The following is a 230,686-nucleotide window of genomic DNA, read 5'->3' on the forward strand; positions in this document are numbered from 1 at the left end:
ATCTTGAATCGGCTGACCAGCTTCTGCAGGTCGGCGATCTGATCGCCCAGCTGAACGGCCGCTTCGCGGACGTGCGCGGCCTCTTCGGTGTTGTCCCTGCCGGCTGCGTTGACCTGGTGGACCGCGGAGTGAATGTTTTCCGCCACCGCGCGCTGCTGCTCGACCGCGGTGGCGATCTGCTCGTTGAGCTCGCTGATCGTCCTCACGGCATCTTCGATCCCGCTGAGCGCCCCGATCGCTTCGCGCGCCTGGTTGGTGTTCGACTCCGCCATATCGCGGCCTTCGGTCATCAGATGAACGGCCTCGGTGGCGCTGCTGCCGAGCCGGGCGATCATGTCGCTGATCTCTTCGGTCGACTGATGGGTGCGGTTGGCGAGTGTCCGAACCTCGTCGGCCACCACCGCGAAACCGCGGCCGCTCTCACCCGCGCGTGCCGCTTCGATCGCCGCGTTGAGCGCCAACAGGTTGGTCTGCTCGGCGATGCTGCGAATCACGTCGATCACGCCGCGAATGGATTGCGCGTCCGTGTCCAGGCGTTGCATGAGTTCGGAGGCGCCTGTCAGGCGGCCGGCAAGGTTCTCGATCCCGTCGGCCGCCTGATTGACGATTCTCTTCCCGTTGCTGGCCCGCTCGAAAGCCGTCTTTGCGGCCTCGTCGGCATGCGTGGCGCTCTGCGCGACCTCGGCGACCGATGCCGACATCTCGGTGATCGCCGTGGCAACCTGGTCGGTTTCCTTCTGCTGCCGGCCTATACGTTCTGCGATACGGCTGATTGCGTCGTTGGTGGAAGCGACACTGCCGATCACCCCACTGGTCGTGCGGGCGGTCTGGCTGATCACCTCTTGTATGTAGGCGACGAATTTGTTGAAGCCGCCGGCCAGCGTGCTGAGTTCGTCGCGGCCGGTCTCTGCCAGGCGTCGCGTCAGGTCGCCTTCACCGTCTGCGACCTTGGCCATGGCGTTGCTCGCCGCGCATATCGGCATCGCAATCGAGCGCGTGATCAATACCGCGATGACGATGCCGGCGAGCAGGCCGATCGCGGCCACCAGGGTCGACAGGTGTGTCGCATCTTCCGCGTCTTCGAGCATCGCCTGGCTGGCGCCCGCCGTCTGACGTTCCTCCGCGTCGACCAGTTCATCGAGACGTGCCTCTATCCCGTTCAGCAGCGGCAGCACATCGTGCCGCAGCAACCAGGCATCGGTGCGCCAGCGCTCCGAGCCGTGAATCTCGAGTAGCTTCGAGACGTCGCGATCCAGCCCTTCGGCATCCTTGAGCAGGCTCGACAGGTATTCCTCTTGCTCGAACGTCAGCTTGCTGGGCCAGCCACCGATCTGTTCGAGCAGCTCGTGCGTACGCGTCATGTACAGCAAGGTGTTCTGTTTCTGCCCCTCGGCGCGAAACGCCAGGTACCCGCGCAGGCCGCGCATCAGGTTGCTCAGCGCGTCGCGCAGGTCCGAATAGACGCCCAGGCGTTCGGCCTGTGTGTCATCGGCTTCCCCGTCGGCAATCTCGGAACGCAACATCTCGGCGGCTTGTTGCGTCATGCGCAACGTCACCGGGTTGATGTGGGCATTCGCGTAGGCCACACCCGGATAGTTGGCCTCCTGGTCTGATCCGAGCTTGATGATCTGATCGCCCAACGTCTGAAACCTGGAGATGTCCGCAGACAGTCCGCGCAGTACAGACAGGGTTTCCGGATTGCCTGTCGAGAGCGTTTCGTCCGACTCGATACTGTGCACCGCGGAAACCGTAAGTTTGGAGAATGCCTGCGCAAGCTCGAGTTCGCCGGTCGACGCAAAGAACCCCAGCTGGCTCGCCGCGGCACGCAGCTTGGTATTGATGTCCTTCATCGCCAGCGCACGCGGCTGCCGGACTTCAACGACGTCCTGAATCGTCTCGTTGACGCCGTGAAAGCTCAGGTACTGCATCCCCGCGACCGTCGCGAGCAGCACGAAAGACACCAGGAAGCCGACTATCACACGAAAGCGGATCGTGACATTTCTCATCAGGTCCATAACATGCTCTTCGCAGGTGTGTGGCTTCCAAGCGGCTCTGGAAAGGTGCCGCAGGGTCCATCTGTGCGGCAACGACAGCGTGATCGCCAGATCGTCGGGTCAGCGCTGTTTCAGGTGTGTCTTTGTCCGGGGCGGCTTCAATTTCCCGAAGGCCGTTCGTCTTCCCAATCCCAGCGCTCGCTGTCGTCGCGGATCTGGTCGAGATGACGGAACACATCGACGCTGGCGGTCTCCATCGCCTGGATGGCTTTCATCAATGCCGCGTAGTCGAGCTCCGCGTTGTCGATCAGCGCAAACACGTCCTTGGTGCTGGCATGTACCTTCTCGTGCGGCGTCTCCAGCCCGGCGTAGTGGCGCGACGACGAGAAGAACTCCTTGCCTTCGCCCTCGTAATACCATTTGCCGAGACGGCAGTTATGGTGGTTGACGAACTGAAAGACCGGTTCGCGCTGGTTCACCGAAAGGTAGGTATTGACCTTCCATACGACGTGATCGAGCTTTGCCAGGCTGACGAACACGCTGTCCGCCATCTTGCCGATGTTGGAAAAAGACCCCGTCACGTAGCGATACATGCCGTCCAGGCGGCCCTTGAATTCAGTGGCCTCGGCGTCGAGCGATTCGGCGCGCTGCACCAGGTTGTCGAATGCTTTGCCGACTCGGCCCACGTTATGTTGCAGCTCCTGTATCACGCCGTCCGTCTCGACGATCGCCTTCTGCGTGCGGTCGGCGAGGCTGCGGACCTCGTCGGCAACCACCGCGAACCCACGCCCGTGCTCGCCGGCGCGCGCCGCTTCGATGGCCGCGTTCAGCGCCAGAAGATTGGTCTGCTCGGCGATCCCGCGAATCAGGGACAGCACGCTGCTGATCTGGCCGGCCCTTGTGGTCATCTCCTGCACCGAAGTGCCGGATTCGACCGACAGGCTCGCCAAACCGGTCAACTCTTGGGATATCTGATCGCTGTTTCCTGCCAACAGCGCGAAGTCCTTGCGGATGGTGTCGGCGCATTCGAGGGTCGATTTGACCGATTCGACGGACCCCGCCAACGCGCCCTGGATATCGGAAAGTGCGCTCTTCAGTGAACCGTTCTGCAGCGTCATCAGCTCATTGAGCTGGCCCTCTCGTCGGCCTTCGAGTGCCGCGTGCGCCGCGTTTTGCTGCTCGGCCGCGACCAGGTCCGCGCGTGCCGCTGCCAGTTCCGCCTCCAGCGTCGTCACCCTCTCGCGCAGTTGGTCCATTTCCCGCGCGCCGCCACGTTTGCCGAACAGTTGCATGATCTTTGGCCTTTGAAGTCGGAATGACCCGGGTCCCGGCTGAAACCGGTGTTCACCGCCCCTGACGTGCATTAACGGCGTGCCTTGGGACGACTTTAATCCACGTTATGATCAGGGGCATGCGGGTGGCGGCCCCCGACTTGGGAGACGCGGAGCCTGCTGTCAGGAAGGGGGGCGGTCGGCGCGGGGCATTGAGGCCATGTTCCCGGCGCCGCAGATGGCGAGGATGCCAGGGCGCCGCTGATCATGCGTCCGATGAGCGAAGGCCGGGTGCTACGGCAAGCAACCACACCGGGAACCACCGGGTGCCCTTCGCCGCTGTCGACCGGGTGCTACGTGAAAATCTAATCGTCGAAGGGGCGAATAGCGGATGCCGTCATCCCTGCGGCACCGCCATCGCGTCTGCCGGGGCTGCGAGATCCCGGGCGCCGCCAAGCCGTTGCGACGCGTATCGCCCGACGCGCAATGGCGCCTTCGGACCTCAGCCCCGATCTGGTTGGTCGAGTTATTCCTTGACCTTTTCGCCGGCTTCCTCGACGGCTTTGCCCGCGGCTTCCATGTTGTCTCCGGTGTCCTTCTTCAGCCCCGACCAGGTGTCGCCACAACCGGCCAGTACCAGCGTGAACAGCGCGACGGTCGCGCCAACGATCAGTTTTTTCATCGTCCTTACCTTATTTGAATCCAATGTTTCGGTAGTACGCCCCGCAGGGTGGGACGGGCCGCCCAAGGCGTGCGGCCCGCGACGACGATCATAGCTGGAGAGCCGGAGAAAACAACACAATCGGCGCCGTGGCGGACGCACGCGCGCCGGGCGTCCGGCTTGGCGGGACGGCGTTCTGCGAGCTCAGTCGCCGTACCCGAAATGCTCGGCCACATAGTCGATGTCCTTGTCGCCACGACCCGAGAGGTTCACCAGGATGGTCTGCCCCGGGAGTTCCGGCGCGACCTGCATCGCATAGGCGACGGCGTGGGCGCTCTCCAATGCGGGGATGATGCCTTCCAGGCGTGACAGCCGATAGAAGGCGTCCAGCGCCTGGCGGTCGTCGACCGCGGCGTAGTGCACGCGCCCCGTCTTGTACAGGAAGGCATGCTCCGGGCCGACCCCCGGATAGTCGAGACCCGAGGCGATCGAGTGAACCGGTGCCGGCTGCCCGGCGTCGTCGGTCAGCACCAGGGTGCGGAATCCGTGAATCTCGCCGTCGTGACCGTAGGTGATGGTCGCCGAGTGTTCGCCCAGCTTGGTGCCGCGGCCGAGTGGCTCGACACCGTGCAGGGCGACATCGTCGTCGTCGATGAAGCCCTGGAAGATACCCATCGCGTTCGAGCCGCCACCGACACAGGCCATCACGTGGTCGGGCAGTTCCCCCCCGGTCATCTCGGCGAACTGTCCGCGCGCCTCCTGGCCGACGATGCGCTGGAAGTCACGCACCATCATCGGAAAAGGATGCGGTCCGACCACCGAGCCGATCGCGTAGATGCTGTTCGCAGGATCCTTCAGGTACGACTGGAATGCCGAATCCACGGCCTCTTTCAGGGTTCGCGCACCGAACCCGACCGGCACGACCGTGGCACCGAGCAGCTTCATGCGTACGACGTTCGGGTGCTCCTTTTCGATATCCACCTCGCCCATGTGGATCTCGCACTCGAGACCGAAGTAGGCCGCCGCGGTGGCCAGCGCCACGCCATGCTGACCGGCACCGGTCTCGGCGATCAGACGTTTCTTGCCCATGTGCTTGGCCAACAGCGCCTCGGCCATGCAGTGATTGAGCTTGTGTGCACCGGTGTGATTGAGGTCTTCGCGTTTCAGGTAGATACGCGCGCCGCCAAGCCCGTCGGACAGGTTGCGCGCGTAGTGCACCGGGGTCGGGCGGCCCTGGAAATGCTTGCGTATATAGGCCAGTTCATTCTGAAAATCGGCCGAGCGCGCGACGCGCGCGTAGGCCTCGGCGATCTCGGCGAACGGCTGTTCCAGTTGCGGCGGCAGGAAGGCGCCGCCGTAGTCACCGAACCAGCCCGCCTTGTCCGGATGTTGTTTCAGATAGCGCATGTTGTTGCCGGGTCTCCGTCGAATGGGATCCGTGAGCGGCGTACGCTCACCATGGGGTCGACGCGCATCATAGGTCTGCGGGCCCGTGGAATACAGGGCGCGCCCCCGCGATGTTGCCCCTCGGAGGCCCGATTAGCCAGTGAGCCCAAGCGGCCGCGTGCTGTTTCGTCTCCGCAAACGCGCGACCGCGGATGCGACGCCCGGTCAACCTCGGGTACTCTCTGAGGCAGGCAGACTGCGGGAGTGTGGACATGGTGGCGGTGAAGCGATTGGTGTTGGACGTGCTCAAACCGCACCGGCCGAACGGGCTGGAGTTCGCACAGACACTGGCCGCGGTCGGCCCCGACTACCGGGTGCACCTGACGGTGCTGGAGGTCGATGAAAGCACCGAGACCCTGCGGGTCGTCGTGCAGAGCGACGCGCTGGACTTCGATGCCATCCTGCTTGCGATCGAACAGATGGGCGGGTCGCTGCACAGCATCGACGAGGTGGAGGTGCAGAGCGAGGGTAGGGCGGCCGCCGACCGGTGAATCCCCTGGAACAGCTCACACTGCTGCTGCGCATCACCCGGACGCACGGCATTCTCCGGCGCTATTTCGTGGTCAATGGATTTGATGGCGCGCTGACGATGCTTGGCCTGATCACCGGTTTTCTGGTCAGCACACCGCCCGAGTTGTCGATCGTGATCGGCGCCTGTGTGGGTGCAGCGGTTGCGCTCGGCGTCAGCGGCGTGAGCAGCGCCTACGTCAGTGAGTCGGCCGAGCGACGCCGGGCATTGCAGGATCTTCAGGACGCGATGGTCGCTGACCTTGGCAACAGTCTGCACGCGGACGCGGTGCGCTGGGTGCCATGGCTGATCGCACTCGCCAACGGCGCGTCGCCACTGCTGTTCTCGCTGTTGATCATGATTCCGTTGTGGTTGGCGCAGGGCGGCCTCCAGTTGCCGCTGCCGCCGCTGTATGCGGCAGCGGCAGTGGCGCTGCTGCTTATCTTCTTGCTTGGCATGTTTCTCGGTCGCATCGCCCGTATCAACTGGTGGTGGAGTGGCCTCAAGACTTTGCTGCTCGGGTTGGCGACGGCCGGTCTGATCGTATTGGTCGCCGGGATTTGAGATGGCTCGACAGGACTGGTCGATACTCGACGTCGAAGCGGTATTGACATCGCTCGGTAGCGGCCGGCGCGGGCTGACCGCGGCCGAGGCGCAGCGGCGCCTGCTGGAGCAGGGTCCGAACCGTCTGCCCGAGGCACGCCCACGTACGCCGCTGCGGATGCTCGTGGCGCAGTTCACCGATTTCATGATCCTGGTGCTGTTGGCGGCCGCGGTGATATCCGGCCTGGTCGGTGAGCCCCAGGACACCGTCGTGATCCTGGTCATCGTGCTACTCAACGCGGGGATCGGTGCGCTACAGGAGTACCGCGCCGAACGCGCCGTTGCGGCGTTGCGCGCCCTGGCTGCACCGATGGCGCGGGTCCGGCGTGATGACCGGCCGATCACGGTCGAGTCCGCCCAGCTGGTGGCCGGCGACCTGGTGCTGCTGGAGGCCGGCGATGCGGTGCCGGCGGACCTGAGGTTGGTCGAGACCGAGGGCCTGCAGGTTAACGAGGCGGCGTTGACCGGCGAATCACAGCCGGTCGACAAGCAGGCCGAGGCGCTGGGCGCACCCGATGTCGCGCTGGCGCAGCGCAGCAACATGGCGTTCAAGGGCAGTCTGGCCACACGCGGACGCGGTTGCGGGGTCGTGGTGGCTACCGGTGAGGCCACCGAGCTCGGTGCCATCGCGGCGTTGCTGCGCAGCGAGGTCAAGGTCAGGACGCCGTTACAGGTCCGCCTGGCGCGCTTCGGACGCTACCTGGCCCTGGCGGTGCTTGGGTGCATGGTGGTGTTCGTCGCCGGCCTGCTGCAGGGCCAGCCGGTACTGCTGATGTTCCTGACCGCGGTGAGCCTTGCGGTGGCCGCGATCCCCGAGGCGCTGCCCGCGGTGGTCACGATCTCGCTGGCGTTCGGCGCGCGCAAGCTGATCCGGCAGAACGCGCTGGTACGCAACCTGCCGGCGGTCGAGACCCTCGGTTCGGTCACCTACATCTGTGCGGACAAGACCGGCACATTGACCCTCAACCGGATGACGGTGGAGGCCTATTTCGCCGACGGTCAGCAGCATGTGCAGCTGCCGCAGGACGCAGATGGCGGATGGGCCGAGGCCGGCCGGGTGATGGCGTTGAACAACGACATTGCCGAACGCGACGGACGACCGACCGGAGAGCCGACCGAGCTCGCGCTGTACGAGGCGGCCCGGGCCGCGGGTTACGACAAGGCGGCGCTGGAACGTCGGCTGCCGCGGATCGCAGTGCTTGCGTTCGACAGCGAGCGCCAGCAGATGACGACGCTGCATCGCTCGGGGTCGGGTGTGCTGGCGTACGTCAAAGGCGCGCCGGAACGCATCATCCCGCAATGCCGCGAGATCGCCCAGAGCGGCGGCAGTGCGCCCTTGCAACCGGAATCGCTGCTGGCCGCCGCCGAGCAGCTGACCGCACAGGGCTACCGCGTGTTGGCATTGGCCAGGCGTACGCTCGCCGACCTGCCGCAACCGTTGTCCGCCGCCGCTGTGGAGCGCGACCTGAGCTTTCTCGCGCTGGTCGCGCTGATCGACCCGCCACGCGCCGAGGTGCCGCAGGCGGTGGCCGATTGCCGCTCGGCCGGGATCACCCCTGTGATGATCACCGGCGATCATCCGGGCACTGCGCGCGCGATCGCCCACCGCCTCGGCATCATCGACGGCGCGCAGACGGTGCTGACCGGCAGTGAGCTCGCGGCGATGTCCGACGAGGAATTCGCGCAGCGGGTCGAGTCTATCCGCGTCTACGCGCGGGTCAGTCCGCAGCAGAAGCTGCGCATCATCAAGGCGCTGCAGCAACACGGCGAATATGTAGCGATGACCGGCGACGGGGTCAACGATGCGCCGGCGTTGAAGCGTGCCGGGATCGGTGTCGCGATGGGCGACAAGGGCACCGATGTCGCGCGCGAAGCGGCCGACATGGTGTTGCTGGACGACAATTTCGCCACCATCGTCAGCGCCGTGCGCAGCGGCCGGCACATCTTCGACAACATCCGCAAGTTCATCAAATACACGATGAGTTCGAATGCGGGCGAGATCTGGACGCTGTTCCTGGCGCCTTTTCTCGGACTGCCGGTGCCGTTGCTGCCGATCCATATCCTCTGGATCAACCTCGTGACCGACGGGCTGCCCGGACTGGCGTTCACTGCCGAGCCCGCAGAGCCCGGCATCATGCGCCGCCGGCCGCGTCCGCCGGACGAGAGCATCGTCGCGCACGGCATGTGGCAGCACATCGTCTGGGTCGGCCTGTTCATCGGCGGCCTGTCGATCGCCGCTCAGGCCTGGGCGATCGCGCACGAGCTGGCGCATTGGCAGACCATGGTGTTCGCGGTGTTGACGTTCTCGCAGTTGTTTCACGCGCTGGCGGTGCGTGGTGAACGCACCTCGCTGCTGGTGCTCGGGCTATTCAGCAACAAACCGATGCTGGGGGCCATCGGTGCCACCGTGGCGCTGCAGTTGGCGGTGATCTATCTGCCGGTGTTGAACGCGGTGTTTCATACCCGGCCGTTGCCGCCTGCCGACCTGGCGTTTTGCCTGGCATTGGCATCGCTGGTACTGGTCGCCGTCGAGATCGAGAAGCTGCTGGTACGGCGCGGAAGGCTGTACGCCGAGGCCGTTTAGCGTTCGATCATGACGCGTGGCAAGACCGTCCTGCTGATGGCCCTGGTGCTGGCGGCGTTTGCCGGCAACCCGCTGTTGTGCCGCATGGCGCTGAAGGAGACCGCGATCGATCCGGCGACCTTCACGAGCATCCGGTTGCTGTCGGGTGCAGTGACGCTTTGGATGGTCGTGCGCTGGCGGCACGCTGCGGGTTGCAGCACTGGCCGCTGGTGGTCCGCGCTCGCCCTGTTCGCGTATGCCGCGCTGTTCTCCTTTGCCTACGTCGGCCTGAGTGCGGCGACCGGGACCCTGCTGCTGTTCGGCGCCGTGCAGGTCACGATGATCGGCCACGGCCTACGGCGCGGTGAGCGTCTGGATGCCTGGCAGATCCTGGGTATGGTGACTGCGTTGGCAGGCCTGTTGGGCCTGTTGTTGCCCGGGTTGACCGCACCACCGCTGTTCGAAGCGTGCCTCATGCTCGCCGCGGGATTCGCCTGGGGTGTGTATTCGCTGCACGGCCGCGGGACCGGTGATCCGCTCTGCGTTACCGCCGGGAACTTCGCGCGTGCCGTGCCGCTGTCGTTGTTGCTGAGTGCACTGGCGTTGAGCTGGCAGCATTGGGATGCACCGGGCATCTGGTTGGCGCTGGCCTCCGGCACGCTCACGTCCGGCATCGGCTATGCGGTCTGGTATGCGGTGCTGCCGCAACTCACCGCGATCTCCGCGGCCACGGCACAGCTCAGCGTCCCGGTGATCACCGCGCTCGCCGGGGTCGCGTTGCTCGGCGAGGCCCTTTCGTCGCGGCTGGTGGTCGCCTCGGTGGCTATCCTCGGTGGTATCGCACTGGTGATCAGGCGGGTACCGCCGGTGCGCTGATGCAGGCCGGGCGCCATGGAACGGGAGGGCGGGCGATTGGACACCATATCGGCTGGCATGCGCGGGCGCGCCGCGATTGCGATGCTGGCGACGACCCTCGTGGTCTGGGCCTACGGCATGCTGACACACACCTTCGTGCGGGGTGCCTGGTGGTTCTATCTGCCATGGTTCGTGTTGCCGCCGGCGCTGGTCTGGGGCGTCCTGCAGATGTTGCGGCGACCGTCGCGCAGGTGGCGGCTACTCGGTGCATTGCTGTCGCTGCCGGCGATCGCGCTGTGGCTGTTGTCGCTGCTGCTGGCCGCCACTGGATTCGACATGCACTGAATCACACCGGCGGGCGAGACGCCCGCCAAGCGCCGGTCAGTCGACCAGGTAATACTCGACGGTCGAGACAACCCGCACCTTTTTGATGTAAGGGGTGTTGCTGTCGCGGTCCTGGATTGTGAACAGGCCCTGGCTTGCGGCGCGGATCTTCCCGAGTCGACTCGACGAGTCCTGCGCGAACTTGGTGGCGACCTCGCGCGCGTTGCGCGTCGCTTCCTCGATCATCGCCGGTTTGATGTCGTTCAGGCCGGTATAGAGAAACTCGGTGCGCACGCCATAGTCCTGACCGGCGATCGCGATGCCCTGCTTGCCGAGGTCGGTAAGGCCGCGCATCGCCTGCCGCGCGCGTTCGACCTCCTTCGTGTATACCGTGACGCTGACGCTCCCGGCATAGCGCAGGTCTTGCGGCCCCGGGTTGCCGTAGGCCTGTGCCCGGCGATCGACGATCGCCGGGGGCGACAGGGTGATCTCATCGGCGGCGAATCCCGCATTGCGCAGAAACCCGATGACCAGGTCACCCTGGCGTTCGAGGGATGCGTACAGGGGTTCCAGGTCGTCGCCGGCGACGCTGAACCGGATCGGCCAGATGGCAATGTCGGCGGCCACCTCGCGTTCCGCCAGTCCCTTGACCGTCACGGTACGCTCGGTGGCCCTGAAACGCATCAGGCCGTCGGCGAGTTGATACCCAAGCAACGCCAGGCCGACCGCGAGCAATACGCCGAGCACCATGGCGGCGGCGGGTCCCTGGCTGGACTGTTCACGCATGGTCACCTTTCCTGTCCCCGGCCGCCTGTCATTACGAGTGCCCATAGTACAGCTTGGCCGGGTCGCGCAGAGACGTTGCCGCCACAGGCGTGGCCACGCCTGATCTGCGGGATCCCGCGGTGTGTCCGGGCATCAGCCTGTCGTCCCGATGCGACGGTCCCATTCCGGCAGGTCACCGAGCCGGGCGGCGAGGAAGTCCACAAAGGCATGTACCCGGCGGGCGATCAGCCGACCGGGCGGAAACACCGCATGGATGCCCAGCGGAGGTCGCTGGTAGTCGCGCAGTATGGGTATCAGCGCGCCGCTTTCGATCAGGTTGCTGACGATGAAGGTCGGCGAGTTCACGATGCCGAGTCCGGCGGCCGCCGCGCCCGCCAGGGCGTCGCCGTTGTTGACGCGTAGCCGGATGCCCGGGATCGCCACGGTGAGGTCGCGACCGCCGCAGTCGAACTGCCAGGCCTGCGCCGGCGTGACGTTCGCGTAGTGCAGACCGGTATGGGCGGCGAGGTCCGCCGGCTCGCGCGGGGTGCCGTGGCGTGCGAGGTAATCCGGACTTGCACAGGTCGCGAACCTCACGGTACCGAGGCGGCGCGCGAGCAACGTCGAGTCGCGCAGCGTGCCGATCCGGACCGCGAGGTCGAAGCCTTCCTCGACCAGGTTGACCTCGCGGTCGTTGAGGTCCATGTCGAGTTCGATCCCCGGGTGTTCGTTCAGGAACTCGTTCAGCGTACCGGTCAGGTGATGCAGGCCGAACGACAGCGGCGCCGCGATGCGCAGGCGCCCGCGCAGCGCCGCCGAAGCGTCGATCAGCGACTGTTCGGCCTCGTTGAGTTCGGCCAGGATGCGCAGCGCGCGCTCATGGAACTGCTGTCCGGGGCCGGTCAGTGAAAGCGTGCGCGTCGTGCGCTGCAGCAGCTGCACGCCCAGGTGGCGTTCGAGGGCGCTGACGCGGCGACTGATCATCGACTTGGCGGTCGCCAGTCGTTCGGCCGCGGCACTGAAGCTTCCGGCCTCCACGACGGTCACGAAGGCCTCGAGTTGGGCGAATCGGTCCATATTGTTGTCGATATAGCAACTAAGAAATCGAATTAAGCATATTTATCTACCTTGGCGCAACGTTCAGGCTGTCTGCATCCGGCGGCCATCCCGGCCGCCGCGTTATCGGAGGCGGAAGACATGCAACTTGGCAATACACAGGCGGGACTGTTCCTCGCCGGACGGACGCTGATGTCGGCGATTTTCATCGTCGCGGGGATCGGCAAGCTCACCGGCTATGCAGCGACCCAGGGGTACATGGAATCGATGGGCGTACCGGGGGCGCTGCTCCCGCTGGTGATCCTGTTGGAACTGGGTGCCGGTCTGGCGCTGCTGCTCGGCTGGCGGGTACGCGCTGCCGCCCTGGGGCTGGCGGTCTTCAGCGTCGTGAGCGCGCTGATCTTTCACTTCAACCTGGCCGATCAGATGCAGTCGATCCTGTTTCTGAAGAACCTGGCGATCGCCGGCGGCCTGTTGTTCGTCGCGGGGGCGGGTGCAGGCGCACTTGCGGTCGGTCGTGATGTCTAATCGCAACGGGGAGAGGGCCGTGCCACGTCAGGCAGACTACCGGGTGTTGAGGATCGACAGCAGCGCGAACCCCGGCGAATCCGTGTCGCGACAGCTGGGCGATGAAGTGATTCGACGGATCACTGGGCAAGGTGGCCGTGTCAAGGTCCACACAATCGATCTCGCGCGGGGTATGCCGCATATCGACGCCGACTGGGTGGAGGCGAACTTCACCCCCGCCGATCGGCGGTCCGCGGTACAGCAGGCACGCCTCGCCGCTTCGGACGCCGCCGTTGCGGCGTTGCGGGCGGCCGACGTCCTGGTGATGACCGTGCCGGTCTACAATTTTTCGGTGCCATCGGCGCTGAAGGCGTGGATCGACCACGTGTGCCGTGCCGGCGTGACCTTCCGCTACACCGCGGACGGCCCGAAGGGTCTGCTCGATGATCGTCCTGTGTACCTGGCGATGGCTTCGGGCGGGGTACCGTTCGGCAGCGCTGTCGATTTCGCCAGCGGCTACCTGCGCCAGGTACTGGCTTTCATCGGGTTGAACGACGTACGCCTGATCGGGGCCGCCGGTGTCGCCGCGGATGCGCAGGCAGCGCGCAGCGCAGCGCTCGAACAACTCGACCATTGGTTGCCCGATGTCGGTGGCCAGGTCGCCAGAGGAGGTGGGTATGCAGGACCTGAAATCCATCAACGGTAGGCGTCAGGTATCACGCCTGGTACGCGGTATGCCGGCCACCGACGGGGCCGGGGTCGAGCTCACCCGGGTGATCGGTCAGCCGGCATTGCCGATGCTCGATCCTTTCCTGCTGCTCGACGCGTTCCGTTCGGATCGGCCCGGTGACTATATCGCAGGCTTCCCGGCGCATCCGCACCGCGGTTTCGAGACCGTCACCTACCTGCTCGCCGGGCGCATGCGTCACCGCGACAATGCCGGCCACGAGGGTGTGATCGAACCGGGTGGCATCCAGTGGATGACCGCCGGCCGCGGGATCGTGCATTCGGAGATGCCGGAACAGGAGCACGGGTTGTTGGAGGGGTTCCAACTCTGGATCAACCTTCCGGCGGCGCACAAGATGGATCCGCCCGCGTATCAGGAGCACGCGGCGCGGGGCATCCCCGAGGAACGGCGTGGTGATGTGACGGTGCGGGTTATCGCCGGCGAGACTGCGCAGGGAACGCGTGGACCGGTCGTGCAGCCGTTGACCGAACCGCTGTACCTGGACGTGGCCTTGCCGGGTGGTGCGACCTTCGAGGAAAGCCTGCCGGCCGGGCACAATGCCTTCGTCTACGTGATCGATGGCGGCCTCGTGCTCGAAGACGCCGACCAGCGGTCGGTGCAACTCGGTCGCGACGACCTTGGTGTGCTGTCGCGGGGTGAGCGGTTTGACGCGACGGCCACGCCACAGGGCGGACGTTTTCTGCTGGTCGCGGGGCGGCCCTTGCATGAACCCGTCGCGCGGGGTGGGCCCTTCGTGATGAACACCAAGGCGGAGATCCGCCAGGCCTACGAAGACTTTTCATCAGGCCGGTTCTGATCGCTGCGGAACGTGCGCCTCGTTGGTCCGACCGGAGGACCACGAAGATCAAACACAGCCTGGCCGCCCCGACGGGGCGGCCTTTTTGCCGCCGGGCCGATTCGCGCGACGTGCAGACCGGGTAAGAAAACCGTTTCCAGCGGTCCCTTGGCGGCAACCCCGAACGGCGTCAGACGCTGGCCGGAGGTGAGACGGACAGGATCTCGACGCGCAGCGTGATCTCGTGTCCGGCCAGCGGATGGTTGAAGTCGATCTCGATGCGTCCGTCGTCGAGGCCGATCACCGAACCGGGTGCCTCGTCGCCGTCGGGCAAGGTGAACGCGATGATCTGGCCGATCTCGGGTGTGAACGCGCCGTCGAAATCGGTCATCGGCATGTACTGGATCAATGCCGGATCGCGCAGCCCGTAGGCCTGTTCCGGCAGCAGGCTGATCGTCTGGGTGTCGCCGGCCCTCAGGCCGTACAACGCGAGTTCGAGCCCCGGCTGCAAAGTGCCGTCGCCGAGCGTGCAGCTCAGTGGTTCCTCGCCGAATGTCGAAATCGCCTCGGTACCGTCTTCCAGCGCGATCGCCAGGTGCAGTGTCACGTCGCAACCGGGGAATATCTCCTGCATGCCGTTCACCCTGCGTCGGTCGCCTGCCGTTCTGCCGCGATCGCCTGCAGTGTCGGCAGTTCCAGCCCGAGGCGCTCGGCATGCGCCAATGCGCGTTGTAGTCGTTGCGGTGCGCTTCGTCCCATGCACCCATGGTCGGGGTCGCCCTCGAATGCCTGCACCATCCCCGCGATCAACTCGTCGTTGTTGAACCGCGAACCCGTCAGTCCTTCCTGCAGCGTGATCACGTCGTTGGCCACCGCGCGTGCCAGATCGCGTTGCTCCGCCCACAGCTGGCTGACCGTGCCGCCGGTGCGCAGGCCGGCGATATTGCTGGTCAGGATGTACAGATTCTTCAGCACCAGCTCCACCAACATGGCGCGTGCGTTATCGACCAGCTTGACCGGAATACCCAGTGTGCCGAGCGCCCGTGCGAGCAGCTTGGCACGCGGCCCGTAGGCGGGCGAGGGGATGATCACCTTGCTGTCCTGGCCCTTCTTCTTTTCGAACCACACCGAGATCACGGTGACCTTGCGCAATCGTTCGTAGTCCTGAGGCAACAGTTCGTTCTGCAACAGCACCAGGCGCTTGCGCCATTCCCTGGGCAGGGCGTCGAGGGTCGCTGCGAGGTCGCCTTCGGCGACCGCGACGATCACCGCCTTGGGGTCCCGCAACTGTCTCGCGAGCTGGCGCATGTCGGTGCCGCGGGTGATGGGGTAGACCGGGTGACCGAGGCGCAACATGGCGCGTGCAAACACGCTGCCCATCTCGCCGATGCCGATGACGACGACCGGACGTTTTGCCATCTCAGGTATCTCTCTTCCAGGTGATCTCGGCCCCGCCGTCGCGTCGCGCGAGTACACGCGCCATCACGAACAACAGGTCGGACAGACGGTTCAGGTAACGGATGCCGGACAAGTTTACCGGTTCCACACGGGACAGGCGCAACAAGTCGCGCTCGGCGCGTCGGCACACGGTGCGCGCCAAGTGGCTGCGTGCGGCACCTTCGTTGCCGCCCGGCAGCACGAACTCCTCGAGTGGCGGCAGGCCGGCGTTGAAAGCCTCGAGGTCGCGATCGAGTTCACCGACCCTGGGATCGTCGAGTGCCTGGCTGCCCGGCAGTGCCAGTTCGCCGCCGAGATCGAACAGGCGGTGCTGTACCCCCTCGAGCGAACGGTCGATCGCCGCGGGAAGCGACAGCGCACGCAGCATGCCGAGCATCGAATTGAGTTCATCGATGCTGCCGATCGCATCGATGCGCGGATGGTCCTTGGCCAGGCGCCGGCCGTCGGCCAGTCCGGTGGTACCGTCGTCGCCGGTGCGTGTCGCAATACGGGTCAGGCGTTTGGGCACACTCACTCCTCGAAACGGTAACTGGCCCCGATCCAGAAGTTGCGCTCCGGGGCCGGAATGAAGCCATCGCCGGCGAACGCGCTGGCGCCGGTCTCACTGTAGCGTTCGTCGAACAGGTTATTGACCTTTGCGGTCAGGCGCCAGTCGCCTCGATCATAATGCGCTGCCAGATTCGCGACGGTGTAGTCGTCCAACCTGGGCGCGCTGTTGCTGAAGTCGGAACCGAGGTACTGCGCACCGACATGCTCGACGTCCAGGCGCACCAGCCAGGCGTCCCACGGTCGGTAGTCGGCATACAGGTTCGCGCGTTGCATCGGTACCAGCGGTACGCGACTGCCCTCGTGGACGCCACTGGTGATCTCGCTGTCGATGTACTCCACTGCTGCGCCGACACCCAGGGTCGGCGACAGGTCGGCGGCGAACGACAGTGTGCCGCCGATGCGCCGACTGCGTGGCAGGTTCACGTTGGTGAAGCTCACCGCTTCGAAACTGATCTCGTCGCGCAGTTTCAGCAGGTAGGCACTCGCTGATAGCGTCAGGCCGCCATGCCGGTATTCGGCGCCGGTTTCGTACGAGACGCCGGTCTGTGTGTCGAGCCCGATCGGTTGGCCGAACGGGACATTGGTGTGCTCGTCGACCTTGGCGAACCGGTAGTTCTGGTCGGCGCGCAGGAACAGGCGCCACGCGGTATCCGGTCGATAGACGAGGCCGAACGATGCGACCGTCACCGCGTCGTCTATCGATACGGGTTGTGCGCCGATATCGATCTCGTTGTCGACCAGGGCATGGCGGATGCCCCCCGTCACCGAGAGCCGGTCCGTCACGGCATGCGTCAGCTGCGCGTAGTAGGCGGTGATCGCCTGTTCGTCGCCCTGCGGTCCGAATGCCGTCACCAGGCGATAGTCGGTCGTCAGGTAGTCGATGCCGAGCGTCGCCGTGGTGTCACCCAAAACCCCGATCAGCCGTGGCGAGACTTCGGTCGATTCGCGGTCCTGGGTCGACGGGCTGCCCGGAAAGCCGCGGAAGCTCTGTTCGAAGTCCCGATGGTCGTCGCGCCATGCGATCTCGCCCTCGAATCGCCACTGCGTGTTCAGTCTGCGACGGGTACCGAGGCGCAAAACGGTGCTCGTGGTGTCCAGATAGTCGTCCGGGAACACCGCCTGGCGGCGGTCGTCCTTCAGTTCGTCGGAGAACAGCGCGCCGGGCGTCTGCACATAGTCGTTCAGCCGTTCCAGGTCCAAATAGCTGAAGCCGCCGGTATGCGTGACCTCCAGCCGGCCGCTATAGCGCTCCAGGCGGCTGGCGTTGTGCTCGCGGTAGTTGTCGCTGTCGCGTCGTTCGGCGTGCAGGCTCAACACCGCCAGTTCGCCAAGTGGCTCGCTCAGGCGCGCACCGATCTCCCAGGCGTCGTAGCTGCCGGCGCCAACGACGAGTTGGCGACTGCGGCCAGTGGCGCGGCTGGTGACGATATTGATCAGGCCGCCGACGGCCTGGTTGCCGTACAGCACACCGGCGCTGCCGTGGATGATCTCGATCTGCTCGACCTCGTCGAGGTCGACGCTGTTCAGATACAGGGTGCCGGTGTCGGTCGCCGGATTTATCTTGCGACCATCGATCAGCACCGCGACATTGGATGACGCCGCACCGCCGAATCCGCGCATGTCGATACTGGCACTGCCGCCGTCGCCCACACTGTCAGAGACATGCACGCCGGCGATGCGGTGCAGCAGATCCGTGATGTTGCGCGCGCCGGTACCGTCGATGGTGCGTCGATCGATGATCGTCGTCGCCGTCGGGATGTCGAGCCCCGGTTGTTCGCTGCGTGTCGCGCTGACCAGGATCGGCGGCAGATCGGTCGCCGCGATCGCGCAGCTGGACAGGGCGCACAGCCCGACAAAGGTGAAGCGAGATTTCATGCCTGTCTCCCCGCCGGCGCCCACCGCGCCGTGCTTGCTGGGTCGGGCAGGGGGACCGTGGGGAGGGCGACACGCACAGCGAAGCCTTCTGCCACGCGCCGCCCGCCGCGACGTGATCGATGATTCGCATGGGGCCGGTATCCGGACTGACGGGCGGGCGGATGTCGTGAGAGACAGTCCGCGCCAAGGCGCTGCGCCTTCCCGCGTCGTCGACGCAGTGGCATGGAAGCAGGCGGTTGACCCGATCACCGTTGCGGGGGCAGTGTCGGATTTGTCTCAGTGAGACGCACCGACTTCCCGTTCAACCTCGGGCTTGGAAAGCGGGAGGCACCTCAGGCGAGGGGCCGGAATTTAGAGACTTGCGCGTGGCGGGTCAAGCCGCTGCGGCGTCGGCCGCAGCGGTTCGCCGGGGATTACTTCATGAGTTCCTGGGTAACGAATACATAGCCGAGCACACCCGAGAGTGCGACGACCAGGATCATCTGCAGGACGATGCAGACGCCGGGGATATCACTGCACACCTTACCGAAAGTACAACTCATAAAAGACTTCACTAACCAAACCTCCAGGTCGAGCTTTATGTCTGCAACTCTCGGTTTTTAAATTAGAAAATGCTAATTTGGTTTCCCTCGAGTTAACCGATACTGGCACGCCGTCCGGTGTATGACAAGGCTGTCACACGGGGAAATACGGACTATTTGATTGATCGAGATTAAGCGCCGTTTCGGAAGCCCGGACCGCGCTGCCAAGGTGCCGCCGAGCGGGCCCGCGCAGGGTCCGCGGGCGGTCCTATATCCGGTTGATCGACGGGTTGTTTTGCGGGGCACATACCGTATCCTTGCGTCCCACCTGCGTCCCAGGCGCCGTCATCCTGTCAGCTGGAGCGAACTATGGATATCACGGGTCCGATCAAGGTCGGCGTGGTCGAACCCTCGCCGCAGGGCAACTACGAACTGCACATCAGTTTTACCGACGCCTTCCGCACTGCCGACCTGTCCGCGCAGGGCGAGCAGTTCCGTGCCTATCTTGCCGAACTCGGCGATGCGCTCAACGGCGAACTCGATGAGCGCAATGCCCAGGGGGTGCTGCTGATCCAGCAGATCTGCGAGGAACTGCGGCCGCACATCGAGGCCGGCGACATCGCGCTCGGCGAGACCCTGGTCGTCGAGGTGCAGCGAACCCCGGGTGTCAACCTGATGGATCTGCTGAACTGATGCCTGAAGCCGCCTTCATTCTCGAGGGCACCGAGCTCAATTTCGACAAATTGGTGCTCGAGAACTCGCGCAAAGGGCTCGTGCTGGTCGATTTCTGGGCGCCGTGGGCCGGCCCCTCGCTGCGTCAGCAAAAGGTGCTGAAACGCCTTGCCTCGGAGTACGCCGGTCGCTTCCTGCTGGTGACGGTGAATACCGACGAACAGAAGGCCATCGCCAGCCGTTACGCGGTGAAGAGCCTGCCGTCGTTCAAGCTGTTTCGTAACGGACGGGTCGTCGAGGACGTACACGGCATGCAACCCGAGGCCGAATACCGCACGATCGTCGAGCGCTACCTGGTCCCGTTGGGCGACAAGGTGCGCCTGGCCGCCGCCAAGGCATGGAACGCCGGTGAGCACGACCGGGCGATCCAGGTGCTTGCCGAAGGCGCGATGGCCGAACCGGACAACCTCGACCTGCCGGCGATGCTGGCCAAGCTGTTGATGCGCCTGAACCGCTTCGACGAGGCGCGCGAGGTGTTGCAGTCGATGCCGGCCGAAGCGCGCGACACCACCGAGTTGGCGACCTTGCGTGCACACCTGGATTTCATCACCACGGCGCGTGCGGTGGCCGACGAACAGGCCGTGTTTGCACGACTGCAACAGAGCCCGGCCGACCTGCAGGCGCATTTCGAGGCCGCGGCCCTGCACCTGGTGAACGACGACTACGAGGCGGCGTTGCGGGCACTGATCGTGATCCTGCGTCACCAGCGCGATTTCGGTGGTGGTGCGGCACGCCGCGGACTGCTGGCGATCTTCGACACGCTGGGTGCGGATCACGCGCTGGTCAAACAGTATCGCGGCGAACTGGCGCGGTTGATCCACTGATCCATGGCCGCCGGTGACCCCACGATCGGTTTCGTCAGTCTCGGCTGTCCGAAGAACCTGGTGGATTCCGAGCGCATCCTGACCCAGCTGCGCGCCGAGGGCTATGCGTTGTCGCCGACCTACGCCGGTGCCGATCTCGTGGTCGTGAACACCTGCGGCTTCATCGATGCCGCGGTCGAAGAATCGCTGGATGCGATCGGCGAGGCGCTGGCCGGCAACGGTCGGGTGATCGTCACCGGTTGCCTGGGCGTACGCGCGGAACAGATCCGCGAGGCCCACCCCGATGTACTCGCGATCACCGGCCCGCATGACTACGAGGCGGTGATGCAGGCGGTGCATGCCCAGCTGCCGGCACCGCATGACCCGTTCAGCAGCCTGATCCCGCCGCAGGGTATAAAGCTGACGCCGCGCCACTATGCCTATCTCAAGATCGCCGAGGGCTGCAATCATCGCTGCACCTTCTGCATCATCCCGAGCCTGCGCGGCGACCTGGTCAGTCGGCCGGTCGGCGAGGTCCTGGCCGAGGCCGAGCGGCTGGTCGAATCGGGCGTGCGCGAATTGCTGGTGGTCTCGCAGGACACCAGCGCCTACGGTGTCGATCTCAAGTACCGCACCGACTTCTGGCACGGTCGTCCGCTCGCGACCCGGCTCACGACCCTGGCACGTGAGCTCGGCAAGCTGCCGGCCTGGACGCGTTTGCACTATGTCTATCCCTATCCACACGTCGACGACCTGCTGCCGTTGATGGCCGAAGGCCTGGTCCTGCCGTACCTCGACATGCCGCTGCAGCACGGCAGCGAACGCGTGCTGCGCGCGATGAAGCGCCCCGCGGCGACGGAAAAGGTGCTGTCGCGCATCGCGCGCTGGCGGGAGATCTGCCCCGAGCTGGTGCTGCGCTCGACGTTCATCGTCGGTTTTCCGGGGGAGACCGAGCAGGACTTCGACGAGTTGCTCGGCTTCGTTCAAGAGGCGCAACTCGACCGTGTCGGGTGTTTCGCGTATTCGCCGGTCGCCGGTGCCGCTGCCAATGCCCTGCCGGACCCGGTGCCCGAGGCGCTCAAGCAGGACCGCCTGCAGCGCTTCATGGAGATTCAGGCCGAGATCAGCCGCGACAAGCTGGCACTGCAGGTCGGACGCGAGATGACGGTATTGATCGACGCCGTGGAAGAGGGGCGGATTGTCGCCCGCGGCCCGGGTGATGCCCCCGAGGTGGACGGGCTGGTGATCGTCGACGGCGACTGGGAAGACGTCGGGCCGGGGGATTTCATCCAGGTGCAGGTCACCGGCTATGACGATCATGACCTGTTTGCCGAACCGCTCTAGCTGTACCGCGCCGCACGCCTTCGCTTCGTACTAAGATTGCCGGCGCCACAACACCAACCCGTCGAACAACGCACATGGCGTTCACATCATCGATCGGCCTGCTGGCCGCAGTGCTCACCACCGTATCCTTCGTACCGCAGGTGGTGCGCGTGATGCGCACGCGCGATACACGCGCGATCTCGCTGCTGATGTACCTGCTGTTCGCGACCGGCGTCGCGCTGTGGTGCCTGTATGGTCTGCTGCTCGGCCTCTGGCCCGTCGTGTTCGCGAATGCAATCACGCTCGCGCTGGCCCTGGTCGTGATCGCGTTCAAGCTGCGTCACGACTGATCCGCCGGGCCCCCGCTGGATTATCGGCGCCCGACGGCGTCGACCCGGCCACCGCAAGGCACACCGCTCGGCGTCACACCGACGTCCGCAAATCGCAACAAACCGGTCACCAAGTGTTCATGCACGGCCCGCAGACTGCGCGCCGTTGATGCATGGCGTCCGCTGCCGCGTCTGCATCGCGGCGACGCGATGCGACGAAGACCCGCGGCGCGCGATCCGTTGCGGAAACGGTTGTTTCGTCGAATTACGGAGATTGTCAATGAGCAAAAGGCCCGAACGAGACCCGGTGAATGGTGAGCAGTGGCAGGACGACGGCAGTGCCGACGTAATGCCGGGTGAGGCGGCCCGACCGAATGCCGGGGAGCCGATTCAGAGCGTGATCAGACGTGCGATTTCACGCCGCGCGCTGCTGCGGGGCGGTGTCGCCGCCGGCGCGACCCTGGTGATCGCACCCGCTGCCCTGTTGAACGGCAGGTCGGCAATGGCCGCGACCGCAGAGAATCCGCATACCCGCCTGACGTTCCAGACGGTGCCGCCCGGCAACGAGCCGGACGTCGTCGTACCGCCGAACTATGTCGTCGATGTCGTATTGCGCTGGGGCGACCCGTTGACCCCGTCGGCACCGGCGTTCGATGTCGACAACCAGAGTGCCGCCGCGCAGGCGCAGCAGTTCGGGTTCAATGCCGATCTGGTACTGTTCTACCCCCTGCCGCAGTACGTCAAGAACGCCGTGCAACAGTTCGGCTCGCCGATGCCCGCGACCCACACGCTGCTGGGTGCGCAGTATCCGATCCTGAAGAACCGCCCGACGCGTCGCGCACTGGTCGTCGTCAATCATGAGTACACCAGCGGGGCCGACATGTTCCCGTTGTACGAGGAGGGCAATCCCACGCAGGACCAGGTCGAGGTCGAGATCGAGGCGCATGGCTTCTCGGTCGTCGAGTTGGTGAAGGGTGCGGACAAGGCCTGGTCGTTCGACATCGATTCGCCGTTCAACCGGCGCGTGACGGGGTCGACGCCGATCGAGATCAGCGGTCCCTTGCGCGGCCATCCGATGCTGCAGACCAGTGCCGACCCGGCCGGTACCACGGTGCTCGGTTGCCTGAACAACTGTGCGGGCGGCAAGACCCCCTGGGGCACCATCCTGACCTGCGAGGAGAACTTCGACCAGTACTTCGCCAATTTCGACGACCCGACAGTCCCGGCCGAGGTGCGTGCGGTCAGCGAACGCATTCCGGCGCCGGGCGGAGCCTCGGAACGCCTTTGGGAGGCCTTCGATCCACGCTTCGACCTGGCGCAGGAACCCCAGGAATACAACCGTTTCGGTTACATCGTCGAGATCGATCCCTACGATCCCACCGCCGTGCCGAAGAAACGCACCGCGCTCGGGCGCTTCAAGCACGAGGGCGCGGCCGCGCGCATCGCCGGTGACGGCCGGGTCGTGGTCTATTCGGGCGACGACGCGCGTTTCGAGTACGTCTACAAGTTCGTCTCCGCCGGCCGGTACCGGCGTTTCGGTCGGGCCGCCAACATGGATCTGCTGGACGACGGCACGCTGTTCGTGGCCCGCTTCGATGCCGGCGATGTCGAGGGTGACGAGATGGGCAGCGGCGTCTGGCTGCCGCTGGTCTGGGAACCGGGCAATGCGCTGGACCAGGCCGGTTTCACGAGCCAGGCGCATGTGCTGCTCGACACGCGACGTGCCGCCGATGTGCTCGGTGCAACCCCGATGGACCGCCCCGAGGACATCGAGATCAGCCCGCAGACCAGCAAGGTCTATATCGCGCTGACCAACAATTCGCGGCGCACCGAACCCAACGAGGCCAACCCGCGCATCGACAACGAGCACGGCCACATCATCGAGCTGATCGAGGACGATGACGATGCGACGGCGGCGACCTTTACCTGGAACATCCTGGTCAAGTGCGGTGATCCCGCGGTGCCCGGGCACGACACACGGTTCGCCGACATCGCCGATCCGGTCGGCGTCGGGGTCAGCCCGATCTCCGACCCGGACAACCTGGTGCACGACGACGACGGCAACCTGTGGATCGCGACCGACGGGCAGTATTTCAGCGGCAGCGACGGTTTCGGTCAGAACGACGGCATCTTCGCGGTGCCGGTCGAAGGACCGGCGCGCGGCTGGCTGCGCCAGTTTCTGTCCGGGGTGCCGGGCGGCGAGGTCTGCGGTCCCGAGTTCTCCGGCGACAACCGCACCTTCTTCTGCGCCATCCAGCATCCGAACGATGGCGAGGCATTCGAAAAGATCTGGCCGATCGGTGACGCTGACGTGTCGAAGCCGAGCCTGATCGCGGTACGCGAGGTGAACGGACGCAAGATCGGCCGTTGACCGATGGCCCCGGAAGGGGTGCGCGCGGTCGTTGACAGTGCCGGATCGTCGCCCGGACAACCGGTGCGATACCGTTTTCTTGGTGGGTTACAAAAGGGACAGGCCGGTCCGCGCTTGCGCTCAGCGGCGAACGCGGACGGGTCCGCCGGCACGGACGCCGACTTTTTCGGGGCCTGCTCAGAGCACCGCCAGGTGATTGTCCCAGTGGCTGTCGTCGAACGACTGCGCACGGCGCGAATCGCCGATCCTGCCCACGCTAAGGCGGCCGCGCCCGTCACTGCACCAGAGTTCGTCACCGCTGACGGCGAGACCGCAGACGTCGTCCTGATCGAACGCGTCGACGAAGCGTCCGTCCGCCGACCAGCAGGTCACCAGGCCGCCGCGCGGTGAAGAGACCGCGAAACCGCTGCCGTCGGCATAGAACGCCACGCTTCCGCAATAGTTGCGCATGCGTCGCTGTACCTCCGGGGGTGCTTCAAGCCACTGCACCGCCGCGTCGCGGCGTGCCAGCGCGACCAGGGGTGGCCGGTCGCTGCGCGGTCCCTCGTACTGCATCACCAGCGCCACGCGGTCGTCGGCGGCGATGTCGATGTGGCGGATGCTCAGGCGCTGCCACTGCAGCGGCGTCGGGTACTGCGCGCGCAGCCGGCCGTCGGCCGCGTCGAGGAAGGTCAGCGAGGCACGCATCGTGTCGAGATTGAGCTTGGCGCGCGGCGTGTCGGGGTGGGTGCGGATACCACCGTTCGCGACCACCAGGGTGCGGCCGTCGCTGAGCAGGCGCAGTTCATGTGGGCCGATACCGAGGCTGTCGAGTTCACCGATGCGGCGGTAGCCGTCGGTCGTGTCGTATACACCGATCCGGCCGTTGCCGGTCGCATAGTCGTTCTCCGTCGCATACAACAACCGGTCGTCCACGGAGAACACGCCGTGGCCGTAGAAATGCCGGCCCCGCGCGGCGTGCAGGGTCGCCGCCGGACGGCCTTCGGGCAGCGAGAGCAGCTGCATGAATTCGCCCGGTCGGCGTGCGAACACCACGGCGCTGCGCCGGTCGTGACTGACCGCGAACCCGTGTCCACGTGCCGGCAGACGCGGGTTGCTGATCACCCGGCCAGTGCTGTCGAACAACGTCGCGAAGTGTTCGCCCGCGGTGTTGCTGCGGCAGCTGAGCAGCCGTTGTGTGCCGTGGCCGGCAAATACCCGCAGCGGGATACCGATCGCCAGGGCCGCGGCGGCCTTGAGCAGCAGGCGCCGGTCAGTCGCCATCGAGGCTGTTGAAACCGAGCGGCAGGCCGAGCGCCGTGGACAGGTCGCGGCCGATCCGCAGCTTGAGCTCGGCCAGCGTCTCCCGGACCGCCTCGATGCGGTGCCAGCCGCCGGGGTCCGCCAGCAGTGCATCGAGCGGTCCGTCCAGCGCGTCCAGCCGTTGTCGCGCATCGCCGAAACCCGCGACGATCTGTGCGTCGAGAGCGGCCTCGACCCGCGGCTGAAAGCCGATCCGGTACAGCGCCTCGGTGGCGGCGAGGTTTTCACGGATCGCGTCGAGCGACAGACCGCTGCGCCAGCCCTCGGCGCGGCGCGGTGCTGCATGCTGCGGATCGGTACCGAGCGGTCGACCGAGTTTCTGATCCGCCACGCGCTCCAGCTGGGTATGCAGATTGTTCAACAGGCGCGCGCTGAGTTCGTCCGCACTGTCGTAATAGTCGTTGCCTTCGCTGGCATCGGCGAACAGCAGGCGGTGCGCGTCGTCGCCGTCCTGCCATTCATGCAGCGTGTCGCGCGCCATGCGCGCCAGGTTGGCCGTCATCGCGCCGATCACCCGGCATTCCCAGTCCGGGTCGATGTCGGGCGGCGGCGTGTACAGCAGCCGTTCGAGGGCGCCGAAACCCTGCACCGCGGCACTCCCGGCGGCGAAGGTATCGGGTTCCAGCGTCGCGGGATCAGGCGTGCTCATCAATGCGTTCAGATGCCGGTTGATGGCGCCGCGCTTGTCCGGCCACAACTGGAATCGGAAATCGCGCGAGAGTACCTGGATCGGGCCGAACCGCATGTGCTGGATGCCCTGCCAGGCGAGGAAGGCCTCGCGATAGCGGTCGCGCAGCGCCTGCCTATCGCAGCCTGCCTCGGCGGTGGCCTGCAACTGTGCGGTCGTGGTGGCGAGGCGCGCATAGGCCGGCACCAGGTGCCGTTCGGCGACCGCGCTGTTGAGCGCATTGGCAGGCATCGGGCCGGCGAGTGCCGGCAACGCGGCGAACAGACCGAGCAATGCGCCGGCAAACCACGGGCGTATCGACGAAGCGATCATTCAGAGGCTCTCCACGAACTTGATGAGTTGGTTGCGTTGCTCGGTCGAGAGCGCGACCACGGCGTCGCGCTGCCGCTGTGCCTCGCCGCCGTGCCACAACACCGCCTCCAGGGGACTGCGTGCGCGACCGTCGTGGAGGTAACCGCGCTGCCTCCCGTCCGCTATGCTCAGGCCGATGCCCCAGAGCGGCGCGGTGCGCCATTCGCGGCCGCCGGCGCCGCCTTCGACGAGGCCGTCGGCCAGGTCCTCTCCGAGATCGTGCAGCAACAGGTCCGAATAGGCGGGCGATGTCGGGCCCCCGTGCTGCGCGGGGGCATGCAGGTGGGGCGTATGGCACGCGTCGCAACCGATCTGCCCGAACAGCCGCCGGCCGGCGTCTACCACGGGATCCTCGGTGATGGGGCGCGCCGGGACTGCGAGTCGACGGGCGTAGAGACTGACCAGATCGACGACCTGATCATCCGCCTCGAGTTCTCCGTGCTGCGGGCTCTTGCCGTGCGGCGCGCGGCGACACGCAAGCTGGTATGCGGTGCAGTCGCCGGCACCGTCCGGGTACAGGGGCACCGCGATCCCGAGGTCGCGGGCGAATGCCTGCTGCACCTGTTGGTTGACGCTCGGGCTGCCGGCCTTGTGTCCGAAACGCCCCAGCACGGTCTTTCCGGTGCGATCGTCCACGACCCGATTCGGCCGCCCCGAGATACCGTCGCCATCGCGGTCATCCGGGTCGGCGCGTGCCAGTATGTCGCGTTCATCGACCGCCTCGAGCAGGCCCAGACCGATCAGCGGGGGTGCGATCCGCGGCGACAGACGCGTGTCCGGGTGCAGCGGTCCATACCCCAGGTCTTCGACGGTATAGCGCGGTCTGCGCAGCTCCGCCGATGTGCCATCGGCGAACTGGACGACCTCGCTGGTGTAGTGCACCGCAAGGCGGAACTCGGCATCGTGGCCACCAATCGCCAGCGGTTGCATCTGGGCGCCGTAGACCGGGTCTGGGCGGGGCGCGCCACGCGTGCTTTCTTTGGGGTCGTCGAGTGATGCAACCCGGCCGGCACGCATCACCAGGGCCGGTGTCCCCCGGTGCGAGGGGACGGGTGGACGAAGCCGGGCGTCTCCTGTGTGGCACTGGCTGCAGGCGCGCGCGTTGTACAGCGGCCCGAGGCCGTCGGCGGCTTGGGTCGAGGCCGGGGCGCTGACCCAGATCCGCTCGAACAGGCTGCGGCCCAGAACGAGGTCGAGGCCGGATGCGGGATTCGTGAAGCGACGCTCGCCGGGCTGACCGGATGCGGTCGCATCGGTCGCCGGTTGCGGCGACGCGCAGGCGACACAGCAGGTCAAACCGAATAGGCACAGCAGTGGGCGAAGAGGGTACGGCATGGTGTGCGGGTGCTTGGTCGGATCCGGGCGAAGGAGGCTGTGTGCAGGACTGGCAGGACGCCGATTCAGCGGTCCGGGCGCCCGTCCAATGCGGCTGCGCGCAACATCGCATTGCGTCGACCGCGCCGACTCGCCAATGCCGCTCGCACGAGGGCACGGCACAGGGCGAACAGACGGCGGCGCAATGGCCGATGGTGGGGATTCTCTGGCGCCGGCATCACGCGCAGGCGCAGGCGAGGCCGTCGGACGCCGCCCACTGCGCGGCGAGCGCCTCGTCGAGTATCCGGTTGGCGCAGTCTCGGCATCGCCCGCAACAGGTCGCGACCTTCAGTTCGTTACCGAGTTGTTCCATCGATGCGACGCCCCGGTCGACCGCCGCGCGGATCTGGTGGTCGGTGACCCCGTTACAGATGCAGACGTACATGCCTGGTGTCCCCTCGATTGCCTGTCTGAACAGAGTAGTAGAAATGAGAATGATTAGCAACTCTTTTACCAATACTGGCCAGGTTTTCGAAACGGTACTGCAAACAATCGCTTAGCTTGATGGTACCCGGGTCGGCGACTACACTCAGGTGCCTTGGCGAGCCACTCCGTCGCGGACCAGCCAGCCGTTGTTTCATCCGTTTTTCTCTGGAGGTACCGGATGCAAGGTGATCCGCAGGTCGTGCAGGGTCTCAACCTCTGTCTCAAAGACCAACTCACGGCGATCAATCAGTTGTTTCTGCACGCGCGAATGGCGCGCGACTGGGGACTGCGCGAGTTCGACGCCTACGAATACAAGCGCTCGATCAAGGCGATGAAGATGGCCGACGTGCTGATCGAGCGCGTGCTGTTCCTCGAAGGGCTGCCGAACATGCAGGATTCCGGCAAGCTGCTGATCGGTGAAAACATACCCGAGATGCTGCACGGCGACCTGCAATTGCTGAACGCGATCCGCTGCAACCAGCAGGAGACCATTCAGCTATGCGAGCAGGCGCGCGATTTCGTCAGCCGTGATCAGCTGCAGGAGATGCTCGAGGAGACCGAGGAGCATATCGATTGGGTCGAGACACAGCAGTACCTGATCGCCAATGTCGGCCTGGAAAACTACCTGCAGTCGCAGATGGGGGATTGAGCATGAAAGGCAAGAAGAAGGTCCTCGAACATCTGCAGAAACTACTCAACGGCGAGCTTGCTGCGCGTGACCAGTACTTCATCCATTCGCGGATGTACAAGGACTGGGGTCTGCACGCGCTGTACGAACGCATCGATCATGAAATGCAGGAAGAGACCGAGCATGCGGACGCCCTGATCGAACGCATGCTGTTTCTCGAAGCGCAGCCGGATCTCGGCAGCCCCGACAAGCTGCGGGTGGGAACGACCGTGCCCGAGATGTTGAAGAACGACCTGGCCGTCGAGTACGAGGTGACCGACGCGCTCAAGGACGCGATCAAGACGTGCGAAAAGGAACAGGATTACGACACCCGCATGATCCTGACCAAGCTGCTCGACGACACCGAGATGGATCATGCCTACTGGCTGGAGAAGCAGCTCAATCTGATCGAGATGCTGGGGCTCAAGAACTACCTGCAGTCGCAGATGGGTGGCAATTCCACCGCCTGATCCTCTGCGGCATCCCCGAAACCAAAAAGGCCGCCCTCGGGGCGGCCAAAGCGACAGTAGCGCTGGAGGTTACTGGATCACTTTGTCGGGGGCATCGATGCTGTCCGAGCCCTCGAACGCGATCGCATCGAGGCCGAGCACACCGACCGCCTGTTCGATCGCCTTGGTCTGCTCGATCAGGGCGTCGATCGCCGCCTTGACCTTGGCGTTGCCGGTGCTGTTGCCTGCGCCGATCATCTGGTCATAGGCCTCGCCGGCTTGCGCCGTGTCGACCAGCACCTGCATCTTTGCGAGCGTCGCGTCCAGCCGTTCGCGAAGTCGTGCATCGGCGGCCGGGTCGCGCGCGGCGACCAGGTCGGCCAGGCTGGGACCGCTCAGCTCGGTGCCATCGGCGCGTCTGTAGGTACCGGTGTACACGTTTTGGATGCCGCGTGCGTCGTCATAGTGCGACCAGTGGGTGTTGTCGCTGAAGCAGTCATGCTCCTCTTCGGGGTCATGCAGCATCAGTCCGAGTTTCATCCGCTCGCCGGCGAGTTCGCCGTAAGACAGGCTCCCCATGCCAGTGAAGATCGCCGCGAGCCCGGCCTGGGCGCCTTGCTGGCGCAACGCTTCACGGGCTGCCCCGTCGACCGCCCACTGGTCGGTCATCCACTGCAGATCCTCGACCAGCAGATCGGTCACGGCCCTGAGGTAGGCCGCACGGCGCCCACAGTTGCCCCACGAGCAGTTGCGGACATCGTAGTCGCTCGCCGGTCGCGCACCCGCACCCGGTCGCGTCCCGTTGAGATCCTGGCCCCAGAGCAGAAACTCGATCGCGTGGTAACCGGTCGCCACATTGGTCTCGACGCCGTCGATTTCGTGCAGTGTCTCGGCAAGCAATGCCGGTGTGATTGCACGCGCGTCGATCTCGCGTCCAAACACCTTGAGCGTCGGATTGGCGACCACATTGGCCGTGTAGTAGGGGTTCTCGTCAGACTCGCCGCCATAGCTGGCGGCGACGTAGTCGATCAGGCCCTCGTCGAGCGGCCAGGCATTCACCTTGCCTTCCCATTCATCGACGATCGGATTGCCGAACCGGAAGGCCTCTGACTGCTGATACGGATGGCGGGCGGCGACCCAGGCGCCACGTGCGGCCGCCAGGTTCGTCTCTGTCGGCGCACTGATCAACGCATCGACGGCCTGTTGCAGGGTGGTGGCGGTCTGCAGCGCGTCGCCGTAGGTCGCGTGCGCGACGTCGGCGTAGTGCTCCAGAACCGCCTCGGGTGTCGCGGCCTGTGCCGCCACACCACACAGCAGACTGGCCCAGAGGGTCAGTGGTTTCATCATTGGCTCGGCTCCTTGTCGTTAGAATTCGACGGCGACCTTCGCGGTGACGGTGTCGGCGTCGTCACCGTTGTAGTCTTCGTCGTTGCGGTATTCGAGTGCCACGCTGGTGCCCTCGAAGATTTCGACCGTCAGCGCGCCACCGACGCGTTTCTCGCTGACCGTCGGGTCGATGTTTTCGTAACCGTCTGTGCCCTGATAGGCGAGTGCAAACACGGCCGGCTTGCCGACCAGATCGAATGAGAAGCCCGCTTCCAGGTTGAATGCCTCGGGCTGGTCGTCGGTACCGGGAACGTCGTCGACGGCGGCTACGTATTCGGCGATGAATGCGAACGGACCGGCGTCGAGGCGCGCGCTTGCGGCCCAACCCGCGGTATCGTCGTCGTTGGCGAATTCGATGCCGTCATCGATCGTCTCGAACAGTCCGTCCGTCTCGCCGATGTCGTTGATGTAGCCGATGTGGCCGGCGAACTGCATGTCCTCGCCACCCATTTCCGCATTCAGCGCCGCACCGAAGTTTTCGATCTGATCGTCGCGATCGCCCTGGAAGGTGTAGACCGTGCCGGTCACCGCGCCGAATTTCATTCCGGCGAGGATCGCGGTGTCGCTGGTCTCGCCGAGGTCGAGGGTCAGCGGGTCGCTGATCATATTGGTGTCGAAGGTGCCGAACGGCACGTACATGATTCCGCCGGCGACGAACCAGTTGCTGTCCGGATCGGCGATGGTCACGATCGCGACGTCGACGTTCAGGTCGCCGTTGTTGTCGGTCTCTTCCTCGTACAGCAGGGTCGTCTCGGCCGCGACCCAGTCGTTGATCTGCGCAGCGATGCCGACCTCGACGGTCGCCGCGACGATGTCGCTCTCGTCGTCGCCATCCGAGGACACGTGCCCGGCCTCGAGTTCGATCACGCCGCCGACCTCGATGCTGTCGGTCCAGCGGTGGCCTTCCGGCGACTCGCGGATCGACGGGTTCGAGACCAGTTCCTGGATCTGGCGGTCTTTCTCGCGGATCACATCGTTCTGCGCCTGTACCTGTTCTTCCAGTGCCTTGAGGCGTGCCTTGATCGCCGCCAGTTCGTCGTCGATCGGCGACCCGAGCGCGATCCCTGAGGCGGCCAGTGCGCTGATAACGGAAACGGCCAGTGCGGTTTTTTTCATGTATGACTCCCGGTTTTTTTTCGGATCTGCGCAGCGGGGCGGCCGCTGCTCGTATGCCTATTTGTAGATGAACTCGTGGCGATTGCTTCGAGCCCCGCCTCTGAAGGCACCGGCGGCGTGACCGGTGGCTGTTGCGATGATGGCGGCGCTTTCCGGCGTCGATCGGGGACTGCGCAGCACCGAGCTAGATCGCGGCATCAGCCTGTTTTTCTTGAGTTCTTCACCCTTGGTGGCCGCGCTGTTGCACTGTGATATGCGGATCGTAATACGAACGATTCGCAAACGCAATACATTTTCCGGGTAGGTGTGTGCCTTCGGGTCGGCTCCGAGGGGAGGGCAGGTTGACTTGCGGACATGAAAAAGCCGGCACGAGGCCGGCTTCCGGGAGCGATATCGGGTTGGGCGCCGTTCAGAAGGCCACGCCGGGTTTCTTGCCGAGCTTCTTGAGGATCGTCGCCAGCGGACAGAAGCCGGTGAATGCAGACTGAAACAGGTTGAGGCCGATGAAGCCGGTGAACCACAGCCAGTACTCGTGATGGAACAGCGGACTGGCCGGTACGCCGAGCGCGAGGGTGAGCATGATCATGATCCCGGCGAATGCCAGGACGATGCGTTCAATCGACATAGGGTCTCTCCAAAATGGGTCCGGGAAACCGCTGATACGGCTCGCGGTGTAAAACGCCAAAGATATTAGCATCATCTAATATATAAAGTCAAGTGGAGACAATCGTTTAGCCCTTCAAACGCCCAAAATTACCGACCGGCCGCCGCAACCGATTCACGCAAATGCGTATGATTCGTGATTGCATTATAGCGCCGCCCTTGGTCTACTGAGGCGGCGGCGCAAACGCGTCGGGACACCCGGCCGGGTTTCCGGTCGGCGAGCCTCTATCGGATCGGAACAGCGTATGAAGACATCGGCCAAGCTGCTGGCTTTGCTCACCCTGGTAGTGCCAACCGCGGCGTCGGCGTCTGATGACCTTGCCGCGCTCGGGCGTGCGCTGTACTTCGACGGCAATCTTTCATACAACCGTACCCAATCGTGTGCCTCCTGCCATGCGCCGGATCGCGCCTTTGTCGATCCGCGCGGCGCCGGCGAGCTGGCTGCGGCCTCGCTCGGCGACGACGGCCGTTCGATCGGCGATCGCAATGCACCGAGTGCGGCCTACGCCCGTTTCAGCCCGCCCTTTCATCGGCGCGATGACGGTCGCTATGTCGGTGGCCAGTTCCTGGATGGGCGTGCACGCGACCTCGCGGAGCAGGCTGGCGGTCCGCCACTCAATCCGATCGAGATGGGTATGCCGGACAAGGCGGCGGTGGTCGCACGGCTGCGAGCGAACCCCACCTACGTCGACGGTTTCCGCCGGCTGTTCGGAGAAGACGTCTGGGACCAGGTGGATACCGGTTATGCCGCGATGACGGAATGCATCGCGGCCTTTGAACAGACGCCCGAGTTTGCGCCGTTCGACTCGAAGTACGACCGCTACCTGCGCGGCGAGTACCGTCTGACCGAACAGGAAGACCTCGGTATGACGCTGTTCTTCTCACAGCAGTTCACCAACTGCAATCTCTGCCACCAGCTCAAGCCACGCGCGGCGATGGCCGGTGAGACCTTCAGCAACTACGAGTTCCACAACATCGGCACGCCGCCGAACCGGGCGCTGCGGGCATTGAATGGCAAGGGGGAGGCGTTCGTCGACCGCGGTCTGCTCGACCACCCCGCGGTAGACGACTCCGCTCAGGCCGGCCGGTTCAAGGTACCGAGTCTGCGCAATGTCGCCGTGACCGGGCCCTACATGCACAACGGTGTGTTCAAGGACCTGCGTACCGTGGTCCTGTTCTACAACAAGTACAACAGCCGCAGCGCGCGCCGCCAGATCAACCCGGAGACCGGCGAACGCTGGGCCGGGCCCGAGGTCGGCGAGAATCTGTCGTTGAAGGAACTCGAGACGGGTCCGGCGCTCGACGACCGGCGAGTGGATGCACTGGTCGCGTTCATGAAGACGCTGACCGACCAGCGTTACGAACCGCTGCTGGACGTCCAATGAACTGTCGGCCCGGTGACGGCCGCCTGGGGGCCGGGCCGCCGTCGCGCGCAGCACTCGAGGCACAGGCGCTGCAGCCAACGTTTGGACTCAAGGTCCAGACACCGCAGATCTGCGACACACAACGACGGATGTGACAACAGCTCGCGCAGCAGCGTGACCGGAACAGCCACGCGCACCATCGGCTGCGCATCGAACCCACATTCGCACATCGTGTCGGCGCCCGGGCGGTCCGATCGACGGGGCTCACGAGGGCACTGCGGTCGTCCCTGCGGCACCGTCAAGGCGTCTCTGCGGTCGTGACGCTGTCGAGCGCCCGGGCGAAGGTCGCAATGCCGGACGAACGCAGAAACACATGCGGTTTCGCGTGTCGCTTGCAGAAACGTTTCAACCGGTAATAGGCATCGTGACTGACGCTGTCGGTGGCGCAGACCACGGCGTCTGCCGACGACAACATTGCGTCGAGGCGCTGCCTGTTGTCCTCGAGGCCGCCGTCGTGATGTTCGAACAGACCATTGCAGCGCGCGACCAGGTCGCGGTATTGCTCGATCAGCCGACTGCGCCCACCGACGCACAGGATGCGCCTGCCGTGCAGGTTGGGGCACTCGCCGCATGGCGTGTTGCGGCAGCCGTCGCATGCCGTGGTCGCCTGGGTGATCAGGTGCTCGAGTCCAGCGGTCTCGGCACCTCGCTCACCGCATTCACGCTCGATCGATACGCGCGACCTTTCCGCAGCGGTGACCGCGGCCTGCAGCTCGTCGCAGCGCCGACGCAGTCGATCGTTGCAGCGGTGTGCCGCGGCCAGCTGGCGCTCCAGATTCGCAGCCCGTTCGAAACCGCAGGCGGCGCGCAGCCTGGCCAGCTCGCGGTCTTGCTCCTCGCGTTGGGAAAGCAGTCGGCGGCGCTCTGCGTCGAGCGTTGTCAGGCGATGCTGCAGGTCGCGCGTTTCCGCCTCGCGTGCTCCGAGCCGGACGCGCGTGCGTCGCTGCAGGTCGTCGAATGCGTGCCGTATCGAACCCAGCTCGGCCTCCACGGTTCGCAGCTTCTGCAGATCGGCACGCTGCCCGGCGCCGACCTGGTGAGACAGCATGTGCACCTGCTCGAATGCCTGCGTTGTCAGTGCGTCGTCGCAGCGCGGATGGGTCAATGTCGCCCACAGGGCGCCCGCAACCTCACCGGACGACAGCGCGCCCTGCCACAGTGCTTCGAGTGCGTCGCGGCTACGTGCCTTGGCAAAACGTTTCACGTCGCCGGCGAACTTTTTCTCCAACGCCTTGTGGGTCGCGAGCGACAGGCTGTTGCGCGCGTCGGCCGCTGAGACGAAGCTGACGTGCAGTGCATAATCGTCGAGCGTTCCGGCAGATGCGTTGCCGTGATTTCGCGCGATGCGCCTCAGTTCGGCGGCGTCCAGACAGGTGCCGATGATCGGACAATGCAGTTTGTGTGCGAGTGTCCAGAGCTTGCGTCGCGTTCGCTGTTGCGCGGCGCGGTGCGCCCGATCGTCGGGTGGCAGCGCCAGTCCCGCGGGCTTTGGGTGCGACGGCGGCCAGGCGGCCTTCCCGGGGGAAGGCTGCAGATCCTCGTCGGTGGCGGCATGCGACGACGGTACGTTCAACAGATCACACATCCGCGCCTCCCGCGGTGCCTGTTGGCCCGGCCAACCAGCGCCAGTGCGCCTTCAGGCGCAGGTAGCTGCACAGCACTCCGGAACCGCCCTCGAAGCCGGGATGGCTGCACAACAGCTCGATGTGCCGCACGACCGAGTTGGCGATCGCCGGTGAACGCGTTTCCAGGTAATGTCGGATCAACTGACCGAGCCGCTGTTCGAGCGCCTCGGTGGTGTATCTCGTCTCGGATGGAGCGGGACGTGACGGGATGTCAATGGACGACATGGCATGGGCCTCCAGTTGGCGGAATGTTGAACATTCGCGGCTGGCTGGCGGCCGCAGGCGGTGCGGCCCCTGGCTGGCATGCGCGTTGTGTTGGCCCGCTGCCGGGCCTACTTGGTCAGGATGAGTTTTCCCTGGCGCGTCAGTCGCAAGGTATAGGTTTCACCGTGGTGATCGATCAACACGAGCTTGCGATCGCCAAACAGCGACCGGCTGTCGATGCGTGCCTGTTTCGGTGACGACAGCGCACTGGGTGCAGCATCATCGACGGCGTGTGGGTTCGGTTTCTCGACGTTCATCACTGCGGCGGCGGGGGACCATGGTTTGCAGTCTAGCGCCGCAGGAAATAATGTCAATAAGAATCATTCGCAATAAAATCAGTGCAGTGGATGGGTGGATGTCAATCCCGGGGGATGTTGAGATGTGTATCGTGGGCAGCAGTCAATCGCCGGGTCGGTGCGGCGTCACGCGCGCGGCGGGGTACGGGGCACGCATCGCAGCGCTTTGCGCCATCGTGCTGGTGCCGATGGCGAGTCCGGCCGACGAGGCCAACGACGAGGCACGCTGGTTGTCCAATACCCGGCAGCTTACGTTCGAGGGACGGCGGGCCGGCGAGGGCTATTTCAGTCGCGACGGCCAGCGCCTGATCTTCCAGTCGGAACGCGACCCCGCGAATCCTTTCTACCAGATCCACCTGCTCGATCTGGCCACCGGCGACGTGCAGCGAATCTCGCCCGGAACGGGCAAGGCGACCTGCTCGTGGATCCATCCGCGCGGCGATCGGGTGTTGTATGCGTCCACCGATGCCGATCCGCAGACCGCCGGGAAGATGCAGGCGGAACTGGATTTCCGTGCCTCCGGGCAGCAGCGTCGCTACAGCTGGGACTTCGATCCGCAATACGAGATCTATGCGCAGGACCTGACAGACGGCAGCCGCATCAATCTGACCCGGAGCGAGGGCTACGACGCCGAGGGTGCCTACTCGCCCGACGGCAGACTGATCGTATTCGCGTCCAATCGTGCGGCCTACGACGGCAGCATGACCGACGCGCAGGGTGCCGTGTTCGAGCACGACAAGTCGTACATGATGGACATCTACCTGATGAACGCGGACGGCACCCAGGTCCGCCGCCTGACCGACACTCCCGGCTACGACGGTGGGCCCTTCTTCAGCCCCGACGGTGGGCAGATCACCTGGCGGCGCTTCTCGACCGACGGCAGTCGCGCCGAGATCCACACCATGGACCTCGCGACCGGCGTGCAACGCCAGGTCACCCGCATGGGGGTCATGTCCTGGGCGCCGTTTTTTCATCCGAGCGGTGATTACCTGATCTTCGCGTCGAACCGCGAGGGCTTCGCCAATTTCGAGCTGTTTATCGTCGATGCGGCCGGGCGGCGCGAACCGGTGCGGGTGACATTCACCGGGGGGTTCGACGGCCTGCCGGTGTTCTCGCCGGACGGCGCCCGGCTGGCCTGGACCTCGAACCGCACCTCGAATCAGCAGAGCCAGTTGTTCATCGCCGACTGGAACGATGCGGAGGCGCGTCGGCAGCTGCAGCTGCCAGACAGTCGGGCAACCGCAGCCGCGGCTGTCGTGGCCGCGTCGGATACGACCCTGAGTGAGATCCGCGCCGAAGACGCACGCCTGCACGTCGTGCGGCTGGCCGGCGACGCGATGCAGGGTCGGTTGACCGGCACGGCCGGCGAACGCCTCGCAACCGACTATGTCGCCGGTGTTTTCGAGCGCATCGGACTCGAACCGGCCGGCGACGAAGGTTACTTTCAGGCCTTCCCGTTCACCGCTGCGGCCACCCTGGGTGAGGGCAACCACCTGCGGATCGCGGGTGTCGACGGGACGGACGATCTGCAGGTCGACCGCGACTGGCGTCCGCTGGCGTTGTCGCGCAGCGGCGAGGTCCCGGCGACCGGTGTCGTGTTCGCAGGCTATGGGATCGTCGCGCCCGGCACGGACAAGGTGCCGGACTATGATGCCTATGGCGGGCTCGATGTGGCCGGCAAGTGGGTCATGGTGCTGCGCTTCCAGCCCGAGTCCGTGCCGCCGGAATGGCGCCGACACCTGCTGCACTACTCCGATCTCGCGTACAAGGCGGCCGTCGCGAAGCGGCACGGCGCGGTCGGACTGATCGTGGTCACAGGCCCGAACGCCGCAGCCCGCGACCGGCTGGTCGAGTTGCGTCTCGACACCGCCGGCGCCACGACGACGCTCGGTGGTATCTCGGTCAGCGATGCGCTCGCGGAACGCATGCTGCAAACGGTGGGCAGGGACCTGACGACGCTGCAGACAGCGCTCGACAAGGGTGAGTCGGCAGAGGGTTTCGATCTGGGCGGCGTGCAGCTCGCGGCGGTGTTGGATATCCAGCGCGAGAAGGGTCAGGGACGCAACGTGCTGGCGCGTCTGCCGGCGACCAGCGCCAGCGGGCTACCACCGCTGGCGATCGGCGCGCACGTCGATCACCTCGGCCATGGACAGGTGTCCGGGTCGCTGGCGCACGACGACGAACGCGGTGCTATCCATCACGGTGCCGACGACAACGCCTCCGGGGTCGCCGCGATGCTGGAGATCGCACAGCATCTCGCCGGTCTGCGACGGGAAGGCCGGCTGCAATCCCGGCGCGACATCCTGTTCGCCGCATGGTCGGGCGAAGAACTCGGCACCCTGGGGTCACAGCATTTCGTCGACCGGCTGGCCGGCACCGGCGATCTGCGTGGCAAGGTGGCCGCCTATCTCAATATGGACATGGTCGGCCACCTGAAGGACAGGCTTTACCTGCAGGCGACCGGCTCAAGTCCGATCTGGACGCGCGAAATCGAACGTCGCAACGTTCCGTTGGGTCTGCCGATCGCGACCAAGGCCGATCCCTATCTCCCGACCGACTCGACACCCTTCTACATGCAGGGGGTGCCGGTGCTGAATGCGTTCACCGGGGCGCACGAGGATTACTCATCGCCGCGCGATACCGCGGACACGCTGAACTATGCCGGGATACGCGACGTTGCACGGTTGTTCGATGGCATCGCCGCATCGTTGGCGCGGGCCGAGGACACACCCGAGTATGTCGCCGTGACGCGCCAGTCGAGTGGACTTTCACGCAGCCATCTGCGTGCCTATCTCGGGACCATCCCGGCATACGGGCAGGACGAGGCGGTCAAGGGCGTACGGTTGCAGGGTGCCGTCAAGGGCGCACCGGCAGAACGGGCCGGCGTGCGCAACGGTGACCTGCTCGTTGGGCTGGCGGGCGTCGAGATCGCCAGTATCCACGACTTCATGAACGCACTCGCCGGCCTGAAGGCCGGCGAGCCGACCGGGATGACCGTGCTGCGCAACGGCGAAACCCTGGTCCTCGAGGTCGTTCCGACGGCGCGCGAGTGATGTCCGGGCGGGGTCGGGGAATGCCCGGGACAGGGCGTGGTTGACGGCGTGGCGCTGCCGTCATTGGATGGGCGGCAAGGTCCGCGGGCAAGGTATTGAACGTGCTTTTCGGCTATCTCGACGCATTGTGGAACATCCTGCTCGACCTTTCGCCGGCCCTGTTGCTGGGTCTGCTGCTGGCCGGGGTCTTGCGGGTGTTTTTTCCCGAAGGGATGGTCCGGGCGCACCTCAGCCAGTCCAGCCTCGGCAGCGTCGTGCGCGCCGCGCTGATCGGTGTGCCGATGCCGCTGTGTTCCTGCGGGGTCGTGCCGACAGCGATAGGCCTGCGCAACCAGGGTGCCTCGCCCGGTGCGACGACCTCGTTCCTGATCAGTACGCCGCAGACCGGGGTCGATTCGATCCTGGTCAGCGCGGCGTTCCTCGGTTGGCCGTTTGCATTGTTCAAGGTGGTGGCGGCATTCTTCAGCGGAGTCGCCGGCGGATGGCTGGTCAACCGTTTCACGGCCCCCGATGCGGCCGCGGCGGAACTCGAGCAAGGCGAACATTGGCGGGATGTCGACAACCGGCTGCTCGCGGTGCTGCGTTACGCGCTGTTCGATATCCTCGCGGCGATCGACCTGTGGCTGATCGGCGGTGTGCTGCTCGCCGCATTGATCACCTTCGCGGTACCGGCTGACTACTTCGCCTCGGTGGGCTGGGCACAGGGCGTAGGCGGCATGCTGCTGGTCCTTGCGGTATCGCTGCCATTGTACGTGTGCACCACCAGCTCGGTGCCGATCGCCGCTTCGTTGATCGCCGCCGGCATGCCGGCGGGCTCGGCGCTGGTGTTTCTGATGGCCGGCCCGGCGACCAATGTGGCGACCATGGGGGCCGTCTACCGGGCGCTCGGCGCACGCGTCCTCGCGCTCTATCTCGGAACAGTGATCGTCGCCAGCGTGGGGCTGGGGATGACGTTCGATTTCATCATCGGCGGGACCACGGTGGTGACCGGTGCGCACGCACACGCGACGCGGGCCTGGTGGGAGATCGCCTCGGCGGTATTGCTGCTAGCGCTGATGACCTACCTGCTGGCCCGTCGTCTGCGTCGACGCTGGCTGCCGGACCGCGATCGCGTGTCGGACCAGCCGCAACTGACGCTGCAGGTCGAAGGCATGTCGTGCCAGCATTGCGCCGCCAGCGTGTCACAGGCGTTGCAGGCGGCGGACGCGGTCGAGCGGGTCGACGTCGAATTGTCCTCGGGACGCGTACAGGTCTGGGGCGGCGATCTGCGGCGTGACCGCCTGGCCGCGGTGGTCACGCGTGCCGGGTACAAGGTCGTCGACGCGGAGTGACTGCTCTATACTGGAAAAGACTATGAAGACCCCGTCCAAGACCGTCTTTCCGCAGCGCCTCGAGGTTCCCTCCTGGTTGCGTGCGCATGGCATCTTCCCGACCCGGCAGCGTGTCCAGGTGGCCGAGGCGCTGCTATGCAGACCGCAGCACCTCACTGCCGACCAGCTGTTGCAGCGGGTCAATGCGGAGCACCCATCGGTGTCGCGGGCGACGATCTACAACACCCTCGGTGCATTCGTGCGTGCCGGCCTGGTGCGGGTCGTCAGCATTGACGGCGGCACCGTCTGCTATGACTCCTCGGTCCACCACCACGCACATGTCTACCACGAGGATACCGGCGAGGTGGTGGATGCCGATATCGATCTGCTCAAGCTGGCCCATGGCATCCCGCTACCCGAGTCGGTCGAGATTGTCGACGCCGATTTTGTCGTACGGGTACGCAGCAAGACGCCCGATTGAAGTCGTAGGGGTTTCAGGTCGGCGGGAGCGGAGCTGCTGCGGCATCCGTCCGCCGTCACACCCGGCGACTTCGAATTCACTTTGACGACGCCTGCCTTTCCGAAATCAGAACAATTCTCCGAAAATCAACAAGCTGAATCCTGGTTGAGCGTATCGAACGAGAGCGTCCGTTCAACCTGCAGACGTCGCGATGGCGAGAAGCGTGATTGCGGTGCCCGTCGCCGAGGCGTGTTGCTGGCGGCGCCGGCGCTGCCGAGAGCCTGTACACCCGCATGGACCGAATGTTCGATCCGGTCCCGTACCAAGTACCCACGGTCGGGGCGAATGCGGTGACCGGCGAGAAGATCCAGCCAGGCAGGATGCCGTTCTTCGGTCCGCGACTTCGGGCACGTGGTGTGATCAGCCGCAATGCCTGTCACAAGCCGGGTACCGGGGAAGACGACGACCGCGGGAGCGCGGATACGCCGAAGCCACCGCTCCAGGGTCCGGGCGGCGCCAGTCCGTAACGCCCCCTGCTGCACCAACCCTGGCGCAACCGCGCGGTTGGGCCTGGGTTAATTCCTTATTTTTGCATGTAAATCGGCGGAATCACGGTTGACAAAGAGCAGTTGGGCGTAGAATCTGGTCGGCATTTATTATTCGAGGACGACATTGATGTCGCGAGTGCTGATAGTCGATGACCAGCTGATCAGCCGCATGATTCTCGAACAACTGATCCGGTCGATCGGTGACGAAACGGAGGCAGTATCGTTCGCCGATCCGGTGAAGGCACTCGAATGGGCCAAGGAAAACCGCCACGACCTCGTCCTCACCGATCTTAAGATGCCCAACATGAGCGGCGTCGAGTTCACCCAGTGGCTGCGCAAGACGCCCACCTGCGTCGACGTACCGGTGATCGTGATCACCTGTATGGACGACCAGACGACAAAATATCGCGCGCTTGAGGCCGGTGCGACCGATTTTCTCACCAAACCTATCGACCATCACGAATGCCGTGCCCGTTGTCGCAATCTGCTCAAGCTGCGGCAGCAGCAGTCGATAATCCGGGATAGGGCACGTTGGCTCGAGAAGGAAATCACAGAAAAGACGCGCGAGTTGCAGTTGCGCGAGCGGGAGACCCTGTTGCGCCTCGCAAAGGCGGGGGAGTACCGCGACAGTGATACCAACGGACACGTGCTACGCATGGCGTATACGGCACGCCTGATCGCCGAGACGCTGGGTAAAGACGCCGAGTACTGCGACATCATCGAACAGGCCGCTCCCATGCATGACATTGGCAAGATCGGTGTGCCCGACCGGATTCTGCTCAAGCCGGGAAGGCTCGATGCGCACGAACGGTCGGTGATGATGCAGCACACCCGTATCGGATACGAGATCCTGCGTGACAGCCCGTCGATGTATCTGCAGTTCGGTGCGACGATCGCGTGGTGTCATCACGAAAAGTACGCCGGCGACGGTTATCCGCGCGGGCTCAAGGGTGACGAGATCCCGATCGAAGCGCGGATCGTCGCGATCGCCGATGTGTTTGATGCGCTGCTATCCGAGCGACCGTACAAACAACCATGGCCGGTGGAGCAGGCGCTGGACCTGATCCGCAAGGAATCGGGACGACATTTCGATCCGGAGTGCGTAGAGGCCATGTTGCTGAATCTGGATCGCATCGTGGCTTCACGTTCGCTGTTGGAGTTCGACACTGAGCCGAAGGCCGGATGAGCCTCGCATGCCATGTCCCAGTTCCGATCGATCATTAGCTTCATCACGCGACGTCGCACCGTCATAGAACCCGAACTGGAGCAGGGCCTGCTTCGGATCGGGATCATCTCCGCCATGGTGATCTACCTGGCGGTCACACACTTCCTCGAACCCACGCGCATGCATGCGCTGGCGCTGTATTCAGCGGTCGGATTCCTGTTGTTCAGTTTCGGACTGTTCAGCTGGATAGCGATCAAGCCCACCGCGTCGACACCACGCCGGGTGATCGGCGTACTGCACGACGTGATCGGTCCGACCTACGGAATGTACTTCTTCGGCGAGACGACCGTCCCCTTCTACATCGTTTACCTGTGGGTCATCTTCGGCAACGGCTTCCGGTTCGGGACGCCGTACCTGGTGCTGGCCGCCACCGGGAGTACCCTCGGCTTCGGCCTGGTGATCTCGTTCAACCCGTATTGGCAGGCACATCTGCAACTGGGTGTCGGACTGCTGGTCGGTCTGGTGGTGCTGCCCGCGTATGTCGCGATGCTGCTTGCACGCCTCAACCTGGCCAAGCAGCAGGCAATCGAGGCGAATCAGGCGAAATCACGCTTCCTCGCCACGATGAGTCATGAGTTGCGCACGCCGCTCAACGGCGTAATCGGGATCGCGGATCTGCTGCGAACCACGCCGTTGAATCGTGAGCAGGAGGACCACGTGCGGACGATCAGTGTATCCGCAGCCAGCCTGCTGTCGCTGATCGACGACGTGCTCGACATCTCGAAGATCGAGGCCGGCAAGATGACCCTCGAGCTGGTCGATTTCGACCTGCATCGGCTGGTCAGCAATACCGCGAAGATGATGGCCGCGCCGGCGGGCAAGAAGAATCTGCGCCTCAACTACCGTGTCTCTCCGGAACTGCCGTATTCCTTGCGTGGCAGCGAGCACCATCTGCAACAGATCCTGGTGAACCTGATCGGCAACGCGATCAAGTTCACCGAAACCGGGCAGATAGACATCAACGTGGCGCGTGCCGAGCCGCGTCCTGACGACGCTGCGGTCTGGGTGCGATTCGACGTGATCGACACCGGCATCGGTATCCCCCCCGAGGCTCAGCAGCGGATCTTCGAGCGGTTCGCCCAGGCCGATGACTCGACCACCCGGCGGTATGGTGGCACCGGTCTGGGGATCACCATCAGCAAGCAACTCGCCGAGTTGATGGGTGGCGAGATCGGGGTCGCCAGCGAGGTTGGCCGGGGCAGCACCTTCTGGATAGAACTGCCGTTCACCGAACTTCCGGTGGCGGTGGACAAACAGGCCGACACCCAGACACTCGCCAGGAGCCGGGTGCTCGTGGTCGGCGCCGACTACGCTGAGAATCGTCGGCTGATGAAGGTGCTATCCGGTTGGGGCGTGACCGCCGAGCAACGCGACGGGTCGGCACAGGCCATCGCGGAACTGGTCAATGCGACCAATATCGGCGATCCCTACAATACGGTGATCGTCGATGCCCGTGGCATGCACAGCGATCCGGCGCAACTGTTGCAGACGGCGAAACAGGACCGCTCGCTCCAGTCGCTGGCGTTCGTGTTGATCTCGCCCCCGCTGCCCGGTGACGACTGGAAGCGAAAGCTGCTCGACACCGGCTTTGCGGCCGTCCTCGCGACGCCGTTCGACAAGACACTGTTGTTCAATGCGCTGCACTCTGCCTACGTCAGTGCGGTCGACGACCCGCACGTGGCGAATTTCATCGACCACTACGCGCGCGAACGTAAGGTCCTGTCACCCCTTGAGATCCTGGTTGCCGAAGACAATGAGACCAACCGCAAGGTGGTGCGAGGCATCCTCGAAAAGGCGGGTCACCGGGTGTATGTGGTCGAAAATGGCGAGCAGGCGCTGGATGCGTTGGAGGCGCACCGTTTCGATATCGCGTTGTTCGACATCCAGATGCCGGTCATGGACGGTCTCGAAGCGCTGAAGGTGTATCGATTCACGCACGCCGATGACAAGACGATTCCGGTGATCATGCTGTCCGCTGACGTGACGCCGGAGGCACGCGCGGAATGCAGGGACGCCGGCGCGGCGGAGTTCATCGCCAAGCCCATCCTGGCGAGGAATCTGCTGGAGTCGTTGACCAAGGTGCTGCACGAGCAACGTCCACCGGGCACGCCGAGCCCGAGCCAGGGCGTGGACGCGAACCGCCAGGGACCCGGCAGGTCACAGCCTTCGCGCCCGGTCGGCGAGGTGATCGACCGTCAGGCGCTGCGTGACCTCGAAGACCTCGGCGGCGGGCTGGGTTTTCTGATCAATCTGGTTGACGGTTTCGTCAAGGACGCCGACAACCTGTTCGACCAGCTCGACAAATCGGTCGCGGTGCGCTCCGCCACGCAGTTCCGCGACCTGTCCCACGCGCTCAAAGGCAGCGCCGGCAGCGTCGGTGCACGCCGGCTGCACGAACTCGCCGGTCACGCTTGCCGGATCGGCGACCAGGATTTCGCGCGCATGGCCCCGGTCGCGGTTTCCGAGATGCGCTCGGCACTCGACGAGGCCCGCTCCGCCCTGCACGTCTACATCAACGAACGCGAGAGCCAGGTCTCGCGCAGTTGATGCGGCTCAGCCGACGTCGGCCAGCGGCTGCTGGGCGACGGCCTTGTTCTGCGAGCGGATCAGCCGATCCATGATCTTCAGATCACGGTCCCTGAGGCGCAACGCGGCGTCCACCCAGATCAGCGCAATCTCCTCGAGCTCCCGATGCGTGACCGGATTGACTGCCTTGCGCACCCGTTCGAGGGCCATCATCGTGTTCGGCGAGCGACGTTGCCGCTCGGAGATGTAGTCGCGTACCGTCGCTTCACCCTGGCCGGGTTCGGCGAGGATGTCGATCACGCCCATTTCGTGCAGTTCCTCGGCCTGCCAGGTCTTGCCGCTCAGGATCACGCGCTCGGTTTCGGTGGCACCGAGCCGGCGTGACAGGAAGCTGTAGGCACCCATCCCCGGGAACAGGTTGAACAGCACCTCCGGGAGGCCCATCTGGACGCCGCGCTCCGCGACGATCAGATTGGCGGCCAGCGCACCTTCCATGCCGCCACCGAGGGCCGCACCCTGGATCAGGCTGATCGTGGTGAGCGGCAACCCGAAGCCCGTCGATACCTGGTGCGAGACGTCGATGCAGGCGCGCGCATAGTCTTCGAGGCCCTGCCGGTCGCGCCGGTCGATCAGCGAGCGGAACAGGTTCAGATCCCCGCCGAGGTTGAAGGTCCCTTTGACCCGCGATCCGTAGACCAGAAAACACGGTTTTTCGGCGGCCACCGAGCGGTCGATACCCAGGCGCTGCAGGTGCTTTGGCAGGCGCAGGATCTCGCCGAGCAACTCGGGCGTGAAACACGGCCTCGGTCGTGGGTTCATGTAGCACCAGACGGTTCCCTCGCCGTAGTTCCATTCGACATCCAGTTGGTCAAATGTTTTTGCTTTGACTGCCGCGGGCATATCAACAGACATGGTGGTTCTCCTCCGAGGGTTCGGTCTTTTTCAGTGGTCGGATCAGCGTGACAGCTCGCTTTTTCCAGATTACGTCCATATGATTTCCATTCTCAATAGATTTCTTCTTTTTTCTTGACATGCGCCAGAAAGAATGCTGTGACTAATGGCTTCCCTTAGGGCCCGGCGGGCCGCGCAGCGCGGGCCGGAGCTTACAGGAGCTCGGTGTCGTCGTGTGCATAAGGGGGGCTGCAACAACACAGGATCACCAGCTCATCCGGGCCGGTGTTCTTGACGCAATGCGGCGTGTTCGGGGCGATCGCGATCGTATCGCCGGGACGGATCGCGAACCGCTCCTCTCCCAGCGTCATGAGCCCCTCTCCGGCGCTGACGTGGTACAGCTCTTCGCTGGCGATATGGCGATGCAGCGCGGTCTGCTGGCCGGGCGCGACGCGTGCCTCGGCCAGGCTCTGGTTGCGGTTGCCATGAACGCCGGGATGCATGAGTTCGCGGATCACCGACCCGTCCTTGGTCTGGTACGCCGGTTGGCGGTCGTAGCGGGTCAACATACCGACCTCCGTGTCCGGGTGGTCACAGCGCGATTGCGGCGACCCCCGAGACCATCAATGCCCCGGCCAGCAGATGCCGGCCCAGATGCCGTTCTCCAAACAGCATAGCCCCGTAGAGCACCCCGAAAAGCAGACTGGTGCGTTTTGTCGCAATCATGTAGGCGGCCTCGATCATCCCCAGGGCCATGAAGTGCGTGACCACCATCACCGCCATGCAACCGGAGACCAGGAGCAGCGGCAACACGCCAAAGCGTGCCACGCGCAGCGCCCGCGGCCGGAAGAGGGTGACCAGGAACAGCGTGACGCCGCCGAGCAAGGAAAAGTACAAGGCGCCGAACTGCTGTGGTGGCACCCACTGCATGGCCGCCTTACCGCCGACCGAAGTAAACGCATAGATGATCGCGCTGCCCAGCATCAGGCGGGAGCCAGGGTTGCGCACGATCGCCCGCAGCGGAGCGATCAGTGCCGCGACGCTCAGGCGGCCGGGCTGTTCGAAATTCAGTACCCAGGACCCGGCGACCACCAAAACGATGCCGACCAGCCCCGGTCCGCTGACCGATTCACCGAGCACCACCCACCCGGTGACGACGACGAGCACCGGGGTGAACGCGAGGTAGGGGACCGTCAAGGCAAGCGGGTAGTCCCGAATTGCGACCAGGTACATCGTCATCGCCAGCAGTTCGAGCGGCAGCAGGAAGGTGATCCATCCCCAGAAAGGCGCCGGCAGCGCAGGCAGCTCGAAGGTCATGACCCACGGCGAGAGCAGCAGACCGCTCAGTCCGAGACGCACTACCAGCATCTCGAGCGCGTCCGCTGAACGCAGCCAGTGCTTGGCCGCCGCGTCCGAAGAGGCCAGTGCAAATGCGCAGATCAGGCTGAGCGAGAACCAGTCCAAACTCAGGGGGCTCGTCGGGTGACGTCCGCAACGTCCGTGGCACTGATCGGCAGGCCGGTCACCCGCTCGGCGCGAACGCCAACCGGCCGGTTTCCAAGGGGGTACGCGGTCTTGGCCGAATCATCGGGTCTTTGGCCCCAGGCCGGTCGCCTGTTACGATCCGGGATGGCTACAGTCAGGCCTTCGCAAAGTAACAATCTGGCTGCTCCAGTGGTTGGCAATTCGACCGGCAAGGCATGCCGCATGTCGCCCGCCCTGATTCCTGATCCGAACTATTTCGACAAGGAGAAAGACCCATGCAAAAGCATCTCATCGGTATTGCCGTATCGTCGATCCTGGCGTTCGCCGCCGCACCGGCTTTCGCCAACTGCGACCCGGGCGAAACGATCATAAAATTCAGTCACGTCACCAACGCAGACAAACATCCCAAAGGTATCGCCGCCAACCTGCTCGCGGAACGCGTCAACGAGCAGATGAACGGCAAGGCCTGCATGCAGGTGTTCCCCAACTCGACACTGTACGACGACGACAAGGTGCTCGAGGCGATGCTCAACGGGGATGTCCAGCTCGCGGCGCCGTCGCTGTCGAAGTTTGAGACCTTTACCAAGAAGTTCCGCATCTTCGATCTACCTTTCGTGTTCAAGGATGTTGCCGCAGTCGACCGGTTCCAGAATTCGGCAGACGGCGAGAAGCTGAAGAACTCGATGAACCGGCGCGGGCTCAAGGGCCTCGCATTCTGGCACAACGGTATGAAGCAGATCTCCGCCAACAAACCCTTGATCACGCCCGAAGACGCCAAGGGACTGAAGTTCCGCGTGCAGGCCTCCGATGTCCTGGTCGCGCAGTTCAACCAGCTCGGCGCCTCACCGCAGAAGATGTCGTTCAAAGAGGTATACGGTGGTCTTCAGACGAAGGTCATCGATGGACAGGAAAACACCTGGTCGAACATCTACGGACAGAAATTCTTCGAGGTCCAGGACGGCATCACCGAAAGCAATCACGGGATCCTCGATTACCTGGTCGTGACCTCCACCAAGTGGTGGGATTCGTTGCCCAACGACTTCCGTGATGAGTTCATGGGCATCCTCAAGGGTGTCACCGAGGAACGCAATGCCGAGTCTTCGCGTGTCAACGAGGAAAACAAGCAGTCGATCATCGCCGCCGGTGGCGTCGTCAGGACGTTGACCCCGGAGCAACGCCAGGCCTGGGTGGACGCGATGAAGCCGGTGTGGAAGAAGTTCGAGAAGGACATCGGCGCGGACCTGATGGACGCCGCGCTGAAATCCAACGAGGGCTGACCCAAGCGCACCACAGTGCTGCGAGGCCGCCAACCCGCAGGGGTCGGCGGCCTTTTTTGCGCACCTGCACGATGCCGCAATGGACGGTCGATATTTCTCCTAAACTCTCGTAAAGCGCCAACACCCGGCAAGCGGGGGAATCCATGCAAAAACAAGAAGCAACCACGAAGCTCGGCCGGATTGTCGACAATATCGAAGAAACCAGTATCGCCATCTGTCTCGGACTCATGACCGTGATCACGTTCGTCAACGTGGTCGCGCGCTATGTGTTTTCCGACAACATCCTGTGGGCGAAGGAGGCGACCGAGTACCTGTTCGCCTGGCTGGTGCTTATGGGCATGTCATATGGCGTCAAGAAACATGTCCATATCGGCGTGGACGTGGTGATCAGCCATCTCTCACCCGGCATGAAACGGTTCTTCGCCCTGTTCTCGGTGACCGCCTGCCTGGCGTTCGCGATCCTGCTGATGATCGGATCGTGGAAATATTGGTATCCGTTCGCCACCGAGCGCGCCTGGATGGAGACCGAAGATCTGCCGATGCCGGATATGTTGCAGTTTCTCGCCGACTGGATGAACGAGGGCGAACGCTACGAAAAGATTCCACGCTGGATTCCTTACCTTGCCCTGCCGATCGGGGTCGCGCTGTTGATCCTGCGCCTGCTGCAACAGGCCCGCAACATCCTGACCGGCAAGATCGACATGATCATCGCGAGTCACGAGGCGGAGGAGTTGTTGGAGGAGCTCGAGATGGTGTCTCCGCATGCCGGCGACGCGCCGGCGCGGAAGGGCGGGGAGGGCTGAGCCATGTCGATTGCGATCCTGTTCGCGATGGTGGTCTTCTTCATGCTGGTCGGCGTGCCGATCGCGATGTCGCTCGGACTGTCGTCGATCCTTTTCCTGCTGATCTTCTCGCACGATGCGTCGCTGACCGCGGTGGCCCAGACCCTGTTCGACGCGTTCGAGGGACATTACACGCTACTCGCGATCCCGTTCTTCATCCTCGCCTCGGTGTTCATGTCGACCGGCGGCGTGGCCCACCGCATCATCCGTTTCGCCGTGGCCCTGGTGGGTTCGTTCAAGGGCGGTTTGGCGATCGCCTCGGTGTTTGCCTGCATGCTGTTCGCGGCGTTGTCCGGTTCCTCACCGGCCACCGTGGTCGCGATCGGCAGTATCGTGATCGCCGGCATGGTGCAGCAGGGATACAGCAAGGCCTTCGCCGCCGGCATCATCTGCAATGCCGGTACGCTGGGCATCCTGATCCCGCCTTCGATCGTGATGGTGGTCTACGCCGCGGCCACCGATGTCTCGGTGGGCCGCCTGTTTCTCGCCGGCGTGTTTCCCGGGCTGCTGGCCGGCGGCATGTTGATGCTCGCCGTGTACTTCTGGGCGCGCTTCAAAGGCCTGCCGTCCAATCCCTGGCTGGGTTGGGGCGAAGTGTTCGCGTCGGCGCGCGACGCGTCCTGGGGTCTGTTGCTTGTGCTGATTATCCTGGGCGGCATATACGGTGGCGTGTTCACGCCGACCGAGGCTGCTGCGGTCGCCGCGGTCTATGCCTTTCTCATCGCAAACTTCGTTTACCGCGATATGGGGCCGTTCCGCGACGGTTGGGGACCGATCGCAACAATGCCGCTGCGCGCACTCTCCGTGCTGTGGCATGAGGACACCAAGCACGCGCTGTTCGAGGCCGGCCGGCTGACCATCATGCTGATGTTCATCATCGCCAACGCGCTGCTGCTCAAGCATGTGCTGACCGAGGAGCGCATCCCGCAGATGATCACCGAGGCCATGCTGTCGGCCGGGTTCGGACCTGTGATGTTCCTGGTGATGGTCAACGTCCTGTTGTTGATCGGCGGTCAGTTCATGGAACCGTCCGGCCTGCTGATCATCGTTGCACCGCTGGTGTTTCCGATAGCGATCGCGCTCGGTATCGACCCGATCCATCTTGGCGTTATCATGGTCGTCAACATGGAGATCGGCATGATCACGCCGCCGGTGGGGCTCAACCTGTTCGTCACTGCCGGGGTGGCTCAGATGTCGATAGGAAAGGTGATCAGGGCCGCGATGCCATGGGTCGCGATCATGTTCCTGTTCCTGATCATCGTCACCTATGTGCCGATCGTCTCGACCTGGCTCCCGACGCTGTTGATGGGGCCCGAGATCATCATCAAGTAGCAGCGTTGCCGTTGGGCGCGCCGGTCATTGACCGGGCGCGCCGCGTGCATCCTCGAAGCGGGTACCATTGAGGACTGCGTCGGCGAACACCGCGTTATTCAGGTTGGCCGAACGGAGATTGGCGCCGGTCAGGTCGGCACCCGTGAAGTCGGCTGCATACAGGTTGCACGAACTCAGATTCGCCTGACGCAGGTCGGCCCGGCGGAACAGCGCATCCTTGAGGTTCGCGCCGGAGAGGTCCGCGCGGGTGAGCAGGGCGTTGGAGAAATCGATCCCGATCAGATTCCCGCCCATGGAGATCTGTTCCATGTTGGCATTGGTAAGCCGCGCCCGGGAAATGCGCGCCCCTTTGAGATTCGCCCCCATGAGATCCGCACCGTCCAGCCTCGCGTCTGTCAGATCGGCTTTACGCAGGATGGTGCCGACGAACGTGGCATTGCGCAGATCGGCCTTGGTCAGGTTGCAGCCGGTCATCTCTGCACGGTCGAAACGGTTGCCCGATAGGTCGAGTTGATCGAGTTGCGCCCCGTCCAGCCTGGCCTGGGTGAAGTTGGCGCCGCGCGCCCCGGCGATCTGGCGTAGATCGACGCCGCGCAGGTCCGTCTCACGCATATCGGCACCGTCGAACTGCGCCGCGTCGAACTTGGCGCTGCGCAGCGTCGACCGGACCAGCTTGGCGCCGCGCAGGTCGGCACTGCGCAGATCGGTGTGTTCCAGCATGCTGTCGCTCAGGTCGGCGCCGGCAAGCAGGGCACCGCGCAGTTCGGCGTGTGCCAGGCGTGCGCCGTGCAGGTCAAGGCCGTTGAGATTGGCCCCTGACAGATTGATGCGCCCGAGGCTGGCCTTTTCCAGATCTGCCTGGCGCAGATCGGCGCCGGACAGGTTGGCGCGGAACAGAATCGTCTTGCGGAGCTTGGCGCCGCGTAGGTCGGCGCCCGAAAGGTCGGCACTCATCAGCCGCATGCCGGACAGATCGGCGCCGGCCAGGTTGCATTTCGGGCAGCGTCCCTCGGCGGTCAACCGTTGCAGGTCGGGCGGACCCTCGGCGGCCCCGACGATAGAGGAGGACATGCCGCACAACAATGTCACCGCTGCCCCCAAATTCGCGCGCTTTCGTTGCATTCGTCGGGCCCTTTGGCAGCTTAAGTGACTGAGATTAAAACATATCTGGGGCCTTTTGGGGCCTCCCGGCGGTCAGGTCACCGCGCCCAGTGCGTCGACCACCAGCTGAGCCGCAGCCTCGCTTTGATGTATCTCGGTCGACAGGCGTCGCCGCCAGGCGCGCGCGCCGGGCTGTCCCTGAAACAGGCCGAGCATGTGACGCGTGATGCGATGCGGTGGCGTCCCCCGCGACTGCTCGCGCTCGATGAACGGCAGCATTCTGTCGACCACCACGCTCCGGCTGTCGGCCGGGTTTGCCTCGCCGAAGATCAGCCGGTCCGCGTCGGCGAGCATCCAGGGATTGTGGTAGGCCTCGCGCCCGATCATCACACCGTCCACGAACTGCAGTTGGGTCGTCACCTCGTTCAGCGCGCGAAAGCCGCCGTTGATGACGATCTCGAGGTCCGGAAAATCCTGTTTCAGGGTGTGCACCACGGCGTACTGCAGGGGCGGTATTTCGCGATTCTGTTTCGGGCTGAGACCCTGCAGCCATGCCTTGCGGGCATGCACGATGAAGGTCCGGCAACCGCTCTCCGCGACCGTCGCAACGAACTGCACGAGCGCATCGTAGCTGTCCATGTCGTCGATCCCGATACGGTGTTTGACAGTCACGGGCCGCTCGGTCACCGCGCACATCGCTGCAACGCACTCTGCCACCAGGTTTGGCTCGGCCATCAGGCAGGCCCCGAACCGGCCGGACTGCACGCGGTCGGATGGGCAACCCACGTTCAGGTTGATCTCGTCGTAACCCCATTGTTCGGCGAGCCGCGTACAGGCGGCCAGTTCGTCCGGGTCGCTGCCGCCCAACTGAAGCGCGAGCGGATGTTCCGCCGCGTCGCAGTCCAGAAACTGCGCAGGATCGCGATGCAGCAGCGCGCCGGTCGTGATCATCTCGGTGTAGAGCAGGGTTTGGCGCGTGATCTGGCGCAGGAAGTAGCGGCAATAGCGGTCGGTCCAATCGAGCATGGGCGCGACGGACAGGCGTCGATCAGGTTTTGGTGAGGTCGCTGCGAGCATGTCGCGATGTTATCTGGCGGTATTTCAAGCGCAAGTCGCCAACCGGACCCCGGTGCCTGACACCACGATCAATCAACGGTGCGGCCGGTTTGTCAGGCACGGGTCGTACAGACGTGGCGGGGGGGAGCGGGCTGCTCATGGGTGCGGCGGTCCGCGTCGGGAGCACGTCGCGCCAGGACAGGTTGCGGTACAGGCGACGCGACCTTTCGCGGTGGCCCGCCGTTGCCGGGCCGGGCGAACGGCGTCTGCGCGATCAGCGTCGACCGGAGCGTCGACCGCCCCTCGGTTGGTTCGGTCCTACCCGCAGCACACTGCCGCCTTGTTCGCTGCCGTCGAGAGCGGACATCGCGGCACGCGCCTCATGACCTTCCATGTCGATGGTCGCGAAGCCCTTGCATTCACCCGAGAAGATATCTCTGGCGATCACGACGCCGCGCACGGTGCCATATTGCGAAAACAACTTCGAGACACTTTCCTCGGTGGCCGATCTGGGTAGTCCACGGATGAAAAGGGTAAGCAAGATCAGGGGTATCCTTCGATTCGACTGCAACGAGGCCGCCGCAGGGGGAGGGCTCCTTGGGAACGAGACTGCCGCCGCGGCGTTCGGCCGCGGCAGCAGCCTGGAAATCGCTTAGAGCGGGATTACCTGGTCCGCCTGCGGGCCCTTGGCACCTTGCGTCTCGGTGAACTCGACGCGCTGACCATCGGTCAGGGAGCGGTGACCTTCACCGACGATGGAGCGGAAGTGCACGAACAGGTCTTTGCCGCCTTCGCGCTCGATAAAGCCGAAGCCTTTGCCGTCGTCGAACCACTTCACGGTGCCGGTTTGTCTCTGAGACATTGTTTCATTCCTCGATGGATGTACTGGTGTGCCCGTTTCGCCGGGCGGTCGATTGCCACGAATCTTGGCCGACGTTGCGGAGCTTGATTCGGGTGCATCTTTGGAGGAAACAGCGAACGAAACTTTCAGCAGGCGGGACAAAAATCATGCAGTCCGCGCACGGTACGCCGTTCGACCAGCAATGGCAAGCGCCGCTTGTGCGGGGTTCGGCGTCCGGCACGTGGGACTCGATTCCGCCGCGTCGGCCGCCGCGCTCGCGGCGTGTCGACATCCAGCGCCGATGGGCTCGCGCCATCGCACGGCAGGCCGATTACTTTTTCTGACGTGAAGACCAGATGGGCGGTCTGCCGGCGCCCAGCATATTGCGCTGATTGAACGCCTCGGCCGCCTCTTCCGCATAGCGGGTCACGTCGGCCACGCTCCCCTGTCGCAGGCCGGTGATGGATGCGGCGCGGCTGGTGATCGTGTAGCGGCACCAGTTGTCCGCCTGTCCGCCGCCCGCGGCGTCGATCTCCTCGACCGAGATGACGTGCAGGGTGTTCTGGTTACGATTGTTCGGCCCGGCGGGGTTCGGTGCAGTGGATCGCTGGCGCGGTTTCACCTGCGTTGATTGTGCCGGAGTTTCGACGGGCACCTCCTGCACGCGCAGAATCGCATCCTTGAACAGGCGACGGTCGAGTGCCGCCACAACGCCTTTGGCCTGGACGCCGTCCATCTCGACCACACCCGAAGCAGCCTGTTTGCTTTCCGACGACGATGGCTGCAGTCTTACCGATCGCACGTTGCCATAGGAGGAGAACAACTGCTGTATCTCCTGTTCGGTCGCATCCTGCGGAACGTTCTCAATGCACAGCAGCATGCTGGGTTTCCTCGATTTTACAGCTGTCGACCGCTCCCGCCGCGAGACCGGCACGGACGGGCATTTGGGTGTAGCGGCGAAAGGCCGGCCTGGTCATCAGGCAGTTGGGAGATACGGAATCCGGGCGCTGCTTCGCGGTCAGCGTCGGCGTACCGGCGGAACAGTTGTCACGATGAGGAAACTCCGACGGGCTGATCGCTGCAGGCAACCGGTGCATCCCTGGTCGATGGTCTTGTTCCAATTCGAGTCACTATAACAGACTGGCCCGGTCCTGCGTTGCGGCCGAGTGTTTCATTTGTCATCGAAACCCTATTCGCGGTGTCCTTCGTGGAACTGCAGTTGCCGTTTCGGTCCGGCGGCTGCGTCAGGTATGCCCCGTCGCCGCGGTTCTCGCATGTCGATCGATGCGACCGCGGTATTGAGGGTTGCCCCCAGCATGAGGCACAGTGCATGCGTGGCTCCGGGCTGTCGCCCGCTGAAGCACTGCTACGCCAGCCCGGCGCGGCGATCGCGGGTGTTGAAGATCCGGGGTATTGAATCCACTGTCGGATCTGGTCGGGAGAACGGTGAGGTCGATGCGCGATCTGTCGGTAGATGAGAGACGGACCGAGGCGGCGTCCGATCGGCGTCTGGCGGCGCGGATCGTTGCGCAGTCGGCGCTTTCAGACCGCACACGTGCGGCAATGTGCCGCCTGTATCTGAGTTACTACGAAGCGACCTCGCCAGTGCGCTTCGAACAGGATCTCGCAATCAAGGACGAGGTCCTGCTGCTGCACGACGCTCGCCACGTGCTGCGTGGCTTTTCCACGCTGAAACGCTATGTGTGCGACGGCGAAGCAGGCGCGTGCCGCGTGCTGTTTTCCGGCGACACCGTCGTTCAACACGATTTCTGGGGTGATCAGACGCTGGCGTTCAATTGGATTCGCCGCGCCGGAGCGATCAAGGCGGAATACCCGCACGAGCCGTTGTTCTGGCTGCTGATCGTAAAAGGGCATCGAACGTTCCGCTACCTTCAGGCGTTCTCTCGCGAGTACTTCCCACATTGGCAGCGTTCGACACCGCCGGCGGCGCAGGCGGTGATGGATCGGTTCGGCCAGCGCCTGTTCGGCGAGGCCTACGATCCGGCGAACGGCATCATAAGGTTCGCCGAGTCGCATGGACAGCTGCGGCCGGAATGGGCCGAACCGACGCCCGAGGCAGCCGGGCGGCCCGAAGTCCGCTTCTTTCTCGAACGCAATCCGGGTTACCGTCGCGGCGACGAACTGCTGTGCCTGACCGAACTCTCGCCCGAAAATCTTCGTCCGCTGGCACGGCGCCTGTTCCTGGCGGGGATGCGCGAATGACAGCGTGGTCGGCGATCGCGTCGGCGACTGCCGTCGAACACCGGCTGCTGCTGCAATCCCTCGACGACTGCGGCGACGCGCAGGTGCGCCAGCTCGACCGGCTGCTGGCAGCGAACGCCGGCAGTCACTTCGGCCGGCAGCATGGATTTCATGACATCGGTGACCCCGATGCGTACCGCAGCCGGGTCCCGTTGAGAGACTATGCCGAGCTGACCGACGTTGTGGGTCCGTCGATGGCAGATGGCCTGGTGGGTGAACCGGTGGTGCTGTACGAGGAGACCAGCGGCAGTACCGGTGGGGCGAAGCTGATCCCGTATACCGCGCGTTCGCTGGCCGGTTTTCGCGCTGCCTTGCATCCCTGGTTGCACGACCTCGCGCACGCCTACCCCTCGCTGGGGACCGGATACTTCGCAATCAGTCCGGTCGCACGGCCACCCCGTTCGACGGCGTCCGGCGTTCCGATCGGTGCGGACAACGATAGGGTCTATTTCGGTGAGGCGTTGGCCGAGCCGCTCGCGGCGATCACCGCAGTACCTCCGCAGGTCGCACGGCTGACCGACGTCGATGCCTGGCAATACGCCACGCTGCTACACTTGTTGCGCACGGACGATCTGACCTTTGCGTCGGTATGGAGTCCCACCTTTCTCACCGGCCTGCTGGCAGCGCTGCCGCGGCACGCCGAGAGGCTGCTGCGCCACCTGCATGACGGCGTGCCGGCAGAACCGGGTGGCGAGCCGCCAATCGCCGCGGACCCGGCGCGCGCCAGGACCCTTGCCGACGCACTCGCCGGCGGATCGCCATTCACCCCGCGCTTGTGGCCGGGTCTGAGGCTGATCAGCAGTTGGGCCGATGCCGGTGCGGCACGTTTCCTCGGCGAGCTACAGCATCTGTTTCCGCATGCCGACATCCAGGGCAAGGGGCTGTTGTCGACCGAGGCCGCGGTCTCGCTGCCGCTGACCGGCCACCCCTATCCGGTACTCGCGGTGAACAGCGGTTTCTTCGAGTTCCTCGACAGGCGCGGCGATGCCTATCTGGCGCACGAGACGACGGTCGGCGAAGTCTACGAACTGGTGATCAGCGTGCCGGGCCTGTACCGCTACCGAAATGGCGACCAGGTGCGGGTGCAGGGTCGGGCAGGCAGTACGCCACTGCTCGAATTCGTCGGGCGCGCCGGTCTGGTCTCGGACCTGGTCGGTGAAAAACTCACCGACACCTTCGTCTGCGATTGCCTGGACGACCTGCAAGGGTTCGCGATGCTGGCACCCCGTCTCGATCCCCGCCCGCACTACCAGCTGTTTGTCGAACACGGCGCGAAGGTGTCACTCGCCGCGATAGAAAATCGGTTGCGACGCAATCCGCACTATGCCTACGCACGCGCAATCGGACAGCTCGACCGACTGCGCCTGGTGCCGGTGGACGGACCGTTGCGACGCTACCAGGCTGCGGCACTGAACCGCGGACAGCGCCTCGGAGACATCAAGCCGCCGTCGTTGCGTCCGGAACCTGATTGGGAGACGTGGATGTGCAGCTGATAGACTCGACTCCGGTCATCGCAAGGTGCAGTTCGGCATGAAGATCGCGCTCATTTCGGCAAAGGGCCCGCTGTACCGTCATCGTGGCGGCATTTTCAAAAAGTCGCTGCGCTATCAACCGCTGACCCTGACGACACTGGCCGCATTGGTCCCACCCGAATTGCACGCCGAAGTGGTGCTCTATGACGAAGGCATCGAGGATGTGCCGTCGCGTCTCGATGTCGACCTGGTCGGCCTGACCGTGATCACCGGTACCGCACCGCGCAGTTATGCGCTGGCGGACCACTACCGGCGCAGCGGGATCACCGTGGTACTCGGTGGACCGCATGTCACGCTGCTCCCCGACGAGGCGGCGCGGCATGCGGACAGTATCGTGACCGGCTATGCGGAACAGACCTGGCCGCAGTTGTTGCGTGACCACGCCGCTGGCAGGCTGCAGCCGCGCTACCGGCAGGCGGCCGATTTCACGCTCGATCAACCGGTGTTCCCCGCCCGTCATCTTTTCGATGCGCGTCGCTTCCTGACGCAGGACGTGTTCGAGGCAACGCGCTCCTGCAACCATGACTGCGATTTCTGTGTCGCACCGTCCGCGTGGGGACGGCGGCCCTACCAGAAACCGGTCGAACACGTCATCGAGGACATTCGCCGACAGGGCGCACGCAAGCTGATCTTCATCGACCTGAACCTGATTGCCGACCGCCGCTATGCCGCGCAGTTGTTCGAAGCGCTGATTCCGCTGAAGGTGCGTTGGTTTGGGCTGTCGACGATGCTGATTGCCCATGACCGTGCGCTGCTGAAACTGATGGCACGCAGCGGCTGCAGCGGCCTTCTGATCGGCTTCGAGAGCATCTCACCGAACAACCTCGACAGTGCACACAAACGCTTCAATGATCCAGGAAAGTACAAGGACGTCGTGGCCCTGCTGCACCGGCATGGCATCAGTGTCATGGGGTGTTTCGTGTTCGGCCTGGACGACGACACCGAGGACGTGTTTGAACGTACCGCCGAGTTTGTCGTGGAGGCCTGCATCGACCTGCCGCGTTTCGCGATCGCCACGCCCTTTCCCGGGACACCGTTCTTCGACCGGCTGCACGGCGAGGGCAGGATACTGACCCGTGACTGGGAGTTGTACGACGGCCAGCATGTGGTGTTCCAACCGAAACAGATGAGTGTCGATGCGCTACGTCGCGGCCATGAGGCCGCTTGGCGCCATGCGTATCGTTATCGATCGATTGCGCGCAGGCTGTTCGGTGCACGCATACAGCTGCCGATTGCGATCGCATCGAATCTCGGTTACCGCTTCTATGCCCATCACCTGCATGACTTCTACAACTGTGACTGGGTGATCGGGCAGCGCAGCGCGGCGGCATGATGCGCCTGACCCTGATCCATCCCGCGATCGGTCGGCGGATCGGTCAGCGTTACATCCGCTCGTGGCAGATGGAGCCTTTGCCGGCGGCGCTGATCGCGGGGCTGACACCAGCGGACGTCGAGATCCGTTTCTACGATGACCGCATGGAACAGCTGCCATACGATGAGCCCACCGACCTGGTCGCGCTGAGCGTCGAGACCTACACCGCGCGTCGTGCCTATCAGATCGCCAGCGAATACCGGCGCCGTGGTATCCCGGTGGTCATGGGCGGTTTTCACGCGACCCTGTGCAGCGACGAGGTCGCCCGCTATGCCGAGTCCGTGGTGGTCGGCGAGGCCGAGGAGGTCTGGCCGCTGCTGATCGACGACTTTCGACATGGCCGGCTGCAGGCGCGTTATCAGGGTGCGCCGCGCGCCGGTCTTTCCGGACTGCGGTACGATCGATCGATCTTCGGTGGCAAGCGCTACCTACCGCTGGGACTGATCGAAGCGGGGCGGGGATGCCGCTTCCGTTGTGAGTTCTGCGCGATCCAGAGTTTTTTCAACGCGGGGCATCAGCTGCGGCCGGCTGAAGAGGTCGTGGCCGAGATCGCGCAGTTGCGCGGTACCCGACGCCTGTTTTTCTTCGTCGACGACAATTTTGCCAGCGACCGACAGGCGGCGCGCCAACTGCTCGAGGCACTGATACCGCTGCGCATCCGCTGGGTCACACAGCTTTCGATCGACGCGGCGCACGACACCGAGTTTCTCGATCTGCTCGCGCGCGCCGGATGCAAGGGCGTATTGATCGGTTTCGAGAGTCTCGATCGTGCGACGCTGAAACAGATGGGCAAGGGTTTCAACCTGATGCGCGGTGGCTATGCCGCCGCACTCGACAACCTGCGGCGTGCGCGGATCAGCGTCTATGCGACCTTCGTGTTCGGCTACGACCGCGACACGCCGGAGACCTTCGGGCAGGCGCTGGATTTCGCACTCGCACAGCGTTTCTACATCGCGGCCTTCAACCATCTCACGCCGTTTCCGGGCACGCCGCTGTACGAGCGGTTGCAGCGGGACGGACGCCTGCTGTACGAGCCCTGGTGGCTGGATGAACGGTACAGTTACAATGGTCTGCCGTTCGAGCCGCTGCAGATGGATGCGTCCCAGGTGCAACGCCTGTGCGTCGAGACGCGGCGACGGTTCTATTCACTGCGCAGCATCACGCGCCGCGGTCTGGCCCGGGCCAATCGCGGTGACGCCTTCATGTGGCGCAATTTTCTGCCGATCAATCTGATGCACCGTGGCGAGGTCGGCCAGCGCAATCACTACCCCTTGGGCGATGCCGCCTGGCGGGGCCAGCTGATCGAGGTATGACCAAGCGCGGGCTGGCGATCAGCCAGGCGGGTCCAGCCGACGATCCCGAGCTGCGCGCCTTGTTGCGCGACCAGCCGCTGCCCGGATGGGTGAGCCTGAGCTTCGAACGCGAGCCGGATTTCTTCGCCGCCAAGGACGAAGAGCAAACCGTGCTGCTGGCGCGCGAACGCGGACCTGGGGGCGTCGGGCCGCTGGTCGGGCTCTGCGCGCGTACCCTGCGCCGGGTGTTCGTCGACGGTGAGCCGCGTCGGCTCGGCTACCTCGGGCAGTTTCGTGCGGCCCCGGGCTGGCAACGTGGTTTCCGTGCCTACCGCCTGCTCAAGGCCGGGTTCGAAGTGCTGCAGGGCGATCTGCCGCGAACCGACGAGCTGCCGTATGACCTCACCAGTATCCTGAGCGACAACCGTGCGGCACGGCGCATCCTGACTGCGGGGCTCAAGGGCCTGCCGCGTTACGAGCCGCTCGTCGGGCTGCATACCCTGGTCTACCGTTGTTCCGCGCGGGGCCGGCGAGAGCGGGTCGGGGTCGAGTCGGGCACGGTGGTCGGTCTGGCGGCGATCGCGCGGCATCTGCAATGCCACTACCGCGAATTCCAGCTTGCGCCGGTCTGGGACCTGGCCGCGCTGCGCACTGTGGGTCTGCAGGCCGATGACTTCCTGGTCGTGCGCGAGGAGGGGCATCTGATCGCCTGTGCGGCGCTCTGGGACCAGCGGGCGAGTCGACAGGTCGTGGTCCGCGACTACCGGCGCGCGGTCGCGATGCTCAGGCCCATGCTCAACGTCGCTGCCGCCCTGCTCGGCCTGCCGCGCCTGCCGCGTCGCGGGGCGGCCCTGCAGCAGGCCTGGCTCTCGCACATCGCCTGCGACGCACGGCGGCCGGATGCGTTCCGGGCGCTGCTGGGCGCAGCGTTGGCACGTGGCCGGCGGGCCGGTATCGAGCAGCTGCTGCTCGGATTGGTCGAAGGTCACCCGTTGTTGCCGGTCGCGCGCGCGGCGCGGCGTCATCTCGTGTATCGCAGCGACCTCTTCGTGGTCCGGTTGCGTGATCCTGCAACGCGACACTGCGCCGCCGAGCCGGACGGGAGGCCGTTGTTCATCGAGGCGGCGATCCTCTAGCGTATTGCCGCGCCGATACGAATGGGGTTCGTTTAAAGAATTTCATTATCCCTGCCGCCAGTACCACCGTGTCTCGGCATTGCCGATGTCTGTGTATGCCGTTGCGGGCGCCGAGCGCGCCTGTGCTGCGGGAAGGTCCGGTTGGCGGTATTCCGCCGGGGAAAATCGATGAAAATCAGAACCAAGTTGTTTGGCACCGTAGGGATCGTGAGTGCCTTTCTCGTCGCGCTCGGAGGCACATTTATCTATGAGTTGAACAGCTATCAGGGCCTGCGCGACGTCGAGGGCCTGTTGGCAAGGACCCACGTCGGCGTACTCGAACTGCGCCGTGCGGAGAAGGACTTCCTGGCACGCGGTGAGGGGAAATACCTCGAACGGTTCAACGCGCAGCGGGTGGAGGTGGACTCGCAGTTCGGTCAGCTGTACGACGAGGCCGGCCGCTACGCACTGAACGCCGATTCGGTCGCTGAGGCGCGCACCCATGTGCAGGAGTATGCACAGACGTTCAATACCCTGGCCGAGCGCCAGGCAGTGGTCGGGCTGGACGAGAAGAGCGGCCTCTACGGCGCGCTGCGCAACGCGGTCCACGCCGTCGAAGAGGTGTTCGCGCAACATCATGACCATGAACAGCAGGCCGGGCTGCTGATGCTGCGCCGGGCCGAGAAGGATTTCATGCTGCGCCGCGATCTCAAATACGTCGACACGTTCGACGAGAGTTTCACAGCGTTGCAGGACACGGTCGTGCGCGCGGGACTGTCGAGCGGCGACCGTGAACAGGTGACACAGGGGCTGCAGCGCTATCGCTCGGATTTCCGCGCGCTGGTCGATGCCGAGAGGGCCATCGGGCTTACCCCGCAGGATGGCCTGCGCGGCGAGATGCGGAGCGCGGCACACGAAGTCGACGAACACCTGGAGGAGCTGGCGGATACGCTGGGTGGAGAGATCGCGGTAGCCGGGGTGGCGATCCAGCGCATGGTGGTGCTGGCGGTCGTCGCCGGCAGCGTGTTGATCGCCGTCCTGCTGATATCCCTGGGTGTATCGATCACCCGGCGCCTGCGCGCGGCGATCGCGAACATGCGCCAGGTGGCATCCGGTGACGGCGACCTCAGTCGGCGACTGGATGCCGACGGTGACGACGAACTCGCCGAACTGGCAGCCGGGTTCAATCTCTTCGTGAAAAAAGTGCACGATACTCTGAAGCAGGTCGCCGAACTCACGGCCGAGCTGAGCACGGTCGGGGACGATGTCACCACTGCCGCCTCTTCGACCGAAGACAGCATGCAGTCGCTGCGCAGCAACACGCACACGGTCGTCGTGGCCGCAGAGGAGATGTCGGCGACGGCGCAAGAGGTCGCAGGCAGTGCCAACAAGGTTTCGGTTTCCACCCGTCAGGCAAACGAGATCGCGAAACAGGGCCGTGGGGTGGTCGAACAGAGCATCAACACGATCCAGTCGTTCGCCGAGGAGTTCAACGAGGCGGCCAACTCGATCGCTGCACTACAGACGGAGACTGAAAACATCGGCAGTATCCTCGACGTCATTCGCAGTATCGCCGAGCAGACCAACCTGCTGGCGCTGAATGCCGCGATCGAGGCGGCAAGGGCCGGTGAGCAGGGCCGTGGTTTTGCAGTAGTGGCCGACGAGGTGCGCACACTGGCGCATCGATCGCAGTTGTCGACCAATGAGATCCGGGAACTCATCGAGCGGCTGCAGCAGCGCGCCGGTACCGCGGTCACCCAGATCCAGAATGGGCATGGTCGCGTTGCGGCGACTGTCGAACAGGCGGGCAAGGCCGGCACGGCACTGCGCGAGATCACCGAATCGGTGAGTTCGATCGACGACATGATCACCCAGATCGCGACTGCAGCCGAGGAACAGTCCGCCGTCGTGCACGACATCACCAAGAGTGTCGTGTCGATCGACGGGCTTGCACAGGATGCGTCGGTCAACGCGAACGGTACCCGGGAACTCACCGGGCGGCTGGCGCAGTCGATGGCCCAGGTGACGCGCGAGCTGCGGCATTTCCATTTCGAACACGATGAGCAGCTGGTGCTCGAGCAGGCCAAGGCCGCGCACCTTGCGTGGAAGGCGAGGCTGCGTGACTTCCTGGACGGCAAGTCCCTGCTTACCGCGGACCAGGTGACATCGCATACCCATTGTGATCTCGGTCGCTGGTATTACGGCGAGGGTACGAAGCAGTTTGGCGGGCGCGCCGAGTTTGCGGCGATCGAAGCGCCGCACCAGCAGATCCACGAGGCGATCCGCCGGGTCGTGCAGCTGCGCGAGAAGGGGGATACCGCCGGCGCGGAGTCGGCGTTCAAGCAGGTCTCGACATTGTCGGATCAGGTGGTCGGTCGGATAACGGCACTCGAGCGGGCACTCGCCAACTAGGCTGCGACGGCTAGACCGATTACTGCCCAGGGCGCTTCGGGAATCCAGGTGCCCGGGCGGCGCAGGGATGCGCCGTTGTTCTCGATCGCGGCGCGATCGAGAACAACGCATGGCGACAAGCGCGTTTTCAGATACGCGTGCAGAAAGATGCGTCGGATGGCATCCCGCAGATTCCCCTTCAGCGTCCGCGGTCCAATGCGAACGCCGGAAACCGCGCCTGCAGGCGATGGGTGAACGGTAGCGCAACCGGATCTGTGATGATCCCATACAGGCCCGGGTCGTGCGGCAGGGCCCGCACCGCATCGATCAGGTGTGGCAGCAGTGGTCGCAGCGACGGCTGTTCCCCGCCCAGGGTCTGCAGCACGCGGATACCTGAGCGGCGTGGCGCCAGGAGGGCATGCAACAGACGTTTGAACGCGGCCGCGTTGCGCGCCAGGCGGGTCGCTGGAAGTGCAGCGAAGTACTGTTCGACGAGCGTTTCGTCGAGGTGCACGTGACGTTCCTCGTCGAGCAGATGCAGGCGATGTAGCCTGACGTAGGCCGGGGCCAGCGCATCGATCGGCTGTTGTGCGATCAGCAGCCGGGAGAATGCGGTCGAGAATTCTTCGAGCATCAGGATCAGCCACAACAGGAACGGCCAGCGGTCCGGACGCACGGTCAGCAACCACAGCAGGCCGCGTTCGAGCAGACGGGCACGTGCGAAATGACCATGTCTGTCGGCATAGGCGGCCGGCAGCACGCGCCGGTTGAAATCCAGAAACATGCGGTGATGCCGCGACTCCTCTTCGAGCATCAGCCACAGGCACTCGCTGAGCATCGGATCCGTCGACCGGCAGGCGCCTGCGATGCGTTGTATCACGCGCCGCGTGAAGCCCTGCTCGAACAACATGAACAACTCGTTGGTGCGCAGGCCGTAAAGTTGGTTGTAGCGCAGGCGTTGCCTGTCGTCGAGCCGCTGGTAGAGGGGCGTGTGATACAACTGCGTGAAGGACTCGGGCACGAAGGGCTGGTCCAGCTCGATGGTCGTGAATCGCGGCGGCCGGAAACGTTCGCCGACCGCCCGGCTGCGGGCCGCTATGTCCGATAGCGTGCGCGTGTGCCTGTCCGTCACGCGAGCCCTTGATAGACGGTGCGCGGCAATACCGCCGGCGCGGGTTCGCTGCACGGGCGTGGACCGGACCACAAGGAAAGGTATTGGTTCAGATAATCGCGGTCATAGCCCTCGGCTTGGCCGATCTCGGGCAGGTAGCGCCAGGGCAGGTGAGGATGCTGGTGGTGCACGCGGTCCCAGTGACCGTTGAGCAGCAACCAGCCGATCGGGCGGCTGACCCGCAGGTTGAGCGCACCGTCGCGTACGTCGCGGGGCGTGAAGGCATGTGTCACGTACTGACGGGTCGACCAATTGAACGCAAACGCCGCGTACGCGATCAACACGGCATCCCAGCGCAGTTCAAAGGCGTGAAACAGCAGCACCCAGAACCCGATACCGAACAGCGTCTCGTAGCGTACCCGCCGCATCTCTGCGGCGCCGAAATCGTCGAACAGGACCGCGGTACTGCGCGCACGGCGGAAGGGGCGGCTGCGCAGCCAGCCCGGCACCGCCGCAAGCAGCAGCGAGCCGATCGGGATCAGGTACCACCACAGACCGAGCAACAACCCATACCACTGTCCCCACTTCAGCACACGACTGTCGCCCGGGTAGTAGCAATCGAACATCTCGTGGTCGGTCCGGTTGCAGCAGTGGTGCACGATGTGGGTCACTTTCATCAGCGTGAAGGAAACCGGGAACAACCAGCCGAGCAGCGCGCCGACGCTGTCGTTGATCGGCGGGTGCGGATGCAGTACGTCATGGCTTGCCTCGTGCATCAAGGCATAGTTGCTCAGCAGTACGAACGAAAACGCGATGCCGATCGGCAGCGCCCAGAGGGTCGGCAGGTGCGACGCCAGCCACAGCAGGCCGATGGCGGCAGCGTAGATACAGACTGCGAGCGTCAGATTGAGGCGACCCGGTATCGGGTACTCCCGCGGCATCGCACTCACCGGTGGTACCCCGCTGAGCCCGAACCCTCCGGGCGGCAACGGCGGATGACCTCAAAACGAGGTGGCCGGCCCGGGCGATGCCTTCGCGCACGCGCACTGCGGATTGCGTGCCGCACCATGTAGATCGCCTCGCACCGGGTTTGATTCGCCATTCGGCCTTTATACTCAATCGACCTTTTCAAGACCAGGCCGTGCGGATCGATGCGATGACGCTCAAGACCAAGAGGGTGCCCATTTACATGGCGGTGTTGACCTATCTGCCGCTGCTGTTGATCGGCGGCGGCTTGCTGCTGGCGATGCATGCGCCGACGCCGCTCGGTGCCACAGGGCTGTTCGCCGCCTGGCTCTATCTGTTGCCACCGCTGTTGGGGAGGCTGGTGCTGTTGCGCGGCGTACCGGTGTGCGCTGCTGCCGCGCCGACCGATGCGGCGTTCCGGCGCTGGTGGCTGCTGACCCAGCTGCAGATGCCATTCAACCGCGTCGCTGTGCTCGAAGAGCTGTTGCGACTGGTGCCGGGGCTGTACAGCCTCTGGCTGAACCTGTGGGGCGCGCGGGTCAGCCTGATGACATTCTGGTCGCGCGACGTGCTCATCAGCGAGCGCTATCTGCTGACGATCGAACCAGGGGTTACGGTCGCCGGACAGGTGGGGCTGATCGCGCACCTTGTAGCACCCGATGAAAGTGGCGAGTTGCGCCTGCAGCTGGCGCCGGTTGTCATCGAGGCGGGAGCGATGCTTGGAATCCGCTCGGGTCTGGGACCCGGCTGCCGGGTGTTCGCCGGCGAGTTGCTGCCGGCCGGACGGCTGCTGCCGCCGCATACCGGATGGCGGGACGGGCGTAAGGTCAGGCTGCCGTCCGTGGAGCCCGAATGAGCGGCATCGATCGCGGACGTTGAGCGGTCAATGACGCCGCAACAGCGGCGCTATGACGGTCCCCATCACCAGGCCCACCGCCAGGGCAACAGCTGCCCACACCAGGATGCGCCGCTGTACGGCATTGATGATCGCGTTATCGAGCATGTTCACGCCCGCGTGGAATCCCTGTAACCGCCAGCCACCATCCTGCCTGACCACCGTGGCGGTCCAGTGGGTGTCGAGCGACAGCGATGTGCCGTCGGCCAGGGTGTAGGTGTCGGTGGATGTGCCGTACACGAGACCGGTCTGTCCGTCGATGGCGCGTGTCAGCTCCGTAGCCTGCGGTGCGAAATGCACCGCCTTGAGGGGCGCATCACTGCCCTCGAAATAGTTGCGGACATAGCTGTCGAGCTGGCCGAGGTCGGTCACCACGTGCTGATCGGCGAAGGTCAGCACGAATCCGTCGGCGAGGTACTGCGCCAGCGTTGCGGTATCCAGCCGGTTCAATGCCGCTGTCGCATCGACCAGTAAGCCACGCAGCGCATCGTGATCCGCTTCGCTCAAGGTGCCGCTGACACCCGACTGCGGGGCCTTTGGCACAGGATCGGCGGCAAGCACCGGCATCATCGGCAACAGCAACATCAACAGACAGGCCAAACGCAGCATGGTGCATCTCCTTGTTGATCGATCTTGTTGGTCCCTGTGGTCCGGTCATCGCGACCGAGTTTCGCCGAAGCGCCGTACCAGCAATGCCAGCAGCAATCCACCGGCCACGTCGAGCAGGTGGTGCTGTTGAACGAGCACAACACTACCACACATCACACACAGCCAGACCGATAGCAGGACGCGCGCCCAGCCGGGCGATGGCCGCAGCAGGGCCAGCGACGTCAAGGTGCCGTAGACCACATGCAGTGACGGCACCAGGTTGTACGGCAGGTCGAATCTTGTGATCAACAGGAACGGCATCGGCAGTTCCAGATCATGCGCCGGCGACACGAATCCGATGGTGGTCGGTACCGCGACAAAGACCGCCCCGGCGATCAGCGTCGCCAAACCGAGCTGGCCAGCGAGCCGGCGCAGTGAGGGCACACCGAGTGCAAACGGCGGCAGCACGAACAGCAGAAAGATCGAGAAATAGACGTAGATGAACGCTGGCACCAGCGGCAGACCGGCTTCCCATGGCAGGTACAGCTGGAGGTGATCGCTACGTCCCTGGTTGATCAGATTGGCGCCGCCATAGACGACCAGGAACAACAGATCGAGCGAAAGGCCCAGGACCAGGTAACTGCGCCAGCGCACGCGCGAAGGCCACCAGGTCCAGCCATCGCGGGTTGGCTGCGTCCCCAGGGGCGCACCAAGCCGTTCGTCGGGCCAGGCCGGAGCTTGTTGGGCATCGCTTTCGGACGGCATGGCGGATTTCCTGATCGACGATAAGCGGAGGATCTCAGACCACGCCCCGCATCGAACCCTGAATGGCGCCGTCTGCCGGTCCGGCAGACCGGTCCGGGCAAGGTCCGCCCAATGATCGTTTAAGCGCTGGTTAAGCACCACCCCACAGAATGCGCCCGACAATGTCACTGCTGGAGGTGGGTGGTGGGCAGACTCAAGACGCAAGCGGAGACCCTGGTTCCGACATCCGTGCAAATCGCCGGACCTTCGGGCATCGACCGCCAACTGGCGGAAGCATTCATAAGGCGCGCATTCGACAGGGCCTACGCGGCGCAGGTAACGGCCTTCATGCCGCTGTTGATGACCTTGCGCAACGATGCGGGCAGCCTGCTGGCGGTGCTGGGCGTGAGGCCCGACACGGATCAGCCATTGTACCTTGAGCACTACCTGAGTGAGCCGGTGGAACAACGGCTGGCCGATGCCGCCGGGTCCCCGGTCGACCGGGCGTCGATCGTCGAGGTCGGCAATTTCGCGGTCGGGGCGGCGGGTGGCGGACGTTGGTTGATCACTGCGCTCACCGCCTACCTGTATGCGACGGGGCAGGGCTGGGCGGTGTTCACCTGCGGTCCGACACTGCAGAACGCATTCCGCAGGCTTGGTATCCAGCTGGTCGACCTCGCTGTCGCCGACCCGCTGCGTCTGCCGGAACCGGAGCGCGAACGCTGGGGCACCTACTATGCACAGCGGCCACGGGTGATGGCCGCAAACGTCCAACAGAGCCATGCGGTGCTGTCGACCCTGTTCGAGACCGAATGCGTGTTGCACACCCTGTGGTCGTGCGCCTTGCGTACCGGTGGATTGGCAGCATGAAAATGCTCGAGCGACTGCGGGAACATGCCGCTGCGCATCCACTGCGCACCGCACTTTCCGGTCCGGACTGGCAATTCAGCTATGGCCAGCTTGTCAGCGAGGTGGAGCAGGCGATTCGCCAGTTGTGCGAAGTCGGTACCCAGGTGCTGGCCATCTCGATGGACAACGGACCGGCATGGGTGATCCTCGACATCGCCGCGCTACAGTTGGATATCTGTGTGGTCCCCTTGCCCGGCTTTTTTTCGTCGGCGCAGACGCAGCACACGATCCGTCGAGCTGGCGTGCAGGGGGTCGCGACGGATGACCCGGACGGCCTGCGCGAACGCTGCGGTGGGATGCTGCAGACCGGTGAGCGGACACTCGAAATCGGTGGACAGAGGGTGTCCTGGTTGAAGGTGCAGCAAGACAGTTGCGCCCCGACAGCGCCGCTCGCCCGTGTCGTGCACAAGGTCACCTTCACCTCCGGTACCACGGCCGATCCGAAGGGTGTGATGCTCGACTGGCAGCAGATGCGCGCGGTCGTCGAGTCGCTGGTCGGTGCGGTTGGCATGGCACCGGATGACCGGCACCTGGTGCTGATGCCGTTGGCTGTACTGCTCGACAACATCGCCGGCGTGTATGTCGCATTGTGGGCGGGCGCGGTGGTCGAGCTGTGGCCCCTGGCCCGTATCGGGCTGACCGGCGCGGCAGCTTTGAATGCGCGGCTGATGGTCGATGCGCTCGGCCGATCGCGCGCGACCACGGCGATCTTCAGTCCACAGACGCTACAGGGTGTGGTCGAGCAACTCGAGATGCACGAGTCGTCCGGTCTCACGTTGCGCTTTGCCGCCATCGGCGGGGCACCGGTGTCGCCGCAGCTGCTCGAGCGTGCGGCGCGTGTCGGCGTTCCGGCATACGAGGGCTACGGGCTGTCGGAGTGCGGTTCCGTGGTATGTCTCAACACACCGGCACAACAACGCCCGGGTTCCGTCGGGCGGCCTCTGCCGCACTTGCAGCTTTCGATCGCCGACGACGGCGAGGTGTGGGTGAGCGGTCGCGGATTCCTGGGTTACCTCGGTGACGCCGACCCGCACCGGGCGGTTTGGCCGACCGGTGATCTGGGCGAGCTGGACGTCGACGGCTACCTGTTCCTGCGCGGTCGCAAGCGCAACGTGTTCATCACCTCGTCGGGGCGAAACGTCGCGCCGGAATGGGTGGAACGGGAACTGGTACTGGAAGGCGCGATCCGTCAGGCGGCCCTGTTCGGCGAGGCGCGCCCGTTCAACGTCGCAATCCTGGTGGCCGCCCCCGACGCCAACGTCGCGCAGATCGACGCCGCCGTAGAACGCGTCAACCGCACTTTGCCCGACTACGCTCGGGTTGCGCGATGGGTCAGGGCGCGCAGTCCGTTTTCGGTCGCCAATGGTCTGCTGACCGGAACCGGTCGGATCAGGCGCGATGCGCTGGCGCAGCGCTACGACCGGGTCATCGAGTCGCTTTACAGTGAGGCACTTTCGTCATGAGTGATTTTTTCGAAGAACTGCTCGGGGCCACAGAGCAGGAGCGTGATGCGCTGCTGTCGATCCCCTTCATCCAGCACGGCTGGCGTGGTGAGCTGTCATTGGAAAGCTATACGGCGTTCCTCGGACAGGCCTATCACCATGTAAAGCACACCACGCCGCTCCTGATGGCCTGCGGTTCGCGCATCACACATGACAAGGAGTGGCTGCGCAACGCGATGGCCGAGTACATCGAGGAGGAGGTTGGTCACCAGGAATGGATACTGAACGACATCCGACACTGTGGTGCGGATGCCGAGGCGGTTCGCACGGCGACGCCGTCGGCAGCGACTGAACTGATGGTCGCCTACGCCTACCACGTGGTCGATCGTGGAAACCCCGTCGGCTTCCTCGGCATGGTACTGGTGCTCGAGGGGACCAGTGTGCGGGTGGCCTCCGACGCCGCCGAGCATCTGCGGTCCAATCTCGGGTTGCCGGCGAAGGCATTCTCCTATCTCACCAGCCATGGATCGCTGGATGTGTCGCACATGGATTTCTATCGCAACCTGGTCAACCGCCTGCAGGACGCCAAAGACCGTGATGCGGTCGTGCACTGCGCACGCCGTTTCTTCCGCCTGTACGGCGACATCTTCCGCAGCCTGCCGCTGACACTGAACGAGGCAGCGGCGGCCTAGGTCGGATCCCATTCCGAACAATGACCAACGACGAGGACTGAGAGCATGCAACTTCATGGCGTACGGGCCTTGCTGACGGGTGCAGCGGGCGGAATAGGCAGCGCGGTGGCCGAACGCATGGCGCGAAAAGGCGCCATTCTCGCGCTGGTGGGCCGCCAGGATACGACGCTGGACCCGGTAGTCGAGCGGATACGCGCGGCCGGCGGTGTCGCACACGGCTTTGCCGCAGACCTGAGCGACCGGAGCGCGCGCGAGCAGCTCATCGACACCGCCCGGGCACGCATCGGTGGCATCGACATGCTGGTGAACTGTGCGGGTGCGATGAGCTTTGGCCCGCTCGAGGACGAAGACCCGGTCTTGATCGACCGCGTCGTGCACATGAACCTGGTCGTGCCGATGTTGCTCGCACGCCAGGTGTTACCCGAGATGCTCGAGCGCGGTGATGGTCGGATCGTCAACATCGGCTCGACGTTCGGCAGCATCGGGTTTGCCTGGTTCGCGGCATACTCGGCGAGCAAGTTCGGGCTGCGCGGTTTCTCCGAGGCGTTGCGTCGTGAACTCGATGGCAGCGGTGTCGGCGTGACCTACGTCGCGCCGCGAGCGGTAAGAACCAAGTTCAACAGTGAGGCAGTCTACCGAATGGCGCAGGCGACGCAGATGCAGATGGACGAACCGGAATGGGTCGCACAACACATCATTGCCGCCATCGAGCAGGATGCCAAGGACGTCTATCTCGGGTTCCCGGAGAAGCTGTTCGCTCGCCTCAACGGATTGTTGCCGCGCTTGATCGATGGTGGTCTGCGTCGTCAGACCCGCGTGATGGCACCGTTCGCCCGCGGGTGATGGGTGCATTCCGGGTGCGGCGCTGGTGAATGGGGTCTGCGCCGGCGAACCGGTCGGCTGGTATGCTCGTGCCCAAGGCTGTACTCAACCACGGATTCGGCGGAGGGGGCCGACGGGGAACAATGCATGAGAATATTGCTGGTCGAAGATGATGCCTTGCTCGGTTCGGCGGTGCGTGCCGGGCTCGAACAGTCCGGTTACACCGTCGACTGGCTTCGCGACGGCCGACATGCGGCCACAGCGTTGCAGGATGGTGAGCCGGATCTGCTGGTACTGGATATCAGCCTGCCGGGCAAATCCGGGCTGCAGATACTCGCCGAGCTGCGCGGCCGGGATTCGACGCTACCGGTGTTGATACTGACCGCTCGCGACACGGTCGATGATCGCATCGCCGGTCTGGATGCGGGCGCCGACGACTATCTGGTGAAGCCCTTCGATCTTGGCGAACTGACCGCCCGCTTGCGGGCGATCGCGCGCCGACGGGGTGGACGCGCTACACCGGTGATCCGACACGGTGATCTCACGTTCGACCCGGCGGCGCGTACCGTCGAGATCGATGGCAAAAGCGTGAGCCTGTCCGGCAAAGCGATAGCGATCCTCGAGACGCTGCTCGAGCGACCCGGTGTGCCGATGTCGCGCGACCGGCTGGAGCAGATCCTCTATGGGTGGGGTGAGGGCGTCGAGAGCAATGCGGTCGAGGTGCATATCCATCACCTGCGCAAGAAGCTCGGCAAGGACCGTATTCGCACGATTCGTGGACTGGGCTACATGATCCCGCGGGAATGAAAGCGCACCCCTCGATCCGCCGCCGTCTGCTGGCGATGTTGATCTTTGCGATCCTCGCGGTGTGGGTCGTCGTCCTGCTGCTGGTCTATCGCTCCGCCCATCACGAGGTCGAAGAGGTGTTCGATGCCGGCCTGGCACGCAGTGCGCGGATCCTGACGGCACTGCTGCTGCACGAGTTCGAAGAGGAGCAGGACGTAGCGGACGAGGTGCGTGCGGTGCAGCGCGAGGTCGGCAGTGAGGACTTGAAGTCTCTGCCGCACCTGATCGACGTGCTGCGGCGCTATGCGGCCGGACATGCCAAAGAGCAGCTGAAGCTTTCGATCGCGACCATGGACGTGGAGCACCGGTACGGTTCGGGTCTGGCGTTTGTTGCACGGTTTCCCGATGGCTCCGTGATGATGCGTGACCGGAGTGCACCGGATATCCCGCCGCACGACGATGGTTTTGCCGACGTTCTTGTCGGCAACGCACGCTGGCGCATCTATACCCTGACCGACAAGGAAACCAGTTATGTCGTACAGGTCGGCGAGCGGCATGCGTTTCGTTCCGAGCTGGTGAACTACATCACGCGCAACAGCCTGATGCCTTCGCTGGTGGCGGTGCCGCTGCTCGCAGTGCTCATCTGGGCCGTCGTCGGTCGTGCGTTGAGACCGTTGCAGCGGGTCGCCGAACAGGTCGCGAGCCGCGCCCCGCAGGCGCTGGGGCCGATCGATGACTCCGATGCTCCGCACGAGATTCACAGCATGGTGTGCGCACTGAACAACCTGTTTGCCCGGGTCGATGCGGCCATGGTGCGTGAGCGTCAGTTCACCGCCGATGCGGCGCACGAGTTGCGGACGCCGCTGGCGGCGCTGAAGACCCACCTGCAGGTTGCACGCGCCCGCACCGCGGAAGGCGAGGCGCGCCGATCACTGGATCAGGCGCTGGATGGCGTTGACCGCGCCACGCATTCGGTCGAGCAGCTGCTCTACCTGGCGCGTGCCGATGCCGAAGAGGCCAAGGCCATCGTCAAGCCGGTCGTGAACCTGCGTGACCTCGTGTTCGACGTGGTGGCGGCGTTCAGCCAGCAGGCATTTCAACGCGACATCGACCTGGGTGTCGATGCCGATCAAAGGATCGAAGTGCACGGTGACGCGACCGCGCTGCACGTGATGTTGCGCAACCTGGTCGACAACGCCGTACGCTATACACCGGTCGGCGGCACCGTGACCGTCGCCACGGGCAGCGCCGCCGGTCGTCCGTGGCTCGAGGTGGTCGACAATGGCGCCGGGGTGTCGCCCGAAGACCGCGAGAAAATATTTGATCGCTTTCATCGTGGCTCGGATGAACGCGCCGCGGCTGCAACCGGCAGCGGCCTGGGCCTGTCGATCGTGCAGCGAATCGCCGACCTGCACGGTGCCGAGATCCGGCTCGACGATGGCCCTGAGGGCCGCGGCCTGGCGATACGGGTCTTGTTTCCCGCTGCTTGACCGGACGCTAGCGGACCTCTCGCGTGGCACCCCATCCCCGGGTGCCGCGCCGAACGATTGCCGGCGACCACCGACCGGCACCGGTGGTCGCCGGGGCCCGGCCTTTAGCCGGCGGAGCGCGGTCCACTGGCGGTTGCCAGCGGCAGGCGGCGTCGCGCGGCGATGCCCAGACCGCCGGCCGCAAACAGCCAGAGCATCCCGGGAAGAGCGACGGCTGCCGGGTCAGCACCGTAACCGAGGAATACCCCGGAATCCGAATACACCGTCACCCCGGGCGCTACCGCGACACCGGCGCTCGCGGTGTGCTCACCGTCGAGCAGATAGGACCCGAGGTCGACGTTGGCGGCACCGAACAAGGCGCTCGTGTAGAACACATCGAAGCGCTCGCGGTCCGAGTCGAGCTTGATGGTCGCATCGATCATCAGGTCGATGATGGCGCCGCTCAGATCTGCGACGGGATTGCTGTAGTCGACGCGCATCGTATCGAAGAAAAGCGGCGCGATATCGTCCGGATCGTCCTGCTGGGCATTGCCGAACCAATTGGTATGGTCGACCAGTCCGGCCTCGAAGATGCCGAAAAATACGCTACCGACGAGCAGGTTGCCATTCGGCGTGTCGGCGATGACGGTGGCATCGACGGTCGCCTCGAGCCCCCAGCTGAAATGCACGTCGGTGCCAGCGCCACCGACGAAGGTCAGGGTGTCCCCCATGATGCCCTGTCCGGAGGACGACGCCGTATTGACGTTGCCTTCGGCGTAAAGGCGCATCTCGCCGGTGGCCAGATCCACCGAGGCACGACCGGTACGTGCCGCATCGTTGAATTCGACGGCGTTGTGGGTAGCGCCGTCCACGATCAGTCCGTCGATCAGTTCGCCGGGTCCGAAGGTCACCGCGGGCCGGACGAAGTAGGCGTGGGCGTTGCCAGCCGCGAGCAGGCTCAGGCAGCCGATGAGCGCGGTAGCATTGGCAAATGGGATTGACTTGGTGTTCATTGGGCACTCCGTTGTTGTTCTTGGGGTACGTCCGTGCGGGGCGAATGCCGTAGCACGCGAACGTCTCAGCAAACGCTACCGGGCAGCGGCTGGTCGCTCTACGCCCTTTTTGGGCCAATTGCGGGACCGGCGGGCGTCAGGCGTAGGGGCGGAGTTCATGGAGGTTCTGGCGCAGGTACTCGAGCACGACGTGGCGCTTGGAGGCGCCGCGTTGGTTCTCGTCACCCGATCGCAGCGCCGGCAGCAGTGCCGGTAGCTGGTCTTCGAAGCGCGCGAAGACCGCCCGCCAGGTGTGCTTGATAGTCGAAGGGCTCAGTGCCAGGCGCAGTGCAAGTTCCTGGTCGGTATTGCCATCCAGTGCATATCGCAGCAGGCGCTGCTGCGAGGCGGTCAGTTTCAGCAGTGGCCAATGACGGTGGAACATCCACAGGTCGTCGGCGGCATAAACGCCGTCCAGCCCGGTCGGCCGCTGCATGATCTGCAGGATTGGGCGCGCTGGTTCCGGCATCGAGGCGAACCGGGGGTCGGCCGAGAAGTCCGCGATATCCCGGAAGCTGCCCTTGCGATTGATATCCGCCAGCGCATTGCCGTAGTTTTCCCAGAAGATGCGCTTGAAATAGTGGCCGGCGTGGGTTGCGTACCAGGCATTCATGCCATGCGGCATCAAAGCGCGGAATACCGGGTGTTCGACGTCGGTATAGCGTAGCGGATTGTGCAACATCACGACGTTCAGGCCGTCGCCCGCATTCGCCTCGGCGATACCGCGGCGCTCGAGAACCGGCGAATGCGGCCCGAAGGGCGCAGCATAGAGGGCGTTACCCACATAGGGGATGGGCTGCCGCTGCAACTGTGCAGCGAACACCTCTGAGACCGCCACGCTCAGGCCGTAGCCCAGACGGCGTCGGTGCTCGTCCGGTTCCGCGAGATCCTCCCAGAAGACAGCGTTCAAAGCGTCCTGCTTCAGCCAGCGCGACCAGACCTCGGGCATCCGCTGCCACGTCTCCGATGGGCATGCGAAGTGGCCGTGGTCGCGCAGGAACGCCGCACAGTGTGCAAAGTCGGATTCGGTGCAGAGACGGTAGCGATACATGGCATTCGGGATGCTGGTTCGTTTCTCGTCGACGCCGGCGGAAGTCGGCGTTACCGGTTTTTTAGCACGAATGGGCGGACGCCACAGGCGCGCGGGTTCTTGTAGACCAGCCATGCGGGCGCCCGGCAGGACGAGGGGTATTTTAGTGAATTCTGATATTTAAGAATCGTTACTACCGGGCGATACATATCAGGTGTGGCGTGGCGACCGGGTGCGATCGACAGTGTTCTCCAGTAAGTCCAGTAAAAACAGAGAGATAGTGGAAAAACAAGCGCTCGATCGCCACCGGGATTCGGTGTTGCGCGAGCGGGTGCGCATGCTTTATTCCGCCATTCCGCTGTCGCAGGGAATCGCATTCGCGGTCGCCGTCATCTTGTTTGCATTCCAGGAGAGCCAGGGCCAGCACAACGCTCACGGGTGGTTCGCGTTGATCAGCGGCGTGCTCGCGCTACGCGGTTTCAGCGCTGTGCATTACTTCGGGAAAGGCTCGGTGGTTTTGAGTGACCGTGCATGGCTGACAGCGTTTCGCCTCGGCGCTATAGCCGCGGGTGTTTGCTGGGGAGGCGCGGCCCTGTTGTTCATACCCGACCACGACGTCACCCTGCAGGTGTTCACGATCCTGACACTTGCGGGTGTAGCCGCGGGAGCGATCAGCTCGATGGCGGCCGATCACGGGGCCTATCGTTTTTTCGTGCTGCTGATCATGGGCCCGGTGAGCGCCGTGGCCTTGATGCAAGGCCAGCAACCTCAGATCACCTTTGGGTTGCTGAGTCTGCTTTTGCTGATTTTCCTCGATCGATCGAGTCACAGCTATGCCAAGTCGCTGACGCACCTGCTCACGTTACGGTTCGAGAACGCAACACTGATCACGGATCTTGAGCGCGAGAAGAAACGCGTCATCGATGAGGCCGAGACGATGATGGGCCGCATACTGGGCAGCGCGCCGATCGCAATCTGGGCGGTCGATGCCGAGGGCGTGGTGTCGTTCGTCGAAGGTGGCCAGGGCAGCAACCTCGAAGACCTCAGGCTGCCCCCGATCGGCGAGAGCGTACTGGCCGACACCGAAGACCGGGCGCAGATCGCGTACCAGACCCGGCGCGCGCTGAACGGCGAGTCCTTTGTCGCCGAGCTCGACGCGGAGCGTCATTGCTACGAGGTCAACTACGGTCCCTTGTTCGATGAGGACGGCAATCGCCAGGGGGCCATCGGCGTGGCCGTCGACATCTCCGAGCGCAAGCGCCACGAGAAGGAACTCGCACGCCTTGCGCACTACGATCAGCTGACCGGCCTGCCCAACCGGGTCACGATCATGAACCAGCTCGAGCACGCGTTCGAGCACGCCCGACGCAACGACCGCCTGGTGGCCGTCTACTTTATCGATCTGGACAACTTCAAGGCGGTCAACGACACGATGGGGCACAAGGCCGGAGACACGCTGTTGCACCAGGCGGCCGACAGGTTGCGCGCCAGCCTGCGCGAGAGCGACATGCCGGCGCGACTCGGTGGGGACGAGTTCCTGGCCGTTAGCGAAGGCCTGCAACGTCCCTCCGACGCAGAGGTGATTGCGCACAAGATCGTCGGCGTGTTTCAACAGCCCTTCACGATCGACAGCCGCGAGTTCTACGCGACCGCCAGCATCGGGATAGCGGTCTTTCCGCAGGACGGTGCGACTGCCGAGCAGTTGTTGCAGAGTGCAGACACGGCGATGTACCACGCGAAGTTCGCCGGCAAGAACAAGTATCGGTTCTTCACCAGTGCGATGCAGGCGACCGCGGAGCGGCACCTCGAGATGGAAACCGAACTGCGGCGCGCATTGGATCGCGGAGAGCTGTTCCTCGAGTACCAGCCCAAGATCGACGTGATGACGCGGACGATCAGTGGTGCCGAGGCCCTGTTGCGCTGGAACTCACCGTCTCTCGGCAGAATCGGGCCCGACGAGTTCATTCCTGTGGCCGAACTGGCCGGTGTGATGCCACACATCGGTGACTGGGTGTTGCGCACGGCCTGTCGTGAGGCCGTGGCGTGGCAGCGTCTGGTGCGCAGGCCGCTGCACGTGGCGATCAATGTCTCACCGCAGCAGTTTCGCAATACCGATCTGCTGGCCAATGTGACCCAGGCTCTGGTCGAGTCGGGCCTGCCGGCGGCGCAGCTAGAACTGGAGATCACCGAAAGCGTTCTTGTGCAGGACACGCCGGAGGCGATGCGTGTGTTCAACGCGCTGGTCGACCTCGGCGTGACGCTGTCGCTCGATGATTTCGGTACCGGGTACTCTTCGCTGAGCTATCTGAAGAAGTTTCCGATGCGGGTGCTGAAGATCGACAAGGCGTTCGTGCGGGACCTGGGTAAGCGCGGCAACGACGAGTCCCTGGTCGACGCCATCATCGCGATGGCGCACAGCCTGCGGATGCAGGTAGTCGCGGAAGGCGTTGAGACGGAGGCGCAGTTCGCGTACCTGCAGCAGCGCGGCGTCGAAATGGTCCAGGGATACTATTTCAGCCGGCCGGTGTCGGCGGGCGCGTTCCAAGAGATGATTGGCATACAGGAAGGCGATGCGCCGGTCACCGCCCGGATCACAAAAGACCGACGGTCCGCCGGTCTGGTGGGTGCCGCGGAATCGGTCGATTGAGTTGTCTGGCCGGCTAGGGTTGTCCCCGCCAGACCGGCGCTTTATGCAGTGCGCTGCTGACCCGCTCTGAGAACCCGTCGTCCTTGCGCGCGATGAACAGCGCCTGTATGCCCAGGCGTTCGGCTGTCGCCGGCCCCTGTTCATCACCGAGGGCCATCAGTGCCGTGGCCCAGCCGTCTGCCTCGGCGCAGTTGCGCGCGAATACCGTGACGGATGCCAACCCATGTGCGATCGCCATGCCCGAGCGCGGATCGATCGTATGTGAATAGCGTTTTCCCCCGGCCGGGAAGAAATTGCGATAGTCACCGGAGGTGGCCATCGCCAGGTCGTGCAGCGCGACGACACGCTGTATCGAGCGCTCGGTGAAGCTGGGTCGTTCGATGGCTATCCGCCAGGGGTCGCCGTTGCGCTTGCCGCCCCGTGCGAACACCTCGCCACCGATCTCGACCAGATAGCCGGTGAAGCCCTCTGCGTCCAGGAGCGCCGCGATCTCGTCCACCGCCCATCCTTTTGCTATCGACGAAAGATCGGCCTGCAGACCCGCCACGGTCTTGCGTAGCGCGGGCGGTGCGCGCCGCGTCTGCAGGTATTGATAGCCGACGGTCGGCAACAATTCGGCGATCTGTCCGGCCGAGGGTGGTGTGTTGCGATCGCCGGCGTTGCCGAATCCCCACAGGTTCACCAGAGGCCCGACCGTGATGTCGTACATGCCATCGCTCGATTCGCTGATTCGAAGAGCGCGCTCGACCAGATCGACGAGCGCTGCCGGCGCATCCTGCCAGGTGGTCGAAGACGTCCGGTTGAAGCGCATCAGGTCGGAGTCTTCGCGGTAGGTCGACATCATCCGGTTGATGGCATCGAGACGATCGTCTATCCGCTGCTGCAGTGGCGCCAACTGTCCCGGTCCCGGTGAATGGGCCAGCTTGATGCTGTAACGGGTACCCATGGTGCGGCCGCTCAGTTCCACCACCTGTGACGGCGGATCCGTGCAGGCGGTGCCAATCAACAACAACCCGACGAATCCTGCCCGCGCGAGCCATCGACGGGCGGCGACCGGGCGACGACCGCCGGCATCTCGCACCGATTTCGGGACCCTTTTCAAGACGCGGACATGTATCGAACCGGGGAGCGGTGTCGACCGCAGTCATTCGATTTTGATGTAGGCGAAGCCCTCGCTTTGCAGTTTGGCAACCTGCACGACACCCGACGGCACGAGTTCGACGCCGTCGTAGAGTTTTGCACCGTCGAGGCCGATCTGTGACCGCGTGATGTCGCATAGCTCGAGCTTCACACCCTGAACGCTGTGCAACGCCTGCAAGCGGCCGGCATTGTTGGCGCGCCGTTCGGCCATCTCGGCATCTTCCTGAAACGGGGTGCCGGTCAAGGGATCGTCGGTGACGAAGCGCACGCCGTGGGCAACGAACACGATGCGCACGTCGTAGTCGATGAGTTCGTTTTGGTAATACGTGACCATGTTGTTGATGCTGGTCAGCATGGCGCTGAACCGCCTTGGGTCGGCGAAATCGGCGTGATAGACGACCTTGGCCACGCCGTCGGCGCGTACCGCGGTGGAGACGGTACTGGTCGCGAGCATGATGAAAGTGGCTGCGACAGCCAGCAGCACGCGGGTGTCGAACCGTGTGGAAAGTGTTCTACGCATCGAGACTTCCTCCGTAGGAAAAGACCAACCACTGGTGATGGTGGAGAGGCGGATGGTACAGTCTCGCCGGTCCGCCGCCAGTGGTCCGGTGTTTAGAGACCGGATTGGGAATAAAAAGCACTAAAATGATGGCCGGCACGAGGTAGAATTGACGCTTTATGCCTTAAGTGCCTATGCAGGCGCCTTTAATGGCATATTTTACGAAAGGTTTTCTGGCCGGAATCGCAGGTGCGTCAACAAACTGCGGACGGCGAAATTCCGCCATTTACGGCTCGTCGAATTTTGCGAGAATGGAGCTAACCCAAAAGACAAGCAGTTCGTCTAAGGGTGTGGTTTGGAAAGAAAAAACAGAGCGGCGAGCCGCCATCCAATCGGGGTGTCGAAGTCGCGTCGTACGGTGGAACCATTGGCAGGTCCCATCACCCTCGGCGGGTACCGGTGAGAGTCCGGCCGGCCGGCACGACGCGACACAATCCCCGGCGGTCCCGCCTGAAGAGGGTGCGGCCGTTGACTGTCCAGGAGCGGGCGGTTGCGGTTGCCGATAATAAAAGTGCCGAAAAGAATAACTCGTGAATACCGACATCCAGGTTCTGTTCGTCAGCGACAATGGCGCTGACGAACTCGTGCTGAGCACGCTGCTTGCGCGCGAATCGGAAGGCGCGGGGATTCGTCTGTCGTCGGTGAGCGACGCCCAGGCGTTCTATCAAGCGATCTATTCGGAGCAGCGTTACCAGGTTGTCGTGGTCGATGACCGGCAGCCATGGTCGGAGTGGCGCTTGGTCGTGGCCGCATGCGCGCAACACCGTCCGAATGCCCTGCTGGTCTTGCTGACCGACGAGGCGGCAACCGGCCCCAAGGCGCCGGTGTTCGATTCCGCGGTCACGGTCGCTTACCCGCACAGCAGTTCCGGCCTGGTGGCGCTGGCGCGGCTCATTGGCAACATGGCAGTCCAGGAGCGCGGTTTCAGCCTGCGGCACGACCGGGCCGAATCGGTGGGCACGGCCGAATCAGCCGTGGAGATGGATCAGGAGAAACTCGTCTACGCGGTGTCGCACGACCTGCAGGACCCGCTGCAGCTCGCGCGCCGTTATGCCGACGTGTTGAACGAGGACTACGCCAACGAACTCGGTGAACCTGGTTCCAAGGTGCTCGGACATCTGCAGTTCAATCTGAACCGCACGCAGGAGATGCTGGACGAGTTATTGGACTATTCTCGTCTGCAGAATTCAAAACCCGAGCGTGAGCCGGTCGATTTCAATGAGCTGCTGGACGAAGTGAGCAGTCTGTACAAACTGACGTTGCAGGAGATTGGGGGCTCGATCAGTCGGCACCACTCGCTGCCGACGCTGTCGGTCGACCGACGTCAGTTCCAGCGTGTGCTCCAGAACCTGGTTGGCAATGCGATCAAGTTTCGCAGCGAACGCCCTTTGAATATCACGGTACGCGCCCAGCGTGTGCGCAACGAGTGGCGTATCGGGGTCAAGGACAACGGCATCGGCATCGCCGAAGACGACACCCGTCGGATATTCGGGATGTTCGAGCGGGCGTCCGGTGCCGAACAGTATCCCGGTACCGGGATGGGGTTGGCGATCTGCAAGCGGATCGTGCAGAACCACGGTGGCAAGATCTGGGTGCGTTCGTCGCCGGGTAGCGGGAGCGTATTCATCTTCTCGGTACCGCAGGCCGAAGGATCGGCGGAGGTGGTGACATCATAGTGTGCACGGGTGTGTTGAAAGCTCCATGAATAGCGAAGGCATTGATGTCCTGCTGGTCGAGGACAACCCGCAAGAAGCGGAGATCGTCCGTCTGTATCTCGCGAAGCGGTACACGCACAATTACACAATCCGTCACGCGCGCAGCATCAGCAGCGCATTGAGCGATCTTGCCGCCGGCAATCGCCCGAGCGTCGTACTGCTCGACCTGCACCTTCCTGACACGCGTGGACTCGATGGCTATCGACATATCGCCGCGGCGGCCCCCGGGGTCCCGGTCATCATTCTCACCAATTGCGACGAGGAGCGGGTCGCCGCCAGCGCGGTCCGCAGCGGTGCCCAGGACTACCTGATAAAGCGCGAGGTGAATGCGGCCCTGCTGCACCGCGCGATCCTGTATGCCATCGAGCGTCAGCGCGCGGAATCTGCACTGGTCAAGGTCAAAGAGCGTTATGCGCTGGCAGTCGCCGGTGCGAACGACTGCATCTGGGATTGGGATGCGGCGACCGACGAGGCCTACTTCTCACCGAGGTGGGGCGAACTGCTGGGATTGCCGGAAGACGCGCAGGTCAAGCGCCTGCAGGATTGGCTGGAACGTATCCATCCGGACGATGTTGCCGAGTTCCGTCGTATTCTGCATGCCAAGCCGGCCGGTGAACGGACACATTTCGAACATGAACATCGGCTGCGGCATGAATCCGGGGAATTCATCTGGGTGTATGCGCGTGGCGTCATCCTCGCCGATGCCGACGGCAGACCGACGCGTATGGCGGGTTCGATCAGCAGTATTGCGAAACGCAAGGCGACCGAGCACCAGCTGGTCCATCGCGCGCTGCACGACCCGCTGACCGGACTGCCAAACCGGGTACTGTTCGTTGACCGCCTGCAGCAGGCGCTGCGCCGCTACAAGCGCAACAACGAACTGCGTTTCGCGGTGCTGTACTTCGATCTAGACCGTTTCAAATTCGTCAACGACAGCCTCGGGCATTCCGCTGGCGACAGTCTGCTGGTGTCGATAGCGCGACGCCTGATGAGTGTCATCCGCCCGGGCGATACGGTCGCCCGCATGGGGGGCGACGAGTTCGCCGTGCTGGTCAGCGACATCGTCGACGAGTCGGATACCACGCAGGTGGCCGAGCGTATCCACCACCTCTTCCAGCAGGAGTTTTCGATCGCCGGACGGGGGATGTACTCCAGCGCCAGCATCGGCGTCGCCGTGGCGACGCAGCAGTACGAATCACCGGAAGAGCTGTTGCGCGATGCAGACCTCGCGATGTACCGGGCCAAGCGGTCGGCCAACGAGAACACGGTCATTTTCGATACCACCATGCACCAGGCGGCCATTTCGCGCCTGAACATGGAGACCGATCTGCGACGCGCGCTGGCGCGCGGCGAATTCGTCGTCTATTACCAGCCGATTGTCACGCTCGCCGAGCGGCGGATCGTCGCATTCGAGGCCCTGCTGCGCTGGCTGCATCCGGAAAAGGGGTTGCTCGCACCGGACAGTTTCCTGTCGGTGGTGGAGGATTCCGGGATGCTGGCGAACCTGACCTGGTGGGTGCTCGAGCAGGCCTGCAAACAGGCCCGCGAGTGGCGCCGACTGTTCGCCAATGGCTCGCCACTGCGCGTCAGCGTGAACGTGTCGGCGAGCATGTTCCGCGGCGAACACGCCGCCCAGCGTCTCAAGGACATGGTACTCGACAGCGGGCTGGCGCCGGCCGATCTCTCGCTCGAGTTCACCGAGCGCGATTGCATGGACCAGGAAAAGGCCACCCAGGCGGTCCTCGCGGAGTTGCGTGAGTTCGGGATCAAGATCCACATGGACGATTTCGGTACCGGTTACTCGTCCCTGTCTTACCTGCAACGCTGCGCATACGACACGTTGAAGATCGACCGCTCGTTCGTACAGAGTCTCGGCAGCGAAGACCAGAGCCTGGCGATCATCAAGACGATCGTCGGGCTCGGACGCATGCTGAACATGAACGTGGTCGCCGAAGGCGTCGAATCGCGCGGACAGCTGGATGCACTGTTGTCGATGGAGTGTCCAGAGGCACAGGGGTTCTGGTTCTCCGAACCCGTGCCGCCAGCCGAGGCCGGCGAGCTGCTGAAGCATCCACAGCCCCTGAAACATTGACGTTGATCAATACCGAACGCGCCCGGTCTACACGTCCGGGCAACGTGTGCCAGAATTCTGCAAATTACCTGCAGCTACCGGGCGTACCCGCCGGAACGCGTCGTGGCTGCCTGCAGAAGGTGTCGAAGGAACTATGGCTGGTGAAGAAGCGGGGGGCAGAAACGGCGCCGACGATACAGTCCTGCAGCAGCAGTATCTGCGCGCACTGAGTTCGTTCGAGGGCATCGTCCTCAGCCAGATCGACGTCAAGAACAAGCTGGGTGACCGGCTCAACTACAGTATCCGTGCCGGGCTGATAATCCTGTTCGTGATCGCATTCTCGATCCTGGTCCTGCTTTTGACGCTGAGTTCGCAGATCAACCGGATCTCGGGCGTGGTGGCGGCAATGAACCAACACTTCGCCGCCGTGTCGCAGCGCATGGATGCGATCGCGGCCAATATGGCCTCGATGGAGGTGCAGGTGGCGCAGCTCGAGTCGATCGGTGGCAACACCACGGTGATGCAGGACGAGATCGCCGGGATCGCCGAGAGCGCGGAGCGCATCGAGGAGAGTGTCGCGGACATTGGCGTGCAGATGACCGGCTCGCGCCTGAACGTCGAGGGGATCGCGGTCACCATGGGTGCGATGAATATCGAGGTGCAGGCGATGAATGCCGACATGCATCGCATGGCCAAGCCGGCGCGCACGCTCAACGGAATGATCCCGTTCCCATGACACGGACAGACACGACCAACGGGCAGCCTGCAACCGCATGGCTCGCGCAGCGGGGCTGGCAGCGATGAGCGTCGATCCACGCAGTCCGATCATCCAGGTGATGGCGCGGCTGGGTCGCGAGACGCAGCTGCACCTGGACGAACGCCATCGGCACTTCAAGATCACCGACAAGGTGATCCTGGTCGTGTCCCTTCTGCTGGTGCTCCTGGCCAGCGTGAACGTCTACTATGTGCGCGTCCTGTACCGCGACCTCGACGGCATCGTCAACAACATGGACTCGATGTATCGGAACCTGGAACGGGTCGATTTCGACATGGCCCTGATCGCCCAGCGGGTAGAGCGTTTCGACGGACACATCGCGCATATGCAGCCAATCACCCACAGTATGCACGCGATCACACAGACGATGCCGCGACTGCGGGAGAATATGCAGAATATCGAGACCGAGATGCTCGGTATCGACGAGAGCATGCAGCACATGACCGGTGCGATGGGCGGTATCGCCGAGCAGATGCACTTCATCACCGGCGGTATGCGCGGCATGCGTCACAACGTGCGCCAGATCGCCGGGCCGATGGGTGCGATGAACCCGATAATGCCCAACTGATCGGCCGGCCGGCGCCGGCCGGCGCGGCGCGGCGTGTCCCACGGATTGCGCTGAATTCGGATAGACTCATGGGCCTGACAACGCAACCACCTGCCGGAGCAGTACGAGGCATGTCCGAGGCCCCCGCGCGCACCACCAGTTCACCTGCGCCGTTCGATATGAAGGCCGGGCAGTTCACGATCCCGACCCTGGTCCTGCGGGACCTCGACACCGCCGGCCTCGACGCTTTTCTGGCTCAGCAGGTGGCCAGGCTGCCGTCGTTTTTCGATCAGGCGCCGGTTGCGATCGACCTCTCGGGGCTGAACCAGCGCGACCAATTGGAAGAGTTTCCGATGATCGTCGGTATGCTGCGCGGCCATGGCATGATTCCGGTCGGCGTGCGCGGCGGATCCGAAGAACAGAAGGCGCAGGCGTTGGCGCTCGAACTCGCGGTCATGCCGGCCGGACGCAAGGTGTCGACGCCACAGGCCCCGGCCGCTCCGCGCGAGGCGGCGCAGCCGACCAGCCGCACCCTGATCGTCGACAAACCAGTGCGTTCGGGGCAGCGCATCTACGCGGATGCCGGCGACTTGGTGCTACTGGCCGGGGTGAGCTCGGGTGCCGAGATCATGGCCGACGGACACATCCACGCCTATGGGCCGCTGCGCGGTCGCGCGATGGCGGGGGTCTCCGGTGACGCCGGTGCCCGGATTTTCTGCCGCGAGCTGGGCGCCGAACTGGTCTCGATCGCCGGCCGCTATCGGGTGAGCGAAAACCTGGAAAGTCGTTTTCTGGGGCGATCGGTGCAGATCTCCCTGTCCGGTGACGCGCTGAGATTCGAGCTGCTCTGACGCGTCCCTACCGTCTCAATCTGACCAACGCGGACTTGGTGTCCCGAGGAGTACTCAGTTGGCGAGAATCATCGTTGTAACCTCCGGCAAGGGCGGGGTGGGTAAGACCACGACCAGCGCGGCCTTTGCCATGGGGCTGGCCGAGCGCGGCTTCAAGACGGTCGTCATCGACTTCGACGTCGGCTTGCGCAATCTCGACCTGATCATGGGGTGCGAACGGCGCGTGGTGTTCGATTTCGTCAACGTGATCAACGGTGAGGCGAACGTCGGACAGGCGCTGATCAAGGACAAGCGCAATCCCAATCTGTTCGTCCTCCCGGCATCGCAGACGCGTGACAAGGAGGCGCTGACCGTCGAAGGCGTCGGCAAGGTGCTCGAGGAGCTCGGCCGGGAGTTCGAGTTCATCGTCTGCGATTCGCCGGCCGGGATCGAGAAGGGCGCCACCTTGGCGATGTACTTCGCCGACGACGCGATCGTCGTGACCAATCCCGAGGTCTCCTCGGTGCGTGATTCCGATCGCATGATCGGCATCCTGGCGAGCAAGTCGCGGCGGGCGGAACAGGGACTCGACGGCATCCGCGAGTTTCTGCTGGTGACCCGTTATTCGCCCGAGCGGGTGAAACGCGGTGAGATGCTGGCGCTCGAGGATGTCCAGGAGATCCTGTCGCTGGACCTGATCGGGGTGATCCCGGAGTCCGCGTCGGTGCTGAATGCGTCGAATGCGGGCGTACCGGTGATTCTCGACCGCGAGAGCAGTGCCGGTCAGGCGTATGGCGACATGGTTTCGCGCTACCTCGGCGAAGACTTGCCGCATCGCTTCCTCACGATCGAGAAAAAGGGCCTGTTCGGCCGCTTGTTCCGGGGGTGAACATGGCACTGCTCGACTATTTCAGACAACGCAAATCCAGCGGTTCGGCGGCCATCGCCAAGGAGCGCCTGCAGATCCTGGTCGCCCACGACCGGCGCGGCGGGGGCCCTTCGTACCTGCCGCAACTCAAGCACGACCTGCTCAAGGTGATCCGCAAATACGTCGCTATAGATAATGATGCGGTCTCGGTGAACGTCGAGCGCGACGGCGCCCAGGAGATCCTCGAACTGAACATCGTCCTGCCGGATTGAGGCGGCGGATGACCCAATGCAGCCGAACGCGGCGCCGGCGCGAACCGGGTCGCCGCGCTGTCGATCCCGGTATCCTTCGATCCGGGCGCGCCGGTTCGGGAACAGCGATCAGGGTCGGTGTCGGCATTCTTTACACATCGCGCCGACCAGCCCGGGAATTTTTCGACTCACCCGCGTAAGCTGCTGAAAATGCTACACCAGACGCAAGAAGGCACGCTAATTGCTTTGTCAGAAGCAAAGAAGCCTGACCGCCGTCGCGACGGCCCAAACGGAAAATCTGGAGTCCCGGCAATGCCGACCAAAAAAATAAATGTACTGCCCTCCCTCATCGGTCTGACTGCGCTTGTCCTCTCTGCATCCGCGGCAGCCGACACGGCATACACCTGGAACCTGACCGGCGGCGATACCACCGTCTCGCACACCAAGACCTTCAGTTCCAGCCCTGGCGGCGGACCCAGCGTGACGGCCGCGGGCTGGGCGGCAACCGAACCTGGCAGCATCAATAACCGCCTGGCCGAGGCCGGTCTTCGCATCTGGGGTTCGTCAGGCATCGGTGAATACAATGCCGACCAGTCGGAATCGAGTCCCCAGCATGGCGTCGACAACAACGGCCGCCTGGAACTGGTGGTGTTCGATTTCGGCGCCGGCAACTCGGTCTCGCTGACCGACATCACGATGGGTTGGGTCAGCGGCGATGCCGACATCAACCTGCTGGCGTTCGAGGGTGGCGGTGTCGGTGACACGCCGAACGTCGACAACGTGCTGTTCAGCACCGCCGGCGAAGACCTGACCGACAACGGCTGGACCCTGGTCGGCAACTACGATGTCGACTTTGGCGGCGCGCCAGGCACCTCAACGATCAGTACGGCCATCGAGTCGCGCTACTGGATCGTCGCCGCGTACAACTCGGTGTACGGTTCGACCTGTCTGTCCGGTGGCAGCTGCGACACGGGCAACGACTACTTTAAGATCGCCTCGATTGGCGGCAAGCTGGTCGATCCGCGCGAACCCCCCAACGAAGTGCCGGCACCGGCTCCCCTGCTGCTCACCGCGCTCGGGATGCTGTGGTTCAGTCGCCGGCAGAAGCGCATCGCGGCCTGAAGCGACGCGGTTCACGCACACTGACAATCCCCCTGGTACCGCGGTGCCAGGGGGATTTTCGTTTGAGAACGTTCGAATTCCGCCGCGCGGCGGGGTAACGCAGGGGTGGCGGTGCTACTGGAGCCGCGACAGGCGCTGCCGGGCATCGCCGGTCCAGGTCGCCGCGTCGTTGGCAATCTGCAGCGCCTGCTGCAGCTGGCGTCTCGCCTCGCCGCGGTTGCCATATTCCTCGAGTGCCACGCCCAGATGGTAACGGGTGACCGCCGAGCGGCCATTACGTACAACCGCGTCCCGCAGATGCGACAGGCCGGTCTCTAGATCGCCGATCTGCACCAGCGCCCAGCCGTAGGTATCCAGAATCGCCGGGTCCGTCGGGTCCAGTTCGAACGCGCGTTGCGCGGCCTTGAGGGCACGCTCGCTGTCGATCTCGGTCAGCAGGTTGGCGAAGTTGTTGTGCGCGACGGCGTCCTTGGGCAGCAGCCCGACCAGGCGCTCGTAGTAGGGCAGGGCAGCGTTGATCCTGCCCAGCTGGTGCAGGTACTCGGCCAGCGCGCGGGTGACGATCGGACTGTCCGGATGCGCCTTGTCCCAGGCCTGCAGATCGGAAAGCGCCGCGGGACCCTCCCCGGCAAGTACCCTTGCACGAAACCGGCTGACTGCGAGCTCCGGGAGGTCCCTGACTTCGCTGGCGCGCGCGAACACCTGCACGGCGTCTGCGGCGCGGTTCTTTGCCAGCAGTACATCGCCAAGCAGCGCGAGGGCAAAGACGTCATCCGGCGCTTCCTTCAGCACCGACTCCAGTTCTTGCTGCGCGGCGTCAAGATCGCCCAACAGGTAACGGGTGTCTGCGAGTTCCTTGCGCGCCGCGAGCGACGCCGGTTCGTCGGCCAGCAGCTTGGACAAGGTCACCACGGCGTCCTCGAGACCACCGGCCGCTTTTTGCAGCTGCGCGGTACTCAACAGCAGGCGAGGATCGTAGCCCGATTCCGTCGCCGCCTTGCTGAGCACGATGCGCGCATCGGCGAGTTCATTGCGTGCGATCAGCACGCGCGCGAGTGTCTGTTGTACATAGGGGTTGTTCGGCAGCGCGCTATTGAGTGCCGAGGCCACCCCCATCGCATCTCCGGGACGCGATTCGTGCATGTAGAGGTTCACCAGTTCGACCGCGGGTATAAGTGCCTGCGGATCGATCTGGCGGATCTTCTCGTAGTGTTGAATCGCGGTCCTGTAGTCGTTCAGCTTCACCGCCAGGCGTGCCGATTCCAAAAGCGCCCGGGTATCGTTGGCATTTTCTGAAAGCAGCCTCGCCAGTTCCGCATTGGCCTCGCGGTATTGTCCCTGGAGGACCAGCAGTTTCGCCAGGTTGTAGCGGGCCGGCATGAAGGTGGGATTGTCGCGCACCAGGGCTGTCAACTGATCGTTGGCACCTGCGTAGTCGCTGCGCGCGATCGCCAGCGCCGCACGTAGATTGAGTGCAGTGAGATTTTCGGGGTCTTTTCCCAGTACGCCGTTCGTGATCTTTTCGGCCTCATCCAGTTTGCCCTCGGCGAAGTACAGCATGGCGCCGTACAACGCGACCCGGGCCGGGGTATTGGATTGAGCGTCGTCGAGCAGAAACTGCAGGGTCTGCAACGCATCCTGCCGCTGTCCCTGCTGGTACTGCGCTGCGCCTAGACGACCGAGCAGTGCCGGTCCTCCTTTGAAGTTGGCGATGGCTTCGCGGTAATAGGTCTCCGCGACCATGTAGTCGTTGAGCTGTCGATTGGCATCGCCCAGCAGCGCAAGGATCTCGGCGTCGGCACGGCCGGCGTTCACGATCGGTGTCAATGCCCGTCTCGCCTCGCCCGGCTTGCCCAGACGCATCGCGATGCGTGCCAGATTCTTGCTGGCGGCGACATCGTCCGGGCGTTGTTCCAGGTAAAGCGCGAACGAGCGGTAGGCCCGTTCCAATTGATCGTTGTCGAATGCGATGGTGCCGACGAGGCGCAACAGTGCCGGGTTGTCCGAGAGATCGGCCGGGTCGAGCGAGTCCAGCATCTCGGTGGCTGCGGCGAGTTCTTGCCTGGCCTCCTCGATGTTGCCGAGGCTGGCGAGTGTCCTGGCATGCAGATAGGCCGCCTCAGGCATCCACGGGAAAGACTTGCGGAGATCCGCGAGCAGGGCACTCGCCTTGCGGACCTGGTCGGCATCGAGTAGCGCCGTCGCCTCGCCGAGGCCTGCGGCGCTGTTGCCGGGATCGAGATCGCGCGCCTGTGCGTAGGCCCGCGCCGCGTCCTCGTACTTTCCCAGGGCGTGCAACGTGGAGGCCTTGATCAACCACGCCTCGGCGTTGGAAGGATCCGCGGTGACCGCGTTGTCCGCGAGCCGCGCAGCCTCGGTGAAATCGCCTTTGCGCAACGGTATCCGCGCCAGCCCGATCATGCCGCCGGCGTGATTCGGTACAACCTGCAGCGCGCGCTGGAACGCGACCCGTGCGCCTTCGACGTCCTGCGTGTACAACCGCGCGAGACCGAGTTCGACCCAGAGGTCGGCCTGGATATCCAGTGGGTAGGCGGTGGGAACGAGTTTTTCGACCAGTTCCTTGTGTTTGCCCAGGCGATTGCGCGCCTTTGCCAGGGGTACCGCGGTGACCGAGGGGTCGGCGCCCAGCGAGTCCGCCATCAGCAGGTCTTCCTCGGCCTGCTGGGCGTTGCCCAGCCCGAGTTGCACCCGTCCCATCAGCAGGCGTGCCGCCAGCTGGCTCGGGTCGCGCGACAAGGCATTGCGCAACTGGATCTCGGCGCCTTTCAGGTCGCGGTTGTTGAATCGCGAGACGGCATCCTCGTAATAGCGCACGGCTGTGATGTCCGCGGCACCGGCACCGACGCACAGCAGACTGGCGCCAACCAGGAGTGCCAGGCGGGATTTCTTGATTCTTGGTTTCGACATCGTGACGGATTGATGACCTATTTCGATTGACTGATCGGGCGTCGAACACGGTGATTGGTCAGACAGGCCCAGACCACAGGCGTTCCACTATACCCGCTTGGCCATGGACGTTGCGTTCAGCTGAAGGCGCATCCCATGTTAACGGCGCATTCCGGTGACGCTTGATCCATGGCCTGACCGGTGCGGCGCGGATACCAGAGCGGGTGTGTGTCGGTAGGGCCGCCCTGCAGCCAGAGGATCCGGTGCCGATACGCAGTCCTGGGAGACTGTAGCGGGGTTATCGGGTAATGGTGAGCGCCGGTCGCGTGGGAATCGAAGGCAGCACCTGTTCGCAGGGTATCGTGGCGCTATGCGGAGGCGCACCGTGACGCTGGCCCGCCTGTCGCTCCTGCTCGCTGCCGGTGGGGCCTTGTCGTGGTGGCTCGGCGACAGCGGTGCAGTCCGTCATGGACCCGGCGTCGTCGCCCCCACGACACCGACGCAGACCCCGGTGAAGGGTGTCGCGCCCTTTCGGTACGGCGACTATGCAATCCAGCCGCTGGCGCGATTCGCGCTGCAGGCGCGGGTGCTCGGGCGCGAGGACTACCGATTCGACCGGGAGGCCGGGCTGGCGCCGGTCGATCTTGCGCTCGGTTGGGGACCCATGTCGGACGAACGCGTCCTGGATCAACTGTCGATCACCCAGGGTGGGCGCTGGTACCGATGGAGCGCGCAGCAGTTGCCTGTGTCGCGCAGCGAGATACAGCACAACAGCGCCAATATGCACATGATCCCTGCCGACGAGACGGTGGCCGAAGCGTTGGATGCGGTGCGCGACGGGCAGGTGGTCGAACTGCGCGGCTACCTGATCGAGGCGCACGCGGCTGACGGTTGGCGTTGGCGCAGTTCGCTCAGCCGCACCGACAGCGGCGCGCATTCCTGCGAGGTGGTCTACGTCGAAGACCTGGTGATCGTCGGACCGGGATGAGGGGGCACCGCGGCCGCGATCAGGGGCTCGCCGACAGGCCCGCGGGTGCTTCGGTCTCCGGTGCATCGATCTCCCCGAGCAGACCGAAATCGTCCAGGATGCAGTAGATCGCCGGGACCAGAAACAGCGCGATCACGGTCGCGGCCATCAGGCCGAATGCCAGGCTGGTCGCCAAAGGTATCAGGATCTGTGCCTGGAGGCTGCGTTCCAGCAACAGTGGCGTGAGACCGGCGATGGTCGTGATCGAGGTCAACAGGATCGGACGGAAGCGCGCTATGGCGGCGTGCCGTGCAGCCTGTCCGACCGGCACACCGGCCGCCCGCTCTTCGCGCATGAAGACCACGAGCAGGATCGAGTCGTTGACCACCACGCCGAACAGCGAGGCCATGCCGACCATGCTCGGCAGGGTCAGGTCGAGACCCAGTGCCATGTGTCCGAACACCACACCGATCAACGCGGTCGGGATCACGGACATCACGGTGATCGGCGCGAGGTAGCCGCGGAACTGCAGCGCCAGCAGCATGTAGACACCTATCATGCCGAGCAGCACGTTGCGCGCGATCGAGCCGCCGGTCTTGGCCGATTCGTTGCTCTCGCCCTGGACGTCGATCCGCACCGAGGGGTAGCGTTCCCTGAGCAACGGAAACAGCTCGCTTTTCGCCAGGTTGAGGACCTCCTGAGCATTGGCGCGTGCGCGGTCGACGTCACCCTGCACGGTCACGGTACGCCGACCGTCGATACGGTTGATGCGCGCCCAGCCGCGCGCCTCCTCGATATTCGCCACGACCGGCAACGGAATCAGGCTGCCGCCTGGGCCGACGATACTGATCCGTTCCAGATCATCGACGCGGCTGCGGTCGGCGTGAGTGAGCCGCAGGTCGACCTCGATCGTTTCCGCGCCGCGTGGGAACTCGTCGATCTTGTAGCCCTGAAAAGCGGCACGCACCTGGTTGTTGATGCTGTTCGCATCGACCCCCAGGACGCCGGCACTGCCCTTGAGATGCAGGCGGTATTCGCGCTTGCCCGGGCGCAGGTCGTCACTCAGATCGATTACACCGTCGAATCGCCCTAGCCAGTCACGCATGTCATGCGCCGCCTGCTTGATCTGCGTGAGGTCGCTACCGATCAGGCGCAGGTCGATCGCCCGCCCGCCAGGACCGATCACTGGCTCGGCAAACTTCAACGCGATCACATCGGTGAGCCGGCCGGCACGCTCACGCCAAAGGTTGCGGAATTCGTCCAGCGAGGTGCCGCGGACCTCGGCACTCAGCAGGTCCACGATGATGCGTGCGACATGTGCCCCGCTTTCGTAGGCATCCGGGTTTTCGCCGAACAGCACGGTGACGTTGCGCACCAGGTCGGCCCCGTCAGGCTGGTCGGCCCTGAGCTCCGCATTGATCGACCAGGCAATCGCCTGCAGGTGGTCGACGATCGCCTCGGTGCGCGCCAGCGGCGTTCCCTGCGGCAACAGCAACCGGGCCTCGACCACGTCGCCCTCGATATCCGGAAATCCGGTGAATTTCAGCTTGCCGCCGATCGGCATCGAGATGGCGAACAGAAACAGCATGCAGACGATGCCGACGGTCAGGTAGCGCCATCGGATCGCGCGCTCCAGCAAGGCTGCGAAGCGCCGGTCGCGAAACGCGGCGAAGTGCCGTTCGAAGGCCATGCGCATGCGACCCGGGCTGCGCGCCGCGGCGTGCTGCAACGAATGCCCGAGATGACTCGGCAGGATCAGGAAGGCCTCGACCAGGCTGACGACGATGACCAGGATGAGCACCATCGGGACGACGCGCAGGACCTGACCGATATCGCCGCCGATGAACGCCAGCGAGCCGAACACCAGCAAGGTGGTCGCGAACGACGACAGGACACCTTGCCGCACCTGCGTCGCGCCGGTCACGGCCGCCTGCAGCGGTCGATCGCCCTTTTCCAGGCGCGCGGCGATGTTCTCGGCAATGACGATCGCGTCATCCATCAAAAGGCCGATGCCGATCAGCAGCCCGACCATCGAGATCATGTTGATGCTGATACCGAGCAACGGCAATACGAACAAGGCACCGAGGAACGACACCGGCAGACCCATCGTGACCCAGAAGCTGTAGCGGAAGCTGAAGAACAGCCACAGCACCAGGAAGACCAGGATCAACCCTTGAACGCCGTTTTGCACCAGCATGTCGAGGCGGTCGCGGACTACCGAGGAGCGGTCCTGGGTGAGTGTCAGCGTGATGCCGGTCGGAGCCAGTGCCTGTGCATCGGCGACAAAGGCCTCGACAGCGGCGAAGGTGTCGAGGATGTCCTGCGCGCGCGTCTTGGCGACGTCGAGCACCGCCGCCCGTCGACCGTTGAACAGCACCTTGTCCTCGGCGCGCTCGAACTGGTCGCTGATCGTGGCGATCTCGCCGAGGCGAATCGTCGCGCCGCTGCTACTCGAAATCACGACCAGGTCGCGCAACGTGGACGCGGTCTTACGCTGGTCGTCGAAGCGCAGCAGTATGTCTTCGTCGCCGCCGAGCAGTTCGCCGGCCGGGCTGGTGACGCTCTGACGTTGCACCGCCGCGGCGATATCGGCAGCGGAGAGGCCGAAACGGCGCATCGTCGCGGCGTCTATCTCGATGCGTATCTGGTGCGTCGAAAAACCCTTGACGGTCACGGTCGCGACCTGCGGCAGCGTCTGCAGGCGTGACTTGATGTCCTCGGCATAGGCCTTCAACACCACCGGGTCTTCCGGGCCGGTGATCGCGATCGATACGACCGCCTCTGTGCGTGCCAGTTCCTGTACCACCGGAGGCTCGGCCTGATCCGGAAAATCGACGATCGCATCGACCTCGGATTTGACGTCGTCGAGGAAACGCGCCATATCGGCGCCCTCGCGCATCACCGCGACCGCGATGCCTATCCCCTCGCGCGCCTCGCAGCGGGTCTCGTCGATGTCGGAGATCCCGTCGATCGCATCCTCGAGGCGCCGGCAGATCGCGTCCTCGACCTCGTCCGTGGTGGCGCCCTTGTACACCACGCGGACCTCGACCTTGTCGTTGGTGATCTCGGGAAAGGTCTCGCGCTTGAGGCCGGGCAACGCCACCAGGCCGAGGATCATGATCGCGGCCATGAACAGGTTGGCCGCGGTCGGGTGGCGGGCGAACCAGGCGATCATGGTTTCCCCGGTGCGGTATTGGCGCCGGCCAACTGGGCCTGGATCTCGGCGTCCGGAACGGGATCGAGCAGCATCCCTTTTACCGCCGGTATCGGATCACTGACGACCACGCGATCGCCGTCGTGAATACCGTCGTCGATCACGCTCAGGCCGTTCTGGCTGAACAGGATCTCGACCGGCTCAATGCGCAGGCGTTGCTGATCATCGACCAGGTACACCTTACCGCCGCGTATCGCGCTGCGGGGTATGACGATGCGTTCGACCTGGGTCCGCCCACGGATCTCGACCTGCACGAACATCCCTTTGGACAAGGGTGGCCGGCGGCCCGGGATTGCCTGACCGAGCGGGTCGTCGACGGCGATGACGACACCGATCGTACGTGTCTGCGGGTCGACCAGGTCGCTGAAACGCACGAACTGCGCCTGCCATTCCGCAGTGAGGCCACCGAGGTCCATGCGAACCAGGGGGGCGAAGCCGGTGAAATCTGCGAGCCGCGTCTGCATCTCCCCAACGGTGGGCACTGCGTCCTCGCGGCCGGCAAACAGGTTGCGCAGTGACGACATCGCGACCTGTGCCACGATCTCCACACGATCGACGCCGTCGCCACGAAACAGCGTCTGGCCAATGGTGACGTACTGATGTTTTTCCACTGCGAGCTCGGTGATCCGCAGATTGAACGGCGCCTCGACCCGGGTGTTCGCGAGATCGCGTTCGGCCTGCGCCAGCTTGGCCTCGAGCAACCGACGTTGCGCGGGGATCAGCGCCAGGGTGTTCTCCGTGTTCTGCACGGCGGTCTGCGCGCTGAGCACGCTGCGTTCGGCGCTGTCGACGTCGCTGCGCGATGCCGTGCCCTTGGCGGACAGGTTGGAGATGCGTTCGCGCTCACGTCGCGCCAGGTTCAGATTGCGCCGGTCGATCTCCAAAGAGGCGTGCGTGGCTTCCTCGCGCGCAGCGAGTTCGGCAAGTTCGGCGTTCGCCTGTGCGAGCTTGAGTTCGTAGTCGACGGGATCGATCGCGAACAGCAGAGTCCCGGCCGGAAGAATCTCACCGTCGCGCAGCCGCGGATGGGTCTCGACGATGCGTCCGGCGACCTGCGCAACCGCGGCCCAGACCTTTGCCGGCTGGACCTCGCCGTAGCCGTCGGCGACGGGTACCAGGTCGATCGCGCGGGCTGATACCACGCGCACCGGGTGGCTGATCTCAACGGGATCGGTGCGCGTCGGCGGTTGCCGCCCGCCCGCCATCACTACGACCGCCAGGATCCCAACCGCCAGCGGCGGCAGCAACCACAGGACACGCCAACGGGACTCGGATGGATCGGCCATGGGTTATTCGCTTCTCATCGTGGATTGGAACGGGTCAGGCATTGAGGTCGATCAGCACGCGCCCGCGGATCGCGCCTTCGGTGATCTGTTCCGCAAGCCCCGGCAATGCATCGAGACCCGCGACCCGGGTCATCGCATCCAGGGCCCCATGCGGGAGGTCTCGCGCCAGGCGCTCCCAGGCTGTGCGCCGACGCGGGCCCGGACATTGCACTGAATCGACACCCCGCAAGGTCACGTTGCGCAGTATGAACGGCATCACCGTGGTCGGCAGGTCGGCGCCCCCGGCCAGGCCGCAGGCCGCCACGCAGCCGTTGTAACGCGTCTCCGCCAGTACCCGCGCCAGCATGACGCCGCCCACGGTATCGATGGCGCCGTCCCATCTTTGGCCTTCCAGCGGTCGTGGCGGGACACTCATCTCTTCGCGCGACAGGATCTCCTGTGCGCCGAGGTTGCGCAGATAGTCGGCCGCCTCCGGTTTGCCGCTGACCGCGGCGACGCGATAACCGAGCTTTGACAGCAGCGCGACCGCGACGCTGCCCACGCCGCCCGATGCCCCGGTTACCAGCACGCTGCCATCGCCGGGCGCGACCCCGGACTCCTCCAGCGCCATCACACACAGCATCGCGGTGAAGCCGGCCGTGCCGATGACCATCGCAGACCGCGTATCGAGTCCTTGCGGCAACGGTACCAGCCATTGCGACTGGACGCGCTGACGCTGGCTGTAGCCGCCCCAGTATTTTTCGCCGACACCCCAGCCGGTCAGCACCACCGGATCGCCGGGCGCGTAGTCGGCGCTGGCGGATTCCAGGACGCGTCCGGCCAGGTCGATGCCGGGGACCATCGGCCATGCGCGGACGATCTTGCCTTTGCCGGTGATCGCCAACCCGTCCTTGTAGTTCAGGCTGGAATATTCGACCGCCAGCAACACATCGCCTTGCGGCAGGTCGTCGGTCGAGAGCCGTCGGATCTGGCTGATCGTCTTGCCGTCTTCCTCGTTCAAAACAAGGGCCTTGAATTGTTCTGACATGGTGACTCCCGACCGGTCGTTGGCGACAGGGTGATGGCATCGACCGCAGCACGGCTATCGATTGCGACTGCCCGGACACTGGATATCAGGTTTTATGGACTATGGGAACCGCGCATACCGGGAATCTTTCGGATGCTGCGCGGCCGGTGGCCTTGTCCGGAGGCCGGTTCCGGGCGATCCCGCGTCCCGGGTTTTCGCGACCCGGTGCGCAGATTCGCTGTGTCGGCGATGCCGATCGGTAGCCGGCGTGAATAACCGGGCGTTGGGTGCGTCTTTATCGGCAGACCCCGTTGCCGCGTCGTCGGTCGCCGCCATCAGGAGGACAAGTGCATGGCCAGTACAATCGGGATCAGACCGGCCGACCCGTTGCCGAGTTTCCCGTTCGCGCCCGAAGGCTGGCAGCCCAGCGACGTGGCGAGGCTGGCCGCGCAGCAGGGCCTGGTGTTGCGCGAAGAGCATTTCGAAGTCGTGCGTGCCCTGCAGGCGTACGTTTCGACGCACGATCAGCCCCGTTTCAGTGCCCGCGAACTGCGGGATGCGCTCGACCTGCGGTTTCACTCGCGCGGTGGCATCGGGTTTCTTTATCGACTGTTCCCGGGTGGGCCGGTGGCACAGGGCTGCCAGTTTGCCGGCCTGCCGGTACCGACCGGGGCGATCGATCGTTCGTTTGGCTCCGTCCAGTGAGCCCGGACGCCACAACCGCGCCGGCGCGGTAGCGGTGCTCAGAACAAGGTGACGTCGGCGTTCTGTGCGGTAGCCGGCGGCGTTCCGGGTGCGGAGGGCACCTCGCGCGTCTCCCGCTGGCGGCCGTCGCGCATGCTTTCGTCCCAACCGTTCTCCGAGACCTGGAAGCGCTCGATCTTGACCCGCAGGAACTGGCCAAGCTTCGCCAGATCGTTCGAGCTCACGGTCGTCTTCTCGCCCGCGTCGGGTGCGATCGCCTCGAGGTCGATCAGTGCCTCGACCGCGGATTGTGACTCCTGCGCGGTGGATTTCTGCTGTTCCATCGCCTGTTGGATCGATGCGGCGATCGCCGAGATCTCGCCCACCTTCGCCTCGATGTCGGTCAGGTGCTGCTCGGATGCCGTCGCCAGCTGCTGGGTGCGATCGGCAAACTCCCGCCCGCTGGACATGGTGTGCACCACCGCGTCGGTATCGGTCTGGATGGTCTTGATGACCTCCTGTACCTCGAGGGTGGAACGCCGGGTACGCTCGGCAAGGCTGCGCACCTCGTCGGCGACCACCGCGAAGCCGCGGCCCTGTTCGCCGGCACGCGCGGCCTCGATCGCCGCATTCAGGGCGAGCAGGTTGGTCTGATTGGCGATCTCGTTGATCACGTCGATGATCTTTCCGATGTCGCCGCTGTTTGCCGCCAGCCGCTCGACGCTGGTCTCGGCCTCGCTCATCTGGCTGTTCAGGTGCTGCATGCTGGTCGCCGTTTCGCGGAATGCCTGTTGGCAGGCAACGACCCGCGACTGCGTCTGGGCGACGGCCTGATTGGTGGTGTCGATCTGGTGGTACACCGACTCCGAGGCGTCGCGCATCTTTCCGACGGCACTGGCCACGGTCTGGCTGTACAGTTTCTGCATACCGGCGCGTTGCGCCTGGAACCCGTAGCTGTCGGCGAGCTCACTCGATATGGGGACCAAACGGCTGGCCGACGCGGCGATCGCCGTCACTGCCGCATCACTGGCCGCTCTGAACTGGTTGATCGCCATGCAGAGGTCGCGCACCGGGCCGACACCTTCGGCCGCGAGTCGTGTGCGGAGATCGATGGTGTCGTTGTTCGGTATTGCGCCGAGGGTACGGACCGCATCGCGCGCGGGTTTCACGATCTGGGCGCGATATGCCCACCAGATGCCGCCAGTGAGCAATGCATTGCTCGTCAGAATCGCCGCAAACGGGTACCAGCCGAGCGCCAGCAGGGCGACCGCGAGCAGAGCGGTGCCTGAAATCACAAGGACGAACACGAGCGGCCGCCAGAATCGGTTCACCTCGGCAGCGCTCCAAGGGTGGTGATTCGGGCGTTCGCTACGGCATGCATCACGGTTCTCGCAGGTTGGGTGGATCTCGGCCTGACCGCCGGACTATAAGGGCATAGCGTGCGGTGACGGCCGTACTTTAGTTCGCCGTCGGTCGGGCATCCGCCGGCTCCTCGGTCTCGATCAGTCCCTGGAACGTCTCGGCGACGTGTTCCGCGAAGCTTTCTCCGGCGCTGGCGTAGAAATTGAACACGGCGTGCACGCCGGCCTTGCGCAGCGCCTCCTCGTGATCCGGGTAGTGCGCGACCGAGGCCAGCTGAAGTTCGAAACGCTGTTCCTGCAGCAGTTTCACGACCGCCATGTTCGAGCGGTGGTCGGAAAACGCCAGCAGTGCCAGCTTCACATGCCCGGTGCGCTCGGCGCGCGCCCAGAAATCCGCGTCGGTCGCATCACCGTGGGTGACGTTGCGGCCGGCACTTCGGTGGCGATGCACATAGTCCTCGTTGATATCGATGCCGAGCACCACATCGCCCCAGCGTGCACGCAGGTAGTCGTACGCTCCGGTGCCGACCCGGCCCATGCCGAACACCACGACCTGTGCCTTGCCGGCACGGATCATTTCGTCGCCGGGAAGCCGTGCGCGGGTCTGAAACCGGTGCAGCGGGTGTCGCCAGCGCGCGTACAGCTGGCGCGAAACCGCGTTGAGCGGCGAGGCGATCAGGAAGCTGATTGCCAGCGCCAGGGCGATCACCGAAAGCCATGCCTGATCGATCCACGCATGACTCACGCCCACTGCACCGACGATCAATCCGAACTCGCTGAAGTTCGTCAGGCCAAGTCCCGCCAGCGTTGCGCTGCGCGCCCGCATGCGTTGGCGCGTCATCAACAGGAAATACAGCACTGTCTTGGCCGGAACGATCAGTATCACCAGCAGCGATGCGGCCGCCAGGGTGCCCCAGCTGATCTCGCCGGAAAGCCCGATCGAGAGGAAAAAGCCGATCAGGAACAGATCCTTGAAGCTCAACAGGGATTTGGCCAGCTCGTTGGTCTTCGGGTGACCGGACAGCAACACGCCGAGGGCCAGCGCGCCGAGGTCCGCCTTGACGCCGACCAGTTCGAACAGGCCGGCCCCTGCGAGCGGGGTCAGCCAGCCGAGCAGGATGAGCAGCTCGCCGTGGCCGACGCGCTCCAGGATACCGAGCAGTACGGGGCGCAGCGGGATCAGCCCGAACAGCAGCAGCGCCCAGATACTCGGAAGCTTGCCCGCCGAAGCCGCAATGAAAACCACGGCGAAGATGTCCTGCACGATCAGCAACCCGATCGCGATGCGCGCGTGGATCGAGCCCATCTCGCCGCGCGCCTCGAACACCTTTACCGCGAACACGGTACTGGAAAAGCTCAGCGCAAACCCGATCAGCAGCGCCGCGGAGAAGGACATCCCGGTAAACAGTGGCACACCGGCAAATGCCAACACGCTGACCAGCACCGTGACGATGGTGATCGTCGCCAGCATATGTATGCTCGCTGTCGCCCATACGACAGGGGCGATCAGGTCTTTGATATGCAGTTTCAGGCCGATCGTGAACAACAGCAGCGTAACGCCGAGGTCGGCTATCTCCTGCAACATCGGTGTGTTGCGCATGCCGAGTGCCCCAAGCGCGAAGCCGGCGGCGAGAAAACCCATCAGTGGCGGCAGGTTGCTCAGTCGCGCCGCGAGTCCGAACAGGAATGCCACAGCCAGCGGCAGGACATTCATCACGTCGAATGCGGCAAGGTTTATCGGTGCGAGGGATTGCATGGCGCTGTCGACCCGGGGTTCGTTGTGCGAGATGTTCGCACGAACGCCCCGCGTTTTGTTCTCGGCCTCCGCGCTGTGATCGGTTCAGCTGGTGAGCGAGCTGCGCGTCTCTTGTTGCCAGATTCCCTCGATCTCTGCGGCCGGCAAGGGTTCCGAAAACAGGTATCCCTGGAATATGTCGCATCCGGCAGCCTTCAGGAAGGCCTCCTGGGCAGTCGTTTCGACACCCTCCGCGACGGTGTCCAGTTGCAGATGCTTGGCCATCGCCAGGATCGCCCGGGCGATCGCCACGTCGTGCATGTCGTTGGGTATGTCGCGCACGAATGCGCGATCGATCTTCAGCGTGTCGGCCGGCATGCGTTTCAACGACACCAGCGATGAACGACCGCTGCCGAAATCGTCGATGGCGATGCGCACGCCGAGTTTGCGAAGGCTCGCGAGGGCGGCTACCGCGTCTTCGGCGTTGTCCGTCACCAGCGTCTCCGCGACTTCCAGTTCGAGCAGTTCGGCCGGCAGCCCGGTGTCACGCAACACCGAAGACACCAGGTGAAGGATGTTTCCGTGGGTGATCTGCGAGCTGCTCAGGTTCACCGCGAGCCGCATCGTCGGGGCGCCGTTGGCGCGCCATTCGCGCATCTGTTCGCATGCCGTGCGCAGCGCCCATTCGCCGATCACGCCGATAAGCCCGCTCTGTTCCGCGACCCGCAGAAAGCGTTCCGGCGGCAGCAGGCCCTTGCCGGGACATTGCCAGCGGATCAGTGCCTCGACCCCGATCACGCTTCCGTCCGCAGTGAGCTGTGGCTGGTAATGCAGCACGAACTCGCGGTTCTTTACCGCGCTGTGCAGATGCGACTCCATGACCAGTTGCTCGTTGGTCGAGGCGGTCATCGACACAGCATAGAACTTGTAGCCGTTGCGGCCTGCGGACTTGGCCTGGTACATGGCCGCGTCCGCGTGCTTCACGAGGGTGGTCGCATCCTCGCCGTCCCTGGGAAATACGCTGATGCCGACGCTCGTGCCGATGTGCAGCGTGTGTTTGCCCACCTCGAACGGACTGCAAATCGCATCGATGACCTTCTGTGCAACATTGGCGATCTGCGCGTCTTCGGACGTCGACTCGAGCAGCAACGTGAATTCGTCTCCACCGAGGCGGGCGATGGTGTCCTCGCCGCGAACCAGTTTGCGCAGACGTTCGGCGACGGCGGCGAGCAGCGCATCGCCGACCGGGTGGCCCAGGCTGTCGTTGACGTTCTTGAACCGGTCGAGGTCGAGAAACAACAAGGCGATACCGTTGTTTTGCCGCTTGGCGCGTTCGATCGCATGTGAGAAACGATCGAAAAACAGCTCGCGATTGGGCAGGCCGGTCAGGTTGTCGAAATACGCGAGTCGGTGGATGCGCTGCTCGCTTCTGCGTTGTTCGGTAATGTCGCGGGTCACGGACACGAACTGTTCCGGGAGCTGGCCGCCGTTGCGGATCGCAATGATGGTCTGCCAGGTCGGAAACAGCTCGCCGTCCTTGCGCCGGTTCCAGATCTCGCCTTCCCAGACGCCTTTCTTGAGCAGTCCGTTCCAGAGCTGCTCGTAGAAAGCGGGCGGGTGTTCTCCCGAGTGATAGGGTGGGCGACGATGGCCGATCAATTCGTTCTCGCTGTAACCGACCATCGCACACTGGGCACGGTTTGCACGCAGGATGCGACCCCGTTCGTCCGCGACCACGACGCCCTCGTTGATATGCTGAAACACGTTTTCGGCCAGGAGCATCGACTGTTCGGCGCGTTTGCGCACCGAAATGTCGCTGAAGATCACGACCGAGCCGCGGCTCTCTCCCTCGGTCTGCAGGGGGGTACGCGTGAACTCCATCTCGAGCAACAGGCCGTCGCCGCGTTGCGCAGTGGCCTCGCCGCTGTGCCTTGTCTCGATGTCGTTGGTGGCGAGCGGGCAATCCGCGGCGCAGATCGGCAGGTGGTCACCTTCGGGGTCCGTGAGCCGGCGGCCGAGCAGTTCGCCCGGTTGGTAACCGAGCAGTGCCTCACCGGCCGGATTGATGAAGCTGATACGCCGATCGGTGTCGAGCCAGAAGATCCCTTCACCGGCCGATTCGAGTAACAGGCGTTGACGCTCATCCGCCTCTTCGCGGCGACGGATCTCCTCGTGCATGATGCCCTGCAGGCGTTTGGTCTCGCTCAGGTCGCGCACGATCGCGAGGTACATGGCGTGACCGTCACTGTTGATCCAGTTGAGTGAAAGGTCGAGCGGAACGGTCGCACCGTCCTTTCGCCGGCCCTCGATCTCGAGCCGCACGGTGCGATCGCTGCCGTGAAGTTGCGGGAGATCTGCGGTGAATAACGCCTGTATCGGTTTGCCGATCGCCTGGGACTCCGAGTAGCCGAACATCGCTGCGGCGCGGACACTGAACGCCGTGATGACGCCCGATGAGTCGGCACTGATCAGGCCGTCGGGTGCATGCGAAAAAAGCGCGCGCAGCTTGGCGTGCCCCCGGTCCATTTCCGCGGTGCGTTCCGCGACCATGTGCTCCAGGCGTCGATTCTGCGAACTGGTCAAGCCACTGACAAAAAGGATCAGCGACCCGGCCAACATCGTGATCGCGAACAGCGTGCCCTGCAGCAGACGCGTTCCGCCGAATACCTCGGCGGCATCGATCTCGACGGCGACACCCAGATCGTTGTCGGGCAACCAGCGCCATGCACCGATCACCCTGGTGCCGCGGTAATCGGGGTAACCGTCGATGTCGATTCCCTGTTCGCCCGCTATCGCGGCGGCGGCCATTCGCGTCAGGTTGCCGGTGGTGGGATCGTTCAGTGTCAGGTTGGCGAAGCTCTCCTCCCCCCGGGGAAGCCGGCCGCTTTCCCAGAGACCGGTCGTGAACCGGCTCTCGCTGAGCAGGAGACCGTTGCGATCGAATACATAGCTCTCCCCGGAATCCCCGGCGGTGCCGGCGTTCAGGGTCCGGAACAGCGAGTTTTCGAGGTCGAGACGCAGCGCGATGACGGCGATCACGGCACCGGCTGGATCCCGCACTGGCGCCACCGCGAACGCGGTGGGCGGACGTGCCTGCCCGCGGCCACTGCTGTGGTTCAGCGGGACCTGTGCCGGTTGCGGCAGCGACACCCGGGAGTCGCCCGCACGGGCGCTTTCCAGTACGCGGCGCTGGCGCACCAAGGGGCTGGGTTCACCGACCAGCTCGTTGCGGTCGGCAGCCACCACGATGTCGTCGGGCGCGATGATCAGGAAGCCCGGATACAGTTCATGGGCCAGTAGTGGCGTGAGGATGTGGCGTATGGCCGTCTGGCTGTCCGCCGCCAGCAGGGCCTCGGGGCGACGCGGTTCGTTCAGCAGGGCCTGCAGCGCCACGACCAGCGCGGGTTGCGCAGCGGCGAAATCGGCGTCGACGATCGCGCGCCTCGATTCGGTCTCGATGCCGCTCGCGATCACGTCGAGCAGTGACACCAGGTTGCGCCGTGCCTCATCCTGCAATCGGCGCTCACTCAGGCCGCTCATCAGCAGGGCGGCACCGATCAGCGCCAGGATCGGAATGACCGCTTTCAACGGGGCCAACGGGAAGCGCCAGGGTTTCTGCACAGGATTCCTATTCTTGTTTGGGGTGGCCAGCGACCGTGGCTGCGGTCAGCCGGTGTATCGAGCAGGATTAGCGGCCGGCAATGCCCGATCTTGATCCGGCATGCCGTGCGGCGGGGCTTGCGCCAGGGGGGCGGCGTGGGGCCGACGATGAGCGGCCGGTCGGTCATTTCGAGGTCGGCGGCCCTTTGGGGTATCCACGCGGCGACTGCTTTGAATTAGTATTTACTAATAATCAAGAGACGTGTAGTCTGGTCTAATCTGCAATGGTTCTCATTAAGGTATGAGCCATGACCCAAACCGTGAGTGTCGGCGATCTGACCATCGGCCAGCGCATGCGCCTGGTCCGGATCGACGGTGGTCGGCAGTTGCAGCGGAGACTGTTGGCGCTCGGCCTGGCGATAGGCGGTGAGATCGAGCTGGTGCAACGCCGCGCTGACGGCGTGGTTCTCGCGCGGGGCAGCAACCGGATCGCGCTGGGCGGTGGCGTGGTTCGGCACCTGTTTGCCGAGGTGATCGACTGATGGGCCCCGGCGCTTCGCGCAGCGCACCCGATGCCCCCGCACCGCTGACCATCGCGATCGCCGGCAATCCGAACTGCGGAAAATCGGCGTTGTTCAATGCGCTGACCGGGATACGGCAGACCACCGGCAACTGGCCGGGGGTGACTGTCGAGCGCAAGGCCGGTCGGTGTCGTATCGACGGCCGCGAGATCACCGTGGTCGACCTGCCTGGCATCTACTCGTTCGACGCCGCATCACTGGACGAGAAGGTCACGCGTGACTATCTGCTCACGCGCGAGGCCGACCTGGTGGTCAATGTGGTCGATGCCGCCAATCTCGAACGCAATCTGTACTTCACCGTCCAGCTGCTCGAGATGGGCGTCCCACTGGTCGTCGCGATGAACATGATGGATGTCGCGCGCAGACGTGGCATTCGTATCGACGCCGATGCGCTCGCCCGGCGCCTGGGTTGTCCCGTGGTGCCGATCGTCGCTACCACGCTCGAGGGACTCAGTGAACTGCAGGCGCGTATGCTTGCCGTGGCCGATGCGCGGCAGGCACCGGGTTTCCCCCTGGCGCACGACGATGCGGTCGAGCAGGCCCTTCAGCGTCTGCAGGCGCTGCTGGTCGACACGCCGCCGGCGAACCGTCGCTGGGTGGCGTTGAAGATGCTCGAGGGCGATGAGGAGATCGATGGCGACGGCGATCATGCCGAGACTGTCGCGGAGGTCGGGCAATGGGTCGCGGAACGCATCGGCAACGACGTCGGCCTGGCCATTGCCGACAGTCGCTATACCCATGCGCACATCCTGGCGCGGTCGGCAACCGATCATATGCACCAGGTGCGGCGTACCTTCAGCGACTACATCGACCGCATGATCCTCGGGCGCTGGACAGGGGTGCCGATATTCCTGGTCGTGATGTACCTGATGTTCCTGTTTGCGATCGATATCGGTGGCGCCTTCATCGATCTGTTCGATGGTATCGCCGGGGCACTTTTCGTCGACGGGTTCGGCGAACTGTTGACCGGGGTCGGCGCTCCGGACTGGCTGCGGGTGCTGCTGGCGGACGGCGCCGGCTCAGGCTTGCAGGTGGTTGCGACCTTCATCCCGATCATCACCGCGTTGTACCTGTTTCTGGCGATGCTGGAAGATTCGGGGTACATGGCGCGCGCCGCGTTCGTGATGGACCGCTCGATGCGTGCGATCGGGCTGCCCGGCAAGGCCTTCGTGCCGCTGATCGTCGGTTTTGGCTGCAATGTCCCGGCGGTGATGGCGACGCGGACGCTGGAAAACGAGCGCGAGCGGAAGCTGACGATCCTGATGAATCCGTTCATGTCGTGTGGCGCGCGGTTGCCGGTATATGCACTTTTTGCCGCGGCGTTCTTTCCGACCTCCGGGCAGAACGTGGTGTTCCTGCTGTACCTCACCGGAATCCTGGTCGCCGTGTTGACCGGGCTGGCAATGAAGAAGTCATTGTTGCCAGGGGCCAGCAGCGGCTTTGTGATGGAATTGCCGCCTTATCACCTGCCGACCTTGCGCGGTGTGATGCTGCGTGCCTGGGACCGTGTCCGCCTGTTCGTCAAAGAGGCGGGCCAGGTGATCGTGGTGATGGTGATCGTGCTCAATCTGTTGAATTCGCTTGGCACCGACGGCTCTTTCGGCAACGAACACACCGAGCATTCGGTACTGAGCGAGACGGCTCGCCTGGTCACGCCGGCATTCGCGCCGTTGGGGCTGCGCGACGACAACTGGCCGGCGGTGGTGGGTATCTTCTCGGGCGTGCTGGCCAAGGAGGTCGTGGTCGGGACGCTGGACACGCTGTACAGCCAAACCGGCGGCACCACCCCCGCCGATGCACAGCCGGCGTTCGACCTGTGGCAGCGTATCCGCGAGGCACTCGCGACGGTGCCGGCGAACCTGGCGCAGGTGTCGCGTACGCTGACCGATCCGCTGGGGTTCGGCGCCGCCGAGCAGGCGTCGACGCGCGCCGCGGACGACGCCGTGTTCGGAGCGATGCAGGCGCGATTCGATGGCCAGGCGGGTGCATTCGCCTACCTGTTGTTCGTGCTGCTGTATTTTCCGTGTGTGGCGACCATCGGTGCGATCCGGCGCGAGACCGGCGGTGCCTGGGCGGCATTCGTCGCTGCCTGGTCCACTGCCGTCGCCTACGCAACGGCGACGACCTACTACCAATTCGCGACCTATGCCCAGCATCCGACGCAGTCGCTGTTGACGATCCTGGCGGCCGCTCTGTCGATGATCGGTGTGTTGCTCGGCCTGCGGCTGTGGGCGAGGCGCAACGGACGTGGTGTCGATCGTCTGGATTGGTCTCGCCCATGATCCTCGAGCGTTTGATCACCTATCTGTCTCAGCGTCGGGTCGCCGGTGCCTACGAGATCTCGCGCGCGATCGACGCGTCGCCGGATGCGGTGCGTGGGATGCTGGAAACGCTGCATCGACGTGGCCTGGTGCATCCGGTGCAGGTGCCACAGGGTTGTGGAAGCAGCTGCCGGAAGTGCACGCAGGTCGCCAGCGATCTGTATGCGATCGGCCCCGACTCGGCAGAGACACCGGACGGTGGCGGCTGCGGCCGTTTGGCGTGACATGCAATTGCCATCTGTGCCGATCGATTCAATCTCTGCCTGACGCCTCGAGCGGTGCGCGCGGCGGCAACCGCAGGGGCACCGGCTGGTCGTCGAGCTGTCGGGTGAGCGAGCTGTGCGTCGCGCTCAAGGTGTCGCGTACCTGGTTCCTGCCGTCTGCGTCGAACACCAGGCGGCCGTAGCTGCCGTAATGCGGTAGCTTGCGCGCGAGCGCACCTATCGTCGCCGGGGCGGGTGCGCCAATGAAGCCCGTGGTGACACCACGCTCACTGCTGGCCACCAGGACCACACCTGATTGCGCGGCCTCATACGCGGTTTCAGCGATCATCAGACGCTGGCGCTCGAGTCGCTGATCGTCGCGATCGAAGGTGCGGCGTGCCTGTTGCAGCGCGCGGTTCTCCCAGCCGAGCAGCAAGCGGTCGGCGTCGGTCGACAGCTTCTCCATCGCGTCGTCGCGCACCACGCGCAGACCGGGGTAACGCGCCTGCCACGCCGCGACCAGCGTCTCCCATGCCTCGCGCATCGGTGCGGGGGCATCGCTCGGCAGGATCACCCATACCTCGCGGCCGCCGAACAGGCGATTCAGTGCTGGGGGTTGCTCCGTGACGTCGAGGACCCGCAGCACGTCGAATTGCGGATCGATATCGACACGCAACGGCCGCGCATCGAATTGCCAAGTGAAACGGTTGCTGGCCGCGTCGATGCGTACCCGTTCGCGTCGTGCGAAAGCCTCACCGGCCAGGGTGATCGTCAACGGGAGGTCGAACGCAAACGGCTCGGATTGGGTCTGATCGATCTGCAGTGTCAGACGCCAGGCGCCACCGTCCGCGGCCCGGCTGGCGTCGGCCAGGCGCAGTCTCGGCGCGCCGCCGCGGTCGATCCACGGCAGCATGTCGTCAACCGTGGCGCTGTCCGAACCGCCGATTGCCCGCACCGCGTCGGCAAACCCGATGCGCGTGTAACGGTGCTCGTTCCACAGACGGCGCAGGCCGGCTACGAAGGCCGCGTCACCCAGTCTCTCGCGCAGCATGTGAAACACCATCAGTGACTTGCTGTAGCCGATCGATTGCGAGGCGTCGTTGTGCCGGCTGACGAAGGTACGCAGCGGCCTGTCCTGGCCCTGAAGGGCAAAATTGCTGTAGCGCTGCAGCGCCTTGAGACGGTACTGGTCGCCCTTGCCTTCGCGTTCCTGCATCCAGTGGTCCGCCAGATAGGCCGTGAGCCCCTCACTCCAGTTGCCGAGTGCGTAGTCGACCCGCACGCCATTGCCCCACCAGTTGTGCAGGATCTCGTGTGGTAGCGATGTATAGGGGATGAAAGGCAGGCGCATGACCTGGGAACCGAGCAACGTGAAAGAGGGCATCCCGAACCCCGTCTGCCAGGGGTTCTCCACGACAGCAAATTTGGCGTAAGGGTAGGGCCCGATCAGTTGACTGAAGTGGTCGAGGTACCCGCCCATTACCTTCAGGTAGGTTTCTGCCAATGCGGGATCGTCGTTGAGCAACCAGACCGACAGATCGATGTCGCCGTGACGACGCGCGTGGCGGGTGAAGTGGCCGGCGATCAGGTAGATGTCGTCGTAAGGGGCCTCGGTGGTCCAGCTCGCTCTCGCGGTACCCTGTTCCCGTCGGCCTATGCTGACGGCCTGCCAGCCGTCTGGTAGGTTCGCATTCAGGTGGACTGCGTCGAAACCATTCTCGAACAGCGGGTACCAGGCGGATGCGCCGTCCAGATAGACGCCCTGCGGCGTGATGACGCCTTGGGGCATGTCGCCCAGGCCGCGGCGAGCGGAGAACATGGGCTTTCCCCGATAATGCAACTTAAGCGTGTCGGTGGGTGTCTGCAGTGAAACGCGCCAGGTGGCGCGCAGACCGTCGGCGGAAGTGCCGAGGACTCGTGCGGTACCGCCGTCGCTTTGCACCTGCAGGCCGGCGTTGAGGATGAACTCGAACAGCCTGCGGGGTTGCGTGGAGGTCACGATATCGTGCACGTCGATCTCCCCGCTTTCGGGCAGCAAGGTAACGTTCAGCCTGTGCACCAAACCGGAGCCGGCTGCGAACAGGGGTGAATTGATGATGCTCAGGCAGACGACAAGCAAGACAGCGCCGGCACGACGCCGGTTGATCGCCGGGGGGATGGTGGTGATCGCCATGTTCTCGGGGGTCCTTGCAGAAAGCGTTGCGGCCAGTATGGAGCCGATTGTTGTCGAAGCGGCGAAAACCGCAACCCTGCCTGACCTGATGACAAGCCTGCAGACCGAGCGGGTCGTCTATGTCGGTGAGACGCACAACGCCCTCTCTGATCACCTGCTGCAGCTCGACGTGTTGCGCGGCATGGCCGAACGACCGGGAGGGCTGGCGCTCGGGGTTGAGTGGTTCCAGAAGCCGTTTCAGGGTGTGCTCGATGAATACCTCGCGGGCGCGATTGACGAAGCGGAGATGCTGCGGCGTACCGAGTATTTCGAACGCTGGAAGTTCGATTACCGGCTGTACCGTCCGATCATCGAGTTTGCGAAAGAGAAGGGGATCCCGATCCTTGCGCTCAATGCCGCAAAGGAGCTGACGGGCGAGATCCGACGGGTCGGTCTCGATCAACTGTCGGATGATTTCCGGGCACAGTTGCCATCGAGTTACGACTTCGACAACCAGGCGTACGAACAGCTGCTGCGCGACATCTTCAGGCAGCACCAGTCGAACGATCAGATGTTTCGCAAGTTCCTCCAGGTACAGCTGACCTGGGACGAGAGCATGGCCGAAGGTGTCGGCAACTACCTGAAGGCCAATCCGGAGGGCCGGATCCTGGTGCTTGCCGGCCGGGGGCATATCGCCGAGCGGCACGGCATCCCCAGTCGGGTGACACGCCGTACCGGTCTCGAAGGCAAGACCGTCTCCACGTACAGTCTGTCCAGCGACATTTTCAACGCCACCGACTACATGGTGTTGACCGCCGAGAAATCGCTTCCGCCGGCCGGCCTGATGCACGTTTTCCTGGACGATCGCGGCGAAGGTGTCGTCATCGAGGGTTTCAGCGACCGCAGCCCGGCGAAAGCCGCGGGACTCAAGAAGGGGGACCGTATCCTGAGTATCAACGGCCAGACCATCGAGCGTTTCCCCGACGTCAAGATCGCGATGATCGATCAGAGACCCGGCAGCGAGATCGAGCTGGAAGTGCAGCGTCGCGGCTTCTTCGGCAGGACGAAGACCGTTTCACTGAAAGTGCGACTCGTTGGCGAGGCGATGCTGCCGGGGCACTGAGCTGGCCACCCGGCAGCGGCCCCGTCAGATCAATGGTTCCAACTTCCAGATGTCCCGGTTGTATTCGCTGATCGTACGGTCGGTCGAGAACTCCCCGCTCGACGCGCAGTTGCGGATGCTCATGCGTGTCCACTGTTCCTGATCCTGCCAGGCGAGCTCCGCGCGACGCTGCGTATCGACGTAGCTGCGAAAGTCCGCGAGTGTCATCCACGGATCGTGCGGGTTGCGCATCGCGGCCACGAGATCTCGGAACAGACCGGGTTCCATACCGCTGAAGTGGTCGCTTTCCAGCAGGTGGAAGACCTGCTGAAGATCCGTGTCCTCATCGATGTAGCGCTGCGGATCGTAGTGACCACGCATCGCGCGCACTTCCTCCGCTTTCAGTCCGAACAGGAAGAAATTGTCTTCGCCGACCGCATCCATGATCTCGATATTGGCACCGTCGTAGGTACCGATGGTCAGGGATCCGTTCATCATGAACTTCATGTTGCCGGTCCCGGAGGCCTCTTTGCCGGCAGTGGAGATCTGTTCGGACAGGTCGGCCGCCGGGCAGATGTACATCATCTTCGTCACCCCGTAGTTCGGCAGGAATACCAGCTTCAGCCGGTCGCCGACCGCGGGGTCGTTGTTGATCACCGACGCGACGTTGTTGACGAGTTTGATGATCTCTTTCGCACGGTGGTAACCGGGAGCCGCCTTGCCACCGATCAGCACGCATCGGTTCACCCAATGACCGATATCCCCGCGACGGATCTTGTTGTACAGGTGGATTACATGCAGCACGTTGAGCAGTTGGCGCTTGTACTCGTGGATGCGTTTCACCTGGATGTCGAACAGTGACCTTGGGTCGAATTCCACCCCGGTCTGCTGCTTGACCAGGCGTGCGAGGCGTTGCTTGTTGTACAGCCGGATCTCCTGCCAGCGTTTGAGAAAGTGTGCATCGCCGTCCTCGGCATGCGTGCGGAGCTCTGACAGCCGGCCCAGGTCGGCCTGCCAACCGTCGCCGAGCTTCTCGGTCAGCAACTCCGCCAACGCGGGATTCGCCATCGCCAGCCAGCGACGGGGCGTCACACCGTTGGTCTTGTTGTTGAACTTTTCCGGCCACATCTCGTAGAAGTCCTTGAACAGTCCGGCGGTCAACAGTTCGGAGTGCAGGGCGGCGACACCGTTCACCGAAAAACTGCCAATAATCGCCAGCCATGCCATGCGGATCTGCGGATCGGGACCCTCTTCGATCAGCGACATTCTCTGAACGCGATGGGTGTCCCCCGGCCAGCGCTGGCGGACGTCGGCCAGAAAGCGCGCGTTGATCTCGTAAATGATCTCCAACGGACGCGGGAGCAATTGTTCGAACAGTCGTACCGGCCAGCGCTCGAGCGCTTCGGGCAGCAGCGTATGGTTCGTATACGCCATGCATCGACAGGTGATGTCCCATGCCTCGTTCCATTGCAGCCGCTTGTCGTGATCGTCGAGCAGAATGCGCATCATCTCGACCACGGCGATGCTCGGGTGCGTATCGTTGAGCTGGAACACATTGCAGTCGGCGAACTCGGACAGCGGCCGGTCGCCCCATTGGCGGAACACGTCCTGAAGGCTGGCCGAGGTGAGGAAGTACTGCTGGCGCAGGCGCAGTTCCTTGCCATTCTCGTTGGAGTCGTTTGGATACAACACCATCGTGATGTTTTCAGCCTGGTTCTTGCTGGCGACCGAATCGGCATAGTCGCCGGCGTTGAATTCCTTCAGGTTGAACGCATCGGTCGCCGAGGCCGACCAAAGTCGCAGGGTATTAACCATCTTGTTACGGTAGCCGGAGACCGGGACATCGTAGGGGACGGCAACGACGTCTTCCGTATCGATCCAGCGCGCGTGCGGTTTGTGCTGCAGGTCGATGAAATGCTCGGTACGACCGCCGAACTTGACGATCTGGGTGTATTCGGGTCGCTCCACCTCCCAGGGGTGGCCATCGCGCAGCCAGTGGTCCGGGTCCTCTATCTGGTATCCGTTGTCGATATGCTGGTGAAACATGCCGTATTCGTAACGCAGTCCGTATCCGGTTACCGGCAGCCTCAATGTGGCGCAGCTGTCAAGGAAGCACGCAGCCAGGCGGCCGAGGCCGCCGTTGCCGAGACCGGCATCCGGCTCGGTGTCTTCGACCTCCTCGAAGCCGATTGCAAAATCTTTGAGTGCGGCTTTGACAGGCGATTCGAGCTCCAGGTTGAGCAGGTGATTGCCCAGCGATCGTCCGATCAGGAATTCCAGCGACAGATAGTGCGCCCGACGCACGCCTTCTTTGCGGTACAGACACCATGTATTGCGCCAGTCGCTCATGATGCGATCGCGCACCGTGTACGCGAGCGATTCGTAAAGGTAGAACCGGTCGCAGCCGAGGAACCGACCGAGGTGGTATTCGAGATAGCGACGTATGTCGTGGCTGAGGTCTTCCGGCGAAGACGGCAAAGCCGGCATGTTCGGCAGGATGCAGGTTTCGGTCGTGTCTTGTTCTGCCACAGGGGTACCTCCCGCTTGCTACTCAGTGCGGTAATGACGCAGATAGGTTTCGGCGCTCCTGCGCCATCCATAGTCGCCGCGCATCCCGGTTTTCATCAGTTTCATCCATTGTTTCGGATTTTCGAAAACCGACAGGGCATGCTCCAGCGCACGTTGCAATGCGGTGCTGCTGGGTTCGACAAATACAAAGCCGTTCGCCTCGCCCCGCGCGATGCTGCGCGGTGTGACATCCACCACGGTGTCCGCCAGCCCGCCGGTTTCGCGCACCACCGGCGGCGTGCCATAACGCAGACTGTACATCTGGTTGAGCCCGCAGGGTTCGTAACGCGAGGGCATCACGAAGACGTCGGCGCCGGCTTCCAGCAGATGCGCGAGCTTTTCGGAATAACCGATGTAATGCAGCACCCGATCGGGGTGATGGCGCGCCAGGTCGATCAGCTGCCTTTCCAACTTCGCGTCCCCGGCACCGATCAACACGAAGCGTGCGTCGGTGCGCGCGAGTAACGGTGGAATGGACTCGAGCAGCATGTCTACGCCTTTCTGGTAGACCAGGCGGCCGACAGAACCGATCAGCGGCGTCGTGTCCTCGATGGCCGACTCCGGCGCACCCAGCGCGCGCAGCAGGGCTTCCCTGTTGCTCCGCTTGCCGGCGCGGATCTTGCCACCGACCCTGTAATTCGCGGCCAACAACGGGTCGCTGCCCGGGTCCCAGATATCGTCGTCGATACCGTTCAATATCCCGACCAACTTGCCGGCGTAGGCCTCGAGAATCGCCGCATAGCCGTACCCGAACTCCGGCGTGCGAATCTCTTCTGCATAACGCGGGCTGACCGTGGTGATCAGGTCACTGAACACCAGCCCCATTTTGAGCATCGAGAGTTTGCCGTAAAACTCTCCGTGGTCGATCGACCACCAGTGCGGTGGCAGGTGCAACGCCTGGAAGGTCCCGAAATCGACCTGGCAGTCGTACGCCAGGTTATGGATCGTGAACAGGCAGCGCGGGCGCGGCTTTTCCAGTGACAGGAAAGCGGGGATCAGCCCACACTGCCAGTCGTTTGCGTGCACCACGTCGGCCTGCCAGCCGATGCTCAATCCGTCCATCGCGAGTGCAGCGACCGCTTCGCTGAACAACGTGAAACGCTGCGCGTTGTCGGCCCAGTCATGTCCATCCGGCCCGGTGTAGGGGCCGCCGGCGCGATCGAAGAAGGCCGGCACGTCGAGAAGCCAGACCGGTGGTATGCACTCACCGTGCGTCGCCTCGAGCACGCGCAGTTCGCGACCTCCCGGCAGCGTCAGCCAACCCAATACCCGCAGGCTTTCCGCGCGTTCGAGCACCGGTCGATACGCGGGCACCACGACCCGGACGTCGACACCGAGTTCACACAGCGCATTGGGCAGGCTGTGGGCGACATCGGCCAGTCCACCGGTCTTGACCAGTGGAAACAGCTCACTCGCGGCAAACAGAAGTTTCATCGCCGGTCACTGTTCGAGTTTCAACAATACCGCGGCCAGGGGCGGTAGCCGTACCACGGCGGAACAGGGTCGACCGTTCCATGGCTCTCGGGTCGCCTCGATTCTCCCGGCGTTGCCGACGTTGCTGCCGCCGTAACAGTTCGCATCGGTATTCAGGAGTTCACGGTAAGTCCCTTCGCACGGCAGGCCAACGCGGTATTCGTCACGAGGTACCGGCGTGAAGTTGAAGAGGCAGACCAGCGACTGCCCGTCGCCGTGGCGGATGAACGAAAGTACCGAGCGTTCACTGTCGTGGCAATCGATCCACTCGAAACCCTGCTGCTCGAAATCATGCCGGTACAATGCCGGCTGCTCTCGATACAAATGGTTAAGGTCGCGCACCAGCAGCTGCGCACCGCGATGATTCGCATGGTCCAGCAGCACCCAGTCGAGCGGTTCGTTGGCACGCCATTCGTGCCACTGTGCGATCTCGCCGCCCATGAACAGCAGCTTCTTGCCCGGATGTGCGTACATCCACGCGAACAGCAGACGCAGGTTGGCGAACTTCTGCCACAGATCGTTCGGCATCTTGTCGAGCAGGCTGCGCTTGCCGTGTACCACTTCGTCGTGCGAGAACGGCAGCACGAAGTTTTCGGTGTATGCATACATCTGACTGAAGGTCAGCATGTCGTGATGAAAGCGCCGGTGCACAGGGTCGTGCTCGATGTACGACAGGGTGTCGTTCATCCAACCCATGTTCCACTTCATGCTGAATCCAAGACCGCCCATCCAGTCGGGTCTGGACACCATTGGCCACGCGGTGGATTCCTCGGCGATCGTCAGTGCGCCCGGGAAACGCGCGTGCAGCACGGCGTTCACGTGGCGCAGGAACTCGATCGCGTCGAGGTTCTCACGACCGCCGTACTGATTGGGTATCCAGTCGCCTTCGTTGCGCGAATAGTCCAGGTAGAGCATGGATGCGACGGCATCGACACGCAGCCCGTCGGCATGAAACTCTTCGAGCCAGTAGACCGCATTGGCCAGCAGGAAATTGGCCACCTCGCGCCGGCCATAGTCGAATATCAGGGTCCCCCAATCGCGGTGCTCACCGCGCCGTGGATCGGCGTGTTCGTACACCGGATCCCCGGTGAAGCGGGCGAGTGCGAAGTCGTCCTTCGGGAAATGCCCGGGCACCCAATCGATGATCACGCCGATGCCTGCCATATGGCATCGGTCGATCAGATAGCGCAGGTCGTCGGGCGATCCGTAGCGGGCAGTCGGGGCATAGTAACCGGAGACCTGGTAACCCCAGGATTCATCCAACGGGTGTTCCATGACCGGGAGCAGCTCGATGTGCGTGAAGCCGAGTTCGACCACATAGGGAACCAGCTGGTCCGCGAACTCCCGAAAATTGAGGAAGCCGCCGTCGGCCGTTCGTCGCCACGAACCCGGATGCACCTCGTAGACGCTCATCGGTTGCTGCATCCAGCGCCAGGTAGCCCTGTTCGACAGCCATTCGGCATCCTGCCATTCAAACTGGCTCGGATTGTTGATCCGCGAGGCGGTGTCGGGGCGCAAGGTCATCGCCTGGCCATATGGGTCCGCCTTGAGTATCCGCCGACCGGCACGACTGATGAATTCGAACTTATACAGGTCGCCCGGCTGGAGCCCGGGGATGAACAGTTCCCAGACGCCGGATCCGCCACGGCTGCGCATCGGATGCCGCAGGCCGTTCCAGCCATTGAAGTCCCCGACGACGCTGGCCCGTTTCACGGCCGGTGCCCAGACAGCGAAGCGACATCCGCTGATGCCGTCAACCTCGATGAAATGGGCGCCGAGCAGTCGGTAGATGTGGTGGTGACGTCCCTCGTTGAACAGGTGCAGATCGAGATCGGGCAGCAGCGGTTGAAAACTGTACGGCGATATCTGCGAATAGCGTTCGCCGTCCGCCTTTTCGATCCAGCTCAGTCGATAGTGTTGGGGCAGGGTGGCCGCTTGCGCGTCGTCCAGGCTCAATTCGAAAATGTCGGTCTCGGGGATGCGCCGCATCGTGCCGAAACCCTCCACGTCGACGGTCTCGGCGCTCGGCATGAAGGCGCGCAGCATTTCTCCGTTCGCTTCGGATTGGCGTCCGAGTACCGCGAATGGATCGTGGGATTCGCCACGCTGCAATGCGGCGAGCGGATACGGCAACTTAGTGGGCATACAACCTCCCGCTGTCCTCAACTGTCGACCGGATCCTTGGCGCGACGTCCGCGCCCAGCATCGTCCAGGCGAACTGCCAGCGCCAGTTGCCTTCTGCCGTGCCCGGCGTATTCATGCGTGCCTCGCTGCCCAGACCGAGGTAGTCCTGGAGTGGCGCAACCGCAACGGCCGCGTTGCTGGCCATCGCAGTACGTACCAGCAGGCCGGCGATGTCGTCGGTCGGTGCGATCCCGAGAACCTCGAATACAAAAGCCTTCTGGTGCGGTTCGAGGCCGTTGAACCAGCCTACACAGGTATCGTTGTCATGGGTGCCGGTGTAGGCGATGTTGTCGACAGTGATATTCGCCGGCTTGTGAGGATTGTCGGAAAAATGGTCAAACGCGAACTGCAATACAGCCATCCCCGGAAGTCTGAATTTGCGCCTTAGCTCGCGGACCTCCTCGGTTATGGTACCAAGGTCTTCTGCAACAATGGGCAGGGCGTGGAAGGTCTCACTGAGCGTCGTCAGGAGCGCGTCGCCCGGCGTCTCCTGCCAGAATCCGTCGACTGCTGTTTCACAGGCGGCGTCGATCATCCAGACCGCGACCAGGCCACGGAAGTGGTCGATGCGGACCAGATCGAACAGTTCGAACTGGCGGCGCATTCTATTGATCCACCAATCGAAGCCGTCGGCCTCGAGTCGGTCCCAGCGATAGTGCGGATTGCCCCAGCGTTGTCCGAGCTCAGCGAAATAATCCGGTGGGACACCGGTGACATAGGTCGGATTACCGGACTCGTCGAGCAGGAAATCCTGTGGCTGCGCCCATGTGTCGGCACTGTCGTGCGCGATGAACAGTGGGATGTCGCCGAACAGACTGATGTCGCGAGCATGTGCGTGATCGCAGACGCGCTGCCAGGCGCGATCGAGCCGATACTGTTCCTGTTTGATCGATGCGATCTCGATGCTGGTATCGACCCGCAACTGGCGCAGGATGGCAGCATCGCGGTTGCGGTATTCGGGAGCCCAGTTTACCCAGCTCTGCTGCGCAAATCGTCGCTTGAGGATCTCGAACAGCGCGAAGTCGTCCAGCCAGTGCGCCTGCTTCGCGCAGAACGTCTCGAACTCGGACTGGTTGATCGGGGCGTCGTGACGCGGCAGTAGCTGAGGGTTCATCGCGAACGCTGAGCAACTCTGGTAGGGCGAACCGTGGGGATCCGGAATGACCAACGGGAGTACCTGCCACACCGACAGGCCGCTATCGGCCATGAAATCCAGCCAGCGAAGGCAGTCGTCATCGATTTTGCCGGACGGCAGCGAAGTGGGGTGCAACAAGACGCCCGCGCGCCGGGTGGATACGGAGTCACTCATGGCCACGTCGCATGGTGCCGCTGTTCTCCGCTTTGCCGCCGCCGCTCGAGATCGGTCTGTCCAGACTGGGTGGTGCCTTTTCGCCCAGCATCTCATAGAGATTGCGCAACTGCTGGCGATACAGACGATCGAAATCGCTGACGCTGTCGGCCGGGTTGTAGTCCCCGAACCACCAGAACCAGTCCGAACCTTCACAGATCGCGAGCTGACGGGCGAGTTTTCCGGCCTTCTCGGGGGGCAGGCGCTTCTCTTCGGTGATTCGGTCGTAAGTCTTCTTCGCCTCGATCAACAGGTCCCAGGCGCGGTTCTTGTCCGCGTCGCCAATCCAGGTCGAAAACGAGCCGTAAACCCAACTGCCGGGGCAGAGGGTGGGCAGCTTCTGGGGAGGGCAGGTATCCAATGCATCGGAAAAGGTGATCGCATGGACGCAGTCACTTTTCACCATTTGTTCGTAGAGCGCACCGAGAAAATGGAATGCATTGTCGGGGTAGTATTCCCAGGCATTTTCGCCATCGAGAATCACGCTGACCACATGTTCGCTGCAGTTGTCTCCCAGGTAACGGGCGATGTTGCCGAGGTGCTGATTGAAGTCCGCGGCCGCATCGCTGGCATTCCACTGCTGGTATTCGAAACCGATCATGTCCGAGAGGCCGTCGTCGCGAAAGAACATGCGTGTCGCACATTCGTCGACGTCATGTGCGCAGAACAGGCTGCGGCGCGCCTCTTCGCCGTGTGATTCAAGCCCTGAAAGAAAACGGCTGTTGCTCCAAACGCCTTCGCCCGAGGCGCTCCAGGTGAAACCGAACTCGTCCAGCAGTTTGAGTGCATCGACGCTGACCCCCCCTTCCGAAAGCCAAACGCCACGCGGCCGGCAGCCAAGGAATTTCTCGAACGTTTCGAGCCCGCTGGTGATGTGCCAACGCGCCCTTTCGAGGCCATCGGGGTAGTAGGCGCCGATCGGCCCTTTGGCCTCGGGCAGTGCGCAGTTCATCGAGCCGAGGTCGATCAGCAAGGGCACGATGGGGTGGCCGTAGGGTGTCATCGAAAGCTCGATCTGACCGCGCTGTGCGAGCTCCGCATAGCGCCCCAACAGGCCGTCAAAGGCGTCGCACATCACCTCGAGCAGCGCGTGACGGGTGTATTCGTCGAACACGCCGTCATGCTCGAGCAGCGACTTGACGTGCGGCAGGCGCTTGAGCGAATGACCGAGCCAGGTGAGGTGGTACCAGCTGAGCAGGTCGAGGAAGTACTGCTCGTTCATGTAGGCGAGGCGTTTCGCATCGACGGTCTTGCCGTCCAGCGACATCACCATCCCGAACAGGCTGCGGAAGGCCGGATAGACATCGATCATGGTCGATGCATTCGCCCTCCGGCACGCGCGAACGATGTCGGCGCGCCGCTCGGCCTCGGCGGGAATCGGATCGATGCCGGCGAGCAGATTCAATAACGGGTCGCTGAAGCGTGTGCCAGTGTCGAGATGGCGCTTGAATTGGGCCGCATAGTCGTCGAGTTGTTCGAGCAGGACCGGCGTGAAGTTGACGACACAGCGCATCTTTGGATGTGCTTCCAGGTGCGCGGCCATGTCGACATAGTCTTTGAGTGCATGCAGATACACCCAGGGCAGGCAGAACTCTCCCTCCTGGCTCTCGCGATACCAGGGTTGGTGCATGTGCCAGCACAGCACCAGATTCAGCCGAGGGGTTGCCCGTTCTTTCATGGAATCAATCGCGTTCGTAGTGGAGCCGCTGGTTCATCATGCCCGGCGTCACCAGCACGATCCCCTCGTCGGTCACCAGGAACCGCTTGCGGTCCTCCTCGAGGTCGACGCCGACCTGAAAGTTATCCGGGATCACGGTGCCCTTGTCGACGATGCAACGCAGCAATTTGCAGTTCCGTCCGACCCGGACCTTGGGCAGGATGACGCTCTCCCTGATGTAGGTGCCGGTCTCGATCTGGGTATTGAAGAAGATCACCGAGCGCTTCACCTTGGCACCGGAGATGATGCAGCCCCCGGCGACCAGCGAATCGATCGCCTGTCCCCGTCGGGTGTCGTCGTCAAATGCAAACTTGGCCGGCGGACTCTGCGCCTGGTAGGTCCAGATCGGCCAGTCGCGTTCGTACAGGTTCAATTCCGGTTCGATGTCGCACAGTTCGATGTTGGCTTTCCAATAGGAGTAGAGAGAGCCGACATCGCGCCAATATGCGGGTTCACCGAGGCTGTTCAGGAACGGGTAGGCGATCGACTTCGCATTCTCCACCGCCGCGGGGATGATGTTCTTGCCGAAATCATGTTGCGAGATATCGTCTTCGGCGTCCTGAATCAGCGCCTTGGTAAGAAACTCCATCGAGAATATGTAGATGCCCATCGACGCCAGCGCGATCCCGGGTTTGCCGGGCATCGACTCGGGGTTGGCGGGCTTTTCCGAAAACTTGGTGATGCGAAAATCCTCGTCGACCGACATCACCCCGAATTCCCGGGCCTCGGCGACCGGTACCTCGATGCAGCCTACGGTCAGTTCGGCATCCGCCTGTACGTGGGCGGCGAGCATCTTGGCGTAATTCATCGTGTAGATGTGGTCGCCACCCAGTACCAGCACGTAATCGGGTTCGTGTCGGTAGATGATGTCGAGGTTCTGGTAGATCGCGTCCGCGGTGCCCTGATACCACTCAGGCCGCAGGCGTTGCTGGGCCGGGATGATCTCGACGAACTCGCCGATCTCAGGCCGCATGAAACCCCAGGCGCGCTGCAGGTGACGGATCAGCGAGTGCGACTTGTACTGGGTCAGTACGCCGATCCGACGCAGGCCGGAATTGATGCAGTTGGACAACGCGAAATCGATGATGCGGTACTTGCCTCCGAAGGGTACCGCCGGTTTTGCGCGCCACTTCGTGAGATTCTTGAGTCGTGATCCTTCGCCACCGGCCAGCACCAGCACCAGGGTGCGGCGGGTCAGGTCGCTGACCGCCTGCGGTTCGACGTAGTACTTGTAGAGATGGTGCTGTTCCTTACTGCTTGTCATTACATCTGCCCTGTAGTATTTCCGCGAAGCCCAGCTGAATCGTGACCGTCAGGGTTCGCACTCTATCGGTGCGGCCTTCAAGGCGGCTTGACCGTCCGCAAAGTCCAGGCATTTTCTTTCCACCAGGACCAGCGACTGCTCGATGTCGGCGACGCGCCTGATCGGCAGGTCGCCCCCGCTGCGCCATCTGCGGACCGCATCGGCTTTTTGCGCTCCGGTCACCAGGATCAGCATCGCGCGGCAACTCTGCAATGCCTTGACGCCGAGCGTCACGCGCTCGGGCGGCGGCTTTGGAGAATTCTTCACCGCAAACACGGATTTTTCGGGCCAGTCGTGCCCGGGAAACAGGCTCGCCGTATGGCCGTCTTCGCCCATCCCGAGCAGTACCAGATCGAACGGTCTGGCAGAGCGAATACGTTCGCGGTACTTCGTTGCCGCCGTCTTCGCCCCGAGTTCGGTTGGGATCGGGTAGTGTTTTCCGACCCGATCCGCCAGGCCGGTCGCGATCACCATCTGGCTGTTGCGCTCCGGATCGTCCGCAGGCAGGCAGCGTTCGTCCCCATAATACAGGGACCAGCGCTTCCAGTTCTGATCACTTGACGCGAGGCGGCGATAGGTCGCCATCGGCGTCGCGCCGCCGGCCAGGACGAGTCGGAAACGTCCACGTTCGGCGATGGCATCGCGTGCGGCGATACCGATAAGTCGGCATGCGGCGTCTGCCACAGCGGCCGCATCGGCCTCAATCTGCCAATCTGCGGTCATGCCGCTTCCTTGTCTGACGGTCGTTCATCGTGCATGGCTGCGCTGCGGTGTGCACCCCTTCGGTCCGGATGGCGTGACGATCGGGCGGTCCGCACCGTCCGGTCGCGGCCGCGCGCGAACAGTGCAAGCAGCGCGCGCCTGCGTCAAGCGCCCGGCGAACTGCGGCGAACGCCGCGTGTGGGCCGGTCGGAGCCGCCGGTGCGGACTTCGTCCTTGGGCCGGTGGTCCCGACGCCGGCGCTGCGCGGCCTGCGCACCCCGGCCGGGTCCACTGAAGATGTCGCCAATCCGGCCTCGAAAAACCTCATGATCGGTCCGTGTTGCGCCCTACTACCCGCATCGCTGGCTCATGACCAGCGTGGTTTGCAAGTTTCGTGCGCAGTGCCCGGAACAACGCCGGAACCCGGGTTTGCACCGTCGCTGCGCGATTCGATCGTATCAGCGGTCGCCGCTGCACAACTTTCGCACATCGGGCGACGTGTTTTGGCGCATGCCAGGCCGCGATGGGTCGTGAACACCTCATTGCCGGCGAAAGCGCAGAAAATACTGGGTGCGCATGAAATCCAGGCGTTCGATCAGCGTGAACCCGGCCGCCTCGATCTCGCCGGTGATCTCGGCCTCGTCGGCGCGCACGTGGCTCAGCACCCAGGGGTGGCTGACCCCGGGGATGCGCTTGAAATCGATCACCACCAGATCGCCGCCGGGCCGCAGCGCGGCATGAATGCTGCGCAGGGTCGCTTGCGGATACTCGAAGTGGTGATAGGTATCGCTGATGAATGCCAGATCGATGCTGGCATCCGGCAGGTGAACGTCATGCTGGTCGTTCACCACGCCCATCACATTGCGCAGACCCTGGTCACGGGCGCGCTGCACGGTCGCATCGACGAAGGTCGGCGCCACGTCGACCGCGTACACCCGCCCCGCGGGATTCACCTCGCGCGCCATGAGTACGCTGAAAAACCCGGTACCGGCACCGATGTCGGCGACTGTCTGGCCGGGACGCAGGCGCAGATGGCGGATGATGTCCGCACGCCGGTCCCATACCTCGCGGCCGTCGCGCTCGAACACGCCGCGCCACCGGGTGACGTCGGGGGTGCTGTACTGTCGATTGATGCCGGGATTGACGTTCTGCTCGGCGAACAGCGGCAGTGCACCGAGCAGCAGGATCAGGCCACACAGTGCGCGCATCACCGCCAGGCCCGCTCCCGTTCCTTCAGCGCCCTTCGACATCGATCTCGCTGAAATCGTGGGCGACCGGGTGTTCGGCCGTCGTCGTCTGCGCGTCGCGCACCAGCTGCACGGTACGCAGGCCGGCGCTGCGCGCCGCATCCAGTTCAGCAACGATATCGGAGAGGAACAACAACTGTTCCGCCGGGATGCCAATCCGGGATTGGATAGCGCGGTAAGACGCGGGGTCGGTCTTGGCCCCGATCCGGGTGTCGAAATGATCGCGGAACAACCCGCTCAGATCGCCGAAATCGGTGTGTGCGAACAACAGCTTCTGCGCCTGTACCGAACCCGAGGAGTACACGAACAGTTCGAGTCCGGCGGCCCGCCAGCGACGCAGGTACTCCACCGCGTCAGGGTACATATGGCCGCGGAAATCACCATGGCGATAGCCTGCCTCCCAGATCATCCCCTGCAGCGCCTTGAGCGGTGTGATCTTGCGATCCTCGTCGATCCAGGCGAGCAGCTGATCGATGGCCCGGTCTGTTTCGAGTGGTTGGTCCGCGATGGCACTCACCTCGTCGAGCGCCTTGCGCACCGCGGCATCGTCGGCGTTGGCGTGGACGAATTCGGCCAGATGTGCCCGCGCATAGGGAAACAGCACATCCTTGACGAACGAGATCGACGAGGTGGTGCCTTCGATATCCGTCAGGATTGCGCGGATCACTGCAGGCCTTTGACGTAGCTGTCGAAATCCGGGAAACCGGCGGCGATGTCGCTACCGGTGAAATTTCCAACCCACCCGTCCGGGGTGGTGAAGAAACGGATGCACTTGAACCGGGGGTTTTCGCCCATGTCGAACCAGTGCGTGGTGTTGGCCGGCACGCTGATCAGGTCGCCTTTTTCGCACAGCACCATGTAGACCTTGTCACCGATGTGCAGATAGAACAGACCGCTGCCGTCGACGAAAAACCGCACCTCGAAGTCGTCATGGGTATGTTCGTCGCGAAACTTCTGTCGGAACTCGGCCTTCTGCGGGTGGTCGGGTTGCAGCGCCACGACGTCCACGGACTGGAATCCGTAGTGCCGATTGAGTTTGTCGACATCTGCCTGGTAGGCGTCGAGCACCGCCTGTTGGTCGGCGTCATCGGCCAGCGGTCGACCGGCCTCCCAGCGTTCGAACTGCACGCCCAGCTCGCCGAGTGCCGCAGCGATGGCGGGGTGCTCGCGGAGCGTTTCAAGGTGTTCACCGGCGGTGGTCTGGATCGTCAGTGCAGACATGTGCTTACCTCGCTGGTTGGGTTCTCATGCGCAATTCGCAGCTGAACAGGAATTCGAAGGCCTCGACGTGACGAAGGACATCTTCGGTCGACGCGCCCCAGGTGTAGAAACCGTGTCCGCGGATCAGGTAGCCCGGTGCATCGCAGCGTTCCGCCAGGCGTGCGTCGACCTGCGCCGCAAGGCGCCCGATGTCCTGATCGTTGTCGAACACCGGGATGTCGACGCTGCAGTCGTGGGTGGTGATCCCCGGAAACGCCTTGAGCAGTTCGTAGTCCTGCAACGCCAGCGTTGTCCCGGCCTGGAGTGACAGCACGGTCGCATTGACCGAGTGTGGATGCAGAATCACGCGTGCGTCGGCAAACCGGGCATACAGGTGGGTATGCAACAGCGTCTCGGCGGATGGCCTGCGACCGTCCAGCGAGTTGCCCCGTTCGTCGACGCGCATGATGTCGTCGACGCTCAGACGGCCCTTGTGGCGTCCTGACACGGTCACCGCGATGGAATCGTCGCTCAGGCGCGCCGAGAAGTTGCCACTGGTTGCCGGCACCATCCCCCGTTCATACAGAAAGTGGCCCGCATCGACCAGTTCTTGCGCGCGTTCGAGGAAATCGCTCATCCGCATGATCCAGGCCACAACAGGGGCCGAAATATACCAACAATCGGCGGCGCTGCGCAGCGCTGTCGCGCCGTCCCGGCGGTGCTCTGGATCCGTCGCGAGGGGCGGGGCGAATGTCAGCGCCCGGAGTGATGCGGCGTGGGCCTGCCGCAGTACGCGGATAACGCGATTCCCGGCAGTCCCGGCCGGTCGGTCACGCGGGGCTCTGGTACAGGCGCGGCACGCGGCGGGTCACGCCGGTAAACAGTTCGTAGGCGATGGTATCGCTGTGTCGGGCGACGGTGTTGGCCGATACCCGCGGACCCCAGAGTTCCACGCGGCTCCCCGGCCCGGCGTGCTGAACCGGCGTCAGGTCGACCGTCAGCATGTCCATGGAGACGCGCCCGATGATGCGGCTGCGCACGCCGTCGATGGCCACCGGCGTACCGTCGATCGCGTGTCGCGGATAACCGTCGCCGTAACCGATCGCCACCACGCCGACCCGCGTGGGGCGGTCGCAGGTGAAACGCCCGCCGTAGCCGATGGGTTCGCCGGTGGCCAGCGTGCGCACTGCAATCACTGCCGATTCGAGACGCATCACCGGACGCAACGGATCCGCGGTCGGCGTCTCCCTGCCCATCGGTGATGCACCGTAGAGCATGATACCCGGGCGAATCCAGTCGCCGTGGGTCGCCGGCCAGGCCAGCACGGCCGGCGAATTCGCGACGCTGATCGGGCAGTCGAGGTCGGCGGTCAACCGTTGGAACAATGCAAACTGGTCCCGTGTCCGGTCATTGTCGACCTCGTCGGCGCGCGAGAAATGGCTCATCAACACGATCTCGCCGACGTGCGCGCAGGCCTTGAGCGCGGTGAAGGCCGCGCGAAAGGCGTCCGGTTCGAACCCCAGGCGGTGCATGCCGGAATCGAGTTTCAACCAGACGCGGTAGGGCCGTGCGGGACTGGCCTCGAGCACCCATTGCAACTGCTCCGCGCAATGCACGACCTGGGTCAGATGCTCGCGCGTGACATCGATCAGCTCGTGCGGTTCGAAGATCCCTTCGAGCAATACGATGTCATCCGTGATGCCCGACTCGCGCAGTTCCATTGCCTCCTCGATACAGGCGACGCCGAATGCATCGGCCGTACCGCTCAGGGCCTTCGCAAGGACCACCGCGCCGTGTCCGTAGGCGTCGGCCTTTATCACGGCGACGGCCCGTGCGCCCCGCGTCAGGGACCTGGCGTGCCGGTAGTTTTCAACGAACGCCGGTATGTCGATGATGGCGCGGGTTGGGCGTGACATGGTCAGTGGGTGTTCGGGTGTTTGATTGGCTGCGGCCGATCGCAGCGGCCGCAGCACGGGGATTGCACCGGTTCGTGAGCTACTCTGCGGAATGCCGGGCGAGATAGTCGCGGGTCAGACTGAAGACCACTGGACTCAGCAGCAACAGGGCAATCAGGTTCGGGATCGCCATCAGCGCGTTGAGCGTATCGGCCAACAGCCACGCGAAGTCGAGTTTCACCAGCGTTCCGAGCAGCACGCCGACGATCCAGAGAATCCGAAACGGCTTGATCGCCTTGACGCCGAACAGGTATTCGGCACATTTCTCGCTGTAGAAGCTCCACCCCAGGATCGTCGTGAAGGCGAAGATCGCGAGCGCGACGGCGACGATCTCGGCACCCACGCTCGGCAATGCCGCTGCGAACGCCGCCGATGTCAGCGCGGCGCCGTTCTCGCCGCCGGTCCAGGTGCCCGAGGTGATGATCACCAGGCCGGTCATGCTGCAGATCACGATGGTGTCGATAAAGGTGCCCAGCATCGCGACCATGCCCTGTTTGACCGGGTCCTTGGTGCGCGCCGCCGCGTGTGCGATCGGTGCACTCCCGAGACCGGCCTCGTTGGAAAATACACCGCGTGCCACACCGAAGCGAATCGCCGCCCATACCGCAGCGCCGGCGAAACCACCCTCGGCGGCGATCGGCGTGAATGCATGCTGGAACACCAGGCGCAAGGCGTGCGGAATCTGCTCGGCATTGATCACCAGTACGACCAGCGCGGCGGCGATGTAGCCGATCGCCATCAGCGGCACCAGCTTGCCGGCCACTGCACCGATACGCTGGATGCCACCGAGCAGCACGGCACCGGTGAGCCCCATCAGCAGCAGGCCGGTCGCGTAGGCGGGCACCCCGAAGGTGGTCTCCAGCACCTGCGAGACCGAGTTGGACTGTACCGTGTTGCCGATGCCGAATCCCGCCAGCATGCCGAACAGCGCGAACAGGAACGCGAGCCAGGTCCATTTCCTGCCGAGACCGTTGCGGATGTAGTACATAGGACCGCCGACGTGGTTGCCCAGTTCGTCCACCTCGCGATAACGAACGGCGAGCACGGCCTCGGCGAACTTGGTGGCCATCCCGACCAGCGCGGTACACCACATCCAGAAGAGTGCCCCCGGTCCGCCGAGGAATACCGCAGTCGCCACACCGGCGATGTTGCCGGTGCCAACGGTGGCGGACAACGCGGTCATCAGTGCATTGAAGGGCGAGACCTCACCCTCCTGCGCCAGCTCCGTGGTCGTCTTGCGCCCTTCGAAAAGCAGGCGGAATCCCCGCCCAAGGTTGCGAATCGGCATCAGCTTGAGCCCGGCCTGCAGATACAGACCGACGCCCAGGATCAGGGCCAGCATCAAGGGCCCCCAGACGACGCCGTTCACGGACGATACCCACTCGTGTAAGACTTCCATTGTTTCTCCCCCCTGACTGATGGTTCTAATGCCGGCGCCGGTCCGCCGTCAGCGTTTGTTTATTTGGTATTACCGCTGCCGTCCGTGCGCTGGCGCCAGACGGCATGAATCCACCGTGTTGCGCTTACCCGCCCCCTAGGTGGTAACGGCGTGTGCCGTCTTCGCTGTCTTGGTCTGCGTTTTGATGGCCCGGTGATAGCGCTGCATCGTGAGGCCTTCGATGTCGATCTCCGGTTGGTTCCCATTGATGAGGTCGGCGAGCACGCGGCCTGAGCCGCACGACATCGTCCACCCGAGGGTACCATGACCGGTATTCAGGTACAGATTGCGGTACGGCGTGGGTCCGATGACCGGAGTGCCGTCCGGCGTCATCGGGCGCAGGCCGGTCCAGAACGCTGCTTGGTCGATGTCGCCGCCGTCCGGAAACAGGTCGCGCACGACGTGCGTCACGGTGCGTCGCCTGCGCTCTTTGAGCGCCAAGGAATAGCCGGTCAACTCGGCGGTGCCGGCGACCCGGATCCGGTCGCCCAGACGGGTCACGGCCACCTTGAATGTCTCGTCCATCACCGTCGATACCGGCGCGGCCTCCGCGGCGGTCACCGGCAGCGTCAGGGAGTAGCCCTTGACCGGATACACCGGCAGATCGATACCGACCGGGCGCAACAACAACGGCGAGTAGCTGCCCATGGCCACCACGTAGTTGTCGGCGCGCAGATCGCCGCGCTGCGTGCGTACCGCGGTGATCCGCCCGGCGTTGACCAGCAGCCGTTCGACGTCGATCCCGAACAGGAACTCGACGCCCTGTGCGCGGCTCAGTGTCGACAGTTGCTCGGTGAACCGGTAACAGTCACCGGTCTCGTCCAGGGGTAGCCGAAGGCCGCCGGCGAGCTTGTGGGCAACACGTGCGAGCGCCGGCTCGACCGTGACGCAGGCATCGACATCGAGCGACTCGTAGGGCACGCCGCAGTCCTCGAGCACGGCGATATCCTTTGCAGCGTCGCGCACCTGCTTCGCCGTGCGGAACAGCTGCAGGGTACCGCGGGCGCGCTGGTCGTACTCGATGCCGGTCTCCGACCGCAGTTCGCCGAAGGCGTGCCGGCTGAACTCGGCGAGACGCAGCATGCGGCCCTTGTTGATGGCGTAACGCTCGCTGGTGCAGTTGCGCAGCATCGCCAGGATGAAACGCAACATGGGTCCATCGATGCGGGGGTCGATCACCAGCGGCGAGTTCTTGCTCAACAACCATTTGACGGCCTTCCATGGGATTCCCGGCGCCGCCCAGGGCGCCGAGTAGCCGGGCGACACCTGGCCCGCATTGGCGAAGCTGGTCTCCAGCCCCGCACCGGCCTGGCGGTCGAGTACGGTCACCTGGTGTCCCGAGCGCGCCAGATAGTAGGCCGTGGTGACACCGATCACGCCGCTACCGATAACGATGGTGCGCATGAGTTGCTCCCAGAAAAAGGCGTTGAGTTACCCGGAGATGCTAGACCGGAAGCAGCAATAATTCTTGGTGTTTTGCGATCGAACTCGGTATATTTTTTCTAAAAATCCGAATTGGCAGAAAATATTATGGCCAGCGCCCCGGCATCCGTGCGTAAACTCGACCGTATAGACCGGCGCATCCTGCGCGCCCTGCAGGAGGACGGACGTATCTCCTATGTCGACCTGGCGGAAAAGGTCGGGCTGAGCACCTCGCCCTGCCTGGAACGGGTGAGGCGCCTGGAGCGTGACGGGGTGATCCGTGGCTACGCGGCCTTGCTGGACCCGACGCAACTCGACGCCGGCCTGCTGGTGTTTGTCGAGATCAGTCTCAGCTACACCTCGGGAACCGTGTTCGAGGATTTTCGGCGTGCCGTGGGTCGCTGGCGGGAGATTCTCGAGTGCCATCTCGTATCGGGTGATTTCGACTACCTGCTGAAGATCCGCATCGCCGATATCACCTCGTACCGGCAACTGCTCGGTGAGATCCTGCACACCCTGCCCGGGGTGCGTGATTCACGCACCCTGGTGACGATGGAGACGGTCCAGGAATCGACCCGCCTGGTGGTCAAGGACTGACCTCCGCACGCCGGGTGGGTGTCTGCCGGCATCCGTCCGTGCCCTGTCCCGCGGGCCAGGTCTGCGCCATCGATGGATGCCGAGAAAGGCGTGATGCGGATCGCGCCGGTGTCACGCGGGTTCAGTGTGGCCAGCCGAACCCTGCCATTGACCAACGGGTTGCCGCCACGTAGACCACACAGCCCAGCAGGATGCCCAAGGACACCCAATAACGCCGCCGATCCCTTCGTCCGGACGGACTTAGATGGTCTCTCTCCGGGACGCTGAAGATTGCACCGAATGTCGACTCGCGTTGCCCGGTATGGCGCTCGTGGTCGCGTCTGACGAGCAAGCGGAAAAAGATGAGTACATACACATCGATGATCACGATGGTACCCACGACGGTGTCAAGAATGTCGATCATGTCTGTCGACGGCGGCGGCGCGGGAAGCCGATCAACCGAGTGCGTCTTGCCCGATACCCGCGGCAACGGCATCCAGGGACGGGATATCGATCAGGTGCATGATCTTGCGGTTCAGTTGGATGATGCCGTCACGCTTCAGCCTGTTCAGTAGCGTCGAAACGGTCTGGCGGCTGGTGCCGATCATGTCGGCAATCTCCTGGTGGGTGAGTTCGAAATCGATCTGGCTGGCGCAACCACAGCGAATACTGCATGGAACCCCGTACTGGGCACGCAGGCGCAGCAGCAACTTCGCCAGCCTGGCCGAGACGTCGTCGGTGGCCATGTTGAGCATCCAGTCTCCGAGCATGCGCATGCGACAAGACAAGAGCTCGATGATCAGGCTGGCGACTTTGGGGTGCGATTCGAGAAATGCCAGAAAACGCTTGCGCGACACCACGAGCAACCGTACCTGTGTGCAGGCGTTGGCGGATACCGGACGTCGTCCTCCGCTGGGCAACTCCGCCAGGCCGAATATCTCACCTGGCAGGCAGAACCAGAGGATGACCTCACGGCCGAGTGGCGACATCTCGTAGATCTTGGCGCGCCCTTCGGTCAGGACGTACACGTTTTCACCGAGGGAACCGCGACTGAAGATGGTCTCGCCTTTCTGCAGGATGCGATGGCAGGACATCTCTCGAAGTCTGTCCAGCGTCGCGGGTTCGAGGCTCTGCAGGAAATTTTTCGGGGTGACCGCCCACGTTGCCGGGTTGTCTTTGCGTTCCATGTTCACTGTGGAGCACCTGACATTGTTACCGAACCTTATCCGTCGACGATTCCTGGTGTTGTGTGACGCCGTGCGCTCACCATCCGACCTTCACCCCTGGATGCTGCCGGAAAGTTACCAGAAAAATTACTGACGAATGTCGTCCAGACGACAGAACTGCTGTGGACCCGCAACCATAATCCCGACTAACCGGGCTTCGGCACCCATCGTGATGCGCGATGCATATCGGTACATAAGAAAACAGTAAATCAGGGTGTCGTCACAGCGATGACCGCCTTTGTCGGGAGGGTGTCATGACAACCGAACGGGTACCGGCTCCTTCGTCTGGCGTGTTTGGCCACATCGTCAACAACATCGAGGAAAGTGGGCGAAATCCGAAACGGGTTCTGATCGGTTTCGCCGTGGCATGGATAGCATTCTTCCTGATTCTATGGGTCCTGCCGAATCCCGACGGACTCAGCGACCACGGTATGGCGGTCCTCGCCGTGGTCGTCTGGGCCAGTATCATGTGGGTGTCGGAGGCCCTGCCGGTCGGCATAACCGGGATCTCCGTGCCGCTGCTGCTGATCCTCACTGAAGGCATCCCCTGGGTGGAAAAGAAGGGCAAGCTGACGCCGCCTCTGGAGACGGTGTTTTCGGGCTTTACCAAACACGTCGTATGGTTGTGCCTGTTCGCCTTTCTGGTCGGCGCGATCATGCAGCTGCTACATCTGGATCGGCGCATTGCGTTGGGCATCCTCGACAAGATCAAGGCCAGCAATGTCGGGCGCGTGATTTGGGGCATGTTCTTCGTGAATATCGTGCTCGCATTCCTGATTCCGGCCGCAAATGCCCGCGCGGCGACGCTGTTGCCTGTGGTCAAGGGCATCTGCAATCTGCTCGGTGATACACCCGAAGAACGTGACGCGCGCAAGGCGATCGTCATCCAGTCGCTGGTCTACGGCACGATGATCTGCGGCGTGTTCATTCTCACCGCGCACCTGCCTAACCTGATAATGATCGGCATCTTCGACCAGAACGGCTTCTCCGGTCTGGGCTATCTCGACTGGATGCTGCTGCAGTTCCCTTACCTGGGGATGTTCGTGCTGACTCAGGCATGGATCCGTTTCCACTTCAAGACCGGTGGTATCGCGATCGCCGGAGGTCACGCGAAGATTCACGCGCAGCACAAGGATCTCGGGCCGATGACTGCCAACGAGTGGACGCTGCTGACAGTGTTTGTCGGCATTGCGCTGCTTTTCATGATGGGTAAGGGCAGCCCGATCTTCGAACTGCATCGGTTCCAGCTGGGGATTATCGGCTTGGTCGGCATACTTGTGCTGTTCACACCCGGACTGTTCCCCTTCAAATGGAAGGCCGTACAGGACAAGACCATATGGGGAACCTTCCTGCTGCTTGGCGGTGCGATCACGATGACTGCGGCGATGACCAAATCCGGTCTCGCCCAGTACCTTGCTGATCTCGTTCACGGCGCAGTCGAAGGCATGACCTGGTGGGCGGCCATCCTCACGCTGATGGTCGGTACCCACATCATCCGCATCGGGATGCTGTCCAATGTCGCCGCGATCGCGATGTTGGCGCCTGTGGTGTTCGCGATGGCTGGGCCGCTCGGCTTTCACCCGGTCACGTTCACCCTGCTGGTGTGCGACACCGACACTTTCGCCTATCTGTTGCCGACACAGATCACGGCCGCCGTGATCGCCTACGGTTCAGATGAGTTCTCGACCACGGACTATTTCAAAGCCGGTTGGGTGAGTGTACTTATCGCGATCCTCTACGGACTGATAGTGATGGCACCGTGGTACGCATTCCTGGGTATACCGGTATGGGATGCCAGCGCGCCCTGGCCGTTCAGATGAGGTGTCGAGACCAAGATCGATTTCTCGAAGTGACGGACGACGCGGTTGCAGTCGCGCGCCGGCGTCTGGTGGATCAAGGTGAGGAGCACGCAGCATGAAAAAGATGACCGACCGGGAACTGAAGCAGCAACTCGGCGACTACCATGCGCCGCAGGGCTTGTACCAGATCACCAAGGACATGGCGTTTCTTGGCAAGGTACGCTGCAATGTCGAGGAGATCGTGGCCGGCTCCTGGCAGGAGATCATCATCGATTACGAGGTCGGTGCATCGGGCATGGCAGACGGCTCGTGGTTCAAGGCGACATTCCGCTTCTATTCGGATTGGGCATTGTTTCAAACGACCGATCCCGCAGGCGCAAACTATATCAGCGCCGAGTACCACGCTGCGCCTACCGTGCCCGGCCAGAGCCCGGCCACGGTGCAGAAGCTCAGTGTGCGGTTCGACCAGAAGGGGCACGAGCGGCCTTTTCAGAAGGCGGTGATCGTGGATACCTTCGACGGCTACGTCAAGGCGGGCGACCACATCGTGATTCGTCTCGGGGACCGCCGTTTCGGTGGTGCCGGTACCCGCGTGCAGACGTTCGTCGAAGAGAACTTCAAGATTCGCTGCTACGTCGACCCGCTCGGCACATCGCGCTTTTCGGCAGTCAGCCCGGATATCGTGATCCAGGTCGTGCCGGGCGCTCCGGCGCAGATACAGTGGGCGGGTCCCCGCGTGGTGCGCCGGGGGCAGCCGTTTCCGTTGCGCGTGCGGGCGGAGGACGAGTGGGGCAATACCTGCTGGAACAGGGGCGAGGCCATAGCGGTGTCCGCGTCGCTGGATGGCGAACCCTGTTTCGAACGTAAAGCGGTGCTCCCAGACGAGGGCTGGGCGGTGTTGCTGCTCGAAGACCTTCCGGTGGACCGCGTGGGCGAACTCGTCGTCACGGCTGCTTTGCCTGATCATCCCTGGGTCAAACCGGCGACCTTTTATGTAAACGTCGATGACCAGCTGGAGGTCCCGAGGGTCTTCTATACGGATCTGCATGTGCACTCGGAAGACACCATCGGTACCAATTCGACGCGCTACAACCTGACGTATGGGCGCGATGTGACGGGCCTTGATGTGCTGGCATTCGCGCACAACGACTTCAATATCACCACGGAACGCTGGCAGGCGACGGTGAAGCTGATCCGGGAGATCTGTGAAGACGGCAAGTTCATCGCCTATCCCGGTACTGAGTGGTGCGGCAGCTCTTGTGCCGGTGGTGACCACAATGTCGTGTACCTGCACGATGGCGAACCGCAGTTCCCGTACCTCAAGAATGGCGAGCACGTGCGCTCCGTCGACTGGAACGAGGACTCCAAGACCGATCAGGCCGTGCCGGGAGCCTGGCCATTGGAGGAACTATGGGTAGCCTATGCCGATGATCCCGAAGGCCACCTGCTGATTCCGCACGTGGGTGGACGACGCTGTATTCTTGACTGGCACCATCCGGGATTGGAACGCCTGATTGAGATCGGTTCGGCGTGGGGGCACTTTGGCTGGCTCTATCAGGAGGCGATGGAACGTGGTTACAAGATCGGCGCCTCCATGGCCGGTGATGAACACCGTGGCCGTTGTGGTGGCGGCGTTCCAGGTACCGCGGTGTTCGGGACCAAGGGCGGTATATCCGGATTGATCGCGCCGGAACTCACGCGCAAGGCCGTCGCGAAGGCGTTGCGCGAACGCCACACTTTCGCTTCGACCGGTGAACGTACCTTCGGCTTGGTTCATTGTGGCAAACACATCATGGGCGATGAATTCACTCACGGCGGCCCGGCGATGGTCGAATACCGCTTTCTCGGCGACGTCGGCTGGGACGAAATCATCGCCTTCGACCACGACGGCGAGTTCTGGCGCCGCAATCTGCAGGAAGAGATGGGATATTCCGAGCGCCGCATCCGTTTCCGCTGGGGTGGTGCGCGGATCAAAGACCGTTACCGCTGGGCGGCGTGGAAGGGTACGATCACCATCACCAATGCCGTGATCAACGACTTTGTAGGCAGCGGATTCGAACACATCGAGGAGACCTGCTGGCGGCACGGCCCGACGACCTTGGGCTTCAAAAGCGACACCTATGGCGACGTCGATGCGATCGAAATCGATGTGTCGCACCTGGCGACCGCGGTGATCCGCATCGAAGGCACCATCGACGGGTACGTAAAAGTCGGTGATCCGCTGAAGGGTAATCCGTTCGTGCATTGTCCGACGTTCACCTGGGAGGTCAGCGGCCAGGAACTGCTGGATGCCGCGCGGTTGAAGAAGGACCTGCCGGGAGTGGACATGTTCCTCGCGCTTGAGCGCATGAGCGATTCGGCAGCGCCGCGCGAGGTGAGGGGGTCGTTCGAAGTGGGGCCGCGCAACGGGCCGCACGGCCATCGCCCAGTTTACCTGTTGGCACGTCAGGTAGACGATGCCAAGGTATGGACGTCGGCCTTGTTCATCACATTTCAATGACCGGAGCACGCGGCCGCGATCGCTGAGGCCGTTGACGGAGACATTGCGGCGATGTTGAGTTGGCCGGATGAACGGGTACAGGATGGCGATATCACGAATCGCTGGCAGCACCGTGGCTCGAATCTGTGTCTCGATCTACACGGTGATCCGTTGCGTGCAGGCGTGGTGATCCTTTCCGATGGCAATCACCACATGGCACTCAACGATGTGGTGCGTGTTTACGCCGGGCTCAATCCGGGCGATGCCCCGCCTTTCTATGCAACCTTCCCGCCCGCGGTGATTGCGATGATCGTACGCGATGGTCAGGTGCGCCTCGGCAATCTGGTGCTGTCTCTGCGGCCGGATGTGCTATTGGGCCCACCGCAATTCTTGCAGGGGCTTGGCGATATCGCGGTTACCGGAGTGTCCAAGCCGTTCGTGCAGGGGCGGGGCTGCTCCTTGTTGGTCGCGGAGGGTAATCCGAAACGCATTCGCGGAGTCGAGGACCTCGACCGCGAAGACGTCAGGCTGTTTCTCTCCAATCCCGAGACTGAAAAGGTCAGCTACAACGGCTATGCCGCGGCGTTGCGTCGGGCCGCGGCACATGCCGGCGTGGACACCGGTTTCCTCGATCCGGCGAATGGTCGGCTGATGTACGGCGAGTGCATCCATCACCGCGAGGCGCCGGAGGCCGTGGCCTCCGGACGGGTCGATGTGGCCGTCGTCTATCATCATCTGGCGCTCCGCTACTGCCGCGTGTTCCCGCAACTTTTCGAGCAACAGCCGTTGGAGACAGGCGGCGGCGCGTCGGCATCCGAATTGGCGCCAGAACGCAACACGGTGTTTGCGCTGTTGTCGGGGGATGCCCGGCCATCCGGCGAAGGCTTCTACGCCTTTCTCGACACTGCCCGGGTGCGCGAGATCTACGATCACCACGGTCTCGACAGGATCGAATGAGCCGCCGTCGAACACCACGCCTCGGCGGGCCGACCGGTCGGCACCGGACGGCCGCACTCAGAACATCGCGTGATTGAGCCAGAAGTGCGTGGCGATGCTCGCTGCGTAACCGACCGCAATCGCTGGTGTCCACTTGAGGTGGCCAAAAAAGGTGTACATGCCGCGCGACTGTCCCATCAGCGCCACACCGGCGGCCGAGCCGATCGACAACAGCGAGCCACCGACCCCAGCGGTCAGCGTGACCAACAGCCACTGTCCGAGCGGCATGTCGGGTTGCATCGTCAGTACCGCGAACATCACCGGGATGTTGTCGACGATCGCCGACATCACGCCGACCGCGATATTGGCGTTGCTCGCACCCCAGTGCTGGTACATCACCTCCGAGGTCAACGCGAGGTAGCCCATGAAGCCGAGCGCGCCGACGCAGGCGACGACGCCGTAGAAGAAGAACAACGTGTCCCATTCCGCCCGCGCGACAGGGCGGAACACGTCAAACGGCACGATGTCACCGATCTCCTCGCAATCCTCCGGAGCCATGCGGCACGGCGTCTTCTTCAGGTAATAGCCGAGCAGGCCCAGATAGCCCATGCCGGTCAACATGCCAATTACCGGCGGCAGGTGCAGAAAGTTGTGGAACGATACCGCCGTGGCGATCGTCAGCAGGAACAACGCGATGATCCGCCGTGCGCCGCGCATCAGGATCACGCAGTCTTCGGTCGCATGCGGTTTCTCGTCGGGCACCGCAAAGTGCATGAGGGCAGCCGGTACCACGAAGTTCACCAGGGACGGGAGGAACAGGTTGAAGAAGTTCCAGAAATCGACCACGCCCTTCTGCCACACCATCAGCGTGGTGATATCGCCGAACGGACTGAAGGCGCCGCCGGCGTTGGCACCCACGACGATGTTGACGCAGGCAAGGGTCACGAAGCGTGGGTTGTCACCGCCTACGGCGAGCACCACGGCACACATCAGCAGTGCGGTTGTAAGGTTGTCTGCGATTGGCGAAATGAAGAACGCCAGTGTCCCGGTGATCCAGAACAGGCTGCGAAATCCAAATCCGGCACTCACCAGGCGCGACCGCAGCGCTTCGAACACCTGCCGTTCCTCCATCGCGTTGATGTAGGTCATCGCCACCAGCAGGAACAGCATCAACTCGGCGTATTCGAGCAGATTCTCACGCAGCGCGTGTTCGGCCTCCGTGGTAAACCCCTGCGACTGATAGACCCAGGCGACCACGGCCCAGATCAGGCCGGCGGCAAGGATCACCGGTTTGGATTTGCGCAGATGGGTGAACTCCTCGGCCATCACCAGCAGGTATGCGACCACGAACACCGCGATCCCCAGGTAGCCAGCCCAGTGACTGGTCAGATCGAGCGGCCCGGCGCCCGCGGCCAACGAGGGTCCGGGCAAGACGCCCAGTGCGAACACCGCAAACAGAGCGGATAACAGACGACCGGCGGACATGGCCGCGGCAGGCGACGAGACAGGAACTGACAACATGGATTCCCTCGATACGGTGGCGAGGCGACACGGAAGCGCCGGCAGCGAATTGCCGCCGGCGGTAGAGGCCCGGACTATCCCGATCAGTAGATCAGGTTGATCATCAGCATCATTACAACCAGGAACAGCACGGTCATGATACCGCCGGCACGCATGAAGTCCGGTACCCGATACCCGGCCGGACCCATGATCAGCGCGTTCACCTGGTGGGTGGGGATCAGGAACGAGTTCGAGGTGGCCAGCGCGACCGTCAGCGCGAAGACCGCCGGATCGGCCCCTGCGCCGATCGCGATGTTGACGGCCAGCGGTACCAGCAGCACCGTTGCGCCGACGTTCGACATCACCAGCGTAAAGAAGGTGGCAAGCACCGCGACGGCCGCCTGGATTACCCAGACTGGCATGTTGCCGACGACACTGAGGGTCTGCTCGGCGATCCATTTCGCGGTACCCGAGGTCTCGACCGCAAGGCCGAGCGGGATCAGCGAGGCGAGCAGGAACACGGTCTTCCAGCTGACCGCGGTATAGGCTTCGTCGATCTTCAGGACTCCTGACAGGATCATGCCCATAGCGCCGGTCAGCAGCGCGACCGACAGGCGCAGGTCGCTGAACAACACCAGCGCCAGCGCGATTGCAAAGAAGATGCCGGCATAGGCGACCTTGTGAGGCCGCGATTCTTCGTGCGGAAACTCGGTGGTGACGACCACGAAGTTACGGTCCTTCTGCAGACGCGCCAGTGCATCCCACTGCGTATGCACGATCAGGGTATCGCCACCCTGGAATGGCAGGTCGCGGATGTTCTCGCCCTCGCGCATCGTCTTGCCATCGCGATGCAGCGCTACCGTCGAGATGCCGTACACCTTGCGCATCCAGACGTCGCGGGCGCTCTTGCCGACCAGGCTCGAGCTGGGCGGTATCACGACCTCGGCGACACCCGACTTGGTCGGGGCCAGCACCTCGCTGAGCAGTTCGATGCTGCTGTGCAGGTCAAGCTGGTACTTTTCGACGAATTCCAGCAGGTGTTTCGGCGACGCGATGATGCCCAGCACCATGCCGGCCTCGATGCCGGTATCGCGCGACAGGCTTCCGGCGCCGTATTTCATGCTCGCTCCGCTCGCCGAGGCGATCACGCGTACCCGCTCATCGTGCTCCACGTCGTCGAGGTGCTTGCCGACCAGGTCGCTGCCTTCCGGCACCTCGACCTCGAACAGTTCGTAGTCCAGGTCGTAGATGTCTCGGAAGTACGCCATCGCATCGTCCTTGCTCTTGCCGGCTTTGCTGCCGGCCGGCAGCACGAAACGGCCCGCGATCACGAAATAGATGATGCCGGTCGCGACGAGCGCGAGGCCGATCGGGGTGACCGAGAACAGGGACCAGGTGTCCATCTGCTGCTCGGGGGGCAGTGCCTTGTTGGAGGTGAGCATCAGGTCGTTGAGCAGGATCAGCGGGCTCGACCCGACCATCGTCACGGTCCCGCCGAGGATCGCACAGAAGCCCATCGGCATCAGCAGGCGCGACATCGGCAGACCGGAGCGCGCCGAGATACGCGATACGACCGGAAGAAACAGCGCGGCCGCGCCGACGTTCTGCATGAACGAGGAGATGAAACCAACGGTACCGGAGATGATCGGGATGATGCGCGTCTCGGTCGTGCCGCCGACCTTGAGAATGAATGCCGCGACCTTGGTCATGATGCCGGTCTTGTCGAGGCCGGCGCCGATGATCATCACCGCGATGATCGATATCACCGCATTCGACGCGAATCCGTCGAACAGATGATTGTTGTCGACCAGGCCCTGCGACAGCCCCATCATTGGTGCGAACAGCGACGTCAGGCCCAGCAGCACCATCACTGTCGCTGCGGCGACGTCGACCCCGACGACCTCGAACGCGAACAGGTAGACGGTGAGCAAAAGGATGCCGCTGACCCATGCGATCTCGATCGACGGGACCACGCTCGCCATGTACAGCCCCAGTACCATGAACAAGGCTCCGGCAATCAGCTGTTTTGGACTCAGCAACATGCCGACCTTCGGCTTGTTCGCGCTGGGTTCCGGCTGCACAGTGGCCGCTGGGCTCATCGGTGCCTCGGCGGCATGTTCGGATCCGTTGCTCATTCTCGGTACCTCATGGTGTTGTTTCGGCGTTCGCTGTACTACCAATCGCATCGCCGCGCGCTGGCTGGTGACGCCAGCGCGCCCATTCAGGAAATGCGTGTCTGTCAAACGTCCGCCGAGATTCCCAAAGGGAAACAACGACACAGCGTCTCGCAGCCTTGCCGGGGTGATCTAGGCCAGGTGGGTAACAGCTAAACGCCCGTATAATGAAGAATTAGCGGCGATTTTGCTAATGAATACTTAAAGGCTAACATTCCGAAATGGAATATAGCAATCTCCCGGATCTGAAGGCGCTCGCGACGCTGCGCGAGATTGTCGAGCGTGGTGGAGTCGCCGAAGCGGGCAGGGCGCTGAACATCGGGCAGCCGGCGGTAACCAAACGACTGCGCGCGCTCGAACGGGCGTTCGGGATGGATCTGATGGCCCGTGAGGCCGGGCGACTGCGGCTCACCACCGCTGGTGAGCGGGTGTACGCGTTTGCCCGCCTGGTGATGGACCAGCAGGCCGAGTTGCTCGGCGATCTGCGGCAACTCCAGGCCGGACGCGATCGCCTGCGCCTCGCGGTGACCCAGTCGATCGGCGAGCACCTGTTGCCGGATCTGCTGTTGGCCTTTGCCGACGCCTACCCGGACTACCGTATCGATTCGCGTGTCGGCTACAGTCGCAACATCCATGCGCGTCTGGCCACGGGTCTGGCCGATCTCGCATTGACCGAGATCCAGCCGGACCATCCTGACGTCCTGGTACAACGCTGGCTCGACGACGAACTGGTACTGGTGTGTTCGCCGAAGCACCCGCTGGGTGGCCGCGAGCTGCTCGCGGTCGCCGAGATTCCGCAGCTTGCCTACGTGCTGCGCGAGCGCGAGTCGTCGATGCGCATCACGCTCGACCGAACCCTGAAGGACATTGGCATCCCGCAGATTCCCATCGCCATGGAAGTGGGGTCGACCGATACCATCGTCGAGATGCTCGACCGCGGCCGGCACGTGAGTTTCCTGCCGCGTTTCGCGGTCCAGGCCGCGATCGACGGCGGTGAACTCCACCATGTCCGCATAGAGGGCCTGCGCATCATGCGTACCTTGTGGATCGCGCGCACGCGCGCCAACCTCGACAATCCCGTCGCGGAGGCGTTGATCCGGTTGATTCGCGAGCAGGTGCCGCAGCCTGACTGAGCCTCACCGCGAGGTCGGATCAGAAACTGATCAGCTGTTGGCTCACCAGCCAGGCATTGATCAGCAACACCACGCCGCACAGGTACAACACCGCGAGCAGCGTCTGCCGGTGATGGTCTTTGTGCAGCTGGGCGACGCGCGTATGACGTTTCCGATTTGGCATGCGTGTATCTTCCGCTTCTCGGTCCGGAATAGTTATCGCAACTTCTGTGCCGCGGAAAAACGGGTATTTTTCGGCATTTTTTGCACCCTTCAGGTGCAAATGCCCGACCGATGGACCAAAACCGCGCACCTGTCCCGGCACATCGGCAGCTCACAAGGCCTTGATGAACACCTTCGATCCGCGTCGCCAGTTGTACAGGTCGCGGCGCCGTTTTGGCAGCCGCTCCACCGGCGCGTGCTGGAAGCCGCGTTCGCGAAACCAGTGCGTGGTGCGTGTCGACAGCACGAACAGGTTGCCGATTCCGAGCGCGCGGGCACGGTCCTCGATGTACCTCAGCAGGGCATCGCCGCGGCCGGCCGCGCGGTAGTCCGGGTGCACGGCGACGCACGCGAGCTCCGCGAGACCCTCGTCGGCAAACGGGTACAGTGCGGCGCACGCGATCACCGCGCCGTCGCGTTCGACCACGGTGAACTGGTCGATCTCCTGTTCCAGCAGTTCCCGTGAGCGTTTGACCAGCACCCCGGCCGCCTCCATCGGCGCGATCAGTTCGAGGATGCCGCCGACATCGTCGATCCGTGCGGTGCGTGTCAGTTCATAGGGCTCGGCGGTGACCAGAGTACCGGCGCCATCGCGCGTGAAAAGCTCCGACAGCAGGATGCCATCGTTGTGTCGGTCGAGGATGTGCACCCGATTGACGCCGGCTCGGCAGGCGGCCGCGGCATTGTGCAGTACCCGGGAGAGGTCCTCGGGCAGGTTCTTGCGCCGCTCCAGCAACCGGTCGACCTCGCGCGGCACCATGCTGCTGATCAGGCGTCCCCGTCCATCTCCCACCTTGTGTTCGGTCAGGAAGATCAGCTTGTCCGCATTCAGCGCGATCGCGACCGCGCCGGCCACATCGGCCGCACTGAGGTTGAACACCTCGCCGGTGGGCGAATAGCCGAGCCCGGGCACCAAGGCGATGCTGCCGCTGTTCAGCAGGTTGCGCAGGGCGTCCGCATCGACACGCCGGACCTCGCCGGTGTGCCGATAGTCGACGCCGTCGATCACGCCGAGCGGCTTTGCACTGACAAAATTGCCGGAGCCGACGCGGATGCGTACCCCGGCCATCGGCGAGTTCGCCAGGCCCATAGAGAGCAGGGCCTCGATCTCGACCCGTACCACGCCGTTAGCCTGCTTTACGCAGGCCAGTGCGGCGTCGTCGGTGACGCGCAGCCCGTTGACCACCTGCATGTCGGCACCGCGCTCGGCGAGGTGTTGTTCGATCTGCGGACGGGCCCCCGGGACCAGCACGAGGCGGATGCCGAGGCCATTGAGCAGCGCAATGTCGTGTACGAGGTTGGCGAAGCCGGGGCCGTTGATGACCTCGCCACCGAACGCCAGCACCAGCACCTTGCCGCGGTGTGCATGGATGTAGGGCGACGATTGGCGGAACCAGCCCACGAAACTCTGGTCGGATCTGCTTTTCCTGCTCACGGTCGTGTTGTTCTTACCGGCGGTAGGCGAGCTGCGCAGCATAATGGCCGGTGGCACGCAAGTGAAGCGCGGCCTGGGGGCCATCCCGGGGCCGCGCGTGCAGTCAATGTGGCTTGTTCTGCGGCTGCGGCTTGTGCGTCACGTAGAAATTGTTCTGGAAGTCGTGCGCCAGCTGGTGCACCTCGACATCGTCGAAACCGGCCTTGTTCAACATCTGCACCGCCAGTTCCTCGCCCCAGACGGTGCCCAGGCCGGCGCCGTTCTGGGCCAGCGAGACGGTCATGCAATGCATCGTCGAGATCGTGTACAGCAGGGTCCCTATCGGGTGATCGAGGTTGTTTTGCAGGTGTGACGAGGCGCGGATGTCCTGCATCACGAAGGCGCCGCCCGGTTTCAGGGTGCGCGCTATGCCGTCGAGCACCGCCTGCGGCGCGGCCTGATCGTGGATCGCATCGAACGCGGTGACCAGATCGAACGCCGCCGGGTCGGCCGAGTCGGCGAAGTCGCTCAGGTCGCGACACACGAACGCCACGTTCGACAGTCCGCGCGTCTGCGCCTCGGCGCGTGCCCGCTGCAGCGCGGATTCCGCCAGGTCGTACCCGGTGAACGCAGAGCGCGGAAAGCGTGCCGCGAGGTAGAGCAGTGCGCGGCCGCTGCCGCAGCCGATGTCGAGAACCCGGATGCCGCGCTCGAGGCGGTCGATCAGGCCGGGGGCGAGCGGCAGTATGTGCTGTTCGAGTCCACTGACCACGGTCTGTCCGCTGTCCTCGGCCATCACTTCGTGAAAACGCGGGTAGTGTTCGTAGGCGACACCGCCGCCGAACCGGAAGCAGTCCACGACCCGGTCTTCGACCTGCCCGAGCAGGCCGATGTACTGGGCGAACACCGCGATGTTGTCGGGCGACGCGGTTCGCGTGAGCAGTGCGGCGCGAGACGCCGGCAGGTGGTAGCGACCGGTCTGTGCATCGTAGTCGACGATCCTTCCGGTCACCATCGCGCCGAGCCATTCGCGGACGTAGCGTTCATTCAGTCCCGCCTGCGCCGCGATCGTCGCGCTGTCGGCCGGTGGTAGTTCCGACAGGGTGTCGTACAGGCCCGTGCGGTGCCCGATCGATACCATCAACGCCAGCGCGCCCTGGTTCAGCATATCGACCAGTGCATCGGCAAAGCCGTCGTTCGTGTTGCTGTATTCCGGGGTCGGAAGGCAGGTGTTACACATGATTCTCTCCTCGCTGTGGTGTTGGCTGTGTGTGTCGAAAAGCCTAGGTGGCGGGGCTTTAGGGCCTCAATACAACAAAGGAAAAAAGTGTTTGAATGGCTAAGCTATTGTTTCTGGGAGTAATGGTTGCGGACAGCCGGGCCGACCCGCGGCCTGTGGCGGTCGTTGGGGGCCTGTTTCTGACCGGCGGTACAACAACACCACGAGACCGGCCGGCTGTATCGTGGGCCGGCGCACGACGAACGGGGCGGTGACATGCCGAGAGACGGAAACCAGACACGTACCCGGATCATGGATGTCGCGCAGCAGATGGTGCTGGATCTGGGTCTGGCCGGGACCTCGGTGGAGAAGGTCATCGACCGGGCCGGCGTGACCAAGGGTACGTTCTTCTATCACTTCAAGACCAAGCACGATCTGGCCGCGGCGCTGATCCAGCGCTATGCCGATGACGACCAGCACCATTTCGTCGACACCATGGCGAAGGCAGAGCAACTGGCACGCGATCCGCTGCAGCAGCTGTTGATCTTCGTCGGGCTGTTCATCGAGATGACCGAACAGCTCGAGGAGCCGTTTCCAGGCTGCCTGTACGCCTCGTACTGTTATCAGAGTGGCGCGATCTCGCCGCAGTCGATGGCCCAGGTCGAACGCATGATGCACTTCTGGCGCGACCGGCTCACGCACAAGGTGCGCGAGGTCGCCGCCGAGTATCCACCGCGTATTCCGGTCGACTGGCATCAGGTCGCCGATCATGTGCTGACGACCTTCGAAGGCGCATTCATCCTGTCGAAGGTGATGCGGGAACCGAAGCTGGCCTCCGAGCAGCTGGTCCAGTGCCGCAACTACCTGGAGCTGCTGTTCACCCCGCCCTCAGGCGATTGAACGGCGCTCAACCGCTCAGGCAGAAGCGCGTGACGAGTTCGCGGACGATGCGGCGCGCCGGTGCGACCTGGTCCAGTGCGAGGTATTCGTCAGGCTGGTGCGCCTGATCGATGCTGCCGGGGCCCATGATCACGGTCTGCATGCCCAGCGCGTTCAGGTAGGGGCCTTCGGTGCCGAACGCGACCGCACCGGCGCTGAATCCGGTCAGTTGCTCGGCCGCCAGGACGATCGGTGACCGGGCATCGGTCTCCATCGCCGGGATACCTTCGAACAAGGGCACGCGCTCGACCTTGAGACCCGAGTCGGCGAGACGCCGGGCGACGCGTCGATCGATCTCTCCGCGCAGTTCATCCAGTTCCATCCCCGGCAACTGGCGGATGTCGAAATGCAGTTCGCATTCGGCACAGATGCGGTTTGGATTGTCGCCACCGTGGATATGGCCAAGGTTGAGCGTCGGTACCGCGACAGCGAACGCCGGATTGGCATGGCGTCGTTGCAGTTCGTCGCGCCAGGCAAGCAGCTCGCCGATCACTTGGTGCATGCCTTCGAGGGCGCTGTTGCCGAGGCGCGGGTCGCTGGAATGGCCGGAGCGTCCGTGCACGCGGATCGCTTCCATCGCGATCCCCTTGTGCATGCGGATCGGCCGCATCCCGGTCGGCTCGCCGATCACCGCATGCCGGCCCAGCTGACGATGCGTGTCGCGCAGCGATTTCGCACCGCACATGCTGCTCTCCTCGTCGGCCGTCGCGAGCAGTATCAGCGGATGCCGCAGACGCGCGAGGTCGATGTCGCGGATCGCGTCCAACACCACCGCGAAGAACCCCTTCATGTCGCAGGTGCCGAGGCCGTACCAGCGATCGTCACGCTCGATCAGCTGGAACGGATCGCTGCTCCAGCGTGCCTCGTCGAACGGCACCGTATCGGTGTGGCCGGACAGTACCAGGCCGTCGGGGCCGCGGCCCGCACTCGCGACCAGGTTGAACTTGCCCGGGTATCCGGGGATCGGCAGGCGTTCGACCTGCAGGCCCAGCGCCTCGCACCACTCGGCGATGTGGTCGACGACCTGTGCATTCGAGCTGTCCCATTCGGGACTCACGCTACTGACCGACGGTGAGCCGATCAGGCGACGCATCATTTCTGTAAGCGGGGGGCATTCCATCCCGCTAGCGTGAACCAAGCGCACAAGGCCGTCCAGCGGGATTGATGTAGGATCCGGGCATGGTGATTCGCGATCGCAATGACGTGTCCGGGTACGCGTTTGCAGACCGTCTGGATGCGGCCCGTTGGGCCTGGGAGTTCCTGCGTCGCAACCCGGTCTACCAGGAGGAATGGCGGCAGTTCGACGGTGTCTGGCGGGCACTCGAAGCGGACTATGGACGACCGCCGGATCGCGATTTCTGTGCCTGGAAACGCGATCCGCGCGCCTGGGTGGCGGCCGCCGACTGTGCAGAGGCCGACTGTCGCGTGGACCAGGACAAGGTGCTGATCGAATGTGCGTTGGGCGCGCGCTGGGGCTTTTACAAGTTCCCCCCGGATCCCGCCGACGAGGATCCGGTCGGCGGCGAACGCCTGGTGTGGCGTCCGCTCGATGAAGCGGTGAAGAGGGTTCGCATCGAGGACACCGACTGGCTCGGTGACGACCCCGCGCGCGTGGCGTTCGGATTCGACCTCGCGCTGCCGCTACGCGACCAGATCGAACGTGCGAAACGGGCGTTGCAGGGCCTGCAGCGCGAGCGTCAGCGCAATGGCACGGTCCACCCACGCTCGATCGCGACACTACGCGATTCGCTCAAGCGGATGTTGCGCCTGCTGGACGCCGACGCGGCGGGTGACGGTCCGTCACGGCTGGCGGCGATCGATCCGCAGTGGCGCGAGCTGCTGCGCGAGGCAGTCCGTCTGCGCGACGGCGGTTATCGGCAGCTCGCCTGGTTGCCTACGTGATCGCGCGGCAACGGCGGCGGTTGTCGTTGCCGCGTCTGACGCCGTGGCCGGCAGGTCGTTCAGCGGGTGCTCGCGGCCGGCGCGGTGCCACGAGAACCGCCCAACGCGGCGACCAGCCCGAGGCCGATCAGGGTCGCGCCGCTCAAGTAGCGGCCATACCGGCGCAGCGGTGCCGATCGACCGATACGTGCGCCCAGGGTGCCGGCGGCGAGCGCGTAAGCCGAGTCGGTGCATGCGGCGATCGCGACAAACAAGGCACCGAGTGCGGCGCCCTGCAGCATCGGCGGGGCACTGGCATCCATGAACTGCGGCAGAAAGGCGGCGAAGAACAGCGTTGTCTTCGGGTTCAGCAACGCCACCAGGAAACCGTCGCGTAGCAGCGACCGTCGTCGCGGGAGGGTGGCGGCCTCCAGTGGGCCGGCCGGTCGCGAACCGGCGAGCAGCGCCTTGACGCCGAGGACGACCAGGTAGGCGGCACCCGCGTACTTGACGATCGCGAAGGCCGTCGACGACACCGCGAACAGCGCGGCGAGGCCGAACGCCGCCGCCAGCGCATTGCAGAGATTGCCCGCGGCAACCCCGGCCACCGACAGCAGTCCCGCCCGGCGACCCTGGGCGAGGCTGCGGGTCACGATGTACAACACACCGGGTCCCGGACTCACGGCGAGTACCAGGCTCGCGACGACGAACGCGCCCAACAGGGTCGCTGAATCCGGCAGTCCAATCATCGTCATCTCTCCAGGTCTCCGGCACAGTGGGCCGAGCGGATAATCGTGTAACGCTCAGCGCCGCCGTACGAGAGCGAGTCAAGGCGAGTGTCGCCGGCAAAGGGCAATCACTGGGCAACCCACCAGCGGCGGTCTTTACCAGATCCCTGTGGCGTCGGTTCAGAACCCTTCGAGGACGATCTTGCCGCAGGCACGCCCACTTTCAATTGTCGCATGCGCGCGGCGGAGGTTGGTGGCGTTGATGGTTCCATAGTGTTCCCCCAGCGTGCTGCGCAGCACGCCGGCATCCACCAGTTCCGCGACCTCGGACAGCAGGCGGTGCTGCGCGATCATGTCCGGCGTGGTGAATAGCGAACGGGTGAACATCAGCTCCCAATGCAGCGACAGGCTCTTCTGTTTGAGCAGGCGGACATCCAGCGGTCCCGGGTCGTCGATCAGCGCGAGTCGCCCCTGCGGTGCCAGCGACTTGACGATCTCGCTGTAGTGCAGGTCGGTCCTGGTCAGGCTGGCGACGTGGCTCACCTGCGGTGTGCCGATACGCGCGAGTTCTTCCGAGAGCGGTTTGCCGTGATCGATCACCGCGTGCGCGCCGAGCGACTGCACCCAGTCGCGGGTCTCCGGGCGTGACGCGGTGCCGATCACCTGCAGCCCGGTGAGGCGGGCCGCCAGCTGGGTCAGGATGGATCCGACTCCCCCGGCGGCGCCGATGATCAACAGGCTGTCGCCACTGTGCCGCTTGCCTGCCGCCACGCCGAGGCGATCGAACAACAGTTCCCATGCGGTGATACTGGTCAGCGGGAGTGCCGCCGCGTGAACGAAATCCAGCGTCCGGGGCTTGCTGCCGACGATGCGTTCGTCGACCAGGTGCAGTTCCGCGTCGGTTCCGGGGCGGGCGATCGACCCGGCGTACCAGACCGCGTCGCCGGGTTGGAAAAGGGTGGCCTCCGGGCCGCACGCGACCACCGTGCCGGTGGCGTCCCAGCCGAGCACCGCGGACTCGCCGGGCGGTGGCGTGCTGCGCATGCGCATCTTGGTGTCGACCGGATTGACCGACACCGCGGCGACCTGGACCAGCAGATCGCGTCCGGTGGGTTCGGGGTCGGGCAGCTCCAGGTCGAGCAGCGACTGCGGATCTTCGATCGGCAGCGATGCGGTATAGCCGACGGCCTTCAATGCAGTGGCCTCCTTTTCACGCGGGTTGACGCCTCCGGGTAGCGGGCGGCTGCGGCCATCGTCCGGCCGCGTGCGTCGATCCTCACGCGCATTCGTCGTCCCCCTCGGCCAGCTGGTCGAGCCACCGGCCCAAATGCTCCTTTTCGCGGCGCAGAAAACCCGGATCGTTGTGCACATGGGCCATCACGCTGATGCCCTGTCCATGCGCCATCAGGCGCAGCGCGAGTTCGCGTGCCCGGCCGGCATAGCCGAGCTCGGCGAACTGGTCGGACAGCCAGCTCTCGAACACCTTGAACAGGTTTTCTGCCTGCTCCTGGAGTTCGCCCTGTCCCTTGCCCAGCTCGGTGTTCAGCGTACCCATCGGGCAGCCGTAACGCATGATCGCATCGGCGCTGTTGCTGAGGATCTCGATGAAGCGATGCAGCCGCTCGATCGGGGTGCGATAACTGCCGTTCCAGCCCTCGAGCATCTGCGCGATGCGTTCGGTGCGGTAGCGGATCGCCGATTCCAGGATCTCGTCCTTGGTCTTGAAGTAGTAGTAGATGTTGCCGCGTGGCACACCGGCGGCATCGACGACATCGCTGAACGAGGTCTGGTTATAGCCCTTGTGATAGAAGAGCCGGTTCGCGGCCTCGACGATACGCTGGCGGGTGCGTTCGCTCTTTTTCGGCATACCGGTACCTGAATAAGACGGACGTACGAATGATTGAACTGCGTATTCCAGTATAGACGTCCGGCAGACGGACGTACCAAATTGGCTGACGCGCCGGTTTCCTCGCGTCCGGCTTGGCCGCATAATTCTTTTTTTGTCGCCCGATCCGACCGCGGAGATTTGCATGCCCCAGTACCGCTCACGCACCACCACCCACGGCCGCAACATGGCCGGCGCACGCGCGCTGTGGCGCGCCACCGGAATGAAGGACGGGGATTTCGACAAGCCGATCATCGCGATCGCCAATTCGTTCACCCAGTTCGTGCCCGGTCATGTGCACCTGAAGGACCTGGGCCAGCTGGTCGCGCGCGAGATCGAGCGGGCCGGCGGCGTGGCCAAGGAATTCAACACGATCGCGGTCGATGATGGGATCGCGATGGGTCACGGCGGCATGCTGTACTCCCTGCCGTCACGTGACCTGATCGCCGACAGTGTCGAGTACATGGTGAATGCGCATTGTGCGGACGCACTGGTGTGCATCTCCAACTGCGACAAGATCACCCCGGGAATGCTCAACGCCGCGCTGCGCCTGAACATCCCGACCGTGTTCGTGTCCGGCGGTCCGATGGAGGCCGGCAAGGTCAGCCTGGCGACCAAGGGCAACGTCAAGCTGGACCTGGTCGATGCCATGGTGTCAGCGGCCGACCCGCACGAGACCGACGAGGACGTCGCGGCGATCGAGCGCTCCGCGTGTCCAACCTGTGGTTCCTGTTCCGGGATGTTCACCGCGAACTCGATGAACTGCCTGACCGAGGCGTTGGGGCTGTCGCTGCCGGGCAACGGGTCCTTGCTGGCGACCCATGCTGAACGCAAGAATCTGTTCCTCGAGGCGGGGCGGCTGATCGTCGAGCTGGCGCGCCGTTACTACGAGCAGGACGATGTCCGTGTGCTGCCGCGCAGCATTGCGACCTTCGAGGCATTCGAGAACGCCATCGCGCTGGACATTGCGATGGGCGGTTCGACCAACACGGTGTTGCATCTGCTCGCCGCTGCACACGAAGGGGCGGTGAACTTCACGATGGCGGACATCGACCGGATGAGCCGCAAGGTGCCGAACCTGTGCAAGGTCGCGCCCGCGACCCAGCAGTACCACATGGAAGACGTACACCGTGCAGGCGGCGTGATCGGCATCCTCGCCGAGCTCGACCGCGGCGGCCTGATCCATTGCGACTGTGCGACGGTGCACAGTGCGACCATGGGCGACGCGCTCGCCCAATGGGACGTGATCCGTGGTGAAGAGGAGCAGGCCCGACTGCGCTACCTGGCCGGTCCCGGCGGTATCCCGACGCAGGTTGCGTTCAGCCAGGACAGCCAATGGCCGGAACTGGATCTCGACCGCGCCGCAGGTTGTATCCGCGACATCGAGCATGCGTATTCGAAGGACGGGGGGCTCGCGGTGTTGTACGGCAACCTCGCCGAGCAGGGGTGCATCGTCAAGACGGCCGGTGTCGACGCATCGATCCTCGTGTTTTCCGGTCCGGCACGGATCTTCGAGAGCCAGGATGCCGCAGTCGAGGCGATCCTCGGCGACCGGATCCAGGCCGGTGACGTGGTGCTGATCCGCTACGAGGGACCGAAAGGCGGACCGGGTATGCAGGAGATGCTGTATCCCACGAGTTACCTGAAATCGAAGGGCCTGGGCAAGGCCTGCGCGCTGATCACCGATGGACGCTTCTCCGGTGGCACCTCGGGTCTGTCGATCGGCCACTGCTCGCCGGAGGCTGCAGAGGGCGGCAATATCGGTCTGGTCGAGGAGGGTGACACGATCGAGATCGATATCCCGAACCGTACGATCCGGGTGGCGGTCAGTGATGCGACGCTGGTCGAGCGTCGCCTGGCGATGAAGGCACGTGACGAACAGGCCTGGCAACCGGTCAACCGGCAGCGCGTCGTGTCACAGGCATTGCGCGCCTATGCGGCGCTGACCACGTCTGCGGCGCGCGGAGCGGTCCGCGACCTGTCGCAGCTCGAGCGCTAGGTCAGGGGGCGGGGCGCGGGCTCGCCCCGGCAGGCCGCCACGGCACGCCCGTCACGGCAGGCAGCCGCGCGTCCGCGCGGGACAGGAACTACAGCGACCCCCAGGAGCTCTTGCGGCGGCGTACGCGCAGGTGCGGCAGTATCAGCCCGAGCACGATGCCGCCCACGACGACCCCGGCACCGATCAGGAACCAGTTCTGCGCGGTCTTGTTCTCGAGTTCGCGGTTCTGTTGCTTGACCTCTTCCACCTCGCGCGTCAGTTCGGCGACCTGCTTGCGCAGTTCGTTGCGTTCGTTGGCGATGCGTACGGCGTTGGTCGAGGTGCGCTGCAGCGCGGCGTATTCCTGGTCGACCTGGGTCTTGTTCTGCTTCAGTTCCTCGAAGTTCTTCTGCAGCGTGCGATGTTGCTCGGTCAGGTTGGCCAACCGGGAGCTCAGTTCGCCCGGCGCCGCTTTCAGCGACGCGACCTCGGCCTCGGCCTCGGCGAGGCGATCGCGTGCGACCGGTTGGTCGACCAGCTGGCGGGTCAGCACATAGCCCTCCGCACCGTTCGAGGTACGCACCTTGGTATAGCCGCTCTGCGGATTGGTGCCCAGAACCTCCAGGCGTTCGCCGGTCGGCAGCATGCGCAGGATCCGGTGACTGGTGGTTTCGCCGGTGCGCAGCGTGATGTCGAGCTGATCGGTCACGTAGGCGGTCTTGGCGGCGACGCTGGCGCTGCAGAGAATGAGGGCAAGCGTAACGATTTTCTTCACTGGTTCGATTCCGTACTGCTGTTTGTTGGATCAGTCGCTGCCGGGAAAGCAGATCAGATGCTCGGCATCCATCCGGACCCGTACCGTATCCCCGAGGTGATGATCGTAATGACTCGGGAACAGCGATAGTAGGCGCGTTCCCGTCGGTAATTCCAGTGTGTAGAGGATTTCGGCACCCTTGAAGGCCTTGTCCTTGATCACTGCGCGGATCTCGCCCTGCTCGTCCGGCACTATGTCGTCGGGGCGGATGAGTATCTCCACGCGGGCGCCGACCGTCTGTGTGCAGGGACGATTCGCGCGCAGGATTCCGACCTCGGTATCGAACGCTTCGGGCGAGCGCACGATGCCGGCAATGAAACGCCCCTGGCCGATGAAGTCGGCGACGAACCGGTCGCTGGGTTCGTGGTACAGATTGTACGGCGTGTCCCATTGCAGCAGGCCGCCGTCCCGCATCACGCCGACCTTGTCCGAGACCGCGAACGCCTCGTGCTGGTCATGGGTGACCAGTACGCCACTGATGCCTTCCGATTTCAGGAGGTCGCGCACATCCACGCTCAGCCGCTCGCGCAGTTCGACGTCGAGGTTGGAGAAGGGTTCGTCCATCAACAGCAGCGTTGGGCGCGGCGCGAGGGCGCGGGCCAGGGCGACGCGCTGTTGCTGGCCTCCGGACAACTCGTGCGGATAGCGGTCACCCATGCCGTTCAGGCCGGTCGCATCCAGCAGATGCTCGACCTGCACCCGTCGGTCGACGGCTGCTTTTTTGCGCAGGCCAAACGCGATGTTGTCGGATACCGTGAGGTGTGGGAACAGCGCATAGTCCTGAAACACCATGCCGATCGAACGCTGCTCGGGCGGCACCGTCATGCCGGGCGCGGAAACCTTGCGCTGCTCGATCAGGATCTCTCCGGCGATCACCGGCTCGAAGCCCGCTATCGCGCGCAACGCAGTCGTCTTGCCGCATCCGCTCGGCCCCAACAGGCTGACGATCTCGCCGCGGTTCACGCGAAACGACAACGACTCGATCACGATCTCGCTGCCGTAACCGGCACTGATCTGTTCGACCTTGAGTAGCGGCATCGTTCAGTGGGCGCGCGCTGAATCGGGCGAATGTGCGCCGTTCATCCGAGCAAAAGCTCCAGCAGGGCCTTCTGCGCATGCATGCGGTTCTCCGCCTCCTCCCAGACCAGGCTGTCGGGTGCGTCGAGCACCTCGGCCGTGACCTCCTTGCCGCGATAGGCCGGCAGGCAGTGGAGGAACACCGCATCGGGGGCGGCCCGGTCGAGCAGTGCACGATCGACCATGTAACCGGTAAAGGCCTTCTCGCGGCGTGCCTTCTCTTCTTCCTGGCCCATGCTGATCCAGGTATCGGTGACGACCAGGTCGGCACCATCGACGGCGGCGCGCGGATCGCGCACGATCTCGCACTGCCCGGGGGTGCATTCCAATACCTCGGGGTCGGGATCGAAGCCTTCGGGACAGGCGATGCGCAGCTTGAAGCCGAATTGACGCGCGGCGCCGATGTACGAGTTGCACATATTGTTGCCATCGCCGATCCAGGCCACCGTCTTGCCGGCGATGTCGCCGCGGTGTTCGATATAGGTCTGCATGTCGGCCAGCAGCTGACAGGGGTGACACAGATCCGTAAGGCCATTGATCACCGGCACCCGTGAATTCGCCGCAAATGTCTCGACGGTGCTGTGGTCGAAGGTGCGGATCATCACGCAGTCGACCATGCGCGACAGCACGCGCGCGGTGTCCTCTATCGGTTCGCCGCGTCCCAGCTGGGTGTCACGCGGCGAGAGAAACATCGCCGCACCGCCGAGCTGAGTCATCCCGGCCTCGAATGACACACGGGTACGTGTGGAACTCTTCTCGAAGATCATCGCCAGCACCTTGCCGCGCAATGGCGTGTGCAATTCGCCGGCGCGGTGCATGGCCTTCAACTCGCCCGCGCGCCGGACGATGCCGCGCAGCTCTTCGCTGCTGAGATCCAAAAGGGTGAGGAAATGACGGGGCATTTGGGAATCGTGCATGCAGTGACCTCGCGTGTGCGCGGGGATCAGGATCGGGAGAGGAAATCTCGCACCAGGTCGCCGAGTTCGGCGACCAGGCGGTCGGCCTGTTGCTCGGACAACACCAGGGGTGGAAGCAGGCGGATCACCGAATCGGCAGTGACGTTGATCAGCAGGCCGTGTTGCAGCGCCGCGCCGACGAGTTCGCCGCAGGGCCGGTCGAGCTGTATGCCGATGAGCAGCCCGATGCCGCGCACTTCGCGTACGCCGGGCAGGCCGGCGAATGCGGATTTCAGGCCGTCGCGAATCCGTTCGCCAAGCAGCCCGGCGCGTTCCCAAAGACGTTGTTCGCCGATCGTTTCGCAGACGCTGAGCGCGGCGGCACAGGCGAGTGGGTTGCCGCCAAATGTCGAGCCGTGATTTCCGGGCCCGAACAGTTCCGCGGCAGCGCCACGCGCCAGGCAGGCCCCGATGGGTACGCCATTGCCGAGGGCCTTGGCCACGGTCATGACATCCGGCTTGAACCCGTAATGCTGGTAGGCGAACGGCTTGCCCGAACGGCCCATGCCGGTCTGGATCTCGTCGAGGATCATCAACCAGCCGCGCTGGTCGCACAGCTCGCGCACGGCGGGCAGGTAGTCGGCAGGTGGCAGGTTGATCCCGCCTTCACCCTGTATGGGTTCGACCAGCACCGCCACGACGTCGGCTTGATTCTCGGCGACCACCCGCAGCGCCGTGATGTCGCCGTAAGGAACGCGCACGAATCCCTGCACCAGCGGTTCGAATCCCGCCTGGACCTTGCGGTTGCCGGTCGCGCTCAACGTCGCCAGCGTGCGGCCGTGGAAGCTGTTCTCCATGACCACGATCGACGCGGGTTTGATGCCCTTCTTGTGACCGTACAGGCGGGCGAGCTTGATCGCCGCTTCGTTGGCCTCCGCGCCCGAGTTGCCGAAAAAGGCGCGATCCATCCCGGCCATGCGGGTCAACACGTCGCCGAGCGCCTCCTGCGCAGCAATGCCGTAGAGGTTCGAGGTGTGCACCAGCCGGCCGGCCTGTTCGCAGATCGCGGCGGTGACCGCGGGATGGGCGTGTCCGAGGTTGCTGACGGCGATGCCGCTGAGCGCATCCAGGTACTGCCTGCCCTGGTCGTCCCACAGCAACGCACCTTCGCCGCGGGTGAAGGTCACCGGCAGACGCTTGTAGGTGTTCATCAGGGAATGGCTCATCGGAAGTCAGGCCCGCCTTTGGGCAAAGGCGCGAGATCACGCCGGGCACCAGGCCGTCGGCCACCGCGCTTCTCCAAAAACAAAAAGGCAGCCCCGGCACCGGGGACCACCTCCGCCGTTTGCGCCCCCCGGGCGCAGCAAAGGCGGCACATTAACAACTGTTCCGAGTCGTGACAAGCGCCGGCCAGGAACGGGAAAACCAGCGCGACCGATACAGCATCGGTGAGCAAAGGCATGCTGCCGGCGGTGTCATTCGACCGAGCGCTCGGCGCGGTGTGGACCGATCCGGCGGCATTCCGTAGCGCCAGCGCCGAGTGCGCCCCGGCGACCCGGGTATCGAAGGTCGACAGCGCCGGCGGGGCGGATGATGGTCTGAATGACCTGCGAACAAGGCCCCGGGATCGTGCGATCTCAGGGGCCTTTTGGCCGGGGCCGCCGGTTACCGGCCGCCCCGGGATTCAATGGATCAGCCGGCGAATTGCTGCGCGACGAACTCCCAGTTGATGATCTTCCAGATCTCCTCGAGGTACTTCGGGCGAGCATTGCGATAGTCCACGTAGTAGGCGTGTTCCCAGACGTCGACTGTCAGCAGCGCGGTCTTGCCGTCGGTCATCGGGGTGCCGGCGTTCGAGGTATTGACGATCTCTACGCCACCATCGCTGTTCTTGACCAGCCAGGTCCAGCCGGAACCGAAATTGGTGGTCGCCGATTTGGTGAATGCCTCCTTGAACGCGTCAAACGAACCAAAAGTCTGGTTGATCGCATCGGCGAGCGCGCCGCTCGGCTGACCGCCGCCGTTCGGGCCGAGGCAGTTCCAGTAGAACGTGTGGTTCCACACCTGGGCGGCATTGTTGAACACGCCACCTGACGACTTCATGATGATGTCCTCGAGGCTCATATTCTCGAATTCTGTCCCGGGAATCAGGTTGTTGAGGTTGGTCACATAGGCGTTGTGGTGTTTGCCGTAGTGATATTCCAGGGTCTCCTGCGAGATCACAGGCTCGAGGGCGTTCATCGCGTAGGGCAGGGCGGGAAGTTGGTGCGCCATCTGAATTACTCCTTGGTCGTCTGCGTGTGCGGGATTGGTTCCAGCTTGTTGGCGAACCGGATTCTAGGGACTGGGTCGTGACGCTTTCAACCGTGTTCGAACCGGGGAAGGGCGTTTCCCAGTGGCCGTCCCAACCCGCGGCGGCCCCTCCAAGGGGCGTCCGTGCACCTGTTCCGGCTGGCCGCATGACCCTGGAGACCATAAGCTGCGCCCTCCTGGAACCGTACGAGTGATGCTTCCGCGATGACCCCCGCGATGTTGAATATCTTCGCCAGCCGCCTCGACGCGGTCTGCGAGGAAATGGGATTGGTCCTGCGCAACACCGCGTTCTCGCCGAACATTCGCGACCGTCTGGATTTCTCCTGCGCGGTGTTTGATGCGGCTGGCGGCCTGTGTGCGCAGGCGGCGCACATCCCGGTGCATCTGGGCAGCATGGCGTTCGCGATGCGCGACATCGTCGCCGGGATCACCTGGCGACCCGGCGATCAGGTGATCCTCAACGATCCTTTCCTCGGCGGTACTCACCTGCCGGATGTCACGGTGATCGCGCCCCTGTTCGTCGACGGCGGCCTGCAGGCCTTCGTTGTCAACCGTGCACACCACGCGGATATCGGCGCGACATCACCCGGGTCCATGCCCGTCTCGGTGCGACTCGAAGACGAGGGGATGATCATCGAACCGGTACATCTGGTGCGCGACGGGCAGGTTGACCCGACGGTGCTTCGACGTGTCACCGGGGCGGCGCGCAACCCTGCCGAGTCGGCGGGGGACTTCGCCGCCCAGCTGGCCGCCAATCGTGCCGGGCTGGCACGCCTCGGCGCCCTGGTCGAAGGGTATGGCAGTGGTGCGTTCGCCGCTGGGCTCGTCGAACTCAACGGGTATGCCGAGCGCCTTGCACGCGAGGCGCTGTCGGTGCTGCCGCACGGCGCGTATCGGTTCACCGACTACCTCGACGATGACGGCCAGGGTCAGACCGATATACCGATCAAGCTGTGTCTTACGGTGTCGGCGCAGGGCGTGCTCGCGGATTTCACCGGGACCGCCGCGCAGGTGCGCGGCAACGTCAACTGTCCGCTGGCGGTGGCCGCGGCGGCGGTGTACTACGTGTTCCGTTGCCTGATGCCGCCGCAGACCCCGGCCTGTGCCGGCACCTTTGCGCCGATCATGCTGCGGGCCCCTTCGGGTTGCCTGCTGAACGCGCTTCGACCGGCCGCGGTCGCGGCCGGCAACGTCGAGACCAGTACCCGCGTGGTCGACGTCGTACTCGGCGCGCTCGCAGCGGCGGTCCCGGAACTGATCCCGGCCGCGAGCCAGGGCACGATGAACAATCTGGCGATGGGTTCGTCGACAGCCGGTCAGTCCTGGGACTACTACGAGACCATCGGTGGCGGAATGGGCGCGGGCGCGCAGGGTGGGGGTCTCGGTGGCCTGCACACGCACATGACCAATACCCTCAACACCCCGGTCGAGGTGCTCGAGACACGCTTTCCGCTGCGCATCGAACATTATGGGTTGCGCCGTGGATCGGGTGGAGACGGTGTGCGCCGGGGGGGTGACGGCCTGGTGCGCGAGTACCGGTTTCTGGCCGCGACCGAGTTCACGTTGTTGACCGAGCGCCGTGCGCGGGCCCCCTGGGGCATCGCCGGCGGTGAGGATGGCGCGGCGGGGCTGAATCTGCTCAACGACCGACCCTTGCCTGGCAAGTACCACGGGCACGCGCAGGCCGGCGACCTGCTGCGGATCGAGACCCCCGGCGGCGGTGGGTGGGGCGATGTGCGGGATCTGCGGTGAACGGCGACTCGACGGCTCGCCAAGCGCCCCTGGCCTGATCGAACGGATGCTGGCGGCCGTCGCCCGCCGTGGGCCCGACGGCCAGGGCATCCACCGCGGTGATTCGCTGGTCCTTGGCCACCGGCGGCTCGCGGTGATCGATCCGTCAGCGCGTGCCCACCAGCCGATGGTCGATGGCGACCTGGTACTGGTTTTCAACGGGACCCTCTACAACTTCCGCGAATTGCGTGGACGGTTGCAGGCGCTAGGCCATCGCTTCGTCAGCGAAGGCGACAGCGAGGTGATCCTCAAGGCCTACCGGGCGTGGGGCGACCGCTGTGTGGAGCACCTGCACGGCGAGTTCGCGTTCGCGATCTGGGACGGCAATGCGCAGCGCCTCCTGTGCGCGCGCGACCGGATGGGCATCAAGCCTTTCTACTACGCGGCCGACGGGCGCTCGTTCCGGTTTGCCTCGAACCTGGACGCGCTGCTCGCCGCCGGTGGCATCGATACGCGGATCGACCCGGTCGCATTGCACCACCAGTTCACCCTGCACGGCGTCGTCCCGGCGCCGGCGACCGTGTTGCGCGGGGTCCGCAAACTGCCGCCCGCGCACTGCCTGGTGCTGGAGCGCGACGGGAGGCACATCCTGCGTCGGTATTGGCAACTCGATGCGCGGCGCGAGGCCGTGGAACGCGACGAGCAGGCGTGGGCCGACGCGATGCACGCGGCGCTGCGTGATGCGGTGGTGTCACGCCACAGGGTCAGCGACGTACCGGTCGGCGTGCTACTGTCAGGCGGTCTGGATTCCAGTCTGCTGGTCGCGCTGCTGGCCGAGGCGGGCGTCGCCGATCTGCAGACCTTCGCAATCGGTTTTGCCGATCAGCCCGAGGAGAAGGGCGACGAGTTCGAATTCTCCGATCTGGTCGCTGCGCGCTACCGGACATTGCATCGACGCGTGGTGGTGCCCGACGACCAGCTGCTGGTGCGCCTGCCGCAGGCGGTGGACGCCATGGCCGAGCCGATGTTCGGCCACGACGCGGTGGCCTTTTTCCTGTTGGCGGAGCGCGTCGCCGAATCTCTGAAGGTGGTCCAGTGCGGACAGGGCGCCGACGAGGTGTTCGCCGGTTATGCCTGGTACGCGCGGATGCGCGATGACCGCTCCGGGTCGCGCCTGACACGCTTCGGCCGCCACTATTTCGACCGCGAACAAGCGGAGTTCCTGAGCATGACGACATCGGCCTTCGATGTCGGCGACCCCACGGCCGCGTTGGTCGAGGCACGGCTCGACGACGCACTCAGCGAGACCTTCATCGACGCCGTGCTGAAGCTCGATGTGACCACACTGGTGGTCGACGATCCGGTCAAGCGGATCGACAACATGACCATGGCCTGGGGCCTGGAGGCGCGGGTGCCCTTTCTGGATCAGCGGGTGGTCGAGCTGGCGGCGCGCTGCCCGCCGTCACTGAAGCTGGCGTCGGGCGGCAAGCACCTGCTCAAGCGGATCGCGCGCGGCCGGGTGCCGGACGCGGTGATCGACCGGCCGAAAGGCTATTTCCCGGTGCCGGCGATCAAGTACCTGCGCGGCGATCTGCTCGATTTCGTGCGCAGCGTGCTCGATTCGCGCGCCTGCCGTGAGCGCGGCCTGTTCGAACGCCGCTACATCGATCGACTGCTGGCGGCACCGGCGATGCACCACACCCGGATCATGGGCAACAAACTCTGGCAGATCGCGCTGTTCGAGTACTGGATGCAGCGCCACGTCGACCGGTGCGTGGCCGCCGCATAGCCCGACTGGTGTCGTGGGTTCTCGGCGTCGCGGGCTGGTACACTCAGCGGCGTTGATTTTCACAGCGACCGCCCCCATCTGGTGGGTGGTCGAAGCCAACGTCGAGGTGCCGTGATGGACGTGATGGACAGAATTCGCGAACAGGTCGAGAACAATCCGATCATCATCTACATGAAAGGGACCCCGCAGTTCCCTCAGTGCGGCTTTTCGTCGCGCGCCGCCGCGGCGTTGCAGGATTGCGGTGAGAAGTTTGCCTATGTGAACGTGCTCGCCGATCCCGAGATCTTCGAAAACCTGCCGCGTTTCGCCGACTGGCCGACGTTCCCGCAGGTCTACATCAACGGTGAGCTGATCGGCGGTTGCGATATCACGCTCGAGATGCACGCCAGCGGGGACCTGCAGAAGGCGGTGGCCGAGGCGGCGAAGAGCTGGCCCCAGGAGACCTCCGAGGGCTGAACCCGTGCTCCGCCAGGTGGCCGCCCCGGCGTTGTCGCGACAATCCGGCGGGCGCGTGCGTGCGGGCGACTGATCGATGACTGACGGGGCGCGACCTGACGGACCGCCGGGAGAAGCCTTGTCGGGTTATGCGCGCCTCGACGACCAGATCGCCTGGCTGGACCGCAAGAGCAGCGAGCAACAACGCCGCTACCGTCGCCTGAAGGTCGTATCGATTGGTGCCGCTGCACTGGTGCCCTTGGTCACCAGTATCGACGGTTATGCGTTCGTGGCTGGCGCCCTGGGCGTCGTCGTCGTGATCGTCGAGGGTCTGCTGCACGTCAATCAGCACCACGAGCACTGGCTGCGCTATCGTTCGAGCTGCGAGAGCCTGCGTCACGAAAAGTATCTCTACCTGGCCCGGGCCGGACGCTACGAAGGCCAGTCCGACGGGCAGGCGCTGCGGCAGCTGGCGGTGCACGTCGAGTTGCTTTTGGCCCGCGAGGGCGAGCAATGGGCGGCGACGCTGCGCAACGTGGAGAACCCCCCGCCCGGCCCCGATCAATCGGGGACTGTCTGATCCTCCCAGGGGCGCTCCGCGCTAAGGGAGTGCCAACGATTGACGATATGGCAGAACAGTTCCGCGGTTTTCTCGGTATCGTAGATGGCGCTGTGGGCTTCGTTGGCGTTCCAGTCGATGCCGGCCGCTATCACCGAGCGCGCCAACACCGTCTGGCCGAACGCCACACCGGCGAGCGTCACGGTATCGAAGGTGCTGAAGGGGTGGAAAGGGTTGCGTTTGTAGGCGGTGCGCTCGACCGCGGCATTGATGAATCCGAGGTCGAAGAATGCATTGTGGCCGACCAGTATCGCGCGCTTGCAGCCACTCTGCTTGACGGCCTGACGGATCGGCTGAAAGACATGGTCGAGGGCCTGGCGCTCGGACAGTGCGGCGCGAAACGGGTGGTCTGGATCGATACCGTTGAACGCCAGCGCCTTGGGATCGAGATGGGCGCCCGGGAAGGGTTCGACGTGGCAGCTGATCGGCGGTTCGGGTTGAAGATTGCCGGCATCGTCGATGCGCAGGATCACCGCGGCGATTTCCAGCAATGCGTCGGTGGCGGCATTGAATCCGGCGGTTTCGACGTCGACGACGACGGGGAGATAACCGCGGAAGCGCCGACTCATCGCGCTGTTATAGGTATTTGTTTCCACGCCCGGCAGGATACCCAATGCACGACTCCATAGCGAAATGCGTTTGCCTGCGTCACTGGTTGGCGGCGTTGGTGCTGTTGGCCCTGGCCGCGGTCTGCACCGCCGGCCAGGGACCGGTGTTTGTCGTGACGCATGACGCCGGGCCGCCGAGTTATCTGGTCGGCACCATGCACACCGATGACCCCCGGGTGCTTGCGCTGCTCGAACGTCTTCGCCCGCTCATCGACCAGGTGGACGGGGTTGCGATCGAGGTCCTGCCAGATGCGGTCACGATGCTGGCCGTGGGCGCCGCGACATTGCTGCCCGCGGATCAGAGCCTGCGCGATCTCATAGGCGTGCATCGTTTTGCCCAGGTCGAAGACGCGGTACGCGACCTCGGCATCCCGACGGAGGTGCTCGACCGCCTGAAACCCTGGGCCGTCGCGGTGACTCTCGGCATGCCGGTCGCGCAGACCGGTCAGGTACTGGACAACGAGATCTATCTGTACGCGCTGCAGCACCAGCGCCTCGCTTTCGGCCTGGAATCGGCGGCTGAGCAGATCGCGGTGTTCGACGGGCTGTCGACCGATGCACAGGTCGAGTTGCTGGACCAGATGGTCGGACAGCAGGCGCAGCAGGCGCAGCAGATCGAACAACTGACCGCGGCCTATCTTTCCGGCGACCTCGATCAGATCGATCAGGTCGCAGACGCGCAGCAGATGCAGGTCCCGGAAGAACTCCAGACCTGGTTTGACAAGGCGCTGCTGGCAGACCGCAACCGGCGGATGTTGACGAGGCTGGGTGACCTGCTCGACCGGCATTCCCTGTTTATCGCGGTGGGTGCATTGCACCTCGGTGGCGACGCCGGTCTGGTTGCCGGTTTGAGGGACATGGGGTACAGCGTCGAGCGCTGGGATCGCTGATCTGCGACGGTGGTCCGCGGTGTGCTGTTTTACGCGGTTTCGCGTCTGCCTATAATGCGCAGGTCAGGCGTGAGAGCGGTAGCCTGATTAGCGCATAAGGATAATAACGATGAAGAAGCGGGATTTGATGGCAAAGGTTGTCCGCGGTTTTGCGGTTGCCGCGATCGTGGTGCTCAGCGGCTGTGCGAGCGTTGACGATCGTGATCCGAGTGATCCCTTCGAGCGCTACAACCGTGACATGTACCGGTTCAACGACGCCATCGATCGCTCGGTGATGCGTCCCCTTGCACGGGGCTACCGGGCGATAACGCCGGCCACGGTAGATCGCGGAGTCACGAATTTCTTCAACAACCTCGAAGACGTGCGCTCGGCAGTTAACAATCTGCTGCAATTCAAGATCGGGCGTGCGTTCAGCGACGTGGGCCGGGTTGCGGTCAACAGTACGATCGGGATTCTTGGCCTGCTGGATGTGGCCAGCAACATGAACCTGCCCCGTTACGACGAGGACTTTGGCCAGACACTCGGTGTCTGGGGCGTGGGCTCAGGCCCCTACATCGTGCTGCCATTTTTCGGCCCCAGTTCCGGCCGCGATGGTATCGGGGTCGTGGTCGACTGGTTCACAGATCCGGTGATCCTGGTCGACAACGACTATGTCCGCTGGGGCCTCCGTGGCCTGGATATCGTCGATACCCGTGCGGACCTGTTGGACGCCAGTCGCGTCATTGAACAGGCCGCACTCGACCCCTATGCGTTCATACGTGACGCCTACCTGCAGCGACGCCAGGACCTGGTGTACGACGGCAATCCCCCCCAGGAATAAAGTCCGCCTGGCACCGGCGTCCGCGCGGTGTACCCATAAAACCATAGTAAAAATAAGTAAATGTGCCACTTCCCGGTGCATTCATTGGGAATCCATTAAGATATTAATTGACAAAATAAGCAAACTCTAAAATACTATGCACCAGGGTTGAACGGGGGACGTCTAGCCCTGCAGTACACAGATACGACTCTGAGTTCCATTTAGGAGATTGATCAAATGAAAATCGCAAAGATCGCTGCAGTTGCAGCACTGATCGCTGCATCCGCTTCGGCATCGGCATGGTGGGGCGGTGGTCCTTGGGGTGGCAACAACTGGGACAACAACTACAACAACGGCTACGGTCGTGGCAACGGCTGGGGCAACACCACTGGCGACTTCCTGGGTGATGGCGCTGCTGCAGGCGACTTCAGCATGAACATGTCCGGTCGCGCGAACACCAATATGCGCGGCTACGGTAACGGCTACGGCTACGGCGACGGTTGGGGCCGCGGCTACAACTACCAGGCCCCGGGTTGGGGCGGCTATGGCCCGTACGGCGGCGGTTACGGCCCCTACGGATATGCACCGGTTGCGCCGCCTGCACCCGCACCGGCCGCACCGGCTGCAGAAAGCAACTAATCGGCTTTCGGCTCGACACGGACGTGTCGACGCACAGGGACGTGCGTAACGCAGCCCGGGTATCGCCCTGCTTGCGCGGCGTGATACCCGGGTTGGGGTTGTGGGCCAACCGAACGCTTTCTTTTGCACATCTTTACTTGGGGATCGAAATGAGCACGATGACGAAAATCGCAGTGGCTGCCGCAATTGCTGCCGCCTCCGCATCCGCTTCTGCCTGGTGGGGCAACGGTTGGGACAACTCGTACAACAACGGTTACGGCTCCGGCAACGGCTACACCAACGGCGTACTCGACGGCGCCGGTGATGCCGCTGGCGAGGGTACGTTCAGCATGAATTTCTCGGGCCGTGGCCGCACCAACATGCGCGGCTATGGCAACGGTTACGGCGCCGGTGACGGCTGGGGTCGCGGTTACAATTACTCGGCACCTTATTGGGGCGGTTATGCACCCTACTATGGCGCGGGCGCGCCCTATGCGGCACCGGCAATGACCGAAGAGCAGCAGCAGGCGATGGCCGAGCAGCAGGCGAAGGCGGTCGAGGCACAGCGTCAGGCCGCAGAGCAGTTCGCGAAGCAGCAGGCTGAAGCGATCAAGGCGGCTCAGGAAGCCCAGCGCAAGGCGGCCGAGCAGTACGCCGCGCAGGCTCCGCAGGGCGAGATGGTCGCTCCGCAGTTTGCCGCTCCGCGTTTCGTAGCGCCGCAGATGCCGCAGTTCAACGCGCCGCAGATGCCGCAGTTCGATATGGCCATGCCGCAGCGTCCGGAAATGCCGGCGTTCGATATGGCCCGTCCGGAAATGCCGGCCATGGACATCGCGATGCCGCAGCGTCCGGAAATGCCGAACATGGAAATGGCGATGCCGCAGCGTCCCGAGATGCCGCAGGCACCGGAGTTCGTGAAGCCGCAGGCTCCGCAGATGCCTGAGATGCCGAAAATGGCGTCGGCCGGAAACTGCTTTGGCCCGGCTGTCCGCCCGGTCTCGTTCGAGGCCCCCAAGGCACCGGAGATGCGTCAGAAGTCGGAAGATGCACGTGCCGCAATGCAGGCGCAGAATGCCGAGCGTCAGGCGACCATGCAGGCACGTCTCGATGAGATGAAGAAGGCGATGGATGCCCGCCGCGCAGAAATGCAGGGCAACTGCAAGCAGATGTAATCTGCGTCCACGTCGTCTCGCACGACCAACGCCCGAGGCCCCGCCTCGGGCGTTTTTTTTGCCTGGGTTTCAGGGGAGAGCCAGATGATCGCGGATCCTTGCCAGCCAATCGGCTGCGTCATCGTGATGATGCATCGGGGTGCGGGGCGGTCACGGCGCACCGCAACGGGGCGGCATTTGGTAACAAATAGGACGACCGTCTTCATAATGAAATTCATTAAGCTATTGAAATAAAAACAAAACAAGAATCTGCTGTAGCGCGAAGTGCCGAGGTCTGCTTTACTTTCCTTTCTGCGCGCGTCGCGACGCCGTCGGTGCGCCGTTCCTTCACCCACCTTCTTGGATACCCAGCGCCATGGCAGTGAAACCGGATATCGATCCTCAGGAAACCCAGGAATGGCTCGATGCGCTCGACGGCGTACTCGAGAATGAGGGCCCGGACCGCGCCCACTTTCTGCTCGAAAAGCTGATCGACAAGGCGCGCCGATCCGGGGCCTATCTGCCCTACAGCGCGAACACCGCCTACCTGAACACGATCCCGCTGACCAAGCAGGTGCCCTTTCCCGGGGACCGCTCGATGGAAAGGCGGATCCGGTCGTTCGTGCGCTGGAACGCGATGGCGATGGTTGTGCAGGCGAACCGCAAGTCCACCGAGCTGGGCGGACACATCGCCAGTTTCGCGTCCAGCGCCACGCTGTTCGATGTCGGATACAACCATTTTTTCCGCGCCACGAACGACAACCAGGAGGGCGACCTGGTGTTCATCCAGGGACACTCGGCGCCCGGTGTCTATGCGCGCGCCTACCTCGAGGGGCGAATCAGCGAGGAACAGCTGAACAATTTCCGCCAGGAGGTCGACGGCCACGGTCTGTCGTCCTATCCGCATCCCTGGCTGATGCCCAATTTCTGGCAGTTCCCGACTGTATCGATGGGGCTGGGACCGCTGATGGCGATCTACCAGGCGCGCTTCATGCGCTACCTGCACGACCGCGGTCTCGCGAACGCCGGCGATCGCAAGGTCTGGGCCTACATGGGCGACGGCGAGATGGACGAACCCGAATCGCTCGGTGCGATCTCGCTGGCCGCCCGCGAGCGTCTCGACAACCTGGTGTTCGTCGTCAACTGTAACCTGCAGCGCCTCGATGGCCCGGTACGTGGCAATGGCAAGATCATCCAGGAACTCGAGGCCGTGTTCCGCGGTGCCGGCTGGAACGTCATCAAGGTGATCTGGGGCGGTTATTGGGACCCACTGCTGGCACGTGACAAGGATGGCCTGCTGTTGAAGCGCATGGAGGAATGCGTCGATGGCGACTACCAGGCCTACAAGGCGCATGGCGGCGCCTATGTGCGCGAGCACTTCTTCGGCAAGTACCCGCAACTCGCGGCGATGGTCGCGAACATGACCGACGAGGACATCTGGCGCCTGAACCGCGGCGGACACGACCCGATCAAGGTACATGCCGCTTACGCCGCGGCGATGAGCCATACCGGCCAGCCGACCGTGATCCTGGCGAAGACGGTCAAAGGCTACGGCATGGGCGAGGCGGGCGAGGGCCAGAACATCACGCATTCGCAGAAGAAGATGGGCGAGGAGTCGTTGCGCGCATTCCGTGACCGCTTCAACATCCCGATCCCCGACGATCAGATCAGCTCGGCCCCGTACTTCAAGCCACCCGCCGACAGTCCCGAGATGGAATACCTGCACGCGCGCCGCGCTGCACTTGGCGGTTATATGCCGGCACGGCGTTCCAAGGGCAACGCGTTGACGATTCCGCCGCTGGGCACGTTCAAGGCGCTGCTCGAGGGCAGCGGCGACCGCGAGATGTCCACGACGATGGCGTTCGTGCGTTTCCTGACCAGCCTGACGCGCGACAAGGGGGTCGGCAAGTTCGTCGTGCCGATCGTGCCGGACGAGGCACGCACCTTCGGCATGGAGGGCATGTTCCGCCAGCTCGGCATCTACTCCTCGGTCGGGCAGCTGTACAAACCGGTCGATTCCGATCAGGTGATGTACTACCGCGAGGACAAGAAGGGCCAGATCCTGCAGGAGGGCATCAACGAGGCGGGCGCGATGTCGTCGTGGATCGCCGCCGCGACGTCATACAGCAACAACGGGGTCACGATGATCCCATTCTATATCTACTACTCGATGTTCGGCTTCCAGCGCGTCGGCGACCTCGCCTGGGCGGCCGGCGACATGCAGGCGCGGGGTTTCCTGCTCGGCGGCACCGCGGGACGCACGACCCTGGCCGGCGAGGGCCTGCAGCATCAGGACGGTCACAGCCACCTGCAGGCCGCGTTCATTCCGAACTGCCGCGCCTACGACCCGACCTTTGCCTATGAGCTGGCGGTCATCCTGCACGACGGCATGAAGAAGATGTACGAGGAGCAGCACAACGTCTTCTACTACGTCACCGTGATGAACGAAAACTACGTCCAGCCCGTGATGCCGGAGGGTGTCGAGGACGGCATCATCAAGGGGATGTATCTGTACCGCCAGGGATCGCGCAAGAAGAAGCGCGTACAGCTGATGGGTTCCGGGACCATCCTGCGCGAGGTGATCGCCGCGGCTGCGCTGCTCGAGGACGAGTGGAATGTCGCCGCCGACGTGTGGAGCGTGACCAGCTTCACCGAGCTGCGGCGCGAGGCCATGGACGTCGAGCGTTGGAACCTGCTGCACCCGATGGACAAGCCGCGTGTCCCGTTCGTGACCAAGACCCTCGAAGCGCAGAAGGGACCGGCGGTGGCGGCGACCGACTACATGCGCAGCTTCCCCGAGCAGGTCCTGCCGTACCTCGGCGACCGGCATTTCATCGCCCTCGGCACCGATGGTTTCGGTCGTTCCGATATGCGTGCCCAGCTGCGCAAGTTCTTCGAGGTCAACCGCCACTACGTGGTGGTGGCGGCACTCAAGGCCCTGGCGGACGTCGGCGAGGTCGATGCCAGCCTGGTCGCACAGGCGATCAAGGCCTACAAGATCGATCCCGACAAGCCCAACCCCGCAACTGTCTGACTGACAGGCGACTGCGTGCTCAGACAGTGATACGGAGAAACAGACGTGGCACAGATCATTGAAGTTTTGCTGCCGGATATAGGCGACTTCCACGACGTCGAGATCATCGAAATCCTGGTCAAGCCGGGCGACCAGGTCGCGGCCGAGGATCCGCTGATCACGCTCGAAAGCGACAAGGCCAGCATGGAGATTCCCGCGCCCCAGGCCGGAGTGGTCGGCGAGATCAAGGTCCAGTTGGGTGACAAGATCAACGAGGGCGATCTGATCCTGTTGCTGGAACCGGCGGCCGCCGTGGAGGGCGGTGCGTCGTCGCCGGCGGCCGAACCGCCGATCGAGGCGGCCGAGTTGGTCGACGAAGCGCCGGTTGCCGAACAGCAGGCCGCCCAACCGGAAGCGGCGCCCACCGCCGTGGCACCGGCGGCGGGTGGTGAGCCGGTGGTCCGCGAGGTGCAACTGCCGGATATCGGCGACTTCCACGATGTCGAGATCATCGAGATCCTGGCCACGGTCGGCGAGCCGATAGAGCCCGAGCAGTCGCTGCTGACGCTCGAGAGCGACAAGGCCAGCATGGAGATACCGGCGCCGTTCGGCGGGGTGCTGAAGTCCATCGCGGTGAAGGTCGGTGACAAGGTCAACGAGGGCGATCTGATCGCGACCATCGAGACAGTCGCGGCAACCGCCGCGACCTCGGCGCCCGAGGCGCCCGCCGCTGCGCCGGTGGCGGCACCGGTCGAGGCCCCCGAGGTGCAACGGCCGGCCGGCGAAAAGGAACAATTGCGCCGACCCGTGGCCGCCCGGCCTTCGGATGCGCCGCGCAGCCGCGCACACGCCAGTCCCGGGGTGCGTCGATTCGCCCGTGAACTGGGCGTGGACCTGGCGTATGTGGAAGGTTCGGGGCCGAAAGGGCGTGTTCTCAAGGAAGATGTCCAGGGATTCGTGAAACGGGCCCTCGCGGAAGGGGCGCCGGCGGCTTCGGCTGCAGGTGGCGGTGCCTTGCAGCTGCCGACGATGCCCGAAGTGGATTTCGCCAAGTTCGGCGAGGTCGAGGAGCGGGAACTCGGGCGCATCAAGAAGCTCAGCGGTGCCCATCTGCATCGCAGCTGGTTGAATGTGCCACACGTCACCCAGTTCGATCAGGCGGACATCACCGAACTCGAGGATTTCCGCAAGTCGCAGAAGGACGAGGCAGCGAAGGCGGAGGTCAAGCTGACCTTCATGCCGTTCCTGATGAAAGCCGTTTGCAAGGCGCTGACCGTCTATCCGCAATTCAATGCCTCGCTGGCGTCTGATGGCGAGCGCCTGGTCCTGAAGAAGTACGTGCACATTGGTGTCGCCGTCGACACCCCGAACGGACTCGTGGTGCCGGTGATCCGCGACGTCGACAAGAAGGGTGTCTTCGATCTGGCACGCGATCTCGGCGAGATGAGCGCGAAGGCGCGGGCCGGCAAGCTCGCGCCCGGCGACATGCAGGGTGGGTGCATCTCGATCTCCAGCCTGGGCGGTATCGGCGGCACCCAGTTCACCCCGATCGTGAACGCCCCGGAAGTGGCGATCCTCGGGGTTTCGCGCGCCGAGATGCAACCGCGCTGGGACGGCCGTGAATTCGTGCCGCGGCTGGTCATGCCGTTCAGTCTGTCGTACGACCACCGCGTGATCGACGGTGCCGAGGGCGTGCGATTCACGACCTATCTCGGGACCCTGCTGGGTGATATCCGCCGCCTGTTGTTGTAAACAGTCACGGGAGCGTGGAATGGGCTTGGGCATGGCCGGGGCCTGTCAGATCCGCGTGGCCGGAGCGCCGCTTCCGGCCCACGCCGAAGACGGTCGCAGGCAATGCACAACATTGACGCGGCCGACGTGCGCGGCCGCGGTTTTACTGTCTTAATGCCGCGGTGGTTGTCGCGCCGTGCGGTGGCACGGCGTACAGACCCGAGTTCGGAATCGAATCTGCTGGAGGAGCGAGTATGAGCGAGCAACGCGGAATTGCGGACATCCGCACCCAGGTCGTGGTGCTGGGCGCCGGACCGGGTGGTTACACGGCTGCTTTCCGCGCGGCCGATCTCGGCAAACAGGTGGTGTTGATCGAACGCTACGCAAGCCTCGGTGGCGTCTGCCTCAATGTCGGCTGCATTCCGTCGAAGGCGCTGCTGCATACCGCCGAGGTGATCAACGAGGTTGCCGAGCTGGAACACATGGGGGTGCGTTATACGCAACCGAAGATCGATCTCGACAAGCTGCGCGCCGGCAAGGACAAGGTGGTCGGCAAGCTCACCGGCGGTCTGGCCGCGCTGGCGAAACAGCGCAAGGTGCAGGTGGTCACCGGTGTCGGACGATTCGCAGACCCGCAACACGTCGAGGTGCAGACCGCCGACGGCCTGACACGCATCGAGTTCGAGCACTGCATCATCGCCTGTGGTTCACGGGCGGTGCAGATTCCCGGTTTTCCGAACGATGATCCGCGGCTGATCGATTCCACCGGCGCGCTGGCGCTGGCCGATGTCCCGAAGACCATGCTGATCATCGGTGGCGGCATCATCGGCCTGGAGATGGCGACCGTGTATGCGACGCTCGGCAGTCAGATCGATATCGTCGAGCTGCAGGACGGACTGATCCCGGGATGTGATCGCGACCTCATCCGGCCGCTGCAGAAACGCCTCGAGGGCAAGGTCGACAGCATCCTGCTGAAGACCAAGGTCAGCGACATCAAGGCGCAGAAGAACGGCCTCAAGGTGACTTTCGAGGGCGACAAGGCACCGGCGGCCAAACTGTACGACCGGGTGCTGGTCGCGGTCGGGCGGACACCGAACGGCAAACTGATCAATGCAGAGGCTGCGGGTGTCAACGTCGACGAGCGCGGGTTCATTCCCACCGACGCACACATGCGCACCAATGTCCCGCACATCTACGCGATCGGCGACGTGGTCGGCAACCCGATGCTGGCGCACAAGGCGACCCACGAAGCCAAGGTGGCTGCCGAGGTGATCGCCGGCCTGCCGGCGCTGTTCGATCCGATGACGATCCCGTCGGTCGCCTACACCGATCCCGAGGTCGCGTGGATGGGGCTCACCGAAACCGAAGCCAAGGACAAGGGTATCGCTGTCGAGAAAGGCGTGTTCCCGTGGGCTGCCTCCGGTCGTGCACTCGGCATCGGTCGCGAAGAGGGCATGACCAAGCTGATCTTCGATGCGAAGAGCAAGCGTCTGCTCGGGGCCGGCATCGTCGGCCGAAACGCGGGCGAACTGATCGGCGAGACGGTGCTCGCGCTGGAGATGGGCGCGGACGCCGAGGACATCGGGCTGACGATCCATCCCCATCCGACACTCAACGAGACCATCTGTTTTGCCGCCGAGATGGCCGAGGGCTCTATCACCGACCTGATGCCGCCGAAGAAACGCTGACGCCGACACGACGCCGCAGCGTATCGCGGTCGGTCGCGTTGGGCGCCGCCCGCGCGCGCCGTATTCACAGCGCGCCGGCCGACGCTTAGAATCGCAGCCCGTTCGTCCGTTCAAAAGCGGGAGGCGGTGTGAATCCGATCGTCGTCTCGGTCAGTCTGCTGGTGTGCAGCAACGTGTTCATGACATTCGCGTGGTATGCGCATCTGAAGGAACTCAACAACCGGCCCTGGCTGATCGCTGCATTGGTCAGTTGGGGCATTGCGCTGTTCGAATACCTGCTGCAGGTGCCGGCGAACCGTGTGGGATACACGGCGCTCAGCGTGGGGCAACTCAAGATCCTGCAAGAAGTGATCACACTGAGCGTGTTCGTTCCGTTCTCGGTGTGGTATCTGAAGGAACCGCTGAAGATCGATTATCTTTGGTCAGGTCTGTGTTTGCTCGGCGCTGTATATTTCATGTTCCGGGGCAGGTTTGGCGCATGAGGTGTGAAGGATCTTGAAGACGCTGCAACATCTGTTCGACAACAACCGGGCCTGGGCGAACAGCGTCAAGGAGCGTGATCCCGAGTTCTTCACACGACTGTGCAAGCAGCAGGCACCCGACTACCTGTGGATCGGTTGTTCCGACAGCCGAGTGCCGGCCAACGAGATCATCAATCTGCCGCCCGGGGAGGTGTTCGTTCATCGCAACATCGCCAATGTGGTCGTGCATACCGACCTCAACTGTCTGTCGGTGATCCAGTTCGCGGTCGAGGTGCTCAAGGTCAGACATATCATTGTCTGTGGTCACTACGGATGTGGCGGTGTCCGGGCGGCGCTCGAAGACGGTGATCATGGCCTGATCGACAACTGGTTGCGGCATATCAAGGACGTCGGTCGCTTCAATGCGGACCGCCTGGCCGCACTCGAGCCGGATCAGCGGGCCGACGCACTGTGCGAACTCAACGTCATCGAGCAGGTGACCAATGTGTGTAACACCACGATCGTCAAGAATGCCTGGCAGCGCGGTGCGGACTTGACCGTGCACGGTTGGATCTACGGTATCCGCGACGGCATTCTGAAGAGCCTGGTCGACGACATTACCGAGCTGCCTGCGCGCTAGCCCGGCGCCTTTGAGCCGATTGCGGACCGATGCTCGATCTCAAGTTCAAGACCTATGGCGACGCTGGCCGACCGACCATCGTGCTGTTGCACGGGCTGTTCGGGGCGGCCACCAACTGGGGCTCGGTCGCGCGTACCCTGTCCGGCGATTACCACGTGATCGTGCCCGATCTGCGAAACCATGGGCAGTCGCCGCACGTACCTGAACACAGCTATCCGGCAATGGCCGCAGACATGATGGCATTGCTGGACAGCAGCGGTCTGACGCAAACCATACTGGTGGGTCACAGCATGGGCGGCAAGGTCGCGATGTACCTTGCGCTCAACCACCCCGAACGGGTCGAGCGCCTGGCCGTCGTCGACATCTCACCGGTCCAGTACCGACACAACTTTGATGCGGTATTTGCCACCTTTCGTGCTGTTGACCTGGCACGGCTGCAGAGTCGTGCCGATGCCGACCGCCAGATGGCCAAGGGCGGACTCGGTGACGGTGTGCGCGCGTTCCTGTTGCAGAATCTGGTCAAGGGGCCGGATGCCTGGCACTGGCGGCTCAATCTGGATGCGCTCGAGCAGTCGCAGGCCACGATCACTGGGTTTCCCGAACATGCGGGCGCCCGCTATGCCGGCGTAACCTGGTTTATCCACGGAGCCCTTTCGGACTATGTGCAGCCAGACTACGAGGAAGCGATACGCCGTTACTTTCCAAACGCCGTGATGTGCCCGGTTGCCGGCGCCGGCCACTGGGTCTATGCCGACCAGCCGCTTGGCTTCGCGGATTGCCTCCAAGCCTTTCTCACAGACAGCCGCCAGGGCTGACCTGCCGCTTCCGGTGTCGCAGCGGGCACGAAACCCGTTGTTGCCACCCCATGTGCCTGGTAGTTCGGAGCCCGTCCGCGTCAGGGACGCGTCAGGCATGACCCGTTGCGCGTTTGGCGCGACGGCTGACCCGCCGGGCCTTTCATTCCATGAACCACTGCAGGACGTTCTTGACGATGAATCCGAGCATGCCGAAGGCGAGCACGAAGAACAGCACGAAGGTGCCGAACTTGCCGGCTTTGGACTTGCGCGCGAGGTCCCAGATGATGAACAGCATGAAGCCGATCAGGAAGGTCAGGCCCCAGGTGAGGCCCCAGTCGGCGATCTGTTCCTCGGTGAGCGTCATACCGCACTACTCCGCCGTCGTATGGCTGGGCAGTGCCGAGGCATCCACCAGATCGCGATAGACGTGCCACGAGGCGTGACCCATCACCGGGTAGAGCACGATAAAGCCCAGCATCAGGGTGGCGCAGGCGATACCGGTCGTCAACAGGATTACCATCGCCCACAAGACCATGGTGGTCGGGTTCTCGCCGACCGCGCGCACGCTCGCGCGGATCGCAAACCAGGTATCGACGTCGCGATCGACCATCAGCGGCATCGCGATCACAGTGATGCCAAACACCACGGCGGCGACCATGCCACCCAGGATGCTCCACAGCGTGAACAGGCCGTCATGCTGGGTGAGCACGTAGCGTAGAAAGTCGGCGGGATCGGCGATACGCACGTTGACGAACAGGTAAAACAACGCCAGCGACAGCGCGACCCAGAGGCAGCACACCAACACCAATAGCAGGCCGAACCGGAACAGGCACCTGCTCGCATGACGCCAGGCGTCGACGGCGTGCGCGACGGTTGGTCTGCCGCCCTGCTCGAGGTCGCGGCTGAGTGCGTACAGGCCCGTAGCGAGAAAGGGTCCTGTGATCAGGAAGCACGATGCGGCGATGATCACCAGTTCCCAGCGCAACAACGTCAGGGCGACAATCGCGATACTCACCAATGCGACGATCAGCCCGTGTAGCAGACTCGGTGAACCCGTCCGGCGCATGTCCTGCCAACCGCGATTCAGCCAGCGAAAGACCGTTGCGGGCGGTAGCTGGTGAACGGGCGGGAGCTCCACCGGTACGGCTGATTGAATGGATCGGGTAATCATGCAGCGTTCGGTACCAGGTTATCGTTCGCCCGATGCTGGCATGCCTGGCCGATGCAGACAAGCGGAGGGCGGTGGCAGGCCTGGTCGATGCAGCAAGGTCCGGCCGCCGTTCGCCGATCGTTCAGATCCCGGTGGGATACTCGCCGGGCTCAGAGCGGGATCCGCTGGATGCGAAATGGCAGCCGGCTCAGTCGCATTCCGTCCGGAAGCCCCGTGGCGCGCAGTCGCTCACGCAGATGCCTCGCCTCCGCCGGCTGTCTGATGAATGCGCCCACTGCGTTCTCATATCCCGGCAGGCTCAAACGGAATGCGCTGGCAGAATGCCCCGGCCCGGCGTGGTGCAGCGTGCGGCACGTCTCACGCAGCATGCGGGTGCCGACGAAATTCATCACCAGTACACCGTCTTCGGCAAGGTTTCTGGAGAGTATCCCGAGCCAGTCGCGGTCGGCCGCAACGGTACGTACGGGTTCGCCACCCTGCTCGCCGAACAGATCGTCGATGATCAGATCGAATCTCGGCCCGCTGTATCGGTGCAACCAGTCCACCGCATCGGCCTCGACCAGGTCGGCGACCGTCTGGGTAATGCCGAAAAAACGCCGCGCGACATACAGGTGGGTAGCGTTGAGGTCCACGCCGATGATGTGCCCCGGCGCTACGAAGCGATCCAGTAGACGGATCACGGCGCCGCCACCGACGCCCAGGACCAGTACCCGCCGGATCGCACCGGCAGGGCGGAAGAACGCCGGCAACAACAACAGGTTCCACACTGTCGCTGTGACAGGGTTGGCCGGGTTGTATTGGCTGTGAAACACGCCGTTGGTGTAGAGGCGCACGGAACGCCCCGCGCGCCGTACCTCGAAGTGCGTGTCGTTGACGGTCTTGGCCCAGATTACAGCCATCTTCGGTGGTCGGGATGCGAAGGGGGCATCGGCAGTCTATATCGCCTTGTCGCGGGACACAGCCTTGCGTGCCTTTGCCCACATTGCATCTTTACCTGGAGACCGGTCTGATCCCTGTGGTCGACGATTCTCTGCATCGTGGCAGCCATGTCGCTTCACGCTGTCGCCATGCTGTCCGGACCGGCCACCTTTGCCATGCTTCGCTACTGCAATTGTTCGAGCTGGAAATGAACGCTGATTTTCTCATCCGACAACCAGATCTCGCCGTCTTGGATCGTGCATTGCAGTTCCATGCTGCGTTGCGCCAAGGTTGCGAGCTGTTCGCTGACGCCCTCCGGCAGCTTGAATACCGACAGGTGGCCGAAGCGTCCGAGCTTTGGCGAGATCTGCTTCCACCAGACACTGGCCGCACGATGCTGAAAGCAATAGACCAATACCCGGTCGGACCTCGAGCAGCCCCTTTTGATACGTTTCTCGTCCGGTTGTCCGATCTCGACCCATAGCGTGATGTCGTCGCTGAGTGAGCGCTGCCATAGGTCGGGTTCGTCGTCCTGGCTGAGTCCACGGGTGAAGCCCAGGTGTTCATCGGCGTTGAGCGCGAAGGCCAGTATGCGCACCATCATGCGCTCATCCGTCTCGGACGGATGCCGGGCGACAGTCAGACTGTGGGTTTGATAGTAGCCGCGGTCCATGTCGGAAACCTGGAGTACACATCGAAATATCGTCGCGTTCAGCGCCATGGTGTGGTGTCGATGACCGGCTGTGGATTGCGTGACGGCTACTGCGGCACCCCTGGCCGGTAACCTGGGCACCGCAACAGCTGGGTAGGGTTTAGATTCAAGGCGATGAGGTGGCAGCATGCGCAACAGCGGGCGCGGAATCAAGGTCGTCGTGCGCTGACGGCGTGCGATGTCCCCTGGCTGCCAGCTGGACGTGATATGCCTGCGCAAGCGTGAACGGGTTCCTGGTGTGCCCCGCGGATAGCCGGCATGGTCCTGGCAGGTCCACGACGCATATGGGTGGCGTCGGGATTCCCGGTTGACGTCATCCACGATAAAGGTGCTTCCCGGCGCACTGATGGGTTAGGCTTCGCCGGTCCTGTCCGCTTATCGGCGCCGCCATTGCCGGGACCTGCAACAGGTCTGGCCAGGCGGATGGCTTGCTTCCCACTGATTGGAGAGTCTCGTGAACAACTCAGATCTCGTTTGCTCCGCGCTGGTCATGCTCCTTGCGACAACCGCCGCTTGTGCCACGGCCGACGCTGCCACATCCGGTGGTGACACCACGATGATGAGTGATAGGACAGGCAACGCCGAGGGTTGGAATGGCACAGTGGCCGAGACCATGGACTCGGGAGGTTACACTTACGTGTTGCTCGATACCGGGAGTGAAAAGATATGGGTCGCTGCGACTCAGACCCTGGTCAAGGTTGGCCAACGGGTCAGCGTGCCCCCCGGCATGGCGATGCGCAACTTCGCCAGCAAGACCCTCAATCGCAGTTTCGATCAGATCTATTTCGTCGGCGGCATCTATCCGGAAGGCGTTGTGCAAACAGCAGGCGGTTCGGCACAGGGTACGGGCAGTGCCGGCATGACCGCATCCGCCGACACCCCTGTCGAACGGGTTCCGAAGGCCGAAGGTGGCTATACGGTCGCCGAGATTCTGGCGGCAGATGCCACCCTCGATGGACAGCCTTTGAAGGTGCGTGGCAGGGTCGTGAAATTCACGCCCAATATCATGGGCGTCAATTGGATGCATATCCAGGATGGTTCCGGTGGAGACCTGACTGTCACCACCCATGGGAGTCTCGCCAAGGGTGATCTCGTGCTGGTTGAGGGCCTGCTTTCGCGCAACAGAGATTTCGGCGCGGGTTACAGCTATCCCGTCATGATCGAAAAGGCCCAGGTGACGAAGGAGTAGACGGGGTTTCGTGCAGTGGTCAACCGCCGGCACGCTCTTCTGCGTTGAGGAAGCAACGGGGTCAACCCGGCCGATCTTCGTGAGCGGCGGCTGCATCGGCCAGTGTGGCGGACGTCGGTCCCGGCTGGCCCAGCGCGGAGTGCGCCAAGGGTTCCAGGCAGGCGGCGCCGGATGCTGTCGGCTCGCGTGAGGCAGTTCCCGGGGCGTTCGCCGTTCGATGGTACCCTCGGCTCAAGAGTTCGATAACCTCGCCGAACTATAATCTGGCTAGAGCGCCCAGCCTGCATGGGACTGTCGGGTGCGTCGCATGGCCTCATTGCAAGGGGCTCGCACGGGGGCGAAAGCTGCACACCCGATATGCCGACTAAATCTGGAACAGAAGCGCGATTCGCTACCGGCCCGGGCCTCATGTCACCGGATGACGGGGGGATGTCCGATATCGGTCGCGTCGGCCTATACGAAGTCGACTCCGCAGGGATTGTCTGCCAGGCATCGGCTACCGATGGGGTGGTCCCGGGCAATGTGCTGGGCGCTGCGGCCGCAAACCTTCTGCCCGCAAGCCAGCGACCGCGTTTCGAAGAGCGGTTGCGGTGCGCGTTCGATGACGGCGATGCCGGCGGCTTCCGGTACGACGTCTCTAAGCCGGACGGGCAGACCCGCATCGAGGAAGTCCGCATCACGCCCGCCAGGCGGCGTGACGACACCCCCTACGCGCTGCTCGCCATCTTCGATGTCACGGATTGGGTCGCCACCGTACGGCGGGCCGAGCAGCGACTCGGGGAGCTGCAGTCGGTCTTCGAGACGCTGCCCGACATTTATTTTCGGATCCGCCTCGACGGCACCATCATCGACTACAAGGCGCCAGAGGCGGCGGATCTGTACCTGCCTCCCGACGAGTTTCTGGGGAGAAGGATTCAGCAACTGCTGCCGGACGCGGTCAGTCGTCTCTGGGAAGAGAATCTCCAGCGCCTGCGCGACGGTGAGCAGGGCGTGAGCTACGAGTACGAGCTTGAGGTACCGGCCGGTCCGCAGGTGTTCGAGGCACGAATCAACGCCCTGCCAGGTTCGGATGACACTGTCGTCGTGGTACGCAACATCACCGCGCGGCGCAGCGTAGAGAATCAGCTCAAAGAGAGCAATCAACGCCTCGAGGAGGCCCAGAGCGTTGCCCATATCGGCAGCTGGACCTATGACGTGGCACTGGACCGGGCCACCTGGTCGACCGAGGTCTACCGTATTTTCGGCGTAGACCCGACGCAGTTCGTGCCGACCGTGGAGTCGGTCGGGCGACTCATGCACCCGGACGACCGCAGCCGGTACTTCGAGAAGGTCGAACGCTGGGTGAGTGGCGACGATGCCGGTTCCGTTGAGCTGCGCATCCTGCGACCCGATGGCGTCGACCGCGTACTCAGTAGCCGCGCCAGGGCGGTGTGCGACGCCAGCGGACGGGTCGCCCGCGTGGTCGGCACCATTCAGGATGTGACCGAGTCCATGCGCATGGAACAGGCGCTGAGGGCCAGCGAGGAGCTGTTCCGCCACACGATCCACATGAGTTGGGACATGATCGTGCTGGTCGATGCCCAAACGCGCGCGACCTTCGTGAACCGTGCCGTGGAACGCACCCTGGGTTACTCGCTGGCCGAGATCGTAGGTACGCGGGCGTTGGATCTCGTTCATCCCGACGATCTGCACCGCGCAGAGCAGATCCTCGCGCAATTGATCGAGGACCCGGCGAGACCGGTGGTCGCCGAGTTGCGCCTGCGCCACCGGAGCGGCGGCTGGCGCTGGGTCGAGTTCATCGCGCGCAACCTGCTCGACGATCCGAGTCTGGCATCCATAGTCACGAACATCCGGGATGTCACCGACCGCAAGCTCGCAGAAGAGGAAATGAAGGCGCAGGAGCATCGATTCCGTGCCTTGATCGAAAACAGTGCCGACGCGATCGCCTTGGTCAGCCCGCAGGGTGACATCAGCTACGCCAGTGCCAGCACCTTCAGGGTGATGGGGTGCGCACCCGATGAGCTTCAAGGGCTCAGCCTGCTCGATTTCGTCTCACCGGAATCGAAGGACGAGATGCGGGCGTCGCTTGCCGCCGCGCTGCGGGCCCCGGGAACACCGGTGGCCATCAGTGCAGAGGCACTGAGGCCGGACGGCAGGGGTATCCGTCTGGAAGGTCAGATCACCAACCTGCTCGACGAGCCGGGCGTCGACGCCCTGGTGTTCAACTATCGCGATGTCACTGAGCGAGTGCGCCAGCGTGAGGCGCTGGAGCAGGCGCATCGCGAGGCGGACATGTTCCGGCGCATGGTGGATTTTGCGACCCAGGCGATCGGCACCGCGGATCTGGATGCGCGGGTCCTGTACCAGAACCCAGCGCTGCTGCGCCTGTTGAACATCCCTTCCCTCGAGGTTGCCGGCCAGCACACGTACGAGGATTTCTACCTCCCGGAGGATCTGGAGTACCTGCGCCGGGAGGTCATCGCGAAGGTAATGGACGAAGGCCACTGGACGGGCGAGATGAGGCTCAAGCCCCTGGGTCGAGAACCCGTGCATACCATCCACAATGTCTACCTGGTGCGCGACGATGACGGCACGCCGGTGATGCTGTCGAACGTCGTCACGGACATCAGCCGGCAGAAGGCTGCCGAACACGCCTTGCGCAGCTCCGAGTCCAAGTACCGGCAGTTGTTCGAAGGGGCCCTGGATGGTGTCGCGGTGGCCGATGCGGAAACCGGTGAACTGCTGGACTGCAATCCGGCACTGTGCCGCATGGTCGACCGTGCGCGGGAGGAGGTCATCGGCCAACCGCAGCGGATTCTGCATCGACCCGAGGAGACCCTCGAGGACGTGTCACGCACGTTCGAGGCGCATCGTTCCGGCCAGGAGGGCCAGCTCATGGACGCCCAGCTCATCACCGCGAGCGGGGAACTGGTGGACGTGGAGATCATGGCCAGCATGGTCGAGCTCGACGGCAGGCGGGCCCTGCAGGCGGTGTTTCGGGACGTCACGGCGAAGAAGCGGGCCGAGGAGGCCCTGTTCGCCGAGAAGGAGCGCGCCCAGGTCACGTTGCATTCCATCGGCGACGCGGTCATCACCACGGATGAGTTCGGGCGAGTCGAGTACCTGAATCCGGTGGCCGAGCAGCTTGTCGGCTGGCCCCTGGCGGAGGCGGGCGGACGCCCGCTGGACGAGATATTCAAGATCCACGACGAACAAAGCGGGCAGGCCGTCGACAACCTGGTGACGCGCTGTCTGCGCGAGGGCAGGGTCATCGACCTGGTCCGCAACACCGTCCTCAGCGGGCGCGACGGTCGGCAGTACGACATCGATGAGTCTGCGGCCCCCATCCGACAGGCGGACGGCAGGATACTGGGCGCCGTGCTGGTCTTTCACGACGTCAGCGAAATACGCCGTCTGACCCGGAAGATGGCCTACGATGCGACCCACGACCCACTGACCGGTTTGATCAACCGCAGGGAGTTCGAGGAGCGGTTGCGACATGCCCTGGGGAGCGCGCTCAAATTCGGCGCCCAACACGCGCTCTGCTACATCGATCTCGACCAGTTCAAGATCGTCAACGACGCCGCCGGCCACGAGGCGGGCGATGAGCTGCTCAGGCAGATCAAGGCACTGCTCGAGCGCACCTTCCGCGACCGCGATACCTTGGCCCGGTTGGGCGGGGACGAATTCGGCCTGTTGCTGGACAACTGTCCACTGGAGCGGGCCGTGTCGATTGCCGGCGCGGTCGTCAATGCGATCCGTGAATATCGGTTCGTCTGGCAGGGAAAGGGATTCCAGATCGGTGCCAGCGTGGGCGTGACGCCGATAAACCGGGAGTCGGAAGGCGTCGCCGGTCTGCTCAGCCAGGCGGATGTGGCCTGCTATACCGCGAAGGACCTGGGCCGCAACCGCGTGCATGTCTACGATGGAAACGATGGCGCTCCGGCACTGCGCCACGGCGAGATCCTGCAGGCCGCCGGGTTGCGGGACGCGCTGGAAATGGACCGCTTTCGTCTTTTCTGCCAGCCGATAGTCCCGCTTCAGGACGCCGTGGGCGTACCCGTCCACTACGAGCTGCTCCTCAGGCTGCAGGACGGTGACGGTGAACTTGTGCTGCCCGGTGCCTTCATACCCGCCGCCGAGCGGTTCGGGCTGATGACCGACCTGGACCGGTGGGTGGTTCGAACGGCATTCCGCAACTATGGCGATGTCCTGGCGCCGCGCGACGGCAGGATCTCCATCAATCTGTCCGGCAATTCACTGAACGACGAATCGTTCCTCGACTACGTGAGACGCCAGTTCGACGAATGGTGCCTGCCGCCGGGCAGGGTCTGTTTCGAGATCACCGAGACGGCGGCGATACACGACCTGTCTCGCGCCGGGCGCCTGCTGTTCGAACTGCATGAGCTGGGATGCCAGGTGGCACTCGACGATTTCGGCAGCGGCCTTTCGTCCCTCCGCTACCTGAAACTGCTCCCGGTCGATTTTCTCAAGATCGACGGCGGCTTCGTCTGCGACGTCGATCGGGACCCCGGCAATCACGCCATCGTGGAGGCGGTCAACCAGCTCGCGCACAACCTGGGGATCCAGACCATCGGGGAATACGCGCACAGCGATGCCATCGTCGATACCCTGCGGTCGCTGGGTGTCGACTATGCGCAGGGTTTCGCCCTGGGACATCCGTTGCCTTTCGACACCGGTGCGACCGACGCCGGCTGAGGCGTTCGCCCGGCGACACCCAGACCCTCAACGTGCCTTGACGCGAAAACGCCCGCCCGGCACGGCAAGGACCACACCTTCCCGGGTGATCTCCTCGAGATAGGGCCCCTCGACGATGCGCTCGCCCTCGCGGTATTTCTTCATGTTGAGCAGCACGAATCGGCCCGCCGGTTGCTCGTGGTAGACGTGCGCGTTCACGGCCAGCCGACCCTGAACCTGTCGATAGATCCCGTCGGGAACCCGCGGCCACACTGGCAGGCTCTTCCAGGCCGGTTCGGACTGTGCCGGCGGGTTGCCGGCCGTCGCTGACTCGACCGGGTCGGGGCGCGTGGGCGGCGACGGGGCGGCGGATACCGGAGTGGGGGCCGGTGACGGGTCCGGCAGCGGCAACGCGGGCAACGGGTCCGGCGCGGGCCGGGGTGGTTCCTCGGCGAGCGCGGATCCGCTGGGCGGCGATGGCGGTACCGGCAGAGGCTCGGGCAGTGGCAGCGGCCGCAGGGGGCGCCGCGCGGGCACGGGTGGCGGCAACACGGGATCCGCGGCGGGCACACCTGCGTTTTCCGGTTCGCCGCGCGGCTCGACGACCGGCGCCTGGATCTCTTGCTCGAGCTGTGCCGCCGGTGTCGAGGTCGGGGCGATGCCGTCGCCGCTCCCCTGCAGGCCGCGCCACCACAGCCCGGCGACGACCAGGGCATTCAACAACAGCACGCCGGCGAGCACCCAGGGCCAGCGTCGCGGCGGCCGTGGTGGCGGCGTCTCGTGCGGGCTGCCGATCCCCGGAACCCTACCGAGTTCGCGCTCCCGTTCCGCCTTCTTCAGTGCCTCGAGGATGTACGACATGCGCTCACTCCGACGCGGCCGTTGCGGCGCCGACGAGATACGGGATCTCCGGATCGGCGACGAGGTTGTTCAGCACGATGAACGTATGGGCGCCCGCGATGCCGTCGGCGACCAGGCCATGCGCACGCTGCAGCGCCTCCACCGCGACCTTGAGCGACTCATCGTAAAGTGCGGGGTCCGCCGTGGCGGCATCTGCCGGGTAGTTCGCCTTGGCGACCCGTTCGCGCAGCCAGCGCACACCCGCACCGCGCATCCCCGGCCGCAGCACCAGGTTGCCGGACGGCGGCGTTTTCCACAGCAGGCGGTAGGCGCCGTACCACCGGCTCTCGATCTCGCCCGCCGGGATCCAGAGCGCCTCGCCGTCGACCTCGACGGCGACCCGGTCGCCATCGATCCGGAGCAGCACCACCGCGACCGTCCGTCCGTCGTCTGCCTGCAGCAGCAGCACCGCCGGTCGATCGAAACGACGCAACAGGCCCCAGCTCCCGGCCCCCTGCAGGCAGCTCAGGCCGCCACCGGGTGCCTGTGCGCAGGCCTGTTCGTCGGTCGCCGCCGCCGAATCGTAACCCCACAGTCGGTATAGCCCTGCCCAGGCACGCGCTGCGGCAGTGCTCCCGGCGGTGTCCAGGTGCTCGGCGAGCGACGGCTCGGGTATCGGTTCGGCCGGCATTGCAGGCTCGGGTGTGGCCTCCGGCATGACGTCGACCGACTCGGCTGTCTCTGACGCCGCCGGCGCCGCTGCCGGCGGGCCCGATGGGATGGATGCGGATGCCGGCGGGGAGGGTGGAAGTGCCGGCGCCTCGCCGGTCCGTCCCGGCGGTGACGGGGGCAGGACCGGTTCCGCGAGCGGGACGGGCGTGAGACCGCTGATCGGTGAGCCGCCCGGCGGAGACAGGTAATACCCGAGCCCCAGCACGAGGCCAAGACCGAGCAACAGCGTCAACGCCTTGCCGAGGTATCGTGGCGACCGCCGGGCCTGGTCTTGACCCGCCATCGGCAACACCTCGGTGGCCGCTCTGCGCACGATCCTGGGGTCGATCGCGTGCCTGCCCTCGGCGAAGGCGCCGAGCATCGCGCGGTCGCACAGGACGTTGATCAACCGCGGCACCCCCTTTGCGAGGCGGTGGATCAGGTCGATCGCGCGCTCGTCGAACACCGCTTTGTCAGAACCGGCGAGCCGCAGGCGGTGGCGGATGTAGGCGGCCGTCTCGGCGCGCGAGATCGGCTGCAGGTGGAAGCGTGCGGTGATGCGCTGTGCAAGCTGGCGCAGGTCGTCGCGCGCGAGCAGCTCACGCAGCTCCGGCTGTCCCACCAGGATGATCTGCAGCAGCTTCGCGTTCGAGGTCTCGAGGTTGGTCAGCAGGCGCACCTGCTCCAGCGTCTCGGCGCTCAGGCACTGCGCCTCGTCGATGATCAGTACCGTACGCCTGCCGGCGGCGTGGTTCGCGAGCAGGTAGGTATTGAGCGCGTCGGTCAGCACCTTGATGCTGGTGGTGTCTTTCGGGTAGGGGATCTTCAGTTCGTCGCACAGGCTCGCAACCAGTTCCAGCGCCGAGATGCGCGGGTTCAGGATCAGCGCGACCTCGACCCCCTGCGGCAGGCGTTCCACGAGGCAGCGGCAGATCGTCGTCTTTCCGGTGCCGACCTCGCCGGTCAGCTGCACGAAGCCGTCCCTGTTGCGCACGCCGTACACGAGGTGGGCCAGCGCCTCGCGATGCTGCGGGCTCATGTACAGGAAACGGGGGTTCGGCGCGATCGAGAACGGTTGTCGCGACAGCCCGAAGTGCCTGTTGTACATGCTCCACCGTCTCGCCTGTCCGAACCCGCTCGCTATTATGCCGGCAACCGCAGACCGCGACCGGCGGGATGCGGATCGCACCCGTGCTCGCGCGTCGGTGGCGTCCGGGAACGCCGGTCAGGCCTTTCCGACCTGTTCGGCTAGAAACGCCTGCAGCCGGGACAGCAGCGCGTCCAGTGCGCGGTTGGCCGCCTCGACGCCGGCGAGGGGCGTGCGTTCGCCGATCGGTTCGCTGACATCCAGTGTCGAGGTGGCGATGATCCGGGCATTGGGAACGTCGATCAGGGTGACCCGCAGGACCAGCCGCAGTTCGCTCGGCTGCAGGCTGCACCGCTGCACGAGCTGCATCAGTCTGCTCTCCAATCGCATGTCGACGCGCGCACCGCTGCCCGCGGTGACCACGCTGCGGAACAGGCCGCTTTGCGCCGCCGCGCGCACCAGCAGCGGATCGAGCATCCGTGCCGGCGCATCCACCCAACGGTGATTGGCGAAGTATTCGAGCTCGTGTGGGTGGCGCATGTAGGCCATGTCGGAGCCGTCGTAACCGGGCGCCGCGAGCACCGGGCTGACCAGCAGGACCGGACCGGAGGCAACGATCGAAGGGGCCGGCTCATCGCCATTCCACTCGAGCAGATAGGTATGTTCCAGCGGTTCGTCCGGCTGCTGCAGGAGCAGGGGATTGCAGGCCGCCGACACGATGGCCAGCACGCCGATGGACAATGGACGCCATACGGACATGCCGTTACTCCCCCGGCCCCGGCGGGCGCGACGGTCTGCCCCTGAGGAGCACGGCCGGGTCGCGCTCGAGCTGTTCGCTGAAACGGCGCAGGTTCTCTGCCGCGCGCCGCAGCTCGTTGATCATCACCGCCGCCTCCGGCAGCGTATCGCCGGTGAAGCGCTGCAGATCGCGGTCACGCGCCCGGACCACCTCGCCGATGGACAACGCCGAGGCGTGGACCCCGTCGGCCATACGCTCCAGCGCCACTGCCGACCGGTCGAAGCGGGCGACCAGGTCCGGCAGATCGAGACTCGCGGTCCGGGTGTTCGCGGCCGTCACGGAGAGATCGTCCAGAGCCGCGGCGAGTCGTTCCGAACGACCGGCCAGTGCGACGCTGAGCCGTTCGATCTGCGCCAGCGTATGGCTCAGCCTCGACTGGTTCTGCTCGCTCAGTACACCTTTCAGCAGCTGCGATACCTCGGTGAGGTTGGCGACCAGTTCCTCGACCGCGCGATCCAGCCGGCCCCATGCCGATGGGCGGCTTTCGATCACCGGGTACCTGTCCCCGGGGCGTGCCTCGAGCAGCGGGGAATCACTGTTCCCGCCACTCAGGTTGATGAATGCCAGGCCCGTGAGCCCCTGGGTCTCCAGCGTCGCCCGGGTGTCTTCCAGCACCGGTGTTCCCCGCTCGATCTGCAACAGCAGGCGGACCTCACCCGGGTGTTTCGGATTGAGGCTGATGTCACGCACCCGACCGATGTCCACGCCGTGATACTTCACCGCACTGTCTTTGCTGAGGCCGGATACCGACTCCTTCATGTACACCAGGTAGGTGCGATAGGCGGGGCCGCTTCCGCCGGCGCTCAACCACAACACCAGGCCGATGAAGGTGAGCGTCAGGGCGATCACAAACAGGCCCATCAGCACATAGTTCGTCTTTCTCCTCACGCCGATGCCTGCGCCGCTCGCCCGCGTGGGCCTCGAAAGAATCGTACCACCGCCGGATCCTCGGAGCGCGCGAGGGTCTGCATGCTGCCTTCCGCCAACAACCGGCCCTCACCCAGCAACACCACGCGGTCCGCGACGCGCCACAGCGTATGCAGATCGTGGGTCACGAGGACCACCGTGGGATCGAGTGCGGCCTTCAGGTCCAGGACCAGTTCGTCGAAGGCATCGGCACTGAGCGGGTCGAGGCCGGAGGTCGGCTCGTCGAGAAAAAGCAGCGCTGGGTCCATCGCAATCGCGCGCGCCAGAGCGACACGCTTGCGCATCCCACCGCTGAGCTGGTTTGGAAACAACAGGCCATCGGCGGCACTCAGTCCGACCAGGGCCAGCTTGAGGTTGGCGATCTCACGTACCAGAGCGCCGCCAAGCCGGGTGTGTTCACGCAACGGGAATGCGACATTTTCCAGCACGCTGAGCCCACCGAAGAGCGCGCCGTTCTGGAACAGCACACCGATATGGCGACGTACGCTCAGCGTATGAGCGGCTTGCAGGTCACCGATCGTGTTCCCGAGCACACGCACACTACCGGAGGTCGGCTGCAGCAGCAGCGCCATCTCCCGCAAAAGCGTGGTCTTGCCGCTGCCACTGCCTCCGACGATCGCCAGCGTCTCCCCTTTGCGAACGGCGAGGTCGATATCCTGGTGCACCAACCGGTCGCCAAAGCGCATCGTGAGGTTTGATACCTCGACCACGCTGTCGGTCGGTGCAAGAGGCATGGTGTCGATGGTCATATCCCCAGGCGGCTGAATGCCACCGAGAATGCCGCATCGATGACGATCACCGCCAGGATCGACTGGACCACGCTCGTCGTCGTCCGCCGCCCGACGCTCTCGGCACTGCCGATCACCTGGAATCCCTGGAAGCAACCGATGGTCGCGATGACCGCGGCGAACACCGGGGCCTTGCCTATACCGACCAGGAACGAGTCGATCGATACAGCCACGCCGAGGCGCTCGATGAAGGTGGCGAAGGCGATGTTCAGCTGGATACCCGACATCACCATGCCACCGACCACGCCCATGATGTCGGCAAACACGGTGAGCAGCGGCAGTGCGATGATCAGCGCGAGCAGTTTCGGCAGCACCAGCAGATCCATGGGCGGCACTCCCATGCTGCGCAAGGCATCGACCTCCTCGGTGACCTGCATGGTGCCGATCTGCGCGGTATACGCGGAACCGGTACGTCCGGCGACGATGATCGCGGTAATCATCGGAGCGAGTTCACGCACCATCGACAGCCCGACGAGATCGGCCACGAACAGATTGGCACCATACTGGCGCAGCTGAACGCCGCCCTGGTAGGCGATCACGATCCCGAGCAGAAAGGCCAGCAGGCCGACGATCCCCAGCGCCTGATGGCCGGCCGCCGCGAGTTCGTCCGCGATGGCCGCCCAGCGTATGCGCCGCGGGTGCACGAGCTGGCGCAGCCAGGCGCTGCCCATCTCACCGATGAACGCCAGCAGGCCGATGCCGGCCCTGAACTGCTCGACACCCTTGCGGCCCAGGTCCTCCACGGTGCCGGGCGGTATCGGTGGTTCGGTCGGACCGGTGCGCGATGCATGGTCACGTACCAGCTCGAGGAGGCCGGTCGCCTTGTCCGAAAGGCCGTCGATCTCGACCCGTCGTCCATCGCGATGCAGTTCGTCGAGCAATCGCTGCAGGAACAGGGCACCGCCGGTATCCATGCGTTCGACGGCCGTCAGCTCGGCTCGCAGGGGACCGTCCGGCCAGCGCACGCGGGACAGCGCTCCCTGCAGGTGCTCGAGGTGGCGTACCGTCCAGTAGCCGCTGCAGATGAGCGTCGAACCATCGAGCTGCATGCGTGCGGTACGCGAATCGTGTCTGCCGGGGTCCTCCATAGACACCAAGTTTTGCATAACCGGGAAGGATTGGCGTGGGGTCGTCTCCGTCGGCGAGGTGCCGCAAGGCGATGTCCGAATGGCGGAGAACGCCCGCTCGCCCGGATTGCGCCACAGTCGTCGACAGGCCAACCCTGGGCCTGCGACCCTGGCAAGGGGTGGTTTCGCTGTTCTAGGGGTCGAGGTCGCTCGCGGCGTGCGCACCGCGATAGTCGCCGGTGCGCAGTCTGCCGGCGAAATCGCGATCGTGGTCGGGCAGATCGTCGAATGGCCCCAGATCGATCGTGGGGCCGCGCAGGCGGCCCGGCAGCGGTGCGAGATCCAGATCGGATAGTGGCGCGTACGGCCGCCGCAGAAACGCGGCCGCCTTCGCGTAAGGTGCGGTGACATTGTCGGATTGCCAGCCGCCCTGCAGAGGGGCGGCAGCAAACACCGCGTTGCCGATCAGGTCCTGCCCTTCGACCGCGCGCTCGGTATCACGCAGCACCCGGATGCCCATCTCCGGCTTGACGACGGTATTGAAAAATATCCGCACCCTGCGCGGGATATCGTTGTGTGGTTGGATGGCCACAGCCGGAAAACGATTGGCGTGCTCGTCGAAAAACAGGTTGTCGTACAGGGCGATGTTGCCTTCGCCCTGGAACAGGGCTTCGCTTGGATTCTGGAAGAAGACATTGCCGTAGACCAGGTACTCGTCATCCTTGCCCGGCCCCTGCAGCGGCCAGTGTCCGACCAGGACGTTCGGCCGCGCCATCGGGCCGGTGGACGCACCCCGCTGTTTCACGAACAGGTTGCGGCGGATGATGGTGCGCCGCGGTTCTGCCGGGATACCCGCGACCGCCGGACGTGGCCGCTGGTGCTTGACCTGGAGGCTGTACCCGATGGTGTCGACGACATGGTTGTGTTCTATCAGACCGCCGACAAAGGGGTCGCTGCCGTCGGAATCGCCGAAGTACATCCCTGTGCCGACGCGCTCGATGCGGTTGCTGCGTATCACCCAGTCCCAGGCCGGACACTTGGTCGAGATGCCGACCGATTGCTGGTTGTCGACCAGGTCGTGGATATACAGGTTCTCCAGCGTGATGTGGTGCGCAGAGGTCGCATACCCTTCGGCCTTGACCCCGTCGACGAAGGCGCCGCGCCCGTCGATCTCCAGGTCGCGCACGGTCACGTAGCTGGCGTCGGCGATGCTGACGACGTTCCGATCGGGTCGGGCGACGAATACCGCGGGGTCGTCGCCGGTCGGTCCAGCGATCACGATCGGGCGCCCGGGCGCACCATGCACGCGATGGATCGACAGCCCGTGCCGATAGTGCCCCGGGGCAAGCTGCAGCCGGTCGCCCGGTCCGAGGCGACGCAGCTGCAACAGGTAGTCGTCGGGGCCGGCATGAAACACCTCGGCCATGACGGCGTTCAACCAGCCACCGAGCGCCAGGGCCAGCGACACTCGGGTCCACCATCGCGTTCTGCGCGCCGAGCCGTCCATGACCCACGATGTTAGACCGCCAGCCGCGGTTCGGCGATGGCTCCCGCCCCCGTCTGGCAGGACCAGCCGGCGATGTACCTCCTGGGGTTTCAGGACAGACACCCCGGCCACGCCGTGCCGACGGATGAGCGATGGCAGGGGGGCAACGTCTGTTGGCCGCGGGCCCTCGTGCATCCGGGGACGTCGCCGGCGGAACACGGCACCTATTCGTCGCGCAAGGCCGCCACCGGATCGAGACCGGCCGCGCGGATCGCCGGTGTGACGCCGGCGAGCAGGCCGATCGCGACGGCGATCGCGAACGCCAGCAACACATAGTCCCAGGCGATGTGCGTGGGCAGTCCCGGTACCGCGGCCCCGACCAGCCAGGCGCCGCCGATTCCGAGCAACAGGCCGGCGACCCCGCCGAGCCCGGCGAGCACCACCGCCTCACCGAGGAACAGCCCGACGATCTGGTTGCGCCCGGCGCCCAGTGCGCGCAGCAGTCCGACCTCGCCGGTGCGCTCGTTCACCGAGATCGTCATGATCGTCAGGATGCCGATACCTCCGACCAGCAGCGATATCGCGCCCAGCGCGCCGACCGCCAGGGTCAGGACCTCCAGCACCGAACCGAGGACCTCGAGCATCTGGTCCTGGGTGACGATCGTGAAGTCTTCGCTGCCATGCCGTGCCGTGAGCCGTTCGCGAATGCGTTCGGCGAGTCGCTCGGCGTCCGCGTCCGCGTGATACAGGATGTCGACCTCCATCAGGCTCTCGCGGTCGAACATCGCCATTGCCCGACCAATCGGGATGTACACGGTGTCGTCCAGGTCGAAACCGAGCATCTGTCCCTTCGGCTGCATGCTGCCGATGATGCGGTAGGTCTCGCCACCGACGCGGATACGCTCGCCGAGCGGCGAGCGGTCGCCGAACAGTTCGTCGCGCAGGGTGCTGCCGAGCACTGCGAACGGACGCGCACGGCGTGGCTCGTCGTCCGGCAGGAAACGTCCGAGCACCGGCTTGATCTGCCATACCTGCGGCACCTCGGCCCCGGTACCGAACACCGTCGTGCGTCGCGTGCGCCCGCCCGCTTCGACCGCCGCATTGCCTTGCACGAACGGCACCACGGCCTCGACCTGCGGCAGCCGGGTGAGCGCGTGCGCGTCGTCCAGGCTCAACGGGCGCACGTTGCTGATCACCGCGCCCGAGAGACCGAAGGTCTCGGTCTTGCCCGGGGAGATCGCGATCAGGTTGGTGCCGAACTGGGTGAACTCCTGCACCACGAAGCGTTGTACGCCTTCGCCGATCGCGGTCAGCAGCACGACCGCCGCGATACCGACCGCGATACCGAGCCCCGTCAGCAGGCTGCGTGTGCGGTGCGCGACGATCGCGCTACCGGTCAGATGCAGCAGGTCACGCAGCAGCATCCGGTCACCTCCCGGTGAGTGCGCGTACCGGGTCGAGGCGCGCGGCGCGGCGTGCCGGCAGCACCCCGAAGACCAGACCGGTGGCCAGCGCGACACCCACCGCGGCGGGTGCCGCCCAGGCCGGTGGCGCAACCGGGAACGACGGGAACAGGTGGCCAAGCACGGTCACGCCGGCGAACGCGATCAGCACCCCGAACGCGGCGCCGGCGCCGGCCAGCAGCACCGATTCGACCAGGAACAACCGCAGCACCTGGCGCTCCGGGGCGCCGAGCGCCTTGAGCAGTCCGATCTCCGCGACCCGCTGCGATACCGCGACCAGCATCACGTTCATGATCAGGATGCCGGCGACCGCGAGGCTGATCGCGGCGATACCCCCGACCGTGTAGGTAAGGGCGCGCAGGATGCCCTCGAAGGTTTCGAGCAGCGCGTCCTGGGTGATGATGGTGACATCGTCCTCGCCGTCATGACGCTCGCGAATCACCTCGAGGGCGGCCTGCTTCGCGGGTTCGATGTCTGCCTGGCTGCGTGCCTGGATCAGCACCCGGAACAGCGAGGGTGCATCAAACAGGCTCTGTGCGGTGGCGACCGGAATCACCGCGATGTCGTCGACATCCTGGCCAAGCGATTCACCGCTCTCGGCGAGGACCCCTATCACGCGGAAACGTCGGTCGGCGATACGCACCCACTCACCGAGTGCACGGCGGTTGCCAAACAGTTCCTTGCGCAGGCCCGAGCCGAGCACTGCGACGTTCAAGGTGCGTTCCGGGTCGATCGCCGGCAGTGGCTGGCCGCTGCCGATGCGGAGGTGCCGGATCGGGAAGAAGTCCTGGGTTGCTCCGATGATGTTGACCTCGCGTTCGCGGTTGGCGTACGACACCGGGGCATTGCCCAGCGACAGCGGTGCAACCCTCAGGATGCTGCGCTCGCGCTGCAGGGCCAGCGCATCGTCCAGCGTCAGGTCACGCGGTGTCTCGCCGAGCAGTGGCGGCGGGCCGCCGGTGGTCTCCGACCTTCCCGGCAGCATGATCAGCAGGTGGGTCCCGAGCTGTGCGAACTCGCCGACCACGTAGCGGCGGGCCCCCTCGCCGAGTGCGGTCAACACGATGACCGATGCGACCCCGATGCTCATCGCCAGCAGCATCAGCAGCGTGCGGGTGCGTGCTCCGGCCAGCGATCCGCCGGCGAAGCGCAATTGATCAAGTGTCCGCATTTCCCGCCTCGTCGCGTTCTATGCAGCCGTCCACCATGCGTACTCGACGTCGTGCGCGACGCCCGATCGCCGGGTCGTGGGTGACCACGACCAGCGTGATGCCCGCAGTGTTCAGGCGCTCGAGCAACGCGATCACCTCGCTCCCGGAATGCTGGTCGAGGTTGCCGGTCGGTTCGTCAGCGAGCAGCAGCTGTGGCCGCATCACGATCGCACGGCCGATTGCGACCCGCTGGCGTTGACCGCCGGACAGCTGATCGGGACGGTGGTGCGCGCGCTCCACGAGGTCCAGCGACTCGAGGACCTCGCGTACACGCAGCGTGCGCTCGTGCGGCTCGACGCCGGCGAGCAACATCGGCAGTCCGATGTTGTCGGCCGCGGTAAGGCGCGGAATCAGATGGAACGCCTGAAACACGAAACCGATCTGGTTGCGGCGCATCGCCGCGCGCCGGTTCTCCGCCAGCCCGGTCGTCTCGGTGCCGTTCAGCCGATAGCTACCGGCATTCGGCCGGTCGAGCAGGCCCAACACGTTCAGCAGCGTGGATTTGCCCGATCCCGAGGGCCCCATGACCGAGACGTAGTCGCCATCGGGGAGTGTCAGATCGATCGCGTGCAACGCATGGACGACCTCTTCGCCGACGACGAAATCGCGTTCGATGCCGGTCAGTTCGATCATTCCGCCGCTGTCGCCTGCCGGCGCGCCTGGACCCCGTCCGCAAGCCCTTCGCGGTCGACCGTAGTGACCACCAGGTCGCCTGCGTCGAGGCCTTCGAGGATCTCGGTGTAATCCCAGTTCGCGGTGCCCGTCTCCACGGTGCGTTGTTCGATCAATCCGGTGGCGGGGCGGAACAGGAACACCGTGCTGCCGTCGATCAGCGCCTCGGTCGGGATGCGCAGGGTGTCGCTGCGCACATCGAGGATCACCTCGACATCCGCGGAGTAACCGGCCAGCAGCTGCGCGAGGTCCGCGGTATTCACGAACTCGATCTCGACGTCGACGGTGCGCGCCTGTTTCTCCACGTCCAGGACGTAATCGGCGACACGGCGCACGCGGCCGTCGAAACGCTGTTTGCCGAATGCGTCCAGTGTCACGCGCGCGGTCTGACCGACCTCGATGCCGGAGACGTCGACCTCGTCGATGGGCGCGGTCATGTAGAAACACCGGTTTTCGATCAGGTCGATCGCGGGTGGCGTCGGGATGCCGATCGGGGAGGGGGTGACGAACTCGTTCAACTCGCCGTTGATCTCGGCGACCACGCCATCGAACGGTGCAATGAGTCGGGTCTTTTCCAGGTTGGCCTCGGCGACACCGATCTGCGCCCTGCGCACCGCGGCGGTCAGGCGTGCCGCTTCGCACGCGGCATCACCTGCGTTCGCGGTCGACACCGCCTGGTCGACCTGCTCCTCGGAGACCAGCTTGCGGGCAAGCAGTTTCTGCTGCCGGTCGGCCTCGCGGCGTGCCTGTTCGGCCTCGATACAGCGTGCGCGCGCGGTGGATGCGGAACTCGCCGCCTCCTGTCGGGCCAGGTCCAGTTGCGCGGTCAGGTCCTTGTTCCACAGCTCCAGCAGCAGCTGTCCCTGCTTGACCGCTTCGCCCTCATGGACGGGCAGCTTGGCGATCTGTCCCCCGGTGCTCGGGGACAGCTTGGCACGCCGGCATGCCTTGACCGTGCCGGCCCGGGTGTTGGCGACGGTCTTTTCGACCGTCCCGCGCTCTACCGCGGTGACAGCGACCTCGATCGGCTGTTCGCGCGTGGTCCACCAGTACCACAGGCCCGTCAGGGCGATGGTCAACGAGATCAGCAGCCACCGACGTATGGCGGTTGACTTGGCCATGACCGGTCCTACCCGAGTTGCCCAGATCCACGCCAATTATCGCAGGTCGGCCGCCCGGCAGCGACGACCAGCGGGGCCTCGCCGCCATGACCCGGTGTGTTGTGTACCGCGCTCGACGCCGCAGCGCCGGATCCATGTCCGGCGGCAGCGAGGGCGGGGCTCAGAAGTAATAACCGAAGTTGATGTTGAAACGGTACTGCCAATCGTCGTCTTCGTTGGCACCGAGTCGATCGCCGAAGCCGGTTTCCCCGCCGACGAATTCATTGCCGTTGGAATACGCGAGATCCGTGTAGATGTACCAGCCGCCGCGTCCCCAGGCTGCACCCAGGGTTACCAGTTCGCTGTCGTTGAAATCGCTTTCATCCTTGACGACCGCGCTGTACTCGACATAGGGGATCACGTAGTCGAGCCAGGCCAGCCCCGGGGTCTCGTGGTAGTAACTGAGGGAGATCGCCGGGATCCAGGCCTCGGTGGCCGCGGTGCTGGGGAAATCGTAGGCGCCAAACTGCACAAGCTTGTCGGTGCCCAGCGGCTGGTCCGCGTCCACGTCGATCTCGTAGCGTGTCAACTGTGTCGCGAGGGTGAAATTGTTCCACTTGTTGACCATGTGCACCGAGGCCGCAAACTGGTCGCCGTCGTCCTGTGGTCCTTCGCTCGACAGTTGTCCGTACTGCAGTGAGACGCCGAGGTCGGTCGGCACCGCGACGTCCTTCATGCTGTAGATCGCACGCGCGTTGAGCTGGTTGCGTTCCTCGTAGCCATCGCCACTCTCGTTGACGACGTCGTACGAGTAGCGGGCGCTATCGCGACTGTCGCCGGCCCCAGTACCTTCATCCGAATAGTAGTAGGCGACGTCGAAGGTCCAGTTGCCAACCGGTTGCGTGTATTTGACGCCGAGGTCCATATCGTCGGAGAGCCCGACGTAATAGTGCTGGTCGAAGAACCAGCTTTGAGATACGCCGTACGGCCCTGGCCCGAACGGTACGCGGTTCACGCCGACCTGTACCTGGCCGCCGTTATCGAAGTCGTACCCCAGCCAGGCGGTACGCACGAAGTTGTACCCGTTGTAGAAACGGTACTCGGCCTTGCCTAGAAAGGCATCGTTTGTGTAGTCCAGGTTGACCCGAAAGGTATCCAGCGAGAAATCACCGTAGTCGCCTTCCGCCCTGGAAGGCCCTCCGGTCGCGTCGCCGTAGTCCCCGACCGCGTAGTTTGCACGGATCGCCCCGCCGATCTTGAGGGTGCCGCCTGTGGGATCGGTGATCTCGATCTTGTCCGGCCCGAGATCGTTGGCCGCGGCCATCTTCTCTTCCGCCGCCTGCTGTGCGGACTTTGCCTGCTCGAGTTCAGTGCGCGCGGCCGCGAGCTGGCGCTCCAGTTCGGAGATTCGGGCCTGGAGTGCCGCGGCGCCCTGATCGGCGGCCATCGCTGACAGGGACAGGGTCAACGTGGCCGCGAGGGCACCCGAAGTCAGCACGGCTTTCGCTTGTTTGGAACGAGGCATGAAAGTCTCCTCTCGGTGTGTCGATGCTTGGTGTTGCAAGCGCAATGGTTTGCGGTTGGCCGGCGGTCGCGTCTTCGTATGAGCAGGCGATGGCGGTGGATGATCCTGCGCGCTGTCACACGGGTAGACGCACGTCCGTTCGCTCGCCTTACCGTGTCGCAAGGTGGGCGAGTCTGATGGATGGGAAACGCAAAACAATTAGAATTAAAACTAAACGTAACCGGGCCAAGCCTAGCACTGTTGCAACAAAAATGCGTTCGCGGGACATAAAGCGCACGATCCCGCATTGCCACTGAACGGCATAACACTTAGAATTCAAAACGTCACAAGCGACGCCTCGTTGCGTTGAGGCGACGTCAAGCTCACAGAGCGGCGGCACTCCGGTGTCCCACGTCTGGGTACGAAATCTCGATGAAAAGGGTCCTTCCGGACCTCGTCGCACCGCTCCTGCCGCTGTTGGGTGGTCGGTCAATCCGTCGCAGGGACCGACGAACACGAAGTTCACGTCATCGCACCACGATCTTGAAGGCCGTGGTGCATCGAATCACCAGTCGGCACGCCAACCGGGAGGAGTCGATGCCTCATCGTTACGACACAGACTACGAGATCGGGCAGGACAACATACGTACCTGGGGAATGGATATTCATAATCCGGTATTCCTGGTCTCAGCGCTGCTGGTGTTGGTGTTCGTGATCGGCACCATCATGTTTCCCGAATCGGCCAAACAGGCATTCGACGGATCCAAGGGATGGTCGATCGACAATTTCGACTGGCTGTTCCTGGTCGCCGGCAACATCTTCGTGCTGTTCTGTGTGTTGCTGGTGTTCCTCCCGGTGGGTGGCATCCGGCTTGGTGGCGTGGATGCCCGGCCGGAATTCTCGACCGTATCCTGGTTCGCGATGTTGTTCGCTGCGGGTATGGGGATCGGCCTGATGTTCTGGAGCGTGGCCGAGCCCACCGCCTACTACACGGGTTGGTACGGTACGCCGCTGGGAGTGGCCAAGGACACCCCCGAGGCCGCAGAGCTGGCGATGGGCGCGACGATGTTTCATTGGGGCCTGCACCCGTGGGCGATCTACGCCGTCGTCGCGTTGTCTCTGGCGTTCTTCACCTACAACAAGGGTCTGCCGCTGACGATTCGTTCGGCATTCTTTCCGTTCATCAAGGATCGTTCCTGGGGTTGGTTCGGGCACGTCGTCGACGTCGTTGCCGTGATGGCGACGATCTTCGGCCTCGCGACGTCACTCGGCTTTGGCGCGCAACAGGCGGCTGGGGGTCTCAATTATCTTTTTGGTGTGCAGAACACCATCAATACGCAGATCGGGATCATCATCGCCGTGACAGGCGTCGCCATCGTGTCGGTCGTGCGTGGTCTCGACGGCGGGGTCAAGATCCTGAGCAACATCAACATGAGCCTGGCGTTGTTGCTCCTGCTGTTCGTCATCATCGTTGGCCACGGTTTCGGCATCTTCTCCGGCCTGTATGGAACCGCTGCGGCCTATCTGAACAACGTAATCCCGTTGAGCAACTGGATCGGCCGTGAAGACCAGACCTTCTACCATGGTTGGACGGTGTTCTACTGGGCGTGGTGGATATCGTGGTCGCCTTTCGTCGGCATGTTCATCGCGCGGGTCTCGAAGGGCAGGACGGTGCGCGAGTTCATCATCGCGGTGTTGTTGATCCCGACGCTGGTAACGGCCGTGTGGATGACGGCGTTCGGAGGCGGGGGCCTCGAACAGGTCATGGCCGGTATCGGCCAGCTGGCCAACGGCATCTCGGACGTGGAACTGGCCCTGTTCCAGATGCTGGAGAATCTCCCGTTGGCGACCCTGACCTCATTTCTCGGGATTGTGCTGGTGCTTGTGTTCTTCATCACGTCGTCGGACTCGGGATCGCTGGTGATCGACAGCATTACGGCCGGGGGCAAGCTCGACGCGCCGGTGCCGCAGCGAATCTTCTGGGCGACGATGGAGGGCCTGATTGCGGGTGCCTTGCTGTTCGGTGGTGGCGCCGATGCGCTGGGTGCATTGCAGGCGGCTGCGATCAGCGTGGGTCTGCCGTTCACCCTGGTCCTTCTGGCGATGTGCATCGCGCTGTATATGGGCTTGAGTCACGAGCGTCGATATGTGCTCCAAGCGACTGACTGATGGCGGGTTGCCGTTGGCGGTGCGGACAGTCGCAGGATCGGTGCCCTCCGGTGCGCATTGGCCAATCGGCGACGTTTTTATCGAAGAATGTCGCCCTTTGCCCGGTGCTGTTCGGGAAAACCGGGGGCGGGACGCAGCGGCGTCGCGGTGCTGAGATACAACGAGCGGGGCACCGCACCGGGGAACCCAGGCACAGTCGTTCGCGCTGTCTTGTAGCGGAGCGGGTTGGGTAGTCAATCCGCCGGGTTGATCTGGTCGAGCACGGCATCGGCCAGGTCGTCGGGACTGTACTTCTGAATGAAGCGGTTGGCTCCCGTTTTGGCAACCATGTCGCGGTTGAACTCGCCGCTGATCGACGAGTGCAGCAGGATATAGATGTCGCCCATTCCCGGCGTCGCTCGGATCGCCGACGTCAATTGGTAGCCGTCCATCTCCGGCATTTCGATGTCCGAGATGATCATCGAAAAGTGGTTCGGCAGATCGACGCCACGTGCCTGCAGTTCGTTGAGCAGTCGCGACGCGTCCTTGCCGTCGTGGCTGAGTACGCATTCGACGCCGATCTGCTCCAGTGCCCGCCGGATCTGGTTGCGCGCCACGCTGGAGTCGTCGACCACGAGCACCCGCTGGCCATGTCCGTCGCCGCGCGCCGAGACCCTATCCGACACCTGGGTCTTGGTTTTGACCACCTCATCGAACACCCGCTCGACATCGAGTATCGCGATCATGGTGTCGTCGATGGTCGTCACCGAGGTCACATAGGTGTTGCGCCCGGTGGCCCTGGGTGGCGGCAGCACCTTGTCCCAACCGGTATGCACGATGCGCTTGACGCTCCCTACCAGGAAGCTGTGCACCGAGCGGTTGTGTTCGGTGACGACGATGTTGGTCGCCGCCAGGTCGGGGTAAGGCGGTTTGCCGATCGCCATGGCGAGATCGATGACCGGCATGTTGCGGCCGCGCAGGTGGGCGATGCCGCGCACCAGGCGGTGCGCACCGGGCACCTGGGTCAGTCGCTGGTAGGGGATGATTTCCTGGACTTTGAAGACGTTGATGCCGAACGTCTGGCTGTCGCTGGTGGTGAAAAGCAGGAGTTCGAGACGCGTACCGGCGACCTCGTTGCTGTGGAGGACCGAATCACTGCTCTGCTTGTCCCGAAAAGCCGGCATCGGATACTCCGGAGGGCTGGTGGCGATGTACGGGCACCCAGTTAGGTCGGTGGGCCGTGCCGCATCTCCCAGCTAGTCGGTGGCACGGACGATAACTTTAATGGCATTTTCGTCTCCCCCGTCGGTCGGGGCGACAGTTTATACTCCCCGGTTTCACCGTTTCCCTGGAGCGACAGATGGCGCAATCGGCAATAAAAAAGGTGGTGTTGGCCTATTCCGGCGGACTCGACACCTCGATCATTCTCAAGTGGCTGAAGGATGTCTATGACTGCGAGGTGGTCACCTTCACCGCCGATATTGGCCAGGGTGAGGAGGTCGAGCCGGCGCGCGCCAAGGCACAGGCGGCCGGGATCAAAGAGATCTACATCGACGACCTGCGCGAGGAATTCGCGCGCGACTTCGTGTTCCCGATGTTCCGGGCCAATGCCATCTACGAGGGCGAGTATCTGCTGGGTACCTCGATCGCGCGCCCGTTGATCGCCAAGCGCCTGATCGAGATCTGCAATGAGACGGGTGCCGACGCGATCTCACACGGCGCGACCGGCAAGGGCAACGACCAGGTGCGCTTCGAACTCGGTGCCTATGCGCTGAAGCCGGACGTCAAGGTGATAGCGCCCTGGCGTGAGTGGGACCTGCTGTCGCGCGAAAAGCTGATGAAATATGCCGAGGAGCACGGCATCGCGGTGGATTTTGCAAAAAAGGGCAAGAAGTCGCCGTACTCGATGGACGCCAACCTGCTGCACATCTCCTACGAGGGCGGCGTCCTCGAAGACCCCTGGGCCGAACCCGAAGAAGACATGTGGCGCTGGAGCGTGTCGCCCGAGAAGGCGCCCGACGAGCCCACCTACGTCGAGTTGACCTACGAAAAGGGCGATATCGTCGCGGTCAATGGCGAGGCCATGAGCCCCGCCTCGGTGATGGAGTACCTGAACAAGGTCGGCGGTGCGAACGGCATCGGCCGTGACGACATCGTGGAGAACCGCTATGTCGGCATGAAGTCGCGCGGCTGCTACGAGACGCCCGCCGGCACCATCATGCTCAAGGCACATCGCGCGATGGAGTCGCTGACGCTCGACCGTGAGGCCGCGCACCTCAAAGACGAACTGATGCCGAAATACGCCAGCATGATCTACAACGGTTATTGGTGGAGCCCGGAGCGTGAGGCGCTGCAGGCATTGATCGATCAGACCCAGCGGGTGGTCAACGGCAGCGTGCGCGTCAAGCTGTACAAGGGCAACGTGATCGTCGCCGGACGCAAGTCGCCGAGCCACAGCCTGTTCGACGAGTCGATCGCGACCTTCGAGGATGACGCCGGCGCCTACAATCAAAAGGACGCCGAGGGTTTCATCAAGCTGAATGCCTTGCGTCTGCGTGTCGGTGCGCGGCGCAGGTCCTGACGGAGTCCGTATCATGCACAAGCGACTCTGGCTGATTGCGCTGCTGTCGTTCGCCGGGGTGGCCCTGGCCTTGACCAGAGCGGCACCGATCCGTGGCGAATGGGTCCCCGAGCAGGTCGCGCCGGGGGTATACGTGATTCACGGCCCGACCGAACTGCCGTCACCGTCCAATCAGGGTTTCATGAACAACCCGGCATTCCTGGTCACCGATGATGGTGTCGTGGTGATCGATCCGGGCAGCAGCGTGCAGGTCGGCGAGATGGTGCTCGCGCGGATCGAGCAGGTTACCGACCGGCCGGTGCTGGCCGTGTTCAACACCCATATCCACGGAGACCACTGGCTGGGCAACCAGGCCATCCGTGCCAAGTACCCGGCGGTCCCGATCTATGGTCACGAACGGGTCGCGCCCAAGGTGCGAGCCGGGGCCGGAGCGGAGTGGGTGCAGATGTTGTTGCGCATGACCGAACAGGCGATCGCGGGTACCGAGGTGGTCGGTCCCGATCACCCGGTGAACGATGGCGATGAACTGGCGATCGGGGGTCAGACCTACCGGGTGATGCACAACGACAAGGCGCACACCGATACCGACATCATGCTGTACGTGCAGGAGAAAGGCGTGGTTTTTCTCGGCGACAACGCCGGTCACCAACGCATCCTGCGCCTCGAGGGCGGCAGTTTCACCGGCAACATCGAGGCCCTCGGGCAGGCCCTGGCCACCGGTGCCACGGTCTTCGTCCCCGGGCATGGCCCGAGTGGCGGCGCCGAGGTCGCGGAGCGTTACCGTGACTACCTGGATACGCTGTATGGCACCGTCCAACAGGGATTCGATGACGGCCTCGCCGATTTCGAGATCCGTCCGTTGCTGTTGCCCAGGCTCGAACCCTGGCAGCAATGGGCGGGATTCGATATCGAACTCGGACGGCATATCAGCGGCGCCTACCTGGAAGCCGAGCGGGCCGCATTTTGAAGTCGGGGGCCGGACAACCCGCCCCGGTAGAGACGACACGGGTCACCGCTTGTGCGCTACGCTGAACGTCCATTGATCGGCATCAGCAGTTGCCTGCTCGGCCAGAAGGTGCGTTACGACGGGACCGCCAAGCGCGACCGCTGGCTGGTCGAGCGGCTGGGCAGGTATGTCGACTACGAGCCGGTGTGTCCGGAGATGGCCATCGGCCTGGGCGCGCCGCGTCCGCCGATCCGCCTGGTCGGCAGCGTCGATGCCGTACGCGTCGTGGGTATCGCGGACCCGAGCATCGACGTCACCGAGGCCCTGGAGGATTTCGCACTGGCGACGGCCAGCCGGTTGCGCGCGATAAGCGGTTACGTGTTCATGAGCAAGTCGCCCAGCTGCGGCATGGAGCGCGTCAAGCTGTATGGCCCACACGGCCAGGCCGAGAAGAAAGGGGTCGGTGCCTATGCGCGCGTGCTGATGGCAAGCCTCCCGCACCTGCCGTGCGAAGAGGAGGGGCGGCTCAACGATCCGGTATTGCGCGAGAACTTCGTCAACCGGGTGTTCGCCTACCGCCGCTGGCAGAGTCTGCGCCAGGCACCGCTCACCGCAAAGGCATTGATCGAGTTTCACGCGCGCCACAAATACATGGTGATGGCGCACTCGCAGGCTGCCTATCAGCGCCTCGGAAAACTCCTGTCGCATCTCAAGGGTGTCGACCTGGGACAGGTCGCCGATGCCTACGAGGCGGAATTCATGAGCGCGCTCAAACGTCGCGTCGGGCGCAAACGCCATGTCAACGCGTTGCAGCATATCCAGGGTTATCTGAAGGAACGCATCGATGCGGATGACAAGCGCGAGCTCGCCGAGAGCATCGACGCCTATCGCAACGAAGAGGTGCCCCTGGTGGTGCCGATGAAACTGCTGCGCCACTACTTCCGCCGAAATCCGGATCACTACATCGATCGGCAGTGGTATCTCGATCCCTACCCGGAGGCGCTCGGGCTGCGCAACGCGATATGAACGCACCGGTACAGACCGACAGCTTCGGCATCATCGTGATCGGAGACGAGATCCTCAGCGGTCGGCGACGTGACCGGCACTTCGATGCGCTGGGCGGCATGCTGCGCGAGCGCGGATTCGGCGTAGCCTGGTTGCGCATCCTGCCCGACGATCCCGAGTACCTGGCCAGCGAATTCACGCGCACCATGGCCGCGCCCAATCCGGTGTTTTGCTGTGGTGGGATAGGCGCCACGCCGGACGATCACACGCGCGCCTGCGCGGCACGCGCCGCGGCTGTGCCGTTGACGCTCCACCCCGGCGCGGTCGCCGAGATCGAGGCCCGTTTCGGTGCCGATGCCTACCCCAACCGGATCCACATGGCGGAGCTGCCGAATGGCTGTGAGCTGATTCCGAACCCCTACAACCGTATCCCCGGTTTCAGCATCAACCGGCACTACTTCCTCCCGGGATTCCCGGACATGGCGCATCCGATGGCGGGCTGGGTCCTGGACACCCACTACCGGGAGGGCGGCATCGCTGAACGGCAACGCGCGGTACGGGTCCGCGGGGTCACCGAGAGCAGCCTGATGGACCTGATGCAACAGCTGGTCGTGCAGTTTCCCGATGCGCGCCTTTTCAGCCTGCCGCGGCTCGGGCCGGAGTTCCAGATCGAACTCGGTTTCCGCGGGCGCGGCGACCTCGAGGCCCCGTTCGCTGCCCTGGTCGCGGCGCTCGAGGCGCGTGGCGTCACGTTCGACCCTGTGCAGGATTGATCCAACGGCATCCCGCCAAGTGCATTGCACAGGGCAAAACCGCTAGACTCGATGTATCCGGCAATGGACGAAGCAGGCCAAGGTGGAATCCGGTCACGACAAGCAGAAGTCCCCTCCGGGTGAGCGCCAGGAACCGCTTCCGTGGCAGCACCCGGCGATCCCGGTCGACGACCCGGACGCGGCCGAACGTGTCCGCCAGATCATGGCGAGTGCCAGTTATCGGCAGGCCGACCAGGATCCGGACTTCCTGCAGCATGCCGGTATGCGCGGCATGCGTCTGCAGGCCGACTACAGCAAGGCCGAATCCATCCTGCGCAACTACCGCATCGAGCGGACGATCATCGTGTTCGGCAGCACACGAATCCCCGATCCGCAGGTCGCCCGCGAGCGGGTCGAGCGGCTGCGGCGGTCATCTGCGACGCGGCCCGACGACGTCGGACTGGCCCGTCAGCTGGCGGTAGCCGAGCGGATCCACGACAAGAGCCGCTACTACGAAGTCGCGCGCGAGCTGGGCAGTCTGGTGGGTCGGGCGCAGCATGGCATAGGCAGGGATCGCCTCGCGGTCATGACCGGCGGGGGTCCGGGCATCATGGAGGCCGCCAATCGCGGCGCGTTCGACGTCGGAGCGCATTCGGTCGGACTGAATATCTCGCTGCCGCACGAGCAGCACCCGAACCCCTACGTGACGCCGGATCTGTGTTTCAGCTTTCACTACTTCGCACTGCGCAAGCTGCACTTCCTGCTGCGTGCCACCGCGCTGGTCGCATGCCCCGGCGGCTACGGCACGCTCGACGAGCTGTTCGAGGCGTTGACGTTGATCCAGACACGCAAGATTGAGCCGCTGCCGGTCGTGTTGATCGGCAGGGCCTTCTGGGAACGCGCGTTCGACGTCGATTTCCTCGTCGATGAGGGCGTCATCGATGCCGAGGACCGTGACCTGTTCTGGTTCGCGGAAACAGCGCAGGAAGCCTGGGAAGGCATCCTGCAGTGGCATATCAACGCCGGGCAGCCGTTGCTCGGGGGTAGGGTGGAATGAGCATGCGATTGTCGCTGCACGGTGCCGCACACGGTGTGACCGGGTCCTGTCACCTGGTCGAATGTGCCGGCGTCAAATTGCTGATCGATTGTGGCCTCTATCAGGGCGGGCGCGCGATCGAGGAAGAGAATCGCGGCGATTTCGGTTTCGAGCCCGGCGACATCGACTACCTGCTGCTCACACATGCCCACCTCGATCACTGCGGGCGCATTCCGCTGCTCGTGGCCCGCGGTTTCCGCGGCGAGATCATCACCACCGCCGCCAGCCGCGAGCTCGCACGACTGGTCATGCTGGACGCCGCCGATCTGCAGGAGGAAGAGGCTGCCTGGCAGGCAAAGAAGGCCAAGCGGCGGCATACCCGGGAGCCCGAACCACAGCCGCTGTACACGGTGCTCGATGCCCTCAACAGCATGGAACAGTTTGGCCGCACCGCGCTATACGACCAGCCGCTGCAGATCGCGCCGGGGATCCGGGCGACCTTCATCGACGCCGGCCATATACTGGGTTCGGCCAGCATCCTGCTCGAACTCGAGGAACAGGGCGAGCGCCGGCGGGTGCTGTTTTCCGGCGATCTCGGGGCGAACGGACGGCCGCTGCTGCGCGATCCGGCCACCCCGCCGCACGCCGACGTGGTCGTGATGGAGACCACTTACGGCGATCGCATGCACAAGCGTCTGCAACCCTCGATCGCCGAGCTGTACGCCGCGATTCAGGACAGCTTCAAACGCGGCGGCAACGTCATCATCCCGACCTTCGCACTGGAGCGCGCCCAGGAACTGCTGTATTGCCTGCGCGAGGGCGTGGAGCAGGGGCAGCTGCCGGCGTCGATGCAGGTCTTCCTGGATTCGCCGATGGCGATCTCGGCGACCGAGATATTTCGTCGCCATCCGGACTGCTATGAGCCGGAGATCCGCGAGCTGTTCGGCAATGGCGGGGACCCGTTCGCGCTGCCGGGGCTGCACTTCACGCGCGAGACGGCCGCCTCCATGGCACTCAACCGGATCGGCGGCGGTGCGGTGATTCTCGCGGGTTCCGGCATGTGTACCGGCGGCAGGGTCGTCCATCATCTCAAGCACAATCTCTGGCGCACGGACTGCAGCGTCATTTTCGTCGGTTTCGCGGCGCACGGGACCCTGGCGAGACGGATCATCGACGGCGCAACGAGCGTCCGGATCTTTCGCGAGGAGATCCCGGTGCGCGCCCGCATCCACACGATCGGCGGTTTCTCCGCACATGCCGACCAGGCGGAGCTGCTGGCCTGGTGGAAGGCGAGCGGCACGGACAAGCGGACGGTCCTGGTGCACGGCGACGAAGAGGCGATGCAGGCGTTTGCCGCGCTGCTCGACGATCCGCGCGTCATCATGCCGCGTCTGCACGAGTCAATCGTCCTGTAGGCCTAAGGCACGCGCATGGATGGCCGCTATCGGAAACTTGAACGATCAATCGATCTGGGCAGCCTATGATCATGCAGCCTGGCGTCATGGAGACCTTCGGTCGCAGCGTGGGCGGCGAATCGCAGGTCGGGCGCATCTACGCAGGGACCGTTGGCCTGCTCACGGTCGCTTTCGTCCTGTTCGCATTCAACGCCTGGTATGCCACGCAGCGGGTGTTCGGCAATGAACTGGAGCACGCCAACCGCCTGCTGCGGCAATCCAGCGAAGCGGTACTGGCGCACGAGGAATCCGTGCTGCGCGTCCTCGGCCGGCGGCTCGAGGAGGTAGACGCGCTGTTGTACCCCGAACGCAGTCGCCACCTGATCGACCAGATGCTGGAGATCAACACCGCGATGGCCGGGTTCGGCCTGGTGCGCCCGGACGGGCAGCTGGTACTGGTGTCCGGTGTTCCGGCGGGGCGTAACCTGCCAAGCCTGCTCGACCGGGCCGAGTCGCGCGAAGGATTCCTCAGTGCCCTGCAGAGCGATCAGATGGTTATCGGTCGCACCTATTTCTTCCCGCTGCTGCAGAAATGGTTGATCCCGGTGCGCCTGGCGATGCGCAACGCGGCCGGCGAGGTCGTTCTCGTGATGGCCGCCGGCATCAATATCGACTCGAAGGAAGCGCTCTGGCAGGCGATAGAGGTGAAGCCGGGGATGCAGCTCGCATTGTTGCGCGATGACGGCTATCCGCAGCTGGTGCTGCCGACTTCGCCGGATCAACGCGAAGCGGTGTACGCCGCGCCACTCACCGCGCATGACGGTGCGCCACTCATGGGATCCGAAGATGAAACGGCCCTGGTGCGCACCGAACGGCTTGGTCGTTATCCATTGACGGTGGTGACCCGCTACGAACGTCAGACACTCGTCGATACCTATCTTCGCGACATGACGATGCCAGCGCTGCTCTATCTGATCGCCCTCGCGATGGGCTGGCTGCTGTTCCAGTACCTGCAGCAGAAACAACGCGAGTTCGAGGGCAACCTGATCTACCAGGCATCCCACGACGCGCTGACCGGTCTGCCGAACCGCATGCTGCTCGAGGACCGCGTAATGCACGACATCGCGCGTGCCCGGCGCAACAAGCGGCGTGTCGCGATCATGTATCTGGATCTCGATCAGTTCAAACGGGTCAACGACGGTTTCGGCCACAAGACCGGTGACCTGATGCTGCGTGTCTGTGCCGATCGCCTGTTGAGCAATCTGCGCGATGCCGACACGGTGGGCCGCTTGGGGGGCGACGAATTCCTGGTGGTGCTACCCGATCTGAGCGACGCGACCGCGGTGCGCACCCTGGCGTATCGGTTGCTCGAAGACTTTCGTCGCCCACTGCGGGTCCAGGGGCGTGATCTGTTCAGTACCGTCAGCATCGGCGTTGCGGTCTTCCCGGATGACGGGGAACGCGCAGAGATCCTGCTGCAGAATGCCGATACCGCTTTGTACCGCGCCAAAGACGGAGGGCGCGACAATGTCTGCTTCTTTCAACCCCAGCACAGTCAGGCCGCTGCGCGGCGCACCGAGGTCGAGAGCGCCCTGCGCGATGCGCTGGTACACGACGAGTTGTCGGTGGTCTACCAGCCAAAGGCCAACGGCCGGACACTGCAGTGGGACGGCGCCGAGGCGCTGCTGCGATGGCACAGCGGTCAACTCGGCGACGTCTCGCCGGCGGAGTTCATCCCGGTCGCCGAGGACAGCGGCCTGATCGACGCGATCGGCTGGTTCGTGATCGATTCCGCGCTGCGTGATCTGCACCGTATCCGCGAGCGGGTGCCGGATTTCGGTATGGCGGTCAACGTGTCGGTCAGGCAGTTCCGCGACCCGACGTTCATTCGGCATCTGCTCGATCGTCTGCACAAGGCGGACGTGCCGTGCCACGCGCTGGAACTCGAAGTCACCGAGAGCATCATGGCCGAGGGCGTGCCGGAGCTCGAGGCACTGCGCGAGGCGGGCCTGCGCCTGGCGATCGATGATTTCGGCACCGGTTTTTCGAGTCTCAGCTACCTGAAGCGCCTGCCCGTGACCACCCTCAAGCTGGATCGCGCCTTCGTCAGCGATCTGGAGACCGATAACGCCGATCGTGCGCTGATCACGGCGATCATGGCGGTCGCGCGCGAACTCGATCTGGACACCGTTGCCGAGGGCGTCGAGACACAGGGTCAGTTGGCGTTCCTGCAGGCGCGCCACTGTTCGCACCTGCAGGGCTACCTGCTCGGTCGGCCGATGCCACTCGCCGATCTCTTGGACCGCCTCCCGACCTAGCCGTCCCACATCGGAACTGCGCGACATTTTCGTTCGCCCGGGCTGGTCCGCCGCACACCCGCCGGGTTATCGTATGTGGGATGTCGCGGCACCGTGCGCCAGCGGCATCGATCCCCTGTCACCGTCACTCAGTGTGCGCTGTTCCGATGTATATAGACGCCCGCAGCCTGCCCGACCGGCATCGTCTGGATGTCGACCTCGCGATCATTGGCGGGGGCCCGGCCGGTATCACGCTGGCGCGCGCCTTTGCCGGAACGCGGTACCGGGTCTGCCTGATCGAGGCTGGCGGTCTGCAGTTCGACCAGGCCACGCAGGCGCTCTACGCGGGCGAGAGCGTCGGCATCGAGTACTCGTTGACCGGCAACCGCCTGCGCTACTTCGGCGGTAGCTCGAATCACTGGGGTGGATATTGCCGGCCGCTGGACCCGATCGACTTCGAGGCGCGCGACTGGGTGCCGCACAGCGGCTGGCCGTTCGCGATCGACGAACTGCAACCGTACTATCCGACGGCGACGCAGATTGTCGAGGTCGCGCCCGCCCGCTTCGACGACCCTGGATACTGGGCCGAGCGGACCGGCGAATCGCAGCCGCTGCCGGTCACCGGACGGATGCAGCTGCGCTATGTGCAGTTCAGCCCGCCGACCGCATTCGGTCGTCGTTATGGCGACGAGCTCAAGCAGGCCGGGAACATCGACGTGCTTCTGAACGCCAACGTCACGGACATCGCATCGACCGAAGGCGGGCGGGCGGTGACCCACCTGGCCATCCGAACGCTGAACGGGTTGTCGCACAGTGTCCATGCACGGCAATACGTACTCGCCACCGGTGGCCTGGAGAATGCGCGCACCTTGTTGCTTTCGAACCGCTCGATCCCCGCGGGTCTCGGCAATCAGCACGGTCTGGTCGGCCGTTACTTCATGGAGCATCCCCACTTGCCGGCGTTTGGCGAGATCGTGGTGGCTGCGCTGCAGAAACTGCCGACGACCTTCTATGGTCGGGTGAAGGTCGACGGAAGGCACGCGACAGCGGCGTTCAATCCCTCGGACCGTTTTCTGCGCGAGCGGCGCCTGTTGAACGCGACATTCTCGGCCGGCGATGCGGGCGTGTACCGCGTCGGTGAGTCGTCGAATCTGCCTGCGGCACCGCAACACATCGACATGCTGCGCGCCGCCAGGCCGTTCCTGGGCAGCGGCGAGGGCCCGCCCGACCCCCGGCAACCGGATCTTCTCGGGCATTGGCTGGGGCTGGGCTGTGCCTGCGAACAGGTGCCGAATCCCGACAGCCGCGTCAGCCTCTCGAGCGAACGCGACGTGTTGGGGCTTCCCAGGATCCGGCTCGACTGGCGCCTGACCGAGCAGGACCGGCGCAGCGTGTTCGAACACATGCGCTCCTTTGCGATGGAATTCGGTGCCCTCGGATTCGGCCGATTGCGGCTGGACATCGAAGACGAGGCCAACTGGCCCGCGTTGGTGGCGGGCGGCAGTCACCATATGGGTACCACGCGCATGCACGACGACCCACGCAAGGGGGTCGTCGACCGCAACTGCCGGGTGCACGGCGTTGCCAACCTGCACGTGGCCGGCAGTTCGGTGTTCCCGACTTCCGGCGCAGCCAATCCGACCCTGACCCTGGTGGCCCTGGCGCTGCGTCTGGCGGATCATCTGCGCGAACGGATGGGAGCAGACAGTGATTGATCGTGATCGATTCAGCGACGTGCCGGCAACGGCGCGTCCCGCCGATACGGCGCTGCCGGCCCCGAAACACAGCGTCGTCGACGCCTGCGACAGCACCCGGCGTACACTGTTGCGTGGTCTGGTCGGCCTGATGGCCGCTGCCGGTCTGGCCGGGTGCGGCGGCCTGCGCAGCGCGGGCAGTGGGCGCTCGATCGCCCGGCAACCGTTGCTTGCGTTCCTGTTCGACCGCGATGCGGCCGCCCGCTTCGGGGCCGCCTATCTGCGTGAGCACCCGGACGAACGGGATCCCGACCGTTTGCTCGCCGAGATCGCGCGGGCCGTCGGCACGGTACCGCCGGGCGCATCGACCGTGGCGCTCGGCGAGGCCCTGCGCAGCGTCGTGAGCGCCGAGTTCCGGCGCGGCGAGGTCGTCGTCGTACAGCGGTGGATGCTGGGTCGCACCGAGGCCCGCGTTTACGCGGTCGCGGCACTGGCGGCACCCGACTGACCGCGACGGGCGGTATCGCGGGTGCCCTGCTTCGGTGACAGCCAGGGGGCTGTGCCGGTCCCGTCATGGCCTGGATCCGGCGCCTTTGTGTAGCGCCTGCCCGGCGCATGGATCGACCGCATTTTTGCCGCTTTTGCCAGGTGCAGGTGGCTCGCACTGAATTCAAGCTGCTGTTTTTACGGCCGATGTCGTGATCAGATGACGCACATCTGCCGACCGAGGGGATGTCGGTGTGTCGTGCCAGACCCCAGGCGGTAAGCAATGACCGAATTCGACGATCTCGACAGTCACGTCGTGCGTGAGGCGGCTAGCAAGTCGCTCGTCGAGCACATCTTTTTCCAAGCGGACAAGCAGATCTCGCACGAGCAGGGGCAGGCCCTCGCGCGCATCGTGATCGTATCGCTGATCTCGCTGTTCGCGATGCTGCATGCCGCGTTCGATCCGCACGACGGACTGTCGACTGCCGAGCTGACCCTCGGTCCGGCCTACGCCTTGTTCAGCATCGTGCATTACCGTTGGATCTCGACCACTCCGTTCGCTCCGCATTGGCGGCGCTACATGGTGATCGTGCTGGACCTGGCGTTCACGGGATACGTCACGTATGCATTCGGCCTGGGCGGACTCGGTTTTTACCCGGTGTTTCTGTGGATCGTGATCGGTAACGGACTGCGCTTCGGGCCACGTTATCTGCGTCTGGCGACGCTGGTCGGTATTACATCGTTCGGCATCGCGACGCTGCTGAACGGTGTCCTGGTCGCGCACCCCGGAGTTGCGATCGGGTTGATGCTCGGCCTGGTGCTGATGCCACGCCTGTTCCTCGCGATGATCAACCGGCTGGCCGATGCCAACCAGCTGCTGGCGCACAAGAAGGAAGAGGCCGAGTATCAGGCCAGCCACGATGTACTCACCGGTCTGCCCAACCGGGCGATGCTCGAGGATATCCTGCATCGCGCGATCGCCCAGGCCGAGCGCGAGGGCACCCACCTCGCGGTGGTGTTCATCGACGTCGACGGCTTCAAATCGATCAACGACAACTTCGGCCACGCGGCCGGCGACCTGCTGTTGAAACAGGTCGCTCACTGCCTGAGCGGCAGCATCCGCGGCTCCGACACGGTCGCACGACTCGGCGGCGACGAGTTCATCGTGCTGTTGGAGAGCTGCGGCGACGCGGCAACGGTCGCGGCGATCGTCGGCCAACTGTTCGCCTGCGTGGGCCGGTACTACCGCATCGGACACCAGGAGACCTATGTGACCTGGAGCTGTGGCGTCGCGGTGTTCCCCGGTGACGGGCGCAGCGCCAGTACCTTGATCAAGAACGCGGACACCGCGATGTACCAAGCCAAGGCCGCCGGACCCAATCAGTACCGGCTGTATGACCGGGCCATGTCCGCCGAGGTGGCCAAGCAGCTGGAGTTGCGCGAGTCGCTGCGACGCGGGATCGACCATGCCCAGTTCGAGGTCCATTACCAGCCGCAGGTGCCGCTGGTGGATGGCCGCCTCCGCGACGTCGAGGCCCTGGTACGCTGGCGGCATCCCGAACGCGGCCTGTTGTACCCCGGCGAGTTCATCGGTACCGCCGAACAGACGGGGCTGATCGTGCCGATCGGTTACCAGGTCCTGGAGCAGGCGCTGGCCGATGCGCGGCGCTGGCGCGACCGCGGACTGGGCGAGATCCGCGTGCACGTCAACATCTCGCCCCACCAACTCGCCGACGCCGGGTTCACCGATCAGCTCGGTGCCCTGTGCGGAAAATACGACTGGTCACCGGCACGACTCGGGCTGGAGATCACCGAAAGCATGTTGATCGCCGACATGGACTCGGTCGGGCATGTCCTGGCCCGCTTGCGCAGCCAGGGTTTCATCATATCGCTGGACGATTTCGGGACCGGGTTCTCGTCGCTCGCGTATCTCAAGTCGCTGCCGATCGACCGACTGAAGATCGATCGTTCGTTCGTCCGCGACATCCCGGAAGACGCCTACGACTGCACCCTGGTGGAGGCCACCTTGATGATCGGCAAACAGCTCGGCCTGGGCCTGATCGCCGAAGGGGTGGAAAACAACGTACAGATGGACTGGCTCAGGGAGCGCGGCTGCGACCAGATGCAGGGTTTCCTGTTCGCCCCCGGCCTGCCGGTCGACGAGCTCGAACGGGTGATCGGTTCGCCCAACGATTGGCCGCATGCCTGACTGCAGTGCCTACTCAGTCGGCTCCCTGTTCGGCGGCCTGCGCACATGTCCTGCCTCGGCGAGGCGTTGCAGGTACTGGTTCCAGTACAGGTCCTGTTTGCGTCCGAGGTCGTACAGATAGGCCCAGTCGTATAAACCGGAATCGTGGCCGTCGTCGAACACGATCTTGAGCGCATAGGCGCCGACCGGGCGCATCTCGGTGATGTTCACGTCCTGCTTGTCGAGCTGCAGCTTGGCATGCTGTCCCCAATGACCGCGCACCTCGGCCGAAGGCGAGTACACGCGCAACAACTCGCAAGGAAGATCGAATCGGGCCCCGTCGTCGAACGCGATCTCGAGCGAGTGCGATTGACGGTGCAGCACGATATCGGTCGGTTTGGGCGTATCGCTCATGTTGCTCAGTAGATGCCCGGTATCAGACGGTGAGTGCGTTTGACATACGCCGAGTAGTCTTCGAACTTCAGGTGCAGATGGGCCTCTTCCCGATGCATCTTGCCGAATATCGCGACCACCAGCAGTGCGAAACCGACATAGTTCGGCCACGCGTGGCGGTAGAGTGCGATGCCGAGCATGAACAGCAACAGGCTGGTGTACATGGGGTGGCGGATCCACCGATAAGGTCCGGTCGTCACCAGGCAGGCATCCGGGATCGGCTCGGGATAGATGCCGAAGTTGCCGAGTTTGTTGTGCGCGAGAGTATACAGGCCGACGATCAGGCCGAGTGCGCTGAGCGACAGCCATTGTCCGCGACCTGCCAGCTGCGCGACGAACGGCCATGCGACGATCACGATCGCGCCGAACTGCAATGCGACCAGCAGGTGACTGATTGTCGATTTGCTACGCATGCGCCGGCCGTCAATGGGGAGCGCCGAGCGCCATCGCACGTTGCACCGTCCCGTCCTCCACGTCATCGCGCAGCTTCCAGCCCTGTGTGTGGCGTTCGACGATGTCGGCCAGTACCGCCATGTGTTCGGCGTCGTCGTTCAGGCAGGGGATGTATTCGTAGCGCTCGCCGCCGGCGTGCAGGAACAGTTCCTTGTTTTCCATCGCCACCTCTTCCAGTGTCTCGAGGCAGTCGGCCGAGAAACCCGGACAGATGACCTGTACCGACTTGACGCCGTCGTGTGCCATGCGCTCCAGGGTATGGTCGGTATACGGCTGCAGCCACTGTTTTGGGCCGAGGCGCGATTGGAAGCTGAGCATCCAGGCTTGCTGGTCGAGTCCCAGCGACTCGGCCAGCAGGCGTGCGCTCTTCTGGCATTCGCAAAAATACGGATCTCCCTTATGGAAATACTCCTCGGGGATGCCGTGGAAGGACATCAGCAGCCGATCCGCATCGCCGGCGAGCGCGCGATGCCGACGCACGCTTGCGGCGAGGGCGGCGATGTATCCCGGGTCGTCGTGATAGTGGTTGACGAAACGCAGTTCCGGGATCCAGCGCCAACGCCGCAGCTCGTCGGTCACGGCGTCGAAGATCGACGCGGTGGTGGTCGCCGAGTACTGCGGATACAAAGGCAGCACCAGCACCCGCCGGACCTGCTGATCACGCAGCTCCTCGAGCGCGCTGCGGATCGACGGTCTGCCGTAGCGCATGCCCAACGCGACCGGCACCGCGGTGCCGAGGCGTTCCGCGAGCAGGGCCCCGAGGGCATCGCGTTGCCGGTACGATATCGTCAACAGCGGCGAGCCCTCGGCGGTCCACACCTTGCGGTACGCCGCGGCCGAGCGCGCCGGCCGGGTATTGAGGATGATGCCGTTGAGCACCAGCCACCAAAGCGGCCGCGAGGCCTCGACGACCCGCGGGTCCCACAGGAATTCCTTGAGATAGCGCCGGACCGCACCGCGTTCGGGTGCGTCCGGGGTGCCGAGGTTGACCAGCAGCACGCCGGTGCGGGCCGCTGTGTCATGACGGAAGGTCTGCAGATTCGGTTCGGTCAATGTCCTGTCATCCGTTGTTGCGGAGTTTTCCCCGTCGATTGTCCGACGATCGACAGTCTAGGGTCGATGCCGGGCAGTTCTGCGTCACAATTTGCACGGGATCTGCGCTCGGCGCAGTTTACCAGCGAGCGGGCTGCACAAGCGGCGCGTCTGCCACTCGGTCCCCTGCGCGCGGTAAAACCGGTGGACTGACAGGCCACACGGCCACGCCGACGACCTGACAATGCAAAGCCGCTCCCGCAACCGGCGCAGCTTGGGCTAGGCTTCCGATGTCGGGCGTGCGGACAACTGCGGTGCGCCTGGCGCGGCCGGAAAATTTGCATCTATCGATGGAGAACATCATGAAGTCAATCGAGCTGTTTGCCACCGCCGTGATCGCGGCGGTGTTGTCGCTGGGCGTCCATGCCGGAACCGATCCGGCCGCTGCGGAACCGGCCGCCGCCGAACCGGCCGCTGCGGGCGCGCCCGGGCCGGCGCCGGCAATGCCGCCGGCGATGGTACAGAAGATGGAGCAGATGCAGGAGATGCGGCGCCAGCAGATGGAGCGTATGCGGGCATCGGGGCAGATGCCGATGATGGGACCGCGCGGGGCGATGATGGATCCCGAGATGCAGCAGCAGATGATGGAGATGCGCCAGCAGCGCATGCAGATGATGTCACCTGGCGGCGGAGGCATGCCGATGATGGGGCCGCGCGGGGCGATGATGGATCCCGAGATGCGTCAGCAGATCCAGGAGATGCGCCAGCAGCATCGCCAGATGATGCAGCAGGCACAGGTGGAAGAACCGGTGGCAGCCGAAGCCGAAGCCGCAGCCGATGACGCGCCGCCGGCGCCCCAGGCCGCGGCACCCGCGGAGCCGCCGTTCGGTATGGGGCCGTGCCGCAAGATGCACGCCGCGATGGGTGGCAAATGCGGCGGCGGCAAGTGCGGCGGAGGGAAATGCGGAGGAGGCATGGGGGCCGGCCGCGGCAAGCAGCAGATGATGCAGATGCGCAAGGAGCACATGCAGACCATGGAACAGCGGCTGGCGAACATCGAGGCCCTGCTGCGCGAAATGGTCGAGATGCAGAAAGCACGCTGAGGGCACTTCGCGGTCGCCGGCTCAGGCGACCGCAGACGGGACGGGGATCTGCGCCACATCTGCAGATCCCCGTGGCATCGGTAGATCGTGGTTGTCGGCCGCTGTGGTCAGGCGCACCGGCAGGCTGCGCGTCGGAACCGACGGCGACAGCCGCCACGCCAGCACTTCGAACCGTGCGCCGGGTCCCTGCCGACTCGGTGTCAGCCTGTGGCTCGGGTGCGAAACGATGGCCTGGCGTCGGTCAAAACAGCCGTGGCCAGAGAAAACCGGTGCGCCGCCGAAAGTCGGCGTAGGCCGGCACCGTTGCGAGGAACTTGCGTTCCTCGATCTTGGCGCGGATCACCTGCAGGATCACCGCGACCAGGTACAGGTACATAGCGGCAGGCGTGGCGGCGAGGATCGCGACACCGAAGATATGGATCATCTCGCCGAAGTACAGCGGGTGGCGGATGCGGCTGTAGGGGCCGGTGGTGATCAACTCGCGTACCGCGGTGCGCAGGCCGAACGAGGCCCGCAGGTGGGCGATCGCCCAGATGCTGAACGCTGCGCCGAACAGGCCGATCAACAGGCCGGCGAGGTTCATGTAGAACGGAAACGCCGGGGTAAGCTCCGCCAACCAGCGCAGGAAGGGTTCCGGATAGCCGGGTAACACGGCGCGCACCTGCGGCATGAACATCGCCGCAAAGCCGAACACTGGCACGAACACCGTGATCAACGGAAACACGTTTTCCCAGAATCCCTTGGGGCGGTCCTTCGCGGCGCCGCGCACGACCAGACTGTAGAACACCAGTGCATCGAATGCCGTCGACACGATGTAGTAACCGATGTACGAAAACTGCCCGGTGAGGAAATAGGCCGCGCCGTTGCCGAGGCTCGCGCGCCGGCCATCGTCCTGCAGCAGTTCCCAGAGCTGTTCGTTGCCGGCGATATAGCCGATCAGGTAGTAGGTCTTCGCCGCGACCACGATCGCGAAGAAGATCAGCGGAAAGATATCGACGCGCCAGTCTTTCTGCGCTGTCATCGGATCGTGGCTCCTCGGTTGGGTTTCGGGCGCCTATGTGACCTCAGCGGCCCGACTTTCGCAACTGCGCCTCGACCCTCGCGGCCTCGATCCGCGCCTTGTCGAGCACCCGCGGGATCAGCCGGTGGACGGTGGCCAGTTCGGTCGCGTGGCGACACGCGCGTTCCTCCAGCCAGGCGCGCTGGACGTCGTCGATATGCTGCAACAGCAGCAACCGGGGTGCCGACCAGGCGAGGTAGTCCTCTGCGAGGGCGCGTGCCTGCGGGTCCTGCCAGTCGACGCTGAGTCCGAGCGGCGGAAAGGCCGACTCCGGCAGCGGGTCGGCCGCCGCGGGTCCGTCCAGGCGCTCGCCACCGACACCCCGTCGGCGGCGGAACCAGGCCTTGTGCTGTCCCAACCGGCGTACCTGGCGCTCGAGGTGTTCGGCGTGCTGGCGCGGTCCCAGCTCACCCCGGGCCGGTACGCCGCGGGCCAGCAGGCTCGGCGACACGAAGCTGTGGTCGGCGAGGCGGCTCGCCTGCCAGCGGCCGATGCGCAGTTCCGGGATCAGGTCCGGGTTTTCGGTCGTGGCGAGCAGGGCGACCGGGGTGCCCCGGTGATCCGTGGCCCAGCATTCGCAGTCATCGATCAGTGGGAAGGGCAGGTGTCCCCGGAGGCCGTGCAGTACATCGCACAGCCCGGCCGCGGCGGCGGACATCGCGCCGATGTCCATGACCGGATTCGCCGGGATGCGCTGCAGGCCATCCCCGGCGTCCCACAGGCCAAAGTTGAAGAACTGCGTGATCGGTGCGACCTGGCTGAAGCTGCGCCAGGTGTGGTCCGGGCGCTCGGCGAGTACCTGTACCTGCCAGACCTCGCCGTCCGGGCTGTAGGCGCGCGCGTCGTGCGTCTCGACGACCTGCAGCACGCCCTCGAACGGGTTGACCCGGCGCACCGCGAAGTGCCGGGTCACGCCCGGGGCGGGCCTCACCCGTCGGCCCGATCGAGCCGGCGGCGCAGGTCCTCGGCGAGTTGGTAGGCGGGACCCTGCAACTCGGGGTCGAGCGCGTCGATCAGGTACTCGACATCATCCAGCGCCTGCGTCAGCTCCGCGCGCGTGACCAGCCGGTCGAGGCGACCGGCCAGTTGCTGCATCCATGCGATGCTGTCGATGCCCGCCGGGATCACCGACGGCTGCCCCAGACCGCGTAGACGGGATCGCTGTCGGTCACGCGATCGGCGTACTTGTCGTCGCCCGGGCGTGGCAGGCCGCGGATCGACCAGGTCTCGAGGCCGTCGAACAGGTCGTCGCGCAGGAAGTACTCCAGCACCAGGCCGGGGCGCTCGAATTCGTGCATGCCCTCCCAGGCCCGGATGACCTTCGGCGGGAACCAGCGGTTGGAGAAGGTCACGATGAAGCGCCCGCCCGGGCGCAATACCCGCGCCACCTCGGCGAACACCTCGAACGGCTTGGTCAGGTACTCGACCGACAGACTGCAGATCACCGCATCGAACTCGGCGTCGGCATAGGGCAGTTGCGGGCGCAGGTTCAGGTCGTGGACCCGGTGTTCGGCAAACAGCGGATTCGCCGACAGCTCCTCGGCGTTCATGCCGAGCCCGACCAGGTCGCCGAGGCCGTGTTCCGCAGGCAGATGCGACTCCCAGCTCGCCATCAGGTCGAGCACCCGGCCGCCCGGCGGCAGCAGCCGGCGGTACAGCTTGGCGATCTGCGCCGAGGCGCTGCGGTCGACGTGCGAGACCATGCGCGGCATCGCGTAGAACGCCGTGTCCGGTTCGCCGGCGACGCGCGCGAACGGGATGTCCTGCCAGAAATCGGTCGGCTGACCGCGCCAGCGCGCCTGCATGCCGGGCCCGTTGTGGGTCACCATCTCGGCGACGTCGTTGCAGCTGCCGCCGTGCTCGTCGCGCGCTGCCCAGATGTCGAGGATCCGCACACTCAGATCCAGCGCCTTGTCGGCCAGCGGATTGTTCAGATCGCAGCACAACATGTCGTCGCTGGTCGAACAGACCCGGAACGGCAGCACCTCCTCGGGAAAGATGCCACGCGATCCGCCGATGAACGCGCGTGGATAGAAGCGGCCGGTACGCGGTTCGACGTACATGTGCTTGCGCAGGTTGCGGTGGAACGCGCGTTGCCGGAGGTTGAAGCACAGGTCGGACTGGTAGGGGACGATCAGTTCCCCCGGGGCGAATGCGTGGTGCGCGACATGGTCGACCGGCCGATCCATCAGGTCCGGTTCCAGCTCGTAGGGCAGGATATCGCGCCACAGGTTGAGTTTGCGTGCCACCAGCTGGTCGGTGTGCCGTGCATGCCGGCTCTGCCAGGCGAGACTGAACGCCATCGCACACATCGCATGACCGTCGGTGCGCTCGAGAGGCTGTATCTCAGCCCCGTCGTCATCGCCGAGGTCGAAACCGACCAGTGCCTCGTTGATATCGTTCATCGCTTCCCCCGGTCGTCCCCTTGACTCAACGCCGCAGTGTGCCGCGTTGCCCGGGATAATTCCCTAGGCATATTTCAGGGTGAATCCGGCTGCGGCGAGATATTCCGCCTCGCGCGCGATCTCGGCGTCGGTGAGTGGGTGTTCCGACAACCACTCGTCCGGAAACTCCACCCGGATATCGCGCTCGGCGACGACCAGCTTCATCGGCGGTTTGTGCGCCGCGCCGCGACCACGGTGCAACAGTGCCGACAGGCGCAACAGCACCGCGAGGCGCTTGGTCGGTTCCACGGTCTGCGGTGGCAGTCGCGCGAATTCAGTCTCCAGGAAACGGCGTCGGTGGACCCTTACCAGTGCCGCGAGCACCGCCTGTTGCGGCCGTGAGAAACCGGGCAAGTCGGCATTCGCAAGCAGGTAGGCACCGTGCTTGTGAAAACTGTTGTGCGACACGACCAGACCGATCTCGTGCAGGCGGCTCGCCCAGTTCAGCATCAGCGTGTGCTCCGGGTCGGTCAACGCCCAGCTGTCCTGGACCTGGCGCAACAACATGCGGGCGGTGGTCTCGACGCGACTGGCCTGCAACCTGTCGACGCCGAAACGCTGCATCACCGCCTGGATGGTCGAATCGCGGATGTCCATGTGCTGGATGTGACCGACGAGTTCGTACAGCAGACCTTCGCGCAAGGCCAGGTCGGAGACCTGCATCTGCTCGATGCCGAGCGACTTGAAGACCGCGCTCAGCACCGCGACGCCGCCGGCGAACACCGGGCGACGATCGTCGGTCAGGCCCTCGAGCTTGACGGCGTCGATGTGGCCTGCGCCGACCAGTGCGCGGCGCAGCTTTTTCAGCGCCGACCGGGTGATGCCCTCGCTGCTCCAGCCGTTGGCGATCGCGACCCGTTCGATCGACTTGATCGTGCCTGAACTGCCGACCGCGGACTGCCAGCGATCGGCCTCGAACATGCGACGCACCGGACGCAGTTCGACGCGGCCGGCGATCACCGCCTTGTTCATCGCCTCTTCGGTGATCTTGCCGTCGGCGAAGAACCGTCCGGTCATGCTGACGCAGCCCATGAACAGGCTCTCGCGTTCGTCCGCCTCGAGTCCCCGACCGAGGATCAGTTCGGTGCTGCCACCGCCGATATCGACCACCAGCCTGGCGTCGTCGCCAACCGCCAGCCCGTGTGCGACACCGAGATAGACCAGGCGGGCCTCCTCGCGCCCACCGATGATCTCAATCGGGTGTCCGAGGGCGTCCTCGGCGGCACGCAGAAAGGCGCCGCCGTCGCGGATCTGGCGCATCGTGTTGGTGCCGACCGCGCGCACCGCGTGGTGTGGCAGTGCGCGCAGCCGCTGGCCCATCTTCGACAGGCTTTCGACCGCGCGCTCCCAGGCATCGCCGCTGAGCGTCTTGTCCGGCAGCAGGCCGCCACCGAGCCGCACCGCGTCGCGCAAGCGGTCGACGATCACGAGCTGGCGGTTGTCGAGCTTGCCGACGATCATGTGGAAACTGTTGGAACCCAGATCGACCGCCGCCACGGTCTCGGGTGTCGGCGGGTTGCTGTCTACTACGTCCATACCCTCGACCGGGAGGCAATGCGGGAGCGCCAATGCTAACCTGCGCCGGGTGACGAGGCGAACAGCAATATGCCGTCCAAGGACGTCGCGGCGCATCCCCAAGCAACCCCCAGCGGCGACCCCTGCATGCCGAAATCACGCCTGTTCGGATCCATCTGCTGCGGCCTGACCTTGCTGTCGCTCGGCTGCGGTGCGGTAGCGGCGGCGACCGAGTTCGAGTGGGTCAACCGCCTGCGCGCGCAGGCCGGTCTGCCGGCGCTGGCCGAGGATGCCGGGCTGGCCACCGCGGCGGCGCGCCACGCGGCCTACCTCGATCGCCACCGTGAGCCCGGGCAGAGCGGCATCGGTCCTTCGGCACATACCGAACTGCCGGCGGACGAGGGTTTCAGCGGCGCCCTGCCGGCCGACCGCGCGGTCGCTGCCGGCTATCGACACCGCGACGTGCTGGAGAACGTCAGCATGGGGTACACCGATGCACACAGTGCGATCGACGGGCTCATGAGTGCCCTGTACCACCGTCTGACGTTTCTGGACCTGGAGGCCGACCAGCTCGGCGTCGCGGTCGGCAAAGGTTCGCGGGTGTTCGTACTGGGGCGTACCGACCTGGCGACGCTGTGCGTGGCACCACCGCCGGAGGCGCTGTCGCGCACACCGCTCGACTGCCTCGGGCAGCCGATGACACGTGACTTCTACGAGGCGTTGTGCGCCGATCTTCCGGCGGAGGCGATGTTCCGGCCTTCGCACCCGGTCGCGTGCGCCAACGGCGTGCGGCTGGATGCCTCGTACATGGCCGGGATCTGTGCGCAGCCGCCGCCGGGCGCGCGGTTTCGCGGTCATGGCCGTTACTACGAGCCGTGTGACAACGGTACCAGGATCGATGCGCGCTGGTTCAATGCGCTGTGTGAACGTCGCCCGGCCGACGCGGTCGCGCGGGGGAGCGGCAGTTACTTCGAGATCTGCGAGCCTTCGGTCCAGGTCGGCGCCGAATGGTTCGAGGCGCTGTGCGCCGCACTCCCTGAACACGCGCGATTCCGCGACTCGGGACGTTACCGCGTGCCCTGCGCCGACGACACCGCGGTGCGCGTCGAGTATCTCGACGTCCTCGATCGGCAACGCCGTGCGGATCTGCCCGAGGTCGTGCTATGGCCACCCGACGGAGCGACCGACATACCACCGGCATTCTTCATCGAACAGCCCGATCCGCTACCCGACCTCACAGTGGCCGGATACCCGGTGACGCTGCAGTTCAACCCGGCGCTGGTCGATGATGTCGAGCTGCGCGCTTGGCGGATATCCCGGGACGATCCGGCTGCCGACGACGCACCGCTCGAGGTGCGCCTGCTAGACCACGAGACCGACCCCAACCAGCTGCTCGGTCGCCACGAGTTCGCGTTGTTCCCGTTGCAGCGGCTGGCCTGGGGGACGCGTTACCAGGTCGAGGTGGAAGCCCTGCTCGACGGGGTCCAGCGCCGCTGGGCATGGCGGTTCACGACCCGCGGGTCCCGGGATACGCTGCTGACCGCGGCCGCCGCGTCGCAGCGTTTCGTGGTGCGCACCGGGGTCGATTACTTGCTTTACCTGCCCCCGCGCGACCAGGCGTCCACGGGCGTGTCGAGCAGTCGGATCCAGCACCGCCGTGGCAACCGGGTGACGCTGAAGGCGGTCGATCCCAACACCCTGCGCCTGCGTGTCGAGGCACGCCTGTGCGACGTGATCGAGTTGCATTTCGATGACGGGCGCCGGGTACAACTGGTCCCGTCGGGCTGCGCCGGATAGTGCAACCCCGGCTGCTATCATCGGCGGTTGGGAGGTGCGGGCCAAGTATGCACAATCAGCCGTCAGTCAAGATCCGGTACCTCGGTGCCGCCTTGTTGCAAACGCCCCTGGGGCGAATGGACAAGCGATGAAGTTCTGCAGTGTATGTGGGAATCTGGTGCGTGTGGGGGTTCCGCAGGGCGACAACCGCCCGCGGCACATCTGTGACCACTGCGGCACCGTGCACTATCACAATCCCAAGGTGGTCGCCGGGTGCATCGCGCACTGGGGGGACAAGGTCCTGATGTGCCGGCGTGCGATCGAGCCGCGACTCGGGCTGTGGACGGTGCCGGCCGGTTTCATGGAGAACGGCGAGACCACCTACGAGGCGGCGATGCGCGAGACCCTCGAAGAGGCGAACGCGCGGGTCGCCGTCGACGATCTGTTCGTCACGGTCAACCTGCCGCACATCAGCCAGGTCTATATGCTGTTTCGCGCACGGCTGCTGGACCTGGAATTCTCTCCCGGTGCCGAGAGCCTGGACGTCGAGCTCCTCGGCGAACACGAGATACCCTGGGCAGAGATGGCGTTTCCGACCGTCAGCGAGGCCCTCAAACTGTATTTCGCGGACCGCGCCCAGGGCACTTTTCGCGTGCGCATGCTCGATATCGTGCGCGAGGACGGGGTGCCGGGCCGCTACAGCGTGCGCGTGGTCGCCTGACGGGTTCAGGCCGCGGGCGCGCCGGCGACCCAGAGCAGCGAGGGTTCATCGCCCTGCTGGAGCTTCTTCTTCAAGACGATCTTGCCGTGCTCGAGTCCCCATTCGAGCACATCGGCGGCGTCCGGTCCCTCGCTGACCGCGGCCGCGACATTCGTCGGCTGGCCGAGTTGGTCGATCAGGTGGCCGAGGAGTTGCTCGTGATAGGGGCCGCGGTAGACCAGCTGCATCGCGCTGAGCTTGTCCGCCAGGAAGTACAGGGTCAGGGCACGTGCGGGATAGCCGTTGAACGCACCGACCTTGGCCACGCACAGTGCGTCGCCGAATGGTGAGTTCTTGGCGCCGCACTTCCAGTCGATATCGCCGAATACCTTCTCGATGTCCGCACGGCTGTATGCCGGGCTCAGCACTCTGAGGTTGAGTTTGATCTCGTCTTCGCCGACCAGCCACAGCAGCGCGCGGTCGGAGATGCGTGCGCCCTCATCGGTGAAGATCAGCCAGTAGGGCGGCACGAACACCAGGATCAGGATAAGGATCGTCTTGTGGATGTTCGGTGTCTTTTCCGCCATCGAGGTCCGCCGCTATCGTTTGCTGAGGAAATCGCCGAGCCGGCATGGCCGTCCGGGATACAGGTTGTCGGCCATCGCGAGGAACAACTCGGCGGTCGCGAGCGCGTCGCTCAATGCGTTGTGCGCCTTGTACTGCGGCAGATTGTAGCGCGGCCGCAGGTTGAACAGGCGAAGGTCGCCGGGCTGGATCGTGTGGTTGCGCCGCTCGAACACCCGCTGACCGATCTCCAGCGTGTCGATGATCGGGATCACGAACGGCGCACCGTACAGCCGGCGGCACACCGCATCGATGAAGTTCTGCTCGATCGGCGAATAGTGAACCAGCATCGGGCGTCCGGCGAGCCGCCGCAGCAGTTCGGGCATCAGTTCCTCGATCGGCGCACCGGCCGCCGATTGATCATCGGTGATCTGGTGGATCACCGCGGATTCGCCGGGGATATCGCGGTCGATGCGCACGATGCTGTGCCAGGCGGTTGAGAGCTTGACGCGGAAGCCCTCGATGTTGACCAGGCCGATGCTCAGGATGACGTCCTTGCGCGGATCGAGCCCGGTGGTCTCGAGGTCGATCGCGACGATCTCGATCTCACGGCAGTCGCTGTGCCTGTCCGGAAACGGCGTCGCGAGGTAATCGGCCAGCGGGCCCGGTGCCGCCTTGGCCAACGCCTGCCTGCGCCGGTAGTCCTTGCCGAGGAAACGGGTCAGCATCGCGGCCTATCCGAGCTTGTCCGCGCCGAAGCGCTTGACCATGGTTTCCTGCATGCTCTGGATCACCTTGAACGCATGTTTGAGGTGCTCGCGTTCCAGCTCGGACAGCTCGCTCGGCGGTACGTAGTTGTCCGGGGCCTTGCCCAACCGGATCTGCTGTGCCTGGTGCTGGATGCGCAGCGAGGCGATGAACTCCAACGCGTCCTCCAGGTTCTCGGCCATCTCGGTCGAGATGGCCGCGCTGCCCGCGCAGGCGCGCAGCCGCTCGACGGTATTCACCGGTTCCTTGCCGAGCGACAGTGCGAGCAGGCGCGCGATGTCGGTGATCGGCACGATGCCGCGGTGTTTCAGGTCGAGTGTGTCGTCGTGTTCGCCGCCGCGTTCCAGCACGAACTGGCGGAAGAACCCCAGTGGCGGCCGGTGCTGCATCGCGTTGGCCATCATATAGGCGAGGAAGATGCGGTTCTCCTGCGACTTCTTCAGAATCATGGTCTGCAGCGGCGGGAACAGCTCGAAGGTCCCGGTCACCGGGCGCAGGTCGAAGAAGATGCTCGACAGCATCATCGACATCGGGTCCGGACTCTCGATCCAGCGCGTGAAATAGCCCTGCCAGACCTTCAGCGGCTGGCGCCACTGTGGATTGGTGGCCATGGCGTTGCCCGGGCAATACATGAAGCCACAGGCGTCCAGCCCGTCGCTGACGAACTGTGCGAGCGCGCTGAAATAGCCGTCGTGCTGTTCGGCGACGAAGTCGTCGGACAGCAGCAGCGCATTGTCCTGGTCGGAGTGCGAGCTCTGCTCGTGGCGGGCCTGCGAACCACCGGCCATCCACAGGTAGGCCGTCGGCGGAGGACCGAGCTTGTCCTCGGCCATCTCCAGCAGGCGCGCGGTGATCGAGTCGGTCAGGCAAGACACCGCCTCGCCGATGTGGCGCGCCGTCACGCTCGCGTTGGCCAGGTGCAGATGCAGGTTCGGCAGGCGTTTGCTGACCTCGATCAGGTCTTCGACCGTCTTGGCCTTGCGCACGTCGGCCGCGAGGTAGGCGGAGTTCGCACTCTGGTGATTGGCCAGGTCGGTCGCGGTGATCATGCCGATCAGCGCGCCGTTTCGGGTTACCGGCAGGTGGTGGAAGTGCATGCGCGTCATGGTCATCAATGCCTGCACGGTCAGGGTGCTGGCATCGATGGTCTTGGGATCGGGCGTCATGATCTGGTCGATCGGCTCACTGCCGTTCAGGCCGATCGCAACGCACCGCTTGCGCAGGTCGCGATCGGTGACCAGGCCGATCAGCTGCTCGTCGCGCATCACCATCACCGACGAAACATCCTTGTTGCTCATCAGCGCCGCGGTCTCGCGGATGGTCATGCCGGAGTTCACGGAAATCGGCTTCTTGCGGACCAGGCTGCCGACCTCGACCATCATCGCGGCGACGCTGGGATCGTCGGATTCCTGCACCGTCGTGACCGCGGCCTTGAGGCGCTCCTTGACGGTGGCCGAAAAGTGCTCGCTGAACGCCGTCGACTCGCGGCACAGCGCCTTCAATCGCTCGCAGCTGAGCATGTACAGCAGGGTGTCTTCGACCGCCTCGCCGCGATCGCATTCCGACAGGTTCACCAGCTGGCAGGTCACGCTGTAGGTATCGCCCTCGGCGAGCTTCTCGCACAGCTCACCGTCGGTGTCGAAGATCTTGATCGCGCCGCTGCGCACGACGTACAGGAAGCCCTCGTCAGGCGGGAACTCGCCACCGCGGCGCAGATAGCGGATCTCGATGTCTCTCGGCAGTTCGTCGAGCAGTTCGGTGCTCAGGTAATTGAACGGATTGCGTCGTTCGAGAAACTGTCGGATCTCGATCAGTTCAACTTCCATCGTGCGGGCACCTTGTCGGACGGTGTTTATGTCAACCGACGAGCTTATCAAAACGCGCCGTTGCTGACCTTTTGAATGCGCAGGCAGCGACTATTGGCGGCCCGCATGGTCGGCGACGAGGGTCGCAACCGGGGATGTCGCGACATAAAAAACCCCGCCTCGAAGAGGCGGGGTGAAGGCTTCTACAGGGATCTTGTTATCAGTGGCCGGTCGCGACGCCTGCGCCCTTGGGCACGCGGATGTCTTCGACCAGGTGCTGGATGTGCTCCGGCGGCTCGGCGGTGACTTTCGACACCACGATGCCCACGACGAAGTTGACCAGCGCACCGACGGCACCGAAGGCCTCCGGCGTGATACCGAAGAACCAGTTCGCTTCCATGTCACCCAGATACGCGGTACCCGGGATGAAGAAGATGCCCTTGTGCTGGAACACGTACAGCAGCGTGATCCCGATACCGGAGATCATCCCCCAGATCGCGCCGGCGCGGTTCACCTTCTTGTTGAAGATGCCCATCATCAACGCCGGGAAGATCGACGACGCGGCCAGACCGAATGCCAGTGCCACGGTACCTGCCGCGAAGCCGGGTGGATGCAGACCGAGGTAACCGGCCAACGCGATCGCGCCGATCATCGACAGACGGCTCGCCAGCAGTTCCGACTTCTCCGAGATGTTGGGGTTCAACATGCCCTTGACGATGTCGTGCGATACCGCCGAGGCGATCGCCAGCAACAGACCGGCAGCGGTCGACAGCGCCGCGGCGAGACCGCCGGCGACGACGATCGCGATGACCCAGTTGGGCAGCCCGGCGATTTCCGGGTTGGCCAGCACCATGATGTCACGGTCGACCGTGGTCATCTCGTTGCCTTTCCAGCCCCAGGCCTCGGCCTTCTTGGCCATCTCCGGATCCTTGTCGTTGTAGTACTGGATACGACCGTCGCCGTTCTTGTCCTCGTGTGCCAGCAGACCGGTCTTCTCCCAGTTCTTGAACCACTGCGGGGCGTCGGCGACGAGCAGGTTGGCGCTCGGATCACCGATCGGCTTGGACGGATCCTGGATGGTGTTCATCAGGTTCAGGCGTGCCATCGAGGCCACTGCCGGAGCGGTGGTGTAGAGGATCGCGATGAACACCAGCGCCCAACCGGCCGAGCTGCGTGCGTCCTTGACCTTCGGCACGGTGAAGAAGCGGATGATGACGTGCGGCAGACCCGCGGTACCGATCATCAGCGACAGGGTGTAGACGAACATGTTCAGCTTCGATCCGTACACCTGTTCGGAATACTTCGCGAAGCCGAGGTCGGTCACCACCGAGTCGAGCTTCTCCATCATCGTCAGACCGGAACCGTCCGCCATCGAACCGATCAGGCCGAGCTGCGGGATCGGGTTGCCGGTCAGGTTCAACGAGATGAAGATCGCCGGGATGGTATAGGCGAGGATCAGCACGACGTACTGCGCGATCTGCGTGTAGGTGATGCCCTTCATGCCGCCCAACACCGCGTACACGAACACGATACCCATACCGATGTACAGTCCGGCCTCGTAGCTGGTCTCGAGGAAGCGCGAGAACGCGACACCGATACCCTTCATCTGGCCGATGACGTAGGTCACCGACGCCAGGATCAGGCAGATGACGGCCACCAGACGCGCGGTCTGCGAGTAGAAACGCTCGCCGATGAACTCCGGCACCGTGAACTTGCCGAACTTACGCAGGTAAGGGGCAAGCAGCAGTGCCAGCAGCACGTAACCGCCGGTCCAGCCCATCAGGAACACCGAACCGCCGTAGCCGGTGAACGCGATCAGGCCGGCCATCGAGATGAACGATGCCGCGGACATCCAGTCGGCCGCGGTGGCCATACCGTTGGCGACCGGGTGGATGCCTTTGCCGGCGACGTAGAACTCGCCGGTCGTCCCGGCACGGGCCCAGATCGCGATGCCGATGTACAGCGCGAAGGTCGCGCCGACGACAATGTAAGTGAGTGTAGAGAGATCCATTTAACGTAACCTCTTAGTCTTCGTGCACGTCGAACTCGCGATCAAGCGCGTTCATCCGGGCGGCATAAAAGAAGATCAGGACGATAAAGACGTAAATCGATCCCTGTTGGGCAAACCAGAAACCGAGCCCCACACCGCCGATTCGGATGGCGTTGAGGGCGTCGGCGAGGATGATCCCGAAGCCGTACGAGACGACAAACCAGACCACCAGCAGACTCACTACAAGGCGAATATTCGCCTTCCAGTACTGCGCAGCTTTTGTATCCATAACTCGATCACTCCGCGGTTTATGACAGTAAACTTCTGTTTTTTCCGATCCCCGGTCCCGGCTCGACCGCTCCCGCTGGCATGCTCGCCTTGTTGATGGATTCCGTTCCGTACTTGTCGTGGGGGCGATCCGGGCTTTTGTTACCTGCGTCACACGCAGGTCGCCGAGTGCGCCGATTGTCCCGGTGGCCTGAGGCTTTTGTCAAAGCAAATCAGTGACTTAAATCGCCCGATACGGGGCGTCGCGGGGCCGTTTTTGAGTGCAAAGGTAACGGATCGAGGGGTTGTTTGTTACCTAAGGTAACGTCAGTGTGTCGCGTGGTAAAAGGTCGAAAAAACCTGTGCCGCGGCTTTCCTCAACCACGCCGTTTCGGCCGTGGCAGGCCGAAGCGCTGTCGGCGTTCCCACAGCGCCTTGCGGCTGATGCCGAGCGCGTTGGCGAGTTCCGTCTCGGTCATCCGATCCTGATGTTCCAGTACGAACACCCGGAAATACTCCTCGAGCGACAGGCGGTCGTTGACGTCGGCAGCGGCCGCATTGCTGGTCACGCGGTGGTCGATCGCCAACAGGTCGGGGGTGATCACCTCGCCGTCGCACAGGATCACCGCGCGCTCGATCGCGTTCGACAGCTCGCGCACGTTGCCGGGCCAGTGATACCGGCGGATCGCATCGAGTGCCTCGCGACTGAGTTTCAACTGCGCGCGGCCCAGTTGCTTGCGGGTCTTGTCGAGCAGGTAGACCGCGAGTTCGATCACGTCGTCGCCGCGCTCGCGTAGCGGTGGCAACGCCAGTTCGACGACCCGCAGGCGGAAGTACAGGTCGCTGCGGAACGCATTCTCCTGGACCAGTTTGCGCAGGTCGCGATGGGTGGCCGCGAGGATGCGCACATTCGGTACATCGCTGCCGTGGCCGGTGCTGTCGTGACCACCGCCCTGCAGTACGCGCAACAGGCGGGCCTGGGCCGCCAGCGGCAGCTCGCCGATCTCGTCGAGAAACAGCGTGCCACCCTCGGCACTCTGCATCAGACCGGGGCGGAAGCGG

197 protein-coding genes and 1 riboswitch (2 of these 198 running past the window's edge) are annotated in these 230,686 nt (G+C 64.3%); of the genes, 91 read left to right on the plus strand and 106 right to left on the minus strand.

Annotated features, from left to right (window positions below; genetic code table 11):
- The 4 genes from H6955_09910 to trpB form a co-directional block, all read right to left on the minus strand.
- Positions 1-2,015 carry the 5' portion of a CZB domain-containing protein gene (locus H6955_09910; protein MCP5313863.1) on the minus strand. It extends 382 nt beyond the left edge of the window, so the window shows 2,015 of its 2,397 coding nt (coding positions 1-2,015); its start codon is at positions 2,013-2,015; its stop codon lies beyond the left edge, outside the window.
- A gap of 137 nt (positions 2,016-2,152) precedes the next feature.
- Entirely contained in the window at positions 2,153-3,358 is a 1,206-nt protein-coding gene (locus H6955_09915) for a CZB domain-containing protein (GenBank protein MCP5313864.1), read from the minus strand.
- Positions 3,359-3,791: 433 nt separating this feature from the next.
- Positions 3,792-3,947, minus strand: a complete 156-nt coding sequence (locus H6955_09920) for an entericidin EcnAB (GenBank protein MCP5313865.1) — start codon at positions 3,945-3,947, stop codon at positions 3,792-3,794.
- Positions 3,948-4,130: 183 nt separating this feature from the next.
- Positions 4,131-5,333: a tryptophan synthase subunit beta gene (gene trpB / locus H6955_09925; protein MCP5313866.1), complete on the minus strand. Its 1,203-nt coding sequence runs from the start codon at positions 5,331-5,333 to the stop codon at positions 4,131-4,133.
- A 251-nt stretch (positions 5,334-5,584) separates the two neighbouring features.
- On the opposite strand from trpB, the gene H6955_09930 reads away from it, so the two are divergent.
- The 5 genes from H6955_09930 to H6955_09950 are packed head-to-tail and all read left to right on the plus strand — an operon-like array spanning position 5,585 to position 10,246.
- The gene (locus H6955_09930; protein ID MCP5313867.1) at positions 5,585-5,863 is read left to right on the plus strand and encodes a DUF211 domain-containing protein; all 279 of its coding nucleotides are present in this window, start codon (positions 5,585-5,587) and stop codon (positions 5,861-5,863) included.
- A complete protein-coding gene (locus tag H6955_09935) occupies positions 5,860-6,444 on the plus strand; it encodes a VIT1/CCC1 transporter family protein (GenBank protein MCP5313868.1) in 585 nt (194 codons plus the stop codon). Before H6955_09930 ends, H6955_09935 begins: the two co-directional genes overlap by 4 nt.
- A 1-nt stretch (position 6,445) precedes the next feature.
- Positions 6,446-9,067: a cation-translocating P-type ATPase gene (locus H6955_09940; protein MCP5313869.1), complete on the plus strand. Its 2,622-nt coding sequence runs from the start codon at positions 6,446-6,448 to the stop codon at positions 9,065-9,067.
- Positions 9,068-9,076: 9 nt separating this feature from the next.
- Positions 9,077-9,922: a DMT family transporter gene (locus H6955_09945; protein ID MCP5313870.1), complete on the plus strand. Its 846-nt coding sequence runs from the start codon at positions 9,077-9,079 to the stop codon at positions 9,920-9,922.
- Between the two features lie 36 nt (positions 9,923-9,958).
- Positions 9,959-10,246, plus strand: coding sequence for a hypothetical protein (locus H6955_09950; protein MCP5313871.1), 288 nt, complete (start codon positions 9,959-9,961; stop codon positions 10,244-10,246).
- 36 nt (positions 10,247-10,282) lie between these two features.
- Here H6955_09950 and H6955_09955 read toward each other — a convergent pair whose 3' ends face one another.
- A complete protein-coding gene (locus H6955_09955) occupies positions 10,283-11,011 on the minus strand; it encodes an SIMPL domain-containing protein (GenBank protein ID MCP5313872.1) in 729 nt (242 codons plus the stop codon).
- Between the two features lie 132 nt (positions 11,012-11,143).
- On the minus strand, positions 11,144-12,067 hold the full coding sequence (locus H6955_09960; protein ID MCP5313873.1) for a LysR family transcriptional regulator: 924 nt from the start codon (positions 12,065-12,067) through the stop codon (positions 11,144-11,146).
- A gap of 120 nt (positions 12,068-12,187) precedes the next feature.
- On the opposite strand from H6955_09960, the gene H6955_09965 reads away from it, so the two are divergent.
- Genes H6955_09965 through H6955_09975 form a run of 3 tightly spaced genes read left to right on the plus strand, consistent with a single transcriptional unit; the run spans position 12,188 to position 14,097 of the window.
- Positions 12,188-12,574, plus strand: a complete 387-nt coding sequence (locus tag H6955_09965; protein MCP5313874.1) for a DoxX family protein — start codon at positions 12,188-12,190, stop codon at positions 12,572-12,574.
- Positions 12,567-13,259 (plus strand): NAD(P)H-dependent oxidoreductase, encoded by a 693-nt coding sequence (locus tag H6955_09970; GenBank protein MCP5313875.1) that lies wholly within the window; start codon positions 12,567-12,569, stop codon positions 13,257-13,259. Before H6955_09965 ends, H6955_09970 begins: the two co-directional genes overlap by 8 nt.
- A complete protein-coding gene (locus tag H6955_09975) occupies positions 13,231-14,097 on the plus strand; it encodes a pirin family protein (protein ID MCP5313876.1) in 867 nt (288 codons plus the stop codon). Before H6955_09970 ends, H6955_09975 begins: the two co-directional genes overlap by 29 nt.
- A gap of 169 nt (positions 14,098-14,266) precedes the next feature.
- On the opposite strand, the gene H6955_09980 is transcribed toward H6955_09975, so the two are convergent.
- From H6955_09980 to H6955_09995, 4 genes are read right to left on the minus strand one after another with little or no spacing between them, the layout of a single operon-like run.
- Positions 14,267-14,710, minus strand: coding sequence for an FKBP-type peptidyl-prolyl cis-trans isomerase (locus H6955_09980; GenBank protein MCP5313877.1), 444 nt, complete (start codon positions 14,708-14,710; stop codon positions 14,267-14,269).
- A 5-nt stretch (positions 14,711-14,715) separates the two neighbouring features.
- Positions 14,716-15,495 carry a hypothetical protein gene (locus tag H6955_09985; GenBank protein ID MCP5313878.1) on the minus strand — a complete coding sequence of 260 codons (780 nt, stop codon included), beginning with the start codon at positions 15,493-15,495 and terminating at the stop codon, positions 14,716-14,718.
- 1 nt (position 15,496) lies between these two features.
- A complete protein-coding gene (locus H6955_09990; GenBank protein MCP5313879.1) occupies positions 15,497-16,042 on the minus strand; it encodes a cob(I)yrinic acid a,c-diamide adenosyltransferase in 546 nt (181 codons plus the stop codon).
- 2 nt (positions 16,043-16,044) lie between these two features.
- Positions 16,045-17,958: a TonB-dependent receptor gene (locus H6955_09995; GenBank protein ID MCP5313880.1), complete on the minus strand. Its 1,914-nt coding sequence runs from the start codon at positions 17,956-17,958 to the stop codon at positions 16,045-16,047.
- 114 nt (positions 17,959-18,072) lie between these two features.
- A riboswitch (cobalamin riboswitch) is annotated at positions 18,073-18,308 on the minus strand.
- Positions 18,309-18,848: 540 nt separating this feature from the next.
- On the opposite strand from H6955_09995, the gene H6955_10000 reads away from it, so the two are divergent.
- The 5 genes from H6955_10000 to H6955_10020 all read left to right on the plus strand — a co-directional run bounded on the left by H6955_10000 (position 18,849) and on the right by H6955_10020 (position 24,037).
- Positions 18,849-19,172: a transcriptional regulator gene (locus H6955_10000; protein MCP5313881.1), complete on the plus strand. Its 324-nt coding sequence runs from the start codon at positions 18,849-18,851 to the stop codon at positions 19,170-19,172.
- Complete coding sequence (locus tag H6955_10005) at positions 19,172-20,035, plus strand: tetratricopeptide repeat protein (GenBank protein MCP5313882.1); 864 nt, start codon at positions 19,172-19,174, stop codon at positions 20,033-20,035. The genes H6955_10000 and H6955_10005 overlap by 1 nt, the downstream gene beginning before the upstream one ends.
- Positions 20,036-20,038: 3 nt before the next feature.
- Entirely contained in the window at positions 20,039-21,358 is a 1,320-nt protein-coding gene (gene rimO / locus H6955_10010) for a 30S ribosomal protein S12 methylthiotransferase RimO (protein ID MCP5313883.1), read from the plus strand.
- 74 nt (positions 21,359-21,432) lie between these two features.
- Positions 21,433-21,687 carry a SemiSWEET transporter gene (locus H6955_10015; protein MCP5313884.1) on the plus strand — a complete coding sequence of 85 codons (255 nt, stop codon included), beginning with the start codon at positions 21,433-21,435 and terminating at the stop codon, positions 21,685-21,687.
- A 259-nt stretch (positions 21,688-21,946) separates the two neighbouring features.
- Positions 21,947-24,037: a PhoX family phosphatase gene (locus H6955_10020; protein ID MCP5313885.1), complete on the plus strand. Its 2,091-nt coding sequence runs from the start codon at positions 21,947-21,949 to the stop codon at positions 24,035-24,037.
- 177 nt (positions 24,038-24,214) lie between these two features.
- Here the strand turns inward: H6955_10020 and H6955_10025 are convergent, their stop codons facing one another.
- The 4 genes from H6955_10025 to H6955_10040 all read right to left on the minus strand — a co-directional run bounded on the left by H6955_10025 (position 24,215) and on the right by H6955_10040 (position 28,137).
- Positions 24,215-25,300, minus strand: coding sequence for a DUF1513 domain-containing protein (locus tag H6955_10025; protein ID MCP5313886.1), 1,086 nt, complete (start codon positions 25,298-25,300; stop codon positions 24,215-24,217).
- Positions 25,290-26,339 (minus strand): imelysin family protein, encoded by a 1,050-nt coding sequence (locus H6955_10030; protein MCP5313887.1) that lies wholly within the window; start codon positions 26,337-26,339, stop codon positions 25,290-25,292. Before H6955_10030 ends, H6955_10025 begins: the two co-directional genes overlap by 11 nt.
- The gene (locus H6955_10035; protein ID MCP5313888.1) at positions 26,340-27,713 is read right to left on the minus strand and encodes a thiol oxidoreductase; all 1,374 of its coding nucleotides are present in this window, start codon (positions 27,711-27,713) and stop codon (positions 26,340-26,342) included.
- Between the two features lie 217 nt (positions 27,714-27,930).
- A complete protein-coding gene (locus tag H6955_10040) occupies positions 27,931-28,137 on the minus strand; it encodes a (2Fe-2S)-binding protein (protein MCP5313889.1) in 207 nt (68 codons plus the stop codon).
- Positions 28,138-28,356: 219 nt separating this feature from the next.
- On the opposite strand from H6955_10040, the gene bfr (H6955_10045) reads away from it, so the two are divergent.
- A complete protein-coding gene (gene bfr / locus H6955_10045; GenBank protein ID MCP5313890.1) occupies positions 28,357-28,827 on the plus strand; it encodes a bacterioferritin in 471 nt (156 codons plus the stop codon).
- A gap of 2 nt (positions 28,828-28,829) precedes the next feature.
- Positions 28,830-29,315 carry a bacterioferritin gene (bfr, locus tag H6955_10050; GenBank protein ID MCP5313891.1) on the plus strand — a complete coding sequence of 162 codons (486 nt, stop codon included), beginning with the start codon at positions 28,830-28,832 and terminating at the stop codon, positions 29,313-29,315.
- A 69-nt stretch (positions 29,316-29,384) separates the two neighbouring features.
- Here bfr (H6955_10050) and H6955_10055 read toward each other — a convergent pair whose 3' ends face one another.
- The 3 genes from H6955_10055 to H6955_10065 form a co-directional block, all read right to left on the minus strand.
- Complete coding sequence (locus H6955_10055; protein MCP5313892.1) at positions 29,385-30,638, minus strand: peptidase; 1,254 nt, start codon at positions 30,636-30,638, stop codon at positions 29,385-29,387.
- A 21-nt stretch (positions 30,639-30,659) separates the two neighbouring features.
- Positions 30,660-31,796: an LbtU family siderophore porin gene (locus H6955_10060; GenBank protein MCP5313893.1), complete on the minus strand. Its 1,137-nt coding sequence runs from the start codon at positions 31,794-31,796 to the stop codon at positions 30,660-30,662.
- Positions 31,797-32,205: 409 nt separating this feature from the next.
- Complete coding sequence (locus H6955_10065; GenBank protein ID MCP5313894.1) at positions 32,206-32,421, minus strand: DUF2892 domain-containing protein; 216 nt, start codon at positions 32,419-32,421, stop codon at positions 32,206-32,208.
- Between the two features lie 283 nt (positions 32,422-32,704).
- On the opposite strand from H6955_10065, the gene H6955_10070 reads away from it, so the two are divergent.
- The gene (locus H6955_10070; protein ID MCP5313895.1) at positions 32,705-33,844 is read left to right on the plus strand and encodes a methylamine utilization protein MauG; all 1,140 of its coding nucleotides are present in this window, start codon (positions 32,705-32,707) and stop codon (positions 33,842-33,844) included.
- Positions 33,845-34,121: 277 nt separating this feature from the next.
- Here H6955_10070 and H6955_10075 read toward each other — a convergent pair whose 3' ends face one another.
- The 3 genes from H6955_10075 to H6955_10085 form a co-directional block, all read right to left on the minus strand.
- Complete coding sequence (locus H6955_10075; GenBank protein MCP5313896.1) at positions 34,122-35,468, minus strand: DUF2325 domain-containing protein; 1,347 nt, start codon at positions 35,466-35,468, stop codon at positions 34,122-34,124.
- A complete protein-coding gene (locus H6955_10080; protein MCP5313897.1) occupies positions 35,461-35,733 on the minus strand; it encodes an ATP dependent RNA helicase in 273 nt (90 codons plus the stop codon). Before H6955_10080 ends, H6955_10075 begins: the two co-directional genes overlap by 8 nt.
- A gap of 107 nt (positions 35,734-35,840) precedes the next feature.
- Positions 35,841-36,029 carry a hemin uptake protein HemP gene (locus tag H6955_10085; protein ID MCP5313898.1) on the minus strand — a complete coding sequence of 63 codons (189 nt, stop codon included), beginning with the start codon at positions 36,027-36,029 and terminating at the stop codon, positions 35,841-35,843.
- A gap of 122 nt (positions 36,030-36,151) precedes the next feature.
- Between H6955_10085 and H6955_10090 the strand changes: the two genes are divergently transcribed.
- The 6 genes from H6955_10090 to H6955_10115 all read left to right on the plus strand — a co-directional run bounded on the left by H6955_10090 (position 36,152) and on the right by H6955_10115 (position 45,211).
- Positions 36,152-39,121, plus strand: coding sequence for a M20/M25/M40 family metallo-hydrolase (locus H6955_10090; GenBank protein MCP5313899.1), 2,970 nt, complete (start codon positions 36,152-36,154; stop codon positions 39,119-39,121).
- A 101-nt stretch (positions 39,122-39,222) separates the two neighbouring features.
- Complete coding sequence (locus tag H6955_10095; protein MCP5313900.1) at positions 39,223-40,452, plus strand: permease; 1,230 nt, start codon at positions 39,223-39,225, stop codon at positions 40,450-40,452.
- Between the two features lie 22 nt (positions 40,453-40,474).
- Positions 40,475-40,912, plus strand: coding sequence for a transcriptional repressor (locus H6955_10100; GenBank protein MCP5313901.1), 438 nt, complete (start codon positions 40,475-40,477; stop codon positions 40,910-40,912).
- Positions 40,913-41,184: 272 nt separating this feature from the next.
- On the plus strand, positions 41,185-41,418 hold the full coding sequence (locus H6955_10105; protein ID MCP5313902.1) for a hypothetical protein: 234 nt from the start codon (positions 41,185-41,187) through the stop codon (positions 41,416-41,418).
- Between the two features lie 148 nt (positions 41,419-41,566).
- A complete protein-coding gene (locus H6955_10110) occupies positions 41,567-42,625 on the plus strand; it encodes a response regulator (protein ID MCP5313903.1) in 1,059 nt (352 codons plus the stop codon).
- Positions 42,626-42,637: 12 nt separating this feature from the next.
- The gene (locus H6955_10115) at positions 42,638-45,211 is read left to right on the plus strand and encodes a response regulator (GenBank protein ID MCP5313904.1); all 2,574 of its coding nucleotides are present in this window, start codon (positions 42,638-42,640) and stop codon (positions 45,209-45,211) included.
- A 6-nt stretch (positions 45,212-45,217) separates the two neighbouring features.
- Here H6955_10115 and H6955_10120 read toward each other — a convergent pair whose 3' ends face one another.
- From H6955_10120 to H6955_10130, 3 genes are all read right to left on the minus strand, one after another.
- Positions 45,218-46,102, minus strand: coding sequence for a crotonase/enoyl-CoA hydratase family protein (locus tag H6955_10120; protein ID MCP5313905.1), 885 nt, complete (start codon positions 46,100-46,102; stop codon positions 45,218-45,220).
- Positions 46,103-46,293: 191 nt separating this feature from the next.
- The gene (locus tag H6955_10125) at positions 46,294-46,650 is read right to left on the minus strand and encodes a cupin domain-containing protein (protein MCP5313906.1); all 357 of its coding nucleotides are present in this window, start codon (positions 46,648-46,650) and stop codon (positions 46,294-46,296) included.
- A gap of 22 nt (positions 46,651-46,672) precedes the next feature.
- Positions 46,673-47,545 (minus strand): EamA family transporter, encoded by an 873-nt coding sequence (locus H6955_10130; GenBank protein MCP5313907.1) that lies wholly within the window; start codon positions 47,543-47,545, stop codon positions 46,673-46,675.
- Between the two features lie 296 nt (positions 47,546-47,841).
- Here H6955_10130 and H6955_10135 point away from each other — a divergent pair, with 296 nt between their 5' ends.
- From H6955_10135 to H6955_10145, 3 genes are all read left to right on the plus strand, one after another.
- Complete coding sequence (locus tag H6955_10135) at positions 47,842-48,843, plus strand: TRAP transporter substrate-binding protein (GenBank protein ID MCP5313908.1); 1,002 nt, start codon at positions 47,842-47,844, stop codon at positions 48,841-48,843.
- 143 nt (positions 48,844-48,986) lie between these two features.
- Entirely contained in the window at positions 48,987-49,646 is a 660-nt protein-coding gene (locus H6955_10140) for a TRAP transporter small permease (protein MCP5313909.1), read from the plus strand.
- A 3-nt stretch (positions 49,647-49,649) separates the two neighbouring features.
- On the plus strand, positions 49,650-51,017 hold the full coding sequence (locus H6955_10145) for a TRAP transporter large permease (protein MCP5313910.1): 1,368 nt from the start codon (positions 49,650-49,652) through the stop codon (positions 51,015-51,017).
- A gap of 24 nt (positions 51,018-51,041) precedes the next feature.
- Here H6955_10145 and H6955_10150 read toward each other — a convergent pair whose 3' ends face one another.
- From H6955_10150 to H6955_10170, 5 genes are all read right to left on the minus strand, one after another.
- Positions 51,042-52,088 (minus strand): pentapeptide repeat-containing protein, encoded by a 1,047-nt coding sequence (locus H6955_10150; protein ID MCP5313911.1) that lies wholly within the window; start codon positions 52,086-52,088, stop codon positions 51,042-51,044.
- 123 nt (positions 52,089-52,211) lie between these two features.
- Entirely contained in the window at positions 52,212-53,195 is a 984-nt protein-coding gene (gene dusA / locus H6955_10155; protein ID MCP5313912.1) for a tRNA dihydrouridine(20/20a) synthase DusA, read from the minus strand.
- 253 nt (positions 53,196-53,448) lie between these two features.
- Positions 53,449-53,715: an RNA-binding protein gene (locus tag H6955_10160; protein MCP5313913.1), complete on the minus strand. Its 267-nt coding sequence runs from the start codon at positions 53,713-53,715 to the stop codon at positions 53,449-53,451.
- A gap of 111 nt (positions 53,716-53,826) precedes the next feature.
- Positions 53,827-54,036: a cold-shock protein gene (locus tag H6955_10165; protein ID MCP5313914.1), complete on the minus strand. Its 210-nt coding sequence runs from the start codon at positions 54,034-54,036 to the stop codon at positions 53,827-53,829.
- A gap of 310 nt (positions 54,037-54,346) precedes the next feature.
- On the minus strand, positions 54,347-54,895 hold the full coding sequence (locus tag H6955_10170; protein ID MCP5313915.1) for an RNA-binding protein: 549 nt from the start codon (positions 54,893-54,895) through the stop codon (positions 54,347-54,349).
- Between the two features lie 629 nt (positions 54,896-55,524).
- Between H6955_10170 and H6955_10175 the strand changes: the two genes are divergently transcribed.
- The 6 genes from H6955_10175 (at position 55,525) to H6955_10200 (ending at position 64,000) form a co-directional block, all read left to right on the plus strand.
- Positions 55,525-56,238, plus strand: a complete 714-nt coding sequence (locus tag H6955_10175) for a hypothetical protein (GenBank protein ID MCP5313916.1) — start codon at positions 55,525-55,527, stop codon at positions 56,236-56,238.
- Positions 56,235-57,770, plus strand: a complete 1,536-nt coding sequence (locus H6955_10180; GenBank protein MCP5313917.1) for a GH3 auxin-responsive promoter family protein — start codon at positions 56,235-56,237, stop codon at positions 57,768-57,770. The genes H6955_10175 and H6955_10180 overlap by 4 nt, the downstream gene beginning before the upstream one ends.
- 37 nt (positions 57,771-57,807) lie before the next feature.
- Complete coding sequence (locus H6955_10185) at positions 57,808-59,142, plus strand: B12-binding domain-containing radical SAM protein (protein ID MCP5313918.1); 1,335 nt, start codon at positions 57,808-57,810, stop codon at positions 59,140-59,142.
- On the plus strand, positions 59,142-60,494 hold the full coding sequence (locus H6955_10190; protein ID MCP5313919.1) for a B12-binding domain-containing radical SAM protein: 1,353 nt from the start codon (positions 59,142-59,144) through the stop codon (positions 60,492-60,494). The genes H6955_10185 and H6955_10190 overlap by 1 nt, the downstream gene beginning before the upstream one ends.
- Complete coding sequence (locus H6955_10195; GenBank protein MCP5313920.1) at positions 60,491-61,609, plus strand: hypothetical protein; 1,119 nt, start codon at positions 60,491-60,493, stop codon at positions 61,607-61,609. Before H6955_10190 ends, H6955_10195 begins: the two co-directional genes overlap by 4 nt.
- A gap of 168 nt (positions 61,610-61,777) precedes the next feature.
- Positions 61,778-64,000 carry a CZB domain-containing protein gene (locus tag H6955_10200; protein ID MCP5313921.1) on the plus strand — a complete coding sequence of 741 codons (2,223 nt, stop codon included), beginning with the start codon at positions 61,778-61,780 and terminating at the stop codon, positions 63,998-64,000.
- A gap of 178 nt (positions 64,001-64,178) precedes the next feature.
- Here H6955_10200 and H6955_10205 read toward each other — a convergent pair whose 3' ends face one another.
- Positions 64,179-65,111 carry a diiron oxygenase gene (locus tag H6955_10205; GenBank protein ID MCP5313922.1) on the minus strand — a complete coding sequence of 311 codons (933 nt, stop codon included), beginning with the start codon at positions 65,109-65,111 and terminating at the stop codon, positions 64,179-64,181.
- A complete protein-coding gene (locus H6955_10210; protein MCP5313923.1) occupies positions 65,108-66,031 on the minus strand; it encodes a fatty acid desaturase in 924 nt (307 codons plus the stop codon). Before H6955_10210 ends, H6955_10205 begins: the two co-directional genes overlap by 4 nt.
- Positions 66,032-66,246: 215 nt before the next feature.
- Between H6955_10210 and H6955_10215 the strand changes: the two genes are divergently transcribed.
- A complete protein-coding gene (locus H6955_10215; protein ID MCP5313924.1) occupies positions 66,247-66,912 on the plus strand; it encodes a hypothetical protein in 666 nt (221 codons plus the stop codon).
- 27 nt (positions 66,913-66,939) lie between these two features.
- Here H6955_10215 and H6955_10220 read toward each other — a convergent pair whose 3' ends face one another.
- Positions 66,940-67,560 (minus strand): nuclear transport factor 2 family protein, encoded by a 621-nt coding sequence (locus tag H6955_10220; protein MCP5313925.1) that lies wholly within the window; start codon positions 67,558-67,560, stop codon positions 66,940-66,942.
- Positions 67,561-67,605: 45 nt separating this feature from the next.
- Positions 67,606-68,304, minus strand: coding sequence for a phosphatase PAP2 family protein (locus tag H6955_10225; GenBank protein MCP5313926.1), 699 nt, complete (start codon positions 68,302-68,304; stop codon positions 67,606-67,608).
- A gap of 183 nt (positions 68,305-68,487) precedes the next feature.
- Between H6955_10225 and H6955_10230 the strand changes: the two genes are divergently transcribed.
- The 6 genes from H6955_10230 (at position 68,488) to H6955_10255 (ending at position 74,424) form a co-directional block, all read left to right on the plus strand.
- A complete protein-coding gene (locus H6955_10230) occupies positions 68,488-69,153 on the plus strand; it encodes a thermostable hemolysin (GenBank protein ID MCP5313927.1) in 666 nt (221 codons plus the stop codon).
- Entirely contained in the window at positions 69,150-70,655 is a 1,506-nt protein-coding gene (locus H6955_10235; protein MCP5313928.1) for an AMP-binding protein, read from the plus strand. Before H6955_10230 ends, H6955_10235 begins: the two co-directional genes overlap by 4 nt.
- Positions 70,652-71,326 (plus strand): iron-containing redox enzyme family protein, encoded by a 675-nt coding sequence (locus tag H6955_10240; protein MCP5313929.1) that lies wholly within the window; start codon positions 70,652-70,654, stop codon positions 71,324-71,326. Before H6955_10235 ends, H6955_10240 begins: the two co-directional genes overlap by 4 nt.
- Positions 71,327-71,371: 45 nt before the next feature.
- Positions 71,372-72,169, plus strand: a complete 798-nt coding sequence (locus H6955_10245; protein ID MCP5313930.1) for an SDR family oxidoreductase — start codon at positions 71,372-71,374, stop codon at positions 72,167-72,169.
- Positions 72,170-72,295: 126 nt separating this feature from the next.
- The gene (locus H6955_10250) at positions 72,296-72,955 is read left to right on the plus strand and encodes a response regulator (GenBank protein ID MCP5313931.1); all 660 of its coding nucleotides are present in this window, start codon (positions 72,296-72,298) and stop codon (positions 72,953-72,955) included.
- Entirely contained in the window at positions 72,952-74,424 is a 1,473-nt protein-coding gene (locus H6955_10255) for a sensor histidine kinase N-terminal domain-containing protein (protein ID MCP5313932.1), read from the plus strand. Before H6955_10250 ends, H6955_10255 begins: the two co-directional genes overlap by 4 nt.
- A 104-nt stretch (positions 74,425-74,528) precedes the next feature.
- Here H6955_10255 and H6955_10260 read toward each other — a convergent pair whose 3' ends face one another.
- The gene (locus tag H6955_10260) at positions 74,529-75,416 is read right to left on the minus strand and encodes a hypothetical protein (GenBank protein MCP5313933.1); all 888 of its coding nucleotides are present in this window, start codon (positions 75,414-75,416) and stop codon (positions 74,529-74,531) included.
- 136 nt (positions 75,417-75,552) lie between these two features.
- The gene (locus tag H6955_10265; protein ID MCP5313934.1) at positions 75,553-76,620 is read right to left on the minus strand and encodes a helix-turn-helix transcriptional regulator; all 1,068 of its coding nucleotides are present in this window, start codon (positions 76,618-76,620) and stop codon (positions 75,553-75,555) included.
- 145 nt (positions 76,621-76,765) lie between these two features.
- On the opposite strand from H6955_10265, the gene H6955_10270 reads away from it, so the two are divergent.
- Positions 76,766-79,132, plus strand: coding sequence for an EAL domain-containing protein (locus H6955_10270; protein MCP5313935.1), 2,367 nt, complete (start codon positions 76,766-76,768; stop codon positions 79,130-79,132).
- Positions 79,133-79,145: 13 nt separating this feature from the next.
- Here H6955_10270 and H6955_10275 read toward each other — a convergent pair whose 3' ends face one another.
- Together H6955_10275 and H6955_10280 are read right to left on the minus strand one after the other, a co-directional pair.
- Positions 79,146-80,141: an FAD:protein FMN transferase gene (locus H6955_10275; protein ID MCP5313936.1), complete on the minus strand. Its 996-nt coding sequence runs from the start codon at positions 80,139-80,141 to the stop codon at positions 79,146-79,148.
- A 135-nt stretch (positions 80,142-80,276) separates the two neighbouring features.
- Positions 80,277-80,792, minus strand: coding sequence for a DsrE family protein (locus H6955_10280; GenBank protein ID MCP5313937.1), 516 nt, complete (start codon positions 80,790-80,792; stop codon positions 80,277-80,279).
- A gap of 569 nt (positions 80,793-81,361) precedes the next feature.
- Here H6955_10280 and H6955_10285 point away from each other — a divergent pair.
- The 8 genes from H6955_10285 (at position 81,362) to H6955_10320 (ending at position 89,010) form a co-directional block, all read left to right on the plus strand.
- Entirely contained in the window at positions 81,362-82,507 is a 1,146-nt protein-coding gene (locus tag H6955_10285; GenBank protein ID MCP5313938.1) for a hypothetical protein, read from the plus strand.
- A gap of 25 nt (positions 82,508-82,532) precedes the next feature.
- Positions 82,533-84,638, plus strand: a complete 2,106-nt coding sequence (locus H6955_10290; GenBank protein ID MCP5313939.1) for an EAL domain-containing protein — start codon at positions 82,533-82,535, stop codon at positions 84,636-84,638.
- Between the two features lie 133 nt (positions 84,639-84,771).
- The gene (locus H6955_10295; protein ID MCP5313940.1) at positions 84,772-85,353 is read left to right on the plus strand and encodes a translation initiation factor 2; all 582 of its coding nucleotides are present in this window, start codon (positions 84,772-84,774) and stop codon (positions 85,351-85,353) included.
- A gap of 37 nt (positions 85,354-85,390) precedes the next feature.
- Positions 85,391-85,960, plus strand: a complete 570-nt coding sequence (locus H6955_10300) for a translation initiation factor 2 (protein MCP5313941.1) — start codon at positions 85,391-85,393, stop codon at positions 85,958-85,960.
- A 110-nt stretch (positions 85,961-86,070) separates the two neighbouring features.
- Entirely contained in the window at positions 86,071-86,790 is a 720-nt protein-coding gene (gene minC / locus H6955_10305) for a septum site-determining protein MinC (GenBank protein MCP5313942.1), read from the plus strand.
- Positions 86,791-86,848: 58 nt separating this feature from the next.
- Positions 86,849-87,658, plus strand: coding sequence for a septum site-determining protein MinD (gene minD / locus H6955_10310; protein MCP5313943.1), 810 nt, complete (start codon positions 86,849-86,851; stop codon positions 87,656-87,658).
- A 2-nt stretch (positions 87,659-87,660) separates the two neighbouring features.
- Complete coding sequence (gene minE, locus H6955_10315) at positions 87,661-87,909, plus strand: cell division topological specificity factor MinE (protein MCP5313944.1); 249 nt, start codon at positions 87,661-87,663, stop codon at positions 87,907-87,909.
- A 117-nt stretch (positions 87,910-88,026) separates the two neighbouring features.
- Complete coding sequence (locus tag H6955_10320; protein ID MCP5313945.1) at positions 88,027-89,010, plus strand: hypothetical protein; 984 nt, start codon at positions 88,027-88,029, stop codon at positions 89,008-89,010.
- A 114-nt stretch (positions 89,011-89,124) separates the two neighbouring features.
- On the opposite strand, the gene prsT is transcribed toward H6955_10320, so the two are convergent.
- Positions 89,125-91,938: a PEP-CTERM system TPR-repeat protein PrsT gene (prsT, locus tag H6955_10325; protein MCP5313946.1), complete on the minus strand. Its 2,814-nt coding sequence runs from the start codon at positions 91,936-91,938 to the stop codon at positions 89,125-89,127.
- Positions 91,939-92,287: 349 nt separating this feature from the next.
- Here prsT and H6955_10330 point away from each other — a divergent pair, with 349 nt between their 5' ends.
- Complete coding sequence (locus tag H6955_10330) at positions 92,288-92,905, plus strand: hypothetical protein (GenBank protein MCP5313947.1); 618 nt, start codon at positions 92,288-92,290, stop codon at positions 92,903-92,905.
- A 19-nt stretch (positions 92,906-92,924) separates the two neighbouring features.
- On the opposite strand, the gene H6955_10335 is transcribed toward H6955_10330, so the two are convergent.
- The 3 genes from H6955_10335 to H6955_10345 are packed head-to-tail and all read right to left on the minus strand — an operon-like array spanning position 92,925 to position 98,411.
- A complete protein-coding gene (locus H6955_10335; protein ID MCP5313948.1) occupies positions 92,925-96,059 on the minus strand; it encodes an efflux RND transporter permease subunit in 3,135 nt (1,044 codons plus the stop codon).
- Positions 96,056-97,384, minus strand: coding sequence for an efflux RND transporter periplasmic adaptor subunit (locus tag H6955_10340; protein ID MCP5313949.1), 1,329 nt, complete (start codon positions 97,382-97,384; stop codon positions 96,056-96,058). The genes H6955_10335 and H6955_10340 overlap by 4 nt, the downstream gene beginning before the upstream one ends.
- Positions 97,385-97,418: 34 nt before the next feature.
- Positions 97,419-98,411, minus strand: a complete 993-nt coding sequence (locus H6955_10345) for an oxidoreductase (GenBank protein ID MCP5313950.1) — start codon at positions 98,409-98,411, stop codon at positions 97,419-97,421.
- A gap of 330 nt (positions 98,412-98,741) precedes the next feature.
- On the opposite strand from H6955_10345, the gene H6955_10350 reads away from it, so the two are divergent.
- Positions 98,742-99,095 carry a TusE/DsrC/DsvC family sulfur relay protein gene (locus H6955_10350; protein MCP5313951.1) on the plus strand — a complete coding sequence of 118 codons (354 nt, stop codon included), beginning with the start codon at positions 98,742-98,744 and terminating at the stop codon, positions 99,093-99,095.
- A gap of 38 nt (positions 99,096-99,133) precedes the next feature.
- Here H6955_10350 and H6955_10355 read toward each other — a convergent pair whose 3' ends face one another.
- The 3 genes from H6955_10355 to H6955_10365 all read right to left on the minus strand — a co-directional run bounded on the left by H6955_10355 (position 99,134) and on the right by H6955_10365 (position 105,791).
- Positions 99,134-100,129, minus strand: a complete 996-nt coding sequence (locus H6955_10355) for a hypothetical protein (protein MCP5313952.1) — start codon at positions 100,127-100,129, stop codon at positions 99,134-99,136.
- A 403-nt stretch (positions 100,130-100,532) separates the two neighbouring features.
- Positions 100,533-102,149, minus strand: a complete 1,617-nt coding sequence (locus H6955_10360; protein ID MCP5313953.1) for a cation:proton antiporter — start codon at positions 102,147-102,149, stop codon at positions 100,533-100,535.
- A 126-nt stretch (positions 102,150-102,275) separates the two neighbouring features.
- Complete coding sequence (locus H6955_10365) at positions 102,276-105,791, minus strand: EAL domain-containing protein (protein MCP5313954.1); 3,516 nt, start codon at positions 105,789-105,791, stop codon at positions 102,276-102,278.
- 287 nt (positions 105,792-106,078) lie between these two features.
- On the opposite strand from H6955_10365, the gene H6955_10370 reads away from it, so the two are divergent.
- The 3 genes from H6955_10370 to H6955_10380 are packed head-to-tail and all read left to right on the plus strand — an operon-like array spanning position 106,079 to position 108,896.
- The gene (locus tag H6955_10370; protein ID MCP5313955.1) at positions 106,079-106,312 is read left to right on the plus strand and encodes a ferrous iron transport protein A; all 234 of its coding nucleotides are present in this window, start codon (positions 106,079-106,081) and stop codon (positions 106,310-106,312) included.
- Complete coding sequence (feoB, locus tag H6955_10375; protein ID MCP5313956.1) at positions 106,312-108,633, plus strand: Fe(2+) transporter permease subunit FeoB; 2,322 nt, start codon at positions 106,312-106,314, stop codon at positions 108,631-108,633. Before H6955_10370 ends, feoB begins: the two co-directional genes overlap by 1 nt.
- Entirely contained in the window at positions 108,630-108,896 is a 267-nt protein-coding gene (locus tag H6955_10380) for a sugar metabolism transcriptional regulator (protein MCP5313957.1), read from the plus strand. Before feoB ends, H6955_10380 begins: the two co-directional genes overlap by 4 nt.
- Before the next feature lie 28 nt (positions 108,897-108,924).
- On the opposite strand, the gene H6955_10385 is transcribed toward H6955_10380, so the two are convergent.
- On the minus strand, positions 108,925-111,048 hold the full coding sequence (locus H6955_10385) for a M1 family peptidase (protein MCP5313958.1): 2,124 nt from the start codon (positions 111,046-111,048) through the stop codon (positions 108,925-108,927).
- Between H6955_10385 and H6955_10390 the strand changes: the two genes are divergently transcribed.
- The gene (locus H6955_10390; protein MCP5313959.1) at positions 111,047-112,150 is read left to right on the plus strand and encodes a ChaN family lipoprotein; all 1,104 of its coding nucleotides are present in this window, start codon (positions 111,047-111,049) and stop codon (positions 112,148-112,150) included. The genes H6955_10385 and H6955_10390 overlap by 2 nt on opposite strands.
- Before the next feature lie 24 nt (positions 112,151-112,174).
- Here H6955_10390 and H6955_10395 read toward each other — a convergent pair whose 3' ends face one another.
- From H6955_10395 to H6955_10460, 14 genes are all read right to left on the minus strand, one after another.
- Entirely contained in the window at positions 112,175-114,616 is a 2,442-nt protein-coding gene (locus H6955_10395) for a glycogen/starch/alpha-glucan phosphorylase (GenBank protein MCP5313960.1), read from the minus strand.
- 60 nt (positions 114,617-114,676) lie between these two features.
- Positions 114,677-116,131, minus strand: a complete 1,455-nt coding sequence (gene glgA / locus H6955_10400; GenBank protein MCP5313961.1) for a glycogen synthase GlgA — start codon at positions 116,129-116,131, stop codon at positions 114,677-114,679.
- Between the two features lie 6 nt (positions 116,132-116,137).
- A complete protein-coding gene (gene glgB, locus H6955_10405; GenBank protein ID MCP5313962.1) occupies positions 116,138-118,315 on the minus strand; it encodes a 1,4-alpha-glucan branching protein GlgB in 2,178 nt (725 codons plus the stop codon).
- The gene (gene malQ, locus H6955_10410) at positions 118,305-119,663 is read right to left on the minus strand and encodes a 4-alpha-glucanotransferase (GenBank protein MCP5313963.1); all 1,359 of its coding nucleotides are present in this window, start codon (positions 119,661-119,663) and stop codon (positions 118,305-118,307) included. Before malQ ends, glgB begins: the two co-directional genes overlap by 11 nt.
- Positions 119,656-121,380 (minus strand): glycoside hydrolase, encoded by a 1,725-nt coding sequence (locus H6955_10415; GenBank protein ID MCP5313964.1) that lies wholly within the window; start codon positions 121,378-121,380, stop codon positions 119,656-119,658. The genes malQ and H6955_10415 overlap by 8 nt, the downstream gene beginning before the upstream one ends.
- 4 nt (positions 121,381-121,384) lie before the next feature.
- Positions 121,385-122,683: a glucose-1-phosphate adenylyltransferase gene (gene glgC, locus H6955_10420; GenBank protein MCP5313965.1), complete on the minus strand. Its 1,299-nt coding sequence runs from the start codon at positions 122,681-122,683 to the stop codon at positions 121,385-121,387.
- Positions 122,684-122,731: 48 nt separating this feature from the next.
- The gene (gene pgl, locus H6955_10425) at positions 122,732-123,445 is read right to left on the minus strand and encodes a 6-phosphogluconolactonase (GenBank protein MCP5313966.1); all 714 of its coding nucleotides are present in this window, start codon (positions 123,443-123,445) and stop codon (positions 122,732-122,734) included.
- A 518-nt stretch (positions 123,446-123,963) separates the two neighbouring features.
- Positions 123,964-124,632, minus strand: coding sequence for a methyltransferase domain-containing protein (locus H6955_10430; GenBank protein ID MCP5313967.1), 669 nt, complete (start codon positions 124,630-124,632; stop codon positions 123,964-123,966).
- Between the two features lie 25 nt (positions 124,633-124,657).
- Complete coding sequence (mtnC, locus tag H6955_10435) at positions 124,658-125,338, minus strand: acireductone synthase (protein MCP5313968.1); 681 nt, start codon at positions 125,336-125,338, stop codon at positions 124,658-124,660.
- Positions 125,335-125,892: a cupin gene (locus tag H6955_10440; GenBank protein ID MCP5313969.1), complete on the minus strand. Its 558-nt coding sequence runs from the start codon at positions 125,890-125,892 to the stop codon at positions 125,335-125,337. Before H6955_10440 ends, mtnC begins: the two co-directional genes overlap by 4 nt.
- Before the next feature lie 4 nt (positions 125,893-125,896).
- Complete coding sequence (locus H6955_10445; GenBank protein MCP5313970.1) at positions 125,897-126,508, minus strand: methylthioribulose 1-phosphate dehydratase; 612 nt, start codon at positions 126,506-126,508, stop codon at positions 125,897-125,899.
- Positions 126,509-126,701: 193 nt separating this feature from the next.
- A complete protein-coding gene (gene alr, locus H6955_10450; protein ID MCP5313971.1) occupies positions 126,702-127,787 on the minus strand; it encodes an alanine racemase in 1,086 nt (361 codons plus the stop codon).
- A 79-nt stretch (positions 127,788-127,866) separates the two neighbouring features.
- A complete protein-coding gene (locus H6955_10455) occupies positions 127,867-129,225 on the minus strand; it encodes a sodium:alanine symporter family protein (protein MCP5313972.1) in 1,359 nt (452 codons plus the stop codon).
- A gap of 135 nt (positions 129,226-129,360) precedes the next feature.
- Entirely contained in the window at positions 129,361-130,668 is a 1,308-nt protein-coding gene (locus H6955_10460) for a D-amino acid dehydrogenase (GenBank protein ID MCP5313973.1), read from the minus strand.
- Between the two features lie 126 nt (positions 130,669-130,794).
- Between H6955_10460 and H6955_10465 the strand changes: the two genes are divergently transcribed.
- A complete protein-coding gene (locus H6955_10465) occupies positions 130,795-131,283 on the plus strand; it encodes a winged helix-turn-helix transcriptional regulator (GenBank protein MCP5313974.1) in 489 nt (162 codons plus the stop codon).
- A 121-nt stretch (positions 131,284-131,404) separates the two neighbouring features.
- Here H6955_10465 and H6955_10470 read toward each other — a convergent pair whose 3' ends face one another.
- Both H6955_10470 and H6955_10475 read right to left on the minus strand, forming a co-directional pair.
- Positions 131,405-131,686: a hypothetical protein gene (locus tag H6955_10470; GenBank protein MCP5313975.1), complete on the minus strand. Its 282-nt coding sequence runs from the start codon at positions 131,684-131,686 to the stop codon at positions 131,405-131,407.
- A 31-nt stretch (positions 131,687-131,717) separates the two neighbouring features.
- Complete coding sequence (locus H6955_10475) at positions 131,718-132,449, minus strand: Crp/Fnr family transcriptional regulator (protein MCP5313976.1); 732 nt, start codon at positions 132,447-132,449, stop codon at positions 131,718-131,720.
- A 293-nt stretch (positions 132,450-132,742) separates the two neighbouring features.
- Between H6955_10475 and H6955_10480 the strand changes: the two genes are divergently transcribed.
- The 3 genes from H6955_10480 to H6955_10490 all read left to right on the plus strand — a co-directional run bounded on the left by H6955_10480 (position 132,743) and on the right by H6955_10490 (position 137,723).
- Complete coding sequence (locus H6955_10480; GenBank protein MCP5313977.1) at positions 132,743-134,308, plus strand: DASS family sodium-coupled anion symporter; 1,566 nt, start codon at positions 132,743-132,745, stop codon at positions 134,306-134,308.
- Positions 134,309-134,402: 94 nt separating this feature from the next.
- Positions 134,403-136,787 carry a hypothetical protein gene (locus H6955_10485; GenBank protein MCP5313978.1) on the plus strand — a complete coding sequence of 795 codons (2,385 nt, stop codon included), beginning with the start codon at positions 134,403-134,405 and terminating at the stop codon, positions 136,785-136,787.
- A gap of 51 nt (positions 136,788-136,838) precedes the next feature.
- Positions 136,839-137,723, plus strand: a complete 885-nt coding sequence (locus tag H6955_10490; protein MCP5313979.1) for a substrate-binding domain-containing protein — start codon at positions 136,839-136,841, stop codon at positions 137,721-137,723.
- A 57-nt stretch (positions 137,724-137,780) separates the two neighbouring features.
- Here H6955_10490 and nhaD read toward each other — a convergent pair whose 3' ends face one another.
- Positions 137,781-139,187, minus strand: a complete 1,407-nt coding sequence (nhaD, locus tag H6955_10495) for a sodium:proton antiporter NhaD (GenBank protein ID MCP5313980.1) — start codon at positions 139,185-139,187, stop codon at positions 137,781-137,783.
- Between the two features lie 119 nt (positions 139,188-139,306).
- Positions 139,307-141,244, minus strand: a complete 1,938-nt coding sequence (locus tag H6955_10500; protein MCP5313981.1) for an SLC13 family permease — start codon at positions 141,242-141,244, stop codon at positions 139,307-139,309.
- A 353-nt stretch (positions 141,245-141,597) separates the two neighbouring features.
- Here H6955_10500 and H6955_10505 point away from each other — a divergent pair, with 353 nt between their 5' ends.
- Positions 141,598-142,509: a LysR family transcriptional regulator gene (locus tag H6955_10505; GenBank protein ID MCP5313982.1), complete on the plus strand. Its 912-nt coding sequence runs from the start codon at positions 141,598-141,600 to the stop codon at positions 142,507-142,509.
- 19 nt (positions 142,510-142,528) lie between these two features.
- On the opposite strand, the gene H6955_10510 is transcribed toward H6955_10505, so the two are convergent.
- From H6955_10510 to H6955_10520, 3 genes are all read right to left on the minus strand, one after another.
- On the minus strand, positions 142,529-142,672 hold the full coding sequence (locus tag H6955_10510) for a hypothetical protein (protein MCP5313983.1): 144 nt from the start codon (positions 142,670-142,672) through the stop codon (positions 142,529-142,531).
- Positions 142,673-142,822: 150 nt separating this feature from the next.
- Positions 142,823-144,187 (minus strand): amino-acid N-acetyltransferase, encoded by a 1,365-nt coding sequence (argA, locus tag H6955_10515; protein ID MCP5313984.1) that lies wholly within the window; start codon positions 144,185-144,187, stop codon positions 142,823-142,825.
- Between the two features lie 61 nt (positions 144,188-144,248).
- Positions 144,249-145,364 carry a methyltransferase domain-containing protein gene (locus H6955_10520; GenBank protein ID MCP5313985.1) on the minus strand — a complete coding sequence of 372 codons (1,116 nt, stop codon included), beginning with the start codon at positions 145,362-145,364 and terminating at the stop codon, positions 144,249-144,251.
- Between the two features lie 255 nt (positions 145,365-145,619).
- On the opposite strand from H6955_10520, the gene H6955_10525 reads away from it, so the two are divergent.
- Positions 145,620-146,243 (plus strand): TetR/AcrR family transcriptional regulator, encoded by a 624-nt coding sequence (locus H6955_10525; protein ID MCP5313986.1) that lies wholly within the window; start codon positions 145,620-145,622, stop codon positions 146,241-146,243.
- A gap of 7 nt (positions 146,244-146,250) precedes the next feature.
- Here H6955_10525 and argE read toward each other — a convergent pair whose 3' ends face one another.
- A complete protein-coding gene (gene argE / locus H6955_10530; GenBank protein ID MCP5313987.1) occupies positions 146,251-147,402 on the minus strand; it encodes an acetylornithine deacetylase in 1,152 nt (383 codons plus the stop codon).
- Between the two features lie 83 nt (positions 147,403-147,485).
- On the opposite strand from argE, the gene H6955_10535 reads away from it, so the two are divergent.
- Positions 147,486-148,184, plus strand: a complete 699-nt coding sequence (locus H6955_10535) for a hypothetical protein (protein ID MCP5313988.1) — start codon at positions 147,486-147,488, stop codon at positions 148,182-148,184.
- Between the two features lie 59 nt (positions 148,185-148,243).
- On the opposite strand, the gene H6955_10540 is transcribed toward H6955_10535, so the two are convergent.
- The 3 genes from H6955_10540 to H6955_10550 all read right to left on the minus strand — a co-directional run bounded on the left by H6955_10540 (position 148,244) and on the right by H6955_10550 (position 150,758).
- Positions 148,244-148,912 carry a LysE family translocator gene (locus H6955_10540; protein ID MCP5313989.1) on the minus strand — a complete coding sequence of 223 codons (669 nt, stop codon included), beginning with the start codon at positions 148,910-148,912 and terminating at the stop codon, positions 148,244-148,246.
- A gap of 159 nt (positions 148,913-149,071) precedes the next feature.
- Entirely contained in the window at positions 149,072-150,085 is a 1,014-nt protein-coding gene (locus H6955_10545) for a zinc-binding alcohol dehydrogenase family protein (protein MCP5313990.1), read from the minus strand.
- Between the two features lie 82 nt (positions 150,086-150,167).
- Positions 150,168-150,758, minus strand: a complete 591-nt coding sequence (locus H6955_10550) for a TetR/AcrR family transcriptional regulator (GenBank protein MCP5313991.1) — start codon at positions 150,756-150,758, stop codon at positions 150,168-150,170.
- A gap of 163 nt (positions 150,759-150,921) precedes the next feature.
- Here H6955_10550 and ilvD point away from each other — a divergent pair, with 163 nt between their 5' ends.
- A complete protein-coding gene (gene ilvD / locus H6955_10555) occupies positions 150,922-152,775 on the plus strand; it encodes a dihydroxy-acid dehydratase (GenBank protein MCP5313992.1) in 1,854 nt (617 codons plus the stop codon).
- Positions 152,776-152,863: 88 nt separating this feature from the next.
- On the opposite strand, the gene H6955_10560 is transcribed toward ilvD, so the two are convergent.
- The 5 genes from H6955_10560 to H6955_10580 all read right to left on the minus strand — a co-directional run bounded on the left by H6955_10560 (position 152,864) and on the right by H6955_10580 (position 157,815).
- Positions 152,864-153,538 (minus strand): TIGR04211 family SH3 domain-containing protein, encoded by a 675-nt coding sequence (locus H6955_10560; protein MCP5313993.1) that lies wholly within the window; start codon positions 153,536-153,538, stop codon positions 152,864-152,866.
- A gap of 21 nt (positions 153,539-153,559) precedes the next feature.
- A complete protein-coding gene (locus H6955_10565) occupies positions 153,560-154,606 on the minus strand; it encodes an ABC transporter ATP-binding protein (GenBank protein MCP5313994.1) in 1,047 nt (348 codons plus the stop codon).
- A gap of 41 nt (positions 154,607-154,647) precedes the next feature.
- Entirely contained in the window at positions 154,648-155,562 is a 915-nt protein-coding gene (gene argF, locus H6955_10570; protein ID MCP5313995.1) for an ornithine carbamoyltransferase, read from the minus strand.
- A gap of 26 nt (positions 155,563-155,588) precedes the next feature.
- Positions 155,589-156,767 (minus strand): acetylornithine transaminase, encoded by a 1,179-nt coding sequence (locus H6955_10575; GenBank protein MCP5313996.1) that lies wholly within the window; start codon positions 156,765-156,767, stop codon positions 155,589-155,591.
- Positions 156,768-157,233: 466 nt separating this feature from the next.
- On the minus strand, positions 157,234-157,815 hold the full coding sequence (locus H6955_10580) for a superoxide dismutase [Fe] (GenBank protein MCP5313997.1): 582 nt from the start codon (positions 157,813-157,815) through the stop codon (positions 157,234-157,236).
- Between the two features lie 243 nt (positions 157,816-158,058).
- Here H6955_10580 and H6955_10585 point away from each other — a divergent pair, with 243 nt between their 5' ends.
- From H6955_10585 to H6955_10600, 4 genes are all read left to right on the plus strand, one after another.
- Positions 158,059-159,606 carry a hydantoinase B/oxoprolinase family protein gene (locus H6955_10585; GenBank protein ID MCP5313998.1) on the plus strand — a complete coding sequence of 516 codons (1,548 nt, stop codon included), beginning with the start codon at positions 158,059-158,061 and terminating at the stop codon, positions 159,604-159,606.
- Complete coding sequence (locus H6955_10590) at positions 159,587-161,374, plus strand: N-acetylglutaminylglutamine amidotransferase (protein MCP5313999.1); 1,788 nt, start codon at positions 159,587-159,589, stop codon at positions 161,372-161,374. The genes H6955_10585 and H6955_10590 overlap by 20 nt, the downstream gene beginning before the upstream one ends.
- A gap of 114 nt (positions 161,375-161,488) precedes the next feature.
- The gene (gene grxD, locus H6955_10595; protein MCP5314000.1) at positions 161,489-161,830 is read left to right on the plus strand and encodes a Grx4 family monothiol glutaredoxin; all 342 of its coding nucleotides are present in this window, start codon (positions 161,489-161,491) and stop codon (positions 161,828-161,830) included.
- 76 nt (positions 161,831-161,906) lie between these two features.
- Positions 161,907-162,389: a DUF4231 domain-containing protein gene (locus tag H6955_10600; protein ID MCP5314001.1), complete on the plus strand. Its 483-nt coding sequence runs from the start codon at positions 161,907-161,909 to the stop codon at positions 162,387-162,389.
- On the opposite strand, the gene rnt is transcribed toward H6955_10600, so the two are convergent.
- Entirely contained in the window at positions 162,371-162,997 is a 627-nt protein-coding gene (rnt, locus tag H6955_10605) for a ribonuclease T (protein ID MCP5314002.1), read from the minus strand. The two genes, H6955_10600 and rnt, sit on opposite strands and share 19 nt — an antisense overlap.
- 44 nt (positions 162,998-163,041) lie before the next feature.
- Here rnt and H6955_10610 point away from each other — a divergent pair, with 44 nt between their 5' ends.
- The 10 genes from H6955_10610 to H6955_10655 all read left to right on the plus strand — a co-directional run bounded on the left by H6955_10610 (position 163,042) and on the right by H6955_10655 (position 174,842).
- The gene (locus H6955_10610; protein ID MCP5314003.1) at positions 163,042-163,926 is read left to right on the plus strand and encodes a TraB/GumN family protein; all 885 of its coding nucleotides are present in this window, start codon (positions 163,042-163,044) and stop codon (positions 163,924-163,926) included.
- A 109-nt stretch (positions 163,927-164,035) separates the two neighbouring features.
- Positions 164,036-164,746 carry a VacJ family lipoprotein gene (locus tag H6955_10615; GenBank protein MCP5314004.1) on the plus strand — a complete coding sequence of 237 codons (711 nt, stop codon included), beginning with the start codon at positions 164,036-164,038 and terminating at the stop codon, positions 164,744-164,746.
- Between the two features lie 216 nt (positions 164,747-164,962).
- A complete protein-coding gene (locus tag H6955_10620; GenBank protein MCP5314005.1) occupies positions 164,963-165,364 on the plus strand; it encodes a sulfur globule protein CV1 in 402 nt (133 codons plus the stop codon).
- Positions 165,365-165,522: 158 nt separating this feature from the next.
- Positions 165,523-166,515: a hypothetical protein gene (locus H6955_10625; GenBank protein MCP5314006.1), complete on the plus strand. Its 993-nt coding sequence runs from the start codon at positions 165,523-165,525 to the stop codon at positions 166,513-166,515.
- A 355-nt stretch (positions 166,516-166,870) separates the two neighbouring features.
- Positions 166,871-169,528: a pyruvate dehydrogenase (acetyl-transferring), homodimeric type gene (gene aceE, locus H6955_10630; protein MCP5314007.1), complete on the plus strand. Its 2,658-nt coding sequence runs from the start codon at positions 166,871-166,873 to the stop codon at positions 169,526-169,528.
- Between the two features lie 45 nt (positions 169,529-169,573).
- Positions 169,574-171,259, plus strand: coding sequence for a dihydrolipoyllysine-residue acetyltransferase (gene aceF, locus H6955_10635; GenBank protein ID MCP5314008.1), 1,686 nt, complete (start codon positions 169,574-169,576; stop codon positions 171,257-171,259).
- Between the two features lie 233 nt (positions 171,260-171,492).
- On the plus strand, positions 171,493-172,926 hold the full coding sequence (gene lpdA, locus H6955_10640; protein ID MCP5314009.1) for a dihydrolipoyl dehydrogenase: 1,434 nt from the start codon (positions 171,493-171,495) through the stop codon (positions 172,924-172,926).
- A 128-nt stretch (positions 172,927-173,054) separates the two neighbouring features.
- The gene (locus tag H6955_10645; GenBank protein MCP5314010.1) at positions 173,055-173,408 is read left to right on the plus strand and encodes a DMT family protein; all 354 of its coding nucleotides are present in this window, start codon (positions 173,055-173,057) and stop codon (positions 173,406-173,408) included.
- A 13-nt stretch (positions 173,409-173,421) separates the two neighbouring features.
- Positions 173,422-174,027 carry a carbonate dehydratase gene (gene can / locus H6955_10650; GenBank protein ID MCP5314011.1) on the plus strand — a complete coding sequence of 202 codons (606 nt, stop codon included), beginning with the start codon at positions 173,422-173,424 and terminating at the stop codon, positions 174,025-174,027.
- A 29-nt stretch (positions 174,028-174,056) separates the two neighbouring features.
- Positions 174,057-174,842: an alpha/beta fold hydrolase gene (locus tag H6955_10655; protein ID MCP5314012.1), complete on the plus strand. Its 786-nt coding sequence runs from the start codon at positions 174,057-174,059 to the stop codon at positions 174,840-174,842.
- A 142-nt stretch (positions 174,843-174,984) separates the two neighbouring features.
- On the opposite strand, the gene H6955_10660 is transcribed toward H6955_10655, so the two are convergent.
- From H6955_10660 to H6955_10675, 4 genes are all read right to left on the minus strand, one after another.
- The gene (locus H6955_10660; protein MCP5314013.1) at positions 174,985-175,188 is read right to left on the minus strand and encodes a DUF2788 domain-containing protein; all 204 of its coding nucleotides are present in this window, start codon (positions 175,186-175,188) and stop codon (positions 174,985-174,987) included.
- A 6-nt stretch (positions 175,189-175,194) separates the two neighbouring features.
- Positions 175,195-175,890, minus strand: coding sequence for a DUF2189 domain-containing protein (locus H6955_10665; GenBank protein ID MCP5314014.1), 696 nt, complete (start codon positions 175,888-175,890; stop codon positions 175,195-175,197).
- 254 nt (positions 175,891-176,144) lie between these two features.
- A complete protein-coding gene (locus H6955_10670) occupies positions 176,145-176,894 on the minus strand; it encodes a hypothetical protein (protein MCP5314015.1) in 750 nt (249 codons plus the stop codon).
- A gap of 203 nt (positions 176,895-177,097) precedes the next feature.
- A complete protein-coding gene (locus tag H6955_10675) occupies positions 177,098-177,634 on the minus strand; it encodes a YaeQ family protein (GenBank protein MCP5314016.1) in 537 nt (178 codons plus the stop codon).
- Positions 177,635-178,184: 550 nt separating this feature from the next.
- Here H6955_10675 and H6955_10680 point away from each other — a divergent pair.
- Together H6955_10680 and H6955_10685 are read left to right on the plus strand one after the other, a co-directional pair.
- On the plus strand, positions 178,185-178,814 hold the full coding sequence (locus tag H6955_10680; protein MCP5314017.1) for a DNA-binding protein: 630 nt from the start codon (positions 178,185-178,187) through the stop codon (positions 178,812-178,814).
- A 429-nt stretch (positions 178,815-179,243) separates the two neighbouring features.
- Complete coding sequence (locus H6955_10685; GenBank protein ID MCP5314018.1) at positions 179,244-183,533, plus strand: PAS domain S-box protein; 4,290 nt, start codon at positions 179,244-179,246, stop codon at positions 183,531-183,533.
- A gap of 27 nt (positions 183,534-183,560) precedes the next feature.
- Here the strand turns inward: H6955_10685 and H6955_10690 are convergent, their stop codons facing one another.
- The 12 genes from H6955_10690 to H6955_10745 form a co-directional block, all read right to left on the minus strand.
- Positions 183,561-184,373, minus strand: coding sequence for a general secretion pathway protein GspB (locus tag H6955_10690; protein MCP5314019.1), 813 nt, complete (start codon positions 184,371-184,373; stop codon positions 183,561-183,563).
- 4 nt (positions 184,374-184,377) lie between these two features.
- The gene (locus H6955_10695) at positions 184,378-186,171 is read right to left on the minus strand and encodes an AAA family ATPase (protein ID MCP5314020.1); all 1,794 of its coding nucleotides are present in this window, start codon (positions 186,169-186,171) and stop codon (positions 184,378-184,380) included.
- Between the two features lie 117 nt (positions 186,172-186,288).
- Complete coding sequence (locus tag H6955_10700) at positions 186,289-186,909, minus strand: membrane integrity-associated transporter subunit PqiC (GenBank protein MCP5314021.1); 621 nt, start codon at positions 186,907-186,909, stop codon at positions 186,289-186,291.
- A gap of 4 nt (positions 186,910-186,913) precedes the next feature.
- Entirely contained in the window at positions 186,914-187,837 is a 924-nt protein-coding gene (locus H6955_10705) for an MCE family protein (protein MCP5314022.1), read from the minus strand.
- Positions 187,834-188,610 carry an ATP-binding cassette domain-containing protein gene (locus H6955_10710; protein ID MCP5314023.1) on the minus strand — a complete coding sequence of 259 codons (777 nt, stop codon included), beginning with the start codon at positions 188,608-188,610 and terminating at the stop codon, positions 187,834-187,836. Before H6955_10710 ends, H6955_10705 begins: the two co-directional genes overlap by 4 nt.
- Before the next feature lie 11 nt (positions 188,611-188,621).
- On the minus strand, positions 188,622-189,752 hold the full coding sequence (locus H6955_10715) for an MlaE family lipid ABC transporter permease subunit (protein MCP5314024.1): 1,131 nt from the start codon (positions 189,750-189,752) through the stop codon (positions 188,622-188,624).
- A gap of 172 nt (positions 189,753-189,924) precedes the next feature.
- A complete protein-coding gene (locus tag H6955_10720) occupies positions 189,925-191,199 on the minus strand; it encodes a hypothetical protein (GenBank protein ID MCP5314025.1) in 1,275 nt (424 codons plus the stop codon).
- Between the two features lie 242 nt (positions 191,200-191,441).
- Positions 191,442-192,641 carry an ABC transporter permease gene (locus tag H6955_10725; protein MCP5314026.1) on the minus strand — a complete coding sequence of 400 codons (1,200 nt, stop codon included), beginning with the start codon at positions 192,639-192,641 and terminating at the stop codon, positions 191,442-191,444.
- Between the two features lie 4 nt (positions 192,642-192,645).
- The gene (locus tag H6955_10730; GenBank protein ID MCP5314027.1) at positions 192,646-193,851 is read right to left on the minus strand and encodes an ABC transporter permease; all 1,206 of its coding nucleotides are present in this window, start codon (positions 193,849-193,851) and stop codon (positions 192,646-192,648) included.
- Positions 193,838-194,524: an ABC transporter ATP-binding protein gene (locus H6955_10735; protein MCP5314028.1), complete on the minus strand. Its 687-nt coding sequence runs from the start codon at positions 194,522-194,524 to the stop codon at positions 193,838-193,840. Before H6955_10735 ends, H6955_10730 begins: the two co-directional genes overlap by 14 nt.
- Complete coding sequence (locus H6955_10740) at positions 194,521-195,684, minus strand: efflux RND transporter periplasmic adaptor subunit (protein MCP5314029.1); 1,164 nt, start codon at positions 195,682-195,684, stop codon at positions 194,521-194,523. The genes H6955_10735 and H6955_10740 overlap by 4 nt, the downstream gene beginning before the upstream one ends.
- A gap of 160 nt (positions 195,685-195,844) precedes the next feature.
- Complete coding sequence (locus tag H6955_10745; GenBank protein ID MCP5314030.1) at positions 195,845-197,110, minus strand: hypothetical protein; 1,266 nt, start codon at positions 197,108-197,110, stop codon at positions 195,845-195,847.
- A 654-nt stretch (positions 197,111-197,764) separates the two neighbouring features.
- Here H6955_10745 and H6955_10750 point away from each other — a divergent pair.
- Complete coding sequence (locus tag H6955_10750) at positions 197,765-199,336, plus strand: BCCT family transporter (protein MCP5314031.1); 1,572 nt, start codon at positions 197,765-197,767, stop codon at positions 199,334-199,336.
- A 233-nt stretch (positions 199,337-199,569) separates the two neighbouring features.
- Here the strand turns inward: H6955_10750 and H6955_10755 are convergent, their stop codons facing one another.
- Positions 199,570-200,499, minus strand: a complete 930-nt coding sequence (locus tag H6955_10755; protein ID MCP5314032.1) for a chemotaxis protein CheV — start codon at positions 200,497-200,499, stop codon at positions 199,570-199,572.
- 176 nt (positions 200,500-200,675) lie between these two features.
- Here H6955_10755 and H6955_10760 point away from each other — a divergent pair, with 176 nt between their 5' ends.
- The 10 genes from H6955_10760 to H6955_10805 all read left to right on the plus strand — a co-directional run bounded on the left by H6955_10760 (position 200,676) and on the right by H6955_10805 (position 213,715).
- Positions 200,676-201,896 carry an argininosuccinate synthase gene (locus H6955_10760; protein ID MCP5314033.1) on the plus strand — a complete coding sequence of 407 codons (1,221 nt, stop codon included), beginning with the start codon at positions 200,676-200,678 and terminating at the stop codon, positions 201,894-201,896.
- Positions 201,897-201,909: 13 nt separating this feature from the next.
- Entirely contained in the window at positions 201,910-202,863 is a 954-nt protein-coding gene (locus H6955_10765) for an MBL fold metallo-hydrolase (GenBank protein ID MCP5314034.1), read from the plus strand.
- A 51-nt stretch (positions 202,864-202,914) separates the two neighbouring features.
- The gene (locus H6955_10770) at positions 202,915-203,868 is read left to right on the plus strand and encodes a DUF1722 domain-containing protein (GenBank protein MCP5314035.1); all 954 of its coding nucleotides are present in this window, start codon (positions 202,915-202,917) and stop codon (positions 203,866-203,868) included.
- Positions 203,865-204,620, plus strand: a complete 756-nt coding sequence (locus tag H6955_10775; protein MCP5314036.1) for a competence/damage-inducible protein A — start codon at positions 203,865-203,867, stop codon at positions 204,618-204,620. Before H6955_10770 ends, H6955_10775 begins: the two co-directional genes overlap by 4 nt.
- Before the next feature lie 202 nt (positions 204,621-204,822).
- Positions 204,823-205,656: an LOG family protein gene (locus H6955_10780; GenBank protein MCP5314037.1), complete on the plus strand. Its 834-nt coding sequence runs from the start codon at positions 204,823-204,825 to the stop codon at positions 205,654-205,656.
- Positions 205,657-205,658: 2 nt separating this feature from the next.
- Positions 205,659-207,050 carry an MBL fold metallo-hydrolase gene (locus tag H6955_10785; protein MCP5314038.1) on the plus strand — a complete coding sequence of 464 codons (1,392 nt, stop codon included), beginning with the start codon at positions 205,659-205,661 and terminating at the stop codon, positions 207,048-207,050.
- Between the two features lie 71 nt (positions 207,051-207,121).
- Positions 207,122-209,347 (plus strand): EAL domain-containing protein, encoded by a 2,226-nt coding sequence (locus H6955_10790; protein MCP5314039.1) that lies wholly within the window; start codon positions 207,122-207,124, stop codon positions 209,345-209,347.
- A 146-nt stretch (positions 209,348-209,493) separates the two neighbouring features.
- Entirely contained in the window at positions 209,494-211,041 is a 1,548-nt protein-coding gene (locus H6955_10795; GenBank protein ID MCP5314040.1) for a GMC family oxidoreductase, read from the plus strand.
- Entirely contained in the window at positions 211,034-211,528 is a 495-nt protein-coding gene (locus H6955_10800) for a hypothetical protein (protein MCP5314041.1), read from the plus strand. Before H6955_10795 ends, H6955_10800 begins: the two co-directional genes overlap by 8 nt.
- A gap of 261 nt (positions 211,529-211,789) precedes the next feature.
- On the plus strand, positions 211,790-213,715 hold the full coding sequence (locus tag H6955_10805) for an EAL domain-containing protein (GenBank protein ID MCP5314042.1): 1,926 nt from the start codon (positions 211,790-211,792) through the stop codon (positions 213,713-213,715).
- 9 nt (positions 213,716-213,724) lie between these two features.
- Here the strand turns inward: H6955_10805 and H6955_10810 are convergent, their stop codons facing one another.
- The 3 genes from H6955_10810 to H6955_10820 are packed head-to-tail and all read right to left on the minus strand — an operon-like array spanning position 213,725 to position 215,653.
- Entirely contained in the window at positions 213,725-214,108 is a 384-nt protein-coding gene (locus H6955_10810; GenBank protein ID MCP5314043.1) for a DUF971 domain-containing protein, read from the minus strand.
- Positions 214,109-214,113: 5 nt separating this feature from the next.
- The gene (locus H6955_10815) at positions 214,114-214,560 is read right to left on the minus strand and encodes an isoprenylcysteine carboxylmethyltransferase family protein (protein ID MCP5314044.1); all 447 of its coding nucleotides are present in this window, start codon (positions 214,558-214,560) and stop codon (positions 214,114-214,116) included.
- A gap of 10 nt (positions 214,561-214,570) precedes the next feature.
- Positions 214,571-215,653, minus strand: a complete 1,083-nt coding sequence (locus tag H6955_10820; GenBank protein ID MCP5314045.1) for a ferrochelatase — start codon at positions 215,651-215,653, stop codon at positions 214,571-214,573.
- Positions 215,654-215,994: 341 nt separating this feature from the next.
- On the opposite strand from H6955_10820, the gene H6955_10825 reads away from it, so the two are divergent.
- A complete protein-coding gene (locus H6955_10825; protein MCP5314046.1) occupies positions 215,995-216,735 on the plus strand; it encodes a hypothetical protein in 741 nt (246 codons plus the stop codon).
- A 241-nt stretch (positions 216,736-216,976) separates the two neighbouring features.
- Here the strand turns inward: H6955_10825 and H6955_10830 are convergent, their stop codons facing one another.
- From H6955_10830 to H6955_10850, 5 genes are all read right to left on the minus strand, one after another.
- Complete coding sequence (locus tag H6955_10830; protein ID MCP5314047.1) at positions 216,977-217,756, minus strand: isoprenylcysteine carboxylmethyltransferase family protein; 780 nt, start codon at positions 217,754-217,756, stop codon at positions 216,977-216,979.
- A 43-nt stretch (positions 217,757-217,799) separates the two neighbouring features.
- The gene (locus H6955_10835) at positions 217,800-218,708 is read right to left on the minus strand and encodes a hypothetical protein (protein ID MCP5314048.1); all 909 of its coding nucleotides are present in this window, start codon (positions 218,706-218,708) and stop codon (positions 217,800-217,802) included.
- 14 nt (positions 218,709-218,722) lie between these two features.
- The gene (locus H6955_10840) at positions 218,723-218,923 is read right to left on the minus strand and encodes a hypothetical protein (GenBank protein ID MCP5314049.1); all 201 of its coding nucleotides are present in this window, start codon (positions 218,921-218,923) and stop codon (positions 218,723-218,725) included.
- Positions 218,920-220,107, minus strand: coding sequence for a methyltransferase domain-containing protein (locus H6955_10845; GenBank protein MCP5314050.1), 1,188 nt, complete (start codon positions 220,105-220,107; stop codon positions 218,920-218,922). The genes H6955_10840 and H6955_10845 overlap by 4 nt, the downstream gene beginning before the upstream one ends.
- Before the next feature lie 156 nt (positions 220,108-220,263).
- Positions 220,264-221,775 (minus strand): Ppx/GppA family phosphatase, encoded by a 1,512-nt coding sequence (locus tag H6955_10850; protein MCP5314051.1) that lies wholly within the window; start codon positions 221,773-221,775, stop codon positions 220,264-220,266.
- A 126-nt stretch (positions 221,776-221,901) separates the two neighbouring features.
- On the opposite strand from H6955_10850, the gene H6955_10855 reads away from it, so the two are divergent.
- Together H6955_10855 and H6955_10860 are read left to right on the plus strand one after the other, a co-directional pair.
- Entirely contained in the window at positions 221,902-223,551 is a 1,650-nt protein-coding gene (locus H6955_10855) for a CAP domain-containing protein (protein ID MCP5314052.1), read from the plus strand.
- 127 nt (positions 223,552-223,678) lie between these two features.
- On the plus strand, positions 223,679-224,251 hold the full coding sequence (locus H6955_10860) for an NUDIX hydrolase (protein MCP5314053.1): 573 nt from the start codon (positions 223,679-223,681) through the stop codon (positions 224,249-224,251).
- Between the two features lie 5 nt (positions 224,252-224,256).
- Here the strand turns inward: H6955_10860 and H6955_10865 are convergent, their stop codons facing one another.
- The 6 genes from H6955_10865 to H6955_10890 form a co-directional block, all read right to left on the minus strand.
- Positions 224,257-224,817 carry a hypothetical protein gene (locus H6955_10865; protein MCP5314054.1) on the minus strand — a complete coding sequence of 187 codons (561 nt, stop codon included), beginning with the start codon at positions 224,815-224,817 and terminating at the stop codon, positions 224,257-224,259.
- A 12-nt stretch (positions 224,818-224,829) separates the two neighbouring features.
- The gene (locus H6955_10870; protein MCP5314055.1) at positions 224,830-225,522 is read right to left on the minus strand and encodes a 3'-5' exonuclease; all 693 of its coding nucleotides are present in this window, start codon (positions 225,520-225,522) and stop codon (positions 224,830-224,832) included.
- A gap of 6 nt (positions 225,523-225,528) precedes the next feature.
- Positions 225,529-227,388: a cyclic nucleotide-binding/CBS domain-containing protein gene (locus H6955_10875; protein ID MCP5314056.1), complete on the minus strand. Its 1,860-nt coding sequence runs from the start codon at positions 227,386-227,388 to the stop codon at positions 225,529-225,531.
- A 199-nt stretch (positions 227,389-227,587) separates the two neighbouring features.
- The gene (locus tag H6955_10880) at positions 227,588-229,378 is read right to left on the minus strand and encodes a cation acetate symporter (GenBank protein ID MCP5314057.1); all 1,791 of its coding nucleotides are present in this window, start codon (positions 229,376-229,378) and stop codon (positions 227,588-227,590) included.
- A gap of 13 nt (positions 229,379-229,391) precedes the next feature.
- A complete protein-coding gene (locus H6955_10885) occupies positions 229,392-229,646 on the minus strand; it encodes a DUF4212 domain-containing protein (protein ID MCP5314058.1) in 255 nt (84 codons plus the stop codon).
- Between the two features lie 355 nt (positions 229,647-230,001).
- Positions 230,002-230,686: the 3' portion of a sigma-54-dependent Fis family transcriptional regulator gene (locus tag H6955_10890; protein MCP5314059.1), read on the minus strand. It continues 641 nt past the right edge of the window; the window shows 685 of its 1,326 coding nt (coding positions 642-1,326); its start codon lies beyond the right edge, outside the window; it ends in the stop codon at positions 230,002-230,004.

It is taken from the genome of Chromatiaceae bacterium (assembly GCA_024235395.1).
Classification (GTDB): domain Bacteria; phylum Pseudomonadota; class Gammaproteobacteria; order Chromatiales; family Chromatiaceae; genus Thiosocius.

Bases quoted from the DNA above. Each gene is read 5' to 3' on its own strand.
- H6955_10845 (MCP5314050.1), bottom strand. From the start codon at position 220,107: ATGTGTGCGATGGCGTTCAGTCTCGCCTGGCAGAGCCGGCATGCACGG.
- H6955_10370 (MCP5313955.1), top strand. From the start codon at position 106,079: ATGACCCAAACCGTGAGTGTCGGCGATCTGACCATCGGCCAGCGCATG.
- H6955_10865 (MCP5314054.1), bottom strand. From the start codon at position 224,817: ATGGCGGAAAAGACACCGAACATCCACAAGACGATCCTTATCCTGATC.
- H6955_10590 (MCP5313999.1), top strand. From the start codon at position 159,587: ATGTGCGGGATCTGCGGTGAACGGCGACTCGACGGCTCGCCAAGCGCC.
- H6955_10385 (MCP5313958.1), bottom strand. From the start codon at position 111,048: ATGGCGATCACCACCATCCCCCCGGCGATCAACCGGCGTCGTGCCGGC.
- H6955_09960 (MCP5313873.1), bottom strand. From the start codon at position 12,067: ATGGACCGATTCGCCCAACTCGAGGCCTTCGTGACCGTCGTGGAGGCC.
- H6955_10525 (MCP5313986.1), top strand. From the start codon at position 145,620: ATGCCGAGAGACGGAAACCAGACACGTACCCGGATCATGGATGTCGCG.
- argE (MCP5313987.1), bottom strand. From the start codon at position 147,402: ATGGAATGCCCCCCGCTTACAGAAATGATGCGTCGCCTGATCGGCTCA.
- nhaD (MCP5313980.1), bottom strand. From the start codon at position 139,187: ATGTCCGCCGGTCGTCTGTTATCCGCTCTGTTTGCGGTGTTCGCACTG.
- H6955_10550 (MCP5313991.1), bottom strand. From the start codon at position 150,758: ATGCCGAAAAAGAGCGAACGCACCCGCCAGCGTATCGTCGAGGCCGCG.
- H6955_09945 (MCP5313870.1), top strand. From the start codon at position 9,077: ATGACGCGTGGCAAGACCGTCCTGCTGATGGCCCTGGTGCTGGCGGCG.
- rimO (MCP5313883.1), top strand. From the start codon at position 20,039: ATGGCCGCCGGTGACCCCACGATCGGTTTCGTCAGTCTCGGCTGTCCG.
- H6955_09955 (MCP5313872.1), bottom strand. From the start codon at position 11,011: ATGCGTGAACAGTCCAGCCAGGGACCCGCCGCCGCCATGGTGCTCGGC.
- H6955_10625 (MCP5314006.1), top strand. From the start codon at position 165,523: ATGACGAAAATCGCAGTGGCTGCCGCAATTGCTGCCGCCTCCGCATCC.
- H6955_10440 (MCP5313969.1), bottom strand. From the start codon at position 125,892: ATGTCTGCACTGACGATCCAGACCACCGCCGGTGAACACCTTGAAACG.
- H6955_10330 (MCP5313947.1), top strand. From the start codon at position 92,288: ATGCGGAGGCGCACCGTGACGCTGGCCCGCCTGTCGCTCCTGCTCGCT.
- H6955_10735 (MCP5314028.1), bottom strand. From the start codon at position 194,524: ATGATCGAACTGACCGGCATCGAACGCGATTTCGTCGTCGGCGAAGAG.
- H6955_10340 (MCP5313949.1), bottom strand. From the start codon at position 97,384: ATGGCCGATCCATCCGAGTCCCGTTGGCGTGTCCTGTGGTTGCTGCCG.
- H6955_10755 (MCP5314032.1), bottom strand. From the start codon at position 200,499: ATGCCGGCTTTTCGGGACAAGCAGAGCAGTGATTCGGTCCTCCACAGC.
- H6955_10240 (MCP5313929.1), top strand. From the start codon at position 70,652: ATGAGTGATTTTTTCGAAGAACTGCTCGGGGCCACAGAGCAGGAGCGT.
- H6955_10335 (MCP5313948.1), bottom strand. From the start codon at position 96,059: ATGATCGCCTGGTTCGCCCGCCACCCGACCGCGGCCAACCTGTTCATG.
- H6955_10445 (MCP5313970.1), bottom strand. From the start codon at position 126,508: ATGAGCGATTTCCTCGAACGCGCGCAAGAACTGGTCGATGCGGGCCAC.
- malQ (MCP5313963.1), bottom strand. From the start codon at position 119,663: ATGAGTGACTCCGTATCCACCCGGCGCGCGGGCGTCTTGTTGCACCCC.
- H6955_10710 (MCP5314023.1), bottom strand. From the start codon at position 188,610: ATGCCTCTTGCACCGACCGACAGCGTGGTCGAGGTATCAAACCTCACG.
- H6955_10485 (MCP5313978.1), top strand. From the start codon at position 134,403: ATGAAAAAGATGACCGACCGGGAACTGAAGCAGCAACTCGGCGACTAC.
- H6955_10080 (MCP5313897.1), bottom strand. From the start codon at position 35,733: ATGTCGTCCATTGACATCCCGTCACGTCCCGCTCCATCCGAGACGAGA.
- feoB (MCP5313956.1), top strand. From the start codon at position 106,312: ATGGGCCCCGGCGCTTCGCGCAGCGCACCCGATGCCCCCGCACCGCTG.
- glgB (MCP5313962.1), bottom strand. From the start codon at position 118,315: ATGCCCACTAAGTTGCCGTATCCGCTCGCCGCATTGCAGCGTGGCGAA.
- H6955_10225 (MCP5313926.1), bottom strand. From the start codon at position 68,304: ATGCCGTCCGAAAGCGATGCCCAACAAGCTCCGGCCTGGCCCGACGAA.
- argA (MCP5313984.1), bottom strand. From the start codon at position 144,187: ATGCTGCGCAGCTCGCCTACCGCCGGTAAGAACAACACGACCGTGAGC.
- trpB (MCP5313866.1), bottom strand. From the start codon at position 5,333: ATGCGCTATCTGAAACAACATCCGGACAAGGCGGGCTGGTTCGGTGAC.
- H6955_10460 (MCP5313973.1), bottom strand. From the start codon at position 130,668: ATGCGCACCATCGTTATCGGTAGCGGCGTGATCGGTGTCACCACGGCC.
- H6955_10610 (MCP5314003.1), top strand. From the start codon at position 163,042: ATGCACGACTCCATAGCGAAATGCGTTTGCCTGCGTCACTGGTTGGCG.
- H6955_10875 (MCP5314056.1), bottom strand. From the start codon at position 227,388: ATGGAAGTTGAACTGATCGAGATCCGACAGTTTCTCGAACGACGCAAT.
- H6955_10090 (MCP5313899.1), top strand. From the start codon at position 36,152: ATGTGTATCGTGGGCAGCAGTCAATCGCCGGGTCGGTGCGGCGTCACG.
- H6955_09980 (MCP5313877.1), bottom strand. From the start codon at position 14,710: ATGCAGGAGATATTCCCCGGTTGCGACGTGACACTGCACCTGGCGATC.
- H6955_10500 (MCP5313981.1), bottom strand. From the start codon at position 141,244: ATGTTGCTGAGTCCAAAACAGCTGATTGCCGGAGCCTTGTTCATGGTA.
- H6955_10280 (MCP5313937.1), bottom strand. From the start codon at position 80,792: ATGCGTAGAACACTTTCCACACGGTTCGACACCCGCGTGCTGCTGGCT.
- H6955_10760 (MCP5314033.1), top strand. From the start codon at position 200,676: ATGGCGCAATCGGCAATAAAAAAGGTGGTGTTGGCCTATTCCGGCGGA.
- H6955_10805 (MCP5314042.1), top strand. From the start codon at position 211,790: ATGACCGAATTCGACGATCTCGACAGTCACGTCGTGCGTGAGGCGGCT.
- H6955_10475 (MCP5313976.1), bottom strand. From the start codon at position 132,449: ATGGAACGCAAAGACAACCCGGCAACGTGGGCGGTCACCCCGAAAAAT.
- H6955_10665 (MCP5314014.1), bottom strand. From the start codon at position 175,890: ATGCGCCGGACGGGTTCACCGAGTCTGCTACACGGGCTGATCGTCGCA.
- glgA (MCP5313961.1), bottom strand. From the start codon at position 116,131: ATGAAACTTCTGTTTGCCGCGAGTGAGCTGTTTCCACTGGTCAAGACC.
- H6955_10825 (MCP5314046.1), top strand. From the start codon at position 215,995: ATGAAGTCAATCGAGCTGTTTGCCACCGCCGTGATCGCGGCGGTGTTG.
- H6955_10025 (MCP5313886.1), bottom strand. From the start codon at position 25,300: ATGGCGACTGACCGGCGCCTGCTGCTCAAGGCCGCCGCGGCCCTGGCG.
- H6955_10655 (MCP5314012.1), top strand. From the start codon at position 174,057: ATGCTCGATCTCAAGTTCAAGACCTATGGCGACGCTGGCCGACCGACC.
- H6955_10455 (MCP5313972.1), bottom strand. From the start codon at position 129,225: ATGGAAGTCTTACACGAGTGGGTATCGTCCGTGAACGGCGTCGTCTGG.
- H6955_10540 (MCP5313989.1), bottom strand. From the start codon at position 148,912: ATGATTGGACTGCCGGATTCAGCGACCCTGTTGGGCGCGTTCGTCGTC.
- H6955_10620 (MCP5314005.1), top strand. From the start codon at position 164,963: ATGAAAATCGCAAAGATCGCTGCAGTTGCAGCACTGATCGCTGCATCC.
- bfr (MCP5313891.1), top strand. From the start codon at position 28,830: ATGAAAGGCAAGAAGAAGGTCCTCGAACATCTGCAGAAACTACTCAAC.
- H6955_10190 (MCP5313919.1), top strand. From the start codon at position 59,142: ATGCGCCTGACCCTGATCCATCCCGCGATCGGTCGGCGGATCGGTCAG.
- H6955_10780 (MCP5314037.1), top strand. From the start codon at position 204,823: ATGGCGAGTGCCAGTTATCGGCAGGCCGACCAGGATCCGGACTTCCTG.
- H6955_10070 (MCP5313895.1), top strand. From the start codon at position 32,705: ATGAAGACATCGGCCAAGCTGCTGGCTTTGCTCACCCTGGTAGTGCCA.
- H6955_10170 (MCP5313915.1), bottom strand. From the start codon at position 54,895: ATGCTGCTGTGCATTGAGAACGTTCCGCAGGATGCGACCGAACAGGAG.
- H6955_10185 (MCP5313918.1), top strand. From the start codon at position 57,808: ATGAAGATCGCGCTCATTTCGGCAAAGGGCCCGCTGTACCGTCATCGT.
- H6955_10725 (MCP5314026.1), bottom strand. From the start codon at position 192,641: ATGCTGCTGCGTGACCTGCTGCATCTGACCGGTAGCGCGATCGTCGCG.
- H6955_10855 (MCP5314052.1), top strand. From the start codon at position 221,902: ATGCCGAAATCACGCCTGTTCGGATCCATCTGCTGCGGCCTGACCTTG.
- H6955_10145 (MCP5313910.1), top strand. From the start codon at position 49,650: ATGTCGATTGCGATCCTGTTCGCGATGGTGGTCTTCTTCATGCTGGTC.
- H6955_10210 (MCP5313923.1), bottom strand. From the start codon at position 66,031: ATGCCGCGGGAGTACCCGATACCGGGTCGCCTCAATCTGACGCTCGCA.
- H6955_10850 (MCP5314051.1), bottom strand. From the start codon at position 221,775: ATGGACGTAGTAGACAGCAACCCGCCGACACCCGAGACCGTGGCGGCG.
- H6955_10125 (MCP5313906.1), bottom strand. From the start codon at position 46,650: ATGTTGACCCGCTACGACCGCCAACCGGCGTACCAGACCAAGGACGGG.
- H6955_10430 (MCP5313967.1), bottom strand. From the start codon at position 124,632: ATGCGCGCACTGTGTGGCCTGATCCTGCTGCTCGGTGCACTGCCGCTG.
- H6955_09930 (MCP5313867.1), top strand. From the start codon at position 5,585: ATGGTGGCGGTGAAGCGATTGGTGTTGGACGTGCTCAAACCGCACCGG.
- H6955_10520 (MCP5313985.1), bottom strand. From the start codon at position 145,364: ATGTGTAACACCTGCCTTCCGACCCCGGAATACAGCAACACGAACGAC.
- H6955_10055 (MCP5313892.1), bottom strand. From the start codon at position 30,638: ATGAAACCACTGACCCTCTGGGCCAGTCTGCTGTGTGGTGTGGCGGCA.
- minE (MCP5313944.1), top strand. From the start codon at position 87,661: ATGGCACTGCTCGACTATTTCAGACAACGCAAATCCAGCGGTTCGGCG.
- H6955_10355 (MCP5313952.1), bottom strand. From the start codon at position 100,129: ATGGCGATCAACCAGTTCAGAGCGGCCAGTGATGCGGCAGTGACGGCG.
- H6955_10785 (MCP5314038.1), top strand. From the start codon at position 205,659: ATGCGATTGTCGCTGCACGGTGCCGCACACGGTGTGACCGGGTCCTGT.
- lpdA (MCP5314009.1), top strand. From the start codon at position 171,493: ATGAGCGAGCAACGCGGAATTGCGGACATCCGCACCCAGGTCGTGGTG.
- H6955_09995 (MCP5313880.1), bottom strand. From the start codon at position 17,958: ATGAAATCTCGCTTCACCTTTGTCGGGCTGTGCGCCCTGTCCAGCTGC.
- H6955_10715 (MCP5314024.1), bottom strand. From the start codon at position 189,752: ATGGAGGACCCCGGCAGACACGATTCGCGTACCGCACGCATGCAGCTC.
- aceE (MCP5314007.1), top strand. From the start codon at position 166,871: ATGGCAGTGAAACCGGATATCGATCCTCAGGAAACCCAGGAATGGCTC.
- H6955_10575 (MCP5313996.1), bottom strand. From the start codon at position 156,767: ATGAGCCATTCCCTGATGAACACCTACAAGCGTCTGCCGGTGACCTTC.
- H6955_10830 (MCP5314047.1), bottom strand. From the start codon at position 217,756: ATGACAGCGCAGAAAGACTGGCGCGTCGATATCTTTCCGCTGATCTTC.
- prsT (MCP5313946.1), bottom strand. From the start codon at position 91,938: ATGTCGAAACCAAGAATCAAGAAATCCCGCCTGGCACTCCTGGTTGGC.
- H6955_10810 (MCP5314043.1), bottom strand. From the start codon at position 214,108: ATGAGCGATACGCCCAAACCGACCGATATCGTGCTGCACCGTCAATCG.
- H6955_10255 (MCP5313932.1), top strand. From the start codon at position 72,952: ATGAAAGCGCACCCCTCGATCCGCCGCCGTCTGCTGGCGATGTTGATC.
- H6955_10040 (MCP5313889.1), bottom strand. From the start codon at position 28,137: ATGTACGTCTGCATCTGTAACGGGGTCACCGACCACCAGATCCGCGCG.
- H6955_10395 (MCP5313960.1), bottom strand. From the start codon at position 114,616: ATGCCGGCTTTGCCGTCTTCGCCGGAAGACCTCAGCCACGACATACGT.
- H6955_10030 (MCP5313887.1), bottom strand. From the start codon at position 26,339: ATGATCGCTTCGTCGATACGCCCGTGGTTTGCCGGCGCATTGCTCGGT.
- H6955_10165 (MCP5313914.1), bottom strand. From the start codon at position 54,036: ATGTCTCAGAGACAAACCGGCACCGTGAAGTGGTTCGACGACGGCAAA.
- H6955_10345 (MCP5313950.1), bottom strand. From the start codon at position 98,411: ATGTCAGAACAATTCAAGGCCCTTGTTTTGAACGAGGAAGACGGCAAG.
- H6955_10880 (MCP5314057.1), bottom strand. From the start codon at position 229,378: ATGGATCTCTCTACACTCACTTACATTGTCGTCGGCGCGACCTTCGCG.
- H6955_10075 (MCP5313896.1), bottom strand. From the start codon at position 35,468: ATGTGTGATCTGTTGAACGTACCGTCGTCGCATGCCGCCACCGACGAG.
- H6955_10695 (MCP5314020.1), bottom strand. From the start codon at position 186,171: ATGTACAACAGGCACTTCGGGCTGTCGCGACAACCGTTCTCGATCGCG.
- H6955_10020 (MCP5313885.1), top strand. From the start codon at position 21,947: ATGAGCAAAAGGCCCGAACGAGACCCGGTGAATGGTGAGCAGTGGCAG.
- H6955_10600 (MCP5314001.1), top strand. From the start codon at position 161,907: ATGACTGACGGGGCGCGACCTGACGGACCGCCGGGAGAAGCCTTGTCG.
- H6955_10690 (MCP5314019.1), bottom strand. From the start codon at position 184,373: ATGTCGTACATCCTCGAGGCACTGAAGAAGGCGGAACGGGAGCGCGAA.
- H6955_09920 (MCP5313865.1), bottom strand. From the start codon at position 3,947: ATGAAAAAACTGATCGTTGGCGCGACCGTCGCGCTGTTCACGCTGGTA.
- argF (MCP5313995.1), bottom strand. From the start codon at position 155,562: ATGCACGATTCCCAAATGCCCCGTCATTTCCTCACCCTTTTGGATCTC.
- H6955_10795 (MCP5314040.1), top strand. From the start codon at position 209,494: ATGTATATAGACGCCCGCAGCCTGCCCGACCGGCATCGTCTGGATGTC.
- H6955_09915 (MCP5313864.1), bottom strand. From the start codon at position 3,358: ATGCACGTCAGGGGCGGTGAACACCGGTTTCAGCCGGGACCCGGGTCA.
- H6955_10295 (MCP5313940.1), top strand. From the start codon at position 84,772: ATGGCTGGTGAAGAAGCGGGGGGCAGAAACGGCGCCGACGATACAGTC.
- H6955_10250 (MCP5313931.1), top strand. From the start codon at position 72,296: ATGAGAATATTGCTGGTCGAAGATGATGCCTTGCTCGGTTCGGCGGTG.
- H6955_10860 (MCP5314053.1), top strand. From the start codon at position 223,679: ATGAAGTTCTGCAGTGTATGTGGGAATCTGGTGCGTGTGGGGGTTCCG.
- bfr (MCP5313890.1), top strand. From the start codon at position 28,357: ATGCAAGGTGATCCGCAGGTCGTGCAGGGTCTCAACCTCTGTCTCAAA.
- H6955_10490 (MCP5313979.1), top strand. From the start codon at position 136,839: ATGTTGAGTTGGCCGGATGAACGGGTACAGGATGGCGATATCACGAAT.
- H6955_10220 (MCP5313925.1), bottom strand. From the start codon at position 67,560: ATGCTGCGTTTGGCCTGTCTGTTGATGTTGCTGTTGCCGATGATGCCG.
- H6955_10675 (MCP5314016.1), bottom strand. From the start codon at position 177,634: ATGGCGCTGAACGCGACGATATTTCGATGTGTACTCCAGGTTTCCGAC.
- alr (MCP5313971.1), bottom strand. From the start codon at position 127,787: ATGTCACGCCCAACCCGCGCCATCATCGACATACCGGCGTTCGTTGAA.
- H6955_10480 (MCP5313977.1), top strand. From the start codon at position 132,743: ATGACAACCGAACGGGTACCGGCTCCTTCGTCTGGCGTGTTTGGCCAC.
- H6955_10100 (MCP5313901.1), top strand. From the start codon at position 40,475: ATGAAGACCCCGTCCAAGACCGTCTTTCCGCAGCGCCTCGAGGTTCCC.
- glgC (MCP5313965.1), bottom strand. From the start codon at position 122,683: ATGACAAGCAGTAAGGAACAGCACCATCTCTACAAGTACTACGTCGAA.
- H6955_09985 (MCP5313878.1), bottom strand. From the start codon at position 15,495: ATGGCAAAACGTCCGGTCGTCGTCATCGGCATCGGCGAGATGGGCAGC.
- H6955_10000 (MCP5313881.1), top strand. From the start codon at position 18,849: ATGGATATCACGGGTCCGATCAAGGTCGGCGTGGTCGAACCCTCGCCG.
- grxD (MCP5314000.1), top strand. From the start codon at position 161,489: ATGGACGTGATGGACAGAATTCGCGAACAGGTCGAGAACAATCCGATC.
- H6955_10195 (MCP5313920.1), top strand. From the start codon at position 60,491: ATGACCAAGCGCGGGCTGGCGATCAGCCAGGCGGGTCCAGCCGACGAT.
- H6955_10350 (MCP5313951.1), top strand. From the start codon at position 98,742: ATGGCCAGTACAATCGGGATCAGACCGGCCGACCCGTTGCCGAGTTTC.
- H6955_10245 (MCP5313930.1), top strand. From the start codon at position 71,372: ATGCAACTTCATGGCGTACGGGCCTTGCTGACGGGTGCAGCGGGCGGA.
- H6955_10815 (MCP5314044.1), bottom strand. From the start codon at position 214,560: ATGCGTAGCAAATCGACAATCAGTCACCTGCTGGTCGCATTGCAGTTC.
- H6955_10565 (MCP5313994.1), bottom strand. From the start codon at position 154,606: ATGCCGCTACTCAAGGTCGAACAGATCAGTGCCGGTTACGGCAGCGAG.
- H6955_10035 (MCP5313888.1), bottom strand. From the start codon at position 27,713: ATGCCGTACCCTCTTCGCCCACTGCTGTGCCTATTCGGTTTGACCTGC.
- H6955_10745 (MCP5314030.1), bottom strand. From the start codon at position 197,110: ATGGCCGCCGATCAGGGCGCCGCGGCACTCCAGGCCCGAATCTCCGAA.
- H6955_10775 (MCP5314036.1), top strand. From the start codon at position 203,865: ATGAACGCACCGGTACAGACCGACAGCTTCGGCATCATCGTGATCGGA.
- H6955_10680 (MCP5314017.1), top strand. From the start codon at position 178,185: ATGAGTGATAGGACAGGCAACGCCGAGGGTTGGAATGGCACAGTGGCC.
- H6955_10215 (MCP5313924.1), top strand. From the start codon at position 66,247: ATGACGCTCAAGACCAAGAGGGTGCCCATTTACATGGCGGTGTTGACC.
- H6955_09975 (MCP5313876.1), top strand. From the start codon at position 13,231: ATGCAGGACCTGAAATCCATCAACGGTAGGCGTCAGGTATCACGCCTG.
- pgl (MCP5313966.1), bottom strand. From the start codon at position 123,445: ATGACCGCAGATTGGCAGATTGAGGCCGATGCGGCCGCTGTGGCAGAC.
- H6955_10390 (MCP5313959.1), top strand. From the start codon at position 111,047: ATGTTCTCGGGGGTCCTTGCAGAAAGCGTTGCGGCCAGTATGGAGCCG.
- H6955_10105 (MCP5313902.1), top strand. From the start codon at position 41,185: ATGGACCGAATGTTCGATCCGGTCCCGTACCAAGTACCCACGGTCGGG.
- H6955_10065 (MCP5313894.1), bottom strand. From the start codon at position 32,421: ATGTCGATTGAACGCATCGTCCTGGCATTCGCCGGGATCATGATCATG.
- minC (MCP5313942.1), top strand. From the start codon at position 86,071: ATGTCCGAGGCCCCCGCGCGCACCACCAGTTCACCTGCGCCGTTCGAT.
- H6955_10415 (MCP5313964.1), bottom strand. From the start codon at position 121,380: ATGAAAGAACGGGCAACCCCTCGGCTGAATCTGGTGCTGTGCTGGCAC.
- H6955_10380 (MCP5313957.1), top strand. From the start codon at position 108,630: ATGATCCTCGAGCGTTTGATCACCTATCTGTCTCAGCGTCGGGTCGCC.
- H6955_10150 (MCP5313911.1), bottom strand. From the start codon at position 52,088: ATGTCCTCCTCTATCGTCGGGGCCGCCGAGGGTCCGCCCGACCTGCAA.
- H6955_10670 (MCP5314015.1), bottom strand. From the start codon at position 176,894: ATGGCTGTAATCTGGGCCAAGACCGTCAACGACACGCACTTCGAGGTA.
- H6955_10510 (MCP5313983.1), bottom strand. From the start codon at position 142,672: ATGCCAAATCGGAAACGTCATACGCGCGTCGCCCAGCTGCACAAAGAC.
- H6955_10260 (MCP5313933.1), bottom strand. From the start codon at position 75,416: ATGAACACCAAGTCAATCCCATTTGCCAATGCTACCGCGCTCATCGGC.
- H6955_09940 (MCP5313869.1), top strand. From the start codon at position 6,446: ATGGCTCGACAGGACTGGTCGATACTCGACGTCGAAGCGGTATTGACA.
- H6955_10115 (MCP5313904.1), top strand. From the start codon at position 42,638: ATGTCCCAGTTCCGATCGATCATTAGCTTCATCACGCGACGTCGCACC.
- H6955_10180 (MCP5313917.1), top strand. From the start codon at position 56,235: ATGACAGCGTGGTCGGCGATCGCGTCGGCGACTGCCGTCGAACACCGG.
- H6955_09965 (MCP5313874.1), top strand. From the start codon at position 12,188: ATGCAACTTGGCAATACACAGGCGGGACTGTTCCTCGCCGGACGGACG.
- H6955_10685 (MCP5314018.1), top strand. From the start codon at position 179,244: ATGTCCGATATCGGTCGCGTCGGCCTATACGAAGTCGACTCCGCAGGG.
- H6955_10870 (MCP5314055.1), bottom strand. From the start codon at position 225,522: ATGCTGACCCGTTTCCTCGGCAAGGACTACCGGCGCAGGCAGGCGTTG.
- H6955_10120 (MCP5313905.1), bottom strand. From the start codon at position 46,102: ATGTCTGTTGATATGCCCGCGGCAGTCAAAGCAAAAACATTTGACCAA.
- ilvD (MCP5313992.1), top strand. From the start codon at position 150,922: ATGCCCCAGTACCGCTCACGCACCACCACCCACGGCCGCAACATGGCC.
- H6955_10110 (MCP5313903.1), top strand. From the start codon at position 41,567: ATGTCGCGAGTGCTGATAGTCGATGACCAGCTGATCAGCCGCATGATT.
- H6955_10660 (MCP5314013.1), bottom strand. From the start codon at position 175,188: ATGACGCTCACCGAGGAACAGATCGCCGACTGGGGCCTCACCTGGGGC.
- H6955_10740 (MCP5314029.1), bottom strand. From the start codon at position 195,684: ATGGCCAAGTCAACCGCCATACGTCGGTGGCTGCTGATCTCGTTGACC.
- H6955_10085 (MCP5313898.1), bottom strand. From the start codon at position 36,029: ATGAACGTCGAGAAACCGAACCCACACGCCGTCGATGATGCTGCACCC.
- H6955_10465 (MCP5313974.1), top strand. From the start codon at position 130,795: ATGGCCAGCGCCCCGGCATCCGTGCGTAAACTCGACCGTATAGACCGG.
- H6955_10505 (MCP5313982.1), top strand. From the start codon at position 141,598: ATGGAATATAGCAATCTCCCGGATCTGAAGGCGCTCGCGACGCTGCGC.
- H6955_10765 (MCP5314034.1), top strand. From the start codon at position 201,910: ATGCACAAGCGACTCTGGCTGATTGCGCTGCTGTCGTTCGCCGGGGTG.
- H6955_10750 (MCP5314031.1), top strand. From the start codon at position 197,765: ATGCCTCATCGTTACGACACAGACTACGAGATCGGGCAGGACAACATA.
- rnt (MCP5314002.1), bottom strand. From the start codon at position 162,997: ATGAGTCGGCGCTTCCGCGGTTATCTCCCCGTCGTCGTCGACGTCGAA.
- H6955_10885 (MCP5314058.1), bottom strand. From the start codon at position 229,646: ATGGATACAAAAGCTGCGCAGTACTGGAAGGCGAATATTCGCCTTGTA.
- H6955_10585 (MCP5313998.1), top strand. From the start codon at position 158,059: ATGACCCCCGCGATGTTGAATATCTTCGCCAGCCGCCTCGACGCGGTC.
- H6955_09970 (MCP5313875.1), top strand. From the start codon at position 12,567: ATGTCTAATCGCAACGGGGAGAGGGCCGTGCCACGTCAGGCAGACTAC.
- H6955_10140 (MCP5313909.1), top strand. From the start codon at position 48,987: ATGCAAAAACAAGAAGCAACCACGAAGCTCGGCCGGATTGTCGACAAT.
- H6955_10700 (MCP5314021.1), bottom strand. From the start codon at position 186,909: ATGTCCGTATGGCGTCCATTGTCCATCGGCGTGCTGGCCATCGTGTCG.
- H6955_10470 (MCP5313975.1), bottom strand. From the start codon at position 131,686: ATGATCGACATTCTTGACACCGTCGTGGGTACCATCGTGATCATCGAT.
- H6955_10300 (MCP5313941.1), top strand. From the start codon at position 85,391: ATGGCTCGCGCAGCGGGGCTGGCAGCGATGAGCGTCGATCCACGCAGT.
- H6955_10360 (MCP5313953.1), bottom strand. From the start codon at position 102,149: ATGAATGTCCTGCCGCTGGCTGTGGCATTCCTGTTCGGACTCGCGGCG.
- H6955_10290 (MCP5313939.1), top strand. From the start codon at position 82,533: ATGAATAGCGAAGGCATTGATGTCCTGCTGGTCGAGGACAACCCGCAA.
- dusA (MCP5313912.1), bottom strand. From the start codon at position 53,195: ATGCTCGCAGCGACCTCACCAAAACCTGATCGACGCCTGTCCGTCGCG.
- H6955_10265 (MCP5313934.1), bottom strand. From the start codon at position 76,620: ATGGCTGGTCTACAAGAACCCGCGCGCCTGTGGCGTCCGCCCATTCGT.
- H6955_10580 (MCP5313997.1), bottom strand. From the start codon at position 157,815: ATGGCGCACCAACTTCCCGCCCTGCCCTACGCGATGAACGCCCTCGAG.
- H6955_10615 (MCP5314004.1), top strand. From the start codon at position 164,036: ATGAAGAAGCGGGATTTGATGGCAAAGGTTGTCCGCGGTTTTGCGGTT.
- H6955_10005 (MCP5313882.1), top strand. From the start codon at position 19,172: ATGCCTGAAGCCGCCTTCATTCTCGAGGGCACCGAGCTCAATTTCGAC.
- H6955_10790 (MCP5314039.1), top strand. From the start codon at position 207,122: ATGCAGCCTGGCGTCATGGAGACCTTCGGTCGCAGCGTGGGCGGCGAA.
- H6955_10235 (MCP5313928.1), top strand. From the start codon at position 69,150: ATGAAAATGCTCGAGCGACTGCGGGAACATGCCGCTGCGCATCCACTG.
- H6955_10060 (MCP5313893.1), bottom strand. From the start codon at position 31,796: ATGAAAAAAACCGCACTGGCCGTTTCCGTTATCAGCGCACTGGCCGCC.
- H6955_10135 (MCP5313908.1), top strand. From the start codon at position 47,842: ATGCAAAAGCATCTCATCGGTATTGCCGTATCGTCGATCCTGGCGTTC.
- H6955_10015 (MCP5313884.1), top strand. From the start codon at position 21,433: ATGGCGTTCACATCATCGATCGGCCTGCTGGCCGCAGTGCTCACCACC.
- H6955_10730 (MCP5314027.1), bottom strand. From the start codon at position 193,851: ATGCGGACACTTGATCAATTGCGCTTCGCCGGCGGATCGCTGGCCGGA.
- H6955_10200 (MCP5313921.1), top strand. From the start codon at position 61,778: ATGAAAATCAGAACCAAGTTGTTTGGCACCGTAGGGATCGTGAGTGCC.